The 228,995-nt window shown below is 62.5% G+C and carries 203 protein-coding genes, 6 tRNA genes, 1 other RNA gene and 1 riboswitch (2 of these 211 running past the window's edge); of the genes, 119 read left to right on the top strand and 91 right to left on the bottom strand.

All coding sequences use genetic code 11. From position 1 onward, the window contains the following. A protein-coding gene (gene hflX, locus OO730_RS04210) for a GTPase HflX (protein ID WP_264983329.1) crosses the window boundary here: on the top strand, window positions 1-163 show its end. It extends 1,445 nt beyond the left edge of the window; only the last 163 of its 1,608 coding nucleotides appear in the window; its start codon lies beyond the left edge, outside the window; its stop codon occupies window positions 161-163. A gap of 25 nt (window positions 164-188) precedes the next feature. On the opposite strand, the gene OO730_RS04205 is transcribed toward hflX, so the two are convergent. From OO730_RS04205 to OO730_RS04190, 4 genes are all read right to left on the bottom strand, one after another. After that, a complete protein-coding gene (locus tag OO730_RS04205) occupies window positions 189-767 on the bottom strand; it encodes a hypothetical protein (protein ID WP_264983328.1) in 579 nt (192 codons plus the stop codon). A 91-nt stretch (window positions 768-858) separates the two neighbouring features. After that, complete coding sequence (locus OO730_RS04200; protein WP_264983327.1) at window positions 859-1,833, bottom strand: cation diffusion facilitator family transporter; 975 nt, start codon at window positions 1,831-1,833, stop codon at window positions 859-861. Window positions 1,834-1,837: 4 nt separating this feature from the next. Next, the gene (gene plsY / locus OO730_RS04195) at window positions 1,838-2,425 is read right to left on the bottom strand and encodes a glycerol-3-phosphate 1-O-acyltransferase PlsY (protein ID WP_264983326.1); all 588 of its coding nucleotides are present in this window, start codon (window positions 2,423-2,425) and stop codon (window positions 1,838-1,840) included. Window positions 2,426-2,495: 70 nt separating this feature from the next. Continuing rightward, window positions 2,496-4,550: a ribonuclease catalytic domain-containing protein gene (locus OO730_RS04190; RefSeq protein ID WP_264983325.1), complete on the bottom strand. Its 2,055-nt coding sequence runs from the start codon at window positions 4,548-4,550 to the stop codon at window positions 2,496-2,498. 94 nt (window positions 4,551-4,644) lie between these two features. Between OO730_RS04190 and OO730_RS04185 the strand changes: the two genes are divergently transcribed. Next, window positions 4,645-4,944, top strand: a complete 300-nt coding sequence (locus tag OO730_RS04185; protein ID WP_264983324.1) for a SemiSWEET transporter — start codon at window positions 4,645-4,647, stop codon at window positions 4,942-4,944. 55 nt (window positions 4,945-4,999) lie between these two features. Here the strand turns inward: OO730_RS04185 and OO730_RS04180 are convergent, their stop codons facing one another. Beyond that, window positions 5,000-6,274, bottom strand: a complete 1,275-nt coding sequence (locus OO730_RS04180) for an IMP cyclohydrolase (RefSeq protein ID WP_264983323.1) — start codon at window positions 6,272-6,274, stop codon at window positions 5,000-5,002. A 257-nt stretch (window positions 6,275-6,531) separates the two neighbouring features. Between OO730_RS04180 and OO730_RS04175 the strand changes: the two genes are divergently transcribed. The 5 genes from OO730_RS04175 (at window position 6,532) to OO730_RS04155 (ending at window position 11,672) form a co-directional block, all read left to right on the top strand. Continuing rightward, window positions 6,532-8,217 carry a methyl-accepting chemotaxis protein gene (locus OO730_RS04175; protein WP_264983322.1) on the top strand — a complete coding sequence of 562 codons (1,686 nt, stop codon included), beginning with the start codon at window positions 6,532-6,534 and terminating at the stop codon, window positions 8,215-8,217. A gap of 159 nt (window positions 8,218-8,376) precedes the next feature. Next, window positions 8,377-8,769, top strand: coding sequence for a hypothetical protein (locus OO730_RS04170; protein ID WP_264983321.1), 393 nt, complete (start codon window positions 8,377-8,379; stop codon window positions 8,767-8,769). A 112-nt stretch (window positions 8,770-8,881) separates the two neighbouring features. Further along, window positions 8,882-10,144, top strand: coding sequence for an adenylosuccinate synthase (locus OO730_RS04165; RefSeq protein ID WP_264983320.1), 1,263 nt, complete (start codon window positions 8,882-8,884; stop codon window positions 10,142-10,144). A 194-nt stretch (window positions 10,145-10,338) separates the two neighbouring features. Continuing rightward, the gene (locus tag OO730_RS04160) at window positions 10,339-11,190 is read left to right on the top strand and encodes a DNA polymerase III subunit delta' (protein WP_264983318.1); all 852 of its coding nucleotides are present in this window, start codon (window positions 10,339-10,341) and stop codon (window positions 11,188-11,190) included. Window positions 11,191-11,192: 2 nt separating this feature from the next. Next, window positions 11,193-11,672: a GNAT family N-acetyltransferase gene (locus OO730_RS04155; RefSeq protein WP_264983317.1), complete on the top strand. Its 480-nt coding sequence runs from the start codon at window positions 11,193-11,195 to the stop codon at window positions 11,670-11,672. A gap of 79 nt (window positions 11,673-11,751) precedes the next feature. On the opposite strand, the gene OO730_RS04150 is transcribed toward OO730_RS04155, so the two are convergent. From OO730_RS04150 to OO730_RS04140, 3 genes are all read right to left on the bottom strand, one after another. Then, window positions 11,752-13,452, bottom strand: coding sequence for a Na+/H+ antiporter NhaC family protein (locus OO730_RS04150; RefSeq protein WP_264983316.1), 1,701 nt, complete (start codon window positions 13,450-13,452; stop codon window positions 11,752-11,754). A 160-nt stretch (window positions 13,453-13,612) separates the two neighbouring features. Continuing rightward, the gene (locus tag OO730_RS04145) at window positions 13,613-13,930 is read right to left on the bottom strand and encodes an antibiotic biosynthesis monooxygenase family protein (RefSeq protein ID WP_264983315.1); all 318 of its coding nucleotides are present in this window, start codon (window positions 13,928-13,930) and stop codon (window positions 13,613-13,615) included. A gap of 1 nt (window position 13,931) precedes the next feature. Continuing rightward, window positions 13,932-17,759, bottom strand: coding sequence for a class I adenylate cyclase (locus OO730_RS04140; protein WP_264983314.1), 3,828 nt, complete (start codon window positions 17,757-17,759; stop codon window positions 13,932-13,934). Between the two features lie 279 nt (window positions 17,760-18,038). Here OO730_RS04140 and OO730_RS04135 point away from each other — a divergent pair, with 279 nt between their 5' ends. The 4 genes from OO730_RS04135 (at window position 18,039) to OO730_RS04120 (ending at window position 24,310) form a co-directional block, all read left to right on the top strand. Beyond that, window positions 18,039-20,147 (top strand): acyl-CoA dehydrogenase family protein, encoded by a 2,109-nt coding sequence (locus tag OO730_RS04135; RefSeq protein WP_264983313.1) that lies wholly within the window; start codon window positions 18,039-18,041, stop codon window positions 20,145-20,147. A gap of 68 nt (window positions 20,148-20,215) precedes the next feature. Then, entirely contained in the window at window positions 20,216-22,057 is a 1,842-nt protein-coding gene (locus OO730_RS04130) for a 4Fe-4S ferredoxin (RefSeq protein WP_264983312.1), read from the top strand. Window positions 22,058-22,480: 423 nt separating this feature from the next. Then, the gene (locus OO730_RS04125; RefSeq protein ID WP_264983311.1) at window positions 22,481-23,290 is read left to right on the top strand and encodes an electron transfer flavoprotein subunit beta/FixA family protein; all 810 of its coding nucleotides are present in this window, start codon (window positions 22,481-22,483) and stop codon (window positions 23,288-23,290) included. A 9-nt stretch (window positions 23,291-23,299) separates the two neighbouring features. Next, the gene (locus OO730_RS04120) at window positions 23,300-24,310 is read left to right on the top strand and encodes an electron transfer flavoprotein subunit alpha/FixB family protein (RefSeq protein ID WP_264983310.1); all 1,011 of its coding nucleotides are present in this window, start codon (window positions 23,300-23,302) and stop codon (window positions 24,308-24,310) included. 71 nt (window positions 24,311-24,381) lie between these two features. Here OO730_RS04120 and OO730_RS04115 read toward each other — a convergent pair whose 3' ends face one another. The 8 genes from OO730_RS04115 to OO730_RS04080 form a co-directional block, all read right to left on the bottom strand. Further along, on the bottom strand, window positions 24,382-26,415 hold the full coding sequence (locus OO730_RS04115; protein ID WP_264983309.1) for an ATP-binding protein: 2,034 nt from the start codon (window positions 26,413-26,415) through the stop codon (window positions 24,382-24,384). After that, entirely contained in the window at window positions 26,412-26,843 is a 432-nt protein-coding gene (locus tag OO730_RS04110; protein ID WP_264983308.1) for a response regulator, read from the bottom strand. Before OO730_RS04110 ends, OO730_RS04115 begins: the two co-directional genes overlap by 4 nt. 83 nt (window positions 26,844-26,926) lie before the next feature. Beyond that, complete coding sequence (locus OO730_RS04105; protein ID WP_264983307.1) at window positions 26,927-27,280, bottom strand: DsrE family protein; 354 nt, start codon at window positions 27,278-27,280, stop codon at window positions 26,927-26,929. A gap of 65 nt (window positions 27,281-27,345) precedes the next feature. Further along, complete coding sequence (gene hgcB, locus OO730_RS04100; RefSeq protein WP_264983306.1) at window positions 27,346-27,633, bottom strand: mercury methylation ferredoxin HgcB; 288 nt, start codon at window positions 27,631-27,633, stop codon at window positions 27,346-27,348. Window positions 27,634-27,652: 19 nt separating this feature from the next. Further along, window positions 27,653-28,792, bottom strand: coding sequence for a mercury methylation corrinoid protein HgcA (gene hgcA, locus OO730_RS04095; protein WP_264984119.1), 1,140 nt, complete (start codon window positions 28,790-28,792; stop codon window positions 27,653-27,655). Between the two features lie 53 nt (window positions 28,793-28,845). After that, window positions 28,846-29,169 carry an ArsR/SmtB family transcription factor gene (locus OO730_RS04090; protein WP_264983305.1) on the bottom strand — a complete coding sequence of 108 codons (324 nt, stop codon included), beginning with the start codon at window positions 29,167-29,169 and terminating at the stop codon, window positions 28,846-28,848. An 88-nt stretch (window positions 29,170-29,257) separates the two neighbouring features. Further along, window positions 29,258-30,178: an EamA family transporter RarD gene (rarD, locus tag OO730_RS04085; RefSeq protein ID WP_264983304.1), complete on the bottom strand. Its 921-nt coding sequence runs from the start codon at window positions 30,176-30,178 to the stop codon at window positions 29,258-29,260. Between the two features lie 69 nt (window positions 30,179-30,247). Continuing rightward, window positions 30,248-31,672 carry an aminotransferase-like domain-containing protein gene (locus tag OO730_RS04080; RefSeq protein WP_264983303.1) on the bottom strand — a complete coding sequence of 475 codons (1,425 nt, stop codon included), beginning with the start codon at window positions 31,670-31,672 and terminating at the stop codon, window positions 30,248-30,250. Between the two features lie 139 nt (window positions 31,673-31,811). Here OO730_RS04080 and OO730_RS04075 point away from each other — a divergent pair, with 139 nt between their 5' ends. Genes OO730_RS04075 through OO730_RS04065 form a run of 3 tightly spaced genes read left to right on the top strand, consistent with a single transcriptional unit; the run spans window position 31,812 to window position 33,535 of the window. Next, a complete protein-coding gene (locus tag OO730_RS04075; RefSeq protein ID WP_264983302.1) occupies window positions 31,812-32,522 on the top strand; it encodes an AzlC family ABC transporter permease in 711 nt (236 codons plus the stop codon). Further along, window positions 32,507-32,833, top strand: coding sequence for an AzlD domain-containing protein (locus OO730_RS04070; RefSeq protein ID WP_264983301.1), 327 nt, complete (start codon window positions 32,507-32,509; stop codon window positions 32,831-32,833). Before OO730_RS04075 ends, OO730_RS04070 begins: the two co-directional genes overlap by 16 nt. A 12-nt stretch (window positions 32,834-32,845) precedes the next feature. Further along, entirely contained in the window at window positions 32,846-33,535 is a 690-nt protein-coding gene (locus OO730_RS04065) for an aspartate/glutamate racemase family protein (RefSeq protein WP_264983300.1), read from the top strand. A 6-nt stretch (window positions 33,536-33,541) separates the two neighbouring features. Here OO730_RS04065 and OO730_RS04060 read toward each other — a convergent pair whose 3' ends face one another. Next, window positions 33,542-34,600, bottom strand: coding sequence for a mechanosensitive ion channel family protein (locus OO730_RS04060; protein WP_264983299.1), 1,059 nt, complete (start codon window positions 34,598-34,600; stop codon window positions 33,542-33,544). A 307-nt stretch (window positions 34,601-34,907) separates the two neighbouring features. Here OO730_RS04060 and OO730_RS04055 point away from each other — a divergent pair, with 307 nt between their 5' ends. Then, window positions 34,908-36,800, top strand: coding sequence for an AMP-binding protein (locus OO730_RS04055; RefSeq protein ID WP_264983298.1), 1,893 nt, complete (start codon window positions 34,908-34,910; stop codon window positions 36,798-36,800). A 70-nt stretch (window positions 36,801-36,870) separates the two neighbouring features. On the opposite strand, the gene OO730_RS04050 is transcribed toward OO730_RS04055, so the two are convergent. From OO730_RS04050 to OO730_RS04035, 4 genes are all read right to left on the bottom strand, one after another. After that, the gene (locus OO730_RS04050) at window positions 36,871-37,416 is read right to left on the bottom strand and encodes a peptidylprolyl isomerase (protein WP_264983297.1); all 546 of its coding nucleotides are present in this window, start codon (window positions 37,414-37,416) and stop codon (window positions 36,871-36,873) included. A gap of 2 nt (window positions 37,417-37,418) precedes the next feature. Then, window positions 37,419-38,678 (bottom strand): glycosyltransferase, encoded by a 1,260-nt coding sequence (locus OO730_RS04045; RefSeq protein ID WP_264983296.1) that lies wholly within the window; start codon window positions 38,676-38,678, stop codon window positions 37,419-37,421. A gap of 16 nt (window positions 38,679-38,694) precedes the next feature. Further along, complete coding sequence (locus OO730_RS04040) at window positions 38,695-39,084, bottom strand: response regulator (RefSeq protein WP_264983295.1); 390 nt, start codon at window positions 39,082-39,084, stop codon at window positions 38,695-38,697. A gap of 198 nt (window positions 39,085-39,282) precedes the next feature. Next, window positions 39,283-39,525, bottom strand: coding sequence for a hypothetical protein (locus OO730_RS04035; RefSeq protein WP_264983294.1), 243 nt, complete (start codon window positions 39,523-39,525; stop codon window positions 39,283-39,285). Window positions 39,526-39,675: 150 nt separating this feature from the next. Here OO730_RS04035 and OO730_RS04030 point away from each other — a divergent pair, with 150 nt between their 5' ends. The 4 genes from OO730_RS04030 to OO730_RS04015 all read left to right on the top strand — a co-directional run bounded on the left by OO730_RS04030 (window position 39,676) and on the right by OO730_RS04015 (window position 44,799). Next, complete coding sequence (locus OO730_RS04030; RefSeq protein WP_264983293.1) at window positions 39,676-42,558, top strand: sigma 54-interacting transcriptional regulator; 2,883 nt, start codon at window positions 39,676-39,678, stop codon at window positions 42,556-42,558. A gap of 128 nt (window positions 42,559-42,686) precedes the next feature. After that, on the top strand, window positions 42,687-43,004 hold the full coding sequence (locus tag OO730_RS04025) for a thioredoxin family protein (RefSeq protein WP_264983292.1): 318 nt from the start codon (window positions 42,687-42,689) through the stop codon (window positions 43,002-43,004). 364 nt (window positions 43,005-43,368) lie between these two features. Beyond that, the gene (locus tag OO730_RS04020; protein ID WP_264983291.1) at window positions 43,369-44,163 is read left to right on the top strand and encodes a PHP domain-containing protein; all 795 of its coding nucleotides are present in this window, start codon (window positions 43,369-43,371) and stop codon (window positions 44,161-44,163) included. Window positions 44,164-44,175: 12 nt separating this feature from the next. Continuing rightward, the gene (locus OO730_RS04015; RefSeq protein WP_264983290.1) at window positions 44,176-44,799 is read left to right on the top strand and encodes a CDP-alcohol phosphatidyltransferase family protein; all 624 of its coding nucleotides are present in this window, start codon (window positions 44,176-44,178) and stop codon (window positions 44,797-44,799) included. Window positions 44,800-44,865: 66 nt separating this feature from the next. Here OO730_RS04015 and OO730_RS04010 read toward each other — a convergent pair. Together OO730_RS04010 and OO730_RS04005 are read right to left on the bottom strand one after the other, a co-directional pair. After that, a tRNA-Ala gene (locus tag OO730_RS04010) sits at window positions 44,866-44,941 on the bottom strand. Between the two features lie 53 nt (window positions 44,942-44,994). Further along, window positions 44,995-46,518, bottom strand: coding sequence for a glycosyltransferase family protein (locus OO730_RS04005; protein ID WP_264983289.1), 1,524 nt, complete (start codon window positions 46,516-46,518; stop codon window positions 44,995-44,997). A gap of 66 nt (window positions 46,519-46,584) precedes the next feature. On the opposite strand from OO730_RS04005, the gene OO730_RS04000 reads away from it, so the two are divergent. From OO730_RS04000 to ruvC, 3 genes are read left to right on the top strand one after another with little or no spacing between them, the layout of a single operon-like run. Next, complete coding sequence (locus OO730_RS04000; RefSeq protein WP_264983288.1) at window positions 46,585-47,184, top strand: RlmE family RNA methyltransferase; 600 nt, start codon at window positions 46,585-46,587, stop codon at window positions 47,182-47,184. Between the two features lie 53 nt (window positions 47,185-47,237). Beyond that, window positions 47,238-47,981 (top strand): YebC/PmpR family DNA-binding transcriptional regulator, encoded by a 744-nt coding sequence (locus OO730_RS03995; protein WP_264983287.1) that lies wholly within the window; start codon window positions 47,238-47,240, stop codon window positions 47,979-47,981. Window positions 47,982-47,983: 2 nt separating this feature from the next. Then, window positions 47,984-48,490, top strand: a complete 507-nt coding sequence (gene ruvC, locus OO730_RS03990; RefSeq protein ID WP_264983286.1) for a crossover junction endodeoxyribonuclease RuvC — start codon at window positions 47,984-47,986, stop codon at window positions 48,488-48,490. Window positions 48,491-48,564: 74 nt separating this feature from the next. Here the strand turns inward: ruvC and OO730_RS03985 are convergent, their stop codons facing one another. Next, window positions 48,565-49,029, bottom strand: a complete 465-nt coding sequence (locus OO730_RS03985; RefSeq protein WP_264983285.1) for a hypothetical protein — start codon at window positions 49,027-49,029, stop codon at window positions 48,565-48,567. Between the two features lie 153 nt (window positions 49,030-49,182). On the opposite strand from OO730_RS03985, the gene ruvA reads away from it, so the two are divergent. The 3 genes from ruvA to OO730_RS03970 all read left to right on the top strand — a co-directional run bounded on the left by ruvA (window position 49,183) and on the right by OO730_RS03970 (window position 51,040). After that, window positions 49,183-49,797, top strand: a complete 615-nt coding sequence (gene ruvA / locus OO730_RS03980; RefSeq protein ID WP_264983284.1) for a Holliday junction branch migration protein RuvA — start codon at window positions 49,183-49,185, stop codon at window positions 49,795-49,797. Beyond that, window positions 49,794-50,780 carry a Holliday junction branch migration DNA helicase RuvB gene (ruvB, locus tag OO730_RS03975; RefSeq protein WP_264983283.1) on the top strand — a complete coding sequence of 329 codons (987 nt, stop codon included), beginning with the start codon at window positions 49,794-49,796 and terminating at the stop codon, window positions 50,778-50,780. The genes ruvA and ruvB overlap by 4 nt, the downstream gene beginning before the upstream one ends. A gap of 104 nt (window positions 50,781-50,884) precedes the next feature. Continuing rightward, window positions 50,885-51,040 carry a rubredoxin gene (locus OO730_RS03970; protein ID WP_264983282.1) on the top strand — a complete coding sequence of 52 codons (156 nt, stop codon included), beginning with the start codon at window positions 50,885-50,887 and terminating at the stop codon, window positions 51,038-51,040. Between the two features lie 220 nt (window positions 51,041-51,260). On the opposite strand, the gene OO730_RS03965 is transcribed toward OO730_RS03970, so the two are convergent. From OO730_RS03965 to OO730_RS03955, 3 genes are read right to left on the bottom strand one after another with little or no spacing between them, the layout of a single operon-like run. Then, window positions 51,261-52,115, bottom strand: a complete 855-nt coding sequence (locus tag OO730_RS03965) for a CPBP family intramembrane glutamic endopeptidase (protein WP_264983281.1) — start codon at window positions 52,113-52,115, stop codon at window positions 51,261-51,263. Beyond that, entirely contained in the window at window positions 52,108-53,271 is a 1,164-nt protein-coding gene (locus OO730_RS03960; RefSeq protein ID WP_264983280.1) for a class II aldolase/adducin family protein, read from the bottom strand. Before OO730_RS03960 ends, OO730_RS03965 begins: the two co-directional genes overlap by 8 nt. Further along, entirely contained in the window at window positions 53,271-55,019 is a 1,749-nt protein-coding gene (locus tag OO730_RS03955; RefSeq protein ID WP_264983279.1) for an aldehyde ferredoxin oxidoreductase family protein, read from the bottom strand. The genes OO730_RS03960 and OO730_RS03955 overlap by 1 nt, the downstream gene beginning before the upstream one ends. 84 nt (window positions 55,020-55,103) lie before the next feature. Here OO730_RS03955 and OO730_RS03950 point away from each other — a divergent pair, with 84 nt between their 5' ends. Next, window positions 55,104-55,634: a tetratricopeptide repeat protein gene (locus OO730_RS03950; protein WP_264983278.1), complete on the top strand. Its 531-nt coding sequence runs from the start codon at window positions 55,104-55,106 to the stop codon at window positions 55,632-55,634. A gap of 193 nt (window positions 55,635-55,827) precedes the next feature. Here OO730_RS03950 and OO730_RS03945 read toward each other — a convergent pair whose 3' ends face one another. Then, window positions 55,828-56,295, bottom strand: coding sequence for a hypothetical protein (locus OO730_RS03945; RefSeq protein ID WP_264983277.1), 468 nt, complete (start codon window positions 56,293-56,295; stop codon window positions 55,828-55,830). Between the two features lie 170 nt (window positions 56,296-56,465). Here OO730_RS03945 and OO730_RS03940 point away from each other — a divergent pair, with 170 nt between their 5' ends. Continuing rightward, the gene (locus tag OO730_RS03940; RefSeq protein WP_264983276.1) at window positions 56,466-57,752 is read left to right on the top strand and encodes a DUF401 family protein; all 1,287 of its coding nucleotides are present in this window, start codon (window positions 56,466-56,468) and stop codon (window positions 57,750-57,752) included. 85 nt (window positions 57,753-57,837) lie between these two features. After that, window positions 57,838-58,218 (top strand): pancreas/duodenum homeobox protein 1, encoded by a 381-nt coding sequence (locus OO730_RS03935; protein ID WP_264983275.1) that lies wholly within the window; start codon window positions 57,838-57,840, stop codon window positions 58,216-58,218. Window positions 58,219-58,334: 116 nt separating this feature from the next. Here OO730_RS03935 and OO730_RS03930 read toward each other — a convergent pair whose 3' ends face one another. Further along, window positions 58,335-59,261, bottom strand: a complete 927-nt coding sequence (locus OO730_RS03930) for an ATP-binding protein (protein WP_264983274.1) — start codon at window positions 59,259-59,261, stop codon at window positions 58,335-58,337. A gap of 105 nt (window positions 59,262-59,366) precedes the next feature. Between OO730_RS03930 and OO730_RS03925 the strand changes: the two genes are divergently transcribed. Next, window positions 59,367-60,305, top strand: coding sequence for a DMT family transporter (locus OO730_RS03925; RefSeq protein WP_264983273.1), 939 nt, complete (start codon window positions 59,367-59,369; stop codon window positions 60,303-60,305). Window positions 60,306-60,316: 11 nt separating this feature from the next. On the opposite strand, the gene OO730_RS03920 is transcribed toward OO730_RS03925, so the two are convergent. From OO730_RS03920 to typA, 4 genes are all read right to left on the bottom strand, one after another. Next, window positions 60,317-61,369: an ABC transporter ATP-binding protein gene (locus tag OO730_RS03920; protein WP_264983272.1), complete on the bottom strand. Its 1,053-nt coding sequence runs from the start codon at window positions 61,367-61,369 to the stop codon at window positions 60,317-60,319. Next, a complete protein-coding gene (locus OO730_RS03915; protein WP_264983271.1) occupies window positions 61,366-62,193 on the bottom strand; it encodes an ABC transporter permease in 828 nt (275 codons plus the stop codon). The genes OO730_RS03920 and OO730_RS03915 overlap by 4 nt, the downstream gene beginning before the upstream one ends. A 3-nt stretch (window positions 62,194-62,196) precedes the next feature. Further along, window positions 62,197-63,177 (bottom strand): tungstate ABC transporter substrate-binding protein WtpA, encoded by a 981-nt coding sequence (wtpA, locus tag OO730_RS03910; protein ID WP_264983270.1) that lies wholly within the window; start codon window positions 63,175-63,177, stop codon window positions 62,197-62,199. 195 nt (window positions 63,178-63,372) lie between these two features. Continuing rightward, window positions 63,373-65,214, bottom strand: coding sequence for a translational GTPase TypA (gene typA, locus OO730_RS03905; protein ID WP_264983269.1), 1,842 nt, complete (start codon window positions 65,212-65,214; stop codon window positions 63,373-63,375). A 240-nt stretch (window positions 65,215-65,454) separates the two neighbouring features. On the opposite strand from typA, the gene aspA reads away from it, so the two are divergent. The 3 genes from aspA (at window position 65,455) to OO730_RS03890 (ending at window position 68,141) form a co-directional block, all read left to right on the top strand. Then, window positions 65,455-66,867, top strand: coding sequence for an aspartate ammonia-lyase (gene aspA / locus OO730_RS03900; RefSeq protein ID WP_264983268.1), 1,413 nt, complete (start codon window positions 65,455-65,457; stop codon window positions 66,865-66,867). A gap of 115 nt (window positions 66,868-66,982) precedes the next feature. Next, window positions 66,983-67,720 carry a septal ring lytic transglycosylase RlpA family protein gene (locus OO730_RS03895; RefSeq protein WP_264983267.1) on the top strand — a complete coding sequence of 246 codons (738 nt, stop codon included), beginning with the start codon at window positions 66,983-66,985 and terminating at the stop codon, window positions 67,718-67,720. Window positions 67,721-67,868: 148 nt separating this feature from the next. Beyond that, window positions 67,869-68,141 carry an HU family DNA-binding protein gene (locus tag OO730_RS03890; protein WP_264983266.1) on the top strand — a complete coding sequence of 91 codons (273 nt, stop codon included), beginning with the start codon at window positions 67,869-67,871 and terminating at the stop codon, window positions 68,139-68,141. Window positions 68,142-68,202: 61 nt separating this feature from the next. Here OO730_RS03890 and OO730_RS03885 read toward each other — a convergent pair whose 3' ends face one another. From OO730_RS03885 to OO730_RS03830, 12 genes are all read right to left on the bottom strand, one after another. Beyond that, window positions 68,203-69,759: a methyl-accepting chemotaxis protein gene (locus OO730_RS03885; protein WP_264983265.1), complete on the bottom strand. Its 1,557-nt coding sequence runs from the start codon at window positions 69,757-69,759 to the stop codon at window positions 68,203-68,205. A gap of 182 nt (window positions 69,760-69,941) precedes the next feature. Then, complete coding sequence (gene ldhH, locus OO730_RS03880) at window positions 69,942-72,092, bottom strand: L-lactate dehydrogenase (quinone) large subunit LdhH (RefSeq protein WP_264983264.1); 2,151 nt, start codon at window positions 72,090-72,092, stop codon at window positions 69,942-69,944. 1 nt (window position 72,093) lies between these two features. Beyond that, window positions 72,094-72,723 (bottom strand): LutC/YkgG family protein, encoded by a 630-nt coding sequence (locus tag OO730_RS03875; RefSeq protein WP_264983263.1) that lies wholly within the window; start codon window positions 72,721-72,723, stop codon window positions 72,094-72,096. Window positions 72,724-72,765: 42 nt separating this feature from the next. Then, complete coding sequence (locus OO730_RS03870) at window positions 72,766-73,968, bottom strand: acetate/propionate family kinase (RefSeq protein WP_264983262.1); 1,203 nt, start codon at window positions 73,966-73,968, stop codon at window positions 72,766-72,768. Next, a complete protein-coding gene (gene pta, locus OO730_RS03865) occupies window positions 73,969-76,083 on the bottom strand; it encodes a phosphate acetyltransferase (RefSeq protein WP_264983261.1) in 2,115 nt (704 codons plus the stop codon). 23 nt (window positions 76,084-76,106) lie between these two features. Continuing rightward, window positions 76,107-77,387: a (Fe-S)-binding protein gene (locus OO730_RS03860; protein WP_264983260.1), complete on the bottom strand. Its 1,281-nt coding sequence runs from the start codon at window positions 77,385-77,387 to the stop codon at window positions 76,107-76,109. Window positions 77,388-77,396: 9 nt separating this feature from the next. After that, window positions 77,397-78,779 carry an FAD-binding oxidoreductase gene (locus OO730_RS03855; protein ID WP_264983259.1) on the bottom strand — a complete coding sequence of 461 codons (1,383 nt, stop codon included), beginning with the start codon at window positions 78,777-78,779 and terminating at the stop codon, window positions 77,397-77,399. Window positions 78,780-78,872: 93 nt separating this feature from the next. Then, a complete protein-coding gene (locus tag OO730_RS03850; protein WP_264983258.1) occupies window positions 78,873-80,528 on the bottom strand; it encodes an L-lactate permease in 1,656 nt (551 codons plus the stop codon). Between the two features lie 131 nt (window positions 80,529-80,659). Next, a complete protein-coding gene (gene nifJ / locus OO730_RS03845; protein ID WP_264983257.1) occupies window positions 80,660-84,247 on the bottom strand; it encodes a pyruvate:ferredoxin (flavodoxin) oxidoreductase in 3,588 nt (1,195 codons plus the stop codon). A 331-nt stretch (window positions 84,248-84,578) separates the two neighbouring features. Next, window positions 84,579-85,142 (bottom strand): DNA-3-methyladenine glycosylase I, encoded by a 564-nt coding sequence (locus OO730_RS03840; RefSeq protein WP_264983256.1) that lies wholly within the window; start codon window positions 85,140-85,142, stop codon window positions 84,579-84,581. 8 nt (window positions 85,143-85,150) lie between these two features. Beyond that, window positions 85,151-86,584, bottom strand: coding sequence for a sigma-54-dependent transcriptional regulator (locus tag OO730_RS03835; protein WP_264983255.1), 1,434 nt, complete (start codon window positions 86,582-86,584; stop codon window positions 85,151-85,153). Between the two features lie 10 nt (window positions 86,585-86,594). Then, on the bottom strand, window positions 86,595-89,228 hold the full coding sequence (locus OO730_RS03830; protein WP_264983254.1) for a hybrid sensor histidine kinase/response regulator: 2,634 nt from the start codon (window positions 89,226-89,228) through the stop codon (window positions 86,595-86,597). Between the two features lie 329 nt (window positions 89,229-89,557). Here OO730_RS03830 and OO730_RS03825 point away from each other — a divergent pair, with 329 nt between their 5' ends. Continuing rightward, window positions 89,558-89,860, top strand: coding sequence for a Dabb family protein (locus OO730_RS03825; RefSeq protein ID WP_264983253.1), 303 nt, complete (start codon window positions 89,558-89,560; stop codon window positions 89,858-89,860). A gap of 85 nt (window positions 89,861-89,945) precedes the next feature. Continuing rightward, window positions 89,946-90,320, top strand: a complete 375-nt coding sequence (locus OO730_RS03820) for a hypothetical protein (RefSeq protein ID WP_264983252.1) — start codon at window positions 89,946-89,948, stop codon at window positions 90,318-90,320. Window positions 90,321-90,600: 280 nt separating this feature from the next. Here OO730_RS03820 and nhaB read toward each other — a convergent pair whose 3' ends face one another. From nhaB to OO730_RS03760, 12 genes are all read right to left on the bottom strand, one after another. Continuing rightward, the gene (gene nhaB, locus OO730_RS03815; protein ID WP_264983251.1) at window positions 90,601-92,217 is read right to left on the bottom strand and encodes a sodium/proton antiporter NhaB; all 1,617 of its coding nucleotides are present in this window, start codon (window positions 92,215-92,217) and stop codon (window positions 90,601-90,603) included. A gap of 53 nt (window positions 92,218-92,270) precedes the next feature. After that, entirely contained in the window at window positions 92,271-93,692 is a 1,422-nt protein-coding gene (locus OO730_RS03810; RefSeq protein ID WP_264983250.1) for a transferase, read from the bottom strand. Between the two features lie 107 nt (window positions 93,693-93,799). Beyond that, a complete protein-coding gene (locus OO730_RS03805) occupies window positions 93,800-95,263 on the bottom strand; it encodes an SLC13 family permease (protein WP_264983249.1) in 1,464 nt (487 codons plus the stop codon). 25 nt (window positions 95,264-95,288) lie between these two features. Next, the gene (locus OO730_RS03800) at window positions 95,289-95,810 is read right to left on the bottom strand and encodes a CBS domain-containing protein (protein ID WP_264983248.1); all 522 of its coding nucleotides are present in this window, start codon (window positions 95,808-95,810) and stop codon (window positions 95,289-95,291) included. Window positions 95,811-96,124: 314 nt separating this feature from the next. Next, window positions 96,125-96,463: a NifB/NifX family molybdenum-iron cluster-binding protein gene (locus OO730_RS03795; protein ID WP_264983247.1), complete on the bottom strand. Its 339-nt coding sequence runs from the start codon at window positions 96,461-96,463 to the stop codon at window positions 96,125-96,127. A 7-nt stretch (window positions 96,464-96,470) separates the two neighbouring features. Beyond that, window positions 96,471-97,865 carry a sigma-54 interaction domain-containing protein gene (locus tag OO730_RS03790; RefSeq protein WP_264983246.1) on the bottom strand — a complete coding sequence of 465 codons (1,395 nt, stop codon included), beginning with the start codon at window positions 97,863-97,865 and terminating at the stop codon, window positions 96,471-96,473. Between the two features lie 141 nt (window positions 97,866-98,006). Beyond that, entirely contained in the window at window positions 98,007-99,809 is a 1,803-nt protein-coding gene (locus OO730_RS03785; RefSeq protein WP_264983245.1) for a methyl-accepting chemotaxis protein, read from the bottom strand. Between the two features lie 138 nt (window positions 99,810-99,947). Continuing rightward, window positions 99,948-101,357, bottom strand: coding sequence for an MBOAT family O-acyltransferase (locus OO730_RS03780; protein ID WP_264983244.1), 1,410 nt, complete (start codon window positions 101,355-101,357; stop codon window positions 99,948-99,950). A gap of 2 nt (window positions 101,358-101,359) precedes the next feature. Beyond that, entirely contained in the window at window positions 101,360-102,511 is a 1,152-nt protein-coding gene (locus tag OO730_RS03775; protein WP_264983243.1) for an SGNH/GDSL hydrolase family protein, read from the bottom strand. 82 nt (window positions 102,512-102,593) lie between these two features. Beyond that, window positions 102,594-103,736 (bottom strand): glycosyltransferase family 2 protein, encoded by a 1,143-nt coding sequence (locus OO730_RS03770; protein WP_264983242.1) that lies wholly within the window; start codon window positions 103,734-103,736, stop codon window positions 102,594-102,596. Window positions 103,737-103,963: 227 nt separating this feature from the next. Next, window positions 103,964-104,326 carry a hypothetical protein gene (locus tag OO730_RS03765; RefSeq protein WP_264983241.1) on the bottom strand — a complete coding sequence of 121 codons (363 nt, stop codon included), beginning with the start codon at window positions 104,324-104,326 and terminating at the stop codon, window positions 103,964-103,966. A 158-nt stretch (window positions 104,327-104,484) separates the two neighbouring features. Then, a tRNA-Leu gene (locus OO730_RS03760) sits at window positions 104,485-104,571 on the bottom strand. Between the two features lie 159 nt (window positions 104,572-104,730). Between OO730_RS03760 and OO730_RS03755 the strand changes: the two genes are divergently transcribed. Next, window positions 104,731-105,639: an AEC family transporter gene (locus tag OO730_RS03755; RefSeq protein ID WP_264983240.1), complete on the top strand. Its 909-nt coding sequence runs from the start codon at window positions 104,731-104,733 to the stop codon at window positions 105,637-105,639. Between the two features lie 63 nt (window positions 105,640-105,702). Here the strand turns inward: OO730_RS03755 and OO730_RS03750 are convergent, their stop codons facing one another. The 3 genes from OO730_RS03750 to OO730_RS03740 all read right to left on the bottom strand — a co-directional run bounded on the left by OO730_RS03750 (window position 105,703) and on the right by OO730_RS03740 (window position 110,292). Beyond that, window positions 105,703-107,415, bottom strand: a complete 1,713-nt coding sequence (locus OO730_RS03750; protein ID WP_264983239.1) for a methyl-accepting chemotaxis protein — start codon at window positions 107,413-107,415, stop codon at window positions 105,703-105,705. 93 nt (window positions 107,416-107,508) lie between these two features. Next, on the bottom strand, window positions 107,509-108,645 hold the full coding sequence (locus OO730_RS03745) for an HD domain-containing phosphohydrolase (protein ID WP_264983238.1): 1,137 nt from the start codon (window positions 108,643-108,645) through the stop codon (window positions 107,509-107,511). A 15-nt stretch (window positions 108,646-108,660) separates the two neighbouring features. Then, window positions 108,661-110,292: a DUF342 domain-containing protein gene (locus OO730_RS03740; RefSeq protein ID WP_264983237.1), complete on the bottom strand. Its 1,632-nt coding sequence runs from the start codon at window positions 110,290-110,292 to the stop codon at window positions 108,661-108,663. A 306-nt stretch (window positions 110,293-110,598) separates the two neighbouring features. On the opposite strand from OO730_RS03740, the gene OO730_RS03735 reads away from it, so the two are divergent. The 3 genes from OO730_RS03735 to OO730_RS03725 are packed head-to-tail and all read left to right on the top strand — an operon-like array spanning window position 110,599 to window position 114,521. Next, complete coding sequence (locus OO730_RS03735) at window positions 110,599-111,705, top strand: bifunctional folylpolyglutamate synthase/dihydrofolate synthase (RefSeq protein WP_407681906.1); 1,107 nt, start codon at window positions 110,599-110,601, stop codon at window positions 111,703-111,705. Window positions 111,706-111,718: 13 nt separating this feature from the next. After that, the gene (selA, locus tag OO730_RS03730; RefSeq protein ID WP_264983235.1) at window positions 111,719-113,125 is read left to right on the top strand and encodes an L-seryl-tRNA(Sec) selenium transferase; all 1,407 of its coding nucleotides are present in this window, start codon (window positions 111,719-111,721) and stop codon (window positions 113,123-113,125) included. 13 nt (window positions 113,126-113,138) lie between these two features. Continuing rightward, window positions 113,139-114,521 carry an aminopeptidase gene (locus OO730_RS03725; RefSeq protein WP_264983234.1) on the top strand — a complete coding sequence of 461 codons (1,383 nt, stop codon included), beginning with the start codon at window positions 113,139-113,141 and terminating at the stop codon, window positions 114,519-114,521. A 69-nt stretch (window positions 114,522-114,590) separates the two neighbouring features. Here the strand turns inward: OO730_RS03725 and OO730_RS03720 are convergent, their stop codons facing one another. Both OO730_RS03720 and OO730_RS03715 read right to left on the bottom strand, forming a co-directional pair. Then, a complete protein-coding gene (locus OO730_RS03720; protein WP_264983233.1) occupies window positions 114,591-115,133 on the bottom strand; it encodes a tetratricopeptide repeat protein in 543 nt (180 codons plus the stop codon). Window positions 115,134-115,176: 43 nt separating this feature from the next. Next, window positions 115,177-116,034, bottom strand: coding sequence for a FecR family protein (locus OO730_RS03715; RefSeq protein WP_264983232.1), 858 nt, complete (start codon window positions 116,032-116,034; stop codon window positions 115,177-115,179). Between the two features lie 245 nt (window positions 116,035-116,279). Here OO730_RS03715 and selB point away from each other — a divergent pair, with 245 nt between their 5' ends. Together selB and OO730_RS03705 are read left to right on the top strand one after the other, a co-directional pair. Further along, window positions 116,280-118,187 carry a selenocysteine-specific translation elongation factor gene (selB, locus tag OO730_RS03710; RefSeq protein ID WP_264983231.1) on the top strand — a complete coding sequence of 636 codons (1,908 nt, stop codon included), beginning with the start codon at window positions 116,280-116,282 and terminating at the stop codon, window positions 118,185-118,187. A 31-nt stretch (window positions 118,188-118,218) separates the two neighbouring features. After that, window positions 118,219-118,971 (top strand): lipid-binding SYLF domain-containing protein, encoded by a 753-nt coding sequence (locus OO730_RS03705; RefSeq protein ID WP_264983230.1) that lies wholly within the window; start codon window positions 118,219-118,221, stop codon window positions 118,969-118,971. A gap of 7 nt (window positions 118,972-118,978) precedes the next feature. On the opposite strand, the gene OO730_RS03700 is transcribed toward OO730_RS03705, so the two are convergent. Beyond that, window positions 118,979-119,054 (bottom strand) — tRNA-His (locus OO730_RS03700). A gap of 67 nt (window positions 119,055-119,121) precedes the next feature. On the opposite strand from OO730_RS03700, the gene murA reads away from it, so the two are divergent. From murA to OO730_RS03660, 8 genes are all read left to right on the top strand, one after another. After that, the gene (gene murA / locus OO730_RS03695) at window positions 119,122-120,378 is read left to right on the top strand and encodes a UDP-N-acetylglucosamine 1-carboxyvinyltransferase (RefSeq protein ID WP_264983229.1); all 1,257 of its coding nucleotides are present in this window, start codon (window positions 119,122-119,124) and stop codon (window positions 120,376-120,378) included. A 101-nt stretch (window positions 120,379-120,479) separates the two neighbouring features. Beyond that, window positions 120,480-122,897: a ComEC/Rec2 family competence protein gene (locus OO730_RS03690; protein ID WP_264983228.1), complete on the top strand. Its 2,418-nt coding sequence runs from the start codon at window positions 120,480-120,482 to the stop codon at window positions 122,895-122,897. 129 nt (window positions 122,898-123,026) lie between these two features. Further along, window positions 123,027-123,881: an HDOD domain-containing protein gene (locus OO730_RS03685; RefSeq protein WP_264983227.1), complete on the top strand. Its 855-nt coding sequence runs from the start codon at window positions 123,027-123,029 to the stop codon at window positions 123,879-123,881. Between the two features lie 2 nt (window positions 123,882-123,883). Next, window positions 123,884-124,765: an MBL fold metallo-hydrolase gene (locus tag OO730_RS03680; protein WP_264983226.1), complete on the top strand. Its 882-nt coding sequence runs from the start codon at window positions 123,884-123,886 to the stop codon at window positions 124,763-124,765. Window positions 124,766-124,856: 91 nt separating this feature from the next. Further along, window positions 124,857-125,258, top strand: a complete 402-nt coding sequence (locus OO730_RS03675) for a response regulator (RefSeq protein WP_264983225.1) — start codon at window positions 124,857-124,859, stop codon at window positions 125,256-125,258. A 171-nt stretch (window positions 125,259-125,429) separates the two neighbouring features. Next, the gene (ricT, locus tag OO730_RS03670) at window positions 125,430-126,584 is read left to right on the top strand and encodes a PSP1 domain-containing protein (RefSeq protein ID WP_264983224.1); all 1,155 of its coding nucleotides are present in this window, start codon (window positions 125,430-125,432) and stop codon (window positions 126,582-126,584) included. A gap of 47 nt (window positions 126,585-126,631) precedes the next feature. Then, window positions 126,632-128,563: a methionine--tRNA ligase gene (metG, locus tag OO730_RS03665; protein ID WP_407681905.1), complete on the top strand. Its 1,932-nt coding sequence runs from the start codon at window positions 126,632-126,634 to the stop codon at window positions 128,561-128,563. Window positions 128,564-128,715: 152 nt separating this feature from the next. Then, window positions 128,716-129,474 (top strand): hypothetical protein, encoded by a 759-nt coding sequence (locus OO730_RS03660; RefSeq protein WP_264983222.1) that lies wholly within the window; start codon window positions 128,716-128,718, stop codon window positions 129,472-129,474. Window positions 129,475-129,492: 18 nt separating this feature from the next. Here OO730_RS03660 and OO730_RS03655 read toward each other — a convergent pair whose 3' ends face one another. The 3 genes from OO730_RS03655 to OO730_RS03645 all read right to left on the bottom strand — a co-directional run bounded on the left by OO730_RS03655 (window position 129,493) and on the right by OO730_RS03645 (window position 131,202). After that, window positions 129,493-130,449 (bottom strand): YbgA family protein, encoded by a 957-nt coding sequence (locus OO730_RS03655; RefSeq protein ID WP_264983221.1) that lies wholly within the window; start codon window positions 130,447-130,449, stop codon window positions 129,493-129,495. A 127-nt stretch (window positions 130,450-130,576) separates the two neighbouring features. Next, the gene (locus OO730_RS03650; RefSeq protein ID WP_264983220.1) at window positions 130,577-130,861 is read right to left on the bottom strand and encodes a FeoA family protein; all 285 of its coding nucleotides are present in this window, start codon (window positions 130,859-130,861) and stop codon (window positions 130,577-130,579) included. Beyond that, window positions 130,846-131,202, bottom strand: coding sequence for a hypothetical protein (locus OO730_RS03645; RefSeq protein ID WP_264983219.1), 357 nt, complete (start codon window positions 131,200-131,202; stop codon window positions 130,846-130,848). The genes OO730_RS03650 and OO730_RS03645 overlap by 16 nt, the downstream gene beginning before the upstream one ends. Here OO730_RS03645 and carB point away from each other — a divergent pair. From carB to OO730_RS03610, 7 genes are all read left to right on the top strand, one after another. Further along, on the top strand, window positions 131,171-134,404 hold the full coding sequence (carB, locus tag OO730_RS03640; protein WP_264983218.1) for a carbamoyl-phosphate synthase large subunit: 3,234 nt from the start codon (window positions 131,171-131,173) through the stop codon (window positions 134,402-134,404). The genes OO730_RS03645 and carB overlap by 32 nt on opposite strands. A 22-nt stretch (window positions 134,405-134,426) precedes the next feature. Beyond that, window positions 134,427-135,839 (top strand): amidophosphoribosyltransferase, encoded by a 1,413-nt coding sequence (purF, locus tag OO730_RS03635; protein WP_264983217.1) that lies wholly within the window; start codon window positions 134,427-134,429, stop codon window positions 135,837-135,839. A 125-nt stretch (window positions 135,840-135,964) separates the two neighbouring features. Next, a complete protein-coding gene (locus tag OO730_RS03630; protein ID WP_264983216.1) occupies window positions 135,965-136,978 on the top strand; it encodes a KpsF/GutQ family sugar-phosphate isomerase in 1,014 nt (337 codons plus the stop codon). Between the two features lie 14 nt (window positions 136,979-136,992). Then, window positions 136,993-137,559, top strand: a complete 567-nt coding sequence (locus OO730_RS03625) for a YkgJ family cysteine cluster protein (RefSeq protein WP_264983215.1) — start codon at window positions 136,993-136,995, stop codon at window positions 137,557-137,559. A gap of 11 nt (window positions 137,560-137,570) precedes the next feature. Further along, window positions 137,571-139,916, top strand: a complete 2,346-nt coding sequence (locus OO730_RS03620; protein WP_264983214.1) for a penicillin-binding protein 1A — start codon at window positions 137,571-137,573, stop codon at window positions 139,914-139,916. A gap of 17 nt (window positions 139,917-139,933) precedes the next feature. Beyond that, window positions 139,934-140,719 (top strand): PhzF family phenazine biosynthesis protein, encoded by a 786-nt coding sequence (locus OO730_RS03615; protein ID WP_264983213.1) that lies wholly within the window; start codon window positions 139,934-139,936, stop codon window positions 140,717-140,719. 8 nt (window positions 140,720-140,727) lie between these two features. Further along, the gene (locus tag OO730_RS03610) at window positions 140,728-141,066 is read left to right on the top strand and encodes a phenylpyruvate tautomerase MIF-related protein (RefSeq protein WP_264983212.1); all 339 of its coding nucleotides are present in this window, start codon (window positions 140,728-140,730) and stop codon (window positions 141,064-141,066) included. A gap of 54 nt (window positions 141,067-141,120) precedes the next feature. On the opposite strand, the gene OO730_RS03605 is transcribed toward OO730_RS03610, so the two are convergent. Next, window positions 141,121-143,103, bottom strand: coding sequence for a peptidase U32 family protein (locus OO730_RS03605; RefSeq protein WP_264983211.1), 1,983 nt, complete (start codon window positions 143,101-143,103; stop codon window positions 141,121-141,123). 11 nt (window positions 143,104-143,114) lie between these two features. Between OO730_RS03605 and OO730_RS03600 the strand changes: the two genes are divergently transcribed. The 4 genes from OO730_RS03600 to OO730_RS03585 all read left to right on the top strand — a co-directional run bounded on the left by OO730_RS03600 (window position 143,115) and on the right by OO730_RS03585 (window position 148,657). Continuing rightward, window positions 143,115-143,900 (top strand): iron-sulfur cluster-binding protein, encoded by a 786-nt coding sequence (locus tag OO730_RS03600; protein WP_264983210.1) that lies wholly within the window; start codon window positions 143,115-143,117, stop codon window positions 143,898-143,900. A 12-nt stretch (window positions 143,901-143,912) separates the two neighbouring features. After that, window positions 143,913-144,830, top strand: coding sequence for a dihydroorotate dehydrogenase (locus OO730_RS03595; protein WP_264983209.1), 918 nt, complete (start codon window positions 143,913-143,915; stop codon window positions 144,828-144,830). Window positions 144,831-144,893: 63 nt separating this feature from the next. Beyond that, window positions 144,894-144,985: transfer RNA gene (locus OO730_RS03590), tRNA-Ser, on the top strand. Window positions 144,986-145,273: 288 nt separating this feature from the next. Beyond that, window positions 145,274-148,657, top strand: coding sequence for a hybrid sensor histidine kinase/response regulator (locus OO730_RS03585; protein ID WP_264983208.1), 3,384 nt, complete (start codon window positions 145,274-145,276; stop codon window positions 148,655-148,657). Between the two features lie 58 nt (window positions 148,658-148,715). Here the strand turns inward: OO730_RS03585 and ffs are convergent. After that, window positions 148,716-148,809, bottom strand: an RNA gene (ffs, locus tag OO730_RS03580) — signal recognition particle sRNA small type. A 151-nt stretch (window positions 148,810-148,960) separates the two neighbouring features. On the opposite strand from ffs, the gene arsS reads away from it, so the two are divergent. The 3 genes from arsS to OO730_RS03565 all read left to right on the top strand — a co-directional run bounded on the left by arsS (window position 148,961) and on the right by OO730_RS03565 (window position 151,750). Then, entirely contained in the window at window positions 148,961-149,905 is a 945-nt protein-coding gene (gene arsS, locus OO730_RS03575; RefSeq protein WP_264983207.1) for an arsenosugar biosynthesis radical SAM (seleno)protein ArsS, read from the top strand. Between the two features lie 49 nt (window positions 149,906-149,954). Next, window positions 149,955-150,878, top strand: a complete 924-nt coding sequence (locus OO730_RS03570; protein WP_264984118.1) for a bile acid:sodium symporter family protein — start codon at window positions 149,955-149,957, stop codon at window positions 150,876-150,878. A gap of 125 nt (window positions 150,879-151,003) precedes the next feature. Next, on the top strand, window positions 151,004-151,750 hold the full coding sequence (locus tag OO730_RS03565) for a DUF4198 domain-containing protein (protein ID WP_264983206.1): 747 nt from the start codon (window positions 151,004-151,006) through the stop codon (window positions 151,748-151,750). A 9-nt stretch (window positions 151,751-151,759) separates the two neighbouring features. Here the strand turns inward: OO730_RS03565 and OO730_RS03560 are convergent, their stop codons facing one another. Further along, the gene (locus OO730_RS03560; protein WP_264983205.1) at window positions 151,760-152,215 is read right to left on the bottom strand and encodes a hypothetical protein; all 456 of its coding nucleotides are present in this window, start codon (window positions 152,213-152,215) and stop codon (window positions 151,760-151,762) included. 296 nt (window positions 152,216-152,511) lie between these two features. Here OO730_RS03560 and OO730_RS03555 point away from each other — a divergent pair, with 296 nt between their 5' ends. The 4 genes from OO730_RS03555 (at window position 152,512) to OO730_RS03540 (ending at window position 156,197) form a co-directional block, all read left to right on the top strand. Next, on the top strand, window positions 152,512-153,711 hold the full coding sequence (locus tag OO730_RS03555) for an OmpP1/FadL family transporter (RefSeq protein ID WP_264983204.1): 1,200 nt from the start codon (window positions 152,512-152,514) through the stop codon (window positions 153,709-153,711). A 109-nt stretch (window positions 153,712-153,820) separates the two neighbouring features. Continuing rightward, window positions 153,821-154,561 (top strand): energy-coupling factor ABC transporter ATP-binding protein, encoded by a 741-nt coding sequence (locus OO730_RS03550; protein WP_264983203.1) that lies wholly within the window; start codon window positions 153,821-153,823, stop codon window positions 154,559-154,561. Continuing rightward, window positions 154,561-155,271 carry a CbiQ family ECF transporter T component gene (locus OO730_RS03545; protein WP_264984117.1) on the top strand — a complete coding sequence of 237 codons (711 nt, stop codon included), beginning with the start codon at window positions 154,561-154,563 and terminating at the stop codon, window positions 155,269-155,271. The genes OO730_RS03550 and OO730_RS03545 overlap by 1 nt, the downstream gene beginning before the upstream one ends. 101 nt (window positions 155,272-155,372) lie before the next feature. Then, the gene (locus OO730_RS03540) at window positions 155,373-156,197 is read left to right on the top strand and encodes a rhodanese-like domain-containing protein (protein WP_264983202.1); all 825 of its coding nucleotides are present in this window, start codon (window positions 155,373-155,375) and stop codon (window positions 156,195-156,197) included. Here the strand turns inward: OO730_RS03540 and OO730_RS03535 are convergent. The 3 genes from OO730_RS03535 to thrC all read right to left on the bottom strand — a co-directional run bounded on the left by OO730_RS03535 (window position 156,194) and on the right by thrC (window position 159,402). Further along, window positions 156,194-157,066, bottom strand: a complete 873-nt coding sequence (locus tag OO730_RS03535) for a DMT family transporter (protein WP_264983201.1) — start codon at window positions 157,064-157,066, stop codon at window positions 156,194-156,196. The two genes, OO730_RS03540 and OO730_RS03535, sit on opposite strands and share 4 nt — an antisense overlap. After that, on the bottom strand, window positions 157,063-157,812 hold the full coding sequence (locus OO730_RS03530) for a TlyA family RNA methyltransferase (protein WP_264983200.1): 750 nt from the start codon (window positions 157,810-157,812) through the stop codon (window positions 157,063-157,065). Before OO730_RS03530 ends, OO730_RS03535 begins: the two co-directional genes overlap by 4 nt. A 141-nt stretch (window positions 157,813-157,953) precedes the next feature. After that, window positions 157,954-159,402 carry a threonine synthase gene (gene thrC, locus OO730_RS03525; RefSeq protein ID WP_264983199.1) on the bottom strand — a complete coding sequence of 483 codons (1,449 nt, stop codon included), beginning with the start codon at window positions 159,400-159,402 and terminating at the stop codon, window positions 157,954-157,956. Window positions 159,403-159,535: 133 nt separating this feature from the next. Between thrC and OO730_RS03520 the strand changes: the two genes are divergently transcribed. Continuing rightward, complete coding sequence (locus tag OO730_RS03520; RefSeq protein WP_264983198.1) at window positions 159,536-159,970, top strand: carboxymuconolactone decarboxylase family protein; 435 nt, start codon at window positions 159,536-159,538, stop codon at window positions 159,968-159,970. A gap of 71 nt (window positions 159,971-160,041) precedes the next feature. Here OO730_RS03520 and OO730_RS03515 read toward each other — a convergent pair whose 3' ends face one another. The 9 genes from OO730_RS03515 to OO730_RS03475 form a co-directional block, all read right to left on the bottom strand. Next, window positions 160,042-160,539, bottom strand: coding sequence for a DUF456 domain-containing protein (locus tag OO730_RS03515; RefSeq protein ID WP_264983197.1), 498 nt, complete (start codon window positions 160,537-160,539; stop codon window positions 160,042-160,044). A 4-nt stretch (window positions 160,540-160,543) separates the two neighbouring features. After that, window positions 160,544-161,836, bottom strand: coding sequence for a phenylacetate--CoA ligase family protein (locus OO730_RS03510; protein WP_264983196.1), 1,293 nt, complete (start codon window positions 161,834-161,836; stop codon window positions 160,544-160,546). Between the two features lie 21 nt (window positions 161,837-161,857). Further along, window positions 161,858-163,312 (bottom strand): replicative DNA helicase, encoded by a 1,455-nt coding sequence (gene dnaB / locus OO730_RS03505; protein WP_264983195.1) that lies wholly within the window; start codon window positions 163,310-163,312, stop codon window positions 161,858-161,860. Continuing rightward, complete coding sequence (gene rplI, locus OO730_RS03500) at window positions 163,281-163,832, bottom strand: 50S ribosomal protein L9 (RefSeq protein ID WP_264983194.1); 552 nt, start codon at window positions 163,830-163,832, stop codon at window positions 163,281-163,283. The genes dnaB and rplI overlap by 32 nt, the downstream gene beginning before the upstream one ends. 12 nt (window positions 163,833-163,844) lie before the next feature. Next, a complete protein-coding gene (gene rpsR, locus OO730_RS03495; RefSeq protein WP_128327797.1) occupies window positions 163,845-164,108 on the bottom strand; it encodes a 30S ribosomal protein S18 in 264 nt (87 codons plus the stop codon). Window positions 164,109-164,119: 11 nt separating this feature from the next. After that, window positions 164,120-164,410, bottom strand: a complete 291-nt coding sequence (rpsF, locus tag OO730_RS03490; protein ID WP_264983193.1) for a 30S ribosomal protein S6 — start codon at window positions 164,408-164,410, stop codon at window positions 164,120-164,122. Window positions 164,411-164,863: 453 nt separating this feature from the next. Next, entirely contained in the window at window positions 164,864-165,757 is an 894-nt protein-coding gene (locus OO730_RS03485; protein ID WP_264983192.1) for a phosphoribosylaminoimidazolesuccinocarboxamide synthase, read from the bottom strand. A gap of 27 nt (window positions 165,758-165,784) precedes the next feature. Beyond that, on the bottom strand, window positions 165,785-167,089 hold the full coding sequence (gene hisD, locus OO730_RS03480; RefSeq protein WP_264983191.1) for a histidinol dehydrogenase: 1,305 nt from the start codon (window positions 167,087-167,089) through the stop codon (window positions 165,785-165,787). Between the two features lie 423 nt (window positions 167,090-167,512). Further along, a complete protein-coding gene (locus tag OO730_RS03475) occupies window positions 167,513-168,889 on the bottom strand; it encodes an outer membrane homotrimeric porin (RefSeq protein ID WP_264983190.1) in 1,377 nt (458 codons plus the stop codon). Window positions 168,890-169,170: 281 nt separating this feature from the next. On the opposite strand from OO730_RS03475, the gene uvrC reads away from it, so the two are divergent. Beyond that, window positions 169,171-170,985 (top strand): excinuclease ABC subunit UvrC, encoded by a 1,815-nt coding sequence (uvrC, locus tag OO730_RS03470; RefSeq protein WP_264983189.1) that lies wholly within the window; start codon window positions 169,171-169,173, stop codon window positions 170,983-170,985. Here the strand turns inward: uvrC and OO730_RS03465 are convergent. Together OO730_RS03465 and OO730_RS03460 are read right to left on the bottom strand one after the other, a co-directional pair. Then, on the bottom strand, window positions 170,982-171,659 hold the full coding sequence (locus OO730_RS03465; protein ID WP_264983188.1) for a metal-dependent hydrolase: 678 nt from the start codon (window positions 171,657-171,659) through the stop codon (window positions 170,982-170,984). The genes uvrC and OO730_RS03465 overlap by 4 nt on opposite strands. A 10-nt stretch (window positions 171,660-171,669) precedes the next feature. Next, window positions 171,670-172,236, bottom strand: a complete 567-nt coding sequence (locus OO730_RS03460; protein WP_264983187.1) for a UbiX family flavin prenyltransferase — start codon at window positions 172,234-172,236, stop codon at window positions 171,670-171,672. Between the two features lie 162 nt (window positions 172,237-172,398). On the opposite strand from OO730_RS03460, the gene OO730_RS03455 reads away from it, so the two are divergent. Continuing rightward, window positions 172,399-172,475: transfer RNA gene (locus OO730_RS03455), tRNA-Arg, on the top strand. 54 nt (window positions 172,476-172,529) lie between these two features. On the opposite strand, the gene OO730_RS03450 is transcribed toward OO730_RS03455, so the two are convergent. Beyond that, entirely contained in the window at window positions 172,530-172,940 is a 411-nt protein-coding gene (locus OO730_RS03450; protein WP_264983186.1) for a bacteriohemerythrin, read from the bottom strand. A gap of 297 nt (window positions 172,941-173,237) precedes the next feature. Here OO730_RS03450 and OO730_RS03445 point away from each other — a divergent pair, with 297 nt between their 5' ends. The 3 genes from OO730_RS03445 to OO730_RS03435 all read left to right on the top strand — a co-directional run bounded on the left by OO730_RS03445 (window position 173,238) and on the right by OO730_RS03435 (window position 175,906). Then, on the top strand, window positions 173,238-173,426 hold the full coding sequence (locus tag OO730_RS03445) for a hypothetical protein (protein ID WP_264983185.1): 189 nt from the start codon (window positions 173,238-173,240) through the stop codon (window positions 173,424-173,426). A 114-nt stretch (window positions 173,427-173,540) separates the two neighbouring features. Continuing rightward, window positions 173,541-175,382: a UbiD family decarboxylase gene (locus tag OO730_RS03440; RefSeq protein ID WP_264983184.1), complete on the top strand. Its 1,842-nt coding sequence runs from the start codon at window positions 173,541-173,543 to the stop codon at window positions 175,380-175,382. Between the two features lie 14 nt (window positions 175,383-175,396). Beyond that, window positions 175,397-175,906 carry a hypothetical protein gene (locus tag OO730_RS03435; RefSeq protein WP_264983183.1) on the top strand — a complete coding sequence of 170 codons (510 nt, stop codon included), beginning with the start codon at window positions 175,397-175,399 and terminating at the stop codon, window positions 175,904-175,906. Window positions 175,907-175,973: 67 nt separating this feature from the next. Here the strand turns inward: OO730_RS03435 and OO730_RS03430 are convergent, their stop codons facing one another. Both OO730_RS03430 and OO730_RS03425 read right to left on the bottom strand, forming a co-directional pair. Continuing rightward, window positions 175,974-176,372 carry an Hpt domain-containing protein gene (locus OO730_RS03430; protein WP_323373365.1) on the bottom strand — a complete coding sequence of 133 codons (399 nt, stop codon included), beginning with the start codon at window positions 176,370-176,372 and terminating at the stop codon, window positions 175,974-175,976. Beyond that, entirely contained in the window at window positions 176,369-177,313 is a 945-nt protein-coding gene (locus OO730_RS03425; RefSeq protein ID WP_264983182.1) for a chemotaxis protein, read from the bottom strand. The genes OO730_RS03430 and OO730_RS03425 overlap by 4 nt, the downstream gene beginning before the upstream one ends. Before the next feature lie 221 nt (window positions 177,314-177,534). Here OO730_RS03425 and OO730_RS03420 point away from each other — a divergent pair, with 221 nt between their 5' ends. From OO730_RS03420 to OO730_RS03310, 23 genes are all read left to right on the top strand, one after another. Beyond that, complete coding sequence (locus OO730_RS03420) at window positions 177,535-180,492, top strand: NAD-glutamate dehydrogenase domain-containing protein (protein ID WP_264983181.1); 2,958 nt, start codon at window positions 177,535-177,537, stop codon at window positions 180,490-180,492. 141 nt (window positions 180,493-180,633) lie between these two features. Continuing rightward, window positions 180,634-180,990 (top strand): ArsR/SmtB family transcription factor, encoded by a 357-nt coding sequence (locus OO730_RS03415; protein WP_264984115.1) that lies wholly within the window; start codon window positions 180,634-180,636, stop codon window positions 180,988-180,990. 85 nt (window positions 180,991-181,075) lie between these two features. Next, complete coding sequence (locus tag OO730_RS03410) at window positions 181,076-182,134, top strand: SO_0444 family Cu/Zn efflux transporter (RefSeq protein ID WP_264983180.1); 1,059 nt, start codon at window positions 181,076-181,078, stop codon at window positions 182,132-182,134. Window positions 182,135-182,316: 182 nt separating this feature from the next. Next, on the top strand, window positions 182,317-182,943 hold the full coding sequence (locus OO730_RS03405; protein WP_264983179.1) for a hypothetical protein: 627 nt from the start codon (window positions 182,317-182,319) through the stop codon (window positions 182,941-182,943). Between the two features lie 196 nt (window positions 182,944-183,139). Next, window positions 183,140-184,066: an ABC transporter substrate-binding protein gene (locus OO730_RS03400; protein ID WP_264983178.1), complete on the top strand. Its 927-nt coding sequence runs from the start codon at window positions 183,140-183,142 to the stop codon at window positions 184,064-184,066. A gap of 3 nt (window positions 184,067-184,069) precedes the next feature. Further along, window positions 184,070-184,804 carry an ABC transporter ATP-binding protein gene (locus OO730_RS03395; RefSeq protein WP_264983177.1) on the top strand — a complete coding sequence of 245 codons (735 nt, stop codon included), beginning with the start codon at window positions 184,070-184,072 and terminating at the stop codon, window positions 184,802-184,804. Then, the gene (locus OO730_RS03390; protein WP_264983176.1) at window positions 184,798-185,562 is read left to right on the top strand and encodes an ABC transporter permease; all 765 of its coding nucleotides are present in this window, start codon (window positions 184,798-184,800) and stop codon (window positions 185,560-185,562) included. The genes OO730_RS03395 and OO730_RS03390 overlap by 7 nt, the downstream gene beginning before the upstream one ends. 51 nt (window positions 185,563-185,613) lie before the next feature. After that, complete coding sequence (locus OO730_RS03385; RefSeq protein ID WP_264983175.1) at window positions 185,614-186,546, top strand: PhoH family protein; 933 nt, start codon at window positions 185,614-185,616, stop codon at window positions 186,544-186,546. A 2-nt stretch (window positions 186,547-186,548) separates the two neighbouring features. After that, window positions 186,549-187,007, top strand: a complete 459-nt coding sequence (ybeY, locus tag OO730_RS03380) for an rRNA maturation RNase YbeY (protein WP_264983174.1) — start codon at window positions 186,549-186,551, stop codon at window positions 187,005-187,007. 105 nt (window positions 187,008-187,112) lie between these two features. Continuing rightward, a complete protein-coding gene (locus OO730_RS03375) occupies window positions 187,113-188,270 on the top strand; it encodes an ABC transporter substrate-binding protein (RefSeq protein WP_264983173.1) in 1,158 nt (385 codons plus the stop codon). 125 nt (window positions 188,271-188,395) lie between these two features. Continuing rightward, window positions 188,396-189,295, top strand: coding sequence for an ornithine carbamoyltransferase (argF, locus tag OO730_RS03370; RefSeq protein ID WP_264983172.1), 900 nt, complete (start codon window positions 188,396-188,398; stop codon window positions 189,293-189,295). Between the two features lie 27 nt (window positions 189,296-189,322). Further along, window positions 189,323-190,555 (top strand): argininosuccinate synthase, encoded by a 1,233-nt coding sequence (locus OO730_RS03365; protein ID WP_264983171.1) that lies wholly within the window; start codon window positions 189,323-189,325, stop codon window positions 190,553-190,555. Window positions 190,556-190,558: 3 nt separating this feature from the next. Further along, the gene (gene argH, locus OO730_RS03360) at window positions 190,559-191,962 is read left to right on the top strand and encodes an argininosuccinate lyase (RefSeq protein WP_264983170.1); all 1,404 of its coding nucleotides are present in this window, start codon (window positions 190,559-190,561) and stop codon (window positions 191,960-191,962) included. A gap of 126 nt (window positions 191,963-192,088) precedes the next feature. After that, window positions 192,089-194,098 (top strand): ATP-dependent zinc metalloprotease FtsH, encoded by a 2,010-nt coding sequence (gene ftsH / locus OO730_RS03355; RefSeq protein WP_264983169.1) that lies wholly within the window; start codon window positions 192,089-192,091, stop codon window positions 194,096-194,098. Window positions 194,099-194,114: 16 nt separating this feature from the next. After that, complete coding sequence (gene folP / locus OO730_RS03350; protein ID WP_264983168.1) at window positions 194,115-194,954, top strand: dihydropteroate synthase; 840 nt, start codon at window positions 194,115-194,117, stop codon at window positions 194,952-194,954. 8 nt (window positions 194,955-194,962) lie between these two features. After that, window positions 194,963-195,712, top strand: coding sequence for a diadenylate cyclase CdaA (gene cdaA, locus OO730_RS03345; RefSeq protein ID WP_264983167.1), 750 nt, complete (start codon window positions 194,963-194,965; stop codon window positions 195,710-195,712). 1 nt (window position 195,713) lies between these two features. Beyond that, complete coding sequence (locus tag OO730_RS03340) at window positions 195,714-196,616, top strand: CdaR family protein (protein ID WP_264983166.1); 903 nt, start codon at window positions 195,714-195,716, stop codon at window positions 196,614-196,616. A 31-nt stretch (window positions 196,617-196,647) separates the two neighbouring features. Further along, window positions 196,648-198,000, top strand: a complete 1,353-nt coding sequence (gene glmM, locus OO730_RS03335) for a phosphoglucosamine mutase (RefSeq protein WP_264983165.1) — start codon at window positions 196,648-196,650, stop codon at window positions 197,998-198,000. A gap of 19 nt (window positions 198,001-198,019) precedes the next feature. Then, window positions 198,020-198,892, top strand: coding sequence for a UTP--glucose-1-phosphate uridylyltransferase GalU (gene galU, locus OO730_RS03330; RefSeq protein WP_264983164.1), 873 nt, complete (start codon window positions 198,020-198,022; stop codon window positions 198,890-198,892). Next, the gene (locus OO730_RS03325; protein WP_264983163.1) at window positions 198,880-199,614 is read left to right on the top strand and encodes a hypothetical protein; all 735 of its coding nucleotides are present in this window, start codon (window positions 198,880-198,882) and stop codon (window positions 199,612-199,614) included. The genes galU and OO730_RS03325 overlap by 13 nt, the downstream gene beginning before the upstream one ends. Before the next feature lie 9 nt (window positions 199,615-199,623). Continuing rightward, the gene (priA, locus tag OO730_RS03320) at window positions 199,624-201,984 is read left to right on the top strand and encodes a replication restart helicase PriA (RefSeq protein WP_264983162.1); all 2,361 of its coding nucleotides are present in this window, start codon (window positions 199,624-199,626) and stop codon (window positions 201,982-201,984) included. 74 nt (window positions 201,985-202,058) lie between these two features. Next, on the top strand, window positions 202,059-202,565 hold the full coding sequence (locus tag OO730_RS03315; protein ID WP_264983161.1) for an OmpH family outer membrane protein: 507 nt from the start codon (window positions 202,059-202,061) through the stop codon (window positions 202,563-202,565). 9 nt (window positions 202,566-202,574) lie between these two features. After that, a complete protein-coding gene (locus OO730_RS03310; RefSeq protein ID WP_264983160.1) occupies window positions 202,575-204,068 on the top strand; it encodes an SH3 domain-containing protein in 1,494 nt (497 codons plus the stop codon). A 67-nt stretch (window positions 204,069-204,135) separates the two neighbouring features. On the opposite strand, the gene OO730_RS03305 is transcribed toward OO730_RS03310, so the two are convergent. Further along, complete coding sequence (locus tag OO730_RS03305) at window positions 204,136-204,576, bottom strand: hypothetical protein (protein ID WP_264983159.1); 441 nt, start codon at window positions 204,574-204,576, stop codon at window positions 204,136-204,138. 112 nt (window positions 204,577-204,688) lie between these two features. Beyond that, window positions 204,689-204,795: riboswitch (TPP riboswitch) on the top strand. 65 nt (window positions 204,796-204,860) lie between these two features. On the opposite strand from OO730_RS03305, the gene thiS reads away from it, so the two are divergent. From thiS to thiC, 6 genes are read left to right on the top strand one after another with little or no spacing between them, the layout of a single operon-like run. Beyond that, the gene (thiS, locus tag OO730_RS03300; protein WP_264983158.1) at window positions 204,861-205,061 is read left to right on the top strand and encodes a sulfur carrier protein ThiS; all 201 of its coding nucleotides are present in this window, start codon (window positions 204,861-204,863) and stop codon (window positions 205,059-205,061) included. An 8-nt stretch (window positions 205,062-205,069) separates the two neighbouring features. Next, on the top strand, window positions 205,070-205,846 hold the full coding sequence (locus OO730_RS03295; protein WP_264983157.1) for a thiazole synthase: 777 nt from the start codon (window positions 205,070-205,072) through the stop codon (window positions 205,844-205,846). A gap of 1 nt (window position 205,847) precedes the next feature. Then, window positions 205,848-206,981, top strand: a complete 1,134-nt coding sequence (gene thiH / locus OO730_RS03290) for a 2-iminoacetate synthase ThiH (protein ID WP_264983156.1) — start codon at window positions 205,848-205,850, stop codon at window positions 206,979-206,981. Further along, window positions 206,978-207,610: a sulfur carrier protein ThiS adenylyltransferase ThiF gene (gene thiF, locus OO730_RS03285; RefSeq protein WP_264983155.1), complete on the top strand. Its 633-nt coding sequence runs from the start codon at window positions 206,978-206,980 to the stop codon at window positions 207,608-207,610. Before thiH ends, thiF begins: the two co-directional genes overlap by 4 nt. After that, entirely contained in the window at window positions 207,610-208,263 is a 654-nt protein-coding gene (thiE, locus tag OO730_RS03280; protein WP_264983154.1) for a thiamine phosphate synthase, read from the top strand. The genes thiF and thiE overlap by 1 nt, the downstream gene beginning before the upstream one ends. 2 nt (window positions 208,264-208,265) lie before the next feature. Beyond that, window positions 208,266-209,573 carry a phosphomethylpyrimidine synthase ThiC gene (gene thiC, locus OO730_RS03275; protein ID WP_264983153.1) on the top strand — a complete coding sequence of 436 codons (1,308 nt, stop codon included), beginning with the start codon at window positions 208,266-208,268 and terminating at the stop codon, window positions 209,571-209,573. 488 nt (window positions 209,574-210,061) lie between these two features. Here thiC and OO730_RS03270 read toward each other — a convergent pair whose 3' ends face one another. Further along, the gene (locus OO730_RS03270; RefSeq protein WP_264983152.1) at window positions 210,062-211,129 is read right to left on the bottom strand and encodes a class I SAM-dependent methyltransferase; all 1,068 of its coding nucleotides are present in this window, start codon (window positions 211,127-211,129) and stop codon (window positions 210,062-210,064) included. A 204-nt stretch (window positions 211,130-211,333) separates the two neighbouring features. Between OO730_RS03270 and OO730_RS03265 the strand changes: the two genes are divergently transcribed. The 5 genes from OO730_RS03265 to OO730_RS03245 all read left to right on the top strand — a co-directional run bounded on the left by OO730_RS03265 (window position 211,334) and on the right by OO730_RS03245 (window position 217,073). Continuing rightward, complete coding sequence (locus OO730_RS03265; RefSeq protein WP_264983151.1) at window positions 211,334-211,927, top strand: hypothetical protein; 594 nt, start codon at window positions 211,334-211,336, stop codon at window positions 211,925-211,927. Between the two features lie 150 nt (window positions 211,928-212,077). Beyond that, entirely contained in the window at window positions 212,078-213,061 is a 984-nt protein-coding gene (gene hlyD, locus OO730_RS03260; protein WP_264983150.1) for a secretion protein HlyD, read from the top strand. A gap of 6 nt (window positions 213,062-213,067) precedes the next feature. Beyond that, complete coding sequence (locus OO730_RS03255; RefSeq protein WP_264983149.1) at window positions 213,068-214,831, top strand: ATP-binding cassette domain-containing protein; 1,764 nt, start codon at window positions 213,068-213,070, stop codon at window positions 214,829-214,831. After that, window positions 214,828-215,967 carry an ABC transporter permease gene (locus OO730_RS03250; protein WP_264983148.1) on the top strand — a complete coding sequence of 380 codons (1,140 nt, stop codon included), beginning with the start codon at window positions 214,828-214,830 and terminating at the stop codon, window positions 215,965-215,967. The genes OO730_RS03255 and OO730_RS03250 overlap by 4 nt, the downstream gene beginning before the upstream one ends. Before the next feature lie 5 nt (window positions 215,968-215,972). Beyond that, window positions 215,973-217,073 carry an ABC transporter permease gene (locus tag OO730_RS03245; RefSeq protein WP_264983146.1) on the top strand — a complete coding sequence of 367 codons (1,101 nt, stop codon included), beginning with the start codon at window positions 215,973-215,975 and terminating at the stop codon, window positions 217,071-217,073. A gap of 76 nt (window positions 217,074-217,149) precedes the next feature. Here the strand turns inward: OO730_RS03245 and OO730_RS03240 are convergent. After that, window positions 217,150-217,226 (bottom strand) — tRNA-Met (locus OO730_RS03240). A gap of 162 nt (window positions 217,227-217,388) precedes the next feature. On the opposite strand from OO730_RS03240, the gene OO730_RS03235 reads away from it, so the two are divergent. The 3 genes from OO730_RS03235 (at window position 217,389) to OO730_RS03225 (ending at window position 219,077) form a co-directional block, all read left to right on the top strand. Then, window positions 217,389-218,111: a glycosyltransferase family 2 protein gene (locus OO730_RS03235; RefSeq protein WP_264983145.1), complete on the top strand. Its 723-nt coding sequence runs from the start codon at window positions 217,389-217,391 to the stop codon at window positions 218,109-218,111. Window positions 218,112-218,221: 110 nt separating this feature from the next. Then, window positions 218,222-218,377 carry a hypothetical protein gene (locus OO730_RS03230; RefSeq protein WP_264983144.1) on the top strand — a complete coding sequence of 52 codons (156 nt, stop codon included), beginning with the start codon at window positions 218,222-218,224 and terminating at the stop codon, window positions 218,375-218,377. Next, entirely contained in the window at window positions 218,361-219,077 is a 717-nt protein-coding gene (locus OO730_RS03225; protein WP_264983143.1) for a TVP38/TMEM64 family protein, read from the top strand. Before OO730_RS03230 ends, OO730_RS03225 begins: the two co-directional genes overlap by 17 nt. On the opposite strand, the gene OO730_RS03220 is transcribed toward OO730_RS03225, so the two are convergent. After that, window positions 219,074-219,670 carry a phosphatase PAP2 family protein gene (locus tag OO730_RS03220; RefSeq protein WP_264983142.1) on the bottom strand — a complete coding sequence of 199 codons (597 nt, stop codon included), beginning with the start codon at window positions 219,668-219,670 and terminating at the stop codon, window positions 219,074-219,076. The two genes, OO730_RS03225 and OO730_RS03220, sit on opposite strands and share 4 nt — an antisense overlap. A gap of 100 nt (window positions 219,671-219,770) precedes the next feature. Between OO730_RS03220 and OO730_RS03215 the strand changes: the two genes are divergently transcribed. Then, on the top strand, window positions 219,771-220,907 hold the full coding sequence (locus OO730_RS03215) for a glycosyltransferase family 4 protein (RefSeq protein WP_264983141.1): 1,137 nt from the start codon (window positions 219,771-219,773) through the stop codon (window positions 220,905-220,907). A 44-nt stretch (window positions 220,908-220,951) separates the two neighbouring features. On the opposite strand, the gene OO730_RS03210 is transcribed toward OO730_RS03215, so the two are convergent. After that, window positions 220,952-221,902 (bottom strand): UDP-glucuronic acid decarboxylase family protein, encoded by a 951-nt coding sequence (locus OO730_RS03210; protein WP_264983140.1) that lies wholly within the window; start codon window positions 221,900-221,902, stop codon window positions 220,952-220,954. Between the two features lie 250 nt (window positions 221,903-222,152). Here OO730_RS03210 and OO730_RS03205 point away from each other — a divergent pair, with 250 nt between their 5' ends. The 9 genes from OO730_RS03205 to OO730_RS03165 all read left to right on the top strand — a co-directional run. Beyond that, window positions 222,153-222,809, top strand: coding sequence for a 2-phosphosulfolactate phosphatase (locus OO730_RS03205; RefSeq protein ID WP_264983138.1), 657 nt, complete (start codon window positions 222,153-222,155; stop codon window positions 222,807-222,809). 9 nt (window positions 222,810-222,818) lie between these two features. Beyond that, the gene (locus OO730_RS03200) at window positions 222,819-224,162 is read left to right on the top strand and encodes a GGDEF domain-containing response regulator (RefSeq protein ID WP_264983137.1); all 1,344 of its coding nucleotides are present in this window, start codon (window positions 222,819-222,821) and stop codon (window positions 224,160-224,162) included. 21 nt (window positions 224,163-224,183) lie between these two features. Next, window positions 224,184-224,732: a hypothetical protein gene (locus OO730_RS03195; RefSeq protein WP_264983136.1), complete on the top strand. Its 549-nt coding sequence runs from the start codon at window positions 224,184-224,186 to the stop codon at window positions 224,730-224,732. Window positions 224,733-225,068: 336 nt separating this feature from the next. Further along, entirely contained in the window at window positions 225,069-225,446 is a 378-nt protein-coding gene (locus tag OO730_RS03190) for an NADH-quinone oxidoreductase subunit A (protein WP_264983135.1), read from the top strand. Further along, window positions 225,425-225,970, top strand: a complete 546-nt coding sequence (locus OO730_RS03185) for an NADH-quinone oxidoreductase subunit B (RefSeq protein WP_407681904.1) — start codon at window positions 225,425-225,427, stop codon at window positions 225,968-225,970. The genes OO730_RS03190 and OO730_RS03185 overlap by 22 nt, the downstream gene beginning before the upstream one ends. A gap of 3 nt (window positions 225,971-225,973) precedes the next feature. Next, a complete protein-coding gene (locus tag OO730_RS03180; RefSeq protein WP_264983134.1) occupies window positions 225,974-226,504 on the top strand; it encodes an NADH-quinone oxidoreductase subunit C in 531 nt (176 codons plus the stop codon). A 42-nt stretch (window positions 226,505-226,546) separates the two neighbouring features. Beyond that, the gene (locus OO730_RS03175; protein ID WP_264983133.1) at window positions 226,547-227,719 is read left to right on the top strand and encodes an NADH-quinone oxidoreductase subunit D; all 1,173 of its coding nucleotides are present in this window, start codon (window positions 226,547-226,549) and stop codon (window positions 227,717-227,719) included. Between the two features lie 21 nt (window positions 227,720-227,740). After that, window positions 227,741-228,703: an NADH-quinone oxidoreductase subunit NuoH gene (gene nuoH / locus OO730_RS03170; protein WP_407681903.1), complete on the top strand. Its 963-nt coding sequence runs from the start codon at window positions 227,741-227,743 to the stop codon at window positions 228,701-228,703. 10 nt (window positions 228,704-228,713) lie between these two features. Then, on the top strand, window positions 228,714-228,995 hold the start of the coding sequence (locus OO730_RS03165; protein WP_264983131.1) for a 4Fe-4S binding protein. 309 nt of this gene lie beyond the right edge of the window; 282 of the gene's 591 nt are visible here — the first part of the coding sequence; it begins with the start codon at window positions 228,714-228,716; the stop codon falls past the right edge of the window.

Genomic DNA, 228,995 nt, shown 5'->3' with positions numbered 1-228,995 from the left:
CCTGGTGCTCAACAAGTGGGACAAGCTCGACGCCGAAGGCCGTGAGAGGATGCGCAACGTGTATCCGGAAGGCATCCCTGCGGTGGCCGTGAAGCGGCCCACCCTGGAACCCGTGGTGGAGGCGATCCTCAAGAAGATTCCCTGGGAAAAGCAGGGGGCCTGACCGTCGGCCCGACCCCCTGCCGGGGTTATTGCCTTGTCCCGCCCGCTCTCCGCCGGCGGGAGCGGCAGGCGTCGATGACGAAGATGAGCGACACCATCTGCTGGGCCGAGAGTATCCAGTATCCCTGGATGCCCATCAGGGCCGCGCAGCTGACGTTGCCGAGCATGAGCCAGAAGTACCCCTGAACGGAGTCCTTGGCCGTGAGGTAGGTTCCCATCAGGAATCCGGCGGCTATGGCAAGCTCGAAGACCTGGTTGAGGGTCGTGATTCCCCCGAATTCATACAGGCTCGCGGCCAGCCCGAAGACCACCGAGAAGCGGGCCAGGTAGTCCAGCCATGCGGGCTCGTTGCCGTGTCCGCGCAGGGCGATGATGAACCCGATGGCCATGGCCGGGGCTCCGCCCGATTCCACGGTGGCCGCGATCCAGTTGTGTTCCGAGACGAATATGATGACCCAGGCGGGCAGCCCCGCCAGGTAGATTCCCCAGGACCACAACCGCCAGGTGCGGTTCATGCCGCGGCTCGCGCTCCGTTCGGCTCGGGAAAAGCATATCTTGTTGAGCAGGTATGAAGCCCCGCCCCATATTTGCAATATAGTATCCATTGGTTACCTCCATCCCGGCCCGGGGCCGGTGCAGGTGTGTGATCAGGATGGGCTGGTTGCCCATGGGCAGAAGAAAAAGGAAAGGGCGAGCTTATTCGCCCGGGTCGTCTTCGGGAGGGGGAGGGGCGGACGAGGGGCATTCCCCGCCCATGCTGGCCGCGCATGCACCGCCCACGGTCATGCCGTCGTAGGAGATCGCCGATTCGATGGGCTCCACATGGATGGTCACTTCGGCCTTGTCGAGCTTGAGCTGGATCAATTCCTCGATCAGCTCGCACAGGTCATGGGAATCCGTGACCGTCATGTCGCCGGGCACGAGCAGGTGAAAGTCGATGAAGCGCTTGGGGCCGGACTTGCGGGTTCGTAGGCCGTGGTAGGTGCAGGTGTTGCCGCAATAGCTCTGGATGGACTTGGCGATGACCTGGAGTTCCCGTTCCGGCAGGGCGTCGTCCATGAGGCCGCTCACGGACCGTTTCAGGAGGCCCACGCCGGTGAACACGATGTTCACGGCCATGATCAGAGCGATGATCGGGTCCAGGACCTTCCACTCCGGGGCGACCATGATGACGGCCAGCCCCGCCACCATGCCGACGGAGGTCCAGACGTCGGTGAGCAGGTGGTGCGCGTCCGCCTCGAGGGTGATGGAATCGAACCGCTTGGCCGCCCGGAGCATGACCCGGGCCGTGACGAAATTGATGACCGAGGAAACCAGTGCCAGGGCCAGCCCCAGGCCGAGATTGGAGAGGGGCTGGGGCGACAGGAAGCGGCCGATGGCGGCATAGCCGATGCCGAAGGCGGCCACGATGATGAGCACGCCCTCGATGCCGCTGGAAAAGTATTCGGCCTTGCCGTGGCCGTATGCGTGGTCGTTGTCCGCCGGGCGCAGGGCCACGGTGATGGCGGTCAGGGCCAGCACGGCGGCGGTCAGGTTGACCAGGGATTCGGTGGCGTCGGAGAGCAGCCCCACGGAATCGGTCAGCCCCCAGGCTCCGAACTTGAGGACCAGGGTCAGGATCGAGGCCAGTATGGAGTAAACGGCGTACCGCTTGGGTGAATCGCCGATCATGTGACTACTCCTTCTTGAGCCAGGGGTTCTCTTCACCCCGCGCCAGCCGACGGATGTTTTCCTTGTGCCGCCAGAACAGGATGACCATGACCACCAGGGCCATGGGCACCACGGCGAAGTGGCCGGTCAGGGCCATGCACACGGGCAGGGCCAGGGCAAAGGTCAGGGAGCCCATGGACACGTGGCCGGTGAGCCAGACCATGAGCAGGCACAGGACCGCTGCCAGGATGCCGCCCCAAGGGGACAGCGCCAGGAACACGCCCACGGTGGTGGCCACGGCCTTGCCGCCCTTGAATTGCATGAAGCAGGAGAAGACGTGGCCGAGGATGGCGGCCAGGCCGACCAGGCTGAGAGCCATTTCGGAATCTATCCAGGAGGCGGCGAAGGCCACGGGCAGCAATCCCTTGAGCACGTCGAACACCAGGGTTGCCACGCCGTACTTGAACCCGCACAGCCGGGCCACGTTGGTGGCTCCGGTGTTTTTGGAGCCGTCAAGGCGCGGGTCGATGTTGCACAGGGATTTGGCGATGACCAGCCCGAAGGGGATGGAGCCGAGGACATAGGCGAGTGCCGCCCAAACAATGAAAGTCATTCTCTGTTCTCCTGAAATATCACGATGTGGGGTCGATACTACAGATTTTATCCTGCGATGCAAAGACCGGCTATTCTTCCAGGGCCTCGGAGAGCCGGATTTCGTTGGTCAGGGGGTCGACCCGGGCGAAATTGATCTGGAACCGCTGGCCCGGGTAGAGCTTGTCGCCGAGAAGCTTCTTGGGCGAACGGACGTTGACCTGCAGGTGGGGCATGGCCAGGGTGGCCATGGGACCGGCTTCGTCCACCACCACGGCGGACTGGTATTCCTTGCGTCGCGCCGCGAGGTGGACGAGCTTCCAGTACCGGGGCCGGAACCGCTGGACCGCGCTCACAGCCTGGATGCGCATGCCCAGGTATATGGCCATCTGGTCCAGCCCTTCCTTGTCCAGGCGGGGGGAGCCATCCGCGAGAAAGGTGCAGACCTGGGCCATGTTGATGAAATCCGTGTAGCGCCGCAGGGGCGAAGTGATGGGCGAGTATACCGCTACGCCGAGGGCCGCGTGCCTCCGGGGGGTGGTCTCCAGGGAGGGCGGCAGGAGCAGCTTGACCACCTGCATGATCTCAACGGGCTCCGTGAACATGCCCGCGGCCTCCGGGGGCAGGGCGATGTCCTGGGTGCGGTGCAGAAGCGGGACGCCGTTTTCCCCGGCCCATGCGGCCAGGCCCGAGTTGGCCAGGATCATGAATTCGCTGATGATCAGTTCCGAGAGCGGGCATTGCTCCTTGAGGGTGATGTCCACCGTGGTCTGCGCGCCTTCGCCTTCAAGGGTGATGATCGGCTCGGGCTTGCGGATGATGCATGCGCCGTCCTCGATGCGGAGGGCGAGGAGCTTCTCGGCCAGCTCGTGGGCCAGGACCAGGGATTCGTCGGTCCGGTTTTCGATGGCCGCGTCCGCAGCCTCATAGGTGATGTTCGCCGCCACCCTGACCCAGGTCGGGCGGGGCGTGACGGAAATGAGCTTGCCGCTTCCGTCAAGGCGGAAGTCCGTGACCAGCGCCGGACGGGTTTCCCCGGCTATGAGGCTGTAAAGCCCGGTGCCGAACCGGGCCGGCATCATGTGGCTGGTGCCTTCGGGCAGATACAGGCTGGTGGCCCGGTACATGACCGCCTTGTCCAGTTCGGAGCCGAACTCCCAGTGCGCGTCCGGGCGGGCCAGGCCGATGGAGACTACGTATCCGTCGCCGTCCCTGCGGATGCTGAAGGCGTCGTCGATGTCTCTGGTGGTGGCCGCGTCTATGGAGATGAGGTCTTCGACTTCGGGAGTTTCGGACTGATTGGAAAATGTGTTTTCTATTTCCTTGATTTCATTGGAAAAGGATTCCGACCATGAATCTTCCCAAGTATAGTCCGCCTCATCCAGGAGGTAGTTGTGGTGGACGGGGAGGATGTCCCATGTCTGGGCCAGGAGCAGGGGGAGGTGGGGCAGGTCGGGCAGTCCCTTGGAGATGGCCGTCCAGATCTTGCGCTCGGTCTCGTCCAGCCGGTCGCCGATCTTGCGCTTCAAAATCCCGGACAGGCTCTCTTCAAGCTCGGGGGCCATGTCCGGCAGTTTGGGCTTGCTTCCCTGGCCGTATGCGGTCCAGAGGGCCTGGAGCAGGACCTGCCCTGCGGAGGTCACGGCCTCCCGTTCCTTTTCCTCGGCCTTCTGCCGCATCTTGAGTTCCACGGTCTCGGCGGACCATATCTCGAAATTCGGGGGGCGGAACTTGAAATGGGTCTTGGCCTGGAGCATGGCCCGGCCCAGTGCGGCCACCTGGTCGTCGTCCGGGTCTTCCCAGAGCAGGTCCGCGAACCACTCCAGCGGCGCGGACTCCATCTCGCCCTGAGCCAGGTCCCAGAGTTCCATGACGTCGAGTCCGGCCTGGATTTCGCCGCGTTTCTCCTGGTGATCGTTCAGGGCGTTCTGGATATCCTGGCGCGAGGCCTCGGCGTTGAGGACCGGCCCCTGCCAAGGCAGGAGGCGGGCGGCGGGCAGCTTCATTTCGCGCTTGTTGATGGTCAACAGCCTGAGCCTGCCGGACGATTCCTCCAGCACCCAGGCAAGCTGGGGCTGGTCGCCGTGCATGAATTCCACCACCGTTCCGGGGCGGACCGTGGGGCCGAGTATGGTTTTCTTTGCCATCAAGCGCTTCTTTATGGTTTCGATTCCGTTCGTTGGAACGGGTAGTTAACATGAAATGTTTGCCAGCGTAAGTGGAGGGGCGTATGGGTTTTCCATGGAACTCGACATGCTGGAAATGCTGGGCGTCGTGGCCGGATGTTGCACCACCGCTGCTTTCATGCCCCAGGTGATACACACCTGGCGCACCAAATCGGTGTACGACATCTCCCTGCGCATGTACTCTCTGTTCACCTTCGGGGTTTTCCTGTGGCTGGTCTACGGCATTTCCATCGGATCGTTCTCGATCATCCTGGCCAATGCGGTCACCCTTGTCCTTGCCTTTTCCATATTGGTCATGAAGATCGTCTACGGCCGCGCGCCCTCTGAAAAGGGGCCGGGCCGCCGCCCCAAATAGAAGGCTTCGCCAAGCTCGTGCCCGGCGAAGCCTGAATGCCGATTCCTGCCATCAATTAATGTTTGAATGAACGCTGGCCGGTGAAGACCATGGCCGCCTGCGGGCTGGCCTCGTTCACGGCCTGGATGACCTCGTTGTCGCGGATGGAGCCGCCGGGCTGGGCAATGGCGGTCACGCCCTGGTCCAGGCACAGGTCCACGCCGTCGCGGAACGGGAAGAAGCCGTCGGAGACGACCACGGAGCCGGGCAGGCCGCCGCGCGCCTCCTGGGTGCGCTTTTCGATGTCCTCCAGCTTGGCCTTCATGTCCGCATCCTTGATGGCCGCCAGCTTCAGCTCGAACAGGGATTTGCCCAGTTCCTTGGAAGCCAGCAGGTCCGCGTACTTGATGTAGGCCTTGGTAGTGGCCAGGAGCACGCAGCCGACCCGGTCCTGTTCGCCGGTGCCGATGGCGGTGGTCACGCCGTTGCGGGCGAAGATGACGGAATTCGAGGTCACGCCGGCCTCCACGGCCCAGGCAAAGAGCAGGTCGTCGGCTTCCTGCTTGGACGGGGCGCGGGCCACGAACCGGTTGCCGTCCTTCTCGGCCGTGGCCGGGATGAAGTCTTCGGCCTTGAGGATGGCGTTGCGGAAGGAGAACTGGAGGACCATGCCGCCGTCGGACAGGGACTTGATGTCCAGGAACGGCTGGGTGGCCAGCTTGTCCAGTTCGGTGATGCCGGGAATCTGCAGGATGCGCAGGTTCTTTTTCTTTTTGAGCAGGGCAAGGGCCTCGTCCTCGAAATCCGGGGCTGCCACCACTTCCACGTAGACCTTGGAAATCTGTTCCGCACAGGCCAGGTCCAGGGTCCGGTTGACGACCACGGCCCCGCCAAAGGCGGCGATGCGGTCGGCCTCGAAGGCGCGGCGGAAGGCCTCGGCCACGCCGTCCTCGGTCCAGGCGGCGCCGCACGGGTTGTTGTGCTTGAGGATGAGCGCGGCCGGTTTGGCGGACAGGTACTGCAAAATATTGAGGGCGTTGTCCACGTCGGTCAGGTTGGTCTTGCCGGGGTGCTTGCCCGCCTGGAGCATGTGCTCCTCGGTCAGGGCGGAGACCAGTCCCTGGCCTGCGCCGATGAACTTGACGCCGCCCACTTCAAGCTGTCCCCGGGTCAGTTCGTACAACGCGGCGGGCTGGTCCGGGTTCTCGCCGTAGCGGAGTCCCTTGGTCTCTCCGTCGATCTCCCAGGTGCGTTTTTTGAAAACCAATTCCTGGTCGCCCAGGGTCAGTTTCATGTCGGACGGAAACGGGTCCTGCTGCAAGGTATGGTACATCTTCTTCAAATCGGACATAGGTCAACTCCCTGTTGTGCTCATGTGAGGGGGCGGTCATAGCACAGGTCTCAGTGGCGGGCAATGATGGAGGGACTGCCCCTCCCGACCGGTCCGGCGGTGCAATGGCAATTCAATCATAGGTTTAAATTATACCAAGAAGGTAAATTATCATGGTCTTCATATGTGTATTTGTTGTAGGTTGAGTCAGGATTAAAGAAATTTCGACCGTATGACTGGTTCGGGGAATGACAAAGTCCTAATTCAAAGGAGGACTTATGGGTATCAGGAGATTTCGCGATTGGGGAATGATCAGCAAGATTCTCAGCCTGTTCCTGGCGGCCGTTGTGTTTGTCCTGGCCGGGTTGCTCGGCTATTTCCTCCCGGTTGTGGGGAGTTCGCTCATGCAGGAGAAGCGGATAGCCACCCAGGGCGTGGTGGATACCGCCTACAGCGTTATCGCCAGTTATGCCGAAAAGGCCGCCAGCGGGGCTTTGACCGAAGCGGAGGCCAAGAAGCTCGCCGGGGAGGAAGTCGCCTCGCTGCGTTACAGCGGTGACGAGTATTTCTGGATCAATGACCTGAACTCCGTGGTCGTCGTGCACGGCGTCAAGCCCGACCTGAACGGCAAGGACATGAGCGACCTGAAGGACGAGAACGGGGTGTACATCTTCAAGGAGTTTGCCGCCGTCGGCAAGACCAAGGGGATGGGCTTCGTGGACTACTACTGGCCCAAGCCCGGTTCCGAGAAGGCCGTCCCCAAGGTGTCCTACGTCAGACTGTTCAAGCCCTGGGGCTGGGTGGTCGGGTCCGGCATCTATGTGGACGACGTCGAGGCGCAGGTCGCCTCGCTCCGCTGGCAGATTCTCATTCCCACCGTCATATCCATGTCCATCCTCATCGCCCTGGTGGTCTTCGTGATACGCAGCATGATCAAGCCCGTGCACGAGATCGTCGAGGCGTCCAGCCGCATGGCCAAGGGCGACCTGACCATGGAGTTGACGCCCAGGAGCAAGGATGAGGTTGGCCAGCTGACCGGCGCCATCGCCCACATGATCGCCGAACTGAGACGGGTGGTGGGCAATGTCAGCCAGGCCTCGGAGCAGGTGGCTGCGGGCAGCGAGGAGCTGTCCTCCTCCTCGGTGGAGATGTCGCAGGGCGCCACCGAGCAGGCTTCCGCCGTGGAAGAGGTCTCCGCCGCCATGGAGGAGATGACGTCCAGTATCGGGCAGAACGCCGACAACGCCCAGGTGACCAACGAGATGACCAACCAGGCGGCCATCGACACGGAGAAGGGCGGCCAGGCCGTGGCCAAGACCGTGGACGCCATGAAGCAGATCGCGGAGAAGATTTCCATCATCGAGGAAATCGCCCGCCAGACCAATCTGCTGGCCCTGAACGCCGCCATCGAGGCAGCCCGGGCCGGAGAGCACGGCAAGGGATTTGCCGTGGTCGCCGCCGAGGTTCGCAAGCTGGCCGAACGCAGCGGCAGCTCCGCCGCCGAGATCAGCGAACTGTCCACTTCCAGCGTTCGGGTGGCCGAGGAGGCCGGGAATCTGCTGGCCAAGATCGTGCCGGACATCAAGAAGACGGCCGATCTGGTCCAGGAAATCTCCGCCGCCACCAATGAGCAGAACCAGGGCAGCGAGGAAGTGAGCAAGGCCATCCATGAAATGGACAAGGTCATTCAGCAGAATGCCGCCGCGTCCGAGGAAGTGGCTTCGACCGCCGAAGAGCTGTCGGCCCAGGCAGTCCAGTTGCAGAAGGCCATGCAGTTCTTCAAGGTCGGCAGCGGAAATGTTCATATGGATGTTCCCGCAAAGAAGCGCGGCAGCGCAAAGCGTGCTGCTCCCACCGTGCGCCAGACGCCGCCCAAGCCCTTGGCGCAGGCCCCTGCGGCCGACGATGAGGGCGTGGACATCGATCTGGACGGTGTGGACGATGGTGATTTCGAGCGTTTTTGATACCGTCTGGCCTCTCCTTTGAATCTGTGGGGGCACCCGAAACACCGGGTGCCCCTTTTCCGTGCGGGAGCGGTCGCGATTTTGCGTTGCCGGGGCCGTTATATATTTGGTATGGAGTGATTCCCGGCCTGCGCCGTGTCTCATAATCAAGGAATATCGATGTCAGAAAGCTATCTGGAAAAGGCGCTCTTGAAACTGGCCCGTCAGATCAACGCGTACGACGAGGCCTCGCTCATGAGCCTGTGGGAGAAATACGCCGAAAAAGTTCGGACTTTCGAGCCCACCCGACGCTGGGAGGAGGCCGTCCTGGTGTTCAACCTCATTCAGTCCACCCGCTTCAAGAATCAGCTTTTCAATTACAATTGGGCCCAGTCCCGAATGCCCGGCGACGATTCCGTGGAAATCGATCTGGCCGCCCTGACCGCCCCGCAACGGCCCGATCCGAGTGAACCGGCCGCCGAGGGAGACGCCACGCTGAAGGAAGTGATGCCGGAAGGCAAAAAGGACCGTCGGGGCAAGTTGTTGACCCTGAACCCGAAAAACCCCAAATAATTGTCCGATCTGTCGAGTTGACAGACAGGAGGAATTGTACTTACGGAAGATAACCGTTTGTGCGCGCAATTTCGCCGGACAGGTTTTTCCGGCATCTTCATAAGGAGCTAACATGTCCAATATAGTGGTTTTCGGTTCCCAGTGGGGGGACGAGGGCAAGGGAAAGATCGTCGACATGCTGGCCGAGAAGGCCGACGCAATCGTCCGTTTTCAGGGCGGCAACAACGCCGGTCATACCCTGGTCGTCGATGGCGAGCAGTGCATCCTGCACCTCATCCCGTCCGGCGTCCTGCATCCCGGCAAGAAATGTCTCATCGGCAACGGCGTGGTCCTGGACCCGTCCGTTTTCTGCGAGGAGCTGGACAAGCTCGACGCCAAGGGCATCGACGTGTCGCCCGGCCGCATGATGATTTCCAAAAAGACCCATGTGATCATGCCCTATCACCGGTTGATGGACAGCGCCCGCGAGTCCGCCAAATCGGCTGCCGGGAAGATCGGCACCACCGGTCGCGGCATCGGTCCCTGCTATGAGGACAAGATGAACCGTTGCGGCATCCGTGCCGGCGACTTCACCGACATGGACCTGCTCAAGAAGAAGATCGCCAAGGCGCTGGAGGAAAAGAACGTCCTGTTCCAGCACCTCTACGGCGCAGAGCCCATGGACGCGGAAGCGGTTTTCAACGAGGTCAAACCCGTTGCCGAGCGGCTGGTAGCCTATCTCGGCGACGTGTCTTCGGCCATTCAGGAAGCCGACAGCGTGTTGTTCGAGGGCGCGCAGGGCACGCACCTGGACATCGATCACGGCACCTATCCGTTCGTGACATCCTCCAACACGGTGACGGCCAACGCCGCGTCCGGTTCCGGCTGCTCGCCGCGCGACCTGGACCGCATCATCGCCATCGTCAAGGCGTACACCACCCGCGTGGGCAGCGGCCCGTTCCCCACCGAGCTGTTCGACGCCGACGGCGACTACCTGCAGAGCCAGGGGCACGAGTTCGGCGCCACCACCGGGCGCAAGCGCCGCTGCGGCTGGCTCGACCTGGTGGTGCTCAGGGAGTCCGCGCGCCTCAACGGCCCCACGGACCTGGCCATCACCAAGCTCGACGTGCTCTCCGGCCTCAAGGAGATCAAGCTCTGTACTGCCTACGAGTACAAGGGCGAGACCATCTCCTATCCGCCGCAGGAGCAGAACGGCATGGCCCACGTCACGCCGGTCTACGAGACCATGCCCGGCTGGGACGAGGACATCACCCAGGCCCGCTCCTGGGACGACCTGCCCCAGGCCGCCGTGAATTACCTGCGGCGCATCGAAGAGATCACCGGCGTCGAGATCGGCTACGTGTCGGTCGGCCCGGACCGCGTCCAGACATTTTAAAATTGATTGCCATCGGCGCTTGACCACAGGAAAGCCAGCCCCTCCAAGTTCCGAATCCGCGCGAATGCGCAGATAAATAGTTTGGGAAAAGGAGGGGATGGGGGTCTGGGGGAAGGGGAGGAAACAACCCTTTTCAAAGGGTTTTTCCTCCCCTTCCCCCAGCCGCCGGAGGCAACCCAACCAAGGAGTGAGCGATGACGTTGCACGATGATCCGCTGGCCGGTCTGGTCGGTCAGGAGCATGCGGTCAAGCGACTGAACGCCATTGCCCACGATCCCCCCCAGTCCATCGTCATCGAAGGGGGCGACGCGGAGTCCCGTTTCGCTCTTTCCCTGTATTGGGCCATGCGGCTCAACTGCGGGTCCGGACACGTCAAGCGCCACGGCCCTTGCGGCCAATGCCCGGCGTGCAGGCAGATTTCGAGCCTCGCCTTCAACGACCTGATCCTTTTCGACGGCCGCGAAGGGCTGATCAAGGTGGACCCGGTGCGGCAGATGCGCTCCACCTGGGGCCAGCCGCCCAACGGCGACGGCTATCGCGTGACCATCTTTGCCGAGGCCCAGATGTTCATGACCGAGGCGGCCAACGCCCTGCTCAAGTCGCTGGAGGAGCCGAGGCCCGGCAACGTGTTCATCCTGGCCGCGCCCCAGCGCGAGCGGCTGCTTGAAACCCTGGTCTCCCGCTCCTGGGTGGTCACCCTGGCCTGGCCGGGCACCCGCGACAACCCGCCCGAGATCACGGAGTGGACCACGGCCCTGGCGACCTTCTGGCAGACCCGGCGCGGCTGGTTCCAGCGCACTTCGACCAAGGGCGCGGTGAACAAGGACCTGGCCATGCAGGTAGTTCTCGGCATGCAGCGCGAACTGCGCGAGGCCATGTCGGGCTCCAATGGGACCCCCCTTTCCGTCACCCTGTCCCAGCAATACGACGCCCGGGGACTCCGGCGCATCGGCCTCATTCTCGACCAGGCCCAGGACGCCCTCAACACCCAGGTGCCGGTCAACCCGGCCATGGTTTTGGATTGGGTGGCGACCCGCATGGTGTAGCCGTGCACATCGTCCCATACTCCGGTCACGACTGCGACGCCATCGTCGACCTCATCACCACCATCCAGATACGGGAGTTCGGCGTGGCCACGTCCGCCGAGAAGCAGCCCGACCTGCGCGACATCCCCGGCTTCTACCAGCAGGGGGCGGGCAACTTCTGGCTGGCCTTCGAGGGCGGGGAGTTGGCGGGCACCATCGCCCTGAAAGACGTGGGCGACGGCGTCTGCGCCCTGCGCAAGATGTTCGTGAAGAAGGAATTTCGCGGCGGGGAGCGGGGCGTCGCCGGTGCGCTCATGCGGACACTGCTTGATTGGGCGCGGGAGCGGGGCGTGCGGGAGATCTATCTCGGCACCGTGGACGTCTACCACGCGGCCCATCGGTTTTACGAGAAGTCCGGATTCACCGAAGTGGCCCGGGCAACGGTGCCGGATTCCGTGCCGCTCATGGACGTGGACGTGAAGTACTACCGTTATCGGTTCTGATTTTTTCGGGACATGAAAGGCAAACCGCCCGGATCAGTCAGACTGATCCGGGCGGTTGTTTTTTGTGTGGCTTTCAGGGCTAGGACGCCACCTTCTTCCCCGCGAAGCGGACGAGCAGGCAGGTGGCCGCCAGGCCCACGGGCAGGGTCAGGTAGACCGGCATGCCCAGTCCCGCCGGGAGGTAGCCCGCCAGGATGGCGATCAGGGCCACTGGCACGGCGTAGAACAGCTGGGTGCGCACATGGTCGATGTGGTCGCAGCTGGCCCCCATGGAGGACAGGATGGTGGTGTCCGAGATGGGCGAGCAGTGGTCGCCGAAGATGGCCCCGGTGAGGACCGAGCCCACGTTGAGGATGACGAAGCCCGGGTCGGGGTTCAGGGCGAACGACAGCGGGATGGCCAGCGGCATGAGGATGCCCATGGTGCCGTAGGAGGTGCCGGTGGCGAAGCTGATGATGGAGCCGAGGATGAAGATGATGGTCGGCAGCAGGTACGGGGGCAGGGTGTCGGTCAGGATGGACACCAGGTAGGTGGCGGTGCCGAGCTCCTTCATGACCCCGGACAGGGACCAGGCCAGGAGCAGGATGACGGCGGTGATGTTCATGGACTTCACGCCGGTGACAAAGGTCTCGATGGCTTCCTTGATGGGCATGATCTTCTTGAAGATGGCCATGGCGATGGCCACCAGGCTGGCCACCAGGGCGGCCTGGAACAGGACCACCGACGCGTCGGACGCGCCGAAGCATTCCCGCATGGCCGTGAAGCTGAAGGGCGAGGCGTTGACGGTCGCCAGCAGGGCCGGGTCGTCGATGGCGTGGTAGCCGTTGAAGTAGAAGCCCAGGAAGGCGGCCGCGATCAGGGTGCCGATGGGCAGGATGGCCGACCAGACCGAGGGCACCACGTGGGCTGCGGGCTCAAGGCTGGTGGACTCCTCGGCGGCCATGGGAGTGGCGTCGTCGGCAAGGACCTTGCCCTCGACGCGGGCGCGGGTCTCGGCCTTGTGCATGGGGCCGAACTCGCGCATGAACCAGATGGTGAAGACGATGAAGGCCAGGATGAAGATGTTGTAGAAACGGTACGGGATGGTCTCCACGAAGATGCCGTAGGCGTTGGCCTGGACGCCGATGGCCTGGTAGCCGTCGCGGATCAGGCCGACTTCGTAGGCCACCCAGGTGGAGATCAGGGCGATGCCCGCGATGGGCGCGGCCGTGGCGTCGATGATGAAGGCGAGTTTCTCGCGGGAGACCTTCATCCGGTCGGTGACCGGGCGCATGATCGGGCCCACGGTCAGGGAGTTGGCGTAGTCGTCGAAGAAGATGAACAAGCCCATGAGCCAGGTGGCGAACTGGGAGGAGCGGGGGGACTTGGCGCGCTTGGACAGGGCGTCGGCGATGGCCTTGGCCCCGCCCATCTTCGAGACCAGGGCGATGAGGCCGCCGATGGCCAGACACTGGAGTACGATGCCCGCGTTCCAGCTGTCGGCCAGGGAGTTGAGAATCTCGGTGGACAGCCGCAGGAAGCCGCCGACCATTGCATTGTAGATGTCCCATCCTTTGAGGTCGAGCATGAAGCAGCCGGAGAACACGCCCAGGAACAGGGAAAGGACCACGTTCTTGCTCAGGAATGCCAGGGCGATGGCGATGAGCGGCGGGATGAGGGTGAGCATGCCGAATGCCTGCGCGTTGGCAGCGCCCTTGGACGCATCGGCGGCCAGGGCGGGGTCGATCATCACGGCGGCGGCGATGATGAGGGTAAAAGTGGCGGAAAGGAGATTTTTCATTGACGTTCCTTTGGATGAGAGTCCTGAAAACAGAAAATTGGAAATGATTTTCTGCGTAAATGCGAATTTTATACCCGCAAACAGCCGAAAGTGCATAGACCATTAGGAAGGGAATGTCGACAGAAAGCCGGGATTTAAATCGAGAAGGTGCGGAGGGGGGTCAGGCTTTGCGGGAGAATCGGTTTTCCCGTTCGACCCGGCAGACGCGCGTGGTGAAGGATGCGTACCATTTTTCCCGGCCCAGCCGTCGCGCTTCGGTGTGTTCCGGGTGGTCCCGCCAGGCCCGGATGGCCTCCGGGCTCTCCCAGTATGAGACGGTGATGCCGACATCCTCCCGGGCCGAGTCGACGCCCAGGAAGCCGGGCATGGACCGGGCCAGTTCGAGCATGCGTCCGGCCGTTTCGCCGAAGCCGTCGTCAGCTTCCGTGCGGACCGAGGTGAAGATCACCGCATAGTATGGGGGCTTGGGCGTGGGCATGCTACGCCAGGTTGATCCGTTTGCATTGCGAGCCCTTGGGGATGAACAGTCCCATCTCGGGCATGCCTTCCATGGGCTGTTCCAGCTTCTGCACGAGGAACTGGGAGGGCGTGTTCTCGAACAACTGGCCGGGGCGGAGGAATGTCCTGCAGAACATCTCGCCCCAGTTGGTGGCGTAGATGGCCGTGGCCTGTTCCACCTTCCGCGTCTCCGGGGCCGCAGTCAGGTTGAGGATCAGGAAGATCCGGGTGATCCGTTCGGGCTGCAGCCCCTCGTTGATGTCCCGCTCGAAGGTCTCGTCGAAGGGGAAGAAGTCGTAGAGTGCGGACATGACTTTTTGCAGATCGTGAACGGCAATGGGCGCTATGGAGCGGTCCGCCTGGATGAGTCCCCTGGGATGATAGAGGCGGTTGGCCAGCAGCCAGGCGAGCACGTGAGCGGGGTCGAAGCTGCGGAACAGGGGCTGGATCGTCGGGGCGGCCTGCTTGGCTTCGTCCTGGGTCCCGCCGCGAACGGTCCAGACCGCCCGCTTGCCGGGGACCTTGTCCGCCGAGAAGTGGAGCAGGGGGAACCCGTTTCCGCTGGTGTCCATGAGCGGCACCCGCATGATCTTGTGGGGTTTCTTGGAGAAGTTGGCGCCGATGCGGCGGCCGAGCCGGGTCAGGTCCTCGGGGTTGATGAACGCCTTGGTCTTGCCGGCCATGCCCGACTGGATGCGCTTGTAGGTGTCCACCATGTACTGGCGGACGCTTGCCCCCATCTTGAGCGATTTGTCGAAGGGCCAGGTTTTGTTGACCCCGGCTATGCGGTCGGGCTCCACGTAGCCCGAGCCGAACAGGACCGAAATCACGCTTTCATCCTCGGGCCGTGTGGGCAGGTTCATGAAGAACGGGATGTCCGCGAGGTTCGCCTTGAGCCGGAAGGACTCCTTGAGCAGGGATGCCGCCTCGTTCTGTTTCCGTTGCTGGTAATAGACGTGCAGGGTGGAGAACAGGGCCGTGTAGGGGTCGGTGTCCAGCTTGCCCTTGCGGTTGCGGGTCAGGTTGTGCTTGATGCGGTCGCACAGCGGCAGGCTCTTGGCACCGGGTGCGGCGTAGGTCTCGAGCAGGCCGAGCTTGAGCACGGATTTGAAGGGCGCGCGCACGGCCTTGACGATCTGCCACAGGGAACCGCCGAAGTATTCGTCCGGCGGCACCGGGGCGAGATGGCCGAAGTCCTCCAGTCGGGGCTTGCCTGCCAGCGGATAGCGGCGGGCCGCGAGCATGCATGCCTCGTAGTTCTTGCGCGAAATGCCGGCCGAAGTGACCCACCAGGCCAGGTTCTTGCCCGCCAGCCTGAGGGCGGTGCGGTAGAACTCCTCCTTCAGGAGCAGGGCCTGGGCCGATCCCGAGCTCTCCTCGTCCCCGGCCAGGAAGCGGTTGTCGCGGACGTCGTCCATGCGCATGGGGTAGAAATGCGCCTCAAGGCCGAACTCGCTCTCGGCCCACAATCCCAACGCCTCCAGCTTGCGCTTGAGGCCGTTTTCCATGGCGATGGTCAGGTCGCCGTCGTAGCAGACCCAGCAATCCAGGTCCGAGTCGGCGGACTGGGCCACGGTGCCCATGCTGCCCATGGCGTACACGGCCAGGATGCGGACGTCCGGCGAGGAGTCCCGCTCCGGCAGGGCACCGAAATAGTATTTGGCCAGCTCCAGGGTGGTCTGGCTCGGGTAGTATCCCCAGACCCGGCAGGACGGCGTGCGGCCGAAATCGAATCGCTTCTCGAACACGTCCGAGTCCAGCATCAGCGGCAACAGCCGCATGAAACCCTGCTGGTTGCGGCTCATGGTGTTCATGGCCCGGGCCAGCCGGGTGCGGTTGTTGTCCAGCATGTGCCGTTCCCGCCGCATGAAGGTCAGTTCGCGGGACCATGCGGTCAGGGTCTTCTGGGCCAGGAACGCGTCCTTTTCCTTTGTGGCCGGCGCGCCGGATTTTTCGAGCTCGCGGGCGAACACGGTCATCTGCCGCACCCGGTTGGCCAGGAAGAGCGGGTGGCCCGCGTCGGAGTTCTTGATGATCGAGCGGGTGACCGTGGTGCGGGGCATCTCGATGGAGATCAGGTTGCAGTCCCGGACGTACACGGCATGGAGCACCGAGGAGAGGAATTCCACGCCCCGGAAGTCGCAGCCCAGGAGTTCCGTGAAGGTCAGGTCGGCGGCCTCGAAGCGGGTGGTGCGCACCGAGCAGCTGTAGAAGGACGCACCGGCCAGGGAGGTGGCGGTCAGGCCGCACAGGTTCAGCTTCGTCTGCTGGAAGGTGGCCTCGCCGATGGAGCAGCCCCGGAACCGGCACTCGTTGAATTCGCAGTCCACGAAGGTCGCGCCGGTCAGGACGCAGTCGTTGAAGGCGCACTTGCCGAAGGTGACGCCGTGAAAGCTCGCCTTGGAGAAATCCACGTTCGAAAATGTCGCTCCCGCCGCCGCGCAGTCGGTGAAGCTCGCCTCGTCCAGGGCCGTGTTCGCAATCCGGGTCCGCAGCATGGTGGTGCTGGAGAAGACCGACGAAGACAGGATCAGGCCGGTCAGTTCGCGTCCGTCCAGCTCCTCCTTTTCCACCACGGAAAAGGGCAGTTCCTGGTCGCGCACATTGCGGAATTTGGGAAGCAGCCCCTCCAGTGTTTTGGGGCGGCCCTTGAAGAAGCGGGAAAAGAAGCCGGTCTTGGGCGGTTCGGGCGGGGGCGTGCGTTCGGGCTGCTTGGGGTGCGCGTCCCTGGCCAGGGCCTGGATGGACACGTCCTTGCCGAGTCCCTTGCGGGAGATGTTGCGCACGTAGTCCGGGGCTATGGCCTCCAGGACTCCGAGCATCTCCAGGTGGGCCTCCAACTGCTGCTTTTCGGGCAGGGCCTTGATGTATTGGACGTAGCCCTTGTCGCCGAGCAGGGGCGCGCGGGACAGGGCGGCCTGTTTCAGCCCGGGCATCCGGGTGCGGGCCGAGGCCAGTATCTTTCCCGCCGCAGGGTGGTCCTGGGCGATGATGGCGTCCAGGCACGGCCCGGCCAGCCCGTTGGCGGCGTTGGACAGAGTCTTGATCAGCACGCCCATGACGGTCTTGCTGCCCGCTTCGCCCACGGCGGCGATGGTGCGCAGGGAGCAGGCGTCCGGGGTGATGCGCCCGCGCTCCATGCCCTTGGCCATGACCTCGACGTAACGGGGGTCGCCCAATCCCCTGACGACGTGGCAGATCTGCCGGAGTTCCTCCCCTTCCAGGTGGTTGGAAATGCGGTTGGCCAGCCAGCGCCCGAACAGTCCGCCGACAATGGCCTGCTTGACCGGGAAGGTCAGGGTCTCGCCCATGTCGCCCAGCCGTTCCACGAAGGGCACCAGCTCCATGGGGTCCGAGGCCATGAGCGGCTTGAGCAGGCTTTCGAGCCAGCTTAGGGTTTCGCGGTCGTTGTCGCCCGGGAAGTCGGACAGCATCTCATGAACCAGGGCCAGCCGGTCGTGGGCGGGCCAGAGCACGATCTTGGCCGACAGGTTGCGCAAGGGCACGGCCTTGCCGTTGATAAACCGGGAGGCGAGGATGCGTCCGAAACGCCCGGAACGGACCATGGCCTGGAGGCAGTTCTGCACGGCCTGCACGTCCTTGGTCCCGTTGGCCACGGCGTACAGGGAGAGCACCGCGTCCGAGTGGGGGGCGGCGTCCTGCCGCGTCGGCCGGGGATGGGCGTCGCACCAGTCCATGAACTCCACGGTCAGGCCGCCGATTCCCGGCCCCTCGGTCAGGCTCGGCGCAGCGGCCACGTCGCGCATGCGCGTGGCCAGTGTCCGTATGTTCGTGGATGGGTCGCTCATCGGGAATCGCCGCCTTTTTTGTTGATCTTTTGATATTACGGGGTCTTGGGGTGGAAGTCAAAAAAACCATGCACCCCCGTGTCATTTTATCCCGCTCCAGGGTGAAAAGGGCGGATTTCCGCAGGGATAAAGGACTGCCGGAAAGGCCGGGAACCCGCCCAAACACTCGTTTAAATCCGAAAAAGACTTTGACTCGTTATTGACAATGGCCTATCGTCGCGACCTATTACCGAACTGTAAGAAACCCAGCATCCAATCAAGACCTCAGGAAAGAAAAAAATGTACACATTGCGCACTCTTCCGGGAGACGACGTTCGCCAGATCATGTGGCGTTTCGCCGAGCGTTTCGACCTTCAGATGTCCGTGCAGTCCGCCCGTTCCATCGCCCGTTCCACCGTCGCCAAGCTGGTGGCCGAAGGCGCGCGCAACACCCACGAATGGACTGACCAGAAAGATGAATTGTTGGCCGCCTTCGACCAGTCCGGCCTGACCGCGCTTTTCATGGACCCCCATCAGGGCGGTTTCATCGAGGGCCCCAAGAACCTGGCCCTCTCCCTGGTCGCCTTCGAGCTGGCCTGGGTGGACGCCGGTGCCGCGACCTCGGCCCTGGCCTCCTGCCTGGCCCTGGCTCCCATCCATGAGAAGGGCACCACCGAACAGCGTGACTACTACATGTCCCGCTGCGTGCCGCCCCAGCCGGGCGAGGACCGGCAGGTCTGGCGCGGCGCCTTCGCGTTGACCGAGCCGCTGCCCTACGTGGGCGTGGACACCGGCGTGCTTTGCGGCAAGGCCTCCGTGGCCGAGTGGCAGGACGGCGAGGAGCCCATGCTGCAGATCGACAAGCGCGGCCGGTTCATCACGGGAATGGATTTCGCCAACTTCGTGACCGCCGCCGTGGAATCCTCGGACGAGCGCATCAAGGGCTCCTTCATGGTCATCCTCGAAGATACCGACGAGGGTCTCTTCGACCGGGGCGCGCCCACCATGAAGATGGTCCACCAGCTTTCCTCCACCCGCGACCCCGTGCTGAACCTCAAGGTTCCCGCGTCCCGCATCATCGGCGGCTATGACCTGGTCGACGGCGTGATCGTGCCCAAATACAACCACTCCGAAATCATCGGGTCGGTCTTCCACCGGACCCGCATCCCGGTGGGGCTCATGACCTCGGCCAAGCTGCTTTCCGCAGTGGAGCCGGTCATCCGGTACCATCGCAACCGGTTCCGCGGCGGCGATTCCTGCACCGAGGGGTCCCCCCGTTTCGACAAGGGCATCCAGTCCAACGAGGACGCGCTCCAGCGTCTGGCCGACGTCTGGGCATCGGGCGAGGCGGGAGCCTCCCTGGCCTACGCCGCCGCCCGGCTGGCCGACCGGTTCGACCCCATCGAGAAGGCCAAGGAGGCCCATTTCAAGGCCCAAGGCGTGACCTCCATCCGCAAGCAGATGGGTGCGCTCAAGAAGCTCAAGGACCAGGTCTTCGAACTGATCGACCTTGAGTACGCCCCGGCCGCCGAGCGCGACCAGGCCCGCTTTGATGAACTGAATAACGACACCCTGGTTTCCTACGCCTACATGGAGGCCCTGGCCGGTGTCCTGAATCCCGGCGTGAAGCTGTGGAACACGGGCGAGGGCGCGAACAAGATGCGCGAGGCCGTGTCCCTGGTCGGCGGTTACGGCATCACCGAGGACTGCCCCGGCTTCCTCATGCAGAAGTGGTCGGACTGTCAGCTGGAGGCCACTTACGAAGGCCCCGAGGCCGTGCAGCGCCGCCACCTGACCATGACCATGCCCAATGAGGTTTTCCAACACATCCTGTCCGCCTGGATCAAGCAGATGCAGCGCGCGGGCAAGGACGTGCCGGGCTTGGGCGGTTTCGTGCTCGCTTCGGCCATGGAGCTGTGGCAGTACACGCTCGAGTACCTCCAGAACGCCAAGGACGACGAGGGCCGCAAGCTCTACCACAACAAGCGTCAGGGCGTGACCTTCCCCATGGCCGACGCCCTGGGCTGGCTGCTCGGACCCTACTTCCTGGCCTCGGACGTCATGGAGCTGATCGAAAAAGGTCCCATGTCCCCGACTCTGGCCGACGGTCTCGACGACCTGGTCGCCTTCTACAAGGACCTGACCCACGTCCAGGCCGCCCGCGCCGCAGGCGAGGTCGCCCGCATCTGTTCGGAACTGGTCTACGGCTTCAACACCTGCCGGTGCAATCAGCCCGACGGCCAACTGGGCGATCAGGCCAACTGCACCCGCGAGGACCTCAAGCGGTTCCGCGAGCTCAAGGCCAAGGTCGACATGTGCATGGCAGGCTGCCGCATGGCCCGTGACCGCGCGGGCAACGCCCTTGCCGGTGTCATGATCCCTGAAGCACTCGACTATCCCATCGGTTAATCCTCGGGAGGGGGGCCGCATCCGGCTCCCCTCCCGTTTTTCTTTCCCCAATATTTCCGGAGGCAACAATGAGTGACGAGACTCCTCGGGCAGAGATGGAAACCGACATTGTCTGTGTCGGCTTCGGCCCTGCCGCCGGCGGATTCCTGACCACGTTGACGAGCGGCCTGATGAACGAGGACGGCACCCCGGCGGTGGAGTCCAAGGCCATGCCCGGCATGGCTCCCCAGGTCATCTGTTACGAGCGGGCCGACGACATCGGCTTCGGCGTTTCCGGCGTGGTCACCAAGGGCCGCGCCATCAGGGCCAGCTTTCCGGACCTTGATCTGTCCCAGATTCCCATGGCCCACGAGGTCACGGAAGAAAAGGTCCTGTACCTCAAGGACCCGGTGGGCGCGAGCCGCCGTCCCGCCGCGTTCAGGCTGGCCGACAAGGCGCTGGGCCGGTGGATGGAGGACGACGCTTTCGAGTTGCCCTACATCCCGCCGTTCCTGGAAAAGCATCCGGGCATGATTTTCTCCATCGGCCAGCTCAACCAGTGGGTGGGCTCCAACCTGATGACCACCGGCCTGGCCCAGATCTGGCCGTCCTCTCCCGTGGCCGAGCCGCTCATGGACGGCACGGCGGTCAAGGGCGTGCGCATGGCCGACCAGGGCGTGGAAAAGGACGGCACCCCCGGCGCGGGCTACATGCCCGGCATGGACATGAAGGCCGCCCTGACCGTGGTGGCCGACGGCCCTGTGGGCCCCGTGGGCCGGCATCTGGACCGGACCCTCGGCATGCCCGAAGGCAACCACCAGCGCGAGTGGGCCGTGGGCATGAAGTGCGTGGTCGACCTGCCCGAAGGGTGCGACTGGAAGCCCGGCACCGTGCTGCACACCATCGGCTACCCCGAGCCTGAAATTTTCGGTTTCCTGTACGTCTACCCCGGCAACGTCGCTTCCCTCGGCATCTTCGTGCCGTCCTGGTTCGACAACCCGGTGCGCACCGCCTACCGCTACATGCAGCACTGGATGCTTCATCCCTATCTGTGGAAGCGGCTGGAGGGCGGCGCCATGCGCTCCTGGGGGGCCAAGTCCCTGAACGAATCCGGCAAGCGCGGCGAGCCCATCCTGTGCGGCGACGGATTCGCCCGCATCGGCGAAGGGTCCGGTTCCACCAACGTGCTCACCGGATCGGGCGTGGACGAGGCCTGGGCCACGGGCGTCCAGCTGGGCGAGTCCGTGTTGGAGCTGCTCAAGGCGGGCAAGGCATTCACCAAGGAAAACCTCGAAGCCACCTACGTGGCCAAGCGCCGCGCCTCCTGGGTCGAGCAGGAAGCGCAGGTGGCGGCCAAGTCCCGCGAGGGGTTCACCAAGTCCGTGGTGCGCGGCTTCCTGGGCATGGGCATGACCGGCCTGACCGGCGGGCTGCTGAACATGCCCGGCGAGCAGGTCAAAGTGCAGGACCGCATCCCGACCATCGAAGACTATTACAAGGGGTACATCCACGAGGGCGAGATCCGGGAGATCCGCGCCGAGTGCGCCAAAAAGGGCAAGAGCCTGCACGATGCGCTCATGGACCGCGTGGGCTGGCCCGAGATTCCGCTGGACGGCAGGCTGCTGGTGTCCCATCAGGACGCGCTGCTCATGGGCGGCAAGGTCCAGGCCAACCCCGGCTATGCGGACCACGTCACTTTCGCCGATCCCGACCTCTGCGCCGCCTGCCGAGAGCAGGTGTGCATCGAGGCGTGTTCAGGCCAGGCCATCTACACCAACCCGGACGGCGGCACCCCGCTGTTCGACCGGGAAAAATGCGTCCATTGCGGCGCATGCATGTGGAATTGCAGCAAGTCCGATCCCAAGGACAAGGAGCGGACCAACGTCCGGTTCCGGGGCGGCTCAGGCGGGCTGCATTCGGCTGAAAATTAGGCGACGGCTTCCGATAGCGGGCCATCTGCACATTTTTTCGTCACCTGCCCGTCCTCACGTACCGGGGTACGCTGCGGGAGGCAGGATGCCGAAGAAAATGCACAGCTGACCCACTCTCGAAAGCCTTACGACGTGCGGATGCTTGAGGAGTGCTGTTTGATTGTTGCCTTTTGGGGTTAGGGCAGTTACGAGAAAAAATTTACGGAAACGTACAATGTCGCCGAAGGCGCTTTAATAAGTTTTGGAGAGTCCAGAGAACCTTTTTCACAAATCCGCAGGACAGCGGATTTGGAGCGCGCCAGGCAAGGCGCGACCCCGTAGGGGTGAGCCCCAGGACGGGGCGAATCAAAAGGTTCTCTGGTCGCCGAAGGCAAGCTCCTCGCGGGGGGGCCGGAGGCATACTGAACGATAAGGAGAAAATGAATGGGCAATGAATTCCACATTGTGGTTTGCGGTTCCATCGTACCGGATCCGCTCCAGACGCTCGCACCCCAGGACGGCCCCAGCGGCCCGGTCCTGCAGAATGAAATGATGCTTCCCGCCGTGCTCGATCCGTGGGCCGGGCACGCCCTGTTCGAGGCCGCCAACCTGGCCGCCAAGAACCCCGGAAGCCAGGTCTGGCTGGTCTGCCTCGGTCCCAAGGCCAAGCTGCAGCAGGTCATGATGGCCGTATCCCAGAAGGCCCCGTTCCAGCTGGTGGTGGCCGACGGCACCTCGTCCGGCTTTGCCGACGCCTATGAAACCGCCAAGGTCCTGTCCGATACCATTGACGGTATCGCCGGGCTGGACAAGTCCAAGATGCTGCTCTTCGGCGGCTGGCAGTCCGCGTCACGCGGCTCCGGCGCGGTCATGCAGATGGTCGGCGAGATGCAGGCCGTTTCCGAGCAGTTCCAGGGCGTGGACAAGCTCACCGTGGCCGATGACGGTTCCCTGGAGATTCTGGAGCGCGTGGAAGGCGGCGCATATCAGAAATCCGTGGTGGACGGCGCGCCCGCCGTGTTCGGCTGGGCCACCGGCGAACTGCCCGAGCCGCCGAACAACCCGCAGGTGGGCATGCAGAACATGCAGAAGAACATGCCCGCCCTGATGCAGGCCAAGCCCGCCGACCTGTCCGGCACCAGCCTGTCCTTTTCCTCGGTGGCCGTGCCGCAGCAGCGCCGCGAGACCCGCATCGAAAAGGACATGTCCGTGGATGCCATGGCTCAGGAAATCGTCGAATGGATCAAGGGTTAGGGGGTTGATATGACTGTTTTGTATCTTGCACACACCGAATGCGACAACACCCTGCACAAGTCCGCCCTGGAAGGGCTGGCCGTTGCCGGGGACCTGGCCGCAGGCCTGGGTGAAGACCTGGCCGTGGGCCTGATAGGCGGCGACGTGGCCGCTGCCGCCGACTCCATCGCGGACTGCGGCGCCAAGTTCTACGCCGTGTCCGGCGCGGACTTCGCGGACGGCCGCTACGCCTCCGATCTGGCCGCAGCCGAGGCCATCGCCAAGGCCGTGGGCCCGGCCATCGTCATCGGCCCGGACACCTCCCGCTTTTCCCGCGCCCTGCCGGGCCTGGCCATCCGCCTGGGCGGCCGCGTGGACACCCACCTGTCCGGCTTCACCGCCGAGGGCGGCAAGCCCGTTGCCAAGCGGTGGTTCTACCGCCAGCGCATGGAAGGCACCCTGACCCGCGATGAACGTCCCTGGATCGTCACTCTGTCGTCCGGCATTGCCGCGCCGTTCTCCGGTGCCGGGTCCGCCGCAGTGGAGGCCGTGTCCGTGGACGTGTCCGGCGTGCGCACCAAGGTGCAGGGTTTGGAGTGCGCCTCCGAGGACGCCCAGACCATTCGCCCGGACGCCAACCTGCTGTTCGTGGCCGGCGCGGGCTGGACCAAGAAGCAGGTCGACGGCGCGACCCACGTGGACGTGGCCGAGACGACCATCCAGACGTTTCTCGGCGCGACCAAGGCCTCGCTGGGTTCCTCCAAATCCCTGGTGGACATCTCCGGCGAGGGCGGCGCGGTCATCTCCTTCCTGACGCACATGCATCAGGTCGGGCAGACCGGGGCCACCCCGCGTCATCCCAAGGGACTGGCCACCTGCTGCCACGGCGAGGAGCCCCATGTTGTGGGTTGGCGCTTCATCAAGGAGCGCCGCGCCATCAACACCGACGCCGGTTGCGGCTGGGCGCAGGGCAAGTGCGACGTGCTCTACGTGGGCGACGCGTTCGCGGTCATGAAAAAGGTGAACGAACTGCTCGGCTAGTTCTTTCGCCGACACGAAGATACGGGCCGCGCCTTATGGGCGCGGCCTTTTTTTGTGGGGCTGAGGGCGGCTCAGGCTGCGGTGCACCGGTTGATGGAGGCCAGCAGCTCCCCGGCTTCGAAGGGCTTGGTGACCACGAAGTTCATGCCCGCGTCCAGGCAGAGTTTGCGGTCGGCGTCCGTGGCGTAGGCCGTCAGCCCTACGATGGGAATGTCCCTGGGCACGTTTTCGGCTGCGCCCCTGCGGATGATCTCGGTGACTTCGAGCCCGTTGATCACGGGCATCTGCACGTCCATGAGCACCAGGTCGAACGGGTTCCGCATCAGGGCGTCGATGGCGTGCTGGCCGTTGCCCACCACGGTCACGGAGTGGCCTCTTTTCTTGAGGATGCCCGAGGTGACCAGGGCGTTGACCTGCTCGTCTTCGGCCACCAGGATGTTGAGCGGCCTGGACGGTCCGCCGGTGGGATCGGTGATGGTGCAGGAACCGCCCTTGGCGTCGCGCAGCAGGAAGGGCAGGGTGAGCGTGAATGTGCTGCCGCGGCCCGGCGTGCTCCGGACGGAGATGTCGCCGCCCATGGCGTTGGCCAGTTCCCGCGAGATGGACAGCCCCAGCCCGGTCCCGCCGTATCGTTTGGTCAGGTAGTCCTCGCCCAGCACGAACCGCTCGAAGATGGACTCCAGCTTGTCCTCAGGGATGCCGATGCCGGTGTCGGTCACGGTGAAACGGAGTTCGGCCATGTCCCCGAGCAGGCCGCTGGTAGTGGCGGTCCGGGTCACGGTCAGGGCAACCTCGCCCTCTTCAGTGAACTTGATGGCGTTGTAGATCAGGTTGATGATAATCTGGCGCAGCTTTTTCTCGTCGCCGTTGATCAGCGCCGGGACCTCATGATGAAGCTCGTGCACCAATGTCAGGGATTTGTGCGCGGCCTGCAATGCCAGCGGCTTGATGATGGATTCCAGGGTGTCCGGCAGGCTGAAGTTGACGGGCGTGATGGTCACCGCGCCGGACTCGATGGCGGTGAGGTCGAGCAGGGAGGTCATGACCTTGGAGAGGTGTTGGGCCGCCTCCATGGACAGGGTGAGGTATTCCTTCTGCTCGTTGTTGACTTCGGTTCCCATGAGGAGCTGGGTCATGCCCATGATGCCGTTGAGCGGGGTGCGCAGTTCGTGGCTCATGTTGGCCAGGAACTGGCTCTTGGCCCGGCTGGCCCTCTCGGCGTTCTTTATGGCGTCGACGAGTTCCGCTTCCATGCGTTTGCGCTGGATGATCAGCCAGACGCCCTCGATGGGCAGGGAGAGGTGGGCAAGGTCCGCCTCGGTGTAGTCTTCTTTCTTGTTGGCCACCCCGGCTATGAGCACGATCCGGCCGTTGTCGATGATGGGCAGGCACAAGTGCCGGTCTATGGAAAATGGGCTTCCGGGGGTGGCCTCGCAGCAGTTGGAGATGACCGGACTGCGTTGTTTCATCGCCGCGCCCCAGAATCCGGCTTCGCGGGGCCCGCAGTGGGGCGGCGGAGTCGTTTCTACGCCCTTGGGGGAATGGTCGTTGATCCAGGCCTTCAGGGTCATTTCCGTTTCGCCGGGATTCAGGAAATAGATGTAGCCCAGGCTCGATCCGGTCATGTCGAGGCTTTCGCGCAGCACGTATTCGAGGAGCGCCTGTTCGGATTCGTCGAAGGCCCTGGAAAGTCTTTTGAGCGTCCGGAGGCAGCGCTGCCCCTGTTCCTCCCACAAAAGGCTGCGGGACCGCCGGGAGTTGTCCCGGAAGGACACGATGTTCAGTTCCCGGTCGTCGATGCGCAGGACGTGGGATCGGATTTCCACGGGCAGGATGTCGCCGTTGCGGGTGGTCAGGGAGTGCCCCACGGTGGCGTCCCCGGTCTCGAAAGGGCCGGTCCCCGCCAGTTCGTTCAGGTCCGGAACGATGTCCGCGGGCGACAGGGAGAGAATTTCGTCCGGGGAATAGCCGAGCAGGGAGCAGGCGGTCCGGTTGGCTCCGGCTATAACACCCTCCCGGTCCGGGGATTCCGCGACCGCATAGGCGAAGGCCCCGTCCGGCTCGAGGAGCCGGAGAATGTCGGACAGGCGGGGGCCCGTGGTCATGCCTGGAGCCCTTCAACCGTGTCGGCAACGCACTGGAACATGTCGGCCTTGCGGATAGGCTTGGCCAGAAAGGCCGTGCATCCGGCCTCCATGGATTGCTGGCGGTCCTCTTCAAAGGCGCTGGCCGTTACGGCCACCACGGGAACGGCGGGGAGGTTGTTCTCTTTTTCAAAGGAGCGGATTTTTCTGGTGGCCTCCAGCCCGTCCATGACCGGCATGAAGATGTCCATGAGCACCATGTCGTAGCGGTTGGCTTTGTATTTCTCCACGGCTTGGCTGCCGTTGTCGGCGAAATCGAGGATGCAGGATGTTTTCTTGAAATAGAGCGCGAGCAGGTCCTGATTGCTTTCGGAATCCTCGGCGATCAGGATTGAAATGGGTTCCCGTGACAACCGTTCAGTCAGTTCGGTGATGTCGGTGCTCGGCATGAGGCGTGCCCTCCACTTTTTCTAGCGCAATAACTTCTTGGCACAAATGGAGAAAAAAATCCACATGCTGATGAGACAGGCCGTCAGAAAGTCAAATTTTTCCAGCCCGCCTTGAGCATCTCGGTGGTGGCCTGCCCCACGTGAAAGACGTTGAGTCCCGCCTTTTCCAGTTCCTCGGTGACGCCGTAGTTGTCGGCGCAGGCACGGCAGGCCCAGATTTCCACGCCGTCATCCTCCATCTCGGCCAACCGTTTTCGGATGTGTTCATCGGTTGCCGCGAGCTTGGCGCTGGGGCCCCAGACAATGAGCCGGACGCGGCCCCACCAGTCCCGTTTCATGGAGTTGTGGCCGTACATGAAGACGAGATTGTCGGCCACTTCCGGGTCCGGGGAACTCCAGATGATGAAGAGGGACTCGCTTGCGGGGATGTCGTGCATGGCTTGCTCCTGTGGAGTGATTTCCGGGCAATAATACTGGTCGATGGCGGATGGCCTGAGAAGGGCTAGCAGCAGCCCTGGTCGAGTTTCCTGCCGGTCAGCTTGTGAATCCAGGCCGAGATGAGATAGGAGGCGCAGCCCACTCCCGGCGTGACCGAGAGTGCCTCGGTCGGGCAGTTCTGCGCGCACGCCCCGCATTCCATACACGCGTCGAAGTCGAGGATGACCGCCTTCCTGTCCCGGATTTCGAATATGCGGTGCGGGCAGACCGTGGCGCACAGGCCGCAGCCCACGCATTTGTCAGAGTTCAGCTCCAGGGTGGCGACGCCTTCGATGTATCTGTAATCTTTCATGTCTGATTCCCGTTTTGCCCTATCCGATAAACGGTGCGGCCAGCCAGCCGATGACGGCCAGGGCCGCGCCGGCGACTTGCAGGGGGATGCCCCGGCGCATTTCCGCCTCCACGCCCGAGGGCGAGGTGTAGGGCGTGGAGCCGGTGAAGTTCATGGCCATGTAGGACGACACGGTCGTGGTCCACAGGATGAGCGCCACGGTGCCCGTGAAGCCCATGCCGCCCGCGACGAGCAGGGCGTATCCGGTTCCGGTGACCAGGCCGGTCAGGGCACCCTTGGGCCAGAACTGCCGCCAAGGCAGCCGGTTCAGGACGAGCGGCACCAGGGCGCACCCCGACAGGATGCCGACAAGGGTCGCTCCCGCAGCCGTCAGCCCCCGGTCCCAGGCGGCGGACAGCGAGAAGATTCCCGGTCCGATGCCGGACAGGAGGAAGAGGCCGGCCATGGTCCAGGCCAGGAGCTTCCAGAGCAGGAACAGCTCGACGGGTATGAGCGCGATCCGTTCCCGGAGCGTGAAGGTGACCGTTCGCATGGCCTCGGTGGCCGTGTTCCCGGCCCGGAGGAAGGCGGGAATGTCCTCGGCCCGCACCGGGCCGTATGTGACGGAAAAGCCGCACCCCCTTGCGACCCTGGCGGCGGAGACGCCCGTGGCCCCGAGCTGGGGCAGGATCAGTTCGCGGTGGGCGATAATCTCGTGCAGCCGGGCGGCGTTGACGCTCAGGATCACCTCGTGGGTGGCGAACAGGTTCTTGCCCGCCGCGCACCAGACGTTGATGCCGCGCGTGTCCACCGCCAGCAGCCAGGCGTCGATGCCCGTCAGCCGGGTGCGGACCGCGTCAAAGGTCAGCTTGTAGTTGGCCGTGACCAGGACAGGGGACTCGGGTTCGGGATTGCCCACGCAATAGAGACCCGGAACCACCTTGTATCCGGCGCGGTTGTAGCCGACGCGGGTCCGGGCGGTCCCCAGGCGGTCGCTCAGGAGCAGGTGCGTGCGCACGCGGGGGACGAACCCGGCGTCCGTCTTGACGAACCCGTCCACAAAGGGCTCCATCCTGTAGCCTGGCTTCTCGAAGACCCCGGCACGGGGGTCGGGCCTGGGGCCTCAACAGGGTGCGTCGTCTTCCGCCGGGTCGGTGGGCGGACAATCAGCCGGGGCCATCATGCCCAGGGGCTCGAGTTTGATTTCCTCAAGGGGGTTGTTCCGGTCTCCGGTCATGGGCATACCCGTCCTTCGCTCTGCCTGAGCATGGCTTCAATGAAGCCGTTGAACCGGGAGAGCAGTTCCCGGTCGGCACAATAGCATGTTTTTCGTCCTTCCACCTCGCCCCTCACCAGCCCGGCGTCCTTCAGTATCTTGAGATGCTGGCTGACCGTGGACTGGGCCAGGGGCAGGATGTCGACGATGCTGCCGCAGATGCACCGGTTTTCATCCAGCAGGTGCTTGAGGATGCGGACGCGCGCCGGGTGCGCCAACGCCTTGCAGACGTCGGCGAGGAAGGCGGCCTCCATCGGCTTGAGCGGTTGTCGGTCGTGCATGAGGGCTCCGTTTGCGGACATTGATCGTTGATCGACGATAGGCGATTGGTGACCGGATGTCAATGGCGCGGGCATGGGGCTCGACCGTTCAGCCTGCGGCGGTTCGCCGTTGGTTGCGGTGGCGGCGGAGGGTGCGGAGCGTGTCGCCCGTGTACACGGCCAACCCGGCCCAGATCAGGGCGAAGGTGATCAGGTGGTCGGCGGTGAAGTGTTCCCGGTACACGAACACGCCGAGGCAGAAGGCGATGGACGGGGCCACGTACTGGAGCAGCCCGATCACGGTCAGGGGGAGCTTTCTGGCACCGTAGGCGAAGCCGATGAGCGGGGTGGCCGTGACGGCGCCCGCGCCCATCAGGAGGAGGTCGATGTGCGCCGACTGATGGAACATGGCCGCCGTGCCGTTTGCCTCCAGCATGACCAGGTAGGCCAGGGCGAACGGGCCGAGGATCATGGTCTCCAGGAACAGGCCGGGCAGGGATTCCACGGACGCGATCTTGCGCAGCAGCCCGTACAGGGCAAAGGACACGGCCAGGCACAGGGATATCCAGGGCAGTTCGCCGTGGCTGAAGACCGCGTTGCCCACGCCCAGCGCGGCCAGGCCGATGGCGATCATCTGCATGGGTTTGAGGCGTTCGCGAAAGAAGAGGAATCCGAACAGGACGTTGACCAGGGGATTGATGTAGTAGCCGAGGCTGGTCTCGAGGACGTGGCCGGTGTTCACGGCCCAGATGTAGAGCATCCAGTTGCCGCCGATCATCAGGCTGGACAGGGTCAGGACAAGGATGTCCCGCTTGGACTTGATGGCCGCGAACGTCCCGCTCCAGCCTTTGAGGATGGTCAGGATAACGGCGATGAAGACCAGGGACCAGACGATGCGGTGGCAGAGTATCTCGAACGGGTCCACCGTGATGACGGACTTCCAGTATATGGGCAGCAGCCCCCAGGCAATGAAGGCGCCCAGGGCGGCGGCGAATCCGTAGGTTTTCTGTTTGGGGTCGGTCTGTTGCATGTCTTTCTCCCGGATGGGCGACACTACGCCGGTCGGTTTTCCGGGTAAAGCCGGAAATTCCGATGGAGGCTATCGCTCAATCCTGTGCCCGGCCAGTTCGCCGAGAATGCGCACGGCCTCTTCCTGCTCGTCGGACCAGGGCGATCCGTAGGTGATGCGTATGTAGTTGGCGAACTTGGCCTGGGTGGAGAAGATGGGGCCCGGAGCGATGCCCACTTTCCGTGCCCGCGCCTGGTAGAACAGTTCCACGGCATCCACCCGGGGCGGCAGTTCCAACCAGAGCACGGCCCCGCCGGAGGGGTGGGTGACGCGGGTGCCTTGGGGGAAATGCCGCTGCAGGTGGAGCTGCATGGTGTCCATCTGTTTTTCCAGGGCCCCGCGCAGCTTCTTGAGGTGGCGTTCCATCCGCCCCTGCCGCAGGTACTCGGCAATGGCCATCTGGGCCGGGGCCGAGGTGGACACGTTGGTGGTGGCCTTGATCTCCAGCACCTTCTGCCGGTACCGACCGGGCAGCATCCAGCCCACGCGGTAGCCGGGGCCGATGGTCTTGGAAAAGGAGGAGCAGAGCAGGACCAGCCCCTTTTCGTCGAACTGCTTGAATGTGGTGGGTCGTTTGGGATCGAAGTGGAGGTCCGTTGACACGTCGTCCTCCACAAGGGGGATGTCGCGTTCGGCCAGCATGGCCACGATCTCCCTCTTCGCGTCGTCCGGAGTCAGGCTTGAATCGGGGTTGTTGAAGTTGGGGGCCAGTACGCAGGCCGAGATGTCGAAGGTGTTCAGCGCCTTGTGCAGCGCGGTGGGCGTGACGCCGCATTTCGGGTCGGACGGAATCTCGATGGTCCGCAGTCCCAGCGTCTCGAGCAGCAGCAGGAAGCAGTAATAGGTGGGCGACTGGATGAGCACGGTGTCGCCCCGGCGGCAGACCGAGCGCAGGGAAAGGTACAGGGCCTCCATGCATCCGGCGGTGATGATCGGGTCGTCCGGATTCGCCGGGATGGAGTGCTCCATGGACCGGTAGGCGATCTGGCGGATGAGCTGCTGGTCGCCGGGGATGGGGGCGTAGCCCATGGCCCTGCCGGGGTCGTCGCGGACCACGCTCGCCGTGATATTGCCCAGTTCCCGGAGCGGCAGCAGGTCCGGGCCGGGGGCGACCACGTCCAACGGGGTCCAGTCCGCCGCGCCCACGGATTCGAGCACGGTCTGGATCAGCCCGATGCGGGTCACGGCCCGGGGCCGCTCCATGGGCGTGGGGGTTGCCTCGGTGCGCGGCAGCCTCGTGGACCTGCGGCGCACGAAGAACCCGGACCTGGGCCGGGCTTCCACCACGGATTTCCGCTCCAGTTCGATATACGCCTGGTTCACGGTGGAAATGGATACGCCCAGCCGGGAACTCAGGGTGCGCAGGGAGGGGAGCCGGTCGCCCAGCCCCAGGGCCCCGGACCCGATCATGGTCATGATGTGTTTCTCGACGGCCTGATAGCGGTAACCGGCCATGGCTTTCCTCAATCTGTTATGTGCATATTTTGAATCAACTGTATCTGTACTGATTACAGTTTTTCCGCTTTACTGCAACCCGAGGATTGATCACATTAACCGGGCCATGGCCCGACAGACATTCAGAGAGAGACTCGTCATGACCATCGAAGCCGTTGCCGGAGAGCAGGCGGATTCCCCCATGATGTCAGCCGCCAAGCTGGTGGCCCCCATCGTCATGGGCTATCTGCCCGTGGGCGTGGCCTACGGCGTCCTTGCCCAGCAGGCCGGGCTGTCCATGCTCAACACCGTGCTCATGTCCGTCCTGGTGTACGCCGGGTCGGCCCAGCTCATCGCCGTGGCCCTGTTCGCCGCAGGAGTAAGCCCGCTGTCCATCATCGCGACCACCTTCGTGGTCAACCTGCGCCATCTGCTCATGAGCGCGTCCCTGGCCCCGAACCTCAAGAGCTGGAAGAAGTGGGAGCTGGCCCTGTTCGCCTACCAGGTGACCGACGAATCATTTGCCGTGCACTCGGCCCGGTTTGCGCGCGGCGACCTGAACAAGACCACCTGCTTCGCCATCAACTATATCGCCCAGGCCTCCTGGACCCTGGCTTCGTTCGTGGGTTTCGTGGCCGGGGCGTCCATCCCGAGGGTGGAGCCGCTGGGCATCGACTACGCCCTGCCCGCCATGTTCATCGCGCTGCTGGTCATGCAGACCAGGAACAAGCTGCACGTGCTCGTGGCCGGTTTCACGGGGCTGACCGCCATCGTCCTGATCCAGGCGGGCGCGGACCAGTGGAGCGTGATCATCGCCACCGTTATCGGCGCAACCTTCGGCGCGGGAGTGGAAACATGGACCAGAAAATAATCTTTTTGACCTTCCTGGGCATGCTGGCCGTGACCTATGTCCCGCGCATGGCCCCGCTGGTGGCGCTGGCCACGCGGTCCCTGCCCGAACCCGTGGTTCGCTGGCTCTCCTTCGTGCCCGTGGCCGTACTCTCGGCCATGCTCTTCCCGTCGCTTGTGCTCAAGGACGGGCAGTTCGATTTCACGCCTGACAACTTCTTCCTGTGGGCGGCCATACCGGCCTTCCTGCTGGCCTGGCGCACCAAGTCGTTCTTCGGCACCGTGGCCCTGGGCATGGCCCTGGTGGCGGCGGGGCGGTACTTTTTCGAATAAGGGGTTTCGACAATGAAGACCATCGGCCTGCTCGGCGGCATGAGCTGGGAATCATCGGCGGAATACTACCGCGTCATGAACGAGGAAGTGAAGGCCCGTCTCGGCGGGCTGCATTCCGCGAAGATTCTCATGAACAGCCTGGAGTTCCAGGAACTGCGCGACCTGATGTGCGCGGGGCGGTGGAGCGAAATCGGGGATCGGCTGGCCGCTGCCGCCCGGACCCTGGAAAAGGCGGGCGCGGACCTGATGGTCATCGGCACCAACACCATGCACAAGGTGGCTCCCCAGGTGGCGGACGCGCTGTCCATCCCGCTCATCCACATCGCCGACGCCACGGCGGACGCGGCCAGGGAACGGGGCTGCACCCGGGTGGGGCTGCTCGGCACGGCATTCACCATGGAGGACGACTTCTACTCGGGCCGCCTCAATGAGCACGGCCTCGAGGTCCTGGTCCCGGAGGCAGGGGACCGCAAGCTGGTGGACCGCGTCATCTTCGACGAGATGTGCAGGGGTGCCTTTCTCGACCCGTCCCGCGCCGAATACCTGCGCATCATCGACGATCTTTCCGCAAAGGGTGCCCAGGCGGTCATTCTCGGCTGCACCGAGATCGGCCTGCTGGTCCGGCCCGGCGACACGGACGTCCCCACCCTCGACACCTGCGCGATTCACGCGGCCACGGTAGTCAAGAAGGCGCTTGGATAATCACTCTCAGTCCGTCCCCGTTGAATCGGCGATCACCACGCGCCGTTTGGGGAGGCAGTCCGGGCAGGTGTCCTTCATGAAGGTGATCAATCCCTCCCGCAGCATGCAGCGCAGGTCCCAGGCGCTCGACGCGTCCGGGGAACCGGCCAGCACCCGGATGGTCATGTCCTCCGGGCCCGCCTCGGTGACCTGCAGGACGAAGGTCTTGCCGTCCCACAACGTGCCGGCGGATTCGCAGATGCGGCGGGCCTCTTTGCGCAACGGCTCCAGGGGCGTCGCGTAGTCCACGTGCATGAGGACGCTGCCCGTTATGTCCGCGCTTTTGCGCGTCCAGTTCTGGAAGGGGTGTTCCAGGAAATAGGTCACGGGCAGTATCAGCCGTCGCTGATCCCATATCCTGACCACCACGTAGGTGAAGGTGACCTCCTCGATCCGGCCCCATTCCCCCTCGACAATGACCACGTCGTCGAGGTTGATGGGTTGGGACAGGGCGATCTGTATCCCGGCCACGATGGAGCCGAAGGTCTTTTGCGCGGAAATGCCGAGGATGATGCTCAGGACGCCCGCCGAGGCCAGAAGGGTGGTGCCCAGGGCGCGGAAGGTGTCGTACTGCATGAGGACGCCGGCCACGGCCCCGATCCAGATGATGACCACCACGATGCGTTGAAGGACCTGTATCCGGGTGTGCATGCGCCGGGCCTGCAGGTTGTCCGCCACGCCGACGTCGTATTCCCGCTGGATCATCCCGCCGGCCACCGACATCCCTACGGTGAGCCCCCATGCCGCCAGCACCACCCATGCGGACCCCAGCAGAGAATTTGCCGTGTGCGTTCCCTCAGGGCCCGGCCCGACGAGGGGCAGCAGCAGCGCCGCCAGGGAGCAGCCCAGGGCGGCCACGCCGATGGAGACCACCCGCCTTTGCAGCGCCCGGCTCAAGGTCTTCCAAATCTCGCTCAGGTTTCCTTTCCCGCCCTTGAGTCGGCGGAAAAAGACCGCCAGCGCTCCGGCCAGCAGCAGGGAGAAACCGATTCGCATCATCCAGCCTGTCCATTCGATGTCTTGCATGTTCGCCTCCGGTTCTTCGGCGTTCAAATCAAACACGATGCCTGCACTACAGGTCCCGTACCACAAAACGGTTGTGTCCGGCATGTCGATTCTGCCGTTTCTTCCTCAGTCGCCGTGCAACTGGTCCGTTCCGTCGGAGCGGTTGCATCCTCGCGGCAGCGTCGCAGGAACATCCCGTATTGAATGGGCTTTCCCAACAGCTGTTTGAATGCGACGTACTCTTGACCCCCTCGCGAAACATGGTATTCCTAGTGGGCGCACCGGGGGTGCGTTCATTTTTCGTCGCAAAACCATTCGGGGAGGGTGTGTGAGCGATCAAATCACCACGTTGAAGGAACTGCTGGAAGATTCCGTTCAGAAGTATGTGGATCGGACGGCATTGTCGTTTGTCGGGGGCGAGCCCATCACCTATACCCAGCTGGCCAAGAGCGTGCTCGACATGCAGACCGTGCTGGGCGACCTGGGCATCCGACCCGGCGACAAGGTGGCCATCCTCAGCGAAAACATGCCCAACTGGGCCATCACCTATTTTTCCATCACCACCATGGGCGCCATCGCCGTGCCTATTCTGCAGGAATTCCACCCCAGCGCCGTGCACCACATCCTGCGCCATTCCGAGGCCAAGATGGTGGTCGCGTCCCAGCGGTATCTCGAGAAGGTGGAGGGCGACAACTTACCCAGGCTCGAGACCGTGATGGTCATGAACGATTTCTCCATCGAGGCCGGGGAAGGGGAGCCCACGCCGTACCAGGAAGCCCTCGAGCAGGCCCGTGAGCGCATGGTGCATCTCGGCGAGATGGCCCGGGAAAAGATGGACAAGTTCAGCGAGGCCGCCAAGGAGCGGTTCGCGGGATCGACCAAGGACAAGGTGGAGAAGCTGGGCAACACCTACATGGCCAAGGTCGAGAGGTTGAGCGACCAGGCCATGGAGCGCATGGAGCGGTTCACCGGCACGGCCAGGGAAAAGGTCGAGCAGTTCGGCGCTTACGCCCGCAAGTTCATCGACCGCAAGTCCGGCGCGGAGTTCAAGCTGACCGAGGACGATGTGGCCGCCATCCTCTATACCTCCGGCACCACCGGCCATTCCAAGGGCGTGGTCCTGACCCATCGCAACCTGGTGCAGAACTGTCTGTCCGGGGTGCTGACCATCCCGGTCTTCCACACCGATCGTTTCCTGTCCGTCCTGCCCATGGCCCACACCTACGAGTCCACCGTGGGCATGCTCGTCCCCCTGCACTGCGGCAGCGCGGTCTACTACCTCCAGAAGCCGCCCACTCCCAAGGCGCTTTTGCCCGCCATGCAGAAGGTCAAGCCGACGGTCATGAACGTGGTGCCCCTGATCATCGAGAAAATTTACAAGAACCGGATCAAGCGCAAGCTGACCGGTTCGGGCGTGGCGCGCGGGCTGATGAAGATCGGCCCGGCCCGGCGCAAATTGTCCCAGGTGGCGGGCCGGAAGCTCATCGAGGCCTTTGGCGGCGAGTTGCGGTGCATGTGCATCGGCGGCGCGCCCCTTTCTCCCGAGGTGGAGAGTTTCCTGACCGATGCGAAGGTGCCCTACGCCATCGGCTACGGCATGACCGAGGCGTCGCCGCTCCTGGCCGGGGTCGATCCGAGCCGCCAGCGGCTGCGGGCCATCGGGCCGCCCCTGCCCGGCGTCGAGCTGATGATCGCCGACCCGGACCCCGAAACCGGCGAGGGCGAGGTCCTGGCCAAGGGGCCGAACATCATGCGCGAATACTACAAGGCGCCCGTCGACACCCAGGACACCTTCACCGAGGACGGCTGGCTCAAGACCGGCGACCTGGGCAAGTTCAAGGACGGATACCTGTACCTCAAGGGCCGCCTCAAGAACATGATCCTCGGCCCCAGCGGCGAAAATATCTATCCCGAGGAGATCGAGTCCATCATCAACGCCGGCGACCATGTCGTGGAATCCCTGGTCTTCGATGACGGGAACGGCAAGGTGGCTGCGCGGATTCATCTCAACTACGACACCCTGGACGAGGAATTCGGCGTGACCAAGATGATCGAATCCGAGGTCCGGGCCAAGATCCAGGAATTGCTGGAGAGCATCCGCAAGGAAGTGAACGGCAAGGTGTCCGCCTTTGCCAGGCTGAGCCGGGTGTTCGAGCAGGTGGAGCCGTTTGAAAAGACCCCCACCCAGAAGATCAAGCGATTCCTCTACGTGGACAAATAATCGCACCGAAGCAAAAAAAGAGGCGCACCCGGAAGGGATGCGCCTCTTTTTTTGTCGTCTGCGGCGCGGCCTATTCGGCGTCGGCGGCCACCTGCATGCGGATGATCTTGTCCGGGTTGCGGACCATGCCGCCCCGGCCCTCGCCGCGCTTGATGTTGTCCACGAATTCCATGCCGGACGTGACCTCGCCCCAGACCGTGTACTGGCCGTTGAGGTGGGGCGCGTTTGCAAAGCAGATGAAGAACTGGCTGTCCGCGCTGTCCGGGCTTTGGGAGCGGGCCATGCCCAGGGTGCCGCGCAGGAAGGGAGCGTCGGAGAATTCGGCCTTCAGGTTCTTGCCGGAGCCGCTTCGTCCGGTGCCGGTGGGGTCGCCGGTCTGGGCCATGAACCCGTCGATGACCCGGTGGAACACCAGGCCGTCGTAGAATTTCATGCGGGTCAGCTCCTTGATCCGGGCCACGTGGTTGGGGGCCAGGTCCGGCCTGAGCTCGATGGTCACGCGGCCGTCCTTGAGGTCGAGGTACAGGGTGTTCTCCAGGTCTTCCCCGGCAAAGGCCGGGATGGAGAGCAGGGTCATCAGGGCGAGAACGGCAACGGTCTTCAGAAAGGTTTTCATGGTCATCCTTGTTTTTGTTGCTGGTTGGCGGGGAGCTTCACTCCGGCCACCCTGGCCAGGAGATTGAGGTGCGCGGGCAGGCATTTGCTCAGGCAATAGGCGTCGAGGACGGTCTGCCGCGCGTTGTCCCTCAGCCCGGAGTATTCCTCCTGGCGGGCCAGGGCGTCAATGGTGGTTTCGGCTATTTTTTCCGGGGAGTGGAAGTCCGTGAGCAATCCGTTTTCCCCGTGGCGGATCACTTCGCGCACCGGTTCGGTGTCCGAGCCCACCACCAGGCAGCTGCAGGACATGGCTTCGAGCAGGGACCATGAGAGCACGAAGGGCCAGGTCAGGTAGACGTGGGCCGACGAGGCCTGGAGAACCTGCTTGTACAATCCGTAGGGCAGGGGGCCGGTGAAGTGGACCCGGCTCTCGTCCACCGGCACCGTTTCGCACATGGTTTCCCTGTAGGATTTGTCGCCGGGCAATTTCGGGCTGTAGCAGACCCGGTCCTCGCCCACGATGAGCACGTGGCAGCCGGGCCGCGCTTCGAGTATGGCGGGCAGGGATTCGTAGAAGGACGGGAAGCCCCTGTATGGCTCCAGGCCGCGTGCGCAGTAGGTGACCAGCTCCTCGGCCCCGGTCAGGTCCGTGTCCGGCAGGTCGAGTTGGCCGATGGGCAGCCGCCCGCCTTCTGCGGGAGCGAAATACCGGGTGTTGATGCCGTCGTGCGCCTGCACGAGCTTGGGCTGGAAAACGGCCGGGAACTGGGCGCGTTGCCAGGCGGTGGGCGTCACGCCGACCCGGCAGGAGGCGAGGTCGTGCAGCATGGGGGTGTTGCGGGTCCGCAGCCGCGCCCGCTCCATGGCGTCGAGTTCTTTTCCCTCAAAGGCGAATTCGGCGCTGTCCGCATCGTAGTACCATTCGAAGTAGCCGACAAAGGGCACGTCGGGGAAGACGTCCCGCAGGAACATGGTCTGGCCCCAGCCGGAGTGGCCGAGGATCACGTCCGGGACGAAGCCGCGTTTTTTCAGGGTTTCGCAGGCCTGGACCATGGCCGTGCCGTGGCGCAGGTTGTCGTCGTATCCCCGGGCGAGGGGGTGGGGCAGGCTTTCGGTTTTCGTGTCGGGGGCGAAGACGACCTTGGTCACGCCGGGGATGGCCCACTCCTTGCGGAGTGTCCGGGTGGCGAAGACGATCTGGTTTTGTTCGGAGTGCCCCAGGTATTCTGCGATGTGTCTGAACTGTGCCGGGAAATTCGTGTGGGTGATGAGTACGCGCATTGCGGATGTGGGCGGATCAGTCCTGTTGGGCGCATCCTTTTTTCAGCAGGCAGCGCTTGAGGTAGTTCTGGAGTTCGTCCCGGTCCAGCGGTTTGGCCAGGAAGAGGGTCGCGCCGAGTTTGAGCAGGTTGGAAATGTCGTTGATCCCCACCACCGCCGACATGATGATGATCGGCAGGTCCGCGAAGCGCTGGTCGCCCCGCAGGGTCTGGATGAGCTGCTGCCCGTCCATTTCGGGCATCATGATGTCGGTCAGAAGAAGATCGAAATCATTGCTCGCGGTCAGCGTTTCATAGGCATGCTTGCCGTGGGGGCTGACAAATGCCTGGTGTCCCATCTCTTCGACGATTTTGAGAGCGAGTTTCTGTGAGATTCTGTCGTCTTCGGCTATGAGTATCTTGGCCATGGCGTAACCCTCGTTGCTTGTCGCCTTTCGCTGCACGTGACAATGTCCGGGAAAGTCCTGAGCACTAGCTTTCACCGTAGCATGTCATGAGAATAAGTAAAGCAAACGATGGTGATTTACTTGCGGGTCACGGTGCCGGTGAAAGTGGTCGGGCCGGTTCGCGAGATGCGATCCGGCCCGGCTGGTGGAAAGCTCGGCTCAAATTTTCTTGACGTGCATGATGTCTCCGAACTCGCAGGAAATCAGATAATTTCCCTGGCCTGTCTCCACGGTGAATTCGTTGCCCGGGAACAGAGTGCATGCGGCCTCGAATCCGTCGTTGATCATGATGTCTTTGGCTTCGCCGTTGGACTCGAACCGGATGGTGGTTCCGTCGGCCAGGGCGATCATTTCACCATGGTGTACATCAACAGGCAGATCTGCTTCGGAAAATGACGACATGTTTGCCTCCTTTATGAAATGGAAAGGAATCCTCCACAAAGTCCCTATACACGCTCGCAAGGGAATTGAACAGTAGAAAACCGTCTTGGCGGGGCAGGGGGTGGTTTTCGGTGGATAAGTGATGTATGAGGCATTGCAGGAGATATGCAGGTGAAATCTACCATTCTCGTCGTCGACGGCGACGTTTCCATGCGCACAGTCATCCGGGACCTCCTCACGGGCCGGGGATATCTGGTGAAGACCGTTTCCGACCTGGATGCGGCCGGTGTTGCCATGGCCGACGGCGAACCTGATCTGGCCCTGGTGGCCCACGGTCTGGAGACCGGCGAAGAAGGCTCCTTTCGCCTGATGACGGAGCGGGCCGGCCTGTCGGTGCCGTTCATACTCATGGTGGACGCGGCCATGGACAATCCCGTGGACGCGGCCCTGAAGAGCGGGGCGTTGACGTACCTGAAGCGGCCCGTGGACCGTTCCCGGCTGATGATGGCCGTCAGCCAGGGGCTGGCCGCCGGGCAGCTCATGGCCCGTGTCCGGGAGCGGGAAGCCGAGTTGTCCCGCATGCAGGCTTTTCTGCGACGCATGACGGACACCGGGGATGGCGTTTCCTTCATCCTGGACGAGAACGGCGTCGTGATCCAGTGCGGCGACCGGACGGGAGCCCTGCCGTGGCTAGATGCGGATTCGGCCCGGGGCAAAACCTACCTGTCCCTGCTTCCGGAACCGGCCGTCGAGTTGCATGAGGGGATGCTGGCGCGGGCCGGCCAGACCGGGCAGCCGGTCCGTATCGAGGAACACAAGAGCGGGATAGTGATGGAGACCGTGGCCAGTCCCGTGATTCGGGACGAGCGCCTGGCCGGGTTCATCGTGGCCCAGCGGGACATCACGGCCCGGCGCAGGAGCGAAGCCGGGCTGGCCGAGAGCGAAAAACAGTACCGCAGCGTGTTCGAGGGGGCGGACGAGGCCATACTTCTGGTGGACCGGTCCAACGGCCTGATCGTGGCCGTCAATCATGCCGCGGCGGTATCGCTGGGGTACGGCGAGGAAGAGATGCTCGGGACGTCCGTGGAAGGCATGGTCGTGCACCCGGACAAGATCCTGAACGGGCTGCGCAAGGGAGTGGAGCGGATCGCCTACGAGTATCTCCGGAGAAAGAACGGCTCCACCTTTCCCGTGGAAATTTCCCTGAGCTATTTCACCAATTCCGGGCGGGAGGTCTGCATCCTCTATGCCCAGGACGTGTCGCGCCGGAAGATCGTGGAAGAGGCTTTGCGCGAGGGCGCGCGGCTCTACCGGGCCGTGGTCGAGGACCAGACCGAGCTTATCTGCCGGTACAGCCCGGACGGCAGGCTGACCTTCGTCAACGGCGCCTACGCACGGTTTTTCGGAGAGGACGAGGATGATGTCGTGGGCAGGGATTGCTTTGCCCATTTCGGGGTGGACGACCGGAAGAAGATCATGGAGTGGCTGGAGCGGGCAAACCCGTCCGAGCCGGTTCTGGACAGCGAGGTGCGCCAGGTGCGGGCCGATGGTTCCATGCGCTGGATTCAGTGGACCAGCCGGGCCGTGCTCAACGAACGGCGCGCCGTGGTCGAGATACAGGCCGTGGGCCGCGACATCACCGACCGCAAGGATGCGGAACAGGCCCTGGATGCGGCCACCATGGAAAAGGAGCAGTACCGGCTCAACCTCGTGGCCACGTTCAAGTCCATTCCCGACGCCATCCTGACCGTGGATTCCAATCTGGTCGTCATGGCCTCCAACAGCGCGGCCGCCACCCTTTTCGCCTTTGACCAGGGGCGCATGCGCGGGCTCAGGCTGGAGGACGTGGTCCCGGGCGAGGGCAACCCCTGCGTCAGCGTGCTCAAGCAGGTGTTGCGGACGGACAAGCCCGTGCGCGGCTACGAAATCGAACTGACGACTCCGGCCCTGGGCGAGCGCATGGTGGAGATCAACTGTTCTCCCCTGATCGGGCAGGACAAGCGTCACGGGGGCGCGGTCCTGGTGGTCCGCGACGTTTCCCGCGTGGCCGACCTGGAGAAGAAGCTCCAGCAGCGGCACGGCTTCCGGGGCATCGTGGGCGGGAGCGCAGCCATGCAGGACGTGTATGGGCTGCTGGAACAGCTTTCCTCCCTTGAATCCATCGTCCTCATCCTGGGCGAGTCCGGGACGGGCAAGGAGCTGGTGGCCGAGGCCCTGCACTACGGGGGCGTGCGTGCGGGAAAGCCGTTGATCAAGGTCAACTGCTCGGCCCTGTCCGAGAATCTTCTGGAGTCCGAACTGTTCGGCCACGTCAAGGGCGCGTTCACCGGTGCGGTGCGCGACAAGGTGGGGCGCATCCAGGCCGCCCAGGGCGGCACCCTGTTCCTGGACGAGATCGGCGACATTTCCCCGCTCATCCAGCTCAAGCTGCTCCGTTTCCTGGAGCAGAAGGAGTACGAGCGGGTGGGCGACACCAAGACCCTGTCCGCGGACGTGCGCATCATCGCGGCCACCAACGTGGACCTGCGCGAGGCCGTGCGCCAGGGGGCCTTTCGCGAGGACCTCTACTACCGGCTCAACGTCATGCCCGTGCACCTGCCCCCGCTGCGGGAGCGCCAGGCGGACATCCCCCTGCTGGTGGAGCATTTCCTGGCCTCGTTTTCGGATCAGTTCGGCAAGTCCTTCGAATCCGTGTCGGAGGAGGTCCTGGACCTGTTCATGGGGTATCGCTGGCCGGGCAACGTCCGAGAACTGCGGCACGCCCTGGAACACGCCTGTATCCTGTCGCCCGGAAAGAGCGTCACGCTCAAGCACATCCGCAAGGACCTGCTCGAGCAGGCCTATGCCCCGCACGCCTATGCCGCGCCGCCGGAGTCCTTTGTGAGCGCGTCGTCCTTTTCCTCCCCGCCTCCCGTGCGCGGCAAGCCCGGCAGGGAGGATATCCTGGCCGTCCTGGCCGAGTGCGGGGGCAACAAGGCCCGGGCCGCCCGGCAGCTGGGCATCCATCGCGCGACCCTGTATCGCAAGCTCAGATCCTGGGGCCTGGATCACTGAAATCTCCTGTTTTGTCAGATTATAATGAGACTAACGTAATGATTTGATGCAATGGCGGCTTCCTGTTGCTATGTTGGGTGCATGGTGACGGACGGCATTTCGTCCGGTGCAATCATCCGGAGAGATCAATGGTGAAGTCCATTAAGCCGCAGGCTTTTGACATGGAATTGGAGGGAGGTTCGGGTTTGCTGCTCGTTGCCTTTCTCAAGCGCAACGAACGGTTTGCCTTCCAGGCGGAGGCCGTTGAACGCGTGGAGCAGGCCCGGAGTGGCTCGGTGCGGTGTTTTCTGTTCAACGCCGATTACCTCGACACGGCCATGGAGCGGTTCGCGGTCAAGGGAACGCCCACGTTCATCCTTTTCGACCAGGGCCGCGAGGTGGGCCGTCTCATCGGCGAGTCCGACAGCGACGCCCTGAACGAATTTCTCGGCAATTATATCGGGTAGGCATTCCCGGGAACGTACATTAAGTCCTGCGGTCGGTCCCTCAGGACTTTTTTTGCGCGCTCTGGGGCTGGTCGTCGAGAAGCAGAATGTGGCGGGCGGGAAATCCGGACCGGCCTTTGCCCGGTCCGGAAATCGTCTGCATGTGTAGGTGGTTATTTATTCGGCGGCCACGCCGTACTTGGTTGGACATGCGTACATGAAAGGAGTATGGATGTGGTCCCCCTTGTGTGGCGTGAGAGATGATAAAAGGTAATAATTTGTTTTATATTTCAATATGTTGACATTTGATCTTCATTTTCATGCAAACATCCATCGGATGCCGCGGCGGAACAAACTGATCCGGCTGCAGAAGATTCGTTGGCACATGCGGCGTTCGGGAATCGACTTCGTGGCCTCCACGGAGCATTCGTTCAAGAAGCCGCTGGAAGCCTGCCTGCGCCTGGAAGAGACGGCCCGTGGTCTCAAGACCAAGATTATCCCCGGCGTTGAGGCGGTCTCCTGCGAAGGGGTGGACGTCATCTTCCTGTACCGCACCTCCGACGACCTGCGCCGGGGTTTGAGCCGGTTGCAGACATTTCGTTGGTCCACCCGGGATGTTGCCCGAATCGCCCGCGACACCGACGCCGTGACCATCGTCCCCCATCCGTTTCATATCGGGAAATCCTCGGCCGGAAACCTGCTGTCCCACAGGGCGTATCAGCGTCTGCTCAGGATGAGCGACTACGTGGAGATTCACAACGGGTCCGCCCTGGCCGTGGAGCGGCGTCTTTCCAGAAGCCGCGTGAAGTCGTTTTTCAAGGAAGCACGGCTGAAGCTGGACAAGACGCTCAACCTGCCCGAGGAGGACAGGGGTGAAGGGCTTGGCTGGGCCATCAGCAGCGACGCCCACTATCCGGGGGAACAATACATCGTGGGCAAGACGGATCTGGTCATGGCGCAGGACGAAGATGTTTTCGATTTCCTGAAGCAACGCATCCGGTTCGAATTTCAGTCGGTCCTTGAGTTGTCCGAGGGTTCCATCAGGAGCAACACCAAGCTCTTGCGGAGCTTCCAGGGCGTGATCAAGGAAGGCCTCATCAAGGAATATCTCAGGACGGTTGGACGGGCCAGGCTGCTGGCAACGCTTGGCATCTACTACGGAATCTTCCCCGGTTCATAGCGGAGACGGAACATGGATTATGCCAACAAGGAAGAGCGCAAGGCGCAAAGGGCCTTTGCCGCCATACGAGACAAGGTTTTTTCCCCGGTCATCGGGTTGTTGCTGAAGATCGGGGTGACGCCCAACCAGGTGTCCCTGGCCGGGGTTGCGGTCCTGGCCCTGACATGCCTGCTGCCCGCTTCCCAGGTTTCCATGGCCGCCGGGGGAATGGCGTTGTACGTCCTCTTCGACGGCATCGACGGTCCCCTGGCCAGGCGGCTGGATATCGCCCACGCCGGGGGCGCGCTGGTGGACATCGTCGCGGACCACATGGGCGTGGTCTTCGTGTCCGCCGCGGCCATTCATCACGTCGGCGCCTGGGGCCCGGCCATGGTGGTCTTTGCCTGCGCCTACCTGCTGTTCATCGGGCTTGTGGTCTACGCCAACGCCCTGGGCATCGTCCTGCGCCGGTTCGTCCGCATCAAATACGTTTTCTTTCTTCTTTACCTCGGCTCCCTCTACTTCGAGCGGGACCTGGTGACGTATTTCTGCGGCCTGTGCGCCGCCTACTACCTGGTCGAGTTGTTCGAGGCCCTGAGACGTATTTACATATACCACGACACCCACCCCGAAGGTCCGGGGGGCGAAGCGGATTAACGGGCTTTGCCGATGCTGAAATGAAAGAAAGGCTTCAAGGTATTACCTTGAAGCCTTTTTGTTGTCTGGTGGAGACGAAGAGATTTGAACTCTCGACCCCTGCCTTGCGAAGGCAGTGCTCTCCCAGCTGAGCTACGTCCCCGTGGTTGGAGGTAGTTATCGCCTTTTTTTTGTTTGGACAAGCATTTTCATGGGCTACAGGTCAAGGGCCGCGATCACGGTTTGCACCCGGGCGGCATAGGTGTGATCGGCCAGGATGCATGTTTTCCAGGCTTCGCGCAGTTCCTGTTTGGCGCGTGTTTCCTCGCGGAATTCGAGATAGAGGTCGCGGATGCCGTCGGGACGGCTGAACCGGATTGGCGCGACCAGTTCGTCGGGGAAGATGTTCAGGCCCGGGTTGGCGTCTGTGATCAGGAAGCCGCCCGCGCACCAGACGTCGAAATGGCGCTGGGTCAGTCCGGCCGGGAGCTGCATGCCCGTGACGTTCAGGGTCACGGCTGCGGATCGGTAGACTGCGGGCAGGTGGGCGTAGTAGTCCACCGGGCCGCGCACGTCGGCGTCCGGGTTGTCGAGGTCCTTCCAGCCGTCGTCGCCGAAGATGACGACCCGCCCGCACGCGCCAAGGCATTCCCGTTTCCATCTGCGCCCGGCCCATTCCGCGCCCGCGCCGATTCCGCGTACCGCGTTGCCGGGCCAGAGCGGGGCGATATCCATGTGTTCCCGCCACCAGTGGTAGTCGAACCGTTGGCCTGGGCGGCCCGCGCCTGCCGCCGCCTCGAGGTCGGCGGGGACGGTCAGCCCGGCAAAGAACTTGTCCCTGTCCGGGAACTGGGAACGGCCCACGAAAATCAGGCGTTTCTCGATCCCCTCGGCGTGGGCGGGAAGTTCCCCGCCGGTCTCGAACAGGGCGGGGGAGGCGGCCAGGGGCAGGTGGGTGGCCCAGCGCGCGCCCTCGCCGATGAGCGGGCCGATGAAGCTGTGGTCCGTGACGAAGAGCTTGGCGTTCTTCCAGTACCCTGACTTGACGGCGGTGAGCAGGTTGAAGGGGTTGTCCACCAGCCAGATGCCGACCTTGACGCCTGCCTCGCGCAGGATGGCGTGGCCAAGGCCGAATGGGTCCAGCCCCTTGAAGTTCACGGAGAAAAAGAGATCGGGCGCGCCTTGGGCCAGGAGGTCGGGAAGGGCTTTCCCCGGATGTTTGCCCAGGCTGTCGTGGTCGATCATGACCACGGTGTGGCCCGTGTCGCGGAAGGCCTGCGCCAGCTCCCGGCAGAGCAGGTCGTCGTCGGCCACGGGAATCCAGACCGTCTTGTCGAGCCTGGCCGGTTTGGCCGCCCCCAGGGTGAGCCGGGCGGTGAGCGGGGCGAAATAGGTGGGGAAGCCTCGCTGGGCGGGCAGGTAGCGGACCACGTGGGCGTTGGCGGAGGACTCGCCGGTGAATTCGTCCGTCGTGATGCGCTGGAAATTGTCCGGCACCCGCTCTTCCCAGTTCTCGACCTGGTCGGCAAAGGATTGGCATTCCAGGAAGAAAACCACCTTGTCGCCGGGCAGGTCGAACCAGGCAGGGAGCTTCTCGGGTTCCGGGCCGAGGCCGAGGAAGATCACCGGGGCCTCGTACGGTTTGGGGCTCGTCCGCCATTCGAACAATTCCCTGGCCGCCGGCATGGATTTGGTCAGGCCGAGTTCGTCGGTCGCGAGGAGATGGCTGGGTCGTGGCATGGCTGTCTGCTTGGCTTTTTCGGCGTATTCGGCTACTAAGTCGCTCCACGCCCAAGGAGCGTCGCCATGAAACAATACCAGGACAAGTACTTCAAACGGGCCAAAAAGGAAAATTACGCTGCCCGTTCGGTTTACAAGCTCAAGGAGATGGATAAGAAATTCCAGCTCTTTCGCAAGGGGCAGACCGTGCTCGACCTCGGTGCGGCCCCCGGTTCCTGGACCCAGTTCGCCGGGGAGCGGGTGGGTCGCGAGGGCCGCGTGCTCGCCGTGGACATCCAGGACACCCGGCACGGCTTTGCGGACAACATCACTTTTTTGCAGGCCGACGTGTTCTCGGATTCGCCGGAACTGCTCGAGGCCATGGAACCGCTGGCGCCCTTCGACGTCATTATCAGCGACATGGCCCCGAAGACAACCGGAATCAAGTTCGCGGATCAGGCCAACTCCCTGGAACTGTGCGAAAAGGCCTTTGAGGTGGCGTTGAAGCATCTCAAGAAGGGCGGCAGCTTCGCGGTCAAGATATTCGAGGGCGGCGAGATCAACGACTACCGGAATCTGATTCGTCCCCATTTCGGCAAGATCAAGAATTTCAAGCCCCACAGCTCGCGTGCCGAATCCAAGGAAATCTTCATCGTCGCGCTTGGCTTTAAAGGCAATGACGGTTAAAGAAATAGACCACCAAACGAAAACGAGTTTTATCGAGATATTCAGGAGGAAAAATGGCCGGACATAGTAAATGGGCAAACATTCAGCACCGCAAGGGGCGTCAGGACGCCAAGAAGGCGAAATTTTTCACCAAGGCAGCCAAGGACATCATTCTGGCCGCCAAGGCCGGCGGCGGCAATCCGGAAGACAACTCCGCCCTCAGGCTGGCGATCCAGAAGGCCAAGGCCGTGAACCTGCCCAAGGACAAGATCGACAATGCCATCAAGAAGGGAACCGGCGAGCTGGCCGGCGGTGACATCCTGGAGATCCTGTACGAGGGGTATGCGCCCGGCGGCGTGGCCATGCTGGTCGAGGTCTGCACCGACAACAAGAACCGCGTGGTGGCAGAAATCAGGCACGCCTTCACCAAGCACGGCGGCAACATGGCCGAGGCCGGAGCCGTGTCCTACATGTTCAACAAGAAGGGCGTGATCGTTTTCGACAAGGAGAAGTACTCCGAGGACGACCTCATGGAAGTCGGCCTGGAGGCCGGTGCCGAGGACATCGTCGATGACGGCGAGGTGTTCACCGTATACACCGAGCCCGGCGATTTCATGGCCGTGCAGCAGGCCTTCACCGACGCGGGCATGGAATTCAATTCCGCCGAAGTGAGCCAGGTGCCCGAGAACCTGATCGAGGTCGACGAGGCCACCGGCCGCAAGGTCATGAATCTCTACGACACCCTTGAAGACAACGACGACACCCAGAATATCTACATGAACGCCGACTTCCCCGAAGGGCTGTTCGACGACGAGTAGCCATGGCGGACAACGGCCTGATCGTGCTCGGCCTCGACCCCGGAACGCGGGTCACGGGCTACGGTATCGTCCGGGAAATCTCGGGTCAGGCCGAACTGGTGGCCACCGGCACCATCCGCACCCCGGCGAAGAAGGACATGGCGACCCGCATGGGCGTAATTTTCGACAAGCTGCAGGAGCTGATCCGGCTCCATTCGCCCGTGGAAGCGGCCATCGAAAGCGTGTTCGTATCAAAAAACCCCTCGTCGGCCATCAAGTTGGGCCAGGCGAGGGGTGTTTGCATGGCGGCCTGTGCCACCAACAACATCCCCATGGGCGAGTACGAACCCACCAAGGTGAAGAAGAACCTGGTGGGCGTGGGCAGCGCCCCCAAGTCCCAGGTGGCCTTCATGGTCGCCCACTGCCTGGGCATCAAGAAGCCCGACTGGCCCGAGGATGCCTCGGACGCCCTGGCCATCGCCATCTGCCATCTCAACGAGCGCAGGATGCGAAAACTGACCGGCAGATGACGCCGATGGCAAAGAGCAAATGAAAAGGCTCGCCGCCAATGGTGCGGCGAGCCTCTTTCGTCGGGATGTCCCGGTTATTTCTTCTTGCCCTTGCCCTTGTTCTTATTCTTGTTTTTTCCCTTGGCTTTCCCAGCGGTGGAGGGATGGACGCCGCACTCCTTGGCGATGACCCCCCAGCCCATGCCGGAGTTGCGCATGGCCTGAATCTCGGCCGGGGATTTGCCGCACTTTTCGGCAAAGGCGTCCAGGCGGGCGGTGTCGAGATTCTTCTGCGCCCTGGCGTAGCGGTCCTGGGCGTCGTCCAGGTCCTTTTTCGCCTGTTCCCGCTCCCGGGCGGTACCGGCCTTCATGACCTTGTCCAGGATATCCTTGGCCTTGCGCACCTCTTCAGAGCGTTGGGTGGTCTCCTCCACGATGGCCTGGCCCACCATGTCGATGAGCAGCTCCTCTGCGGTCAGGGGGTTGTCTTGCTGGGCGACCGCCATTGCGGGCATCAGCAGGAAAAAGGTCAGTACAAGGGAGGGGATCGTGCGTTTCATGGCGGCTCCTATTGAGGGGGTCGTTGTTTTACGTTTTATGCCATGCCAGTGAATCAAGGGCCATGATTAAGTGGCTCCCCGCTGAAGCGGGGTGGCGGGATTCTCTTTGAATTACGTCCGCTAATCATATAAAGTCACCAAACGGAGGGATTCATGATCGGATATCTTCAGGGGACGCTCCTGTCCGCCGACGAAAAGGGACTGATCCTGCTCACGCCCGGCGGGGTGGGGTACGAGGTGGCCGCGCCCACTTCGGTCATCGCCAAACTGCCCGGCAAGGGCGGCGACGTGGCGCTGTTCGTCCACACCCAGGTCGCGGAAAAGGCCATCGACCTGTACGGGTTTCTGGACAGCGACGACCTGGACCTGTTCCGGACCCTCATTTCCATCGACAAACTCGGTCCCAAGAAGGCCATGGCCATCCTGTCCATGTTCGACGCGGCCCACCTGCGCGAGGTCGCCTTCCGCGAGGACGTGACCACCCTGTCGACGGTGCCGGGCATCGGGCCCAAGTCGGCCAAGCAGATTCTCTGGCACCTCAAGGACAAGGTCGACAAGCTGCAGTCCGTGACCGCGGGCGCCAAGTCCGCCGCGCCGCAGGGACCGCAGGGCGAATATCTCGACACCCTTGCGGGCCTCAAGGGGTTGGGCTACGCTGAGGACGAGATTCGACCCATGATCATCGACGTCTTCGATGCAGAACCCGACCTCGACGCCGCCGGAGCCATCCGCGCGGTGCTCAAGAAAATCAACGCGGCACGCTCATGAGCAAATGTACCATCCCTGAGGAAAACGTCCGACCCCGGCGTCTTGCCGAGTTCATCGGCCAGGATGACCTGCGCGCCAACCTGGATGTGTTCATCAGGGCCACCCGCGAACGCGAGCGGGCCATGGACCACACCCTTTTTTACGGCAACCCCGGCCTGGGCAAGACCACGCTGGCCCGGATCATGGCCTCGGAACTCGGGGTGAACATGGTTTCCACCTCCGGCCCGGTCATGGAGCGAAGCGGCGATCTGGCCGCCATCCTGACCAACCTGGAGCGCGGCGACATCCTGTTCATCGACGAGATACACCGCATGCCGCCCACCGTGGAGGAGGTCCTCTACCCGGCCATGGAGGATTTCCAGATCGACCTTGTCATCGGGTCCGGCCCGGGCGCGCGCACGGTCAAGCTCGACCTGGAGCCGTTCACCCTGGTGGGAGCCACCACCCGACTCGGCCTGCTCACCTCGCCGTTGCGCGACCGGTTCGGCTGCATTTTCCGTATCGAGTTCTATTCGCCCGAGGAGCTTGGACTCATTGTCCAGCGGTCGGCCTCGATCCTCGACGTCACCGTGGACGAGGGGGGCGCGTTGGCCATCGGGCGCAGGGCGCGCGGCACCCCGCGCATCGCCAACCGGCTGCTCCGCCGGGTGCGCGACTACGCCCTGGTGCACGGCAACGGCGTGATCACCATGGACCTGGCCGAGTCCTCCCTGGAACGCCTGGAAGTGGACGAGTTCGGGCTGGACAACATGGACCGCAAGATTCTTTCCCTCATGATTGAGAATTTCAACGGCGGCCCGGTGGGCCTCAAGACCATTGCCGCCGCCTGCGCCGAAGAGGTCAGGACCATCGAGGACATCTACGAACCCTATCTCATCCAGTGCGGTTTTCTCAAACGGACCCCGCGCGGCCGGGTGGCCACGGCCAAGGCCTACCAGCATCTCAAGATGCGCATGGAAGACGACCAGCACAGGCTGGTGTGAGCCCGGAAGACGTTATAAATCCGGCGACTTTCAAGATAGGGGTTGAATCCCCTTCCCGATCTGGTAGAATGGCATCAACTGAAAAAAAGTACGGAGGTACCGGTATGGACAAATGGGAATGCCCGTGCGGTTATGTCTACGACCCGGCTGAAGGCGATCCTGAGAACAACATCGCCATCGGCACCAAGTTCGAGGACCTGCCCGAAGACTGGGTTTGCCCCCAGTGCGGCGCGGAAAAGGAATACTTCGAGAAACTGTAATCTTTCTGTTTGCAATCAACCGCCCTGAGGCGTATGATTGATTCACGGTCAAAGGAAGTGTCTCAAGTCAACGGTCGACAAACCTCAAAATGCGCCAAGGCAAGCGTTTTCAGGAAACTCGAAACCGAACCGTCCTTTGGCAGGGGTCCGTATACCGGCAACCTCCCAACGTAACGCATCATAACTAAAGCCCCCGCTTGCGGGGGCTTTTCTCTTGGGATCAGTCGGACTTCAGCCGGGCAAGGGTCCAGGTGGTGACGAGCCCGAGGACCAGCCAGCAGGCCGCGCCCACCAGGCCGAAGGGGCCGCCGAGGATGGGGTGCACGTCCGGGAAGATCCAGAGCCATACCCCGAACCCCTGGGCGTTGAACGCGCCGTGGATGAATCCGGCCAGGATGGACGATTGGTAGTGCAGGGTCATCTCGTTGAGGAAGAAGCCGAAGGCCACGGACAGCACGCACATCATGGCTATGCCGTTCATCGGGTAGCCCGGGTAGTTGAATCCCGCCCAGACGAGCGGCGCGTGCCACAGCCCCCAGATCACGCCGAGCACCAGGTAGGCGTTCGCCTTGCCCATGGGCAGGAGCCGGGGGAGGAGAAACCCCCGCCATCCGACCTCCTCGCCGATGCCGAAGATCAGATTGATGAGCGGCCCCAGCACCATGGACAGGGGCAGGGCCACCTGCAAGAGGAAATCCTCGTCCAGCTCCCCGGCCGTGGGGTCGAATCCGGACAGCCCCATGGCCCAGGTGAGGCCGTAGATCACGGCAAAGACCAGCGGGATGAGCAGGACGGCCAGGAAATAGGGACCGACGGACGTGCCGAACCGGAGTCCCAGGTTGTCCCGCATTTCGGAAAAGGGCACGCCCTCGATGAACCGGGCCGTGAGTACGGCCACGGTGCCCGGCACCATCATTACCGCCAGGAGCCACAGGGCGGGCGTGTTCAGCTCGCTCATGTCGTCAAATCGCATGCCCCCCGAGATCAGGGCGAACTCCATGGCCCAGGTCACGCCCAGGGTCAGGAGGATGAAGGCCGAAGTGGACTTGCCGGTCGGTCGGGTCAGGTTATTCATGGGCTTTCACCGTTTCGAAATAGCGTTGTCGGCTCCGGTTTTCAATGTCCAGCAGCCGGATAAAGGCTTCGTTGAAGTCCGTGGCCCCTGCCGTGAATACGCCGTGGCCGTGGACCAGGGCCGCGCCGGTCCGGGCCATGGCCGGGGGCAGGGTGTTGCACAGCCCGGTGGGGCCGGTGCCGACCTCTCCGGGTACGATGGGCACGCCGTCCATGGTCCGGCATTCGGTGCACTTGATGTGACATTGGCCCCGGTTCGGGCAGTCGATGCGGGCGCAGTCCATGGACATGATGACCGAGAACTTGGGGTGCCCGTGCAGGATGCACCGGTAGTCGGACCGGCGGTAGACATCCTCGTGGGCGGACAACTCCGAGGACGCGGTCAGCCCGGTGGTTGCGGAGCCGTCCATGGGGCAGGGGTCGATGCACCCCTCGAGTTCGTCCAGGGAGCTGCCGGTCTGGGAGATGTGGACCACGTCGTTCAGCCGACAGGAGATGTTGCCGAAGAAGGAGTCCACCAGTCCGTAGCCCACCACGGCGCGTCCGGCCTCGGCCATGGCGGCCAGCGCCTGGTCCTCGGTTTCAAGCGGTCCGGCGGCCAGCGCGGGCGGCTCCGTGCACGGGTCGGACAAGCCAGCCGAGACCGAGGCGAACACCTCGCGGTATTCGTCGTCCAGGGTCCCGGCCCTTGCGCGGGCCAGGTATTCCGAAAAGAAGAGCACGAAGCAGGAGAATATGGTGGACGAATAGAAGACGAATCCCTGTTCCGGGGTGACCGTGCCGAAGGAAGCGATGCCCTGGCCGGGGATGATCACGGATTTGCGCTTTTTCAGGTGCGCGGCAACGGCTTCGCCCGTGAACTCCCTGCAGACCGGGATGTCGTGCAGAAAGGTCCGCGTCTCGGTGTCTTGGGGCCGGATGGTCTCCGGGTGGCGCGAGGCTAGGAAGTCGATGATGGCGGCGTATGGCTCGGCGGGCCGGGAAAAGACCAGGGAGTTGATGGACAGCAGGTCGAAGACCTTGGCCAGTTCCGCAGTGCGCGGGTCCTCCCGGTTCCACGCCAACTCCGCGTCCAGGCCGCCGATGAGCGGCTCGCCGGGGTCGGCCAGGCGTTGGGCCGCCAGCTTGGCCGCGTATTTCTCGCACAGGGATTTCATCAATCCAGTTCCAGTTCGCGGGTTTTGGCCTCGGTGGGCAGACCGTCCTCGTCGAGGCCCCGGATGAAATAGTAGCTGCGCCGGGCCTCAAGGAACGTTTCCCTGTCGAGGGGGCGGATGTCCACGCCGCCGCCGGAGGTGCCGGGCTCGGTGAAGAATCGTTGGGGCAGGTCGTCGTCCGCGGCGTCGAACCCGTTGGCCGCGTTCATGATCCGTTCGTTGTAGTAGATGCGTTCGCCGATTTCGAGCAGCTCGAAGCCGGTCATGTCAACGCCGGTGACCGCTGTGAACGCCTTGGCGTATTCCTCCAGGCTGGCCGCGAAAAAGGTGAACTTGCACGCGGTCAGGGAGTCCACCGCCGCGTTCATGTCCTCGCTGATCTTGATGATGCGCGCCTTGCCGGAAAAGGAGAAGCGGTCGGTTGCCACGGGCTTGCGCAGAATCTCGTGGCTGATGGGGTAGGCGCGCAGATGGCAGCCGCCGCGCGTGCTCACGGCGTAGGCCAGGGACATGCCGTAGGCCCCGCGCGGGTCGTAGGCGGGCAGCTCCATACCCTTGACCGTCATGGCCGCGTCAGGCCTGCCCATGGTTTCGGCCAGATGGAGCGCGCCCTGGCCGAGGTCGCCGCCCCGGGCCATCTCCCGTATCCCGTCGAGCAGTGTCTCCGGCGTGAAGTCGCGGCCCGTGATCTCGCGCAGGCAGGCCAGGGTGGACCCGGCGGAGATGGTGTCCAGCCCCAACCCGTTGCAGAGCTCGTTGGCCTCCATGACCAGCTCCATGTCCGTGTTGCCGACAAGGGCCGTGAAGTGGGACATGGTCTCGAATTCCGGCATGGTCCGCCCGTCGTCGGCGATCTTCTTGCACATGATATGGCAGCCGGTGCAGCCGTGCCTGCGGGGGGAGAACCGTTTCTTGTAGGCGGCGGCGTTGAGGCTGGCCGCGTTTTCGAACCGGGTCCTGCGGAAGTTGTCGGTGGGCATCATGCGCCGCGAGTCCATGAGGTCGAAGATGGACCCCGTGCCCCAGCAGGAAAAGCCGTGCCGGCCGAGCAGCACCGGGGAGGCGGCGGTCAGGCGGAGTATCTCCTCCCGCGCCTCCTTGAGCCCGTTTTTGTCGTGGACCCGGACCTTGCCCGTGCCCTTTATGGTGAAATGCTTGAGGTTCTTGGCGGCCATGACCATTCCGAGCCCGCCGCGCCCGGCAGCGTGGCGGCGGTCCACCAGTATGGAGCCCAGGGGCGAGCCGTTTTCGGAGGCTGGGCCGATGCAGGCCAGGGACGCGCCTTTGGGAATGGCGGATTCGAGCCTGTCGAAGACTCGGTCCGAGGTCCGGCCCCACAGGTCGGTTCCGGAGATGCGGACATCACCGTCGGAAATTTCAATGCCGCATGGGACATCGCTCCTGCCGGTGATGACCAGGCCGTCGTACCCGGCGCGCTTGAGCTGGGTGCCGAGCCTGCCGCCCACGGAATCGTCGCAGATGCCGCCCGTCAGGGGTGAGCGGGACATGATGGTGGCCCGCCCGGATGTGGGAGCTATGGTCGCGTTCAGCGGACCCGCGAAGATGAGCAGGGGCAGGGCCGGGTCATCGGTTTCGCGGGTGGCGTGCGGGCGCAGGTAGTGGCCCGCCAGCCCCTTGCCGCCGAGGAAGGCGCGGTACACGGACGGGTCGGGATGTTCACGGGTGGCCTGCCCTGTGGTCAGGTCGATGTGCAGGACCACGCCGGTCCAGCCGAACAGTTTTGTCATGGGGGGAATCTTCCACGAACCGGGTGAAAAGGCAACTGCTTGACCCGTCAGGCGAAACAGGTATTCTGGGTCCCCGGAGGAACCATGGCAGAGAAGAAAATCGACAAGGCCCGCCGCAATTTCCTGTTCGGAGCGGTGCGCCGTTTCAAGAACGAGGACCCGGACCAGCCCGTGGCGTCCACGGCCGAGGTCGTCGATGTCATGAAAGAGGCCAATCGGCTCTACGTCGAGGAGCAGTGGGAGGAGGCGCGCCTGAAATACAAGGAGTGCCTCAAGGAGGACCAGAACGACCCGGACGTGCGCTACCGCATCGGGGTCTGCGCCTACAGGGTGGGCAAGTACCGCCAGGCCAAGCTCGACTTCGAGCGGTGCCTGCGGGCCGACCCCAAGTACATGGACGCCTTCCTCTATCTCGGCCTGACCCTGGTCCGCCTGGAGCGGCCGGAAAAGGCCCCGGCCCTGTGGTCACGGTATTTCAACCCCAAGGCCGTGGTGGTCCAGCGCGAACTCAACCTGCAACTCGGCCTGCTCGAAACCGGCGTCACCGACCCGCCGGAGCGCATCGCCGAGGCCGTGGAAACGGCCATCAGGGAGTCCGGCAACAACGTGGGATAGTCTTCAATCGACGAAAACCCCCGCCTCTTCACGAGAGGCGGGGGTTTTCGCGTCGGGGGGATGGCTGGCAGGCTGTTCAAAAATGGTGAGATGCAAGGCGCAAAAAAAAGTTCAAGGCCGAAGCGTACTTCTTGTACGCGAGGGTTTGAACTTTTTGAAGCAACGCCGCAGATCGCCGTTTTTCAACAGCCTGCTAGGCGTTGCCTTTGATCTTGTCCTCGTTGGTTTCCTGGGCGATCTTGGCCATTTGGGTGCGGATGTAGTTGGCGGCCACGTCGCCGAGGTCGTCCTGGCCGGACACGTTCATGCCGTGCTCCTTGAGGTCTTCGTCGATCTGCTTTTCCATGCGGGCCGACTCCAGGAACATGATGTAGGCCAGGACCAGGGCGGCGTTGTTGTCGGCGTTGCCGTCGCAGAGCAACTCGATGTTCTGGGCGGGCACGGTCTCCAGCAGCCGGTCGATGAACATGGTGATCCACTTGACGTAGAGCTCGTGCATGAGCGGGGGAATCAGGCCGGCCACCTGCTCCGAGGCGTTGCCTGCGGTGCCCGTGACGGACATGAATTCGGCCAGGGCCTCCTGGCGTTTGTTCTCGTCCTGCTCCTCCACCTTGTTGATGATGACGGCGAAAATATGTTCTCTGATCTGCTTGGGGGTCATGATTGTCTGTCTCCACGGGTGAACTGTCATTCGATTCAGCCGGGAATGTAGCCCAATGCCGTGGTCCGGGCAAGAGCAGCCTGAAGTGTATGTGAATATATGGGTTTCCTTTCATTTTATTTGAGGGTAGTTGTGATTTCTGCCGCAACCAAGAAGAAAGGACGCTTCCCGTGGAATCGATCATCGTCAAGCTCATGCCGTTCGCCAAGGTCCTGTTTGCCTTCCTGCTCATGCTCGCCGGGATGCGGTTCAAGGTCGGCCTGGGGTTGTCCATCATGGCCGGGGGCGTGGCCATGGGCTTCCTGTTCGGCATGGCCCCGCTGCCCCTGATCAAGGCCGGGGCGCTCGCCCTGACCCAGGAGAAATTTCATTTTCTGATGGCCATCGTGGGCCTGATCCTCATCTTGTCCGACGCCATGGAGCGGTCCGGCCAGTCCAAAAGGCTCATGGAGGCGTTGTCGGGGTTCCTGACCAGCCCGAGGCTGCGGCTGGTGTTTTTCCCCGCCCTCATCGGGCTTCTGCCCATGCCCGGCGGTGCGGTTTTTTCCGCGCCCATGGTCAAGACCGTGTCCGAGGACATGAAGATCCGCAACTCGGACCGGGCCGTGCTCAACTACTGGTTCCGGCACGTCTGGGAACTGATCTGGCCGCTCTATCCCGGCATCATCCTGACCGTGGCCCTGGCCGACATCCAGATCATCGACCTCATTTCCCATACCTGGCCGGGCACTCCGGCCATGCTGCTCATCGGCTGGTTCTTCTTTCTCAGGCCGGGCGTACTCGGAGCGAGCGACATCGCCATGCCGGAGCTGCCCGGCGGGCGGAGCAAGTCGGCGGCCCTGCGGGAGGGCTTGCCGCTTCTGACGGCCATCATCGGGGCCGTGGGGCTGGAAACCGTCATCGCCGCCTTTGCCCCGTCCGTCCCGTTCGAGCTGGGCGTGGTCGCGGCCCTGCTCGGTGCCGTGGTCTGCGTCATGATCCAGAACACCCAACTCGGCCTGAAGTTCCTGCGCGACGTGCTGACCAAGAAATCGCTGTGGTCCATGGTCTTCGTCATCGTCTCCATTTTCGTGTTCAAGGACATCATGCAGGCTGCGGGCGTGGTCCAGGAGATGGCCAACAAGGCGGGCGGCGAAGCGGCCCTGTTCGCGTCGGCGGCCTTCCTGCCCTTCCTGGTTGGCCTGGTGGCGGGCATCAACGTGGCCTTTGTGGGCGCAACCTTCCCGCTGCTCCTCGGCGTGCTGGGGTCGCTCGGCATGCAGGATCAGATGATCCCCTATCTGGTGCTGGCCACGTTCTGCGGATTCACGGGGGTCATGATCTCGCCCATCCACATCTGCTTCATCCTGACCTGCCAGTATTTCCAGTGCGACCTCATGCGCACATGGCGCAAGGTGGTCTGGCCGAGCCTGTCCTTCCTGGCCTGCGGAGTGGCGCTTTTCCTTGTTCTGATTTGAGTGAGAGTCCGTCGGGCTTGATGACCGGTTCGTTTTCCGGTACAGACTCACATTCCTGAACCACTACCAGACGAGAGGGAAGTGCATGAGCCGATACGGCGATATCTTTACCGACGAGAAGCTGCGGGCGATTTTCCCGTCCCAGCGCACGGATGACTTTTTCGAGGCTTTGTTCGGCGATGCCGAGGAGGGGAGCTACGACATCGAACTCGGCTATGTCGGGGCCAACGACGCCGCTCTGGATTTCGAACTGCGGCTCAGCCAGCGCCCCGGCAAGTGTTTGGCCTGCAACCTGACGTACGGCCTGCCCCAGGTCTTTGCCCGTCATCCGGTCATCAACGTGAACGGCATAGCCGACGCCGTGGCCGAAGCCGTGGGCAGCGCCTCCGCGTCCTGGCAGTTCGGCGTCACCCGTGAGATGTCACGGGAACTGCACGTCATCCCGCTGACCATCACCCTCGGCTAGCGACCGCGAAACGAATACAAAAGGCGGACGGGCAATGCCCGTCCGCCTTTTTTGGTTGGTGACCTGAATGTTCGTTTCGCAACGGCCCACACCCCGCGAAGCAGCCCGGAGCGTTTTTACAACTCGTCCACCAAAATCGGCGCGCCTTTTTCCGGGGCGAGTCTGAGCCTGAGGGCGTCCTTGCTGCATGACAGGGTGCAGACCCCGCAGCCCATGCATCGGTCCTCGCGGATGAAGGCCGACTCCTTGTTGAAGCCGATGGCCTTGAACTGGCACTTCTCGGCGCAGGTGCCGCACTTGACGCATTTATCCGGGTCCACCTCGGCCAGGTAGCCGGACGAGCAGAGCATGTTCATGCCGTGGCGCTGCGCCTTCATGGCCCCGCAGCAGCAGGAGCAGCAATTGCAGATGGCGTAGAACCGGCCCAGCGCGATGTCCTTGAAAAAGGCGTGGGACACGTGGCCGCGCGCCTGTTCCTGGCGGATGATCCTGAGGGCTTCCTCGCGGGTGATCTCGCGCGTCTTGTCCGGGTGGTGTTCGAGCATGAATCCGGCGAACGGATCGCCCACCAGCACACAGACTTCCGTGGGTGTACAGGGGTTTTTCATCCCCGCACGGCAGGGACAGTCCAGGAGCACGAGGCGCGGATTGCCGTTCAGGACGATGTCCCGGCACCGGGTGTAGGGCAGGACCTGCTCAGGGAGTTCCGTATTCACCGGGCGATCGAGCCTGATCAGCTTCGTGGCTTCTTCAAGCGGCAGGGGCTTGCCGTGGTACTGGTCGCCCCAGGTCGGCTTTTTCTGGTTGGGGTCGCCGGTTCGGTTGTCTTCGGTGGGATGGAACGGCGAGTGCTTGTCGATGATGAAGACCAGCGGGGCCCAGAGCCAGCGCCACCACGGGCCCCTGTCCCCGGCCAGGCCGATATAGTGGAAGCACCAGCGGCTGTAGACGTAGCCGTGGATGAAGTCGAACAGGGACAGGCCGTGGGTCCTGCATTCGTTCCAGTAGTCGATGGTGGATTGTCTGATGAACGGTATCTTCATGTGGATTCGTAACTGTTGAAGGTGCAACAGGATTGATTCGAATACTACCCGGAGCCTGTGAAAAGTCAATGGACAGGGCCGGGTGGAAATGCCATTTTTCCCGTCATGTTCCGCATCGTGCTCATCGGCGTCCTGGCCGCGTTCTTTTTCAGCTCCACCTTTGTCCTCAATCGGGCCATGTCTCTGGAGGGCGGGCATTGGGTGTGGTCGGCCAGCCTACGCTATTTCTGGATGCTCGGCCTGCTCGGCCTGTGGCTGGCGCTGACCGGCAAGGCGCGGCTGGGCCTGGACGCGCTGAGATTGTTTTTCCGGCATTGGGTGTTCTGGGTCGTTGCCGGTTCCGTGGGCTTCGGCGTGTTCTATGCGCTGATCACCTTCAGCTCGGTGTTCGCGCCCGGCTGGGTGGTGGCGGCCACCTGGCAGACCACGATCCTGGCCACGCCGCTGGTGCTCCTCGGCTTCGGGCGCAGGGTGCCGCTCAAGGCGTTGGCCCTGACCCTGATCATCTTTGCGGGCGTGGTCCTGGTCAACGTGGAACAGGCCTCTGCCACCAGCGTGCGCGAGGTCTTGTGGGGCGCGCTGCCCGTGCTGGCGGCGGCCTTTGCCTACCCCTTCGGCAACCAGCTGGTATGGGAGGCCCGTGTAGGCGAGAAATCCTTTGTCCCGGTCATCGACCATCCGGCCATGGACGACGCCTTTTGCCGGGTGCTGCTCCTGACCCTGGGCTCCATGCCGTTATGGATCGGGCTGATCCTGTTCACCGCGCCGCCCCTGCCGAGTATGGGCCAGGTGGCCCAGACCGGCATCGTGGCCGTCTGCTCCGGGGTCATCGCCACGTCCCTGTTCCTGGTGGCCCGGCACACGGCCCGGACCACGGCGGAACTGGCCGCCGCCGACTGCACCCAGTCCATGGAGGTGGTCTTCTCGCTGGCGGGCGAGGCGGTCCTGCTGGGTCACGCCATGCCCGGCTCCCTCGGCTGGGCGGGCATCGGCCTGACCATGCTCGGTCTGACCCTGTACGTGACGGTGCAGAGCCGCAGCTAGGGATTCTATCCTCAGATTGCTTCGGGCATGTGGTGCAGGTGTTCCCCGGCAAAGCCGACGGTCACGGATGAGCCCTCGCCCAGTCCCCGGTTGAGGACCATGTGGCGGTCCACCACGGCGGTCATTGTCCGGTCGCCGCAGCGCACCGCCGCCGTCCAGACGAACCCCTCGCGTTCCAGCCTTTCCACCGATCCCTCCATGACCTGCCAGCCCGACGGGAAGTCGCAGGCCGCGCCCACGATGACGTCCTCGGGTCGCAGTGCCGCGAACCCCTTGCGCCATCCGGGGAGCTCCGGCAATCCGTCGAAGGTGTGCTCGGCAAAGGTGCAGCATCCCCGCTCATAGCTGGCCGGGAACACGTTGGTCATGCCGACGAAGGAGGCCGTGAACGGGGTGGCCGGGCGGCGGAAGATGTTGGCCACGGTGTCCTGCTGGTGCAGGGCGCCGTCCTTGATGACCGCCCCGCGCTCGGCCAGGACCATGGCGTCGGTAAAGTCGTGGGTGACCATGAGGAAGGTGGCCCCCAGGTGGTCGTGGATTTCCTTGAGGGTGCGCCGCAGCTCGCCCCGGAACTGCGGGTCCAGGGAGGAGAGCGGTTCGTCCAGGAGGACCACGTCCGGGCAGCAGGCCAGGGCGCGGGCCATGGCCGTGCGCTGCTTTTCGCCGCCGGAGAGTCGGGCGGGCTTCCTCTTTTCCAATCGGGACAGCCCCAGGGCGTCCAGCAATGCGCGGGCCTCGCGCCGTCCCTCCTCCTTGTCTATGCCGTGGTAGCGCTGTCCGTACATGACGTTTTGCAGCACGGTCAGGTGCGGGAACAGGGCGTGGTCCTGGTAGACCAGGCTCACCCGGCGGGCTTCGGGCGGCAGCGTCGTCACGTCCCGCCCGCCGATGGTCACGGTGCCGGAATCCAGCCGGGTCAGTCCGGCCACGGATTCGAGTACCAGGGTCTTGCCCGAGCCCGTGGACCCCATGAGCGCGAAGAATTCCCCCTCGCGCACGTGCAGGTCCACGTCGTTCAAGGTGAAGCCGGGCAGGTTCATGCGCAGTTTGTCAAGCCTGATCATCGCGCCTCCGACTTGGTCAGCGACATGGACCTGAGCAGCAGGAAGAAGAGCATGCTGACCACGATGAGGATGACGGCCACGGGCTGGGAATAGGTCAGTCCGTATGCGGTGAACCGCTCGTACATCAGCACCGGGGCGATCATGGGGTGGTAGGCCACGATGATGATGGCCCCGAATTCGGAGATGGCGCGGGCCATGCACATGATCATGCCCACCAGCATGTACCTCCAGCACAGGGGCAGGGTGATGCGGAAAAAGGTGGCCGCTGACCCGGCGCCCAGGGAGCGGGACACGTTCTCCATGCGCCGGGGGATGGATTCCATGCCGGATTTGGCCGTGTTCACGTAAAAGGGCATGCCCACGAACACCAGCACGCACACGATGCCGGTCCTGGTGCCCATGATCTCCACGCCCAGGGAACGCAGGAATTCGCCGAACCACATGTTGGGGCTGGTCAGGCTGAGCAGGGCGATGCCCACCACCGGGTGGGGGATCATTATCGGCAGGTCCACCAGGCTCTCCACGATCTTCTTGCCGGGAAAATCGTTGCGGGCCAGGAAGTAGGCGAGCGGCGTGCCGAAGACGAAGGCGATGGCCGCAGCCGTGGCCGAAGTGGACATGGACAGCCAGACCGATTGGAGCACGGCGGGATCGGCCAGGGTCTCCAGCAGGATTTCGCCGGTGGGCGCGGTCAGGGTGGTGGCCAGGGGAACGGCGATGAACAGCAGGACCAGGCCCGCCGAGACCGCCATCCATCCCTGGAAAATGTGTCCGGGGAGGGAGCGCAGGAGCGCCCCCTCCCCACGGTTGGTTGCTTTGGTCATGGGTTATTCGGCGACGGTCACCAGCGCCTTGAGGGATTCGGGCAGCTTGGACATGCCGTCGGCGGTGGTCCGCACGGGATCAAAGGGAGGCTGTCCCATGTCCTTGAGGATCTTGAGCCCGCCGTCGGGCGCGAACAGGTATGCCAGGAAGGCGTCGGCGGCCTCGGAATTGGGGGCCTTGTCGATCTTGGTCACGCCGTAGGTTATGGACTTGCCCACGCGCTCGATGAAGGTGCCGGGCTTCTTGCCGGTGACCTGCACCTTGGCCGAGGAGTAGTACGGGGTCATGGAGTAGTCGCCGAGGTTCAGGTGCTTGTCCAGGGTGACGTACTTGAGCCCGTGCTGCACGGCAACGGACAGGTATTCCCAGGCGTAGTCCATGTGGCCGGACTGGAGCAGGGAGATGAGTTCAACGGACTTGGGCCGGACGTTCTTCTCGGGGCGGTTGGCGAGGAATGCTTCATAGAGGCCGACCTTTCCGTAGAATTTCTCGGCCAGTTGCAGGACCATCAGGGAGCGGTAGCCGCAGGGGTCCAGGTTGGGATCGGAATGGCCCCAGACCACGCCTTCACGCAGCAGGATGTCCGTCCAGTTGTCGCTGTTGATCTCGTCCGCGAACTTGGACTTGTCGGTGTAGCACAGGACCATCTGGTTTGAGGCGAAGCGGACGTTCCAGGAAGCGAACTTGGGGATCAGGTTCTTGTCGATGACCACAAAGTCGGCCGAGGCCATGATGTCGGCGGGCTTGCCCACTTCGGAGATCAGGCGGGCCATCTTGGTGGAACCGCCCGCCTCGCGCAGGACATCGACCTCGGGGTACATTTTTTCGAAATTCTTCTCGATTTCGGCGAAGGGAACCGACAGGCTTCCCGCGTGGAAGATGATCAGTTTCCCGGAAGGCTCGGCCTGGGCCGTGCCCGACGCCAGCAGCATGGGCACGGCCAGCAGCATGGTGGCGACAACAGTGGCGACGATGCGTTTCATATCCTTTCTCCTTGGCTGTTTGGATTGCGAAATCGCACCTGAAGTGTATGCTGATGCAGGCATAACATGTCAATTGTTCTGTTAATTCAGATTGATATGGTATGCTATTTTTAGCATAACAGTACCGTGTTCCGGCACAAAAAAAGGACTGCGGAAAACCGCAGTCCTGTTAAATGCATCCGGGGATTTCCCGGTCTATTGCTTGGTCTTTTTCTTTTTCCCTTCCTCACGATGTCGCACCAGGGCGGACAGCTCCACCTTGCGCAACCGGACGGACGCGGGAGTGACTTCCACCAGCTCATCCTCCTTGATGAAGTTGAGCGCGTATTCCAGGGTCATGGGCTTGACCGGGGTCAGGATGACGGCCTCGTCCTTGCCCGAGGCGCGCATGTTGGTCAGCTTCTTTTCCTTGGAGGGATTGATGTTGATGTCGTTGTCCCGGTTGTGCTCGCCCACGATCAGTCCTTCGTAGAGCGGGTCGCCGGGGACCACAAACATGCGGCCGCGCGGCTCCAGGTTGAAGATGCCGTAGGCCACGGCCTTGCCTGCGCGGTCGGCCACCAGGGAACCGGTGTAGCGCGAGGCGAAATCGCCCCGGTGTTCGCCGTAGCCTTCCAGGTAGGAGTTCATGATGCCGGTGCCCTTGGTGTCGGTCAGGAATTCGTCGCGGTAGCCGATGAGGGAGCGGGAGGGCACGGAGAATTCCAGGCGCACGCGGCCGGTGCCGTGGTTGACCATGTTGGTCATGCGGCCTTTCCTGGTCTGGATCTTTTCGGTGACGATGCCCATGAAATCTTCGTCGCAGTCCACGAACAGGTGCTCGATGGGCTCCATCTTCTTGCCGTTTTCCACCTTGATGATGACCTCGGGGCGGCCCACGGAAAGCTCGAAGCCCTCGCGGCGCATCTGCTCCACGAGGATGGCCATCTGGAATTCACCGCGTCCCTTGACCAGGAAGGCGTCCCGGCTCTCGGTCTCTTCCACCTGGATGGCCACGTTGAGCAGGGTTTCCTTCTGCAGCCGCTCCTTGATCTTGTTGGACTGGACGAAGGTGCCCTCCTTGCCCGCAAGGGGCGAGGTGTTGATGCCGAAGCGCATGGCCACGGTGGGTTCGTCCACGGTGATGCGGGGCAGGGCCTTGGGATCGTCCTTGGTGCAGATGGTGTCGCCGATCTTCACGTCCTCGATGCCCGCGATGACGATGATGTCGCCCGGCTCGCAGGTCTCGGTGGGCACGACCTTCAGGCCGTCGTAGGTCTGCAGCTTGGTCACCTTGAGCAGGGTCTTCGCGTTGTTGTCGCCCAGGCAGAGCAGCTGGTCGTTGGACCGGGCCGCGCCGTGGTGGATCTTGCCGATGGCCAGCCTGCCCAGGTAGTCGGAATAGGAAAGGTCGGACACGAGCATCTGGAAGGGCTCGTCCGGGTCATAGGACGGGCCGGGCACGTGCTCGACGATCATGTCGAGGAGGATATGCAGGTTCTCGCCGCGCTCCTCTGCGGTTTTCATGGCGATGCCGTCGCGGCCGATGGCGTAGAGCAGCGGGAAGTCGAGTTGGTCCTCGTTGGCGTCCAGGTCGATGAACAGGTCGTAGATCTCGTCCAGCACCTCGTCGGGGCGGGCGTCCTGGCGGTCGACCTTGTTGATGACCACCATCAGGGACAGTCCCTGTTCCAGGGCCTTCTTGAGCACGAACCGGGTCTGGGGCAGGGGGCCTTCGGAGGCGTCCACCAGCAGGATGGCGCCGTCGGCCATGGACAGGGAACGCTCCACCTCGCCGCCGAAGTCGGCGTGGCCGGGGGTGTCGATGATGTTGATCTTGGTGTTCTTCCAGGAAACGGAGCAGTTCTTGGCGGCGATGGTGATGCCGCGCTCCCGCTCCAGGTCCATGGAGTCCATGATGCGGTCGTCCACGTCCTGGCCTTCGCGGAACATGCCCGACTGCTTGAACATGGCGTCCACCAGCGTGGTCTTGCCGTGGTCGACGTGGGCGATGATGGCTATGTTGCGAAGTCCGTTGTTTTGTATCTTGTTGCTCATGGTCTCTCCAGAAATATGTAATGGGCGCAAGTGCGCAGGCAAGCGGTTAACCGAATTGATGGCCGCTGGCAAGGAGAGATTGCGTGACGGGGCGGAATGTCGTGACGCCGGGGCGGTCGGGGTTCCGAATCCCGCCGCGCCTGTTTGCCTTCCCGGATTTCGCAAAAGGGCGTTCTAAATCCGTTCCACTCCTTCCCGGGATGGTGTACCCTCTCACAAAACATCATAAAGGAAGGGCAGATGAGTCAGGAATATAGGATCGAACACGACAGTCTGGGCGAGGTCAGGGTTCCGGCGGACGCCTACTATGGCGTTCAGACCAAACGGGCCATGGACAATTTTCATATATCGGGCATTCCCCTCTCCCATTATCCGAGGCTGATCAGCGCCCTGGCCTACGTCAAACTGGCCGCAGCCGAGGCCAACGCCTCCCTCGGGCTTCTGGACGAGGACAAGAGCCGGGCCATTGCCCGGGCCTGCGGCGAGCTGCTGTCGGGGCACCTGCACGACCAGTTCGTGGTGGACGTCATGCAGGGCGGGGCGGGCACCTCGGCCAACATGAACGCCAACGAGGTCATCTGCAACCGGGCTCTGGAAATCATGGGGCGGGAAAAGGGGCAATACGAATTCCTGCACCCGCTCAACGACGTGAACATGTGCCAGTCCACCAACGACGTGTACCCGTCGGCCCTGAACATCGCCCTGATTCTGGACATCAGGGAATTGATGGAGGCCATGGACCACCTGCGCAAGGCCTTCAAGGCCAAGGGCGTGGAATTTTCGGATGTGCTCAAGATGGGCCGCACCCAGCTGCAGGACGCCGTGCCCATGACGCTCGGCCAGGAGTTTTCGGCCTGGTCGGTCATGATCGGCGAGGATATCCAGCGCCTGGACGAGGCCCAGGCCCTGGTGCACGAGATAAACATGGGGGCCACGGCCATCGGCACGGGGCTCAACGCCCATCCCGACTATACCCGCACGGTCACGGAGAAGCTCGTCGAGGCCACGACCCTGCAACTGATTTCCTCGCCGGACCTGGTGGAGGCAACCCAGGACACCGGGGTCTACGTCCAGCTTTCGGGCGTGCTCAAGCGTGTCGCGGTCAAGCTGTCCAAGATCTGCAACGACCTGCGCCTGCTCTCCAGCGGCCCCCGTTGCGGGTTGAACGAGATCAACCTGCCGCCCATGCAGCCCGGCTCCTCCATCATGCCGGGCAAGGTCAATCCGGTCATCCCGGAGGTGGTCAATCAGGTGGCCTTTGCCGTGGTCGGTTTCGACGTGACCGTGTCCATGGCCAGCGAGGCCGGACAGCTGGAGCTCAACGTCATGGAGCCGGTCATCGGCTACTCGCTCTTTCAGTCCATCAACATGCTGCGCCGCGCCAGCCTCACCCTGGCCGATTCCTGCGTGTCGGGCATCACGGCCAATCGGGAGCGGTGCAGGGAGATGGTGGAGAATTCCATCGGGCTGGTCACGGCGCTCAATCCGTTCATCGGTTACGAGCGGTCCGCCGAGATAGCCAAGGAGGCCATGAAGACCGGCGGGTCCGTCTACGAGATCGTGCTGGAAAAGGGCTACCTGAGCCGCGAGGAACTGGACGACATCCTCAAGCCGGAGAACATGGTCAAACCGCGCTATATCCACAGGGGGTGAGCCGGATCAGGGCCGTCCGGTATCGGCAGGTTGCCTTTTGCCGCGACTTGCCATAGGTTTTCTAGAGAAACTCAAGATTTGTCACCGACCGGCACCAACCGTTGACGGAGGAGCCATGTTCCGGGTTTTGACATGCATCGCCCTGGTGGGGCTCATGTGGATGGCCGGGTGTTCGTCCCGCATCTATTCCACGCCCCCGGCTTCCACGCCGGGTGCGCCCGCCGTCTACGACGCCAAGACGCGCCCCTACACGGTCCTGGGCCGGACATACTATCCGCTCAAGTCGGCCCGGGGGTACGACGAGGTGGGCAACGCCTCCTGGTACGGCAGCGATTTTCACGGCAGGAAGACGGCCAACGGCCAGACCTACGACATGTACGGGCTGTCCGCCGCCCACAAGACCCTGCCCCTGGGGACCAGGGTGCAGGTGACCAACCTGTCCAACAACCGGTCCATCGTCCTGACCATCAATGACCGGGGGCCGTTCGTGCGCGGCCGCATTCTCGACCTCTCCTATGGGGCGGCCAGGCGGCTGGGCACCGTGGACCAGGGGGTGGCCCGGGTCCGGATCACCGCCGTGGGGTCCCACCCTGCCAGGCCGTCGCAGACGGTCGTCTCTCCGGTGAAGCGCTTTCATGTGCGCGTGGGCGCGTTCGCGGTGCGATCCAATGCCGAGCGGGTGCATGCCCGCCTGAGAAACGCCGGGTACTCCGGGTCGAATATCGTCACGGTTTCGCGTGACGGCCAGGTACTGCACATCGTCCAGGCCGGGAGTTTCAATTCCCGCGACAAGGCCGAGGAAGTGCTTTCCCGCCTGAAGGATCAATTCCCCACCAGCTACATCATCAGTTAGTGTTTCACAATGTGGGAAAAAGCGTAAAAAGTGTTGCCTGAGGCCGCTTTTTGTCTTCCCATAACCATTTTGACCGTGTATGAGTTCGAGAAGTGATTTGCGTGTCACCAGTCAAAGCATCAATCAACAAGTATAGGAGAGTTTTTTTATGACCAAAGCTGAACTCGTAGCGAAGATCGCCGAAAAGAACGGTTCCTCCAAGGCCCAGGCCGAAGCATCCATGAACGCCATCCTGGAGATCATCCAGAGCGAGCTGGCTGCCGGCAATAAACTGACCCTGACCGGTTTCGGCACTTTTAGTGTTTCCCAGCGCAAGGCGCGCACCGGCCGCAACCCCCGCACTGGTGCTGAAATCAAGATTCCGGCCACCAAGGTCGCTCAGTTCAAACCCGGCAAGGTCCTGAAGGATGCCGTGAAGTAAGTAGCTACGTTATAGTATAAAAAAAGCCCCCCTCCGATTTCGGAGGGGGGCTTTTTTTTGGCTATTCCATTTCCCGGATTACCGAGTTGAGCGATTCGGCCATCCGGGACAGCCGGTCGACCGCCTCCGATGCGTCCGTCATGAGCTGGTCGGTCTCGTTGCACACGGTGTTGATATCCATGGTGGCCCGGTTGATTTCCTCGCTGGCAGTGGACTGCTGCTCGGCCGCAGTGGCTATGGACCGCACCCGGTCGGCCGTGTTGTCGGCCATGGTCACGATGGCGTTGAGGGTCTCGCCGGAGCGGCCCGCCATTTCGGTGCTTCGGTTCACGGACTCCACGGCCACCATCGTGGCCTTGACGTTTTCCCGTGCGCCCTCCTGGATGCCGGTTATGGCGGAGTGCACTTCGCGGGTGGCGTCCATGGTCTTTTCCGCCAGCTTGCGGACCTCGTCGGCGACCACGGCGAAGCCTCGGCCCGCATCGCCCGCGCGGGCGGCCTCGATGGCTGCGTTCAGGGCAAGGAGATTGGTCTGGTCCGCGATGTCCTCGATGACGCTCAGGACCTTGCCGATGGCCTCGGACCGGTTGTCCAGCTCTTCCATGGAAGAGCGCAACCCGTCCGCGTGCGTGGCCACTTCATGGATTGCGGTGACCACCTGGGTGACGATGGCGGCCCCTTCTCCGGCCTTATCGCGGGCCTCCCCGGCCTCTTCGGCGGCATCAATGGAGTGGCGGGCCACTTCCATGACCGTGGCGTTCATTTCTTCCATTGCCGTGGCCGTCTCGTCAATGCGTTCGGTCTGGATGTGCGTCCCGGATTTGGCTTTGCGGACCACGACCTGGAGCTGTTCCGTGGCCGAGGTCAGCTCCCCGACGATTTTGGTGGCATCGAGGGCCGCCTTGGCGATGCGCTCGTTCTGGCTGACTATTTCGGCCTCGTGCCGCTTGAGTTCCGTGGTCACCAGATAGACGCAGCACCCGCCGATGACCCTGCCCTCCACGTCGTGCAGCGGGAAGAGGTTGGCCAGGACGTTGATGTCGCTGCCGTCCACGTGTTTGAACACCGCCTCGAGGTTCATGGCTCGGGTGTCTGTGTCCATGCAGTCCGCAATCTTGGACTTGCGGTCGTCATTGTAGAAGATCTGGGAGATCATCCTGCCGTGGTAGTACTCGAGTTCCTTGGTGGAGCCGATCATCTCCAGGCATTCCTTGTTCAGGAACTGAATATGCTGGTTCGTGTCCACGATGCAGATGGGCATGGGCAATCCGTCGAGAATGCTGCGGGCAAAGCCGAGCCGTTCCTTGTAGCGGGCAACGAGTTCCTTGACGGCGATGGACAGGGGCGAGTCCGGCATGGCGTCGCCGCTGCCGTAATTGCCCTTGAGCGTATCGTTGGCAAAGGCGGCGAGGGACGCTGCGGGTCGGACCACGGTTCTGTTGAGGTACATGCACAGACCGATGCCGAGCACGGCCAGGCAGCCTGACACGATCAGGCCGGGCCAGAGGGGGGCGTCATCGGTCAGGCCGATGCCCGCATGGACCCCGGCGAGCAGCGCCAGGCTGCCGAAATAGGTGAGGGTGAACAGACGCAGGGAAAAACGGGTAGGTTGCAGCATGGTTGTTTCCATTGGTTGGCAGTCCGGAGCGGGCCGATGCCGTGGGCTGACGTATGTGGCCCCCTGCCCGGTGGGTCGGGCAGGGGGCCTTATGAGGCTGGTTTCTTTAGGAGGAAGCGGGGTTGGAGCTTCTATGGATTGCGGTCCTTACCTTCAGAGAGCCTCATACTGACCGGGTGGGGTTATTTCCTGTTGGCGGATAGGATCTCGGCCACGTGCTTGACCTTGACCTTGGAGCCGCGGGCCTTGAGGCCGCCGCGCAGCTGCATGATGCAGCCGGGGCAGTCGGTGAGCAGGGTCTGGGCCCCGGTCTCTTCGACATTGTTCAGCTTCTTGTTCAGCAGCTCGGCGGAGAGTTCCGGGAACTTCATGGAGAAGGTGCCGCCGAATCCGCAGCAGACCTCTTCCTCGGCGCACTCCACGTAGGCCATGCCGCCCTTCTCGATGAGTCGGCGGGGAGCATCGTGCACGTCCAATCCCCGGCACAGGTGGCAGGGCGCGTGGTAGGTGGCTTTTTCGCCGGTCTCGCGGAACGCGTCCTTCTCCACCTTGAGCACGTCGTTGACGAAGGTGGAGTAGTCCATGACCTTGGCCGCAAAGGCGTCGGCCTTGAGCTTGAGCGCGGGCTTGTCCATGACCAGCTTGGGGTAGTTGTGCTTGAGGTGCGCGGCACAGGAGGCGCACAGGGTGATGATGTAGTCGTAGGCGTTGGGCTCGAAGGCGCGCAGGTTCTGCGCGGCCACGTCGCGGGAGGCCTTGGTCTCGCCCATCATCTGCACGGGCAGGCCGCAGCAGGACTGGTCCATGGGGAATTCCATGGCCACGCCGTTGGCGGCGAACACGTCAACGGCCGCCTGCATCTGCTCGGGGTAGACGAAGTCCTGCACGCAGCCCGAGAACAGGGCCACGCGGTACTTGGGCTTCTTGACCTCGGGGCGGTTCTCCTTCCACCAGTCGCGGAACGGGGTCTCGGCGATGGTGGGCAGGGCGCGGAAGCTGTGCTCCTTGGAGAAGATCATGGGCAGATGGCGGATGAATCCGTCTTTCTCGGCCATGGGCTTCTGGCCCCATTTGGCGGCCCGCAGCAGGGTGTGGAAGAGCTTGCGGTTCTTGAGCACCTTGGCGAGCAGGAAGGAGGGCAGCGGGTGGCCGTCCTCGTCCTGGATGCGGGCGTGGATTTCCTTGATCAGCCTGGGCAGGTCGATGCCGCCCGCGCAGACGTCCTTGCACGCTTCGCAGTTGATGCAGTTCTGGACCAGGTTCTTGGCCTTGTCCTTGCCGTGGAAGAAGTAGGTCAGGATCAGGCCGATGGCCCCGATGTAGATGTGGCCCATCTTGTGGCCGCCCACCAGCCGGTAGACCGGGCAGACGTTGGCGCAGGCACCGCAGCGCACGCACCGGTTGACCTGGGAGAAGAGCGGGTCCTTGAGCAGTTCGGAACGGCCGTTGTCCAGGACCACGAAATGGATTTCCTTTTTGCCGTCTTCTGCCGCCAGGCACTCGTTGGCGCCGGTGATCCAGGTCACGTAGGAGGTGATCTGCTGTCCGGTTGCGTTGCGCGGCAGGGCTTTCAGGATGCGCAGGGCGTCGTGCAGCTTGGGCACGAGCTTGTCGATGCCCATCAGGGCGACGTGCACGCGGGGCAGGGTGGTCACCAGCCGGGCGTTGCCCTCGTTGGTGACCAGGCCGATACCGCCAGTCTCGGCCACGGCGAAGTTGGCGCCGGAGATGCCCATGTCCGCCTCAACGTATTTCTGCCGGAGTTCGCGGCGGGCCACCTTGACCAGCTTTTCGATCTCGGCGTCCTGCTTGGAGCCGGTCACCTTGGTGAACAGGTCGCCCACCTGGAAGCGGGACAGGTGGATGGCGGGCATGACCATGTGGGACGGGCCCTCGTGGCGAAGCTGGATGATCCACTCGCCCAGGTCGGTCTCGGTCACCTCCAACCCTGCGTCCTCCAGGTCGTGGTTGAGCAGGGTTTCCTCGGCGGTCATGGATTTGGACTTGACGATCTTCCTGCAGCCCGCGTCCTTGGCGATTCGGGTGATGATGGCGTTGGCCTCGTCGCCGTCCTTGGCAAAGTGGACGTGGACGCCCGCTGCTTCGGCGTTCTCCTTGAACTCCTGGAACAGGGCCTCGGAGTTGCGGCCCGCCTCATCCTTGGAGGCGGCGATGTCGTCGATCAGGCCGCGCACGTCCATGCCCTTGAAGGCGTTGGCGCGCCCTGCCCTGTAGGCAACGGCGAAGTTGTCCAGCGTGGTGCGGAGGAAGTCGTTGTCCAGGGACTCGCGCAGTTCCTCGCGATATTCTTTCAGATCGTTGGCTTTCTGCATTCTAGTTGTCCTCCAGCAGCAGGATGTGAAGCTCCAGGGGGCCATGGACGCCCAGCGCCAGGACGCGCTCGATGTCGGCGGTCCGGCTGGCCCCGGTGATGAAGGCCAGGTAGTCGGGCGTCTTCTTCATGCGGGTGAGCATCATTTTTTCCACGGCGTAGGTGTTGGCCCGGATCTTGGACTTGGGCAGCACGCAGACGTGGTATTCGCTGATCATGGTGGCCAGGCGCATCTCCTCGCCGGGACAGTCGAGCATCAGGGTGCCGGTGTCGGCGATGCCGTATTCGGCGTAGGTGAACCCGATGTCGATGCCGGCCAGATGGTCGCGCATGCCGGAATCGATGCAGTCGAAACCGGACTTCTTGGCTTTGGCCGCCAGCTTTTTGTATATTTCCTTGTTCAGGCCCGGGGCGGCGATGACCTTGGTCTGCTTGGCGTCGCACAGCGCTCCGGCGTCATCCGACAGGTCGGCCTCGCAGCCGCTTGCCAGAAGCTGGCACGCCTCTTTCTTGTCGCAGAGTTCGATGACGTACTTGAGCGCCGCGTCCTCGCTGTCGATCTCGGTTACGAAGGCCGAGACGAGCTCCGCCTTTTCCTTGAATTTTTGGCACAGTGTTTCTTTGGAAGACATGGTGCCTACCTCCTGATTTTATAGAATGGACCGCAACGGTGGTTATTGTAGAATGTTCTTTGTTTCCCGGGCGATGGCGAGCTCTTCGTTGGTCGGAATGACCCAGACCGCCACGGCGCTGTCATCGGTGGAAATCTTCAGCGGCTTCTTGGCGCGCTGGGCGTTGACCTTCTCGTCGACCTTCACGCCGAACAGGGACAGCCCTTCCAGGGACCGGCTGCGCACGATGTCGTCGTTCTCGCCGATGCCCGCAGTGAACACGATGGCGTCCACCCGGCCGAGCACGCCCATGTAGGCCGCGATGTACTTGCGGTTGCGATAGGTCTGCACGCCCAGGGCGATCTTCGCCCGTTCGTCGCCTTCCTCGATGGCCTTGTGGATGTCGCGCATGTCGTTCATGCCGCACAGCCCCTTGAGACCGGACTCCTTGTTCAGCATGGCGTCGATCTCATCGATGGTCATGCCCTTGTTCCGGGCCAGGAAAGTATGGATGGCCGGGTCCACGTCGCCGGAGCGGGTGCCCATGACCAGTCCTTCCAGCGGCGTCAGCCCCATGGTGGTGTCCACGGATTTGCCGTTCTCCACGGCCGTGATGGAGCCGCCGTTGCCCAGATGCACGGTGACCATGTTGGTTTCGGACAGCTCCTTGCCCAGGATGGCCGCCATCTCGCCGGCCACGAACTTGTGGGACGTGCCGTGGAAGCCGTAGCGGCGCACGCGGTCCTTTTCATACAGCTCATAGGGCAGGGCGTACATGTAGGCGTGGGGCGGGATGGTCTGGTGGAAGGCGGTGTCGAACACGGCCACCTGCGGCACGCCGGGGAAGAGCTCCACGGCGACCTTGATGCCCGTCAGGTTGGCGGGATTGTGCAGGGGGGCCAGCGGCACGTTGGCCTCGATGGCGTTGATGACGTCCGCGTCGATGACCGTGGATTTGTGGAAGTCCTCTCCGCCGTGGACCACGCGGTGGCCGATGGCCGTGATCTCGTCCAGGGAGCAGATGGTGTCGTCGCCGCCGCAGATGAGGTCGATGGCCAGTCTCATGGCCGCGTTGTGGTCCGGGATGGGTTGATCCAGTTCCGTGACCTTCTGCCGATCGGTGCCGGGGAAGGCCTTGTTGGTCAGTTCGCCCTTTTCCTCGCCGATGCGTTCCACCAGGCCGGAGACCATGACGGATTCGCTTTCCATGTCGAGGAGCTGGTACTTGAGGGACGAGCTGCCGGAGTTGATGACGAGTATTTTCATTTATTCACCCTTTTCCGCCTGCGCCTGGATGGCGGTGATGGCGACGGTGTTGACTATATCGGGGACGGTGCAGCCGCGGGACAGGTCGTTGACCGGCTTGTTCAGTCCCTGGAGAACCGGGCCGATGGCCACGGCATTGGCGGCGCGCTGCACGGCCTTATAGGTGTTGTTGCCCGTGTTCAGGTCCGGGAAGACGAACACGGTGGCCTGTCCGGCCACTTCGGAGTCCGGCATCTTGACCTTGGCCACCTCGGGATCGACGGCGGCGTCGTACTGGAGTGGTCCCTCGATGGGGAAGTCCAGGCCGCGCTCGGTGATGAGCTCCTTGGCGATGGCCGTTGCCTCGGTGACCTTTTCCACGTCTTCGCCCTTGCCCGAGGAACCGGTGGAGTAGCTGAGCATGGCCACCTTGGGTTCCACGCCGAAGATCCGTGCGGTCTCGGCGGCGGAGATGGCGATCTCGGCCAGCTGCCGGGCGTTGGGGTTGGGATTGACGGCGCAGTCGCCGTACACCAGGACGCGGTCCTTGAGGCACATGAGGAAGACCGACGAGACGATGGAGCTGCCGGGCTTGGTCTTCACGAATTCGAAGGCCGGGCGGATGGTCTGGGCCGTGGTCGTCACGGAGCCGGAGACCATGCCGTCGGCAAAGCCCTTGTGGACCATCATGGTGCCGAAGTAGGTGGGATCGGACATGCGGTCCCAGGCCATTTCGGCGACGATGCCCTTGTGCTTCCTGAGCTCCATGTATTCCTCGGCAAAGGAGTCGAGGAGTTCGGAGTTGGCCGGGTCGATGATGGTCGCGCCGGAGATGTCCACGCCGAGCTTGGAAGCCTTGGTGCGGATCTCCTCTTCGCGCCCGAGCAGGATGATGTCGGCCACGCCGCGGCGGAGCAGGATGTCCGTGGCCTGCAGGATGCGCTCGCCCGTGCCTTCGGGCATGACGATGCGCTGGCGGTTGCGGGACGCCTTGTCCACCAGGGAGTATTCGAACATTTTGGGCGTGACGCGGGTGGACCGTTTTTCGACCAGGCGGTCGCGCAGTTCGATCACGTCGACGTGCTGGGCGAAGCCGCCCAGGGCCGTGGCGATGCGCTGGTGGTCGTTGGCCTCGATGCGCCCGTACAGGGAGTTGAGTTCCTGCACGGTCTGGTAGGTGTGTCCCTTGGCGGCCAGCACCGGGACCGGCACGCCCGTCCAGCCCTCGATGAGCTTGTGCACGTTGGTGGACACTTCCAGCCCGCCGGTCAGCACGATGCCGGAGATGTCCGGGTACGAGCTGGACAGCCGCGAAGCCAGGGAGGACAGGATGATGTCCGAGCGGTCTCCGGGGGTGATGATCAGGGATCCGGCCTGGATGTACCCCAGGAAGTTCCCGATCTGCATGGCGGCCACCAGGTAGTTGTCCACCAGCGCCTGGAGGCCGGAGTGCCCGTAGAGCACGTCGGCGTCCAGCCAGCGGCGGACGTCGTTGATGGAGGGCTTGCCGAGTTTCTCATCTTCGGGAATGACGTAGACCGGCAGCGGGCCGTCGCTGTTTCCCGCCACGGTGTGGCCGAGGTTCTCGTCGGTCATGCCTTGCGGGGCGCGGTTGACCACGCAGGCCAGGCAGTCCACGCCCTTCTCGTCCAGGGTGTCCAAAGTGGTCTTGGTGATGTGGGCCACTTCGTCCTGGCTCTTGCCCCGGCCCGAGGTGACCACCAACATGGGCGCGCCGATATTGGCGGCGATGTCCGCGTTGAGGTCGAACTCGAAGGCCGGGTCCTTGCCCTTGAAGTCGGTGCCTTCACACAAAACGAAGTCATACTCTTCTTCAAGGGCCTTGTATTTGTTCAGTATGTTTTCAAGAACCAGGGCGTGCTGGCCGGAGTTGATGAGTTCCCGGGTCTGCTTGAGGGTGTAGGCGTAGGTATCGCCGTAGGGGATCGTCAGTTTGAAGTGATCGATCATCAGCGCGATATCATGGTCCTGCTTCCCCTCGCCGGGGTCATTGATGATGGGCCGGAATATGGCGACGTTATGCAACTCCCTGAGGAGCATCTGCATGACGCCGAGGACCACGGCGGACTTGCCGCTGCGCTCCTCGGTCGCACTCACGTACAGGTTCTTGGACATGATTGGTTCGTTCTCCTAAACGTTTACAGGCTGTCGGCGTATAGCTCGATGACGTGCCTGACTTCCTTGCGCGCCTCCTTGCGGGAGAGCATGTCCGTGATCTGGAGCATGCAGGCGGGACAGCTGGTGGCAGCCACGTCCGCGCCGGAAGCGATGATGTTGTCCGCCTTGCGGCCGCCGATCTTCTTCGACAGGTCGTAGTGGGCGATATTGAAGCTGCCGCCGCAGCCGCAGCAGGTACCCGCTTCGGTCATTTCCTTGAAGTCGCACCCGGCAGCCTTGATGACGGTCCTGGGCTGGGCGGTGACGCCGAGGGAGTTCTTGAGGTGGCAGGGGTCGTGATAGGTCACGGACCTGCCGCCGGTGATCTTTGCGGGCTCCACTTTCAGTATATCAACAAGGAACTGGCTGATGTCCATGGTTTTCCGCTCGATGACGCCGAGGTCATACTTGAGAGAGGAGTCGCCACGGTACATGCCGGGCCACAGCTCCTTGATGGTCGCGGTACAGGTTGCGCACCCGGTGACCAGGTAGTCGAACTCCCCGGCAACCAGTTTCTCCATGTTGTGCCGCACCAGCGAATCGAAGGTGTCGGTGTCGCCGCTGGACAGGGCCGGAATGCCGCAGCAGGCCTGGCCCGAGGGCATGTACACGCCCACTCCGTGGTGGGCGAGCACCTTGAGGATGGATTCGCCCACGTGGGGGAACATCTTGTCGATGACGCAGCCCACGTAGAAGCCGACCTTGATGCCGGACTTGCCGGCCGGGGTGTCCAGCTCGGGCACGATCTTGTGCAGCGGTTTCTTGGCCAGGGTCTTGAAGTGGCGGTCGCCCACGACCGGCGCATTGAACCGGGCGCAGGAGGAGCCGAGCATGTCGTTCATCGGCTTGGTGAACAATCCCTGGAAGGTGGCACCCATGGAGGTCAGGGTGTTGAACAGCTTAGGATTCTTGAGCAGGCCCCGGAAGATGGTCCGCTTGACCGGGGACAGGCCGAAGTAGCCGGTCATGATGGCCCGCGCCTTGAGGAAGATGTCCATGACGGACACCCCGGACGGGCAGTTGGACTGGCAGGTGCCGCAGAGCAGGCACCGGTTGAGCTTCTCGTTGACGCCCTCGGGGTCGGTCAGCATCTCGTGGGTCAGGCCCTCAAGCAGGGCGAGCTTGCCGCGCGTGACGTCCGCTTCCTTCCCGGACTGGGCGAAGACCGGACAGACAGCCTGGCACATGCCGCACTTCATGCAGTTGACCAACTGGTCGTCCAGCTCCTGGAACAGTTGAGCGAGCTTGTGGATATCGGCCATTTCGCTCACCTATTTTCCTATAATCTTGTCGGGGTTCAGAATGCCCTTGGGGTCGAGAACGGACTTCATGCGGCGGGCGTATTCGATGGTGCCCTTGGAAGTTTCCTGGGCCAGGTACTTGGACTTGGCCAGACCGATGCCGTGTTCGCCGGAAAGGGTCCCGCCCAATGCCAGGGCGCGGTCGAAGATCATGTCCACACCCTTTTCCACACGTTCCCACTCGGCTTTGTCGCGCTTGTCGGTCAGGATGGTGGGGTGCAGGTTGCCGTCTCCGGCGTGGCCGAAGGTGCCGATGGTCAGGTCGAGTTCCTTGGCGATTTCATCCAGGGCCTGGATCATGGCCGGAATCTTGGACCGGGGCACGGTGGCGTCTTCCAGGACACAGGTGGGCCTGAGCTTGGCCAGGGCGGGCAGGGCGTCGCGGCGGGCCTGCCAGACGGCATCGCGCTCGGCGGCGTTCTTGGCGACTTTCAACTCGGTGGCGCCGTTTTCCTTGCAGATCTTTTCGACCATGGCGGCTTCATCCTCTACCTGTGCGGGGTGTCCGTCAACCTCGATGAGCAGCAGGGCGGCCGCATCGGTGGGCAGGCCCGCGCCACGGAAGTTCTCGACCGTGCGGATGGTGAAGTTGTCCATCATCTCGAGCGTGGCGGGCACGATCTTGTTGGCGATGATGGCGGCAACGGTCTCGGAGGCGGCCTTCATGGACGGGAAGATGGCCATCATGGACTTGGCGGCTTGGACGGGCGGAATGAGTTTGAGGATGATCTTGTCGAACACGCCAAGCGTGCCCTCGGAAGCGATCATCAGGCCGGTGAGGTTGTAGCCGGTGACGCACTTGACGGTGCGGGAGCCGGACTTGATGAGTTCACCGTTGACGTCCCAGAAGTCCACGCCCATGACGTAGTCCTTGGTCACGCCGTACTTCAGGCCGCGCAGGCCGCCCGCGTTCTCGGCCACGTTGCCGCCCAGGGTGGAGACGGCCTGGCTGCCCGGGTCCGGGGGATAGAACAGGCCGCGCTTGGCGACTTCGGCGGCGAACTGGGCGGTGATCACGCCGGGTTCGACCACGGCGTACATGTCCTGTTCGTTGATTTCGAGAATCCGGTTCAGGCCGTTGGTCAGGATGACCACGCCGCCGGGATGGGGGATGGTGCCGCCGGACAGGTTGGTGCCCGCGCCGCGCACGGTCAGGGGCAGGCCGTTGTCGTTGCACAGCTTCACGCATTTGCCGAGGGCTTCGCTGGTCTCGGGGCGGACGACCAGGGCGGGCATGACGGAATCGAGCACGGCTGCATCGTAGGAGTATGCGTGACGGTCGGTCTCGCTGGTCATGACATTTTCCGCGCCGGCAACGGCTATGAAATCCTTGATGAGCTTATCGGCACTCATTTTTCGTCTCCTGAAAATATCTTGGTTCTGAATGGGAGGGGAGAAACATCTCCCCTCCCGTCATATCTATAATCCGCTGGATGGCGGAGGTCACTACTTGAGGACGATACCCCAGCCGGACCCGATGAGCACGGTGCCGATGATGGCGGCCATGATCAGGTAGTAGGTCAGAGGGATCAGCGTCTTGCGGATGATTTCACCTTCACGGTCCATCAGGCCGACAACTGCGGCGGCAGCAACGACGTTGTGGACGGTGATCATGTTGCCGGCAGCGCCACCGACGGCCTGAAGGGCGACGATGATGGACTGCGGCACGTCGATCTGGGAGGCGACACCGAACTGGAACAGGGAGAACATCATGTTGGACACGGTGTTGGAGCCTGCGATGAACGCGCCCATGGCGCCGATGACGGCGGCAAAGCCGGTCCAGATTTCGCCGACCATGCCGGCGACGCCGTTGGCCAGTTCCAGGGGCATGGAAGCCAGGCCGGATGCGTTGGTGCCGGAGTTGATGAACACGCGGACCATGGGGATGGCGAAGCCGAGTGCGAAGGAAGCCTGCAGGGTGGTCTTACCGGCCTGCTTGGCAGCGCTGGAAAGGGCCTTGAAGTCCATCCTCTGGATGAAGAAGGCGCAGATGACAGCGCACACGAAGATGAAGCCGGGCACATACAGGGGCTTGATGGTGTAGCCGATGCCGGTGCCGAACAGGTCGGTGATGGGGATGGCAACGGAGCCGAGGGCGGACTTGATGACGTCAAACTTACGGGACGCGACGAGGAAAATGGCGACCAGGACGTACGGGGACCATGCCTTGAGCAGGGTCATGTGAGCGGGAGCCTCGGCGAACTTCGGTTCCCAGGTGCCCATCCAGTGCTTGGGCCAGTTTTCGCGATCATCGAAGTCCCAAGTGGTCTTGGGGGTCAGGAAGTTGTTCTTGGCAGCGGTGACGACAATGGCCAGGCCAACGAGGCCGCCGACCAGGGACGGGAACTCAGGTCCGAGGAACTTGGCAACCAGGTAGTAGGGAACGGTGAAGGCCAGACCGGCGAGGATGCCGAAAGGCAGTGCTTCGAGGCCCTTGGCAACGGACTTTTCCTTGCCGAAGAAGCGGGTCAGGATAACGGCCAGGAAGGTCGGGATCAGGATGCCGATGAGGCCGTGAACCAGAGCGGCGGTGGCGCCGATCTCATGGATGTAGGTCATGAACTCGATGCCGTTCTTGCCGAGCAGGTCGTGGACCATCGGGTTGTCCAGACCGGTCTTGACGCCGAGCAGCACGGGCGTGCCGACAGCACCGAAGGTGACCGGGGTGGACTGGATGATCAGCGCAACGGTAACAGCGCCCATTGCCGGGAAGCCCAGCGCCATGAGCAGCGGAGCGCAGACCGCGGCGGGAGTACCGAAACCGGCAGCGCCTTCAATGAATGCGCCGAAGCACCATGCGATGATCATGGCCTGGATGCGACGGTCGGGAGTAATTCCCATGAAACCGGCGCGGATGGCCGCGATGGCGCCGCTGTTGGTGAGTGTGTTGAGCATGAGCAGCGCACCGAAGACGATCCATAAGATCGCCAAGGCGATGGCTACACCCTGAATGATGGACGCGGCGATGACCGTCCCGGCCACCTGCCAGACGAAGAATGCCAGAATGGTAACGACGACCAATGCCAGCGGCATGGCCTTTTTGGCGGGCCAGCGCAGTATTACGAGGAAAAAGAACACCGTGAGAATCGGTGCCAAAGCCATTAAAGTGTACATAGTACCCTTACCTCCTTTGCGTGAGAACCCCCAGGGAACTCACTGTTGTTGTAATATGCGCGGGGTGCGGCAGGTATGATAACCTCCACAACAACCACACCCCGCGTTGCATCCTTTATCTATCTGCCGTCGTCACACGGCTCGCCGGAGCCGGGATTTTCGGCGCTCACGCCGCAGGTCTCCGCCTCTTCGCCCTGCTCGGCCTTGCTGTAATCAGCTTCGGCCAGGTGGGTGTAGATGGCGTAGCGGTCGGCGTAATCCTTCTCGATCTTTTCACGGAACGCCTTGGAGAGTTCCGGGTGGAAACGCTCCAGCATGGCGTAGCGGTTTTCGCCGGACAGGAACTCCTGCAATGTTCCGTCGGGAGCCTTGGACTCCAGCTGGAACGGGTTCTTGTTCTGAGCGACGAGTTCGGGGTTGTAGCGGTAGAGCGGCCAGTAACCGGAGTCCACGGCCAGCTTCTGTTCGAACTGGGTCTTGCCCATGCCCTTCTTGATGCCCTGGTTGATGCACGGTGCGTAACAGATGATCAGGGAAGGACCGTCGTAGGCCTCGGCCTCCTTGAAGGCCTTGATCATCTGCTGCTTGTCCGCGCCCATGGCCACGGAGGCGACGTAGACGTAGCCGTAGGTCATGGCGATGCGGCCCAGGTCCTTCTTGCCGGTGACCTTGCCTGCGGCGGCGAACTTGGCGATGGAGCCGAGCGGGGTGGCCTTGGAGGACTGCCCGCCGGTGTTGGAGTAGACCTCGGTGTCCATGACCAGGATGTTTACGTCCTTGCCGGAGGCGATGACGTGGTCCAGGCCGCCGAAACCGATGTCGTAGGCCCAGCCGTCGCCGCCGAAGATCCAGACGGATTTCTTGGTGAACAGGTCGGCGTCCTCGGCGATGGCCTTCAGGCTGTCGTCGGCAGCGCCTTCCAGGGCGTTCTTGAGGGCAGCGCCGGTTTCGGCGGAAGCCTCTGCGTCGCCCCGTGCGGCCAGCCAGTTTTCGATGGCGGCCTTGACGTCGCCGGAGGCGGTCTCAAGGGCGGCTTCGCACTTGGCGACCAGGGTGTCGCGGCGCTTGTTCACGCCCATCTCGATGCCGAAGCCGAACTCGGCCGCGTCCTCGAACAGGGAGTTGCCCCATGCCGGACCATGGCCTTCGGCGTTGGTGCAGTAGGGGGTGGACGGTGCGGACGCGCCCCAGATGGAGGAGCAGCCCGTGGCGTTGGCGATGATCATGCGCTCGCCGAAGAGCTGGGTCAGCACCTTGACGTACGGGGTCTCGCCGCAACCGGAGCAGGCGCCGGAGAATTCCATGAGCGACTGGCGGAACTGGGAACCCTTGACGGATTCGCGCTTGAAGGCTTCCTTGAAGGACACGGTCTGCGCGAAATCCCAGTTGGGCACCTGGGCCTCGGTCTGGGTGGCGATGGGCTTCATGACCAGCGCCTTTTCCTTGGCCGGGCAGATGTCGGCGCAGTTGCCGCAGCCCAGGCAGTCCAGGGCGTCCACCTGGAGGCGGTAGTTCAGGCCCTTCACGTCCTTGCCCTTGGCGTCCAGGGTCTCGAAACCGGCGGGGGCGTTGCCCATCTCGTCGGAGTCGGCCAGGACCGGGCGCAGGGCGGAGTGCGGGCAGACGAACGCGCACTGGTTGCACTGGATGCAGTTGTCCTTGATCCATTCGGGAACCATGATGGCCACGCCGCGCTTTTCCCACTTGGCAGTGGACAGGGGCATGGTGCCGTCCTTGGTGAAGGCGGAAACGGGCAGGTCGTCGCCCTTCTGGGCCAGGACCGGGCGCATGACGTTCTTCACGTAGTCGGGCGCGTCGTCGGTGGCGGCCTCGTCGTCGGCCAGGTCGGCCCAGGAGGCGGGCACGTCGATGGCGTTGATGGCGTCGGCGGCCTTGTCCACGGCGGCACAGTTCATGTCGACGATCTTCGGGCCCTTCTTGCCGTAAGCGGCCTCGATGCCGCCCTTGAGCAGCTTGACGGCCTCCTCGAACGGGATGACGTCGGCCAGCTTGAAGAAGGCGGTCTGCATGACCATGTTGATGCGGCCTCCGAGGCCGACTTCAGCGGCGATCTTGACCGCGTCCACGGTGTAGAATTTCAGGTTTTTCTCGGCAATGGTGCGGCGCATGGCGGCGGGCAGTTCCCTGTCCATGTCGTCGGCGGCCCAGGCACAGTTCAGCACGAACGTGCCGCCTTCCTTGATGCCGTCCAGCACGTCGTAGAGGTGCACGTAGCTGGGGTTGTGGCAGGCGATGTAGTCGGCTGCGGTCACCAGGTAGGTGGACTGGATGGGCTCGTCGCCGAAGCGCAGATGGGAGATGGTGATGCCGCCGGACTTCTTGGAGTCGTAGGCGAAGTAACCCTGCGCGTACATTTCGGTGTTGTCGCCGATGATCTTGATGGCCTGCTTGTTCGCGCCCACGGTCCCGTCCGAACCGAGACCCCAGAACTTGCACTGAACGGTGCCGTGCGGGGTGGTGTCCAGGGTCTCGGCCGTGACAAGGGAGGTCTGGCTGACGTCGTCCGTGATACCCACGGTGAAGCGGGTCTGGGGGGCGGCAGACGCCATGTTATCGAACACTGCTTTGGCCATGGCCGGGGTGAATTCCTTGGAGCCCAGTCCGTAGCGGCCCGCGATGACGGCGGGACCTTCGCCCTTTTCCAGGAGGGTGGTGCAGATGTCCTGGTACAGGGGATCGCCCAGCGCGCCGGGCTCCTTGGTCCGGTCGAGCACGGTGACGGTCTTGGCCGATGCGGGCAGCACGGCCAGGAAATGCTTGGCGGAGAAGGGACGGTACAAACGGATCTTGATCAGGCCGACCTTTTCGCCCTTGGCGACCAGGTGGTTGACCACTTCCTCGATGGTCTCGCAGGAGGAACCCATGGCGATGACCACGCGCTCGGCGTCGGCTGCGCCCACGTAGTCGAACGGGGCGTATTCGCGGCCGGTGACGGCGGCGACCTTCTGCATGTACTCTTCCACGATGGCCGGGATGGCGTCGTAGTCGTTGTTGGTCGCCTCGCGGCCCTGGAAGTAGATGTCCGGGTTCTGGGCGGTGCCGCGTACATCCGGATGTTCGGGGTTCATGGATCGGGCGCGGAACTCGGCCACCTTGTCCATGTTCAGCAGGGGCTTCATGTCGTCGTAGTCGATGACCTCGACCTTCTGGATCTCGTGGGAGGTCCGGAAGCCGTCGAAGAAGGAGACGAACGGCACGGACGCCTCCACCGTGGATAGGTGGGCCACCAGGGAGAGGTCCATGACCTCCTGGACTGAGGCGGCGGCCAGCATGGCGAAGCCGGTCTGGCGGCAGGCCATGACGTCCTGGTGGTCGCCGAAGATGGACAGGGCGTGGGCCGCGATGGCGCGGGCCGAAACATGGAAGACGCAGGGCAGCAGTTCGCCCGCGATCTTGTACATGTTGGGGATCATGAGCAGGAGGCCCTGGGAGGCGGTGAAGGTGGTGGTCAGTGCGCCACCGGCCAGGGAGCCGTGGACCGCACCGGCTGCGCCGGCCTCGGACTGGAGCTGGCGGACCTCGACGGTCTGCCCGAAAATGTTCTTGCGGTTCTGCGCGGCCCATTCATCGGCGATCTCGCCCATGGTGGATGATGGGGTGATGGGGTAGATGGCGGCGGTTTCACTCATGGCGTAGGCCACCCAGGCGGCGGCGGTGTTGCCGTCCATCGTCTTCATCTTGGACATTCGGTGCTTCTCCTCTGTACGATAATTAATGTATTCATCCGCTCGCGGCGGACCGGTCTCTATGTTGAGAGCCTTCCTTTCTCAATTACCGTGCCAATGGCGAATCGTGATATTTTGATCTTGTATTTCGAGTGTTTATCTTGAGAATCTGCTTTTTGGGCGCTGGTGTGAAAATGGGTGGAAGTCTGAAAAAAAAGACTGGTCGGGTCGGCTCGACCGGGAGAATCTCCCGTTTTGAGGGGGGTTAGGGATCAATCGGAGCGGCAAACCGAAAAAGGCGAGTCCGGGAATTCGGACTCGTCTTTTCGGTGAGCAATCGGGGGGAGGCGGTTTACGGCTTTTCGGACCGTGCCCAGGCAGGGCCCAGTTCAAGGATGGCCTGATGGACGGGGCAGGATTCCACGTGCGCCCCCTTGAGATAGCCGGAGCTCATCAGGAATTCGCCCACGATCTCGCCGCCGACGAACTTGAAGTGTTTTTTGAAGAGTCCGGTCCACTCTTCCCTGGACATGGGGTGGTTGGCGTCGAGCCAGTCCTTGAAGGAGCCGAATTCCTCCTGTAGGCCGAGGATCGCCCGGGCGTTGTGGATGGCCGCGTTGACCTTGAGCTTGTTGCGGATGATGCCTGCGTCGTTCAGCAGCCGTTCCCGGTCCGCCTCGTTGAATTCGGCCACGGTCCTGATATCGAATTCGGCGTAGGCGCGGCGGAAGTTGTCCTGCTTGTTCAGGATGGTGCGCCAGCTCAGTCCGGCCTGGTTGATTTCCAGGATCAGGCGGCCGAACAGCTCGTTGTCGTCGTGGATGGGGAAGCCGTACCGGGTGTCGTGGTAGACGCGGTCCACGTCGTCTTCGGCGCGGGCGTGGCAGAAATCGCAGTAGGAAGTGAATTCGGGCATGGGGTTCCTCAGAGCGACAGGCCGTATTTCTTGAGCAGGCTGTAGAAGTGTGAGCGGGACAGCTTGGACGCTTCGAGGATGCGGGGCAGGTCGCCGTCGCACTGGCGGACCAGTTCGGACAGGTAGACCTTTTCCGCCGTGGCCTTGAACTCCCTGAGCGTGGGCAGCTCCTGCTCGAAGATGTCCTCGAAGATGTCCTGCCCGATCTTGCGCACGGGTTCGCTGTCCAGCTTCTCCAAAATCTCCGTCTCCGGGGCGGTCATCCGGGCTATCTGCGCTTTGGCGATGCGGATGCGGAATTCGCGGGGCAGGTGCATGGCGTACAGGGTCTTTTCGTCGCCCGAGGCCACCACGGCCCGCTCCAGGACGCTGAAGAGTTCGCGTACGTTGCCGGGCCAGTCGTAGGTCCCCAGGGCGGCGTGGAAATCCGAGCCGAAGGCCTTGGGGGCCATGCCGTACTGCTTGCACAACTGGCGGACGCGGAACACGGCCAGGGCACGGATGTCCTCGGGCCGCTCCATGAGCGGCGGCAGGTGGATGTGCATGGTCTTGAGCCGGAAGAGCAGGTCCTGGCGGAACTCGCCGTTACGCACCATCTCGTCCAGGTCGCGGTTGGTGGCGGCCACCAGCCTGAAATTGGAGGTCTGCTCGCGGGTGTCGCCCACCGGGCGGAAGGTCCGCTCCTGGAGCACGCGCAGAAAGGCCTTCTGCATGGACAGGGGCATCTCGCCCACCTCGTCCAGGAACAGGGTCCCGCCGTCGGCCAGCTTGACCAGCCCGATGCGGTCGGCCTGCGCCCCGGTGAACGCGCCCTTGCGGTGCCCGTACAGGGTGGATTCCAGCAGGGTCTCGGTCAGCCCGGCGCAGTCCACGACCACGAAGTTGCGCGATTTGCGTTTGGAGTTCTCGTGGATGGTCGAGGCGAACAGCTCCTTGCCCGTGCCCGTCTGTCCGGTGATCAGGACATTGGAATCGGATCGGGCCGCCTGGGACAGCAGATTGAAACTGGCCTTGATGGACGGGCTCTCGCCCACCACGCCGGCCAGGTCGAGGGTGCCTTCCTTCCGGTCCGTCTTTTCGTCGTGGTATTTCAGGGCGCGGCCCAGGGTCAGGGAGATTTCCCGCACCGAGGACGGCTTGAGCAGATAGTCCCAGACCCCGCCCCGGATGGCCAGTTCCGCGCCGTCCGGGTCGCCCTTGCCGGTCAGGATGATGACTTCGGGCGGGTCGGGCAGGGCCATGATGTCGGGCAGGATGTCCAGCCCGTTGCCGTCGGGCAGCCGGACATCGAGGAAAATGACGTCGAATTCACCGGCGCGGGCCAGCCGGAGCCCCTGGTCCAGGGTATGGGCCGCAGCGCACTCGTGGGTCAGCCTGGTGATCAGGCTTTCCATGGTTTCGCAGACTTCATGGTCGTCGTCTATTATCAGTATGCGGGCCACTGGTTCTTCCTCACCTGTTCGCAAGCACGGTGTTGATGGCTTCGGACAGGTCGTGCTTGTCATAGGGTTTGATAATGACGCTTTTGATGTTCGGCAAGTGTTCGGCCGCCGCCGCCGCGTCTTCGCGTCCGGAAACCAGGATGATGGGCAGGTCCGGTGCGGAGTGGGCCATGCGTTCGGCGAGTTGGGTGCCGCTCAGCCCCGGCATGTCGTAGTCCGTGATGACCAGGTCGAAGCCGTGGTCCCCGGCGGCCACCAGCTCCACTGCATCCTCGGGCACGCCGCTGGGCGTGACCCGGCAGCCCATGGCCTCCAGCAGGCGGGGCGTTGTCTGCAGCTGGTCCACGTCGTCCTCGACGAACAGGATGTGGGTGCCTGCCGCAGGCATGCCGTCCGGGCTGGCGGCGCAGGCGGAGGACATCTCCTCGCTCTTGGGCAGGTACACGGTGAAAACCGTGCCGCCGCCCGGGCGCGGGGTCACATGCAGCCCGCCCTTGTGGCTGTGGACGATGCCGTGCACAACCGCCAGTCCAAGGCCTGTGCCCTCGGTCTTGTCCTTGGTCGTGAAGAAGGGATCGAATATTTTGTCCAGTATGTCCGGCGGAATGCCAGGTCCGTTGTCCTCGAAGACCAGGCGAACATACTCACCCGCTTCCAGGCCGATCAGGTAGGCTTCATCGGCGGCCAGGTCGGCGTGGTCCACGCCCACCTCGATGACGCCGCCCGTGGAGCGCAGGGCGTGGAAGGCGTTGGTGCACAGGTTCAGGGCCACCTGATGAATCTGGGTCGGGTCGGCGTGCACGCAGGCGAGATCGCTTTCGATGTGGGAGCGGACCTCTATATTGCCGGGCATGGAGGATTCCATGAGGGTCAGCGCCTCGGCCACCACCGCGCCCACGTCGGTGGGCCGGAAACCCTCGGTGGAAGGGCGGCTGAAGGCGAGAATCTGCTTGACCACGCGACCGCCCCGCCGGGCCGCCTTGAGCACCCTCTTCAGGTCCTTTCCGGTCACGGAGTCCGGGTCCACGTCGCTCACGGCCAGCTCGGTGGAGTTGATGATGGACGTCAGGATGTTGTTGAAGTCATGAGCGATGCCTCCGGCAAGGGTGCCGATGGCCTCCAGCTTTTGGGATTGGAGGAGCTGCTTCTCCAGGTTGAGCTCCTTGGTCACGTTTTCCGCCGTGCTGAGTACGCCGACCACCTGGCCCGACCTGTCTGAAATGGGAACCTTGTTGACCTCGATCCAGGCCGGTTCGCCGCTGGCGTCGGTCAGCTTGCGCCGCACCTTGCGGAAGGCCTCGTTGCGGAAGATGACGGCCTGGTCGGCATCCATGGCCCAGTCCACGTATTCCGGGTCGCGCATGATCTCGCGCGAGGTCTTGCCCATGACGCCTTCCCCGTGCTCCACGCCGAAAAACTCCGCAAAGGCGCGGTTGGTGCCGAGATAGCGACCGTTCCTGTTCTTCCAGGACACGAGTTGCGGCACGGTGTCCATGAGAATCTCCTGGAAGGCCAGCTGGTCCTTGATCTTGCGTTCCACCTTGCGGCGTTCGATCATGGTCATGACCAGGAAGATCATGACCAGCAGGAGCAGGGCGAAGCTGACGATGATGGTCCAGAACAGTTCCTTCGGCAGTTCGTAGAAGGCCTTGGGGGCGTTGATGATGCGGCTGCCGTCCGGGAGCCGGTCCATGTCCAGGCCGAGACGCTTCATCACTTTGTAATCAAAGAGGTATTCTCCGGTCGTCTCCATGTAGACCGGAATGTCGTCTGCCTTCTTGCCGTCCAGCACCTCCAGGACGATGGAGGCTGTTGTCTGACCGTGCAGGAAGCCGGAGAGGAGGCGTCCGCCCACGGCTCCGTGGCCGAGGAGGAATCCCCAGGTGGTGTAGATGGGCACGCTGGAACGTTCGTAGATGGATTCCATCACCTCTTCGGCGGTCAGGAAGCGGCCGTCGATGATCTGGTAGTAGGGGATGAAGAAAAGAAAGGTGTCGGTGGGCAGATCGTGCACACGGTCGAGCACTTTGCGCAAGGACATGTCTATCCAGTAGTCCACCGTGAGCTTGTCCCGATACTGGGGGATTACGGCCTCGATCTGGTGGCGGATGGCCGTGCCCGCCGTTGAGGAGTCGCCGACCACGATCATGTGCGTCTTGTCCGGGTGCATTTTGAGGGCCACGTCCAGGGTGCGCGGCAGATCGAATTGTTCGACCACACCGGTCAGGTTGCCCTGTCCCAGGGCCTCCGGGCTGGGGTCGTTGACGCCGCAGAAGACGATAGGCACGCCCGGGAAGAGGATATCCCTGTACTGACTGGCAAAGGCGAAGGCGTCGTTGTCCGAGACGATGATGATGTCGAACCGCTCCCGACCGTACTTCTCCTTGTAGAGTCGGAGCAGCATGCCGGTGACATCTTCGTAGTTGTACCGCTTGGCGTCCATGTATTCGATCTGGAGATCGATCTTGTATTGGCTCCCGTCCAGCACCGACCGGACTCCGTCCATGATGGAGTCGGACCACTGATAGCCGTGGTGGTAGGAGTTCAGGTAGAGCACGCTCTTGCTCGGTTTCTCGGCCATGGCCAGCGAGGCGGCCAGGCAGAAAAGCAGGAGGGCGGCGATAATGAGTGCGTATCGTTTCATATTTTCATGTTGCCGGGTGTTCTGCCCCGGCTGCGTTGTTTCCCTGGCGCATGCAAGAGATGCACCCTTCCCGGAACAGCGGGGAAAGATGGCACAGCAAGTGCATTGGATGGGTTGAGCATACACGAAAGGAGATGTCCAGTCCGATATTTCGGACTGGCCGTCGAAAAAAATAACCGATCTAAAGCCATGAGTAGACCGTTTTTTATGACGGCAGGGTGACAAATAGGTAATTTGTGATTATTGTAACGTATGCAGGGAAGTACCTATTATATGCCTGTTTTGTTAACGGTTCGAAATTGCTTGTGATTCTGTAAAAGGAGCGGAGAGTGGTCAGGCATATCGTCATGTGGACGCTGAAAGAGGAGGCCGAAGGGGCCGCTGCTGCGGACAACGCAGCCGTGATGAAGGAGAAGCTCGAGGCGCTCAACGGGCGCATCGAGGGCCTCACCCGTTTGGAGGTCAGTTTCGACATCGTTGCCGCCGAGCCGGAATGCCATGTGGTCCTGTGCTCCGAGCACGCCGATGTGGAGGCCCTTAATTTTTACCAGGCCCATCCGGAGCATCAGGCGTGCGTATCCTTCGTGAAGAAGGTCGCCGCAACCCGGAAGGTACTGGATTACGTGGTCTAGGAGCTTTGGTCCGGTTTGAGGAAATGCGGGGGTGAATCCACAAGAACGCGGTTTACAGGGAAGGTACCGCGCCAAGGAGGACGCCATGTCCATGCGTTTTGATCAGGATCGAAAACGAATCATCTGCCGGTGGGAAGAACCCACCAAGATCGTGATGAACAAGAAGGAGGGGTATATCAACCGCTCCCGGATGATCACGGTCAAGGTCAACGACAACGGGAAGCTGAACAGCAAGGACCGGAGGCGGCATGCGGATCATCCCATGTTTCCGATCATCCGCCGGTTCAATCAGATGCTCAACAACATGGATTGCTACCCCGAGTGCGAGTGGGAGGCCGAGCACGTGTGTGCCATTTGCGGCACCAACCACGGCGTTCACCCCCATTTCGACTCGCATCACCAGTCCATCATCTGGCTGTGCAAGGACCACCTGACCGAGTCCCCCAAGCTTCGGGACTAGCCTCTCGGTCCATCCTCGACGGGGTCGATGAATCCCGTCCGGCGACTTGAAGAAATCAAGGCGCATCGTGGAGTATTCACGGTGCGCCTTTTTTATCAAGTCGTTCCGCCCCAGGTCCTGCTCGCAAATAACCCGTCCGGGCACGAGCCACGCGACGTGCCTCCCCCGGTGCTTACTCTTATCCGCATCCCTGTCCCTGACACGCCGATATGCGCCGTAAAACCAATAAAAAGGGGCTCCGCAAAGCGGAGCCCCTTTTTATTGGTTTTGTGCGCCGGACCTACATCATGTAGGTGGCCGTGAGGCCTGCGATCGACATGGTGATGGTGTAGGGCAGGGCCAGCATGACCATGCGGCCGTAGGAGAGCCTGATGACCGGGGCCAGGGCCGAGGTCAGCAGGAACAGGAAGGCCGCCTGTCCGTTGGGGGTGGCCACGGACGGGATGTTGGTGCCCGTGTTGATGGCGACGGCCAGCCGGTCGAAGTGGTGCATAAGTTCCGCGACCGGCTTCTGGATGATTTCGGGCAGACCGGCGATGGTTTCCGGCCTGTACAGGTGGGCGTCCGTCAGCTTGTCCATGAGGGCGGTTGCGTTTTCCACGCCCGGGATGGCTGCCAGTTCCTTGATGAAATGCATCTTGGTTTCCGAGATGTACACGGTGGCCACGAATACGTTGTCCGAGATCATCGAGAGCAGGCCGTTGGCAATGTAGTAGGCTGCCATCTGGTCATGCCCTTCAAACCGCAGCACGAACTCCATGACCGGGGCGAACAGGTGCTGGTCGTGAATGACGCCGACGATGGCGAAGAAAACCACCAGCAGGGCGGTGAAGGGCAGGGCCTCTTCGAAGGCCGGACCGAACTGGTGCTCGTCGGTGATGCCGTTGAGGGCGGTCAGCAGGATGATGACCGACAGGCCGATGATGCCGACCTCGGCCAGGTGCAGAGCCAGGGCCACGATCAGCCAGACGCCGATCAGTCCCTGAACGATCAGCTTGGCCTTTCCCGTGGTGCCGCGCTTTTCTTCCATTTCAATGGCGGTTTCCAGCAGGTGGGAGCGGATGTTGCCCGGCATCTGGGCGCCGTAGCCAAAGATGTGGAATTTTTCGACCAGGACGCAGGTCAGCAGGCCGACGACCAGGACCGGCATTGATACGGGCGCGACCTCGATGAAGAAGTCCATGAAGTGCCAACCCATTTCTGCGGCGATGAGCAGGTTCTGGGGTTCGCCCACCAGGGTGCAGACGCCGCCGAGGGCCGTGCCCACCGCGCCGTGCATCATCAGGTTGCGCAGGAAGGCGCGGAATTCCTGGAGATCGGTGCGGTTCTGGTCCTTGACGGCCTGGTCGGAACACAGGTCGTGGGTGCAGTTCATGGTCTTGCCGGAGGCGAAGCGGTGGTACACGTTGTAGAAGCCGTAGGCCACGGCGATGATGACTGCGGTGACGGTCAGGGCGTCCAGGAAGGCGGACAGGAATGCACCCGCGAAGCAGAACATCAGGGAGATGGCGATCTTGGAGTGGACCCGGGTCAGGATGCGGGTGAAGGTATACTGCAGGAAGTCCTTCATGAAGTAGATGCCCGCGACCATGAAGATCAGGAGCAGGATGACCGGGAAGTTGTTCAGGGCCTCATGGTAAACCGTATACGGTGAGGTCATGCCGAGTATGATCGCCTCGATGGCAAGCAGACCGCCTGCGGGCAGGGGGTAGCATTTGAGCGCCATGGCCAGGGTGAAGATGAACTCGCCGATCAACACCCATCCGGCGACGAAGGGGCCGACCGTGGCGACGAGAATGGGGTTGATGATGAGGAACGCGATAATACACGTCTTGTACCAACTCGGCGCATTGCCGAGGAAATTTTTGCCAAAGGCTTGGGACAGTGATTGAGCCATGATCAGTTTCTCCTCGAGTGGATGTATATGCGTTGACGGGCTGTTTACCAGTTTTAGTTGCCTATTGTCATTGTCGGGTACATGCCCGCATCCGGCCCGGCCTGGAAGGGCTGCAGGATGTTGAAGCACGCATCCTGGGTTTTCTGGGCATGCCCGCGGGTCTTGTCGGAGCCGTCGAAGTATGCGCCGTTTTCCTCACGGATGTGGTCGATGCGGTGTTTGAACGCTTCGACGAATGCCTTTCCGTCTCCCTTGAAGGTGGCGTTGCCCAGGGTGACGTCGGTGGCTTTTGCCAGTTCGTCGAGGTTCACGCACTGCGTCTCCAGGTCGGCCTGCCTGGTCACATAACCCCATACTGCCGAATTTTCAGGTATCTCAATGGGCTCTTCGGCGTCAATGATTGTGTGCGGCATGACGATGGAGTCGCGACCGATGGTGATGGGGTTTTTCTCGGTGCCGTGGACAAAGGAGTTGAAGCCCACGAACACGTTCTGGCCGTTCCGGGTCCAGATGACCTTGCCGCCGTGGGCGGTGACGTTGTTGCCTTCGAAGATCGAGTTGGCGATGTAGCAGTTTTCCTGCGCGTTGGCCCCTTTGCCGATGACGGAATTCTCGATGTGGGCGCGCTGCACGACCAGGGCGTTCTCGCCGATTTCACAGGTCCCCTTGATCACGGCGTAGGGGGAGACGTAGGCGGAGTCCGGGATGTCGATGATCGACTCCGGGGTGGCCGTGGAGTAAATGGGCACGAAGTCTTCCTTGAGGTCGTCCACGTAGTCGATGAATTTGCCCGAGAGTTTGCCGTTTTCGTCGAGCTTGACGTATTGCTCGACCACGCCTTCGGGGTAGAGATAGTTGAACTCGAACAGTCCGTTGGCCCGGAGCCAGACGCGTCCCGGCTCGATGGTGATGCGGGACAGGTCGCCCGCCTGGACGTAGGAGAAGTCGCCGATGACGCAGTTGTGCAGCACGGACAGGTCCACGGTGGAGAATGCGCCGAGATAGGCGCCCTCGGTGGTGGTGCCGTGGATGTTGGAATAGTGCATGGCCACGGTGTTCAGGATGCGGAACACCTCGGGGATCTGCGGGTTCTTGGAATGGTTGTGGATCAGGGTCTTGACCAGGTAGGAGTTGATGATCCGGATCACCTCGTCATAGAAGAGCTTGGTTTTCACTCCGTTGAACTCCACCACGTCGCCTTTCTGCTTGAGCTCGTCGCCCCGGACGTCGGACTTGTAGAGCACGGAGCGGTCCACCTGGGTCTTGCCCAGAAAGTAGGAACCGGCGAGGTTGGAGTTGACGAATTTGAAGCTGATGGGATGGTCTTCGGTCAGGGCGTAGAACGCGTAATACAGCAGGTGGCGTTCCCTGGGGATAGCGTTTTTGAGCAGGGGCCGGACGTCAATGCCCATGGGCTTGAGATTGACGTTGACCCGGGCCGCGATATGATCAAAGAGGGCTTCGAGTTTTTCCATGATGGTACCATTATAGTTGTAGTTTGGAAGGACGGCTGTCGTACAGTGCACGACAGCCGTCCTTCTGTCCAGGCTTTCAGTAGGCCGGTTCTGTGTTCCCTATGCCGTTACAGGGTAATGGGCATGCCCATGATCGGCCAGACGACCAGCACGAAGATGGCGGTCACGATCATGAGCAGCAGGGACGCCGGGATGCCCCAGCCGAAGAACTCTCCGGTGGTGAACTGGCCGGAGTCGTAGGCGATGGCGTTGGGAGCCGCGCCCACCAGCAGCAGGAAGGGCATACCGGCCACGACCAGGGATGCGTAGAGGATGACTTCCGGGGCCACGCCGAGATAGGGGGCGATGACCAGGGCCACGGGCAGCGATATGGCGATGGCCGCCACGTTCATTATGAAGTTTGTCATGATCATCACGAAGAAGGCGATGGACATGACGAAGATGAACCAGTTCGCGTCGGCGAACATGACCAGCCAGTTGACGGCCATCCATTTTGCCGCGCCGGTCTCCCAGAGGCAGAAGCCGATGGACATGGCACCGGCGAAGAGCAGGATGATGTTCCAGGGGATGTCTTCCAGGTCCTTGAGATCGAGGATCTTGAAGACGAAGAAGAGCACCGAGGAACAGAGGATGATGGCGGTCTTGTCCACGGCCTTGAGGGCGGGCACGAAAGCGCGCAGGGACATGATGCAGATGACCGAGCCGACGATGACGGCGGCCAGAATCTCGTCGCGGGTGAGCGAGCCCATTTTGGCGTTGAGTTCGCGTGCCTTTTCGCGGAGGCCGGGGATGCGTTCCTTCTCGGGTTTCAGGCAGATCATGAAGAAGGCCCACAGCAGGAAGGTCATGCCCCAGCCGATGGGGGCCATGTAGTAGGTCAGCTCGAAGAAGCCGACGTCAACATTGATGATTTCCTTGTAGAATCCCAATGCCACGGCGCCGCGGGCCGCGCCGAGCAGGGTGACGATGGAGCCCGCGCCGGCCACATAGGCCATGCCGATGAACAAGCCCTTGCCGAACTTGGTGGGCTTGTCGCCTTCACCGTACAGGGCGTAGATGGCCAGCAGCAGCGGATAGATGGTGGCGGCCACGGCGGTGTGGGCCATGATGTGCGTCAGGGCTGCCGTGACGACGAACACGCCCAGATAGATCATGGACGTCCTTTCACCCACGATGTCCAGCATCTTGTACGCCAGCCGTTTGGTCAGACCGGTCTTGGTGAAGACCAGGCCGATCATGATGGAGGCGAAGATGAACAGGACGGACGGGTCCATGAAGTCCTTGAAGGCCACCTTGGCCGGGCGGATCAGGAACATGACCTGCAGGATGCCGATCATGAGCGAGGTCACGCCGATGGGCACGACCTCGAAGACCCACCAGGTGCCGGCGAGCAGGAATACGGCGATGGCCCCCTTGCCTTCCGGGGTCAGGATGAAGTGTTCGCCGTTGGGGTCGATGGCGTCGGGCCATTGGGGACAGAAATTGACAAATGCGAAAAGGGCCACGCCGGTCAACAGGAAGACAAGGCGTTTCCAGTCGAATGCGGGTTTGGCGGTTTGTGCGGCTTCCATGGTTATCTCCTCGTGCGACTCGGGCCTAGCCGTCCAGGACGCAGGCGTTCATGCGGTTGACGATTTCGGCAAACACGTCCGACATCCTGAGGACGCCGGTGACCTTGCCGTTGTTGCGGACGATCAGGGGCTGCGGGGTGCCTATCATATACAGGTGCACGCCGTGCTCGATGTCGCTGTCTTCCTCGATGTACTGGCTCGCATCCGGGGAATGCATGGCGTCCGCCACCTTGACGTCCACGGCCTTGCCGCAGATGTTCGACAGGCTGTCGCTCCAGAGATTGAACTCCTTGAACTGATCGGCCACGAGGCGATTGGTCAGGGTGTCCGTGTCCAGGGCCTTGCCCGTGAGTTTGCGGTAGTTGGGCTCAAGCGCCAGGATCATGTCGCTCATGGTCAACACGCCCACAAAGGCCTTGTTGTCGTCCACGACCAGGATGTCCCTGTGTTTGCTGGCATTCAAGGCAGCGGCCACATCGCCGAGACAGGCGTCTTTACCGAGTGTCTCGTAGTCGGCCACCGGAATCATCAACTCTTTGACTTTCATGAAATCCTTCCTCCCAAGAAGTGTGTTTCACACGTATCTGAACGCCACTCCCCCCTTTTCAGGGGCGTGGCGCCCGTATGTCGTCAACGCTGTGGAACCCGGAAACGCCGCTCCCCAAAGCCCCCTAACCAGACGGCGGGAATGCCCTCCGTCGGGATCGGCTCTTCCGAGGGTCCGGGTTCCTATACATAGCAATTGGTTGACTGCGTCAAGACTCTTGTGTGAAAAAGAGAACAAGAGCAAAATGAAACACAATGAAACAAACTCGGCATGATGGTGTGTTTCAATGTGAAACGTTTCGAGACAAAAGAAGGCTAGTGCAGGATCTGGCCGGGAGCGAGCTTGCCCATGAGGTAGGCTTCGAGAACCGCATCGGCCGGCCCGCAGACGTCGTCGATGACGTCGATCCCCTTGCGCTTGAGGAACTCGAATATTTCCTTGTCCATCCCGGCGCAGACGATGGTCATGACGTTCTCGGATTTGACCAGCTGGTACATGGCTTCGCCCGATGGGGTGTCCAAAACCACGACCCGCTCGTGAATCTGGCCCATGACGCTTGTTTCCCTGGTCACCGAGACCACCAGGGCCTCGGAGGCCAGGTCGAAGCGGGGGGCAACCTCGTTTTCGTGGAGGGGGATGAGTATCTTTTCCATGTCGAGCCTACTCTATGCCGAAGTGTTTCATTTTGCGCCACAGGGTGGAGCGGCCCCAGCCCAGGAGTTCGGCTGCCTGCCGTTTTCTGCCGCCGGATTTGACCAGAGCTTCGAGGATCATCTTGCGTTGCACGTCTTCCCACCGTTCGGGAGGAGTGGTGCGGACCGTGCCGGGGGGTTGCTGGATTTCCGAAGGCGTGGCCACCAGGTTGCCGGGCAACCCCGGCCCCTGGAGCATGTAGCCGGGGAGATGGCGCATGCTGACGACGCCCGAGTCGCAGAAGTTGACCGCGTATTCGATGAGGTTGCGCAGTTCCCTGATGTTGCCGGGAAAGGTGTACGACTTGAGCAGGGTGTCCACGTTCTTGGAGAACCCTTTCACCGTCTTGTTGAACCGCGCCTGGAACATCTTGAGGAAGTGGTCCTGCAGAAGCAGGATGTCCTCGCCCCGCTCCCGCAGGGGGGGCAGATGGAGGCGGATGACGTTGAGACGGTAGAGCAGGTCCTGGCGGAACCGCTTCTGCCGGACCAGTTCGTCCAGGTCGTTGTTGGAGGCGGCCATGATGCGGACGTCCGTGCGCGCGCCGCGGGTGGAGCCAACCGGGTAGACCACGTGATCGTCCATGTAGGCCAGCAGTTTGGTCTGGAGATGCATGGGCAGGTCGGCCACCTCCGAGATGAACAGGGTGCCGCCGTGGGCCATGCGCAGCCGTCCGGGCTTGGGCATGTCCGCACCGGGGAAGGCGTTCTTGGCATGGCCGAAAAACTCGGACTCGAGCAGTTCCTCGGGCAGGGCGCCGCAGTTGACCTTGATGAAGGGGCCGTCCCGGTCGGACTCGTTGTGGATCTCTTCGGCCAGCATGTCCTTGCCCGTGCCGGTTTCGCCGGTAATCAGCACCGGCGAGTCGGTCTGGGCGATGGACGGGGTCATGGCGAATATCTTGCGTATCTTGGGGCTGCGCCCGACCAGCTCGCCGAGTCCGTAGGCGTGGACCGGGACCTCGTTCAGGAGGCTTTCGGAGCGGGGCTGGACGGCCTCGACCACGCCCCTGATGGACCCGTTTCCGTCGATGATCGGGGCCAGGGTCAGGTTGATGAAGATTTTTTCCCGGGACCGGTTGACGATGTTGCCTTCCACGGTCCGGGGGCTGCGCGCCTTCCAACTGGTCATGACCGGGCAGTCCTTCATGCAGAAGTCGCAGCGGAGGGCGTGCAGACAGCGCATGCCGAGCACCTTGCGCCCGTCGACACCGGTCAGGGATTCGTATTTCTTGTTCACCGCCAGCAGGACGCCGCTCTTGTCCATGATGGCCACGCCGATGGGCAGGGTGTCCAGAATGGTGAGGAGCCCTTTGGTGTCGGACAGGCTGTGCAGCAGTTGGGATGTGTCGGTAAATGGCATGGCGTTGGTTCGGATGGTTCAATCTGTTTCATCGTGAACCGTAATGAAACAATCCGGTAAAGACAAGCCCTGTCGAGCCCGTGGGGGCAATGAAAAGCCCCGGCGGACCGGGGCTTTTCATGACGCGGCGGCGGGCCGCGATTATTCGTTCATTTCATCAATGAGGATGCGCAGGTCGCCCGACAATCGCGCCAGCTCGGTGATGGCCAAGACCGACTGGTTCATGCCGTCGGCGGTTTCGAGGGCGATGCGGTTGATGTCGTCCACGGCCTGGTTGATCTCCTCGCTGGCCGCAGATTGCTGTTCGGCGGCGGTGGCGATGGACTGGACCTGGCCCGAGGTGTCGTCGGCGTAGGTGACGATGGACTCCAGGGATTCGCCGGACTTGTTTGCCAGGTCCGTAGCCTGTTCCACAGCCCGGGCAGCGGTTTCCACACTCTTGATGTTGCTGGCGGCCGCGTCCTGGATGACCTGGATGGCCGTGCCCACTTCCTTGGTGGCGTCCATGGTCTTTTCCGCCAGTTTGCGGACCTCGTCGGCGACTACGGCAAAGCCGCGTCCCGCCTCGCCCGCGCGGGCCGCCTCGATGGCGGCGTTGAGCGCCAGGAGGTTGGTCTGGTCCGCGATGTCCTCGATGACGGTCATGATCTGGCCGATGTCCGTGGTCTGGCCGCCCAACTGGCCCATGGACTGCTTGAGGGTGGATGTCAGTTCATACACTTCCTGGATGGCGGAGATGGCGTCCTTGACCACGGCTGAGCCTTCCTGTGCCTGGGTCCTGGCGTTGGCGGCCGATTCCGCCGAGCTGGCGGAGTTCCTGGCGACCTCCAGGACGGTGGCGTTCATCTCTTCCATGGCCGTGGCGGTCTGGGTGGTGCGGTCCCGCTGGGTATCCGCGCCCGCGCTGACCTGATCGGCTTGGGCGGAGAGTTGGTCCGCCGCCGAGGTCACCTGTTCGGCGATGAGCGCGGCCTCGCCCGCGATGCGCTGCATCTTGGACAACAGCTCGGAGGCCTTGGCCTCCTGCGTCTTGGCTTCGTTCATGGCCTCTTCGGCATATCCCTTGGCCTCTTCGGCTTCCGTTTGCTTCTCGGCGGCTTCGAACATCTTGGCCTTGAGTTTGTCCACCATGGTGGAGATGGCGTCCTTGACCACGCCCAGTTCGGCCGTGAAGTTTCCTTCGGGCTGTGCGTCCAGGTTGCCGTCGGCCACGTCTCCCGCAAAGGCGCGGATGCGGTTGAGGGGCCTGACGATGATCAACCGGACCAGAATCCATGCAATGACGCCCACGGCCAGCAGGACGGCGACGGTTTCAATGGCCGCGTATATCTCGGCCTTGAGGATGTCGGCCTTGGCGTTTTCCAGTGACGATATGACCTGGAACGCGCCGTGGATTTCACCTTCCTTCCAGCCTTCCTTGACGCCGCCCACCGGGTCCCGATCGCCTTTTTTGGCGCCATGGCAGTAGAGGCATTCCTTGGTCAGCCGGATGGCCCGGAAATACCGGATCTGGTGATCCTCGACGACCACCTTTTCGGTCAGGTCCTTGGCCTTGAGCTCGGCCAGGATGTCTTCCTCGAACGGGGTGGGCTTGTTGACCGGATTTCGCGGGGCCACCTTGGGCACCCGGAATGTGAAATTGAGTTCCTTGGCCTTTCGGTCCGCCATCTTGATGGCCGTTATGACGGGAATGGCTTCAAGGAGTTGCTCCCGAGATTTGATCTGGTCGAAGGGAAGGACGATGCCCATTTCGAGCTTCTTGGCCATTTCGTCCCTGGCGGCTTCGGCCATGAGGACAAGGGTTCGGCTCTGCAGGATGAGAGATTCTTCGGCATCGAGCCGGATCTGGACGACCTGATGAAAGGACAGAACAGCGGCTACGATGGCCGGTCCGAGAAGAGCCAGGGCCAGGACTTTCCATTTTAAACTGAGTTGAGAAAACATTGCGTCCCCTGTCTGTGATGGTGAAACCGACGAGCAGTCCTCGTTATCGGATTAATTATGTATCTCATTTAGAGAGTGGTGGGAATTATTTTGAGCGCCGGGAAGTGCCCGGCGGAAAGCGGTGTGTTGTCTCCGGGATCAGAATTGGAAATACAGGAATTCGCTTGGCAGGTTGGCGGACATGAGCACCAGGGCGATGGTGGCGAAAGCGGCCGTGTAGAAGGCGGCGATAACCGGGGACGGGCGGCAGACGGCGGCCCATTCGTGCGAGTCGCGGTAGAAGTGGTCCTGGATGGTGAACAGGACGATTGCGGCCAGGTAGCCGGAGAATTCCAGGCCGCCGGAAAATGCCTGGACCGCCAGTTGCCGGGCCTCGGGGCCGAAGTCGGCCATGCGCGCAAGCAGCCCGTTGGCCGTGGAAAAGTCGGGGGCGCGGAAGTAGACCCAGGCCGCGTTGACGAACAGGAAGGTCAGCAGCCAGGCCGCAGGGCGGGGCAGGCGGAATCCGCCCTGCCGGTACCAGCGATGGACGACCATGCCCGCGCCGTGCATGGCCCCCCAGGCCACGAACGTCCAGCCCGCGCCGTGCCAGATGCCGCCGATCAGGAAGGTCAGGAAAAGGTTGGCGCAGGTGGGGATCAGTCCGCCCCTGTTGCCGCCCAGCGGGAAGTACACGTAGTTGCGCAGGAATCGTCCCAGTGTGATGTGCCACCGTTGCCAGAACTCCTGGATGTTCATGGACAGGTAGGGGGAGTTGAAGTTCCACGGCAGGTCGATGTTGAACAGCTTGGCCGAGCCCAGGGCGATGTCCATGTAGCCGGAGAAGTCGTAGTAGAGCTGGAAGGTATAGGCCAGGCTGGTTTTCCAGGCGCCCCAGAAGGTCAGCGCGTCCACATCAGAGTAGCCGTCCGCCACCCACAGGCCGAGCCTGTCCGCGATGATCACCTTCTTGATCAGCCCGATGGCGATGAGCAGCAGGCCGGTGTTGACCATGGACCAGTCCGTCTTCCGGTCGGGCAGTTCCCTGAACTGGGGCATCATCTCCCTGTGGTAGACGATGGGACCGGCGATGAGCTGCGGGAAGAAGGTGACGAAGAGCAGGTAGTCCGCGAAGTCGTACCGCATCTCCCGGTCGCGGTAGGTGTCCACGAGGAAGGATATCTGCTGGAAGGTGAAGAAGCTGATGCCGATGGGCAGGATGATGTTCAGGGCCGGGGCGCTGGAGCCGAAGACGTGCATGACGTTGTCCAGCGCGAACTGGGCGTATTTGAAGTAGCCGAGCAGGCCGAGGTTGACCGTAAATCCGAGCAGGAGCAGGGGGCGCGGGTTGGCGGCTCCGGGCATGGTGCGGCCTATGAGATAGTTCACGCAGACCGAGAAGCCGATGAGCAGCAGGTATTGGGGCGCCCAGGAGCCGTAGAAGACCAGGGAGGACAGGGCCAGGAAGACGTTCATGACCCGCCCGTTGCCGAACAGCCGGAGCAGGCTGAACCCCAGGAAGACCAGCGGCAGGAAAAGGAAGAGGTACTGGATGGAGTTGAAGAGCACGGCTATTTCACCTCCGCCCGTTTGAAGGCCTCGGCCACGTACGGTTCCAGCAGGTCGGCGGCGATCCTGTTGCCCGCCGGGGACCAGTGGTCGTCGCAGACGAAGAACACGTCCTCGGCATCGAGTTTCCTGGCCGCCATCTCTTCAAGCATGTCGCAGTAGATGAAGCCGACCTCTTTCGACAGCTTGCGAAACTCTTCGCTCAGGGGGGCCGTCCTGCCGCCCTGTTTATCCCGCTCAACGAAATCGGAATGGGTGGCGATGGAAAAGACCACCAGGGGCTTGTCGCCCACTTCCTTGGCGATCTGCTCCAGGCTGTAGCGCATGATGTCCCAGTCCGCCGGGTCGAAGTCGTAATAGGCCGAGTGCTCGCGGCCCTGATTGTCGTTGTGTTCGGCCACCCAGCGGGGCTGCAGCTCGAAGTTGCGGATGCGATAGGAGCCGAGGTAGCGCATGGCCCGGTAGAAGGAGGACCACTCGCGCAGGGTGAAGTCGAAGCTTTTGAAGAAATCCGGTGATTTTTTGCGAACGTAGAGCTTGTCCTGGGAATAGAACAACTCGTAGTTCGGGTAGGTGCCGCGCAGGTATGGGCGGCGCTTCAAGGTTCCGGCCCGTCTGGTGCTGTTGTCCTGGAAGTCGTTGTGCGGGAGGACGCCGATGAGCACCACGTCGTGGTCGAACTGCTTGATCATGTACTTGTATTGCAGCCACTCCTGAATGGTTCCGAAATAGCCCGAAGTGGCGAAGTTGAGAAACTCCCGGCCCATATCCATTTCAAGATTGTCGGTCAGCCGCTCCCCGATCTCGTTGCCCCAGCCTTCGATGAAGGAGTCGCCCAGGACCACGGCCCGGGGTTTGCCGCTCAGGTTCTCCCTGGTCCTTTCCCGGTCGCGCATGCCCAGCGAGTTGGCCCGGTATTCGACCACGAAGCAGGATTTGTTGTGCAGGTAGGTGGAGTTGGGTTCGTGCCAGGTGCCGAAGTGTTCGTCCAGGTTGGCCCAGAAGTTGTTGTTTGCGTCAACGACCCGGTAGGTGGGCAGGGGAATGGACTGGTTGATGTAGCGGATATAGAACAGGCAGCCGATTTCGATGAACACGATGAAGCTGATCAGGAATATCCCGAAGTTCTTTAAATAGGTAGTGATCGGTTTCATGCGTCGTGTCGGGCGGGAACGCGCTGTCCCGCCGTGCGGTTGGTTGCTTGTGATATGGCTGCCATGCCAATGGCGCGGGCGGTCATCGGACCGGCGTCCGCAGCCGTTCGTCCGCCAGCCTTTCCAGTTGGCGCAGGGTGAACCGCGTCCGCAGGGACAGGGGCTTGAGTTGGGCCTTGATCCGCCTGCGCCAGGAGTGGAAGCGGCTGCGCTCCTTGTCCGGGAGGATGTTCGATATGGCCGACGGCGCGGGCGTGTAGCTGTTCAAGAGCGACAGGGCGGTTTGCTTGTCCTGGTTGCACAGCGCCTGGGCCAGGGGCACGAAGTTCCTGTCGAGTTTCAGCTCGGGCCTGATGAATTCCTGGGTGAAGTATTCCGGCTTCAACCCCTTGAACGTCTTGAGGGCGTAGTCCAGCCATTTGATGCCCCACTCCGCGCCTTCTTCCGGAAGCCGGGCGGCCAGCTTCTTCACGTCCCGGAAAAAGTTTTCCTGGAGAAATCTGATGACGGGCTTGATCTGCCCGGCGTCCATGAGGATATCCTTGGCCAGGAGGAAGCTCGCGAACTGGTGGTGGATGAGCGTGTCCATGGTCATGCGGTTGGGCTTGTGCTCCTGGCGGAAGAAATAGAAGAAGCTGCCGCACTGGGAGAAGGACTCGATGCGCGTCAGCACTTGGAGCATGAAGCAGTAATCCTGGCCGGACTTGTAGGGAGGGTGTTCGAGGTTGTTGTCCGTCAGCACGCTGCGCCGGATGATCCACCGCCAGGCGACCTTTGATTTCCAATACCGGGGATCGGCAAAGGTCAGGTTGGCCGCCGGGGGATGGTAGAAGTATTTCCGTGAATTGAACGTCTTGTCCGAGAAGACCACCGCGTTGCCGCAGACCGCGTCCACCTTGTCCCGCTCGGCCACCGCGAGCAGGTCGCGCACCGCGTTCCTGTCCAGGAAGTCGTCGGCGTCCAGGAACAGGACGAATTCGCCTTTTGCGTTGTCCTGGGCCATCTGACGGGCCTTGCCGTGTCCCTGGTTGGTCTGGTGGATGACACGAACGCGCCCGTCCTGCGCGGCATAGTGATCGGCGACGTCCCCTGAACCGTCCGTGGACCCGTCGTTGACCACCAGCACCTCGATGTCCGGCTCTGTCTGGTACAGGCAGGATTCGAGGCAGACGGGCAGCCACGGCTCCATGTTGTAGCAGGGAATGGCGAAGGTCATTTTCGGCATGGGGGCTGTCTACCAAAGAGTGGAAATGGTTGTAAAGGAAAGTCTGGCCGCAGGAGACCGCTTTCAGGATTGTTGAGGCGGGTTTAATCCGCTGTATTCATTGTATTTGTTTTCATAAAGACAGGGCGGCGCCGGAACAATGTCCGGGCCGCCCCGAGGTCTGGAGCCGTCAGTGACGAAGGCGGGAGCTTTTTGCCCGCGTGGCTTCCTTCATTCCTGCAGGAGCATCAGCCGCCGAACCAGCCGGGGGCGAGCACTTGCAGGGCTTTGGTGTAGTGGACCCGCAGGTCCTCAAGCTTTCCGCCGATGATCTTTTCCTGACCACCGAGGCTTGAGGGGCAGGTGTCCTGCATCTCGGCGGCAATGGCCTCGAGTTCCTTTACCGTGGATTTGATCAGGATGAGTTCGTCCCCCAGGCTGCTGCTCTTGTCCGACGCAAGGACGTCGTAGAGTCGCGCCTTCCATGTGTTCAGTTCCATTTCCAGTCCCTTGCAATAGTGGGCGACGGCCTCCTGTTTTCCCGCGTCGGTCGGGCAGCCGTCGATTCCCATGCAGCTCGGGCACGGTCCGGGGTAATCCATGTTGGGCATAGTGTTCTCCGTGTGGTTGAAGGTTGTCACTATGCCCGTGATACCCCAACCCATCGGTGCGGGGTGTTATTTTTTTCTTTTCATGGGGAAAAGACGGGACCGGGCTCACGGCATAAGGAAAAAGCCCCCATCCTGTCGGATGAGGGCTTGTTTCATTCTGGTGCCGAAGAGAAGACTCGAACTTCCACGGTCGTGAAACCACATGGTCCTGAACCATGCGTGTCTACCAATTCCACCACTTCGGCACGTTCAGCGAGAAAGAGTTATATAGAGGCCCATGGTCATTGGCAAGTGTTTTTTCTCATTATTTTGACATTCTTTGGACAGGTCGGCTGACGGGGGGCTAATTGCTTGAAATTTTCTAGAAATAACAATAAGTTGTTTGAGTCAATTCGGAGGGGGACATGGAAAATTTTTTATTGTTGATCGTCTGTATGCTGTTGGGTATCGGACTGAGGATTACCGGTATTGTCGGTGAAAATGGTCCGATGACCATCAATGCGGTCATCATCCATATGTCCCTGCCTGCCCTGGCGATTCTCTACGCCCATGAATTGCCCCTCGGGGTGGCGCTGATTCTGCCTGCGGCCATGGCCTGGATCGTCTTCGGCCTGGGCTACCTTCTGTTCTTCCATGTGCTCAAGGGGATGAAGGGCATGGACCGCAAGACGCAGGTCTGCCTGGCCCTGACCGCCGGGCTGGGCAACACCTCCTTTGTTGGCCTGCCCATGATCGAGACCTTTTTCGGTCCCGAGTACCTGGGCGTGGGCATGCTCTGCGACACGGCCGGGACGTTCATGGCCCTGTCCATCCCCGGCATCATCCTGGCCGCCGGGGTTTCCGGCGAGAAGATCAGCGGGGCGGCCCTGGCCAGGAAGGTGCTGCTGTTCCCGCCGCTGTTGTCCATCGTGCTCGGGTTCGCCCTGCAGCCCGTGGCCTATCCCCCGTGGCTCGTCTCCATTCTGGAGCGCATGGGCGGGACCCTCAGCCCGCTGGCCCTGTTGTCCGTGGGGCTGACCCTGCGCTTCGGGGCCATCCGCGGGCACGCCAGGGAACTGCTGGTCGGGCTGGGCTACAAGATCGTCCTGGCCCCGCTCATCATCTTCATCCTTTATATATATGTCCTGGACGCCACGGACCTCGTGGCCAAGGTCACGGTCTTCGAGTCCGCCATGGCCCCCATGATCACCGGGGGCATCATCGCCATGACCTACGGGGCGCGTCCCTCCCTGGCCGCTTCCATGCTCGGGGTGGGCATCCCCCTGTCCTTCCTGACCTTGCCCTTGTGGTACATGCTGCTCATGGCCGTCTAGCCCGGATGAAGCGAAAAAGCGCGCCCGCATTCATGCAGGCGCGCTTTTTTTGTTTCGGGATGACTAGAACCGTTCGAAGTCCTTGTCGGCCGGTTCGTCCATGTCCATGTCGAAGCCTTCGGGCTCCCGGGCCTGCCGCGCGGGCGGCAGTTGCGCGGGCGACGATGCGGGCCGGGCCGTCTTGCGAACCATGGAGCGGGACGCGGCGGCGAAATAGTCCTGTCCGCCGATGTCGAAGAAGCGCATGCCCTCCTGAAGTTGTCCCGCCTGCTGGGTGAATTCCTTGGCCGTGGCCGCCAGTTCCTCCGAGGCTCCGGCGTTCTGCTGGATGACGGAATCCAGTTCCTGGATGGCCTTGTTGATCTCGTTGGCGCCTGCATCCTGTTCGATGCTCGCCCTGGATATCTCCTGCACCAGGTCGGCGGTCTTGCGGATATCCGGCACCATCTTGGTGAGCATGGCTCCGGCCTCGTCCGCCTTGGCCAGGGTGCTGGTCGAGAGTTCGCCGATTTCGGCTGCGGCCGTTCCGCTTCGCTCCGCCAGCTTGCGGACCTCGGCGGCGACCACTGCGAACCCCTTGCCCGCCTCACCGGCCCTGGCCGCCTCGATGGCCGCGTTCAGGGCGAGCAGGTTGGTCTGCCTGGCGATATCTTCGATGATGGAGATTCGTTCGGCGATGTGCTTGATGGAAGCCACAGCCTCCATGACCGTTTCGCCGCCCTTCTGGGCGTCCTGGGCGGTCTGGCTCGCCATGCGTTCCGTCTCGCGGGAGTTTTCCGTGTTGCGGCTGATCTGGCTGATCATCTGCTCCATGGATGAGGAGACTTCCTCCACCGAGGCCGCCTGGCGGTTCGCGCCGTCGGCCAGGGATTGGGCCGAGGCGGTCACTTCCGTGCTGCCCAGGGCCACATTCCCCGCTCCGGCCTTGGCCTGGCCTACGATGGCGCGCAGCCGCGAGACCATGGTGCCGAGGGCCGTGGTCAACAAACCCGGCTCATCCTTGTATTCCGACGTGATGTCCTTGGTCAGGTCGCCGTCGGCCACCTGGTGCGCCAGTTCAACGGCCTCGTTGAGCGGCTGGACGATGGATCGGACCAGGAACAGGCAGATGGGCAGGACGATCAGGATGAAAACGCCCGCCACCGTGCCGCCGATGGTCCAGGCGTAGGTCGAGACCAGGCTGTCCATGTCGGCAACGATGGCCGCTTTCTCATTGGCCACATTGTCCAGGTAGACGCCGGTGCCGATCCACATGTCCGTGCCAGGGATGAGCATGGCGTAGGAGAGCTTGGGCTGGTCGCCTTTTTCCGGCTTGGGCCAGATGTATTCGAGGAAGCCGCCGCCGTTGTGGGCCAGCTTGTTCAGTTCCTGGACCAGCATGACGCCGTTGGGGTCCTTGAGATGGCCGAGGTCCTTGCCCTGGAGGGCCTTGTTGGGCGGCAGGGCCACACAGATGGTCTTGTTGTAAACGAAGAAATAGCCGGACTTGTCGTCTTCAAAGCGGATTTCGTCCACCAGGTTGCGGATGATCCCGATCTTGCCGTCGAGTTCCGGGACGTCGGCGATGGCCGACCCGATACTGACGGCCATGGACTGGGTGGCGACGAGAAGTTTGCGTTTCTCGCCGGTGATCATGGCTTGCGTCGATTCCTCGACGCCTATTTCCTTGACCTTTTCTATGCCGTTGAGAAAGGCGTAGGAAAAACCGATGATAAAAAGGACAATGCCGCAAATAAGGGCAAGGATTCGTGTCTTGATGGTGATTCTTCTGAGCATTCGGGCCTCCAATGCTGATGACTTTTGTCGTTTTCTAGCATGGCCCGGGAAGAGAAAACCATTATTCTTGTGCGAAAATAAACGGTCCCGACATTATTTGTCGAAAGCGGGATCGGAGCAGGCGCCGGTGTCCTGTACGTAGACCGGTTCCTCGACCTGGATCAGGTCGTTGAAGGTCGTGAGCCGAATGTGCGAGGCCTCGCTCAGGCACTCGCCCTTGTGCAGCAGCACGGTCCCGTCTTTGGTGACCATGTCCTGCGTCATGGTCATGCCGGGTTTCAGGTCGGCTACGGGAATTCCCGCGCCCTGGGGAGCGGAGGCGGCGAGCCCGCTGCGGCTCAAGGCCTCGACAACGGCGGGATCGTATACCTCGGGCCGTTTGCGCATGTGGAGCAGCGCTTTTTCCTGGCTGGCCCCGTTGAGCAGCATCTGGTCCATGTCCTGGCACACCTTGAGAATGCGGGCGCCCATCGGCGGATTTTGTGAGCAGGGGGTGTTCTGGAGATGGAGAATCTCGGCCATTTTCGCCATGCGCGGGACATTCTCCAGCAGCCGGTTGGCGATGCCGGGATGGGTGCGGAAGGTCTGCATGTCCTGTTTGGTGATGCCGGCACCCGTCTCCATTTTTCTGAGCAGCGTCCTGGGCAGCCCGACGCAGCCGACGTTGGCGAGCATGATGACCATGTCCATGAACTGGGGCGAAAGGGCCTTGAGGTTGCGGTTGATCTGCTGGGCCCTGGCGCGGATGCGTTTGCTGCGGGTCACGGCCTCCGGATGCGTCATTTTCATGATGTCCACAAGCATCTTGACGCCACCGACAAGGGTGCCCTTCATGGACTCGTTTTCGACTTTTTCACGCCTATGGCGGCCTATGGCGTCGGTGACCGCCTTTCGGAGTTCCTCGGCCTTGCACGGTTTGGGCAGGAGCCAGGATATGGCGGCGGAGTTGACGAGCTGCATGGCCTGCTCGAAATCAGGGGTGGCGGTGACGGCGATGCGCCTGATCTTCGGGTGGTTTTTCCTTACTGCGGCCAGAAATGCGCGGCCGTCCCGGCCCGCCAGGACCATGTCGGCGATGACCACCGAATAATCGTGTTTGCCGCCCAGCGCCTTGAGGGCCTTTTCGCCGCTGTCCGTCAGGCTGAGAACCACGGCACCGCCCAGTGCGCCCTTTGCGGATTTGGCAAAATTCTTGTCCTTGGTGACAAGCATGATTTTCGGAAGCGCCATGGTGATTCCCCGTACCTATATGCCCGAAACGGCGATGTCGCCCTTTTCCGGGTCCCAATGGATTTTCGATGCCTGCACGGCCTTTTTGAGCTTCAGGGTCTTGTTGCCGATCCTGACCGTGGTGCCTGCGTGGGCCGTTTTCCTGGCCGTGATGCCGATTCGGGCCAGTTCCTTGCCCCGGGCGATGAGGCGCTGTTTCTTTTCCTCTTCGATCCCACGAATCTTGGCCAGCAGCAGGGCCTTGGCCTTGAAGAGCTCCGCCAGGATGGCCCGGTCTTCCTTGGGGGCCGAGAGCAGGGCCGCCGCCGCGTCGTCCGCCCCGATGAACTTTTTCAGTTCCTCGACCCTCTTCTGGAGTTTGTGCGTTCTATCGTCGATGTCCTGGTCTTCGCCGCCGGGCAGGGCCAGGGTGACCTTCGTGGTCGAGCCCACGTCGGTGCCCACCTCGGCCACGTCCATACCGCCGCAGACGTAAACGCCGCCGTTGGCCAACCCCTTGTCGGACCCCGATATGACGCGGCCCGTGGCGATGATGTCGCAGTTGACGAAGTCCACTTCGGCCACCACGTCGCCGCCGGCCCGGATGGTGGCGTTGCGGAAAAATTTGGCGCTGACGGTGCCGCCCGCTTCAATGAGGCCGCCCTCGTCCATGAGCACGCCGCCGCCTACCGTGACGTCATTCCCGGCCCGAAGGGTGGCGTTTTCCACCACTTCCTCCACCACAAGGTTGTCCTGGGCCGTGACTTCCGCGCCCGTGGTGACCGTTCCCTTGATGAGGATGGAGCCTTTGTCAACGTGCACGTTGCCCGAGGCAAGGTCCACGTCCGAGTTGATTTCCAGGATGTCGGAGACGGAGAGGGTGTCGTCCTTGTGTACGATCATGCCCGCCATGGTGGCCGTGAACACCTGGGTGACCCCGTCGCCGCCTGCGGAAGTGACGCCGGTCCCGGCCTTGAGAGCCAGGGGCTTGCCGTCCTTGGCGGGCAGTTCGTTCCCCAGGACGTCGAAGCCCGACTTGCCCGGGGTCGGCGGGGTCAGGGAGGCGACGTGTTCGCCTTCGGCCACACAGGCCATGCCGCCCCGTTCGCGGAAATTGATGCTGCCGTCCTTCTGACGGGTGCCGATGTCGTCCCCGCTCTGGAAGCTGAGCTTGACCTGGCCGTCCCGGCCGTTCAACGGCTCCACGCCGTGTGCGATGACCACTTCCATGACCGGGTTTCCGGTCTTTTTGGCCTCGGCCACGGCGGCGTCCAGGGCGTCATTGTCGATGCCTCGGCAACCTTCGGGCAGCCAGTCGCGGTATTTGTCGTCGGAAATGGGGTCCCCGAAGCAGTCCGTGGGGTAAAAGTCCATGGTCATGGTCATCCCGTCTTCGGACACGGTCCATAGCGGGATGACGTTCAGGCCGTCCTGGTCGGCCTGGACAAGGCCCACCGTGTCGGCGGTCACAGTGGCTGCATCGGGATTGCAGATGAGGTGTGAACTCGGGTAGGGCATTTCATCGCCCATGCCCGGAGACAGTTCCGGCGGCAGACCGGCCTCATTGAGTTCGGCAAAGGGTTTGCCGGGTATGACCGGGAGAGTGAAGTCGCCCAGAGGGGTGATGCTGCCTTCGGTCAGCGGGCAGCGTGTTTCGTCAGCAGCCATTGTTTCGTCTCCTTGGCGCCAGGGACGCCGGCACCGGAAAGTCGAATTTATCCGAAGCGTGGCAGATATCAAAATTTTGGTCAATGATATTCGCGTATTCTCCTCAGCCTGTTTGGAAAAGGTGCCGATATTCCGGGCAACAAAACAGGGTCTTCGGCTGTTTCTTCCGCTGAGGTTTCCTGATATCATCCCTCGGGTATGCGAATTGAAAATTATCGACATCTTGAGAAATATCTGGATGGGCTCGGCCTGTTCCACATGGATTTGACCCTCGACAGAATGGAGCGCTTTTGGGAGTCCTCGGGCATGCCGGACCTGCCGGTTGTCCATGTGGTAGGCACCAACGGCAAGGGCTCCACCGCCGCGTTTTTCGCCTCCCTGGCCCGCGCCCACGGGCTCAAGGTGGGCGTGTTCACATCGCCCCACTTTCTGACCATGCGCGAGCGGGTGCAGATCAACCGGGCCATGCTTTCCCAAGCCCGATGGGTCGAACTGGCGAATGCCATCCTGTCCGCCCCCGCAGGGGCGGAGTTGACCTATTTCGAGTTCCAGACCTGCCTGGCCATGCTCGCCTTCCGGCAGGAGCGGGTGGACGTGGCCGTCATGGAAGCCGGGCTCGGCGGCCGATTCGACGCCACCAATGTCTTTGCGCCGGAGCTGGTTCTGTATACGCCCATCGGCATGGATCACGAAAAGGTCCTCGGCGACACCCTGGCCGCCATCGCCCGCGACAAGGCCGGGGCCCTGCGAGCAGGGAGCTGCGGCGTGACGGGCCCCCAGGACCCGGACGCGCTTCTGGAGCTGGAGAACAGGGCCGAAGCCGTGGGAGCCCGTCTCATGTATGCCGTGGACATGGCCGAGCCGGTTGCGGCGCGGCGTTTGGGAATTCCGGGCATCCATCAGACGGTCAACGCCCGGCTCGCGTTGGCCGGATGGCGCTGGTTCGCTGCCGGGCACGACCTGAAGAGTGAGACCGACAAGGAGATATTCGGCCTGGAAACCGCCTTTCTGCCCGGGCGGTTCCAGCGCGTCGACGTGGACGGGCGCGAGGTCATCCTGGACGGGGCGCACAACCCCCACGCCCTCGCCGCGCTCAAGGCCGCCCTGGCGGCGTCGGGCTCGGAGCCTGGATGCGTGATCTTTTCCTGCATGGAGGACAAGGACCTCGATGCCATGGTGCCGATGGTCCGGGACCTGACGCCGGGTCCGGTCCTGGCGGTGCCCATGGCCTATGACCGCGCCTGCCGCACCGAACGGCTGGCAGAAACATTTGGTGAGAAGGCTGTTGTGCTGGATTCCCTCGAAGCGGCCTTGGCCGAAGGGTCGAAATATTCCTCGCCGACACTCATCTGCGGGTCCTTGTATTTGCTTGCGGACTTCTATACCCTGTATCCGCACTTTCTCACCGCATAACACAGGGAAGATCATGAGTACGTTGTTCAGGCACCTGCCCTCCGTGGACTCCGCTCTGTCCGCGCTTGAATCGGTCAAGGACATGCAATCCTTGCCGAGGCCCTTGATCAAGCAATTGGTCAACGAATTTTTCGACATATGCCGCGAGGAGATCCGGTCCGGCGTCGTCGCCGAGCCGGACGAGCTCAAGCTGGAAGCCTTGCTGCCCCGGCTGGCGGCCTTTGCCAGGGTCGGGGCCCGCCCTCATTTCAGGCGGGTGCTCAACGGCACCGGCGTGGTCATTCATACCAACTTGGGCCGTTCGCTGCTGTCCAAGTCCGCCATCGAGGCCGTGGCCGAGGCGTGCGGCCATTACTCCAACTGCGAGTTCGACCTGTCCACCGGGCAGCGGGGCAGCCGCTATTCCCATGTGGAGAAAATCCTCTGCGACATCACCGGGGCCGAGGCGGCCATGGTCGTCAACAACAATGCCGCCGCCGTGTTCATTATGCTGGAGACCCTGGCGCGGGGCAGGGAAGTCATCGTGTCGCGCGGGCAGCTCGTCGAGATCGGCGGTTCGTTCCGCATCCCGGACGTCATGACCAAGTCCGGCGCGGTGCTGCGCGAGGTCGGGGCCACCAACCGGACCCATGTGCACGACTACGAGAACGCCATAGGCGACGAAACGGGCGCGCTCATGCGGGTCCACACCTCCAATTTCCGGGTCGTCGGCTTTACCAAGGAAGTCAGCCTGGCCGAGATGCGTGCGCTGGGCGACAGGTACAACCTGCCGGTCATCGAGGACCTTGGCAGCGGCTCCCTGTATGCCCTGGAAGGGGAGGGGCTGCTCGGCGAACCCACGGTCCAGCAGGTGGTGGCCCAGGGAGCGGATGTGGTATCCTTTTCCGGGGACAAGGTCCTCGGAGGCCCCCAGGCGGGCATCATCGTGGGCCGCAGGGAATACATCGACCGCATCAAGAAGAATCCGGTCAACCGGGCCATGCGCATCGACAAGATGACCCTGGCCGCCCTGGAGGCGACCCTGCGGTCGTACCTCGACATGGACGAGGCCCGGCGGCAGGTGCCCACGCTCAAGATGATCACCGCCTCCGAGGAGGCGCTCAAGTCCAAGGCCCGCCGTCTGGCCGAGGTTATCCGCAAGCGGCTGGGCAAAAAGGCCAGAGTGACCATGCGCAAGGGCATGTCCCGCGTTGGCGGCGGTGCCTTCCCCGAATACGACCTGCCCACCACCGTGGTGGCCCTGGCCGTGAAGAACATTTCTGCGGGCGAGCTTCGGGAGGCCCTCCTGAAGACCGACCCGCCGCTGGTGGCGCGCATCGAGGACGAGGAATTCCTCCTGGACCCGCGCACCCTGGATTCCACGGAACTCAAACTGGTGGCGGATGCCCTGGAACAGGCCGTGTCCGCGTCGGCCTCATAAACAAGGAAGACATATGAGCAAGAAATCCGATCTCGAATATGATCCCAAGACCGCGTGGGAGGTGTACGGTTCCAAGAAACACCTCAAGGCCATGGACAGGATGGCCGCCGATTACGTGAAGTTCCTGAGTCGGTGCAAGACCGAGCGGCTGGTCATGGACTACGTCCGCGAGCGCGTGGAAAAGGCGGGCTTCGTGGACGACCTCAAGGCTCCGCAGGCCTACCGGTTCAACCGCAACAAGACCTGTTTCCTGGCCCGCAAGGGCAAGCGCCCGCTGTCCGAGGGGTTCCGCCTGGTCGGGGCCCACGCCGACTGCCCGCGCCTGGACTTCAAGCAGCGTCCGCTCTACGAGGATTTGGACATCTGCCTGGCCAAGACCCACTATTACGGCGGCATCCGCAAGTACCAGTGGCTGACCATCCCGCTGGCCCTGCACGGCACGGTGGTCAAGAAATCCGGCGAGGTGGTCACGGTCTGCATCGGCGAGGACCCGGCGGACCCGGTTTTCACCATCACCGACCTGCTGCCCCATCTGGCGTACAAGGAAGTGGTCAAGAAGGTGCAGGACGCCTTCGAGGCGGAGAAGCTGAACGTCATACTGGGCCAGTCCCCGGCCCCGAACGGCAAGGACGAGGACGAGGCCAAGGAGCCGGTCAAGCAACGGGTGCTGCAAATCCTGAACAAGCGGTACGGCATCGACGAGCGTGATTTCTTCAGCGCCGAGATGCAGGCGGTCCCGGCCGGTCCGGCCCGGTATGTGGGGCTGGACCAGGCCCTCATCGGCGGCTACGGCCAGGACGACCGTTCCAGCGTGTTCTGCGGTCTGGAGGCCCTGCTGGCCGAGCCCGAGCCCGAGTTCTCTCAGATCGTGCTGTTCTGGGACAAGGAGGAGATCGGCTCCGACGGCGCAACGGGTGCCAAGTCCTATTTCTTCGAGTACTGCATGGAGGAGCTGGTGGAGGCCTGGGAACCCGGCGCGCGGCTGTCCACGGTGTTCATGAACGGTTCGGCTTTGTCCGCCGACGTGTCCGCAGCCATGGACCCGGACCACAAGGACGTCTACGAGCCCCTCAACGCGGCCCGTCTCGGCTACGGCCCGTGCTTCAACAAGTTCACCGGCCATCGCGGCAAGGTGGGGGCCAACGACGCCCACCCCGACTACATAGGCTGGCTGCGCCGCATCCTCGACGACGCAGGCATCCCCTGGCACATGTCCGAGTTGGGCAAGGTGGACGTGGGCGGCGGCGGTACGGTGGCCAAGTTTCTGGCCGTGTACGGCATGGACGTCATCGACGTGGGCGTGCCCGTTCTGTCCATGCACTCGCCCTTCGAGATAGCCAGCAAGGCGGACATCTACGCCTGCACCCTGGCTTTCCGCGAATTCCTGAAGCGGTAGGGCGGGGCTTCATCCGCAAGACAAAAGGGCCGGGGAGAGATTCCCCGGCCCTTTTCATTGCTCATTCGGTTATTTGTAGAGAGCCTGCAGTCCCGCTTCGGTCAGGAGCTCGTCCTTGACCGGGAAACCGGCGAGTTTGGCTTCCTTCATCCAATGCAGGGCGGAGGGGATGTCCTTGGGGACGCCGAGGCCGCCTGCGTACAGGTTGCCGAGATAATACATGGCCACGTCGTGTCCGTTTACGGCGGCCGCTTTGATCAAACCGGCACCCTTGGCCGGATCCTGCGGCACGCCGTCGCCATAGACGTAAAAAAGGCCGAGCATGAGTTGGGATTCCTGGTGTTCCAGCGCTGCCGCCTGTTCGAGCAGCGAGGCCGCCTTGGCGTAATCCTGTTCAACTCCCTTGCCTTCCACATACATGTTGGCCAGGTGGTACATGGCATCGGCGTTGCCTTCGACAATGGCCTCCTCGAACTTCATCTTGGCCGTGGCGTAGTCCTTTTCCAGGTACGCCGTCCTTCCCTGCTTTTCTATCATGCCGCTCATGCAACCGGCAGCAAGAACCGCAACTGCGGACAGGAGCAGAACGTATTTCATGAAATGTATTTTCATGGTCTCATCCTTTTTGCTTGATTCAGGTTATGCCGTCCACGGCCTAGTAGCCGCCGCCACCGCCACCTTCGGCAGCCGATTGTGCTTCCTCGGCCTTGTCATTGTCCCGCTCGGCGCTTTTCTGGCCGCTCTGCTGCAGTGAGAGAGTGTGCAGGTCCTGATAGTCGGGTTTGCCTGTGCCGAGTTCGTCCTTTGTCCGGTTGATGTTGGCGCTGAAGGCATCCACCTTGCGGGTCATGTCGTCCACGTCCTCGTTTTTCGCACCGGGCTCGCCCTGGGTGGTCTGCGGGGCCGCCTTGATGACGGCACGCGCTTCTTCCGGGGAAACAGGTTCCGGTGCGGAGACGCTGCCGGTCGTCGGGTCCACCGAGACCGCGTGCATGGGACGGCTGATCTCCTGCGGGCCGACGCTCATGGTGTGACCGGCGGACAGATCGAGGTTGCCGACCCGTTCCAGCGAGGGCGTGACGGTGGCGTACACCTCGGTGCCCCGGATGCCGATGGTCGTGGTCGGCGTCTCAAGGGCGAATCCGTCGGGATTCTGTTTGACGATCTGGCCGGTCACATAGCGGAACGTGCCTTCGCCCATCTTGAAAAGCAGTTTTGAGGCCGTTTGTTTCCCGGAATAGATAAATTCATCCAGTGAAATGCGGGCGCTTGATCCCTGGGAAAAGACGGAATCGTCCTTGAAGACGATCTCGACGCTGCTCTTGGTGCTCGTGACGATCACGTCTTTGGGGATGACCTGTTTTTTCAGGTCCAGTTCGCGGACGGTGCCGTCGGGCTGCTCCGCCTTGACGGTGCCGACCATATAGACGACTTCGCCAATGGCATTCGGCAGGTTCTCCGGCGGTTCGGCACCGAAGACGGTAAGTGGGGCAAGGCATATCAGTAATGCCACCGCCACTGCGAGGCGTGCGGTTCTTTTTGGTTTCATCATGGGCTATCCCCCTCTCCTTATTTGATGTGTCCAATCTTTATCTACGTTAACATAATTATAGGCGGGGTCAATAATGTTGAGCGTGGGGGGAGAAAATTGTGTCCTGCCGGAGAATGATACCTGCGCCTTGTTGTCCGGTCCGTTTTTCTCTACCATGTGGCCTTCCTGGAAATTTGAATCGAACCACAAGGAATTGAGGATATATCATGCCCGTCATCATGGGGACCGCCGGACATATCGACCACGGCAAGACCACGCTCATCAAGGCGCTCACCGGCATCGACTGCGACCGCCTTTCCGAGGAGAAGAAGCGGGGCATCACCATCGAGCTCGGCTTCGCCTTTCTCGACCTCGGGGAGGGCGACCGGCTGGGCATCGTGGATGTCCCGGGTCATGAAAAATTCGTCAAGAACATGGTGGCCGGGGCCGCTGGGGTGGATTTCGTCATCCTGGTCATCGCCGCGGACGAGGGGATCATGCCCCAGACCCGCGAACACCTGGAAATCTGCCAGTTGCTCGGCGTGACCACCGGGCTGGTGGCCCTGACCAAGACCGACATGGTGGACGCGGAGTGGCTGGAGATGGTGGAGGATGAGGTGGCGTCCTATCTGGAGCCCACCTTCCTCTCCGGTGCCCCGGTCATTCCGGTGTCGGCCCACACCGGAGCGGGCCTGGAGGAACTCAAGGACGCCCTCAGGACGCTGATCTCCGAATTTTCCCCCAGGCGCCGGTCCGATCTCTTCCGGCTGCCCGTGGACCGGGTGTTCACCATGAAGGGCCACGGCACCGTGGTCACCGGGACCATGGTCTCCGGCTCCATCTCCGTGGGCGACGACGTGACCCTGTATCCCGGCGGGGTCGGGTCCAAGGTGCGCGGGCTGCAATCCCACGGCGAGACCGTGGACACGGCCCAGGCAGGGCGGCGGACCGCCGTGAACCTGGCCGGGCTGGAAGTGGACGATATCCGGCGCGGCGACGTGCTGGCCCGGCCCGGAACACTGTTCCCCACGAACGTCTGGGACATCGAGCTGACCGTGCTCGAATCCTCGCACCTGCCCCTCAAGCATCGCAAGGAAATCCATTTTCATCACGGCGCGCGCGAAGTGCTGGCCCGCATCCATCTCCTCGACCGGGACGAACTCAAGCCGGGCGAGACCGCCATCTGCCAGGCCCGGTTCACCGAGCCCCTGGCCGGGGTGTACGATGACCGCATCGTGCTCCGGTCCTTCTCGCCGCTGCGGGCGTTTGCCGGAGGCAGGATCGTCGGCCCGGTGGGGCACAAGGTCAAACGGTTTTCGGACAGGGTGGAGCAGATGAAGCTCCTGGCCGACGACCGGCCGGAGGTCGTGGCCGCCACCCAGCTGGAACTGGCCGGGCCGGACGGCGTTGATTTCGCCGAACTGCTGACCATGACCAACCTGGAGTCCAAGGGGCTGGAAAAGACCCTGGGCGTGCTCGGCGGCCAGCAGAAGGCGGTGCTCTTCGACAAGGAGACCCGGCGTTATGCGGGCGGCGAGCTCGTGGAGTCCCTGGCCGACGGCCTGCTGGAGTTTCTGGCCGATTTCCACCGCAAGGATTCCATGAAGCCCGGCGTGCAGCGGGGCGAACTGGCCTCGTCGTGGGGACGCGGACTGCCGCCCAAGCTCTTCCATCATGTCCTGGAAAAGCTGCTCAAAAAGGGCGACGTGGTGGCCGAGCAGGAAGTGATCAAGCTCAAGGACCACAAGGTCTCCCTGGCCTCGGACCAGGAAAAGGTGCGCGAGATCATTCAGGCCGCGTACCGGGAGGGCGGAACCACGCCTCCCAACCTCAAGGACGTGCTCGCGTCGCTGGGCATGGACTTCAAGGCCGCGTCCGGCGTGTTCCGGGTGTTGCAGGACCAGGGCGAGATCGTGCGCGTGTCCGGCGACATGTATTACCAGTGTGCGGCCCTGGACGGGATCAAGCAGAAGGTGCTGGCCTTTTTCGAGGAAAAGGAGGAGATGTCGGCACCCGACTTCAAGGATCTGACGGGGTTGTCGCGCAAGTATCTCATTCCGGTTCTGGAATATTTCGACAAGGAGAAGCTCACGGTCCGCGTGGGCGACGTCCGCCGTCTCCGCAAACGGTCTTGACACGGCGGAACACTCCCTTTAGGCCTTACCCATGGATGTTCGTCACCGCTATGCATGGACGGTTGTTCTGTCCCTCTTCCTGTTGTCCGGCTGCGCTGCCAGGACCACCGGGGTGAAGGAGACCGACACGGCCACGGCCCGCGATCTCGTGGTCGAGGCCGAACAGGTGCTGGCCAAGTATCTGGCCGACCCCGGCGGCGAGGCCTTGAAGCCCCTTCTGAGCCGGGCCAAGGGCATGATGATCATTCCCTCGGCGGGCGAGTTCGGCTTTCTCCTGACCATAGGCGGCGGCAGGGGGCTGCTCCTGGCCAACACCGACGGCGGCTGGACCGGCCCGGTCTTCATGGCCCGCAGCTCCCTTGGCTGGGGCTGGCAGGCCGGCGGCTACAGCCGGACGGGCCTCGTGCTGTTCATGCACGAGGACGATGTCCGCTACGTCATGGAAACGGGGTTCGTCTTCAAGGGCCACGCCGATCTCGTCATTTTCAATTGCGATGACGAGTACGGGCGCAGTCCCGAGTTCCGGGAATCCGGCGACGTGTATTTCGTGGGCGAAAAGGCCGGTCTGTTCGCGGGCGTGGCTTTTGACACCGGCGGCTATTCGGACAGGCCCACGTTGAACGAGGCCCTCTCCGGCGTGCCCGGCGGCGATCCCGAGACCGTGCTCTATACGGTCGGGGCCCGGCCCGAGGCGGCGGCCCGCCTGCGCGAGCTGATCGCCGGTGCGGCCCTGGAAGGCGCTACGACAAAAGAAAAGGACGGAACCGAGGTTCCGTCCGATTGAGTTCATCTGGGGTGAGTGAAGGGACTTGAACCCTCGGCCACCTGGGCCACAACCAGGTGCTCTACCAACTGAGCTACACCCACCGCGTGAGGGGCAGTTTTTAACCAAGCTGCCCCCCTCGGTCAAGCAAAATAATAAAAAAGGGAACACATGGATAGATTGATCATCAAAGGCGGCGTTCCGCTTCAGGGCAGCATTCGTGTTTCGGGCGCGAAAAACGCGGCCCTCCCCATTCTCATGGCCTGCCTCCTGGCCGAGGGCCAAGTCAACCTGAGCAATGTTCCCAGGCTGGCCGATATCCGCACGTCGCTGAAACTTCTCAACATCCTCGGTTGCGAGACCTCCTTCGAGGGCAACGAGGCAACCAGCCTGGTAACGGGCCTCAAGCCCGAGGCCCCCTATGAGCTGGTCAAGACCATGCGCGCATCGGTGCTCTGTCTGGGACCGCTGCTGGCCCGGCTGGGCGAGGCCCGCGTGGCCCTGCCCGGCGGATGCGCCATCGGCGCCCGTCCCGTGGACCTGCATCTGCGCGGCTTCGAGCGCATGGGCGCGGAGTTCGAAATCACCGAAGGATTCATCAAGGGACACTGCAAGGGCGGCCTCAAGGGGGCCAAGATCACCCTCGATTTTCCCACCGTGGGCGGCACCGAGAACATCCTCATGGCCGCCTGTCTGGCCGAGGGCGTGTCCACCATCGAGAACGCGGCCCGTGAGCCCGAAGTGGTGGACCTGGCCAACTTCCTGAACGCCTGCGGCGCGAAAATCTCCGGCCAGGGGACCAGCATCATCACGGTGGAGGGCGTTCCCTCCCTGTCCGGGTGCGACTATCGCGTCATGCCCGACCGCATTGAGGCCGGGACCTACATGGTGGCCGCGGCCATCACCGGCGGCGAGCTGGAAATCCTGGACTGCCCGTTTTCGGACCTGGACGCGGTCAGCTACAAGCTCCGCGAGATGGGCGTCTGGCTGCAGGAGGAAGAGGACTACGTGCTGGTGCGCCGGGCCAACGGCCTGTTGCAGAACGTGGACGTGACCACCCAGCCGCATCCCGGGTTCCCCACGGACATGCAGGCCCAGCTCATGGCGCTGATGTGCCTGGGCAAGGGCACCGGCATCATCGAGGAGAAGATTTTCGAGAACCGGTTCATGCACGTGCTGGAGCTGGTCCGTCTCGGCGCGGACATCCGTCTCAAGAGCCGGACAGCCATGGTCCACGGCGTGGGCAGGCTGGTGGGCGCGCCGGTCATGGCTTCGGACCTGCGGGCCAGCGCATCCCTGGTGCTGGCCGGTCTGGCCGCCGAGGGCACGACCACCATCGAACGCATCTACCACCTGGACCGGGGCTACGAAAACATCGAAGCCAAGCTTTCCGGCGTGGGCGCGCGCATAGAGCGGGTCAGCGGATAGACGTCTTTCCCATAGACAATACGCGGCCGATGTCCCTTGCGGATGTCGGCCGTTTCTCGTCGGTCTGGATAACCCTCGGGTATCCTGTTAACTGAAGAGGCGTGAACCAAGCCTCCACGAATCATTCTTCCTTTGCGCCGGGGCTGTTGCCCTGGCAATCCTATGGACTGGCCTTTGTCGTCGGTGTTTTCGGCATTCGTTTTCCGGTCCCGGCCCTGGTCGGGCTGTTCGTGCTTTGGCTGGCCGACCGGACCCTGCGCGGCCCGGACTGCCGACTGCCTCTGCTGGTCTTCATCTGCTGCGCCGCTTTCGGGTGCGGGTACGGATTTCAGCGCACGCCGGAACTGCCCTCCGCCATACCCGATTGGATGGAGGCGCGGACGCCCGTGGAAGTGCGGGGTGTGGTGGACGGCGTGGAGCCCCGTTTCGGCGACCGGCTGCGGCTCACGCTGCGCGATGCCGTCTGCCTGATCGACGGAGGGGAGGAGGCCCTGCCCGGCAAGGTGGCGCTGAGTCTGCGCCACCCGGACTACCGGCCTGTTCCCGGCCAGTCCGTGGAAACGTTTTTACGGGTGGTCCCGGTGCGCGGGTTCGGCAATCCCGGGTTGTGGGATTACGGATGGTACTGGCAGCGGCAAGGGGTGTTCTGGCGGGCGTGGCCTGCGGGCAGGGGCGCGCTGAAGGCGCTGAAGTGGGGCGATCCGCCCGAAAATTTCCTGCGGTCCGTCAAGCGCGGACTGCGGGCGAGGGTGGCCCGGCTGGTGCCCGACACGCAGGGCGGGGCCATGGTCCTGGCCCTGACGACCGGCGACAAGTCCCGGCTCGACGCCGCCACCATGGAGGCCACCCAGTCCGCCGGGCTGGCCCATACCCTGGCCCTGTCCGGCCTGCACGTCGGTTTCGTGGCCGCCCTGGGGCTGGCCCTGGCCTGGCTCGCCGGTCGAACATACCCGCCGCTGCTCCTGATCGTGCCCCGGCCCAAGCTGGCCGTGATCCTGGCCGCGCCCCTGGTGCTGACCTATGCCTGGCTCGGCCAGCCGTCCGCCTCCCTGGTCCGGGCGACGGTCATGTTCGGGTTCTGGGGATTCCTGCTTCTTCAGGGGCGGGGCAGGGTGCTCATGGACGGGCTGTTCTTCGCCCTGTTGGCCATCGTGTTCGCCTCGCCCATGTCCCTCTTCGATCTCAGCCTGCAGATGTCGGTGACCGCCGTGGCGGGAATCGGGCTCATGCTTCCCCATTTCCGGTCCCTGTTTTCCCCGGGCGGGTCGTGGTTTCGCCGGTTGTTCGCCCGGGCAGCGGGGGTGCTGGCGGTCAGCCTGTGCGCCAACATCGCGCTCATGCCGCTGGTGTCCTGGTATTTCGGTTCGTTGAGTCCCAATATCCTGCTCAATCTCGTCTGGCTCCCGGTCCTGGGAATGGCGGTCATGCCCCTCGGGCTGCTGGGCATGGGGCTTGCCTCCTTCGGTTGGGCCGAACCTCTGGCCGGGCTGTGTCTCGGGATGGCCGCCTGGGCCACCGACGGGCTCCTGGCCCTGCTCGATTGGACGGCCGGGTCCGGCCTGACGCCGGTGTATGCGGTCCTGAGGCCGTTGTGGCCCGAAATGTTCGGCTGCGCGGTGCTGCTCGCGGCCACGGCAGCCGTGCTGCGCAGCCCGAGGCGGGTGCCGATGCCCCTGGCCGGTTTGGGGCTCGCGCTGCTCGTCGCGCCCCACCTGTGGGTCATGGGCGCGGACAGCCGGGACGCGGTGCGGCTGTCCATGCTCGACGTGGGGCTGGGCCAGTCCCTGGTCGTTTCCCTCCCCGGAGGTCGGCGCTGGCTGGTGGACGGAGGCGGCGGCTCCAGTCATTTCGATCTCGGCGAGGCCGTGGTCGCCCCGTCCCTGACCCATGGCCGCCCGCCCCGCATCAACGGGGTGTTCATGACCCACCCGGACGTGGACCACAGCCATGGCCTGCCCTTTGTCCTGGACAGGCTCGACGTCGGCCCGTTCTATACCAATTCCATGCTGCCGCGCGGCGCTACCGGCGAGCGGTTGCGCACCGTGCTGGCCCGGCAGCACAGGGAGCCGGTGGGGCTGCACGCGGGCGACGTGGTCCGGCTCGACGGCCGGACAGTGCTGGAGGTCCTGCATCCGGCGAGGGATTTCGCGACCGGACGGGCCAATGAGCGCTCCCTCGTTCTCCGGTTGGTGCGGGACGATGTCTCCCTGGCCTTGCTGCCGGGCGACGTGGAGGGACGCGGCATCGACGCGCTCCTGTCCGGCGGCGCGGATATGCGGGCCCGGGTTTTGGTCCTGCCGCATCACGGGAGCCGGTCCAGCTTCTCCCCGGAATTCTACGCCGGGGTTTCTCCGGAGGTGGTCCTGTGCTCGGACGGCTATCTCAACCGATACGGTTTTCCCGACGCGGATGTTGTCGATGCCGTGGGCGTGCCCGTGTGGTCCACGGCCATCCACGGCAGGGTGGACGTGGAGTGGGACGGCAGCGGCACGCGGTCGATTCGAACGCATTATCCTTGAACGTGCTTGCCACGATCCTTTTACTGGGCTAGATATTTTAATAAGAGTCCAGGCGGTTGCGGTCTGGGCACAGCCCGGTCGGCGCATGGTCCGGATGCCGGGAACGTCTGCACAACAACGCGGTGCCCAATGAGTGACATCAACGAACGGCTGCTGGCCGCCGTCGAAAAGATGCCGGCCTTTCCCCAGAGCGTGAGCAAGGTTCTGAAGCTTGCCGGGGATATCAACTGTTCGCAGAAGGATCTTGTGGAGGTCATCAAGCGTGACCCGGTTTTCACCCTCAAGATTTTGCGGCTGGTCAATTCGGCCTATTTCGGATTGTCCAGGGAAATCAGTTCAATCAACCATGCTTCCGTCTACCTCGGCCTGAACACCCTCAAGAATGTGGCCCTGGGGTTGGCCGCCGTGGGCGTTATCCCCAAATCCGTTTCCAATCGGCTGGACATGGGCGCGTTCTGGCTCCATTCGTTGGCGACGGCCACATGTACGCGCATGCTGGGCCTGAAACTCGGCGTGTCCCGCGACGACGCCGCGGAATACTTCGCCGCCGGACTGCTGCACGACATCGGCAAGGTCGTCTTCGCCCTGTACATGCCCGACGAGTTCGAGCAGGCCACCGCCAAAGCGTTGGAGCCGGGGGCTTCGCTTTCGCAATGCGAGCGGGAGGTCTTCGGGGCCACCCATGCAGATATCGGGGCCATGCTGGCCGGGAAATGGAATCTGCCCGCCGACCTGCACGACGCCGTGGCCTTTCACCATTCGCCGATCGAGATGGCCTCGCAATTGCTCGACTGCCTGTTCGCGGCCAATCAGATATCCAAGCGGCTGGCCTTCGGCTCGGCCGGGAATTACGAGATCGAGCCCTTCCCGGACCGGATCAGGGAGCGGTTCGGCATGGGCATGGATGAACTGATCGCCGACCTGTCCTCCCTGGATGAGGAAGTGGAGAACGCCCGTATTTTCATCAAACTCGGCGAGGCTTGAGCATGCGATTCCGTTTCCGCGGCACCCGGGGCTCCCTTCCCTCACCGGGGCCGGAGACCGTCCGCTTCGGCGGCAACACCACCTGCATCGAGGTCCGTTCCGATTCCGGGGACCTGATAATCCTGGACGCCGGGACGGGCATCCGGGCGCTGGGCATCGAGCTGATGCAGTCGCCGCCCGTGGAGTGCCATCTCTTTATTTCCCACACCCATTGGGATCACATCCAGGGGCTGCCCTTTTTCGTGCCCCTGTTCGTGCCGGGCAATGTCGTGACCCTGTACGGCCCCCCTGATCCCCTGTCCATGACCGGCATCGACGCGGTCCTGACCAAGCAGATGGCCTATCCCCATTTCCCGGTCCGCGAAGCGGAGCTGAAAGCGGACATCAGGTACGAGACCCTGTCCGACGGGCAGGTCGTGGATTTCGGTTTCGCCACGGTGACGGCCCTGCTCATGAATCATCCGGCCATGAATTTCGGCTTCAAGGTGGAGTGTGACGGCAGGGCGCTGTTTTTCAGCGGCGACCACGAGCCCTTTTACAACATCTACGAGCCGGGCGATGCGGATTTCGACGACTACGAGCGCGTCGTGCAGGCGCGGCATCGGATCATGCTGGACTTTCTGCGCGATGTGGACGTGCTCATCGCCGACGCCCAGTATACCGAGGCGGAGTACGCCACGCACACGGGCTGGGGTCATTCCACGTATGAGCGGGTCCTGAACCTGGCGCGGGAGGCGGGCGTCGGCCGGACCTTCCTGACCCATCATGACACCACCCGGACGGACCGGGACCTGGAACGGGAGGAAGAGCGGTTGCTCCGGGAATGGAAGGAGAGCGGGCTGGCTTTTCAATTGGCCAGGGAAGGCGACGTCTTCGATGTCTGAGCAGCAGTGGACGATTTTGGCAATCAGTTGCAATTTTTCCCATTCAATGACATTGAATCTTGTATATTTAAGATCAAGGTAGGAGAGGAACATGAGAGCGCTGATCGTGGATGACGATTTTTACAGCAGGAACATGATTCACGAAATCTTGCGTCAGGTGGCGAGGTGCGACATCGCCGTCAACGGCGAGGAGGCCATCGAGGCCTTCAAGCGGGGGTTTTCGGACGGTGATCCGTACAACCTGATCTGCCTGGACCTGCTTATGCCTGAGATGGATGGACAACAGGCTCTGCGCGAGATCCGTTCACTGGAGAAGGAGCACAACGTGGGCCCGCAGCAGGAAGCCAAGGTGGTGGTCACCACCATGCTGGCGGATGAGAAGGAGACGCACGACGCATTTTTCCTGGGGGGAGCCACCTCATACCTGGTCAAGCCCATCGACGAAGAAAAGCTCATGAACGAAATCAAGAGCCTGGGGCTGGTCGAGGAATAGTTTTCAGCAGTTATTCCAACGTGTAAGCCGGGCACCGTCCGATTCAGACGGTGTCCGGCTTGGCGTTTGAAGCTGGATTTGAAGTCAACGCCTTTTTCTAATATATTACTTTTTTTGCACGATACTTTCTCCCCCGTGCTGAACGGGGCGATTATATAACAGGATAATGTAATGAGCCAAATTCTTGGTGTTAAGTTCAATGATTACGGGCAAGTGTATTACTTCGCATCAGGCCCGTTCGTCGTCCGCGAGAGCCAGTACGTCATCGTCAAGACGGACCAGGGCATGGGGTTGGGCAAGGTCATCCTCGTCCGCCAGGCTCCAAAGGAAAGCGAAAACGACCAGATCGAGGGCTACAAGTCCATCTACCGGCTGGCCAACGACAAGGACATGGAGTCCGTTGCCGAAAACGATGCGTTGTCGCGGGACGCCTTCAAGTTCTGCCGCCGGTGCATCACCAGCCACAAGCTCGGCATGAAGCTCGTGGACGTGGAAGTCTTTTTCGACCGTTCCAAGATGGTTTTTTATTTCACGGCTCCGGGCCGCATCGATTTTCGCGAGTTGATCAAGGACCTTGTGCGCGAATACCGGACCCGTATCGAGCTCAGGCAGATCGGCGTCCGCCATGAGACCCAGATGCTCGGGGCCATCGGCAACTGCGGGCAGATCTGTTGCTGCCGCCGTTTCATGCGCAAGTTCGTCCCCGTGACCATCAAGATGGCCAAGGAACAGAATCTTTTCCTCAATCCGACCAAGATATCGGGCATTTGCGGTCGCCTTCTCTGTTGCCTGAGCTTCGAGCAAAAAGGGTATGAGGAGTTCCATCGTCTGTGCCCGCGCGTGGGCAAGAAATACACGACGGCCCGGGGACAGTTGAAGGTCCTGCGGTCCAATTTCTTCAAGAAATCCCTTAGTGTACTGGACGAAGGGTTTAACGAGCAGGAACTTTCCATTGACGAATGGAACGAAATAGTTAACAAGCCGCCCAGCGAAGAGGCCGTGGCCGACATCAAGGCCAGAAGCCCGCGCAATGCGCGTGGCGGAAGGAGGCCGGGCGGGCCGGACAGGCCTCCCCGCAGCAACGGGCGCGGCGCACCTTCCGGTAAACCCGCAGCCGAACCCGCCGATCTGGATCAGAGCGGTCCCGCGAGCGAGCCGGTCGAAGACAACAGGGACAAGCCGGATGCCAAGGGCCAATCCGGCAAGCCGGTTCGTTCCGGCAGGCCGCCCCGACAGGCCCGGGCCGACGATTCGGACTCGCGCGAGGACAAGGCCAAACGGAGCCGCAGGCCCCGGCGTCGCAGGCGCAGGCCTCCCAAGAAATAGTCATGTTGGCGGCGGGCGCGTTCCGCCCCGACAAGGAGAATGTGATTGTGGAACGATTTTACATCACCACGCCCATCTATTACGTGAACGCGAAACCCCATCTGGGCCATGCGTACACCACCACCGTGGCCGATTCCATGGCCCGGTTCCACAGGTTGATGGGCGCGGAGACCTATTTTCTGACCGGCACCGACGAGCACGGCGACAAGATCGTCCAGGCCGCCGAGGCCAACGGCCAGACCCCGAAAGAGTACGTGGATACCATTTCCAAGCTTTTCCAGGACCTCTGGCCGGGGATGAATATATCCAACAACGACTTCATCCGCACCACCGAGCCCCGGCACGTCAAGGTGGTGCAGGAAATCCTGCAGAAGGTCTACGATGCAGGGGATATCTATTTCGGCGAATACGGCGGCCACTACTGCTTCGGCTGCGAGCGGTTCTACACCGAGAAGGAACTGGTGGACGGGTTGTGCCCGGACCATCAGACCAAGCCGGAATACATCGCCGAGAAGAATTATTTCTTCAAGATGTCCAAGTACAAGGACTGGCTCCTTGACCACATCAACAAGAATCCCGACTTCATCCGCCCCGAGCGGTACAGGAAAGAGGTCGTCAGCCTGCTGGAATCCGGCGAGCTGGAAGACCTGTGCATTTCCCGGCCCAAGTCCCGCCTGACCTGGGGCATCGAGCTGCCGTTCGACGCCGAGTACGTGACCTACGTCTGGTTCGACGCCCTCATCAACTACGTGGCCGCCCTGGGTTACCCGGACGGCGACAAGTTCAAGAAATACTGGCCTGCCGCCAACCATCTGGTGGCCAAGGATATCCTCAAGCCCCACGCCGTGTTCTGGCCGACCATGCTCAAGGCTGCGGGCATCGAGCCCTACCAGCACCTCAACGTGCACGGTTACTGGCTGGTGGAGGACACCAAGATGTCCAAGTCCATCGGCAACGTGGTCGAGCCCCTTGCCATGAAGGATGCCTACGGCCTGGACGCCTTCCGCTACTTCCTGCTGCGCGAGATGTCCTTCGGCCAGGACTCCAGCTTTTCCGAAAAGGCGCTCATCGGCCGCTTGAACGCGGACCTGGCCAACGATCTGGGCAACCTGTTCAACCGCACCCTGTCCATGACCCACAAGTACTTCGGGGGGGTCATTCCCCGGCCCGACATCGAGGACGTGGAAGACGCCGAGATCAAGAAGATCGGCCAGGGCGCCATGCAGGCTTTTCAGGATTTCTTCAACGAATTCAAGTTTTCGCGCGGCCTGGAAGGGCTGTGGGAGCTGGTTCGCGGCCTGAACAAGTACGTGGACGCCACCGCGCCCTGGACCCTGTACAAGGAAAAGAACACGGGGCGTTTGTCCACGGTCATCTATGTGCTCCTCGAGAACATGCGCAAGATCGCGGTCCATCTCTGGCCGGTCATGCCCGAGGCCTCGGAAAAAATGCTCAAGCAGCTCGGCATCACCTTTGATCCCGAAAAGGTCAATCTGCCCAAGGAGCTGGACGTCTGGGGGCTGCTGGAATCCGGTCAGACCGTTGCCGAGACCTCCAATCTCTTTCCCCGCGTGGACCCGATCGAAGACAAGGGTCCGAAAAAATCGGAAAAGAAGGGTAAAAAATCCGAAAAAACCGAAAAGGACGCCGTGGCGACCATCGAGTTCGAGGATTTTCAGAAAGTCGATCTGCGCGTGGGCACGGTCAGGGAAGTGGAAAAGCACCCCGACGCCGACCGGCTGCTGCTGGTTCGCGTGGACACCGGCGACGACGAGCTTCGTCAGGTGGTGGCCGGGATCGCCGATTTCTTCGCTCCCGATGATCTCATTGGAAAACAGGTGGTTGTGGTTACAAACCTCAAGCCGCGCAAGCTCCGCAAGCAGCTCTCCCAGGGCATGATCCTGGCAGTGAAGACCAAGGATGGCATGGAACTCCTCACCCCCACGGGCGAGGTTCCGGGCGGCAGCAAGGTCAGCTAGGCCACTCCGAAAAACAGTTTATTCAGGGACCTCCGGCAACGGGGGTCCCTTTGTTTTGGCAGACTCCTTGCAATATCGTCTTTCGAGTACGCCTTTCGTGTCAAAAACCGGGCGTACCGGGGTGGATAATGTATATTGAGTTGAGAGCCGACATGTCCGTGGGGAAAGACGGGCGAAACGGACCGTTCGCGCACGGCGTGGTCCGGCACGACGGGGATTGGGACATCGCGCCCGTGGCCGGAGAGGCCGGGGAGCGCGGTCTGACCGCGTTGGCTTTCGACGATCCCGCCATCTTCCGCGATCACGCCAAGGCCGTGGCCATGTGCGAGACCATGCGCGTCCTGGGGATGAACGTCCTGTGGAGCGCCCGGCTCGACACCGTGCCCACCGGCGGACTGCTCAAGGACATGCGCCTTGCCGGTTGCCAGCAGGTGGACATGCGGCTCAACCCGGACGAGGCAGTGGAAGGCATGTTCTGGGCGCGGCGTTATGGGTTCGAAACCCGGCTGCGCAACGAGGACGGCTCCCCGTATGTGGCCGAGCGCATTTGCTACACCGTGACCGAGCGGGAGGCGATCGCGAAACGGCTGCCCGGCCTGCACGCGGCCCAGTTCGACCTGGCCGTGGCCTATTACAAGGCGCGCCGCTATGGTGACGTCATGCTGCCGTTGGGCAAGGCCATGACCCTGGGTTTCCCCCTGAACGAGCTGTGCCTCAACCTGCTGGCCTGCCTGTCCGCGGCCAAGCACTATCCCGACCAGGCGGCGGGCCTCCTGGACCAGGCGGCATACGGCTGCCCGCATCCCGTCGTCTTTCGCAACCGGGAGCTCCTCAAGTCCTGGATCGAATCCGGCGGCGACCTCAAGGGCGTCCGGCTGGAGCTGGAACCCGTTTCCACCGTTTCCCTGTAAGACCGATTTTCCTCGACATCATGCGTGATTGCGCAGCTTAAGGTCCATTGGGTGCGGATTCAGGTAATACTGTTCCCGCAGATACTCGATGCCGTATTTGCGCACAAAGTGGTTCATCAGCGTGACCGGCACGATGAGCGGGATGAGATTGTTCCGGTAATTTTCGATTATTTCGAGGCATTCCTGCTTTTCGTCACGGCTCAGGACCTTTTTGAAATACCCCATGACGTGCATGAGCACGTCCACGTTCTTCTTGATGGTCGGCTTGAGGGAGAGCGCCCTGTGCAGCCGCTCGTGGTAGCGCGCGAACCGTTTCGGCAGGTCGCCCTTGCCGCCCTCGGCAACGATCTTGCCCAGTTCGCGGTATCCGGTGACGTCGTGGGCGCGGATGAGCATCTTGTGGCGCGTGTGGAAGTCGATGAGGTTCTTCATGGTCGCTCCCCGGTCGAGCATCCGGTTCCAGCGGTGCTCCACGAACACGCGCTCGATGAAGTTACCGCGCAGGACCACGTCGTGCAGTCGCCCGTGGTCCTCCACGGGCAGGAGAGGGAATCGTTCCATGACCATGCCTGCGAACAACCCTACCCCCGCGTAGCTCACCGGCTGGCCTCCGGATTCGGGGTATACCTTGATGCGCGTGATCCCGCTGGAGGGGGATTTGGCCTTGAAGATGAAGCCGCATAGCCGCTTCTTTTCCAACTCCGGCCAGATTCCCTCGGCCCAGTCGCGCATGGCGTCGGTCCAGTCCCTGCCGGTCTGCCGTCCCTTGAGACGGGGGTTCTCCCGTGTCCCTACCAGCCGGACCGCCTCCCGGGGCACGCCCATGCCGCAGCCGACCTCCGGGCAGACGGGGTGGTATTCGAATGAGTCGGCAAAGACGCCGGTCAGGTGTTTGGCGTGGGCTCCCTGGCCGTCATAGCGGACTTTTTCGCCGAGCAGGCAGGCGCTGATGCCGATCCTGATGGGTTCGGGCATGGTTTCCCTCCGGTATGTTTTCCGGAAAGGATACCACCCGGCGTCGGTCGGGCACAAGCATATCCCTGTCGGCGGCAAGAAAAAAGCCGCCTTGCGGCGGCTTGTAATCACTTTATGGCGCGGGAGGCTAGGAAGCCTTCGCCCGAGGGGCGTCCGGGCAGCAGGAGCAGTGTGGGCCTTCGTCGGAGTTGTTTTCCACGGCCAGGATCTTGCCGGCCAGCCCGCAGCAGAGCACCACTTCAGAGCCGCGCACCTGCACCCGGCATCCGGTCGGCCCGCCGGCCAGCACCTTTACCGGGCATCCCGGCGTCATGCCCATGGCGAGCATGCGCGCCCGCGCCTGGCGTCCACCGTCGATCCCGGCAATTCGAACAACACTCCCCGCAGGGTAGGCGGTCAAAGGCTTTTGCATAAATCTTCAGTTCCCTCAAAGTTTGGTTGAGAGTGAAAATAAGTCTCAACTTCGGTGGTGTCAATGACAAAATCAGCATGTTCCTGCATCGCCTTTGCGGTATCGGCAGGCCTGATTCCCGGCCGGTGCGAGTCGGGACGGCGGGCGGCGCCGGAGGGGAAAGGGCATACAAAACCATTGCGTTTCAAGGGCCAAGCGGGTAGTAAAATTAGCTTGTCCGGCGGGCGGTAATGTGGCCTGCGCGGATGAGGGAGGGCCACCGATCCTCCTTTCTCGAAAAACGGTGTAACTTCAACTCCTTCGAGCAGAATGCCCAAACGCACAGATATCAAGAAGATCATGTTGATCGGGTCCGGTCCCATCGTCATCGGCCAGGCTTGTGAATTCGACTACTCCGGAACCCAGGCGCTGAAAGCGCTCAAGGAGGAGGGGTACGAGGTCGTCCTGGTCAACTCCAACCCGGCCTCGATCATGACCGACCCGGAGTTGGCCGATGCCACCTACATCGAGCCCATAGAGCCGGAAACCGTTGCCCGGATCATCGAAAAAGAGCGTCCCGACGCTCTTTTGCCGACTTTGGGGGGGCAAACGGGCCTCAACACCGCCCTGGCCGTGGCCGACATGGGCGTGCTGGACAAGTTCAACGTCGAGCTTATCGGCGCGAACATCGAGGTCATCAACAAGGCGGAATCCCGTGAGGAATTCCGTGAGGCCATGAACAATATCGGCTTGGGCATGCCCGAGTCCGGCATCTGCCGCAACATGGACGACGTGCGCGAGTGGGGCGAGAAAATCCCCTTCCCGATCATCGTCCGTCCCGCCTACACCCTGGGCGGTTCCGGCGGCGGCGTGGCCTACAACATGGAAGAACTGGAAGAGATCTGCGCCAACGGCCTGGCCCTGTCCATGAAGTCCGAGATCATGCTCGAGCGGTCCATCCTGGGCTGGAAGGAGTATGAGCTGGAGGTCATGCGCGACAAGAAGGACAACTGCGTCATCATCTGCTCCATCGAGAACCTGGACCCCATGGGCGTGCACACCGGCGACTCCGTCACCGTGGCCCCGGCCCAGACCCTGACCGACGACGAGTACCAGCGGCTGCGCGATGCGTCCCTGGCCGTCATGCGCGAGATCGGCGTGGAGACCGGCGGGTCGAACGTCCAGTTCGCCATCAACCCCGAGGACGGCGAGCTGATCATCATCGAGATGAACCCGCGCGTGTCCCGTTCCTCGGCCCTGGCCTCCAAGGCCACCGGCTTCCCCATCGCCAAGATCGCGGCCAAGCTGGCCGTGGGCTACACCCTGGACGAGATTCCCAACGACATCACCCGCGAGACCATGGCCTCCTTCGAACCGGCCATCGACTACTGCGTGATCAAGATTCCCCGGTTCACCTTCGAGAAATTTCCCGGCACCGAAGACTACCTGACCACGGCCATGAAGTCCGTGGGCGAGACCATGGCCATCGGCCGGACCTTCAAGGAAGCCCTCCAGAAGGGACTCCGCTCCCTCGAGACCGGCCACATCGGCCTGGGCAAGAAGTTCGAGACCTGCGAAGTCGACAGGGCGGATATCCTGCGGCTGCTCAGGCGGCCCAACTCAGAGCGCCTCTTCGTCCTGCGCAACGCCATCCGCTGCGGCATGACCGAGGATGAGATTTTCGAGGCCACCAAGATCGATCCGTGGTTCCTGCGCCAGTTCAAAGACATCCTGGACATGGAGGCGGCGCTCATCGAGTACGGCAAGAAGGAGGGCGTGACCAGGGACGCCGAAGGCATGGCGGACATGCTGCGCAAGGCCAAGGAGTACGGCTACTCCGACGCCCAGCTGGCGGCCATGTGGAAGACCTCCGAGGACGCCGTCCGCGTCATGCGCAAGGAACTGGACATCATCCCGACCTACTACCTGGTCGATACCTGCGCCGCCGAGTTCGAGGCGTACACGCCGTACTATTATTCCACCTACGAGACCGGTCAGGAGAACGTCTGCGACGACAGGAAGAAGGTCGTCATCCTGGGCGGCGGTCCCAACCGCATCGGCCAGGGCATCGAGTTCGACTACTGCTGCTGCCATTCCTCCTTCACCCTCAAGGAGCTGGGCGTGCAGTCCATCATGGTCAACTCCAACCCGGAGACGGTCTCCACCGACTACGACACCTCGGACAAGCTCTATTTCGAGCCGCTGACCTTCGAGGACGTCATGAACATCATCGAGTTCGAAAAGCCGGACGGCGTCATCGTCCAGTTCGGCGGCCAGACCCCGCTCAATCTCGCCCTCCGCCTGATGAACGCGGGCGTGCCCCTCATCGGCACCAGCCCGGACGCCATCGACCGGGCCGAGGACCGCGAGCGGTTCAAGCAGTTCCTGAACAAGCTCAATCTCAAGCAGCCGCCCAACGGCACGGCCATGTCCATGGTCGAGGCCCGCGAGATCGCGGAGAAGCTCGGCTTCCCCCTGGTCCTGCGTCCCTCCTACGTGCTCGGCGGGCGCGGCATGGACATCGTCTACTCCATGGACGAGTTCGACCACTATTTCCGCCACTCCGCCCTGGTCTCCCCGGACCACCCGACCCTCATCGACAAGTTCCTCGAGTACGCGGTGGAGGTGGACGTGGACGCCCTGGCCGACGGCGAGGCCGTGTACATCGGCGGCGTCATGGAGCACATCGAGGAGGCGGGCATCCACTCCGGCGACTCGGCTTCGGTCCTGCCGCCGTATTCCCTCAGCCCCGAGTTGATCCGCGAGATAGAGCGCCAGACCATCGCCATGGCCAGGGAACTGGGAGTGGTCGGCCTGATGAACGTCCAGTACGCCATCAAGGACGGCGACGTGTACATCATCGAGGTCAACCCGCGCGCCTCCCGCACCGTGCCGTTCGTGTCCAAGGCCACGGGCGTGCCCCTGGCCAAGCTGGCCACCCGCGTCATGCTCGGCGAGAAGCTCAAGGACCTCAAGCCCTGGGCCATGCGCAAGAAGGGCCACGTATCCGTCAAGGAGTCCGTGTTCCCGTTCAACCGTTTCCCCAACGTGGACGTGCTGCTCGGACCCGAGATGCGCTCCACCGGCGAGGTCATGGGCATCGACCCGAGTTTCGGCCTGGCCTACATGAAAGCCCAGCTGGCCGCCGGGCAGAAGCTGCCGCTTTCGGGCAAGGTGTTCCTGTCCGTCAACGACTGGGACAAGGCCAAGGTGGTGCTCGTGGCCAAGGACTTCGAGGCCATGGGCTTCAAGGTCTGCGCCACCGGCGGCACCGCCGATTTCCTGGCGGAGAAGGGCGTGCACGTTGAAAAGGTGCACAAGGTTCACGAGGGCCAGCGCCCGCACGTGGTCGACCACATCAAGAACGGCGAGTTCGACCTGGTCATCAACACCCCCTCGGGCAAGAAGACCGTTGGCGACGCCAAGATGATCCGCCAGAACGCGCTCCTGTACAATATCCCGTACACCACCACGGTGTCCGGGGCCAAAGCCATCGCCCAGGCCATCCTGGAAGTGCGGGAAACCGGGCTGAGCGTTCAGAGCCTGCAAAAATACTACGGCTAACCGCCGTATCAGAGAGTTTCCAATGAAGAAAGAATACTGCGGTCTTTTCGGAATCTACGGCAACAAGGAAGCCGCCAGAATGACCTACTTCGGCCTCTACGCCCTGCAGCATCGCGGGCAGGAGTCCGCAGGCATAGTCACCTGGGACGGGGAGAAGATCCGCGAGCAGAAGGGCATGGGCCTGGTGGCCGACGTGTTCAACGAGCGGCACCTGGGCAAGGAGCTCAAGGGCGATATATCCATCGGCCACATCCGCTATTCCACCACGGGCGCGTCGCTCATCCGCAACGCCCAGCCGTTCCTGGTCCGGCACGGCGACCTGCGCCTGGCCGTGGCCCACAACGGCAACCTGGTGAACACCTATGAGCTGCGCAGCGAACTCGAGGCCAACGGGTCCATCTTCCAGACCACCATGGACACCGAGGTCTTCGCCCATCTGATCATCAAGTACCTGCACGAATCCGAGACCATCGAGGAGGCCATCGGCAAGGCCTGCAACCGGGTGCGCGGCGCCTATTCCATGCTCATCCTGGCCAACGACAAGATGATCGCGGTCAAGGACCCCAACGGGTTCCGGCCCCTGGCGCTGGGCCGCGTGGGCGACTCCTACGTGTTCGCCTCCGAGACCTGCGCTTTTGATCTCATCGAGGCGGAGTACCTGCGTCCCCTGGAGCCCGGCGAGCTGGTTTCGGTGCACAAGGGCAAGATGACCTCCATGAAGTTCGCTGAGTCCAAGAAGGTCAGCAAGTGCATCTTCGAGTTGATCTATTTTGCCCGTCCCGACTCCTACGTTTTCGGCGACGTGGTCTACGAGCGGCGCAAGGCCATGGGCGTCCAGCTGGCCAGGGAAGCCCCGGTTGACGCCGATTTGGTCATGCCGTTCCCGGACTCCGGCAACTACGCGGCCGTGGGCTATTCCCAGGAATCCGGCCTGCCGCTGGAGCTGGCCATGATCCGGAACCACTATGTTGGCCGGACCTTTATTCAGCCCTCCCAGGACATGCGCGACTTCTCGGTCCGCGTGAAGCTCAACCCGGTCAAGTCCATGATCAAGGGCAAGCGCATCGTCATCGTGGAGGACTCCATCGTGCGCGGCACCACCATCCGGGCCCGCGTCCAGAAGCTGCGCGAGCTGGGGGTGCGGGAGATACACCTGCGCGTGTCCTGCCCGCCCATCAAGTTCCCCTGTTTCTACGGCATCGACTTTTCCTCCAAGGGCGAGCTCATCGCCGCCAATCATTCGGTGGAGGACATCGCCCGGTTTATGAACATCGATTCCCTGCACTACCTGACCATCCCCGGTCTGGTGGACTCCGTGACCCAGAACGACTGGTGTCTGGCCTGCTTCAACGGCAATTATCCGGTGCCCCTGGCCGACCGGATGGGCAAGGACTGCCTGGAAGCCGCTCCCGGCATCATCAAGGAATTCTGTTGATGCCGTTGAAAAACGTACAGTTGCCGTGTTGCTGCGGGGAAAAGCCGTCATCACGTTTTTTCCCCTTGCGTCCTGCACTTGCACGTTTTTGAACAGCATCGTGAAATGGTATATGGGATAAAGCCATGAGTTGCGATAACGGCAAGAAAGACTGGCTGGAACTGGCCCGCGAGGTCCTCGACATCGAGATCGAGGGGCTGGCCGCAGCCAGGGATCAGCTGGACGACGAGTTCGTCCGCGCCCTGACCCTCATGGCCGAGTGCCAAGGCCGCGTGGTCATTACCGGCGTGGGCAAGTCCGGACTGGTGGGCCGCAAGATCGCGGCCACCCTGGCGTCTACCGGCACGCCGTCGTTTTTCCTTCACCCGGTCGAGGGTGCCCACGGCGACATGGGCATGCTCCGGCGCGAGGACGTCATCCTGGCTCTGTCCAACTCGGGCGGCACCGACGAAGTGAACGGAATCCTGCCGACGCTGAAGTCTCTCGGCTGTTCGGTCATCGCCATGACCTCCAATCGCGCTTCGGCCATGGCCGAGGCCGCCGACGTGGTGGTCAAGGTGGCCGTGCCGCGCGAGGCATGCCGCATGGGCCTTGCCCCGACGTCCTCCACCACCGCGCAACTGGCCGTGGGCGACGCCCTGGCCGTCTGCCTCATGGAGTGGAAGTCCTTCAGCCAGGACGATTTCCGCAAGTTTCATCCCGGCGGGTCTCTGGGACAGAGGCTGGCCACCTGCGTGGATCAGCTCATGCATACGAATGACCTGCCTGTGGTGGGGGAGGACGCGGCCGTGGAAGCGGCCCTGGCGGCCCTCAACGCGGGCGGCATGGGGCTGGTGGCCATCGTCGGCGACGACAATGTGCTCAAGGGCGTGTTCACCGACGGCGACGTGCGGCGGCAGGTCTGCGCCGGGAAGCTTGATGCGGCCGCGCCCATCGTCGACCACATGACCGTCTCCCCCCGTCGGGCGGCGGCGGGCGACAGTTCGGCTCACGTCCTCGACGTCATGGAGCGCAACGAGATCACGGTCCTGCCCGTGGTCCGCGAAGACGGGACCCTGGCCGGCCTGGTCCACCTGCACGACCTGCTCGGCAAGGGCGCACTCAAATTTTCCAACGGCCACGGCGGGAGAGCCTCTTAGGGAGGCGGGAGCGCATGGTGCCCGGCACACAGAACGGCGACTCGGACGTTTGCCGAAGGTGCTCGCAGCAGGGACCGACCTGCTGCCGCATAGCCACAGGCCAGGAGGAGTTCTGTTTCCCGCTGTCGCAGTCGGAAAAGGAACGCATCCAGGATCATGTCCCCCACACGGGCGGTTTCGTGCTGTCGTCCAATTCCAAGGCGTTCATCGACCATGTGTGCCGGTTGTTCCCGGGCGAAGAAGACCTCGTCAGGGAGCTCTTCCCCGAGGGAAGGGAGCATTTTCGGCTGGCCGTGGACTCCATGGGCGCATGCCGGTTTCTCGGTCCGCTGGGGTGCGAGATTCCCAAGGAGGCGCGGCCCTACTACTGCCGCATATTCCCTTTCTGGATGATCGGCCCGGACGTGATATTTTTCGATTCCCCCACCTGCCTCGCCAGGAGGGAAGGGGAAACGTTGACGAGAATCCTCGATACACTTGATACCGGCAAGGCGAACGTCAAGGACCTGTACGGGCGGTTGCGCCTCGTATGGGGACTGTCGCCTCGAAAAGGGGCCTGCCGGGTCAAAAAAAGCTTCTGACGGATAGCTGCATGAAAAAGTTTCTCAAGATATTCGGCATCTTCGTGTTGATCTGTTTTCTGGCCGGTGTGGGCGGAGCCGTCTGGCTCTACAACTGGGCGGCCAAGGACCTGCCCGGTTTCAAGAACATCACCGACTACAACCCGCCGCTGGTGACCACGGTCTACGCCAAGGACAACCAGGTGCTGGGCTATTTCTACAAGGAAAAGAGGTTCCTGGTCACGCTGGACCAGATGAGCGAGTGGGTGCCCAAGGCCTTTCTCGCCTCCGAGGACGCCTCCTTCTACGAGCATGAAGGCGTGGACCTGACCGCCATCGTGCGCGCATTCAAGGCCAACCTCGTTGCCGGGCGCACCAAGCAGGGCGGTTCCACCATCACCCAGCAGATCATCAAGCGCCTCCTGCTTTCCTCCGAGAAGAGCTACCAGCGCAAGCTCAAGGAAGCGATTCTCGCCTTCCGGCTGGAGAAGTACCTGACCAAGGAAGAGATCCTGACCATCTATCTCAACCACATCTTCCTCGGCGCGCACTCCTATGGCGTGGAGGCCGCCTCCCGGACGTATTTCGCCCGGCACGCCACGGACCTGACCCTGGCCCAGTCGGCCATGCTGGCCGGGCTGCCCCAGGCCCCCTCCCGGTACAACCCCTATCAGAATTTCGAGCTGGCCAAGCAGCGCCAGCGGTACGTGCTGGAGCAGATGCACAACCTCGGCTGGATCACCACCGACCAGTACCGCGAGGCCCTCGATGAGGAGGTCGTGCTCGAATCCATGTCCGACCCGTCCTGGGGAACCGGTGCCTATTATCTTGAAGAGGTCCGCCGCTGGCTCATCGACAACTTCGGCGAGGAGGCCACCTACAACGGCGGCCTGACCGTGACCACGCCCTGCGACATCAAGCATCAGGACAGTGCCGAGAAGGCGGTCCGGCGCGGGCTCATCGATTCGGCCAAGCGGCGCGGCTGGACCGGTCCCATCGGCACCTATACCCCGGCGGACGTGCCGGGCATCCTGGAACAAGGGCCGCAGGACACCGAAAACATCATGGACAAGTCCCGCCTCATGAAGGCGTGGGTGTCCGCCGTATACCCGGACAAGGCCGTGGTCCGCTTCGGCAAGTTCCACGGCGTGATTCCGCTCAAGGCCATGTGGTGGGTGCGCCACCCCGATCCCAAGAAGTCCCATGAGGACGCGCCCGATCCCACCGATGCCCGCAAGGTGCTCAAGAAGGGTGATGTGGTCTGGGTGACCGTGTCCGAGGCCCCCGAGGCCGAGGAAGGGACCTGGGTCCTCGACCTGGAACGCGAGCCCAAAGTGGAAGGGGCCATGGTCTCCATGAAGCCGGACACCGGCGAGGTGCTCGCCCTGGTGGGCGGCTACGGCTTCGAGAAGAGCCAGTTCAACCGGGCCACCCAGGCCCGCCGCCAACCCGGCTCGGCGTTCAAGCCCATTGTCTATTCCGCCGCCATCGACAGCGGCTTCACTGCCGCCAGCATCGTGCTGGACGCGCCCATCGTCTACGCCAACGACGCCGAGGGCAAGCTCTGGCGGCCCCAGAATTTCGAGGGCACCTTCGACGGCCCGACGCTGTTGCGTACCGCCCTGGTCAAGTCCAAGAACCTGTGCACCATCCGGGTGGCCCAGAAGATCGGCATCCGGGCGATCATCGACCGGGCCAAGGCCATGGGGCTCGAGACCGAGTTCCCCTACGACCTGTCCGTGTCGCTCGGCTCGGCTTCGGTCTCGCTCCTGAACCTCTGCCAGGCCTATTCGACCTTCCCGCGCGGCGGTTCCTACATCAGGCCGCGCACGGTCCTGTCCGTGAAGTCCGCCTGGGGCGACGACCTGTACACTTCCGAGCCGGAGATGGTGGACGCCATCAGCCCGCAGACCGCCTATATCATGGCCAGCCTGATGAAGCAGGTGGTCCAGTACGGCACGGGCTGGCGGGCCCGGGTCCTGAAACGGCCCTTGGCGGGCAAGACCGGCACCTCCAACAACGAGCAGGACGCTTGGTACATGGGCTATTCCCCGTACCTGCTGACCGGCGTGTACGTGGGCTTCGACGAGCTGACGCCCATGGGCAAGTGGGAGACCGGCTCGCGCGCGGCCAGCCCCATCTGGGTGGACTACCGCAAGAAGGTGGAGGAAGATTATCCTTACCAGGACTTCACCCAGCCGCCGGGAATTGTTATGGTCCGGGTAGACGGCACCACGGGCAAGCTCGCCTCGCCGTCCTCGACCACGGAATTCTTCCTGCCGTTCAAGGAGGGTACGGAGCCCACCGAGATGGCCTCCAGCAGTGGCGGTGAGGATGCGCCCGTGTCCGACGACGATTTGTTCAAGCAGACCTTTTAGGCTCAAAAGGGGGACCCATGGAACTTTCCATCTACCAGGTTGACGCCTTTGCCGACGGCATCTTCACCGGCAACCCGGCAGCGGTCATTCCCCTGTACGAGTGGCTCTCCGACGATCTGATGCGCCATATAGCCATGGAGAACAACCTGTCCGAGACGGCGTTTTTCGTGCAAAAGGGCGAGTACTTCGAGCTGCGCTGGTTCACTCCCGAGGAGGAGATCGACCTGTGCGGCCACGCCACCCTGGCCAGCGCCCACGTGCTCTACGAGTTCCTCGAATACACCGACCCGGTGGTGGTCTTCGAGACCAAGTCCGGGCGGCTCTTCGTGGACCGCGAAGGAGACCTGTACTCCATGGACTTCCCGGCCTGGGAATACCGTGAGATCGAAGTCACCGAGCGGGTTTCCACGGCCCTGGGCGCGCGTCCGGCGGAGCTCTACATGGGGCAGCGGGACATGATGGCCGTGTTCGAGACCGAGGAGGAGGTCCGGGCGCTTGATCCCGATTTCCGCCTGGTCGCCAAGCTGGACGGCCTGGGCCTGATCTGCACCTCCCCGAGCCAGGATTATGATTTCGTGTCCCGGTTCTTCGTCTCCGAGTTGTCCATCCCCGAGGATCCGGTCACCGGGTCGGCCCACACCATGCTGGTGCCGTTCTGGGCCGACAGGCTGGGCAAGGACGTGCTGACCGCCTACCAGGCGTCCAAACGCGGCGGCGTGCTCTATTGCGAGAACTTGGGCGGCGGTCGGGTCAAGATTTCCGGCAAGGCCGTGTCCTACATGACCGGGACCATACACCTCTAGGAGGGGCCATGCCGTTCATCAAGGTCGAGACCAACATCGGCATCGACGATCCCGCCGCGTACACCAAGGCGCTGTCCGCCCTGGCCGCCGACATGCTCGGCAAGCCCGAGTCCTACGTCATGGCCGTGCTGGAAGCGGACAAGAACCTGTTTTTCGGCGGCACGGACGCCCCCGCCGCCTACGTCACCCTCGACTCCATCGGTCTGCCCGAGGCCAGGACGTCGGATTTTTCCGCTGCCATCTGCGCCTTTCTGGAGGATGCGCTCAAGATTCCGGCCAACCGGATTTACATCGCTTTCGGCACCATTCAGCGCAACCTCTTCGGCTGGGATTCCGGGACGTTCTGATTTCTTGTCAATCAGTGGAAAGGGCCGGGAAGCATGTGCTTCCCGGCCCTTTTTTTACAGCAACTGCAGTTTCCAGTTGAAATCGCTTGTTCGTTTCGGCCTGGGCACCCCTTTGGGCCAGGATTCGCGGATGGAGATGAAGGTCTTGATGCCGAGGCGCTCCAGGGTCCGGGTCTCCTTGGTCAGGTCCAGTTCCCAGCCGGGATAGATCCAGTTGTTCTGGCCGTGCTTCTGGACGAAGGCCGCCTCGTTCATGGGGCTCTTTATGGTCTCGTCGAAGCGTACGGATTCGGCCAGGAATCGGGATATGCCGAAGGGCCACAACCCCTTGACCACGAACCCGAGCGGCAGGGGCGTGTTCTGGGCCAGGGCGCGGATTTCCTCAAAGGGCAGTTCCGGGCTGATGATGGCCGATGAACAGCCGAGGTTCCTGAGCGCGTCCAGGGCAAACTTGTTGGACGCGTTGCAGAACGGCCCGGCGGTGAGGGTGGCGTTCTTGCGGTCCTCGAAAAAGGCGGCCTGCCACGGTGCGCCCAGCACGAACTCCTTGGCCCCCTTCTTGACCGCCTCCTTGATCAGGGAGCGGTACTTCTTGTCCTCGTCGGGCCAGATCACGGGCGGCAGCCACCACTGGGACCGGGACACGAGGCTGGTCGGGGTCTTGCCGATGGTGGACCGCTCCAGCCAGAAGGCGGCCCGGTTGTAGATGCGCCCGCGCGGGTAGGTGCGGAACAGGGTGACGGCCTCCGGGCGGAGATTGCGGCTCTTTCCGGCTGCGGGCCACTTCGGAGTGAAGGTCGATTCCTTGGGTTCCGGGGCCGGGAAGAAGTCGAGTTCCTTCTCCAGGTCCTTGATCAGCTTGGTCAGCTCCCGTTCGCGGCGGTCCACCAGGAATACCTTGGTGCCGGTGGGCAGGGACGGCCCCTTGATTTTGGGGTTGAAGGGGATGTCCATGCGCCCGCGCTTGGGCACCTTGCGCCGGATGGGCAGGGTGCGGTGGCCCGGCTGGTCCTCGTAGCCCACCCGGATCAGGTCGCCGGGCTGGAGATCCTCGCGCGGCTGGAAATAGATTTTTTTCTGTTCCCGCTTTATCTCGCCCACGAACCGGCCAGAGCTGGTCTCCTCGCCGGGCTGCACGGGCTGGAACGGCCGCTGGGGCAGGAAGGTGGAGTGGGTGGCCGGGCGGCCCAGGGCCTGGTCGAGCAGCTCCAGGGCCGTTTTCTTGGCCTGGGCGTCCTGCGGGTTGTCGCGCAGCAACTGGTACGCCCTGACCGTGTAGAAGACGTAGTGCGGGCCTTTCTTGCGGCCCTCGATCTTCCAGGACGCCACCTTGGGCATGGACAGCAGCGGCTTGGTCAGCACGTCCAGGGAGAGGTCGGTGCAGGAGAAAAGGCGTTCGGGCCGGTTCTTGCCCTGGGTGTAGAGGCGGCGGCAGGGCTGCACGCAGCGGCCGCGCAGGCCGGACTTGCCGCCCAGGTAGCTGGACCAGTAGCAGCGGCCGGACACGCAGTGGCAGAGCGCGCCGTGGACGAAGATTTCCAGGTCCAGGTCCTTGGGGCAGGCGTCGGCCATGAGCTTGATCTCGTCCAGGTTGAGCTCGCGGGGAATGACCACGCGGTTGGCACCGAGTTTCTTGGCCACGTCAAGGCCCGCCGGGTGGCTCAGGTTGGCCAGGGTGGACAGGTGCAACTCCCCGGTGAAGCCCGCCTGTTTGGCCAGGGTGAGCATGCCCAGGTCCTGGACGATGAGGGCGTGGGGCTTGACGGTTCTCTGCAAACGGTCGATAAGACGGCCCGCGGATTCCGGGTCGCCCGGCTTGACCAGGGTGTTCATTGCCACGTAGGTCTTGGTACCCCGGTCGCGGCCCAGGCTTGCCAGTTGCGCGAGCTCACTGATAGAGAAGTTCGTGGCCTGCATGCGGGCCGAGAAATGTTTCAGGCCCACGTAGACGGCGTCCGCCCCTGCGGCCACCGCCGCCAGATAGGATTGCCTGCCCCCTGCCGGGGCCATGATTTCGGGAATGTGCTTTTTACTCATAAGGTATCTGTATGTCCTTGCGGAATTGTCGTGATGTCAAGGTGTTGCAAGTTTCCCCGGTCGGCCGGTCCGAAACGCCGGACGAATTTTTCGAGCTGATCCTGGAGTATCCGGACTGGGACGGGTGGAAGCCCGGCCAGTTCGTCATGGTCCGGCCCGTTTCCTGGGAACTCGACATGCTCTGGGCCCGGCCCTTTTCCATCTCCTCCGCCGGAGACGGCAGGCTGACACTGTTCATCCAGAAGGTTGGGCGGGGCACCGGCCGTCTGGCCCGGATCGCGCCCGGTGACATGGTAACCCTCTGGGGGCCTCTGGGCAACTCGTTTGCCGTGGAGAAGGATACGCCGACCCTTTTGCTCGCGGGAGGCATCGGCATCGCACCTTTTCGCGGTTATGTCGAGCGCCATCCGTCACCGAAAAACGTGCAGCTCTTTCTGGCCCATCGCCTGCCCCTGGCATGCTACCCCTACGATTACCTGTGCGGCCACGTGCAAGGGCAATGCATACTTGAGGAAAAGCCCGAAGACCTGGACGGGATCATCGACGCCATGGGCGGTTTGATCAAGGAATATGCGCAAAAGAAAGGGTTGGTACTCGCCTGCGGGCCCACGCCTTTCATGCGCACCGTGCAGCGGTTTGCCAGGGAGTTCGGCGCGCGGGCCCAGGTGTCGCTGGAAAATCGCATGGCCTGCGGAGTGGGCGCGTGCCTGGGGTGCGTGACCAGGGACGGCGAAGGGCACCACGTGCAGGTGTGCACCAAGGGACCCGTTTTCTGGGCCGACAAAGTGGAACTCTAGGAGGCCGGTACAATGAATATGCATGTTTCCATCGCCGGTCTCGAACTCAAGAATCCGGTCATGACCGCCTCGGGCACCTTCGGCTTCGGCCTCGAGTTTGCGCCCTACGGCGATCTCGAAGCCCTCGGCGGCTTCGTGGCCAAGGGCATCTCCCTGAAGCCCCGCGAGGGCAACCCCATGCCGCGCATTGCCGAGACGCCGTGCGGCATGCTCAACGCCATCGGCATCCAGAATCCCGGGGTCGAGGCCTTTGTCACCCAGGCCCTGCCCGCGCTCAAAAGCAAGGACGTGGCCGTGGTCGCCAACCTGTACGCCTGCGATGCCGCCGAGTTCGGCGAGTTGGCCGGTGTGTTGGCGGGCGAGGAGGGCGTGGCCGCCCTTGAGGTCAACGTCTCCTGCCCCAACGTCAAGGAGGGCGGCGTGGCCTTCGGCCAGGACCCGGCCCAGATCGCGCGTGTCACCGAGGCGGTCAGGAAAAAGGCGGGCGGGAAGCACGTTATGGTCAAGCTGTCGCCCAACGTGACCGACATCACGGTCTGCGCCAGGGCTGCCGTGGACGGCGGGGCGGACTCCCTGTCGCTGATCAACACCCTGTCCGGCATGGCCGTGGACGTGCGGACCGGAAAACCGCGCATCGCCAACGTCATCGCCGGGCTGTCCGGCCCTGCCATCAAGCCGGTGGCCCTTCGGTGCGTGCACCAGGTGGTCCGGGCCGTGGACGTTCCGGTCATCGGCATCGGCGGCATCGCTTCCGCAGAGGACGCCCTGGAGTTCATCCTGGTGGGCGCGCACGCCGTGCAGGTGGGCACCGCCAATTTCCTGCGCCCGGATTTCGCCTTCGGCCTGGCCGGAGAGATGGAAAAACTGCTCTCCGAGGTCGGGGCCGAGAGCCTGGAAGCATTCCGGGGCAGCCTGCAACTTCCTTTGTGATAACAGGACAATTTTTTCCTTGCCAAGGCAGGGCATATTGGTTAGTTACTGCCTCTCGAACGCGGAGAGGTGTCCGAGTCCGGCTTAAGGAGCACGCCTGGAAAGCGTGTATGGGGGGAACTCCATCGGAGGTTCAAATCCTCTCCTCTCCGCCATAGAAATCAAAAGGCTTGCAGCAAATGCTGCAAGCCTTTTTTGCGTCAGGGGAACACTGTTCCGGTTTTTGTTCGGATTGACGATTGGAAGTCGCGGGGGACCCGTTGAGAAATCGACGGGTCCTTTTTCCTATGTGGCCGAAATATAATCGACAGTAGGTAAGGGGTGTTGTAGGGGTACAGGCATAATATACCTCTTTGCCGGGATTGTGGCGATCCGAATCGTCGGGTTTCATGGTCTCTCGGGAGGGGCTGCACCTTCTTGTCGGGAGTCTGAAGGATATCACCGTGCCGCTTTTCGTACGCCACAACAATAAGAGATCCCTGGTCCAATATCTGACCACGAGCCTTATCGCCGTTGTCTTCCTGTCTTCCCTGGCGATTTCTTCGGTGGTCTTTTTCGTCCTTTATACGAAATCCGAGGCCCAGTTCGAGCAACGGGCCACCGAGGCCATGACCCATCTTTCCCATTCCCTGGAGCCGTATCTGTGGCACATGGAGGAAGGCTCGGTGGTCAGCCTGTGCGAGACCTTCACCCGGCTCGACATCGTGGTCTACATCAACGTGGCCGATCATCGCGGTAATAATATTTATGAATACGGCCAGTTGGGCGATAATACCATCGTCAAGGAATCGACCATCGTATACGAGGGCGTCGAGGTCGGTTCGGTAAAGCTGGGCCTGACGCCCGCAGTATTCAAGCAAAAGGTGTTCGAGACCACCTGGATCAGCCTCCTGTCCCTGCTGTCCGTGGTCATGATTCTTGGTTTCTTCACCAAGCTGGTGTTGAACAAGACCCTGAGGACGCCCCTCGGTCACCTTATCGGGCGCATCGAGGCCATGGCTGCGGGCAAATATGAGGAAGGAGAGCGGGAGAACCGGTTCTCCGAGATGCAGGTTATCCTGTCCAAGTTCAACGAGATGACGGAACAGGTGCGGCTCAGGGAGGACGAACTGCGCGTCAGCGAGCAGAAGTACCGGCATCTCTTTGAGACGAGCATCGAGGGCATTCTCACAACGGACAAGGACTTCAGGATCGCCATGGTCAACAAGGTCATGGCCGAGATGTTCGGTTATACCGAAACCGAGATGCTCGGCATGCCCGTGGAAAAACTCGTTCACGCGGACGAACATGACGAGCACGGCATTGAGACCGACAAGCGGCGGACCGGGCACGCCTCACGGTATGAGCGACGATTTGTGCGAAAGGACGGGAGTGTTGTTTCGGCCCTCGTGTCCTCCACCCCGACATTCGACGATCAGGGGATATTCAACGGGTCCTTCAACATGGTTACCAACATCACGGACCTGCGCCGGGCCCAGGCGGAGCTCAAGCTGGCCAACGATCAGTTGGAGCGGCGTGTTGTCGAGCGAACGGACGAATTGAACAAGACCAATCGCCTCCTGCAGTCCGAGATTCATATCCGGAGGCAGACCGAGAAGGCGATCATCGAGGCCAAGGAGTCCGCCGAGGAAGCGACCAGGGCAAAGAGTGAATTCCTGGCCAATATGAGCCATGAGATCAGGACGCCCATGAACGCCATCATCGGCATGACCCACCTGGCCAAGATGACGAAGCTGACGGCGGTCCAGAAGGATTATCTCAACAAGATCGACATCTCCGCCCGTTCCCTGCTCGGCATCATCAACGACATCCTGGACATGTCCAAGGTCGAAGCGGGCATGCTGGCCGTCGAGGCCACGGAATTCAGGCTCAACGAGGTCCTGGAGCAGCTGGCCACCATCATTTCCCCCCGGGCCAACGAGAAGAAACTCGAATTTCTCATCAATGTGGACAAGGAAGTGCCTCCGGTCCTGGTGGGCGACTCCATGCGGTTGTCCCAGATTCTCATCAATCTGTGCAACAATGCCGTCAAGTTCACGGACAACGGGTCGGTTGTCGTCAGCATCGATAAGGTCGAGGACTGCGACAGCGACGTGAAACTCCGGTTTTCGGTCAAGGATGACGGCATCGGCATCCGGTCCGATCAGATAGACAGATTGTTCGAGCCTTTTACCCAGGCCGACACATCGACCACCCGCAAATACGGCGGCTCTGGGCTCGGTCTCCATCTCTGCAACCGGCTTGTGGAATTGATGGGAGGCCTCATCGGGGTCGAGAGCGAAGTAGGCAAGGGGAGCACGTTCTGGTTCGAGATCACCCTGCCCATTCGCGACTGGGATGAAGGGGAGTCCGTCCTGCCCGGCAACATGCGGGGGATGCGCACGCTGGTCGTGGACGACAACCCCACCTCCCGGGTCATCCTCAAGGGCATGCTCGAGCATATCGGGCTGCGCGTTGATCTGGCCTCATCGGGCTTTGAGGCGATCGACAAGCTGCGAGAGAGCCCGGACGGCGAATACAGTTTGCTTGTCATCGACTGGCGCATGCCGGAGTTGGACGGCATCGATACCGCCGGGAAAATCATGCTGGACCCCATGATCCCCGTGAAGCCCCCCATGGTCATGGTCTCCGCATACGGCAACGCGGCCCTGGTGAAGAAATCCAATGAGATGGGATTCAAGGGGCTGCTGTTCAAGCCGGTCAACCAGTCCTTCCTTTTCAATCTCGTGGTGGAGATCCTGGGCAAGGGCATGGTGACCACCACCCAGGCCCTGACCGATGGAAGGGACGCGGACAGATTGGCGGGTTCCCGCGTCCTGCTCGCGGAAGACAATGAGATCAACCGGCAGGTGGCCCACGAAATACTGTCGACAATGGGCGTTCGGATTGCCGAGGTAGTGAACGGCAAGGAGGCGCTTGATTACCTGGAAGACAACGAGGTCGATCTGGTCCTCATGGATATCCAGATGCCGGTCATGGACGGTTACGAGGCCACGGCGGCGATCAGAAAACAGGTGCGCTTCAGGGATCTGCCTGTCATCGCCATGACGGCCCATGCCATGATCGACGACATCGAGGAGAGCCGCCGGTCCGGCATGAACGATCACATCGCCAAGCCGTTCGATCCCGACGACCTGTTCAGCATGTTGTGCAAGTGGATTCCGGAGTCCAAGGTCGAGGTCGATGAAGTGAAGATCGACGAGGTCGCCGACGAAGGCAAGGAAACGACATTGCCTTCTCTTGCTGGAATCGATGTCGAACTCGGGCTCAAGCGGGCGCGCGGCAATGAAAAACTGTACCGGAACCTCCTGCTCCTGCTGGAAGACAAATATGCCGACGCGGCGGACGAGATAGAAAAGGCCCTGGCCGAGGGACTACGACCGGACGGTGTTTCCCTGGCCCATTCCGTCAAGGGGACGTCCGGCATGCTGGGGGCGATGGACCTGTTCGAAATGGCCAGTCGGCTCGAGATGGCCCTGGACGACGACTCGTGCCCGGACGTATCCGCCGAACTGGGCGCGTTCCGGGAAGCCCTTGAAGTGGTCATAGACAGCGTGCGCATAGTCCGGGCCGGTACGACGGAAACGGGTCTCGGTCATGACCTGAAGGTCGCGGACGTGGAGGAATTGCGGGCGGCGCTTGCCGAACTGAAGGCGCCGTTGTCCCGCGGGGCTCCCATGGAGAGCAGGGACGGGGCCGAAAAGGTCCGGTCCCTGGGCTGGCCGGCTGAACTGGAAACGGACGTGGCCGAGCTCCTGCGCCTCATCGCCGAATACGATTTCAAGAAGGCCCTCGGCCTTGCCGCGGAGCTGGAAAAGCGGCTGTAACTCCCACCCTTTTTAATCCGGGGCAAAGTAAAAGGCGCGTTCACTTGTGAACGCGCCTTTGAGTGGAAACCGGACACCCGGCAGCAACCGATACCGCTGCTTCCTTTCGGACCTGACGGGGTTCTCAGCGCAACCGCCGTCCGGCTTCCCTCTGTCGGAGATTGGTTCCCTACAGCGTTTCCGGTGGTTCGTCAACTCTTCACGGAACATCGCGGCTCCGGAACACCTTTGAATTTCATAGTCGTACGGTCTGGATGTTGCAAAATCGCGTTCAGGTGGTTAGTAATTATTACGAGGTGCAACATGAATGAATTCGATACGCGCGTGGGCGGGACCCTCAAGGCCGCCGGGTTGGAAGTGCTGCAGGTCAACGTCGGCCTGAAATGCAACCAGGCGTGCATACATTGTCACTTGGAATGTTCCCCGCAGAGGGCAGAGGTCATGACCCGGGAGACCATGGACCGCATCGTCCGTATGGCCGCCCTGATCAAGCCCCGTCTGGTGGACATCACCGGGGGTGCGCCGGAACTCAACCCCCATCTCAAATCCTTTGTGACCGATCTTATGGCCGCAGGCCATGCGGTCCAGGTGCGGACCAACCTGTCCGCCATGACCGAGCCCGGCATGGAGGACTATCCGAAGTTCTTTGCCGACAACGGGATCGGGCTGGTCGCTTCCATGCCGTGTTACCTGGAGGAGAACGTCGCCCGGATGCGCGGCGGCGAGTGCTTTCCCAAGTCCATCGCCATGCTCAAGAAGCTCAACGGCCTCGGCTACGGCCTGGAGGAGGGGCTGACCCTCGACCTGGTCTTCAACCCCGGCGGACCGGCGCTGCCTCCCGGCCAGGAGTGCCTGGAAAAGGCGTACAAGAAGGAGATGAGCGAGCGCTACGGCATCGTGTTCAATCGCCTCCTGACCATCACCAATCTGCCCATAGGCCGATTCATGGACGAGCTCGGGGAGCAGGGCAAGGCCGGGGAGTACATGACCCTGCTCAAGGATTCGTTCAATCCGGCCACCGTGGACGGGCTGATGTGCCGCCACCAGGTGAATATCGGCTGGGACGGACGGCTTTATGACTGTGATTTCAACCAGGCTCTGGATCTGCCCGTGAACGGGGAAGCGCCGGACAATGTGGACGACTTCGATCTGGCCAGGATGGTCCACAGGCAGGTGGTCACCGGCCCGCATTGCTTCGGCTGCACGGCGGGCGCGGGGTCGAGCTGCGGCGGGGCCCTGGACACCTGATCCCGTCCTCGAGGTTGACTTGCGGCGCGGTTTGGGTCACGCCACCGCCATGACCGTTCACGCGATTCCTCAATTCATCGAGAGGCAGTTTCTCCTCATCGCGGTCGTTGCGTCCGCCCTGGCATTGGCGTGGCCGCAGTCCTTCATCTGGGTCAAGCCGCATATCCCGCTCGGCCTCGGGCTGATCATGTTCGGCATGGGGCTGACCCTGGAATTCGAGGATTTCCGCAATATCCTGCGCAAGTGGCCGCTGGTCGGCCTCGGCATGGTCCTGCAATACGTGATCATGCCCGGCCTGGCCGTGGGCGTTTCCTTTATTCTCGGCCTGCCCCCGGAAGCCGTTGTCGGCATGGTGGTCGTGGGTGCGTGCCCGGGCGGCACAGCCTCCAATGTCATCGCCTACCTGGCCCGGGCCAATGTCCCGCTGTCCGTGACCATGACCCTTGCGTCCACCTGCCTGGCGCCGGTTCTTACACCGGCCATCATCTACCTGATCCTGGAGCGGCAGGTGGAGATCGAGTTCTGGTCCATGGTCCGGTCGGTATTCTGGATCGTGATCTTCCCGCTGGTGGACGGCCTGGTGCTGCGCAGGCTCTTCCGGGCAAGGCTGGAGCCGGTGCTGCGCTATTTCCCCTCCTTTTCGATCATCGTCATCGTCTTGCTCATCGCCTGCATCATGGGGTTGAACCGGGAAACCCTGCTCGCCTTTCCTGTTCTGGTCCTGTTGGGCGTGGCCCTGCACAACGGCTTCGGCCTGGCCGCCGGATACGGCGTGGCCCGGCTCTTCCGTTGCTCCAGGCAGGACGCCCGCACCCTGGCCATCGAGGTGGGCATGCAGAACTCCGGGCTCGGCGTAGCCCTGGCGGTCAAGCACTTCGGCGTGGCCACGGCTTTGCCCGGCGCGTTGTTCAGCCTGTGGCACAACCTCTCCGGGGTGGCGTTGGCCCGCCGCTGGAATCGCAGGAACGGGTAGCCACGCTGAAAGGTAATTTGAAAATTCAGGATTCTGTGCTTGACGGGTGTTACTGATTTGATATTAGTATCTTTCAGTTGACCATGAAATCTGAATTGATGTTCGTACAAGAGGAGGAACACCTGATGAAAAAGATGATCGCCGTAGTCGCCGTTCTGGCGGCGGTATTGTTCGCCGGACAGGCGTTTGCGCACTTCGGTATGCTCATTCCCGACACCGACGCCACCAGCCAGGACAAGCGGACCGTGGAAATGGTCCTGTCGTTCTCACATCCCTTCGAGGGAGTGGGCATGGAGCTCGAGAAGCCCGCAGAATTTTTCGTGGTCGTGGATGGTCAGAACAAGACCGATCTGCTGCCGACCCTCAAGGAGACCAAGGTCATGGATCATCTGGCCTGGAAGACGTCCTATCAGGTCAAGCGGCCCGGCTTATACGCCTTTGTCTTTGACCCGGTTCCCTACAAGGAAGACGCAGAGAACAACTACATCCGTCACATCACCAAGGTCGTGGTGGACGGCTACGGCGAGGGCGAGGAATGGAACCAGCCCCTGGGTCTGAAGACCGAGATCGTGCCCCTGACCCGTCCCTTCGGCAATTACGCCGGGAACGTGTTCCAGGGCGTGGTCATGCTGGACGGCAAGCCCGCTCCGTATACCCGCGTGGAAGTGGAGTTCTACAACAAGGACGGCAAGAGGACCGCGCCCGACGAGCGCATGGTCACCCAGGAAGTGATCGCCGACGGCAACGGCGTCTTCACCTTTGTCTGCCCGTGGAAGGGGTGGTGGGGATTTGCCGGCCTGAACGCCGACGCGCAGCCCTATGAGGGCCGGGAGCTGGAACTCGGTGCCGTCATCTGGGTCGAAATGAAATAATCCGTTTCTTCAACCATGCCGCCCGGCCACCTTTCCGGTCGGGCGGCTTTTCTGCATTCTGCCCAGGATGGGCGTGACGAATTCGTCGGGGAAGGCCCCGCAGGTTGCGCCCACGAATGCGCCGATGATGGAGCCGATCACCAGGTTGGACCCGTCCGGGCTGGCCATCACCTGGAGCAGGGTGCCCACAAAGGCGCCCATGAACGCGCCCATGGTCCAGCCGTCGTTGTTTACCCCCCGGTAAGGCTTCAGTCCGCGCCAGGTGCGGACGAGGTCCTTCAGGAAGAAGCCCGTGAATCCCCCCAGAAAGGCGCCGATGAGCGTCAGCATCATGCCGGGAAAGGCCGTGTGCAGGGTGAACCCGTACTGCATGGTCCCTTCGATGACGCCCGCGATCCCGCCGATGGCCAGAATCCCGTGGAAACTCTTTTCCTTGATATCCAGTTTCGGAATGAAGTCCTGCATGCTTTTTCCCGCTTGATGGGAAATCCTTTCCCGGTTGTTGTGCACAAGGTGTTGGCTGCCAGAATCGTGCCGCTGGGCATGGGCTGCGCCTGTTGCGTAAAATTCAATTCAAACAAGCGTTTAAATTGGATTTTCAGTTAGACATTTTTCTCCTGTTTGGGTATGAAGTGTGAGTTTGTGCAAAATATCAACTTCAATGTTTCCGGGCGGAAGGATACCGCAGCATCTGGGAGGGTGACGGAAGCGTTGGACAACGACAGCTGCCGAGAGAGTGAGCAGCCGTTTAAGGGGGAAGGATGAAACGTGCATCCGTCTATTTCGTCATGAGTTTGCTCGTCTGCCTGTTCGCTGTTGCAGCGACCGCCCAGGCAGGCGGTTTCGGCCTGTTCGAATGGGGCAACGCAGCCCTCGGCCAGGGCACCGCTTACTACGCAACCGGTGACGATCCGTCCGTCATCGCCTACAATCCGGCCCAGATGACCCGCCTCGAGGGTATACAGGTCTATGCCGGCGTTACCGCCATTTCCCCGAATTCCGATGTCAACATCAACGGGACCAAGAATTCGACTTCCCAGCAGGTCTTCGCCGTCCCGCATGCCTATGCGACCTATCAGGTGAACGACAAGCTGTTCATCGGCGCAGGCGAGTTCACCCGTTTCGGCCTGGGCACCAAGTACGAAGACGGCTGGACCGGCGCCACATTGCTGCGCGAGGCCAAGCTCGAGTCCTTCTCCTTCAACCCGACCATCGCATACAAGGTGAACGACTCCCTGTCCATCGCCGGCGGTCTCGAGATCATCAAGGGCTCCTTCTACGTGACCAAGCAGCACTTTGCCACCGGCAGGCCGTTCAACGTCGAGGTCGAGGGAACGTCTCTTTCCGGTAACGTCGGCCTGTTGTATGATTTCACCGACGACTTTTCCGTGGGCTTCTCCTACCGGGCTCCGGTCAGTTTCACCGGCCACGGCGACGCGGAACTGGACGGGCTCCTGCCTCAGACCAACGCCACTGTCGAAGCCACTTTCCCTGATCAGTACTCCCTGGGCCTCGGCTATCAGCTGACCGAAGACCTGAGCTTTGAATTCGATGTCATCTTCACCCGCTGGGAACTGTTCAACGACATGTCGTTCGATTTTGAAAGCGCCTTGTACCCCGACAACGTCGAGACCTTCAACTACAAGAACACCTGGCGTTTCCAGCTCGGCACCGAATACATGGCCACCGACAACTGGGCTCTGCGCGCCGGTTACGTGTTCGACCAGACCCCGACCCGGCATGCGTACGCATCCCTGATGCTGCCCGCCAACGATCGGCACATGTTCACCCTCGGCACCGGGTACACCTTCGGTGACCTGACCGCCGACCTGGCCGGCATGTACATCTTCACCGAAGAGCGTGAAGCCCTGACCATGTTCGACGGCGCGACCAGGAGTTCCGTGGACTTCAAGCAGGGACAGACCTGGGGCCTGGGCCTCTCTCTCGGCTACAAGTTCTAGGAAAGCATGTCTCATGACACCACGGCCCCCGCTTCGGCGGGGGCTTTTTTTTTGATCAGTCGTTGACAGGCGGCCCGGCCATGATGAAATGTTGGATGCGAGGTAATCTATGATTCATCTGAACTCCGTGACCTTCTCATACGGTGCGACCGGAGAGGCCGTGACCGATGTCTCCCTGAACGTTCCCAAGGGGCGATTCCTGGGGCTGGTCGGTGCCAACGGCAGCGGCAAGTCCACGCTCCTGTCCCTCATGGCGGGGCTGTATTCGCCCACGGGCGGGTCCCTGTCCGTGGCGGACCGCAAAAGTCCCGGCATGGAGAAATCCATCCGTTCCGTCTGCCGCATGGTCATGCAGGATGCGGACCTGCAGATTCTCGGCGGCACGGTGGAGGAGGACCTGCTCATGGGGCGCAAGCGCAGCGAGGCCACTGTGGCCGAGGCTCGGCGAATGGCCGAACGCTTCGACCTCCTGGAAGCCTGGGAACGGCCCGTGCAGTCCCTTTCTTGGGGCATGAAGCGCAAGGTCTGCCTGGCCGCGGCTTTGCTGGACAAACCCTCGGTGCTGCTTCTTGACGAGCCGTTCAGCGGTCTGGATTACCCCGGTATCCGCGAAATGCGGGCCATCATGGCCGAAAACAGGCAGCGCGGACTGACCCAGGTGGCGTCCAGCCACGATCTTGAGAGCTTCATCGACCTGGTGGACGAGCTGGCCATAATGGACAAGGGTGCCCTGGTCCTGTCCGGACCGCCCGAAAAGGTACTGGATCGTGTCCTTGAACACGGCGTCCGGCCGCCCTGCTCATGGAGCGCGGACCGGGCCATCGCCGCCTGGGAAGAGGAGGGCGCGTGATGCGTGCGGTGGCGGACGGGCTGCGCGCTCTCGATCCCCGGTTGAAGCTGGCGGCCGCGCTGGTGCTCGGCCCGTGCCTGTGGAAGGTGCACGTGGCTTCGGCGGCCTTCTGCGCGCTGGTCTTCCTCTTTCTCGTTCCCATGCTGTCCGCCAGCCGCCCCTTGGGCTCCCGGATGGTAAAGAGCCTTTTCTTCTTCATTTTCCTTTGGGTCGCGGTCAAGTCCGGGGTGGACGCAATGACCGGCGTCCCGTCTGAGTACATCCTCGCGGACGCAGGGCAACTGGCGGTCAGGCTGACCGGTCTGGTGCTTCTCGGTCTGGTTCTGGCCCTGTCAACATCGCCAAGGACCATCGGCCTGGCCGTGGCCTGGTACATCCGGCCCCTGGTGGGGCGGGAACGCGCCTGGCGCGTGGCACTGTCGCTGGCCCTGATGGTTCATTTCCTGCCCATCTGCCTGTCCACCGTGATCGGTGTTCGGGACGCGCTGGACCGCCGCTGCCCTGAAATGGGCGGGATCATGAAGGCGCGGGTCATCCCCCAGGCCGTTATCCGCAACCTCGGGCAGAAGACCTGGAGCCAGACCCTGGCCGTGGCCAGCCGTGGCCTGGAAGGCCCCGAGGCGTGGGAGGCGGACTTCCGCTGGGCCGCATTGGACCTGGTCTGGGCCTGTCTGATCGCCATCGTCGTCGTTCTTCTCTTCATTCCCTGATCCTCACCGGTCCCGTATTGACGCAAGGCGGCGACATGCCGTACGGTTTTTCGCAGTTGTCGTTTCAAGCCGTCCGTGATCTTTCGACCGCTGAGGATGATATGGCAGAGATTGCAATGATGCTCCCCGACCAGGCCCGCTCCTTCATGGAGAAGAACAAACCCGAATCCTATACGCTGCTGGATGTCCGACAGGAGTGGGAATACGAGGAGGAACACCTCCCCGGGGCGCTGTTGGTGCCGCTGTCGGATCTCCCCGACCGCATGGACGAGCTCGACGCCGGGAAGCCCCTGCTGGTGTATTGCCGCACCGGAGGGCGCAGCATTGCCGCCGCCAGCCTGCTTCAGGGGCAGGGATTCACGGATGTCAGCAACCTGGTGGGCGGCATTTCCGGCTGGAGCGGCGGCACCGCCTTTGGCCCCATGGAACTCGGCCTGGTGGAATTCACCGGCAGGGAGACCCCGGAAGAGGTGGTCCTAAAGGCCTACGCCATGGAAAACGCCCTGCAGATATTTTACACCCAACGGGCAGATTGGGCCGAAACCATGGAACGCATCGAGCTGTTCATGGAGCTGGCCGTGTTCGAGGATCGGCACAAGGACACGCTGTTCACGCTTTACAACAGGCTCACCGGCAGCGACATTGACCTGAGCGCGTTCGAGAAGCTGGCCCTTGAGAGCGAGGGCGTCGTGGAAGGCGGCGTCGAGATCGCCGAGTTTCTGGACCGGCACCCGGATGCCTTTGACGACGAGCAGGGGATTCTCCAGCTGTCGGCCATGATCGAGGCCCAGGCCCTGGACTACTACCTGCGGTGTGCGAAGGCCGCGCAAAGCGAAGAGACCCGCAAGGTCCTGCAGCTCCTGGCCCGCGAGGAAAAGGCCCACCTCAAGCTGCTGGGCAAGTCCATGGACATGCGGGATATCTAGGTTCGGACCGGTCTCCGGGAGCGGATGTTCGGCACCACTATTCCCAATATGATCAGCGCTGCTCCGACCATCTGGAGCATGACCACGTTTTCGTCCAGAAAAATCGCTGCCGCCCAGAGGGTGACGACGGGTTCCACGGACGAGAAGATGCAGGCGAAGGCGCTGCCGATGCGTTCGATGGCCGCGTAGAGGAACGTGACGGCGATCACGCCCGGCACCAGTCCCAGCGCCAGCGCGATAACGGCCTGATCCGCCGACAGCCGTGACCAGGCCGTAACGTCGCCTGACAGGGTGAAGGACACCGCCGCGAACAGCATGACGTAGAAGGTCGCGCTCAGGGGGCGCATTCCCTTGAGGAGCACCTGTACCAGGATCAGGTAGAGGGAGAAGACCGCCATTGCTCCCAGGGCGTAGAGCAGTCCCGTCCCGTCAGCTTCCCGCAGGAAGGCGTCGTAAAAAACCAGGCAGCATCCGGCCATGACCAGGACCAGCGAAACGACCACCGGCCGGTCGAGCTTCATATCCAGGAAATACGCCGAAAGCAGGGCGACCGCTATGGGGTGGCCGTAGAGAATCAGTGCCGTGGTGGAGGCCGGTATGGTCTCCAGGGCAGCCACAAAGCAGGTGGTCTGGCTCCAGTAGACGACCAGTCCCAGAAAGGCGCATTTGCCGAGATTCCTGGGTGAAATGCGGAGCAGGGTGCGGTCCTTGACCAGGAGGATCAGGAGCAGGGCGAGCACGCCGAGGGTGAAGCGGGACTGCATCATGACCGGCCCGGTCATGGACGCCTCGTAGCCGAGTTTGACCATGATAGCCATGGACCCGAAGGCCGTGGCGGAAATGAGCGCGTAGACGAGTCCCCTGATCATGCCGTTTTCTTCATGTAGGCCATGAATTCCTGGTTGCCCTTGGGGCCCAGGATTTTCGACGGCACCACGCCGACGACGGTCAGGCCGAGCTCGGATTCGCAGAACCCGGTTACCATGTCCACGGCCTCCTGCCTGAGGCCTTCATCCCGGACCACGCCCTTGTCGGTCTGGCCGGGGCCCACCTCGAACTGGGGCTTGATGAGCACCACCAGTTCGCCGTCATCGGCCAGGAATTGCATGCAGGCGGGCAATATCTTTGTCAGGGAGATGAAGGAAACGTCGGCCACGATGACGTCCACCTGCTCCGGGATCAGGTCGGGTTCCGCGTGGCGGACGTTGGTCCGCTCCAGGTTGACCACCCGATCGTCCTGCCTGAGCTTCTCGTGCAGCTGGCCGTAGCCCACGTCCACGGCGTACACGCGGACGGCCCCGTGCTGCAGCAGGCAGTCGGTGAAGCCGCCGGTGGAAGCGCCCGCGTCGAGCGCCGCCTTGCCCGTGAAGTCGAGGGTGAATTCCTCGATGGCCGTGAGCAGCTTGTACGCCCCGCGCGAGACGAACCGGTCGTCCTCGGGGACCGCGAACTCGGTGTCAGGGAAGAATTGCTGGCCGGGCTTGGAAACGGGCACCTTCTGGCCCCGGTCAAGGTAGTGGACCTTGCCCGCCATGATCAGCCGCTTGGCTTTCTCGCGGCTCTCGGCATACCCTCCTGCGGCCAGCAGGTGGTCAGCCCGTTGTTTTTTTGCCATGGGTGCCTCCGGCGGCTGGGGGAAGGGGAGGAAACACCCTTTGAAAAGGGTTCTTTCCTCCCCTTCCCCCAGACCCCCAACCCCTTCTTTTCCAAAGCTCTTTATAGCCGCTTCGCTGAAAGAACGGGGGCTGGGATAAACTTATTTCTTTTCCAGGCCGAGGCGGGCCACCACGTTGTCGGCGGTGGTCTGGGTGTATTCCTCGGCGGAGAGTTTTTCCTTTTCTTCCGGGGTGATGACCAGTTCGGGCTTATTGGCCAGGGCCGTGTCCGGGGTGATCTCGAATTCCGGGGGAAAGGCGTTGTCGAAATACATGTTCTGGAAGTCCACGAACTTGAGCTGGTGGGCCGTTGAATCCAGCACGCACAGTTCGTCGGTCGAGACCAGGCCGAGTTCCAGGGCGCGCTTGGCCCCGGCAAAGGTCTCGCCACCCTGGGTGCAGGCGATGTGGCCGTTCATGTTGGCCTGGATCATGGAGTCCATGATCTGCTGTTCGGTGACCTGGAGGACCTGGAAGGCCTGCTTGCCGCCCACGGCCTCGAATTTTTCGGCGTAGTACTTCACGCGGGGGAAGGAGACCGGGTTGCCGATCATGGCCGCCTGGGCCACGGAGGCGGATACGGTCACCGGGGCGTACTCGCGCTCATCGGGGTCGTCCACGGCGTAGTACCGGTAGACCGGGTCCGCGTGGTGGGACTGGACGCCGAAAATGCGCGGCAGCTCGTCGATGATGTCCAGTTCATACAGCTTGAGGAATCCGGCCATGATGGCGGTGATGTTGCCCGCGTTGCCGATGGGCACGAAGATGCACTTGCCTTTCATGTCCCAGTCGAACCACTGGGCGCATTCGAATGCGTAGGACTCCTGGCCGAGGATGCGCCAGGCGTTCTTGGAGTTGAGCAGGGCCACGCGGTAGTTGTCGGCCAGGTGCTCGACCACCTTCATGCAGTCGTCGAACACGCCGGGCACCTCGAGGACGATGGCACCGGACCCGAGGGGCTGGGCGAGCTGGGCCGGGGTGACCTTGCCGTGGGGCAGGATGACCACGGACTTGATGGCCCCGCCAACGTAGGAGGCGTACAGGGCCGCCGCAGCCGAGGTGTCGCCCGTGGACGCGCACACGGTCAGGATCTGGTCCCAGCCGTGCCTGCGGATGAGCGAGCGCAGGTAGGAAAAGCCGCAGGCCATGCCCCGGTCCTTGAAGGACGCGGACGGGTTCTGGCCGTCGTTCTTGTATGCCGTGCGCAGGCCGGTGGCCGCGTTGAGGCCGGGGCTGGATTCCACCAGGGGGGTGTTGCCCTCGCCGAGGTAGACGATATCCTCTTCTTCCAGCACCGGGGCCATGAGTTCGTAGAAGCGGAAGATGCCGCGCAGGGCGGTTTTCTTGGAGGCCGCTCGGGAGTCGAAGATTTCGCGCCACTGCTTGCCCGGCGTCTTCTTCAATTCGTCGAAGAGCAGGTTGTCCAGCAGGAACACGCCGCCGCAGTCCGGGCAGGTGTAGTACAGCTCGTCGGTGGGGAATCGCTTTCCGCAACCTAGGCAGAAGTATTCCATGTGTCCGCGATAGGCGGGAAAAAGATCGGCAGTCATCGGCTCACCCAAAGAAGATAAAGGTTCTCTCTCAAATACCTTGCCCCTGAAAGGCCTCAAAGATTCGCTTAAAAGGTATGGTATGGCAAGTCAAAAAAACTTGGTTTGGCTGTGTGCAGGAGTCGTTGGGGATATGGGAATTCTTGAAGCAGGGGTTCAGAACATCCGTTTGTCTTGGAAGGTTGCCTTTGGCACGATGCAGGAAAAGGAGTGGACCAACATGGAAAGCCAAGTGGAGTTGAAAGCGGCCAACGAACGAAATGCCGGTACGTTCAAACGATTGATGCCTGAAATCGCTGAACCCTATACTGCGCTCAACCAGGAAGTATACAAGGACGGGGTCGTCAGCGGCAAAAACAAGCGGCTCATGGCCCTGGTCGGTGCGTTGGTCGAAGGGTGCAGGGCTTGCATCCTGTATCAGACGGAGGAGGCGTTGAAGCAGGGAGCTTCAGTGGATGAGATTCTGGAGACCTGTTCGGTGGCTCTGGCTTTGGGCGGGACCATGGGCATGGGGGAAATAACCCGGGTAATGGCCTACTTGAGAGAGCGGGATTTGTTGCCGGGATAAGGAAAATGGGGAAGACGTGCATCACGTCTTCCCCGAAACAACCAGTAGCATGTCTCCGGATTTGGAGGGCCTTACGGCCAAACCCGGGGGATGGACACGACCACGATGCATGCGCCGATGGCCGTCTTGACCGTGAAGCCGAGCGCCTTGCCCACGAATGCTCCCTTGGCCGCACGGAAGGCCTCGGGCCTGGACCGGCCCGGCATCTCGGCGATGAGGCAGCCGAGGTAGGCGCCGCCCAGGGCGCCGATGATCGCTCCGACGCCCAGCAGGAAGGACGCCCCGAAGACGGCCCCGGCAATGGCCCCGATTATGCCGCCCACGTTGCCGCGGGTGGAGGCCCCGTATTTTCCGGCGTACCGCGCCTGGAGAAAGAATTCGAGTCCCTCGGCCACGGCCGCGATCACGGCGAGGATGATGATGAAGTTCCAGGTCATGGACTCCGGATAGAGATACTTCCAGAGCGAAACCAGGCCGATGGCCACCCAGTTGGCGGGCATGCTGAAGAGCTGGAGCACCTGTGAAAAGAGCAGGCCCAGGATGGTCAGGATGGCCCAGACATATTCCATGCCGTTAGTCCTCTTCGCCTCGGCGGTCCACCACACGCACGGCCTTGCCTTCGGCCTTGGGGATGGAGTCGGACTGGCACAGTTCTACGCGCGGGGTGATCAGGATTTCGTTGCACAGGTTCTTGGCGATCTGCTTCTGCAGTCCCTGCAGGGCGCGCATGTCTTCCACGAAGAATTCGTCCTTGATCTCGACCTTGACCCGCATTTGGTCGGACACGCCTTCGCGAACCAGTTCGATGAGGTAGTTCTGGCCGACCTCGGGCATGGCCATGAGTGTCTGCTCGATCTGCATGGGGTAGATGTTCACGCCCTTCAGGATCATCATGTCGTCGGCACGGCCCGCGATGCGGTCGATGCGGCGGTGGGTGCGGCCGCATCCGCACTGGCCGGGAATGAACCGGGTCAGGTCGCGGGTCCGGTAGCGGATGATGGGCATGCCGTCGCGCAGGATGGTGGTCATGACCAGTTCGCCGATCTCGCCCTCGGCCACGTGTTCCCCGGTGTCGGGGTTGATGATCTCGGCGATGTAGGCGTCCTCCCAGAGGTGCATGCCTTTTTGCTCGACGCATTCGAAGGCCACGCCCGGGCCGTTCATCTCGGACAACCCGTAGGAGTTGTAGGCCTTGATGTGCATCATCTCCTCGATCTTGCGGCGCGCCTCCTCGGTGTGCGGCTCGGCTCCGATCAGGGCGATGCGCCACGGCATCTCCTTGACGTTGTAACCGGCCTCTTCGACCTTCTGGGCGAAGTAGAGGGCAAAGGAGGGGATGATGTGCAGCACGGAAACATTGTGGTCCCGGATGAGCTTGATCTGGCGCTTGGTGTTGCCCGCGCCCGCCGGGATGGTCAGCATGCCCAGCCGTTCGGCCCCGTAGTGGATGCCCAGGCCGCCGGTGAACAGCCCGTAGCCGGACATGTTCTGGCAGACGTCGGACTTGCGGCAGCCGCAGCAATGCATCGACCGGGCCATGAGGTCCGCCCAGGTGTCCAGGTCCTTCTGCGTGTAGAAGACCGCCGTGGGCGTGCCCGTGGTGCCGCTGGAGGCGTGCAACCGCACGAAGTCGTCCAGGGGCCGGGTGAGCAGCCCGTGGGGGTACTGGCTGCGCAGGTCGTCCTTGGTGGTGAAGGGCAGCTTGGTGATGTCCGCCGGGGTCTTGAAATCCTCGGGATTCACTCCGGCCAGGCGTGCACCGTAGAAGGGCGACTTCCTGGCGTTCGCGATGGTTTCCTTGAGTCGCTCGACCTGGAGTTCTTCCAGGGCGGCGCGGTCCATGGCCTCTACGGGATCGTAATACATGGCGGTTCGTTGGCTGGAGGGTTAGTCACTGTCAGGGTGGAATCCTTCGGGAAGTTCGGACGGGTATGCTGTGGCGTCCATGTTCTCGAAGCGGGTGTATTCCTTCTTGAAGTACAGCTCGCACCTGCCGGTGGGGCCGTTGCGCTGCTTGCCGATGATGATTTCGCAGTGGTTCTTGAGCGGGTTGTCCTCGCTCTTGTTGTAGGCGGCGTCGCGGTAGAGAAAGATGATGATGTCGGCGTCCTGTTCAATGGCGCCGGATTCACGCAGGTCTGACATCATGGGCCGCTTGTCCGTGCGCTCCTCGACCTTGCGGTTGAGCTGCGACAGGGCGATGACCGGCACGTTCAGCTCCTTGGCCAGGGCCTTGAGGTGGCGGGAGATGTCCGAGATCTCCTGCTCGCGGGAGTCCGGCCGGGCGCTGGAGCGCATGAGCTGAAGGTAGTCGACCACGACCAGGCCGAGGTTGCTCTCCGCCTTGAGGCGGCGGCAGCGGGCCTGGAGTTCCAGGGTGGAAAGCGCCGGGGTGTCGTCGATGAAAATGGGTGCGCGGCTCAGGATGTCGGCCCCGTCGTAGAGGCGTGTCCAGTCCGCGTCGTCCAGGTAGCCGGTACGCAGGTTGCTCAGTTCCACCTTGGACTGCACGGCCAAAAGGCGGGTCATGAGCTGTTCCATGCTCATCTCCAGTGAGAAGATGGCCGTGGAGCATTCGCTGCGCACGGCGGCGCGCAGGGCCACGTTCAGGGCGAACGCGGTCTTGCCCATGGACGGGCGGCCCGCGATGATGATCAGGTCCGAGTTCTGGAGACCGGCGGTCATTGCGTCGAAGTCGTGATAGTGGGTCTGGATGCCGGTGACCACGGACTTGTTGTTGAACCGGGTGGTCAGCTCGTCGAAGACCTTGGGCACGAGCTGCTGGCTCGAGAGCATGCCGCGCATCTCTTTGGACTGCGCGATCTGGAAGATTTCCTTTTCGGATTCGTCCAGGACCTCGTCCACGTCGCGGGAGGAAAAACAGTTGGCTATGATGCCGCTGGAGATGTCGATGAGCTTGCGCAGGATGCACTTGTCGCGGACGATCTGGGCGTGGTGCTTGGCGTTGGAGGAACTGACCACGGAGTCGGACAGTTCGGCGATGTAGGCCGGTCCGCCCACGGTTTCGAGGGTACCGTTCTTTTCCAGCTGGTTGGCCACGGTGACGACGTCGATGGGCTCATGGGCGTCGTAGAGGTCGATTATGGCCGTGAATATGTCGCGGTGGACCGGGGAATAGAAATCTTCGGCGGAGATGATGTCCACCAGCTCGTGGAACATCGTGTTGGACTGGAAGATGCCGCCGAGGACGGCCTGCTCCGCATCCAGGGAATGTGGGGGGACTTTACGAACGAGATCGGAAGAGGCCCTTTCCAGGGCCCCTTCCGGATTGGTGTCGTATTGGCCTTTGTTAGGCCTCTGCGGTCTCGACGTCTTCGGCATTCTCTACGGATTCCTCGACGGCTTCGACCGCTTCTTCAGCGGGTTCTTCGGTGATGATTTCTTCTTCCACAGGGCCGCCGTGACGGACGACGGAGAGCTTGAGCTCGCCGTGAACGTCCGGGTGCAGGCGGATTTCGATTTCATACTCGCCCAGAGCGCGGATCGGCTCGGGCAGGATGATCTTGCGGCGGTCGATGTCGACGCCGGCGGCTTCCATGGCGTCACCGATGTTCACGGTGGTGACGGAGCCGTACAGCTTGTCGCCTTCACCGACGCGGACTTCGATCTCCACCGGGGTGGAAGCGATCTTGTCGGCCAGGCCTTCGGCCTGGGCGCGAAGGGAGTCGGCCTGTTCCTGCAGCTTGCGGCGTTCCAGTTCGAAGGCCTTGAGGTTGGCTTCGGTGGCGGGCTTGGCAAGTCCCTGAGGGATCAGGTAGTTGCGTCCATACCCGGACTTGACGGTAACGATGTCTCCGAGTCGACCCAGGGCGTCGACGTCAGCGCGTAAAATAAGTTTCATTGGTCCTCCCTCCTACATGGAGCTCCGCTTTTTCACATCGGTGCTGTGAACGGTGGTGTAGAACAGCAGGGCCATCTGACGGGCGCGCTTGATTTCGTTGGTCAGGCGACGCTGGTGCTTGGCGCAGGTGCCGGTGATGCGGCGGGCAATGATCTTGCCGCGCTCGGTCACGAAATCCCGAAGGATGTCGGGGCGCTTGTAATCCAGGGGCAGTTCCTTGTCCGCGCAGAAGCGGCAGAACTTCTTCCTCGGGGTGAATTTCTTGCGAAATGCCATGGTGAAACCTCCTAGGCAGCCAGTTTGACGGTCATGAACTTGAAGATACCGTCGGTGATGCGGATGTTGCGTTCCAGTTCAGCAACCAGCGCGCCGGGGGCTTCGAACACCAGGCGGACGTAGTAACCGCGGGTCTGCTTTTCGACGGGGTAGGCCAGCTGGCGCATGCCCCAGTCGTCGGTCTCAACCATCTTGCCGCCTTCACGGTCCACGATGCCGGTGAGGTTGTCCAGGATACCTTTCCTGTCTTCCTCGGCCAACTCGGGAGAGAGAAGCACGAGCGTCTCGTAATTGTTTGCCATTTTCAAAACTCCTTTTGGTCAATTGGCCCTCCCCAACCAGGGGAGAGCAAGGCAAGAGGGGTTACATATTTGGAAATGATACGCCTGTCAAGTTGTCGGGCTGTCCTAACGGCCCGGCGGGCGCATCCCCCTCCCGTGCATCAGTCCTTGTTCTTATCGTCCTTGTCCGGCGGCGTCCAGCCGCAGGAATCCTTGCCGGGGCCTCAGCCTCCGGCACCGAACTTGCCCCTGATGACCCGGCCGATGGCCAGGCCCAGGATGACCAGACATATCAGTTGCAACCATTCGGGCATTTCTTCTTCTCCCGGCTGTCCATGCAGCGCCGTCTGCGTCGTTGCTGCGGCTGAATTCTCTCCTCACGTATCGCATGAATACGCTGCGGGAGAATTCACCCTTGCGCCCAGCATCCGGCACTATCTGAACAGCCTGACTTTATACGTCATCGCAACAACGTTAAATTTTGAGGTCTTCGCCGGTCAGCAGCTTGTAGGCTTCCAGGTATTTGGCCCGGGTCTGCTCGGCGATGTCCGCCGGGACATTGGGGGCCGGGGGCTGCTTGTTGAAGCCTATGGCCACGAGCCAGTCGCGGAAATACTGCTTGTCGAAGCTGGGTTGCGACTTGCCGGGCTCGAATCCCTCTTCGGGCCAGAACCGGGAGGAGTCCGGGGTCAGGGCCTCGTCGATGAAGATCAATTCGCCGTCGATGGTGCCGAACTCGAATTTGGTGTCCGCGATGAGGATGCCGCGTTTCTTGGCGTAGTCGCGGGCGCGGGTGTAGATGTCGATGGTCAGCTTCTCCACCTTGCGCATCATGTCCTCGCCGATGAGGTCGGCGGCGGCGTCAAGGGTGATGTTCTCGTCGTGCAGCCCCAGGTCGGCCTTGGTGGACGGCGTGAACAGCGGCTTCTCCAGCATCTCGGATTCCCTGAGCCCCTCGGGCAGCTTGTGGCCGCAGACTTCGCCGGTCTTGAGGTAGTCGGACCAGCCGGAGCCGGTGATGAAGCCGCGCACGATGCACTCGATGGGCAGGGGCTTGGCCTTGCGGGCCAGGACGGAACGGTCCTGGAGCTGGTCCTTGTACTTGCGCAGCGGCTCGGGGTAGTCGTCCACGTCGGTGGCGATGATGTGGTTGGGCACCAGGTCCTTCATCATGTCCATCCAGAACAGGGTGATCTGGTTGAGCACCTTGCCCTTGTCCGCAATGGGATCGGGCATGACCACGTCGAAGGCGGAGATGCGGTCCGTGGTCACCAGGAGCAGGGTGTTCTCGTCGATGTCGTAGATATCGCGGACCTTGCCCCGTGAGATGAGCGGGTATTCGGTTATGTCGGTCTCGAAAACGGCCATGAAAAGTCTCCCTCTATTAAGGTAATATTACTTGCTTCGTTTTTCCACGCTGCGGGCGTGGGCTTCCAGCCCTTCCAGCCGGGCCAGCCGCGCGATCTTGGCCCCGTGCTCGGCGACGTAGGCCGGGCTGGTGGCGATCACGCTGGATTTCTTGCAGAAATTCTGGACGGACAGTGCCGAGGAGAAACGCACGGTGCGCAGGGTGGGCAGCACGTGGTTGGGCCCGGCAAAGTAGTCGCCCACGGGTTCGGGCGAATTGTGGCCCATGAAGATGGCCCCGGCGTGGCGGATGGAGCCGAGCAGGGCCCACGGGTCGGCCACGGCCAGTTCCAGGTGTTCGGCGGCCAGCAGGTTGATCAGTTCGCACCCGGCGTCCATGTCCGGCACGGTGATGATGGCGCCCCAGTCCTCCAGGGACTTGGCCGCGATCTCGCCGCGGGGCAGGGCTGCGCACTGGGTTTCGAGCTCATCCCGGACTTTTTCGGCCAGGCCGGTGTCCGGGGTGACCAGGATGGACGCGGCCAGGGGATCGTGTTCGGCCTGGGAGAGCATGTCCGCCGCCAGCCAGGCCGGATTGGCGGAGTCGTCGGCCAGGATGGCGATCTCGGAGGGACCGGCCACCATGTCGATGCCCACCTGACCGATGAGCTGGGCCTTTGCCGTGGCCACGAAAATATTGCCCGGGCCAGCGATGACGTCGCACGGCGCAACCGTGCCGGTGCCGTATGCCAAGGCCCCGATGGCCCATGCGGAGCCGGACAGAAATACTTCGTCCAGGTCGAGCAGGGCTGCCGTGGCCAGGATATACGGGTTGAGCGTGCCGTCCTTGCGGGGCGGGGAGAAGACGCAGATGGATTCCACGCCTGCCACCTGGGCGGGGATGGCGTTCATGATCAGGCTGGAGATGAGCGGTGTCTCGCCGCCCTGGCCGCCGGGAACGTACAGCCCGACGCGGTCCACTGGCCGGACCATCTGGCCGAGCACGGTGCCGTCGGCACTGGTGGTCCACCAGGACTTTTCCTTCTGGTTGAGGTGGAAGGTGCGGATGCGTTCGATGGCCTCGGACAGGATCGCCCGGTCGGTCTCCGGGATTTCGTCCAGGGCGGCCTGGATCGCGGCTTGGGGCACGCGCAGGTCCGCGGCCTCAATGGTCTCGCAGTCGAACTTGCGGGTGTACTCGACCAGCGCCGCGTCGCCGCGTTCCTTCACGTCATTCAGGATATCGCGGACAATGCCGTCCACCTTGGTGTCCGGGTCCTTCCGCGCGCCGAGCCAGGAAGCGATCTCGTCCCAGTCCTTCCGGCCCGCGTATGTCAATTCTCTACAGTCCATGTCGACCTCAAAAGTAATCATTGGTGCAAGGGGAAAATATATATCCGACAGCGTCCCAAAAGTCGAGGCCGCAACCCGCTCGAACCTCGCAAATGCCGCACCCGTCCGCCGGACAACGCTCGCACCTCCCGCAGCACACCTGAGGCGTATGATTTTGTACGGCGCGAAGACCAGCCTACAATTCACTTAACCCGTCATCCCACACAAGGGATGCTTTTTGGGGCGAGAGCGGGTCGAGTGCTAGGCGCAAGAAGAATCCAGGACCGCCGCGTATTCTCATACGCAAGGGTCTGGATTCTTCGCAGCAACGACGCAATCGCCCCGCTCTCGCCCCAAAAAGAGAGGGCCGGGGTTTGCACTCCCCGGCCCTCTGGGCGTCTACTTGGTGGTAAGCTTATTCAGCTTAGGTTTCTACAAGTCGTCTTAGAAGACGTACTTCAGACCGAGCTGGAACTTCCAAGCGTCGCCGCCGTCTTCGTCAGCAGCGCGGACGATACCATCGTCGTCGCCGTCGATGTTGACGTAGCCGATGCCGTTGTACAGGGTCAGTTCGTCGTAGATCTTGTAGAAGGTGTTGAAGTCGATTTCCAGCATGGTTTCGTTCTCAGTCAGGGAACGACCGTAGGTCAGGCCAGCAGGAGCGGCAGCTGCGTCTTCGTCGTTGGTGCCCTGAGCGTACACGATGTGAGCATCGTGGGTCAGGCCTTCAGCGAAGGACTGGATACCGGTGGCGGACAGAGCCAGAGCCCAGAAGCCAACGTTGTCGTTGTCGCCCATGTCGTCACCGGTGATGAGGCCGGCGCCGAAGAAGGTGGTACCGAGAGCCCAGGAGTCGGACAGGATGGGCAGACGTTCGGAACCGTCGGTGGCGTCGTCGTCTTCACCAGTGGTGTAGGCGAAGGCCAGTTCCAGGTTCATGAAGTCAAAGCCGGTGTACTCGACAGCGGCGTCGAACAGCCAACCGTCACGCTCGGAGCGATCGTTGTCAGCATTGACGGCACCGTAGTTGAGGTCAGCCTTGATGATGAAGGGATCCAGCATGGACAGTTCCAGGTTGGAACCGAGCCACCAGGCGCCTTCGAATTCGTCAGTGCCGACGGTGCCGAAGGCAGCCAGGCCGGCGGGAGCGGACTGCAGAGCGTTCTGGCCGGGAGCTGCGTAAACCAGGAACGGAGTCGCGGCGAAGCCTTCGTAGGACAGGGGCAGAGCCAGGATCAGACCGTCGATCTGAGCCTCGTCGATGTCGTTGGCAGCAGCGTCAGGGGTGTCAAAGAAACGCACCCAGCCAGCGAGCATGGAGACGTTGTCGTTGAAAGCGGTGGAAACCAGCACGCCGGAAGCGATGTCGTCCTGGATCAGGGAACCGCCGCCCACGGAAGCGGGCAGAGCAACAGGCTGGAAGCCGGCTTTGATGTTGACGGAAGTGCCGGGCCAGTTGAAGTCGATGTAGCCCTGGTTCAGGCCGAGGATGACGGTACCACCACCGCCACCGGCAGCGCCACCAGCACCGTCAGCCAGGTCGCCCTGACCGAGGTTGCCGCGGACGGAGCGGAAGACGATAACGGCTTTCAGGTTCTCATTGGCCACGGCGGTGAAGCCGAGGTCCAGACGTTCCTGAATGGTGAAAGCATCGTCGTCGGCGCCAGCAGGAGCGTCACCGTCGTTGAAGTCCCAGTTGGAACGCCACACGGCGTTGATCAGGATGTTACCGGAGACGGTAACTTCCGGAGCCGCAAAAGCGGAAGCAGCCATGCCCAGGACCATGGTCAGGGCGACTGCGAGCAGGGTCAAACGTTTCATAATTTTTCTTCCTTTTGTTTGCATTGAAAACCAAGTTAACGCCTTAACTGATTCAGTCTTTACCGCAGGCAAAAGGGTTTTGCAAGGGGTTGAGCGCAAAAAAGTGAAAAAAGTATAAATTTTTTTACCGTGCAAAAAATTGTACTCCCTGCTTGCCTTCGATCCAACTAAATCCTTTTATTTCGATATGTTGACTTTAATAATGCAATGGGTGCTTTGTCCTTGAAAATCCGGTAAGGTCCTGTCTAGACATTTTCGTGTTGAAAAATTACCACAACGTCATGAGTAAGAAGTTCAAATTTTTTGCCGCCGAGTATCCGGACACCCCCGGGGTCTATCTGATGAAGGACGAGGGGGGGCGCATCATCTATGTGGGCAAGGCCAAGGCGCTCAGGAAGCGGCTGTCCTCCTATTTCAGGCAGAACGCCCGGCACACGCCCAAGACCCGGGCGCTGGTGGCCCGCGTCCAACGTGTCGACGTCCTGCTGACCGGCACGGAGAAGGAGGCCCTGCTCCTGGAGTCCGGGCTGATCAAGAAGCACCGGCCCCGCTACAACGTGGTCCTCAAGGACGACAAGCAGTACGTTCTGTTCAAGCTCGACAAGAAAGCCGACTTCCCCCGGCTGACCATCGCCCGCAAGACCGCGCGGGACGGGGCGGTCTATTTCGGCCCGTTCACCTCGGCGGCGGCCGCCCGCACGGTGCTCAAGCTGCTGGGCACGGTGTTCCCCCTGCGCAAGTGTTCGGACGCCACCTTCCGCAACCGGGTGCGGCCCTGCCTGTACCACGACATCCGGCAATGCTGGGCCCCGTGCGTCAAGGAAGTGGACCGTGACCTATATAATGACATGGTCCATCGGGTGGAGATGCTCCTGTCGGGCCGCAGTTCCGAACTGGTGGAGTCGTTGACCCGCAAGATGAAGGCGGCGTCCAGGGACATGGCCTTTGAGGCGGCGGCCGTGTACCGCGACCAGATCAGGGCCGTGAAGAAGACCGTTGAAGGGCAGGTTGCGGTCATCCACGACAACCGGGACCGGGACGTGGTCGGCCTGGCCGAGACGGGCCAGGGGTTGGGATTGGGCGTGCTTTTCGTGCGTCGGGGGCGGCTGCTCGATCAGAAGCAGTTTTTCTGGCCCGGCCTGACCCTGGACGAGGGGCCCGAGGCGGTGGAGAGCTTCATTGCCCAGTTCTACGGGCCGGGGCGGTTCATCCCGTCCACCATCATCGCCCCGTGCGAGCTGGAGGCTTCGCCGTTGCCGGAGATTCTGGCCGAGCGCGGGGGCGGAACCGTGCGCATCGTTTCGCCGCACACGGCCACGGAAAAGCGGCTGGTGTCCATCGCCCGCGACGTGGCCGGAAGGGCGCGCGAGGAAAAGGACACCATCACCGTACGGTTGCAGAAGGTGCTGCGCCTGGCCGGGGAACCGGCGCGCATCGAGTGCGTGGACGCCTCCCACCTGTCCGGCACGGACATGCGGGTGGGCCAGGTGGTCTTTGAAGAGGGGCGGCGCAACAAGGAGGCGTCGCGGCTCTATTCATTTCCCGAGTTGGAAGGCACTGCCGACGACTACGCGGCCCTGGCGGCCTGGGCCCGTCGGCGGCTGGAGTCCGGCCCGCCGTGGCCCGATCTGGTGCTCATCGACGGCGGACGCGGGCAGCTGGCCGCCGTGGAAAAGGCGCTTTCGGGCTGCGAGGAGGACGGGTGCTTCGAGTTGGCCGCCATTGCCAAGGGGGAATCCCGCCGGGCCGGGGAGCTGGGCGACGTGATCTTCCGCCCCGGGCGCAAAAACCCCATGGGGCTCAGGCCCGGAAGCGCGGAGCTGCTGTTCCTGCAGATGGTGCGCGACACGGCCCACCGGTTCGTGCTGGGGCGGCAGCGGCGGGCGCGCAAGAAGGCGGTGCTGAACAGCGAACTGACCTCGCTGCCGGGCATCGGGCCCAAGACGGCCCGCATCCTGTGGGACCGGTTCGCCTCGCTGGACGAGATGATCAAAGCGGATGTGGCGGACATCACGGCGTTGCCGGGGATCGGCGCCAGGAAGGCGGCCAGGATTCATGCGGCGTTGCAGGACCTGAAGGCGTCCCGGAAGAACTAGAATTTCATCGGCTCGTTGGTTTCCAGGGTGACCAGCTCGGTTCCCGGCGCGACCAGGGAGAGCTGTTCGGCCATGGCCTCCGTGTTCTGGGCCAGGATTCCGAAGGTGCCCCAGTGCTGGGGGATCATTTTCTTGCATCCGAGCAGCTTGCAGGCGTAGGCGGCCTGCTTGGCGTCCATGGTGAAGTGGCCGCCGATGGGCAGGATGGCGATGTCGATGTCGTGAAATTTCCCGAACAGCTCCATGTCGCCGAACAGACCCGTGTCGCCGGAATTGTAGACGCACAGGCCGTCCGGATCGGTGATGATGAAACCGGCCGCCATGCCGTTGACGGCGGAATGCATGGCGTGGACCATCTTGATGTCCAGCCCCTGCCGTTTGACCGTGCCGCCGATGTTCATGCCCACGCCCAGATGAGTGGGCAGGCCGAGATGGAGCAACTCCTGGATGACGTCGAAGATGGCCACCACCTCGGCGTCGTGCTTGATGGCCAGCTCGAGGGCCTGGCCGATGTGGTCGCTGTGGTCGTGGGTGACCAGGATCAGGTTGCAGTGATCGACGTCCTCGTAGCCGATGGGGGCCGACGGGTTGCCCACGAAGAACGGGTCGATGAGCAGGTCGGCGTCGCCGGTCTTGATCCGGAAATTCGCGTGTCCATACCAGGTGATTTCCATGGAAAAACTCCTAGTGCCCCCACCTCTCGAACAGGTCGTGGGGGATGTCCAGTTGGTCGAGCACCTTGCCCGCCAGATGGTCGGCCAGGTCCTCGATGGTTGCCGGGCGGTGATAGAAGCCCGGGCTTGCCGGTACGATGACAGCCCCGGCCCGCGTGGCCGTGAGCATGTTCTCAAGATGGATGGCGGACAGGGGCGCCTCGCGCGGGACCAGGATGAGCTTCCTGCGTTCCTTGAGCGTCACGTCCGCGGCCCGGTGGATGAGGGTGTGGCCGAAGCCGGTGGCCACGGCGGACAGGGTGGCCATGGAACAGGGGCAGATGATCATGCCGTCGTGCTTCCACGATCCGCTGGCGGGCGGGGCCGCGATGTCGTCCGGGGAATAGGTGGCAAACGCGCCGTCGGCCAGCGCCTCGGGCGTCAGGTCGGCCTCCAGCCTGAGCACCTTTCCGGCGGCGAGGGAGATGACGACGTGCAGTTCCGTGTCGTCGCGTTGTTTGAGCGCCTTGGCCAGGGACACCGCATAGGGCATGCCGCTGGCCCCGCTCACGGCCAGTACGATTCGTTTTGTGCTCATGTTTTTGCTCGGTTTGCTTTTCGCCCTATAGACTTTTTTTAGACTTTTTAGCAAGGGAAAACCGGTTTTGCCGGTCAATCCCGGTTTGTTGTTCTTTTTCCCGATTATCTGTTGTAGTCTTGACAAACAGATGGGCGGCGTATAGCTACTTTCTTCCTGTGCGGGCTATTAGCTCAGTTGGATAGAGTGCTTGCCTCCGGAGCAAGAGGTCGCAGGTTCGAATCCTGCATAGCCCGCCATAAAAAGCCCCCGATTTCGGTCGGGGGCTTTTATTGTTTGATTCGCAAGCAGGCCTAGGCCGGTTCCCCTCCCGCCGCTTTTTGCGCCATGTACCTCGTGTACCTCATGTCTTCCTTCATGATGTGGGCGGTCAGCCACCGGCTGAGGAAAACAAATACCTGGGAAAAGTTCGTCTTGGAGTGAAGCTGCTGCTGGAACTCCTCCACCTTGTCGTTGAAACCGTCGTGGAGCTCCCGGTGGGAGACCAGGTCGGGATAGCCGGTTTGTCGCATGTACTCTTCCTCGAAATGGAAGTGCATGGCGGCGTATTCCCGCATCTGGTCGAGCAGGGTGGTCATGAGGTGCTCGTCGTGTTTCCGGATGGCCTCGTAGGCGTCGTTGATCAGCGCGATAAGGGTCTGGTGCTGGCTGTCCAGTTCAGGGACGCCCACGGACATGGTTTCGTCCCAAAGCATCAAGGTCATGGGTCCCTCCGAGTTCGATTTGTTGACCTGAATTTAGTCGGAAGCGGGCCGGTTGGCAAGGCTGGCCAAGGGGGGGGCGGTTCCGTATTCCAGACATTCCGATTGGTTGTAGGCGGTGCACGGCGTTTTGTGGATTATAATACCAAATAGGGGTTCATTGTGTTTGTATCCAAAACTGAGACCGTGTCCTTTTTGGAGGTAGTGATGCGTAAAATGTTAACTATGTCAGGTAATTGCCGCGAGTGTGTTTTTTACAGGAAAACATGTGTGCTCGGGCACAAACGACCTTGGAATTCCATGAGTTGCGATGATTTTCAGCCGTACTGCCTGGTGTGCAGCTACCCTGAGGAGTTCTGCAACACCTGTCGGATCATGGCCGCCCGAAGGATGAAACCGCTCGAGGTGGACAGGAAGCCGCCGACCTACCGGCAGCACAATCCGGTGCGGTTCGATTGCGTGTGGCATCCCCCGCAGATGTCCCAATAACCCGATTCGACCAGCTTCCGATCAGAGGTTCCCGGAAATCATCCATTCTAGGCTTAACATTTCCGTTCATTCCGTTTAGATTGTCTCGCCACGACAGCATCAAACGGGAACCACATGGGATACAAGAACACGCGTGAGTGCCTAGAGGCGCTTGAAGCCAGAGGCGAACTCGTCCGCATAGACAAGTCGGTCGACGCGAACGTCGAGATCGGCGCCATCCAGCGCCGGGTTTTCAGGGCCGGCGGACCGGCGTTGTTGTTCAACAACGTCAAGGGTTGCCGGTTCCCGATGGCCGCCAACATCTTCGGCACCAGGGACAGGATGCGCTTTCTCTTCCGCGACACCGTGGACACGGTGGAGCGGCTGATGAAGCTCAAGCTGTCGCCCATGGAAGCGTTCAAGCGCCCGTGGGCCTATCTCGGCGCGCCCCGTGCCGCTTACCACACCCTGCCCAGGCGTGTCTCCGACGGGCCCATCCTGCGCAACCGGACCACCGTGTCCAATCTGCCCCAGCTCGTGTCCTGGCCCATGGACGGCGGCGGGTACGTGACCCTGCCCCAGGTCTATACCGAGGACCCGGACAATCCCGGATTCGCCGGGTCCAACATGGGCATGTACCGGGTCCAGCTCTCGGGCAACGACTACGTCCAGGACAAGGAAGTGGGGCTGCACTACCAGATCCATCGCGGCATCGGCCACCATCACGCCAAGGCCATTGCCCGGGGCGAGCCGCTCAAGGTCAATGTTTTCGTCGGCGGCCCTCCGGCCATGACCCTGGCCGCCGTCATGCCGCTGCCCGAGGGGCTGGCCGAGATATTTTTCGCCGGAGCCATGGGAGGGCATCGCATTCCCATGGTCAGGCACCCCGGCGGATTGCCCATGCCCGCCCAGGCGGATTTCTGCATCTGCGGCACGGTGGAGGGCGTCGAGAAGTCCGAGGGCCCGTTCGGCGACCACCTCGGCTATTACAGCCTGGCCCACGATTTCCCGGTGCTCAAGGTGGACGCGGTCTACCATAGGGACGACGCCGTCTGGCCGTTCACCACGGTGGGCCGCCCGCCCCAGGAAGACACCATGTTCGGCGAGTTCATCCACGAGCTGACCTCGGAACTGGTGCCGTCGGTCTTTTCCGGGGTGCACGAGGTCCACGCCGTGGACGCGGCGGGCGTGCATCCGCTGCTCCTGGCCGTGGGCAGCGAGCGCTACGTCCCCTATGCGGGCGAGCGCCAGCCCCAGGAACTGCTGACCAACGCAATGGCCCTGCTCGGCAACACCCAGACCTCGCTCTCCAAGTATGTGTTCATTGCGGCCCGCGAGGACATGGAGGAAGGGCAGTCCTGCCACGACATCCCCGGTTTCTTCCATCACATGCTGACCCGGGCGGACCTGACCCGCGACCTGCATTTCATCACCCGGACCACCATCGACACCCTGGATTATTCGGGCATCAGTTTGAACCAGGGTTCCAAGCTGGTGTTCGCGGCCGCCGGTTCGGTCAAGCGCGCGCTTTCCACCGAGGTGCCGTCTACCCTCAAGCTGCCGCGCGGCTACCGCGACCCGCAGGTGTTCGCGCCGGGCATCCTGGTCCTCAAGGGTCCCAAGCACCGGCGCAAGCGCGACCAGCAGGACCCGGCCCTGGAACGGCTGGCCGAATCCTTCAGGTCGGTCAAGGGCATCGAGGGCTTCCCCATGATCGTGCTGGCCGACGACGCCGGATTCACGGCCGGGAACTGGGACAATTTCCTGTGGGTGACCTTCACCCGTTCGGACCCGGCCACGGACATGTACGGCGTGGGCGGTTTCACCCATGCCAAGCATTGGGGGGCGGACAAGGCCGTTGTCATCGACGCCCGCCTCAAGACCTATCATGCCCCTCCCCTCGAGCCCGACCCCGAAGTGGAAAGGGCGGTGGACGCACTCGGGGCCAAGGGCGGCCCGCTTCACGGCATCATTTAGCAATGGAGAATTACATGGACCAGAAGGTATTGGACGAACTGAAGCTGGCCTTTGCCTGCGACTTGTACGAGACGGTCAAGGCGGCCCGCAAGAATCGCGAGGAACACGTGTTCCGGCACACCATGTCCGAAGAGGACGGCAAGATGGTGTTCGTGGGCATGTTCCCGAAAAAGGACATAATGGAGTTTCCGGGGTTGGACGACGATTTCGTCGAAAAGCTCCTGACCTTCAACCTGCTCGGCGTGGTCACCGACGGCGAGTCCGGCCTGGACATGTTTTATCTCGGCGGCATGAACAAGCCGTTCACCTCGCTGAGCGGCGCAACCGAGTTGGTCAAGTGCCTGGCCGAGGAACCGCTGCTGGCCTTCCTGGAAATGTATTTCAAGGCCAGGGGCGTGATGATGGACGTCCGGACCATGAGCTATGAGGAGTTCTCCAAGGCCGTGGAGAGCGAAGTGTTCAAGAACACTTCGTTCTCGCAGATGCAGGAGGCCCAGCTGCTGCTCAATTCCATGGGCAACTGATCCCTTCCGCGACGCACGAAAAAAGGCCGCATCCGTAACGGATGCGGCCTTTTTTCGTGTCGATTCGTTATCCTTCGAGGGATTTTTCCACTGCCATCCTGAGCATGTGCGTGTGCAGCCGGATGGAGATCGAGTCGCTGGTCTCGATGTTGGCGAGCAGTTCGCGCAACTTGTCCACGGCCTCGAGCCCCGCCGTGATCACGAGTTCAGTGGGGTCAAGCTGCTTCTTGCGGATCATTTCCAGGACGTTCTCCAGCTTGTGGGCCAGCTCCTCGATGTTCTTGAGCTTGAGCAGGTTGGAGCCGGCCTTGACGGAGTGGGCGTCGCGGAAGATGGAGTTGACGGTGTCGTCGTCGCAGATCTTGCCGCATTGTTCCAGCCTCAACAGGCCCGATTCTATCGAGTCGAGCCGCTCTGCCGTTTCCTCCATGAAGACTTCAACAACCAGATCGCTGCGCTGGATCAACCGGCACCACCTTGAATCAGGTCAATGGCCAGCTGCGGGATGGTGTTCAGGTCGGGCTTGGATACCTGCAGGTCGGCACCGACAGACTCGCCCTTGTGGCGCAACTCTTTCGTGATGATGGACGAGTAGAGAATCACGGGGAGTTTTTTCAGTATCGGGTCTTCCTTGATGTTTTTTGTCAGGCTGAAACCGTCCATGAGCGGCATCTCGATGTCCGAGATGACCAGGTTCACGTATTCGGTAATGTCCTTTGCCTCGGACTCCGCCGTGGCCTTGAGGGCCATGATCTTCCGCAACGCCTCGTCGCCGTTGGTGGTGATGATGGGATTGAAGTTGGCGTCGGTCAGGTTCTGTTGGATCATGGCCCGGATGGTGGCCGAGTCGTCTGCCACCAGGACGTTGTAGGTGGTGTCGGCGATGGCCATTTCGGTTTCGCTGTCCGGCTCGAACTGGGTCAGGATGGTCTCCAGGTCGAGCAGCTGGACGAACCGGTCGCCCTTGTCGATGAGGCCGATGATGGCGTCCGTGTTGCTGGATATGATGTGCGACGGCGGGATGACCTCGCCCCAGCCCACGCGGTGGATCTCGGTTACGCCGGACACCAGGAACCCGGTGACGGACTTGGAGAATTCGGTGACGATGACGATGTCCCGTTCAGTCTTGGGCATGTCCAACTCCAGCCAGACGGACAGGTCCAGGACCGGCAGGATGAGGTCGCGCAACGGAATGGTTCCCATGAATGACGGATGGGGCGCCGATTCCGGCGGCTCCAGGTTTGGCGTTTCAATGACCTGCATGACCTTGGCCACGTTGATGCCGAAGTAATTCGGTACGGGCTCTTGCCCTTCTTTGCGGATTTCGTTGATGTAGAACTCGAGGATTTCGAGTTCGTTGGTCCCGGTTTCCAGCAGAATTCCGGTGTCTATCGCGTTTTTGCTCATGGATCGTCTCCCAGGGCCCGGAGCGGGATTTCCAGTATGTATGATGGCTCAATATACGCTGCCTCAAATTTTATGTCCACGGCATTAGAGTGTTTGCCTGGTAATTTATAACGTCTTGAGGGAAATGGACAAAGTTTGCGGTTATACTTGACCTGTTTTTGCCCTCCATGCACAACCATGTAGATGGGAGAGAGTCTTGGAAAACCCAATGGAGCTGTTTCATGATTGATGCGATATACAGCGATCCCGAGATGATGCGCGAGAAGATTATCGACAGGCTCGGAGAATCGGCCGGCGAGGTGATCCCCTGGTTTTACGCCAACATGCCCGATTACTATTTCCGCACCCACGGCGAGGCCGAGCAGATCCGGCATCTCATGGCCATCATCTCGGGCATGGTCCTGGAGGAGAAGCAGGCCGTGGCCCTGCACAGCCCATGCGGCACCCGGGTGACGCACATCTCTCCCGGCGGGGATATGAATACGTTGGGCTGGGTGCTCAAGGGATACCGGGACAAGGACATCCAGATCGCACGCATCTATTCCAGCCGGGACGATTCCATCCGGCTCGACACCTTTGTTTTCGGCCCGCAACCACTGTGCGCCATCGACGGGGAACCTGTGAAGGACGTGATCGACGCGGCCCGGAGCGGCGAACTGGACATCGAGTCCCACGAGGTCGACGACTTCCAGCGTTTTCTCACCACCGCCAGCGAGGACTATATCGAAAAGTTCGAGCCCGGACGGGCGGTGCGCCATTTCCGCACCTGTGATCTCCTGGAGGGCAGGGAGCATGTCCAGGTGGCCCTGGAAAAAGAGGTCAGCCCGGGTTTCGACCGCATCAGCGTGGCCATGGTCAATCCGCCGAGAAAGGGTCTGCTCCATAGAGTCGTCAACGTGTTCGGGCGGGAGGAAATTCCCGTGGACCGGGCCTATTCCGATGAATTCGAGCGTGGGGGCAAGGCTCCCATCGCCATCATGAGTTTCTATCTTGACCGGCAGCGGGTGGACCTGGCCGGGGACGGCGAGAAGTGGCTCCGGCTCAAGCGCCAACTCGAACTGACCAAGTGGTTCGCGCCCCACGGGCTGGAAGCCCTGGCCTACGAGGAGGGCTGGGAGCTCGGGCAGGTCATGCTCATGCAGGCCGCGAGCGAGTTCGCCCATCAGTTCCTGATCAAGAAGGACCTGAACGCCTACCATTCTGAGCGCATCGTCTACGCCGTGCTCAAGCATCGGGACGTGACCCGGCTGCTGTTCGAGTATTTCACGGTCCGGTTCGATCCCGAGTTCACGGGCGACCGCAAGGCGGCCATGGTCGAGAAGAGGGCGGCGGTTCGTGCGGCAATCCGCAACGTTGGCAACGACATCCATCGGGATATCCTGACCTATATCTACAAATTCTTCCGCTACACGCTCAGGACGAACTACTACCTCGACCGCAAGCTGGGGCTGGGCTTTCGTCTCGATCCGCTCATCCTGGCGCCCATGCCCAGGGAGGAGCGGCCCTTCGGCCTCTATTGCTTCCATGGCCCCTACAGCTTCGGTTTCCAGGTCCGCTACCGGGACATGGCCCGGGGGGGCGTTCGCGTGGTTCGCACCTGGAGCCAGGAGCAGTTCGAGATGGAGTCCAACCGGCTCTTCGACGAGGTCACCAAGCTGGCCAAGGCCCAGCAGCTCAAGAACAAGGATATCCCCGAGGGCGGCTCCAAGGCGGTCATCCTGCTCGGCCCGGACGGTGACATCGACCTGGCCGTCAAGTCCATGGTCGATTCCTTCCTGGACCTGCTGGTGATTCCCCAGGGGGCCCGGGGCTTCGTCCATCCACGCATCGTCGACTACCTGGGCCGCGAGGAGATCATCTTCCTCGGCCCGGACGAGAACATCACGCCGCAGCATATCCAGTGGATCGCGGACAGGGCCGCAACGCGGGGCTACAAGTGGCCGAGCGCGTTCATCAGCTCCAAGCCCGGCGCGGGCATCGCCCACAAGCAGTACGGCGTGACCAGCGAGGGGGTCATCGTCTTTGCCGACGAGCTGCTGCGCACCCTCGGCATCAACCCGCATGCCCAGCCCTTTACGGTCAAGATCACGGGCGGCCCGGCAGGCGACGTGGCCTCCAACGTCATGCGCATCCTCATGCGCGAATACGGCGAAAACGCCCGAATCGTGGCCATGACCGACGGCCACGGCGCTGTCTACGACCCGGAAGGCATGGACCACGGGGAACTGTCGCGCCTCACGGACGGCAATTTCAAGGCAGCCGATTTCGACCCCTCCAAGCTCAGGGGCGGGGGTGCCCTGGTGGTGTCCACGGACGAGGAGGACGGGACCCGCATCCGCAACACCCTGCACAACACCGCGGTGGCGGATATCTTCATCCCGTCCGGCGGCAGGCCCGACACCATCAACATGTCCAACTGGAAAAAGTTCCTGCAAAAGGACGGCGCCCCTTCCGCGCGGGGCATCGTGGAGGGGGCCAATATCTTCATCTCGGCCGAGGCCCGCGCCGAACTGGAAAAGGCGGGGGTGCTGGTCGTGCCCGGGCCGTCGGCCAACAAGACCGGCGTCATCTGCTCTTCCTACGAAATCCTGGCAGGGCTCATCCTCACCGAGTCGGAGTTCCTGGAGATCAAGGATCAGTACGTGGTCCAGCTGCTCGACATCCTGCGCCTCCGGGCCAGGGCCGAGGCCCGGCTGCTCATGCGCGAGTTCAGGCAGGCCGGGGGCGGGCGAACCATCACCGAGTTGTCCTTCGAGCTTTCGGCGTCCATCAACGGGCTGGCCGACCGCGTGGCCCTGGTCCTGGAGGAGACCGTGGACAGGGTGGCCGACGATCCCGGATTGTCCGACGTGCTCCTGTCCTATTGCCCGGCGGTGCTGGCCGACCGGTACGGCGACAGGCTGGTCAACGACCTGCCGCGCGGCCACCAGATAGCCTTGCTGGCCGCATTCGTCTCGGCCAAGATGCTTTATCAGGAGGGCATGGGCTGGGCCGAACGGCTGGTCTCCCTCCGGAACGTGCGGGACGTGGTTTTCGGCTACCTGGAGGAGGAAAAGGCCGTGGCCGGGTTCATCAGCGAGGTGCGCGGCGCGGGATTGGCCCACGCAGACCAGATCGCCGGAATTCTCGATTTCGCGGGCCGCAAGCAGCGGACCCTGCAGCGGCTGGGCCTCGGGTGACGACGGGCAGGGCCCGGCCGGGGCTTGGACGCGAAACCGTTGTGCGCGGAAGTGGTTTATGGTCCGGTAATGCCGCTTGACATTGCCGTGTTTGGGATATACTTTTATTACAAATGAACAACTACTCATGTGAGGTGAATGATGTCCAATATTGCCTGTAGCGATACCGACCAGCACGCAAAAAATGTCGCTGCCGCGCGGGAACAGATGCTGACCGAGAGGCAGTTTCTCTTCCTGGCCGAATTGTTCAAGGCCCTCGGCGACTACACGCGAGTCCGCATTCTGTACGCCCTGTCCCTTGGTGAACTCTGCGTGTGCGCCCTGGCCGAGGTCCTCGATATGTCCCAGTCCGCCATTTCCCATCAGCTCAGGCTCCTCAGGGCGGCCAAGCTCGTCCGGTACAGGAAGGAAGGGAAGAACGTGTTTTATTCTCTGGATGACGACCATGTGCGCAACCTGGTTTCCCAGGGGCTGGATCATATATCGGAACAGGGGTAGGGGCCCCTTTCCGATATTTTTTTTGATAATTATTATGAATAACTATTCAATCATTACCTAGGTTGAATATGAGAAGGTGTTGAATATGGCGGATGTGGTTGTGCTGATAGTCGCCGAGTCCTGGCATGTGCTGGTCGAGGCGTCCCCATATGTCCTGTTCGGATTTTTCGTGGCCGGGCTGCTCAAGGGCTTTGTCCCGGATTCCTATATGGCCCGCCATCTGGGCAGGGATTCCTTCGGTTCAGTGGTCAAGGCGGCCATCGTGGGCGTGCCGCTCCCGTTGTGCTCGTGCGGCGTGCTGCCGACGGCCCTCGGGTTGCGGCGTCAGGGTGCGAGCAAGGGGGCGACCACGGCTTTCATGATCTCCACTCCGGAAACGGGTGTTGACTCCATGGCCGTGACCTATGCGCTCATCGACCCGATCATGACCGTCATCCGGCCCGTGGCCGCGTCCCTGACAGCCGTGTTCGCCGGGGTGCTGGTCAACGCGTTTCCCGGCAAGGAGGAACCGCTGCCCATGGCGTCCGTGACCGACAGCTGCGGCGCGGGTGGCTGCGGGTGCGGCGGGTCCTGTCCGACGGAACCGCAGGAGGGAGTCGGCGTCAGGTTTCGCCTGGGCATGGACTACGCTTTCGGCGAGATGATCGGCGACATCGGCCGCTGGCTCATGGTCGGCGTATTGATCGCGGGGATCATTTCCGCCCTGATCCCCGAAGACGCGCTCTCCGGTTACGTGGGCTCGGGATTCCTCTCCTATCTAGTCATGCTGGTGGTGGCGCTGCCGCTCTACGTCTGCGCAACGGCTTCCACGCCCATCGCGGCCTCGCTCCTGCTCAAGGGGTTGTCGCCCGGCGCGGCCCTGGTCTTCCTGCTGGCCGGACCGGCAACCAACGGCGCGACCATCACGGTCATGCTCAAGACCCTGGGCAAGCGCGCGGCAGGGCTCTACGTGGCTTCCATCGTCATCGCCTCCCTGGTCCTGGCCTGGGTCACGGACCGCATCTATGATGCGCTGGGCCTGGACATCCGGGCCGTGGTGGCCGAGGTGGACGAATTGCTGCCCCATTGGGCCGGTGTGGCCGGAGCCGTGATCCTGCTGATTCTGGTGGCGCGGAGCTTCATCGGGAAGGGCCGCAAGCATTGAATCCCCCTTTTTGCGGGCCATGCAATGCCGGGAAGACCGGTATCGCATGGCCCGCAGTCTTCTCGTTGTTCTCCTATGAATTGCTGCATTTGCATTGACTTATGCTATGTATTTTCAACCGTTCATTTGTGTGTTAAGCGGTCCCCTCCATATGCAACTGTATTTGATGAGGAGTGATCGTGATGTTGAAGTTCAGGTTCCTGCTGCTGTGCCTTGGACTGGTGCTGGCTCTGAATGGTTTTCAAGGTGCCGAGGCTGAGGAGTCGGTTGTGTACGAAACGCCCGGCTGTCCGGTCTTCACACTGGGCGAGGGATTCCGGTATATGGGTGAACCGGGAATGAATATCTCGACCTACTGCTCGGGAAACAATTGCAACACGCTCCTGGCGAAGCCCGGAACCAAGGCCCGGTACGACCTGTTCGCCGTTGCCTCGCCGGACAAGGCACCGGAGGAAGTGTGCCTGTTCATACGGTATGAGCTGGTGGGCCGCCGCCATCACTGGGCCGCGACCAAGGGAAATAATGTGACCATAAACGGCAGGTACTACAGTGAGCTGTTTGCCGTGTATCTTGGTGAGAAGAAGCAGGATTTCAAGGCGGTGGAGGAATACCTGGCCGAGCAGGGGCATCCTGTCGCCGAGCCCGGGTACGTTGCGTATCTGGTACAGCGCAACATCAACGTGGAGACCAGGTTGACCGTGATCTATGCCTGCAACGTCCGCATGCTCCCCAAGGAAATACTCAAGGACGGCAAAAAGATCGAGCAGTTCCTCCGGGATCGGTTCGCGGAGCGGGTTGTTCCCCTGTAGGGGGGGGGGCGGCCCCGGTTCCGTTTTTGCGGGGAAGCGAGTCCCGCTCGCCACGGCGTTCAGTGTTTGCTGCACGCTGCCTGAACATAAAGAAACGCAAAGATCGGAAAAGGCGGACAGGGAAATGGCCTGTCCGCCTTTTCTTTCGCTTTTTGCCGTGATAGAAGCGGCTGATCGCAAGAAAGGGGAATGATTTATGAAACAATGTATCATGTGCATATTGTTTGTTTTTGTTTTGAGCACGACCGCCCTGGCGGGCAACACCGCCCTGCGCTTCGGCGTGTTGCCAGTGCTCGACACCCTGCCGCTGCAGGTGGCCGCGCAGGAGGGCATCTTCGAGAAGCACGGCCTGGACGTCACGCTGGTCAAATTCATGTCCGCCCTGGAGCGGGACACGGCCATGCAGACAGGGCAGATAGACGGCTATTTCGGCGACCTCATTGCCACCTACCTGCTCATCAGCCGGGACGTGCCCATGCGCATCGCCCTGACCTCCTGGCGGACCACGCCCGGATACCCCATGTTCGGCATCGCGCTCTCCCCGGAGAACAAAGACCGTGACCTGGCGGCCATGAAGGGCGGCAAGCTCGGCCTGTCCAAGTCCACCATCATGGAGTTCCTGGCCGACAAGATGGAGGACCATCTCAAGGTCGAACGCGGCTATTTCGCCCAGGTGGAGATCAAGAAGATGCCCATCCGGCTGCAGATGCTCCTGACCGGCCAGATCGACTCCGCGCTCCTGCCCGAGCCCCTGCTGTCCCTGGCCCGGCTCAAGGGCGGGGCGACCCTGGCCACGGCGGAAGACCTGGATATTCCCCTGACCGTGCTCTGCCTGCATGAACGGTATTTCAAAAACCACGGCTCGGACTACATGCGGTTCATCCGCGCCTACCGGGAAGCGGTCCAGGCTATCCGGGACAATCCGGAAAAGTACCGCCGACTCATGGCCGAAACCTGCCGTATTCCCAAGCCGCTGGTGGCGGATTTCCCCATCTATCCCTATCCCATGCCCAGCCTGCCCGCCTCGGCCGAACTGGCCGAGGTGCAGGAGTGGATGCTGGACAAGGGGCTGCTCAAAATGACGGTCCCCGATTCCGTGGCCCTGTCCCCGATAGCCCCCTGACCGATGCTGACTGCGGAGCATCTGTCCAAGTCCTATGGCGGAAAGGCCGTCCTTGAGGATGTCACCTTCCGGCTCGAACCGGAGGAGACCCTGGCCGTGGTCGGCCCGTCCGGGTGCGGCAAGACGTCCCTGCTCTATCTGCTGGGCGGGTTGTCCGAGCCCGACGCCGGGCGCGTGTCCCTCATGGGCTCGCCCGTGACCCGGCCTTCGCCGGAGATATCCATCATTTTGCAGGACTACGGATTGTTGCCGTGGCGCACGGTCATCGAAAACGTGGCCCTGGGCCTCAAGCTGCACGGTATGGGGCGGGCGGCGCGGCGTCGGAAGGCCCGCGACCAGCTGGCCGAGATGGGCATCACGGGCCGGGACCTGGATTATCCCGCCAACCTGAGCGGCGGCGAGCAACAGCGCGTGGCCATTGCCCGGGCCTTCGTCACCGAACCGCGGCTCATGCTCCTGGACGAACCCTTTTCCTCCCTGGACGCCCTGACCCGTGAGCGGCTCCAGCGCACCCTGCTGGACGTCTGGCGCAAGCGGAAGATTCCCTACGTGCTGGTGACGCACTCCCTGGAGGAGGCGGTCATGCTCGGCCAGCGGATCATGGTCATGTCCGGCCGCCCGGCCCGACCCGTGGCCGTCTTCGACAACCCCGGCTTCGGCGACGAGAACATCCGCGACACCGAGGCGTGTTTCGACCTGTTGCGCCGGTTGCGCCATACCGTGGAGGATCAATGGTAGGCCTGCTGCGCTCCATCTTCCGTTACGGCGGCGTGATCCTGGTCATGGGGTTGCTGTGGAAGGCTGCGGCCCTGGCGCTGGGCGGCGTCATCCTGCCGCACCCCGAGGACGCTCTGGCGGCCCTGATCCAGGCCATGGGCACAAGCCTGTTCTGGGAACATTTCATGACCAGCGCCTACCGGGCCACTGCGGCCATGGCCCTGGCCTGGGCAACGGCCTTCCCGCTGGGGCTGGTCATGGGCTCCATGAAACGGGTGGACGCGGTGCTGGCTCCCTTCGTGTTCCTGACCTACCCGGTGCCCAAGATCGTGCTCCTGCCCATATTCCTGCTCCTGCTCGGGCTGGGCGACACCTCCAAGATCGCCATGATCGCGCTCATCCTGGGGTATCAGATCCTGGTCACCACCCGCGACGGGGTGCGCTCCATCCATCCCAAGTACTTCGACTCGGTCCGGTCCCTGGGCGGCTCGCGCTGGGACGTGCTGCGCGAGGTGCTCCTGCCTGCGGCCCTGCCCCACGGGTTCACGGCGCTCAGGCTGGGCACGGGCGTGTCCGTGGCCGTGCTCTTTTTCGTCGAATCCTTTGCCACCACACGCGGCCTGGGCTACATGATAATGGACGCCTGGGGAGCCATGGACTACCTGACCATGTTCACCGGGATACTCGGCATGTCCATCATGGGCGCGGCTTTGTACGAGGCCGCCAACATTCTGGAACGCAGGGCGTGCAAGTGGATGTTCCTGCGTTCCAAGGATTAACCGGAGGAATCTATTCTGTCCGCCACCAAGCTCGAATTCGACGACGGCCACATGGCCAGCCAGCTTTTCGGTCCCCAGAACCAGCATCTCAAGCTGCTCGGGGAGCGCATCGGCGTGCGCATCGAGAGCCGGGGCAACGCGGTGTCCATCCATGCCCCGGAAGGAGAAGACGGGAAGGCGGGCCTGGCCGCCCAGGTGCTGACCCAGCTCTACGCCATGATTCGCAAGGGGCGCAGCGTGCATCCCCAGGATGTGGACTTCGCCTGTCGCATCCTGGAGCGCCGGCCGTCCGCCGACGTGAACGAGGTGTTCAAGGGCGACGTGTACGCCACCTCGGGCAAGCGCACAGTGTCGCCCAAGTCCATCAATCAGCGCGAATACCTGGACGCCATCCGGGATTCGGACATGACCTTCGGCATCGGCCCGGCGGGCACGGGCAAGACCTATCTGGCCGTGGCCATGGCCGTGGGCGCGCTGGCCCGGCGCGAGGTCAAGCGCATCGTCCTGACCCGCCCGGCGGTGGAGGCCGGGGAAAAGCTCGGCTTCCTGCCCGGGGACCTGGCCGAGAAGATCAATCCCTACCTGCGCCCCCTGTACGACGCCCTGCACGACATGCTCGATTTCGCCAAGGTGCAGGACTACCAGGAGACCGGCATCATCGAGGTGGCCCCGCTGGCCTTCATGCGCGGGCGCACCCTGAACGACGCCTTCATCATCCTGGACGAGGCCCAGAACACCACGCCGGAGCAGATGAAGATGTTCCTGACCCGGCTCGGCTTCGGCTCCAAGGCCGTGGTCACCGGCGACGTCACCCAGATCGACCTGCCCACCCAGGCGCGGTCCGGGTTGCTTCATGCGCGAAAGATTCTGGAAGGCACCGGCGGCATCCGGTTCGTTTTCTTCGACGAGCACGACGTCATCCGCCACCCCCTGGTGGGCCGCATCGTCCGCGCCTACGACAAACACGAGTCCAACGGTAAATAGCCATGGGTGCGGTGAAGATCGTCAAAGCCACCCGGCTCGACCCCCGCTTTCCCCTGTCGCGCAGGGAGCTGGCCGCAGTCTGCGACACGATCCTCGACGCCCTGGACCTCGTCGGGCGCACCTTCACGCTGACCTTGACCGACGACCGGAATATCGCGGCAGTCAACAGTGCCTTTCTCGGCTGCACCGGTCCCACCAACGTGCTGAGTTTTCCCGCCGATGACGGCGACGAAACCGCTGTGCGGGTTGACGGCGACGACCTCGGCGAACTGGTTTTGTCCGTGGACACCCTGGCCCGCGAGACCGAGCTCTACGGTCAGGAACCCATCGAGCACCTTGCCCGGCTGCTGGCCCACGGCATCCTTCATCTGGCCGGTTTCGATCACGGTCAGGCCATGTTCGACCTGACCGACGCGGCGGTGGACAGGGTGATCATGGAAGCGGCGGACCGTTTGAACTGACCGGCTGGGCGCGCGTTTGTCCGTCATGGCGGGGTTGATTACTTTTGACATTTCGATATACTGCCATATATTGTATTTCATGGTCTATATAGCTTGGAGTAACGTGTGGCGGATATTGGACAACGGCCCATTCACCTCCTGAGCGCAGCGTGGCTGTGCCTGGTGCTGTGCGCGCTCGTGTCGCCCGGCCTTTTGTCTTCGGCCCGCGCCGGGGACGGCATACGGATCGCCATGATCACGGCCCGGACCGGTGAGGCGGGCAAGTCCAACGCCATCAGCTTTGACGGAGCCCGGTTCGCGGTGGAGTGCATCAACGAGTCCGGCGGTATCCTCGGCCAGAAGGTCGAACTGCTGGAATTCGACAACAGGGGTACCCCGGAAGGCAGCGCCGTAGCGGCTCGCCGGGCCATCGCGGCGGGGGTGACGGCGGTTGTCGGCTGCAACTGGAGTTCCCACTCCCTTGCCATGGCCGAGGTCCTCCAGAAGGCCGGTGTCCCCATGATCTCGCACATGTCCACCAATGAGGCCGTGACCCGCGTGGGCGACTGCATCTTTCGCATCTGTTTCACGGATTCCTTCCAGGGGAGCGGCCTGGCCCGGTTCGCACTGGAAAAACTCGACGCCGCCACCGCCGTGGTCCTTGTTGACGTTTCCCGGGCATACTGTCGGGGGTTGGCCCAATCCTTTGCCGACGCCTTTGAGCGGGGCGGGGGGAAGGTGGTCTGGCGCGGCGAGTATGAGGCCCGGACTCTCGACGTCGATGCGGTGCTGGGCGAGGTGGCCCGGCATCAGGCCGACGTGTTGTTTGCGCCGGGCGGGTATGGCGATGTCTCCGCTCTGTTCGCCAACACAAGGGACCAGAATATCAAAATGACCCTCATGACGGGCGACGGCGTCGGGCCGAGGATGTACGAGTACATCGGCGCCAAGTCGGAGTGCATCTATTTTTCCAGCCATTGGAGCCGTTGGTCGGATACGCCGCAGTCTCGCGATTTCGTCAGCCGGTACGAGGCCCGGGTCGGGGTGGCGCCCAGCGATACGTCGGCTCTGGTTTACGACAGCTTCATGGTCCTCAAGGACGCCATCGAAAGGGCGGGAACCACGGTTCATTCGGACGTCCGCGACGCCCTGGCGACCACTGCCGGTTTCGAGGGCGTGACCGGGACCATCCGTTTCAACGAATTCGGCGACCCCATCAAGCCGCTGGTCATCAACCAGTTCCGGTTCGGAGGGGTCATGTTCGTCGACAGCATCCAGCCCTGAATCGCCCGTCCTCACTTGATCTCCCGCGTTTTTCGTGGGCCAAATCGCTTTACATTCATATCAATATGGGCCAAGCTTTCTCTCTTTCGTTCAATTCGGCATTCTTTTGATGGAGTAAGTATACGATGCCCAAGCATTTTTTGACCATTTCGGATATCCCTGCAGATGAGGCGGGGCAGGTTCTGGTCAGGGCCAAGGAGATGAAGGACAACGCTGTCCGGACCGACCTTCTGGCCGGCAAGACCCTGCTCATGATTTTCGAGAAAGCGTCCACCAGGACCCGCGTGTCGTTCGAAGTGGGCGTCCGCCAGCTCGGCGGCGACCCGGTTTTCATCGCGGCCAAGGATTCCCAGCTGGGACGCAGCGAACCGCTCAAGGATACGGCCCGCGTCCTGTCGCGATACGCCGACGGCCTCATCGTGCGAACCTTCGGCCAGGAGAAACTCGAAACCCTGGTCGAATACGGCGATATCCCGGTGGTCAACGCCCTGACCGACGAGTACCACCCGTGCCAGATCATGGCGGACGTGCTGACCATGTACGAGCGCACCCCGAACCTGACTGACCTCAAGGTGGCCTGGGTGGGCGACGGCAACAACATGGCCCATTCCTTCATCAACGGCTCGGCGGCCTTCGGGTACGAGCTGGTGCTGGCCTGCCCCGAGGGGTACGACCCGGACCCGGCCATCATGGACGCGGGCGTCAACGCCGGGGCCAAGGTGACCCTGGTCCGCGACCCGGCCAAGGCCGTGGCGGGCGCGCACTACGTCAATACCGACGTCTGGGCGTCCATGGGTCAGGAAGAGGAGCAGAAGAAGCGCGAGGCCGCGTTTGCGGGCTTCGAGGTCAACGGGGCCCTTATGGCCAAGGCCGCTCCGGACGCCAAGTTCATGCACTGCCTGCCCGCCCATCGCGGCGAGGAAGTGTCGGAAGCCGTTTTCGAGTCCCCGGCGTCCATCGTCTGGGACCAGGCCGAGAACCGGCTGCACATGCAGAAAGCCATTCTCGAATGGATTTACACATAAGCTTTTCAAGCAACGAGGAACATACAGATGCAGAAGATTGAAAAAGTCGTGCTGGCCTACTCCGGCGGCCTGGACACGTCCATTATCCTCAAGTGGATCAAGAACAACTACGACTGCGAGGTCGTTACCATGACCGCCGACCTGGGACAGGGCGAGGAAATGGACGGCATCGACACCAAGGCGCTGTCCACCGGCGCGGTCAAGGCATACGTCGAGGACATGCGTGAGGAATTCGTGCGCGACTACGTCTTCCCCATGTTCCGGGCCAACGCCCTGTACGAGGGGCGGTATCTGCTCGGAACGGCCATCGCCCGGCCCCTGATTTCCAAGCGCATGGTCGAGATCGCCGAGATGGAGGGCGCGCAGGCCGTGGCCCACGGCGCCACCGGCAAGGGCAACGACCAGGTCCGGTTCGAGCTGGCCACCATGGCCCTCAACCCCCGGCTCGTGACCATCGCCCCCTGGCGCGAGTGGGAGCTCAAATCCCGCACCGACCTGATCAATTTCGCCCAGGAAAACGACATCCCCGTTCCGGTCAGCCGCACGAAGCCGTGGTCCATCGACGCCAACCTGCTGCACACCTCCTTCGAGGGCGGTGAGCTGGAGGACCCGTGGAACGCACCCGGCCCGGACTGCTACCGCAACATCACGCCGCCCGAGAAATGCCCGGACGAGCCCGAGGAGATTTCCATCGACTTCGAGGCGGGTGATCCCATTGCCATCAACTCCACAAAGTATTCCCCGGCAGCGCTGCTGGCCAAGCTCAACGAGCTGGGCGGCAGGCACGGCATCGGTCGGGTGGACATGGTGGAGAACCGGTTCGTGGGCATGAAGTCCCGCGGCGTGTACGAGACCCCGGGCGGCACCATCTTGGCCGCCGCCCACCGCGACCTGGAAGGGCTGTGCATGGACCGCGAGATGATGCACCTGCGCGATTCCCTCATTCCCAAGTATGCCGAGATGGTGTATTACGGGTACTGGTTCTCGCCCGAGCGCGAGGCGCTGCAGGCCATGATCGACAAGTCCCAGGAAAAGGTCACCGGCACCGTGCGGGTGAAGCTCTACAAGGGCAACTGCGTGCCGTTGGGCCGCAAGTCGCCGTTCTCGCTCTACAACCCGGAGCTGGCGACCTTCGAGGAAGACTACGTGTACGATCAGGCCGATGCCGAGGGCTTCATCAAGCTGGTGGGCCTCAGGCTCAAGGGCCGGATGCAGCAGTCCAAGTGGGGCGGCAAGGATTCCGAAGACACCTGCGAGTAGCATATGGCCAAGAAGAAAATGTGGGGCGGGCGGTTCGCCGAAGGGACCGCCGCATCCATGGAAGCATATTCCGAGTCCGTGTCTTTTGACTGGCAACTCTATGCCGAGGATATCCGGGGCTCCCAGGCGCATGCCCGGGTGCTTGCCAAACAGGGGTTTCTGACCGATGAAGAGGCGGCCGCGATCTGCGACGGCCTGGATGCGGTCAGGGCGGAGATCGAGTCCGGCGAGTTCCGGTGGAAGACCGAGCTGGAAGACGTGCACATGAACGTCGAGTCCCGGCTGACCGAGATCATCGGGCCGCTGGGCGGCAAGCTGCACACCGCGCGCTCCCGCAACGATCAGGTGGCCTTGGACTTCCGGCTGCACGTGGCCGCGCGTCTGGCCGTCTGGCAGGAAAGCCTGGCCGCTCTGGTAGAGGTCCTTGTGGCCCGCGCCGACGAGCACCGGGAGACCATGCTGCCGGGCTGCACCCATTTCCAGCCTGCCCAGCCCGTGACCCTGGCCCACCATCTGCTGGCCTACGCCCAGATGTTCAAGCGGGATTTCGAGCGGGTGACGGACGGGCTCAAGCGCGTGCGGGTCATGCCGCTGGGGGCCGCCGCCCTGGCCGGGACCACCCACCCGGTGAACCCGCAGGCCGTGGCCGACGACCTGGGCGTGGAAGCGATTTTCGCCAACTCCATGGACGCGGTCAGCGACCGCGACTTCGTGCTCGAAGCCGTGTTCGTCGGGTCCCTGGTCATGGCCCACCTGTCCCGCATCTGCGAGGAGATCATCATCTGGGCCAACCCCAATTTCGGTTACGTGAAGCTGCCGGACCAGTACTCCACCGGCTCCTCCATCATGCCTCAGAAGAAGAACCCGGACGCCTGCGAGCTGATGCGCGGCAAGACCGGGCGCGTGGTCGGTTCCCTGATGGGCCTTTTGGTCCTGATCAAGGGGCTGCCCATGACCTACAACCGGGACATGCAGGAAGACAAGGAGCCGTTCTTCGACGCGGACAAGACCGTGGTCGCCTCTCTCGGCATCATGGCCGACATGCTCCGGCAGATCGTCTACGTGCCCGAGAAGATGCTCGAGACCGTCAAGCGCGGCTTTCTCAACGCCACCGAGCTGGCCGACTACCTGGCGGCAAAGGGCGTTCCCTTTCGCGAGGCGCACCACATCACCGGGGCGGTGGTCGCCCATGCCGAGCAGAAGGGCGTGGGGCTGGAAGACCTGGACATTGCGGAGCTGGCACAATTTTCCGACCGGATCGGCGAGGACGTCTTCGACGTGCTCGATTACGCGGCGTCCATACGGCGTCGCACATCGCCCGGCGGTACCGGGCCGGATTCCGTTGCCGGGCAGGTCGAAGCGCTCACGAAGTGGCTGGCCGGTTTGCAGCAAGCGGAGGTCGGGTGAGTTTTTTTCCCGGATTCCCTTGATTTTTCAACCAGCGGCATTACCTTGGAATCTGATATCGCGAGCACCGCGATGTAATGCCCGGTCAAGGGTTGTTTGCATCTGACATTTACGGAGGACTCTCCTTTGAACAATCATATGAAAAATCTTGTTATCTGGGCGATCATCTTTGTCTTGATGGTGGTCCTGTTCAACCTCTTCAACCAGCCTCCCGTGCCCAAGGACACGCCGTCGTACAGCCAGTTCCTGGCCATGGTCGACAGCGGTGTGGTCGCGGAGGTAAAGATACAGGGGTCTCGGATTTCCGGCATGAAGAGCTCCGGGGAACCCTTCCAGACCTATGCCCCGGAAGACCCCAAGATGATCGAGACCCTCATCGCCAAGGGCGTCGAGGTCAATGCGGAGCCGCCGGAGGAATCCCCCTGGTACCTGACCCTGCTCCTGTCCTGGTTCCCCATGCTGCTGCTCATCGGCGTCTGGATATTCTTCATGCGCCAGATGCAGGGCGGCGGCTCCGGCGGAAGAGGGGCCATGAGCTTCGGTCGCTCCAAGGCGCGCCTGATCAACGAGGAGACCACCAAGGTCACCTTCGAGGACGTGGCCGGCGTGGACGAGGCCAAGGAAGAGCTTTCCGAGATCGTGGACTTCTTGCGCGAGCCGCGCAGGTTCACCCGTCTGGGCGGGCGCATCCCCAAGGGTGTGCTCCTGGTGGGCAGCCCGGGCACGGGTAAGACCCTGCTGGCCCGCGCCGTGGCCGGTGAGGCCGGCGTCCCGTTCTTTTCCATCTCCGGTTCCGACTTCGTGGAGATGTTCGTGGGCGTGGGCGCATCCCGCGTGCGCGATCTCTTTGCCCAGGGCAAGAAGAACGCGCCCTGCCTGATTTTCATCGACGAAATCGACGCCGTGGGCCGTCAGCGGGGAGCCGGTCTCGGCGGCGGCCATGACGAGCGTGAACAGACGCTCAACCAGCTGCTGGTCGAGATGGACGGTTTCGAGTCCAACGAGGGCGTCATCCTGGTGGCGGCCACCAACCGCCCGGACGTGCTCGACCCGGCCCTGCTCAGGCCCGGTCGCTTCGACCGGCAGGTGGTGGTCCCGGTCCCGGACCTGCGCGGACGCGAACGCATCCTCAAGGTGCACTCCCGCAGGACTCCGTTGTCCCCGACCGTGAACCTGGAAGTCATCGCCCGCGGCACCCCCGGTTTTTCCGGTGCCGACCTGGAAAACCTGGTCAACGAGGCGGCGCTCGGCGCTGCCAAGTTGGGCAAGGACCGTGTGGACATGGACGATTTCGAGGAGGCCAAGGACAAGGTCATGATGGGCGGTCGCGAGCGGCGGTCCATGATCCTCTCCGACGAGGAGAAGAAGACCACGGCCTACCACGAGGCGGGACACGCCCTGGTGGCCAAGCTCCTGCCCGGCACCGATCCGGTGCACAAGGTCTCCATCATCCCCCGCGGCCAGGCTCTCGGCGTGACCATGCAGCTGCCCGGCGAGGACCGTCACAATTATTCCAAGGAGTTCCTGCAGAACACCATGGTCGTGCTCATGGGCGGTCGGGTGGCCGAGGAACTGGTGCTCGACCAGCTGACCACCGGCGCATCCAATGACATCGAGCGGGCTACCAAGACCGCGCGAAACATGGTCTGCATGTGGGGCATGTCCGACAAGCTCGGACCCATGAGTTTCGGCGACAACCAGGGACAGGTCTTCCTGGGCAAGGAACTCATCCACGACAAGAATTACGGTGAGGAGACCGCCAAGCTCATCGATGCCGAAGTCCGGCGGTTCGTGGACGAGGCTCACCAGAAGGCCACCGATCTGCTCAAGGAGAACCGGGAGGTCCTGGAAGCCATTTCCCTGGCCCTGCTCGACCGCGAGACCATCACCGGCCATGACATCGACCTGCTCATGGAAGGCAAGGAACTGCCGCCCATGGAGCCCGCCAACGGCAACGGCAATTCCGGTTCCGGCACTTCGGGCCAGACCCCTTCCGGCTACGACGCGGAAGGCAAGGCCACCGGTCCGGGCTATACCCCGGTCAGCGAGTCCGGAGGCAGGGAGGATGACTTTATCCTCGAAGACGGAGACGATGCCGACCCGGATGGAGACGGCGGCGGCAGCAAGATCCAGTAACCGACCCTTGTCGACCATGATAGATACGAAATGGATAGTGAAAGGGGGCAGGGTCTTGGGACCGGCCCCCTTTTTCATTGCCGGAGTGGTCAACGTGACCCCGGACTCCTTCTACGACGGCGGCGCGCATGGCGACGCCGAATCGGGTACGGCCCACGGGCTCGAATTGGCCCGGCAGGGCGCGCACATCCTGGACGTGGGCGGGGAGTCCACCCGCCCGTACGCCGATTCCGTGAGCGAGGAGGAGGAGCTGCGCCGCGTCATCCCCGTCATCCGGGGGCTGGCCGAAAACGACCTCGGCGCGGTGGTATCCGTGGACACCTACAAGGCGCGGGTCGCCGCCGAGGCCATGGACGCCGGGGCCGTCATCCTCAACGACGTGTCCGCCTTCCGGTTCGAGCCGGAACTACTGGACGTCATCGGACAGTACAAGCCGGGCTACGTGCTCATGCATTCACTGGGCAGGCCGGAGGACATGCAGGACGAGCCGCGCTATGATGACGTGGTCGGCGAGATCATGGCCTTTTTCGAGGAGCGGCTGGACAAGCTCGCCGGGGCAGGGCTGCCCGAGGACCGCATCGTCCTGGACCCGGGCATCGGTTTCGGCAAGCTGCTCGCCCACAACCTGACCATCCTGCGGGAGATAGAACGATTCAAGGCCCTGGGGTTGCCGTTGTACATGGGATTGTCCAACAAGTCCCTCTGGCAGGGGCTGCTCGGCCTTGAAGTCGGCGAGCGGCAGAACGCCACTCAGGCGGCCACGGCCATCCTGGCCACACGCGGCGTCGCCGTCCACCGGGTCCATGAGGTGGAACTTGCCACGCAGACGTTGACCATAGCTCGGGAAATGGCGTAGTTAAAGATATGTTTGAGCTTTTCGGTATTCAGATCACTTGGCGGGTCCTGCTCGACATCGGGCTGGTGGCCTTTATCTATTACAACCTGATCGTGCTTGTTCGGGGCACCCGCGCCGCCGCCGTCCTGTACGGCCTGGTGATCGTGCTGGTGGTCTACTACTTCGCCGACCAGTTCAACCTCTACACGCTCAACGCCCTGCTCGGGGAGTTCCTGACGTCCATCTTCCTGGTGGTCGTCATCCTGTTCAAGACAGATATCCGCAAGGCCCTGGCCTCGGTCGGCACCAAGCGGTTCTGGACCAAGTCCCAGGTCCGCGACGATACCCTGGACCAGCTGACCAAGGCGGTCATGAGCATGTCCCACTCGTCCACAGGGGCGATCATCGTCATCGAGAAGAACATGCCGCTGGGGGACATCATCGAGCGTGGCATCGAGCTGGACGCCAAGGTCAACACCGAGCTTCTGGAAACGATTTTCGTGACCGAGACGCCGCTGCACGACGGCGCGGTCATCATCCGGCGCGACCGCATCGTGGCTGCGGCATGTATTCTGCCCTTGTCCAGCAAGCTCAAGGGCCAGCCCATGTACGGCACCCGGCATCGGGCCGCGCTGGGCATCAGCGAAGGGGCGGACGCCATCACTATCGTCGTCTCCGAGGAGCGGGGCGAGGTGTCGGTGGCGATGAACGGAAGGCTGACCACCAGCCTGGACGAAACACGGTTGCGCCGCGTGCTCAAGAACGCTCTGGGGCGGTGACATGAAAAATTGGCAGACAGTACTTCTTTCCATAGCCCTGGCCGTGTTCACCTGGTTTCTGGTGACGGGCCGGGAAGTGGTCGAGACCTGGGTGGACATGCCCGTGGTCATGACCAATCCGCCCGAAGGGCTGATCATCGAGGACGGCCTGGTGGACAAGATCCAGGTCCGGCTGCGCGGCCCCAAGGGGCTGGTCGGCAACCTGTCCTCCCAGAACCTGACCTATCCGTTTGACGTGGCCAAGCTCAAGATCGGCGAGCAGGTCATGGAGATCGAGACCTCGCGAATCCCGCTGTCGTCCACCTACGAGATCATCGAGGTCAAGCCCAACCGTTTGAAATTGCTGGTTGACCGCCGAGTTTCCAAGACGGTCGCCATCGAGGCCGCCTGGGCGGGCGACATCAACCCCGATTACACCCTGACGGAGGTCGTGGCTTCGCCCGATACGGTCAACATAAGGGGCCCGGAGACCTTGATCCGCAAGATCACCAAGACGCGCGTGGTCATGGAGGAGGACTTCCCCGAGGAAGTGCCTGCCTCCTGGGCGGAGGACGTTCCCCTGGAATTGCCCGAAGAGGTGGAGGCTTCGCCCGCTCAGGTGCGCGTAAAGGCCCTTTTCGGCCCCAAGACGCGCCAGATATGGGTCAAGGTTCCGCTTGATGTGAACTCGCCGGACGGGTACAGGGCTTCCGTGTCGCAGGATTACGTGCGCCTTGAGATCGAGGGGCCGGTCTTCCTGTTCCGGGACGACGAGTACCGCAAGGGCGTTTCGGCTGCCCTGCTGTTCCCCTCGTCGGTCAAGTCGGGCAAGTTCGACCTGGAATACGAAGTGGTCCTGCCTGAGGGTTGCCGCCTGGAGAAGAAGAATCCGGAGACGGTGACGACCACCCTGAAGAAGCAATAAACCGCCTGGGCGGCGGATGTCGGAGCAATCCATGAACCAGAGGCTTTTCGGTACCGACGGCCTGCGAGGGCAGGGCAATATCTTTCCCATGACCCCGGAGATCGCGCTCCGGCTCGGTCTGGCCGCAGGGCAGTATTTCCGCAACGGCGGCAAGAAACACCGCGTGGTCATCGGCAAGGACACCCGGCTTTCCGGCTATGTGTTCGAGACCGCCCTGACCAGCGGGCTGTGCGCCAACGGCATGGACGTCTTCCTTGTCGGGCCGCTGCCCACGCCCGCCATTTCCTTTTTGACCCGCAACATGCGCGCCGACCTCGGCGTGGTCATCTCGGCCTCGCACAATCCGTTCATGGACAACGGCATCAAGTTCTTCGACAGCAACGGGTTCAAGCTGCCCGACGAGGTGGAGGACGAGATCAGCGAACTGGTCATGAACGACAGGACGAAGTGGGACTATCCGGCGGCGGAGCAGGTGGGACGCGCCTTTCGCATCACCGACGCCACCGGCCGCTACATCGTCTACCTGAAGAACAGCTTCTCCCCGAACCTGACTCTGGACGGCATGCGCATCGTGCTCGACTGCGCCCACGGCGCGGCCTACGGCGTGGCCCCCAAGGTGCTGGAGGAACTGGGCGCCGAGGTGGTCAGGATCGGCGTGGAGCCGGACGGGTTGAACATCAACCAGAAGTGCGGTTCCCTCTATCCCGAGGTCATCGCCCAGGCGGTCAGGGACGTGAACGCGGACATGGGCATCGCCCTGGACGGGGACGCGGACCGGCTCATCGTCTGCGACGAGAACGGGCGCATCCTGGACGGTGACCAGATCATGGCCCTGTGCGCCATGGAGATGATGGAGCAGGGCAAGCTGCCGAAAAACATGCTGGTGGCCACGGTCATGTCCAACATGGCACTCGAGCTGTTCATGAAGGACAAGGGGGGCGTCCTGCTGCGCACCGACGTGGGCGACCGCTATGTGGTCGAGGCCATGCGCCGCGAGGGGGCGACCCTGGGCGGCGAGCAGTCAGGCCACCTCATTTTCATGGAGCATTCCACCACGGGCGACGGGCTCCTGGCAGCCCTGCAACTGCTCCGGCTCATGCGCGAGAAAGAGCGCCCCCTGTCCGAACTGGCGGGACTGCTCGAACCCTTCCCCCAGTTGCTCAAGAACGTTCACGTCAAGCGCAAGATTCCCTTTGAGGACGCTCCCGAGGTGCAGAAGGCCGTGAAGAAGGTGGAGGATGCCCTTGGGGGCAAGGGGCGCGTTCTGCTGCGCTATTCCGGCACCGAGCCCGTCTGCCGCGTCATGGTCGAGGGGCCGGACTGCGACAAGGTGGAACTGTACACGGGCGACATTGTCGAGGCCTGTGAGAAATATTTGAAGTAGCATACAGTACGGAGGACCAATGGAAGTCAAGAAAGCCGTCATTCCCGTTGCAGGTTGGGGAACCCGTTCCCTCCCGGCCACCAAGAACGTACCCAAGGAGATGCTGCCCATCTTTCGCAAGCCCATTGTCCAGTACATCGTGGAGGAGGGCATCGAAGCAGGATTGACGGACGTGGTCTTCGTCACCAACCAGAACAAGACCATCATCGAGGACCATTTCGACCGCAACTTCCTGCTCGAGCAGCTCCTTGAGCGGGCCGGCAAGACCAAGATGCTGGCCGAGGTTCGCCGGGTGGCTTCCCTGGTCAACGTCATCGGCGTCCGCCAGAAGGAACAGCTCGGCCTCGGCCACGCCGTGCTCACGGCGCGGGAAGTCTGCAAGAACGAGCCGTTTGCGGTCATGCTCGGCGACGACCTCATGTTCGGCATCGAGACCGGTATCGGCGCATTGCTCCGGGTAGCCCGTGACACGGACAAGGCCGTGGTGGGCGTCATCGAGGTGCCTGACGAGAAAGTCAGCAAGTACGGCGTGATCAAGGGCGACGACCTGGGAGACGGCACCTACCGCGTGACCAGCCTGGTGGAGAAGCCCAAGCCGGAAGAGGCCCCGTCCAACCTGGCCATCATCGGTCGTTACGTGCTGCTGCCCGAGATTTTCGACATCCTCGAAGGCCAGCAGGCGGGCGTGGGCGGTGAAATCCAGCTTACAGACGCCCTGCAGGGGCTGGCCGACCGCGACAAGCTCCTAGCCGTGAAGCTCGGCGGCCAGCGTTTCGACGCGGGTGACTGGGTGGAGTACCTGACCGCCAACATCTATTTCGCCCTCCACGACGAGGAGCTGCGCGACGATCTCGTCAAGCGCCTTCAGGAGTTGCTCTCTTGTTCAAGCTAGCTGTTTCCCTTATCGCCCTGGCGCTTCTTTTCTGCGCCCAGCCCGCGTCCGCCTTCGTGCCGGACGACGAGGAACTGGCCGCCCTGTTGCAGAAGAGCTACGGCCCCCTGGCTTCCTGGGAGGCGGACGTGACGTTCCCGGGCCATTACGGTGTTTCGGTGAACGTCAACTTTGCCCGGGGCAAGTGGCGGCAGGAGTGGCGGGCGGGCGATACGGCCGTCGGAGTCGGTCAGGCCGGTTCCGTGATCGCGGCCTGCACGGCCGACGGATTCGCCCTGTCCCCGCTTTTCGTCTGGATGGTTCCCGATCCCCTGACCGCGTGGCGGTCCTGGGGCGTGGACTGCGCCATCCGCAGCTACGGTTTTTGCGGCGACGCTCCCTGCATCATGCTCGGGGCGGAGCCCGGTGACGACAGGACGCCCGCCGTGCACCTCGACAACGAGGACATGGCCCCGCTCCTGGTGCGCTACGCCGTGGACGGCAAACGCATCTCCGTGGCCTATTCCGATTACAAGACCCTGGGCGGCTATCGGGTGCCGCAGAAGGTCCTGCTCACCGTGGACGGTGAAACGCTGGAAATGTCGGTCAAGTGGAAGTCGGTCATGAAGGCGGACGGCGAGGAGCTGTACGCCCGGGATTCGGTCCCGCCCGTTCCCTGCGCCGAACCGCCCGCGCCGTTCGCGTTCCTGCGCGACAACTTTCGCTACCCCTCGATCAGGTAGGCCCGACCCATGGCCGATCTCTGGCAGGTAACGCTCGTCAGTCCCCCCTATGCGGCCTGGACATACGAGCGGCCTTCCCATTTTCCCGACCTGGCGCCGGGCCAGCGGGTCATCATCCCCCTGGGCAACTCCCACCGCGCGGGCGTGGTCATCGGTCCCGCCGATGAAGCGCCCGAGGGCGTGGAGATCAAGCCCATGATCTGGCCGTTGGAGCGCACGCCGCTCATGAGCGCGGAGTACGTGGATATGGTCGTGAACCTGGCCGCCCGCCAGATGGTCAGCGTGGGCCGCATCCTGGAGATCGCCCTGCCGCGCGGGCTGCGCACCGCCGCCGTGACCTTCAAGGTGGACAACCACATGGCCGCGCGCAGGCTCCCGGCCACCGTGCGCCCGTCGGACATCGTCCGGTTCGGCGACAAGGACCGGCAGGCGCTCATGGAACTCTGGGAGGCCGGGCGCATGCGCGTCCGCGTCAGCGCCCGGAAGGAGGCCGAGGAGCGGTTCGTCTCCCTGGTCTCGGACCCGCCGTGGGCCGTGCGTCCCAATGCCAAGCGCCAGCTCAGCCTGCTGGAGCACCTGTTGGAGAACGGCCCGCGCAGTCTGTACGCCCTGAAGTACGGCCTTGGCGACTGGGTGGACGGCGTGGCCGCCAAGCTCGAAACCGCAGGCATCGTGCACATGGGGGAACTGACCGCCGACGCGATGGAAGAGGTGGACGGCGGGGGACACATCGAAGGGGTCCTTGACGACATCACCCTGACCGACGAACAGGTGGCGGCGGTTGCCGAGATGACGGCCACCATGGAGTCAGGCGGAGGCGCGCACCTCGTTCACGGGGTCACGGGCAGCGGCAAGACCGTGCTCTATCTCGAAATGGCCCGCAAGAGCCTGAACGCGGGCCGGTCGGCCATGCTGCTCGCGCCCGAGGTGGCCCTGGCCAGCCAGCTGTACCGAACCGTGGCCCGGCGGTTTCCCGAGGTGCGGACGATTTTCTATCACGGCTACCAGAGCCCCAAGAAGCGCGAGCTGGCGTTTCGGGAGCTGGCCCGCGCCGACACCCCCGTGCTGGTGGTCGGCACCCGGTCCTCCCTGTTCCTGCCCGTGCCCGACCTCGGTCTGGTGGTCCTCGACGAGGAGCACGACGAATCCTACAAACAGGAGGAGCGGTTGGCCTACCACGCCAAGGAGGTGGCCTGGTTTCGCACCGACCGCTCCGGCGGGTTGCTTCTGCTCGGATCGGCCACGCCGGACGTGAAGACTTTTCATGCGGCCAGCGCCGGGCGCATCGCCACTTCCGAGCTCAAGGAACGGGTGGGGGACGCCATCCTGCCCGAGGTCGAGTTGGTGGACATCGCAGCCATGAAGGACCCGGACAAGCCGTTGGCGCCCCGCGCCGTGGAGGCGGTGAAAGCGGCCATCAAGGCCGGGGAGCAGGTCATCGTCATGCTCAACCGGCGTGGATACGCCCCGGTCATGTATTGCCTGGACTGCACCGAGACCGTGCGCTGCCCGGAGTGCGAGGTGGGCATGACCTACCACAAGGGCCGCGAGCGGGTGGTCTGCCACTACTGCGGCCTGTCCTATGCCTACCCCCTGCGCTGCCGCAAGTGCGGCGGTTCCAATTTCATCCCCATGGGGCAGGGCACGGAGCGGCTGGCCGAGTCCCTTCAGGAGCAGCTGCCCGAGGGCACGAAAGTTTTGCGCCTGGACCGTGACGCCGTGCGCCGCCAGGAACGGCTTGAGGAGATTTTGGGCGCGTTCCGGCGCAAGGAGGCCCAGGTGCTCGTCGGCACCCAGATGATCTCCAAGGGGCACCACTTTCCCGACGTGACCCTGGTGGTGGTGGCCGACGGCGACCTCGGCCTCAACCTGCCCGACTACCGTTCCTCGGAGCGGACCTTCCAGCTCCTTGTCCAGGTGGCCGGGCGCGCCGGGCGGGGCCAGGTGCCGGGCCGGGTCCTCATTCAGACCCGCAACCCGGACCATCCCCTGTGGCGCGAGGTCCTGGGCGGCGATTACGCGGGGTTCTATCAGCGGGAAATCTCCCGCCGCACCATGTTCAAGTACCCGCCTTTTTCCCGCATGGCGCTGGTGCGCATCAGCTTTCCGGCCCAATTCGAGAACGGCCCGGCCGTGCTGTCCCTGCTCGGCGACGCGCTCAGGGAACAGGGGCGCAAGGAGGGGGTGGACGTGCTCGGCCCGGCCCCGGCCCCGTTGTCCATGCTGCGCGGGCGCAAGCGGTTCAACTGCCTGATCAAGTCCGACGATTGGAGCAAGGTGCGTGCGGTCTTCGCCTGCATGGCGGCGGTCAATCCCGATCCGCGCCAGGTGCGGACCAGCCTCGACCTCGATCCGCTTTCCACCTTGTGATCGCCCTCGACAAGAGGCCGGTTTCTCGGCTACATTGCCTCCATCCCTTGCTGCAACAAAAGGTAGTTATCTGCATGAAAATTTTGAGAATTCTCTCTTTCTCCCTCCTGATCGCGCTGATGGCGGCCACAGCCATGGCCCAGATGTCCAAGGTGGGTTTCGTCAATCCGCAGCGGATCATCAACGAATCCAAGATCGGACGCATCGCCCAGGATGACCTGGCCCGGCTCGGCAAGGAGAAGGATCGGCGGGTGCGCGACGCCCTGGCCCAGGTGGAACGGCTTCAGGATGCGCTCAAGAAGGACACCCTGTCCGTGACCGAGCAGCAGACCTCCGAGGAGCAGCTGCGCATGGCGGTTCGCGACTACGAGAAGCTGGTGGAAAATTCCAATCTCGAAATCCAGGGCGAGGAGCGGCGGCTCATCCAGTTCGTCATGCGGCGGGCCGACTCCATTCTCCAGTCCATTGCCAAGGAAATGGGTTTCACCATGATTCTGACCGACCCGGAAATCATCGGCTACGTTCACGGTTCCATGGACATAACCGATCGCGTCATCAGCCAACTCAACTCGTCTTTGTAGGGAGAGGGGATGCGTAAATTCCAGTTTGTTTCATTTGTCGTCGTCTCCCTGCTGCTGATCGCGTCTTCCGCCTCGGCGTTCGGCGAAATCCGGTATACCGACCGGCCCCTGAACCTGCGTGACGACCGTTCGCCCAAGGCCGAGTGGGTGGGCAACATGTATCCGGGGCAGAAGGTCCGCATCGACCATCTCAAGGACGGATGGGTGGCCGTGTACGAACCCGACGCAGTGGACGGCAGCGAGGCTGCGGCGGCGGGTTTTGCCAACGTCAAATATCTCAAGAAGGAGCGGACCCGGTACGAACCGGAGGAGTGGGGCGAGTTGAAATACGCCGCGCGCGCTCTCAATGTCCGTTCCAGGGCCGACGTCAAGGGCCGGAAGGTCATGACCCTCAAGAGCTGGGAGCATGTCCTGGTGGATTTCCCGGAGGGTGATTGGGTCATGGTATTCAAGCCCACGGCCACCATCCGGTCCCAGATGAACGCCATCGGCTACAGCAGCGCCAAGTATTTCAGATCCGCCACCGAGAAGACCATGGCCAGCGTCGGATTCAACGGAAAGGATGACCTCGGCGCGGCAGCGCCGGAACCCGAAGAAGAGACCGTGGTGGCCGACGCCTCGTCCCCTGGCGAACCCGCCTCCGCCAACGATGCGGAAACCGTTTCCGGCGAGGGTCAGGTCAGCGGGACCGTGGCCCCGCCGCCCGCCGAGTCCGCCTTTGTTCCGCCCAGGCTGGTGCAGGTCAACATGATGATCAACGTGCATGCGGCCCGGACTTCCGGGTCGTCCCTGGTCCGTACCCTGCAACCGGGAGACCGGATCAAGGTGGGCCGGCCCAAGCACGGCTGGTACGAGGTCTACGGCCAGCAGGAACGGGTGCACGCCCTGAGCCAGCCCATGGGCTACGTCCTGCAGACGTTGGTGGACAAGGCGGCTGAATCGGCCGTTGCGGAGCCCGAGTCCGCCCGGAAACCGAAACCCGCTCCGGAGCCGGTGGCTGTCGCCCCGGAACCCGAGGCCGAACCGGAACCCGTTGCGGTTGCTCCCGCGCCGAAACCGGCTCCCGCATTGAAGGGTGAGCCGGTCGAGCCCGCCAGGTCCGCGCCGAAGATCACCACCTCGGAAACGGGGCAGCAGACCATGGTCATCGACCGCAAAGCCTTCAGCGGCAAAAAGCGGCCCGATCCCACGCCCGACAAGACGGCCCACGGCTACCGGTACAGGGTCATCGAGAAATCCGAGACCCGGCAGCTGGGCGAGGTCTGGATTACCCTCAAGGTCTTCCTGGCCACGGACAAGCTGCCGGAACGGCAGGCCATGCAGGATTTCGCCACCACCTTGTGGAAGGACAACCGCCGGGTGACCAAGAAGGTGGCCGTGCTCATCTATCTGCCGGGCATGGACACCGAGGATCTGGCCTACGGCGTGGTCAAGTTCGACGACACCAAGATGCTGGAACTCTGGGTCCGCAAGGCGACCCTGTTCGGTACCAGGTTCCTGTAATCGGCACGACATGAAAAAAGGCCTCGCCCGGTTATCCGGGCGAGGCCTTTTTTGTCATGGCTCCTGGTCATCCCATTTCGGTTTCGAGAAACAGGGGGATTGTCTTCTTCAGCGTGGTGCGCAGGGGGGCTTTCCGCTTGGGAGTGGATTTGCCCTCACGGGGAATCATGTACAGGCTGTTGCACGACTGGCATTCCCAGTGGTTTTCGTGCTCGTGGAGGTGGACCAGCAGTCCGTCCCGGTCATAACAGACCTGGCAGAAGGGGCCCTTTTTCTCCCCGTCGTCGTTGAGCCAGTATTTCTGGCCGTCGAACTGGATATTCTCGGCCAGATCGAGGACGTCGGCCACTTCGGAGAGCTGGGCCTTGAGCACCTCGTTCTCTTCGCACACGGCCACGAATTCCTCCTGGAGGCTTTTCAGGACCGCCTTGCCTTCGTCGAATTTTCCCCGCTCGAAGAGTTCGAGCGCACGTTTGTATCCGGTCGCCTGGAAAAGTGTCGAGAACATGGAACGTTTCCCCCGTTTGATAATGCTTCCACGGTTTCCTTATCGACCGCTGTGAATCCCGACTTTAGGGTTTTACAAATATCTTTACAGGTCCTGTAAAGTGGAATAGGTTCCCGGCAGCTAGGGGTGCCTTGTTTCAAGGCTGAGATGGGCGATGTCGCCCGACCCTTTGAACCTGATGCGGGTAATACCGTCGTAGGGAAGCTGGTCAGTTATGGCGTCACGCCATGCGCCGCGCTTACCCTGTTCGGGTGAGCGTTTTTTTTTGTACCAAAGGAGACTGCATGATCGTCGTGCTCAACGGAAAGGAATATGAAACAGGCCCGGGAGCGACCATTGCCGACCTGCTCGCGCAACGGGGCGTCGAGCCCGCGACCGTGGTGGTCGAGCGTAACGGCGATATCGTGCCGGGATCGGATTTCGCGTCCGTCGCGCTGAATGACGGCGACCACTTGGAAGTCCTCCGCTTTGTGGGCGGAGGTTAGGAGAACAGATGAGCGACGACATTTTCGAAATAGGCGGACGCAAACTCGCGAGCCGGTTGTTTACGGGCACGGGCAAATACGGCGACGATTCCCTTATCCCCGCAGTTGCCGAAGCGTCCGGTTCCGAGGTCATCACCGTGGCCCTGCGCAGGGTGGACTTTCAGTCCGACACGGGCAACGTCATGGACTGCATCCCCAGGCACATGCAGCTGTTGCCCAACACCTCCGGCGCGCGCAACGCGGACGAGGCCGTTCGCATCGCCCGGCTTGCCCGGGCAATGGGCTGCGGCGACTGGATCAAGATCGAGGTCATCTCGGACAACAAGTACCTGCTGCCCGACGGCTACGAGACCGTCAGGGCCACGGAAATCCTGGCCAAGGAAGGATTCATGGTCCTGCCGTACGTCAACGCCGACCTGTACGTGGCCCGCTCCCTGGCGGACGCCGGGGCCGCCGCGGTCATGCCGCTGGGCGCGCCCATCGGCACCAACCGAGGGCTCAAGACCCGCGAGATGGTCCGCATCCTGATCGAGGAGATCGACCTGCCCATCATCGTTGACGCGGGCATCGGGCGTCCCTCCGAGGCGTGCGAGGCCATGGAGATGGGCGCGGACGCTGTGCTGGTCAACACGGCCATCGCCACGGCGTCCGACCCGGTGTGCATGGCCCGGGCCTTCGGCCGGGCGGTCAGGGCCGGGCGCGACGCCTTTCTTGCCGGACCCGGCGCAACCAGGCGCCACGCGGACGCGTCGTCCCCCCTGACGGGATTTCTGGGAGCGGTCTAGCATGAGCTTCTATCCACTGCTCAAGGAGTACGAAACCCTTGATCTGGCCGGCCGGTTCGCGGCGGCCACGGAAGATGACGTGCGCAGGGCCATCGAGCGGACCACGCCGACCTTCGACGATTTCCTGGCCCTGATGAGCCCGGCGGCCTCCCCTCTGCTGGAGGAGATGGCGGAGAAGGCGAACCGGCTCACGGCCCAGCACTTCGGCCGGACCATCAGCCTGTTCACGCCGCTCTATCTGGCGAATTTCTGTACCAACCACTGCGTGTACTGCGGGTTCAACTCCACCAACAAAATACACCGCTCCATGCTCACCCTGGACGAGGTGGATGCCGAGGGCGCGGCCATCGCGGCCACCGGCCTCAAGCATTTGCTCATCCTGACCGGCGACGCCCCGGCCAAGACCGGGGTGGACTACCTGGAGGCGTGCACAAGGATTCTCAGGAATCACTTCCCGTCCGTGTCCATCGAGGTCTACGCCCTGACCGGGGAAGAGTACGTTCGGCTGGTCGAGGCGGGCGTGGACGGCATGACCATGTTCCAGGAGACCTATGACGAGGTGCTGTATCCCACGCTGCATCCCAAGGGCCCCAAGAGCGATTTTCGTTTCCGGCTGGACGCGCCGGAGCGCAGCTGCAAAGCGGGCATGCGCGTGGTCAACATCGGCGCGCTGCTCGGGCTGGGCGACTGGCACCGGGACGCCCTGATGACCGGCCTGCACGCCCGGTATCTGCAGGACCGGTATCCGGCAACGGACATCGCCGTATCCCTGCCGCGCATGCGTCCCCACGCCGGGGGGTGGGAGCCCGCGTCCATCGTCAGCGACCGCGACATGGTCCAGTTTCTCATGGCCCTGCGGCTGTTCCTGCCCCGCGTGGGCATCACCATCTCCACCCGTGAATCCGCCGAATTCCGCGAGAACATCCTGCCGCTGGGCGTGACCAAGATGTCCGCCGGGGTGTCCACCGCAGTGGGCGGCCATACGGACGGCACTTCGGACGGCGAGGACACCAGCCAGTTCGAGATCAGCGACGACCGCAGCGTGGACGAAATGTGCGCGGCCCTGCGGGCGCGCGGCTTCCAGCCGGTGTTTAAGGACTGGCAGCCCTTTGATGACGCGGGGGGCGCGTCGTGAACGTCGCCGAACGCGGCATAGCGGTCTACCTCGGCGAGAAGCGGCTCAGGTTCCTGCAGGGGCTCACGGTCGGCATCGCCGGGTGCGGCGGACTGGGCTCCAACTGCGCCATGCATCTGGTTCGCTCAGGGTTCCGGCGGTTCGTGCTGGTGGACCTGGATCACGTCGATCCGTCCAATCTCAACCGCCAGGCCTTCACCATGGGGCAGGTGTCCATGCGCAAGGTCGGGGCCCTGGCCGAGAACCTGGTGGCCGTGAACCCGGACTGCGAGCTTGTGTTGCATGACGTGGCGGCCACGTCGGAGAACATGGCCGATATTTTCGCGGACTGCCATGCGGTGGTGGAAGCGTTCGACCGGCCCGAGGCCAAGGCCGTCCTGGTCGAGAGCCTGGTTCCCACCGGCAAGCTGGTGGTGGCCGCATCCGGCCTGGGCGGGGTCGGGAATTCCGACGCCCTGGTCACCCGCAAGGTGCGGGAAAATTTCTACCTCATTGGCGACGAGAAGACCGAATGCGGCGGCACGACGCCGCCCATGTCGCCTCGGGTCGGCGTTGCCGCCGCCAAGCAGGCGGACGTGGTGCTGGACCATTTCCTCAAGCAATACCTTTATCGGGAAGGAGTAATGTGATGGGCGCAATCACCCGCAGGAACATCCTGGATACGGACATCTACTGCCTGACCGGCGAGAAGTTCTCCCTGGGCCGCTCCAACGTCGAGGTGGTCCGTGAGATGCTCGACGCGGGCATCAGGCTGATCCAGTATCGGGAAAAGGAGAAGAAGGCCGGGGCCAAGCTCGAGGAGTGCCTGGCCATCCGCAAAATGACCCGCGAGGCGGGGGCGGCCTTCATCGTCAACGACGACATCGACATCGCCATCCTGGTGGATGCCGACGGCGTGCATGTGGGACAGGAGGACCTGCCCGTGCCCGAGGTCCGTAGGCTGGTGGGCGAGAAGATGGCCATCGGGCTGTCCACCCACACCCCGGAGGAGGCCCTCAAGGCCGTGGAGAGCGGGGCGGACTACATCGGGGTCGGCCCGATCTTCAGGACGTTCACCAAGGAGGACGTCGTGGACCCCGTGGGATTCGAATATTTGGAATATGTCGCCGGGAACCTGGACATTCCCTTCGTGGCCATCGGCGGCATCAAGGAACACAACGTCGGCGAGGTGTTCCGTCGGGGTGCGCGCTGCGTGGCCCTGATCACGGAGATCGTCGGTGAAACGGATATCAAGGGAAAAATAGCCGCGCTTCGGCAAGCCGTCGAAGCCGCCAAGGAGTAGATATGGCATCGTACACCACACAGATGGACGCGGCCCGCAAGGGTATCGTCACCCCCCAGATGGAAACCGTGGCCCGCAAGGAGAACATCCGGGTCGAGGATTTGATGGAGCGCATGGCCAAGGGGACCGTCATCATCCCGGCCAACAAGAATCACACCTCGCTCGACGCAGAGGCCGTGGGCGAGGGCATGCGCACCAAGCTCAACGTCAACCTCGGCATCTCCAAGGACTGCTCGGCCATCGAGCCGGAACTGGAAAAGGTGCAGGCCGCCCTTGACCTGAAGGCCGAGGCGATCATGGACCTGTCCTGCTACGGCAAGACCCAGGAGTTCCGCCAGGCCCTGGTCAAGATGTCCCCGGCCATGATCGGCACCGTGCCCATCTACGACGCAGTGGGCTTCTACGACAAGAATCTCCAGGACATCACCGTGGACGAGTTCTTCGACGTGGTGCAGCGGCACGTGGAGGACGGCGTGGACTTCCTGACCATCCACGCAGGCCTGAACAGGCACACCGCCGACATCGTCAAGCAGGGCAAGCGGCTGACCAACATCGTGTCCCGGGGCGGCTCCCTGCTCTTCACCTGGATGGAGATCAACAACGCCGAGAACCCGTTCTACGAGCACTACGACCGGTTGCTGGACATCTGCGAGGAGTACGACGTTACCCTGAGCCTCGGCGACGGCTGCCGCCCCGGCTGCCTGCACGACGCCACCGACGCCAGCCAGGTCGAGGAACTGATCAACCTGGGCGAGCTGACCAGGCGCGCCTGGGAGCGCAACGTCCAGGTCATGATCGAAGGTCCCGGCCACATGGCCATGAACGAGATCGCGGGCAACATGATGATGGAAAAACGCCTCTGCCACGGCGCGCCGTTCTACGTCCTCGGCCCCATCGTCACGGACGTGGCCCCTGGCTATGACCACATCACCTCGGCCATCGGCGGGGCCATCGCGGCCATGTCCGGTGCCGACTTCCTGTGCTACGTCACCCCGGCCGAGCACCTGCGCCTGCCCACCCTGGAGGACATGAAGGAGGGCATCATCGCCACCCGCATCGCCGCCCACGCCGCCGACATCGCCAACGGCTATCCCGGTGCGCGCGACTGGGACGACGAGATGGCCAAGGCCCGCGCCGCCCTGGACTGGGAGGGCATGTTCAACCTGGCCATGGACCAGGACAGGCCGCGCGAGTACCGCGAGTCCTCCAAGCCGGAGCACGAGGATTCCTGCTCCATGTGCGGCAAGATGTGCGCGGTGCGCAATATGAACCGCGTGCTCGAAGGCAAGGACATCCAGCTGGACGATTAGGCTTTCGGCCATCTGCAAACCGGAACCCCGGGGGATTCATCCCCCGGGGTTTTTTCTTCCGCCATGTTGTAAGTATAAGCCAATGATTCTGAGTTTGTGTTATCGGACACAGTCGTCGTCGGCTCAACCAGGAGGTATCCGCTGTGGTATTGATAACCCGTACCACACTCCACGTGTCCATTCTGACACTCTTCATGGTTTTATCGTTATCTCCGCAGGGACGTTGACCTGGTTCAATTCCTCGAAGAATTTAGAGACGGCTCCGGATATCGTGGAGCTGCGGCGCAGACTGAGAGCGCCGAAGTCCCCTGATCTGGCGGCCCCTGGACGGTCGATGGATCGAACTTTGGCAATTCATCGATGACGCACGGATAATGGTCGGCTCCCGGACGCAGGGCATTCCTTCTTCGATCCGCGCAGAAGGCCGCGGTTCAAGCAGGCCATAGGGGTGGAAAGAGTCGTTCATCCCCAGCATGATCGGGCGTATCCTACCTCTTGTGGCCGTAGGCGACGTACACCGGGTCGCTGACGCCTTTGGTCGCCAGGAAGCGGGGATCGTTTTCCCTGCGCCAGTCGTTGCGCATGGACATGGTCCCGGCGTTTTCGAACAGGTCGGCCACGCGCAGGTATTCCAGGGTCAAACCCATCCTCTCGAATTCGTGCAGCTCGGTCCATCCCCGGATGACCCGGTCCGGGTCGTGGCGGTTGGTGAAGCCGACGACCACGGGCGCGCCGGGCTCCAGGAAGTGCGCCACGTAGCGCAGGATGTCCACCGGGCGGGTCATGTACTCCACGGAGCAGGTGCACACGGCGGCGTCGAATTTGCCCTGGGGGCGCGCGGAGCCCAGCGAGAAGTCCAGGACCCGCATGCCGGGCTCGATGAGCCGGGCCCGGATGGCCGACAGGTTGTTGCGGGCCGTCTCGTCCATGGCGGGCGGGGTGAATTCCGTGTCCGAATTGTCCACCCGGTCGAAGAAGTTTGAATGGAAAAAGGTCGTCGGCTCGCCGTCGAACATGGCCTGCATGCCGGGCCCCCAGTCGCAGGTCGCCTCGCGCCAGTGCGTCAGGGAGCCGTAGGTCCCGGTGTCGCGCTCCTCCACATGCTGAACCGTGGCCGTGACGGTCACCGGGATGGTGGCCAGGGGATGGTTGCGGTCGGCGGTAAAGGTGTCGTCATCCAGTTCGATGAGCCGGAAGGGCGTCAGGGTGTCCGGGTAGACGTCCAGCAGCCCGTTGATGTGCCCCTGTGGATAGAACCGTCCCTCAAGCGGGATGACGGGACGTCCGTCCACGGTTTTCCTGCGCAGCCGGTCCAGACCGAAAGTCTGCACCAGGGAGTCCTTGTGGCGGGGAATGCACAGGCGCGGCTCATAGGTCATGGTCACGGATTCCCCGGCCCGTTTGCCCTCCAGGGCCTCGCGCATGCCGCGCGGGAATACGTCGTTCACGGGATTGAACTTTCTGCCGAGATACCATTCCTCATGGGTCAGTCCGTCCTTTTCCCAGGTGACGGTGAATTCCAGGGCCCCCACGGTGTTGTCGCTGAATGCTGTCATGGTGCGGGAATATGGGCATAAAAAGGGCGGGGATGCAAGCCCGGCAGCGAGATGGGAACTCGCGGGAATGTTTAGTTTTCCACATGGTAACATTGAGAAATATTAATATATTTTGACAACTTTTTCCAACGGTGCTAGTATTAAAAAAGTGAAATTGGCATCAATCTGAAATTCTAGACTTTTTTTAGTGTTCAGGAGGCTGTCGTGGCGGAAATGCTGCAGGTATCCCTTCCGGAGGCTGGTGAGACCGTTGAATACAGTTTTTCTTCGGACGTTCCGGTCAAATTCAATTTCTTTGTTTCCGAAGTCCTGTTCTCCTGTAACGGCAATGATCTTGTCCTGACCGGCGAGACCGGCGGCGCCGTGGTGATCAAGGATTACCAGACCATGGCCAACGAGGGCACGCTTCCCGAGTTCCAGTTGTACGGGGGTGAGACCGTCCCGGGCGACGTCTATCTCTTCGCCTTCAGCGGCGCGGGCCTGGATATCGAGACCGCTGCGGGAACCGAGGAGGAGATGGAGGGAAACGGCCGGGAGCTCGCGCCGCTTGACGCCATCCCGGGCGTTCAGGACGTGCAGGATGATGCCCTTCCCGAGGATCATTCCTCACTGGGAGCGCCCTCAGTCGGGGAGCCCCTTGCCTTTGACGACGTGCTTTCCGCCCATGGCGACGTGGCCCTGGCGGGCGTGTCCGTTTTCCGTTTCGACGCCGATCCGGTCATCGGCTCCCTGGCCGACATCCATGATCCGGTGGCCGACGCCATCCAGCACATCATCGATTCCCCGCATTTCTGCTAGGGTCTCGTTTTACGGTTTTCATTGGGGACGGCCTGACGGTCGTCCCTTTTTTTTGGGGTGGATGAATTAATTGATTTTCATGCAAGTTGTCTCTTGAACAAGGACTTTCGGGCTATTATCGTATATGCATTGCCTTAAGGAGCCTGATACATGAAGCGTGCAATACCCATCATTCTCATCCTGTTCGTCGCCGTTGGCGGGTGGTACTATTGGAACAGCCGCAATCACAACGGCCAGGAACTGGTGTTGAGCGGTAATGTCGATATCCGTGAGGTCAATCTCTCCTTCCGCATCGACGGCCGCGTGTCCGACGTATTGGTGGAGGAGGGCGATCGGGTGGCCCCGGGCGACGTCATCGCCGTTGTCGATCCCGAGCCCCTGGCCGCCAAGTTGGCGCAGGCCGAGGCGGCTCTGGCCGCCGCCGAGGCGGGAGAGGCGTTGTTGCGTGCCGGGTCCAGAGGCGAGGAGATCGCCCGGCTCAAGGCCAAGAAGGAGGCCCTGCACGTGGCCGCAGCCAATGCCGAGACGACCTTCAATCGGCAGCGCGACCTGTTGTCCTCCAACTCCATTTCCAGGCAGGAGTTCGACAACGCCAAGGCGGCCTGGGACCAGGCCCGGTCCGAGTATCAGGCCGCGCAGCAGTCGTATTTCGAGGCCAGAAACGGCGCGCGCACCGAAGAAGTGGCCAAGGCCGTGGCCGAGCGGCAGGTGGCCGAGGCCCAGCGCGACACCGCGGCCCTGCAGTTGAGCGACGCCACCCTGGTGTCGCCGGATGTCGGCATGGTCCTGACCCGCGTGGTCGAGCCCGGCACCATGGTCGCGGCGGGAACGCCCGTGGTGGCCCTGTCGCTGGACCGTCCCGTCCGGGTGCGCGCCTACGTAAACGAGCCGGACCTGGGGCGCGTCGCTCCAGGCACCAAGGTCCTCGTTTTCACCGATTCCCGCCCTGACAAGCCCTATGCGGGCACCGTGGGCTTTGTTTCTCCGCGCGCCGAATTCACGCCCAAGCAGGTGGAGACGCAGGACCTGCGAACGGCGCTCGTCTATCGTCTCCGCATCACGGTGGAGGAAGGGGACGCAATCCTGCGGCAGGGCATGCCGGTCACGGTGCGTCTGGCCCGAGAGGAGCGGTAGGGACCCATGGGGGAGCTTGCCGTCCGAATCGAGGGGCTGACGCACCGCTATCCCGAGCAGAATGCGGACCAGCGGGCCCTTGATGCCGTGGATATTCGCGTCCGGGCCGGGATAATCACCGGTCTTGCCGGTCCCGACGGCGCGGGCAAGACCACGCTCATGCGGATCATGGCCGGTCTGTTGAAGCCTACCATGGGCGAGGTGGAGGTGGTCGGCCTGGCCCCCATTCGCGACGCCAACGCCCTGCACCTGAAAGTCGGCTACATGCCCCAGAAGTTCGGTCTGTACGAGGACCTGACCGTCATGGAGAACCTGGTCCTTTATGCGGACCTGCGCGGTGTTGTCGGCCGGGAGCGCACGGACCAGTTCGAGCGGTTGCTAGATTTCACGGACCTGCACCGGTTCACGGGTCGGCTGGCCGGGAAGCTGTCCGGCGGCATGAAACAGAAACTGGGGCTGGCCTGCACCCTGGTGGGCAAGCCGGAGCTCCTGCTGCTGGACGAGCCGGGGGTGGGAGTGGACCCCATTTCCCGGCGCGACCTGTGGGGCATGGTGCAGAGTCTGGCCGAGGGCGGTATGGCCGTGGTCTGGGCAACGGCCTATCTGGACGAGGCCGAGCGGTGCGACTCGCTGTGCCTGATGAGCGACGGCCACGTGATCTTTTCCGGGGAACCGGCGGAGCAGATCGAACGCATGCGGGGGCGGTGCGTGCATGTCCGGGATATTTCCGGCAATCGGCGGCATTTTCTCCGCCGCGCCCTCGGCAGCGCCCAGGTGGTGGACGGCGTGATCCAGGGGGACAATGTGCGCCTGGTGCTCAAGGAAGGCGTGGAACGGCTGGATCGGGCCCTGCTGGCAAAGGAGCCGGACGCCACGGTGGAGCCTGTGGAGCCCCGGCTGGAGGACGCCTTTATCGATCTCGTGGGCGGTGGCCCGGACGGACGGTCCGTGCTGGCCGAGACCACCCCGGAAGTGCGCATCGGCGAGGGCGTGGACAGGAAGGCGGTCATCAGCGCCCGTGAACTGACGCGCAGGTTCGGCGACTTCACGGCCACGGACCAGGTGAGCTTCGACGTGCGCGAGGGCGAAATCTTCGGGCTCCTCGGTCCCAATGGCGCGGGCAAGTCCACCACCTTCCGCATGATGTGCGGGCTGCTCAGGCCGACCTCGGGAGATGCCCACGTCATGGGCATCGATCTCAAGCGCAGTGCCGGGCGGGCGCGTCAGAAACTCGGCTACATGGCGCAGAAGTTTTCCCTCTACTCCAACCTCAGCGTTGAGCAGAATCTCAAGTTCTTCTCCGGCATCTACGGGCTGAAGGGGCAGGCGCAGGACAGAAAGATCGCCCAGATGGCCGAGAGCTTCGACCTTGGCCGCTACGCCCGCGTCACGGCGGGAGAGCTGCCGCTCGGGTTCAAGCAGCGCCTCGCGCTGGCCTGCGCGTTGATGCACGAGCCGCCGCTGCTGTTCCTGGACGAGCCCACCTCGGGAGTGGACCCGGTGACCCGGCGGGAGTTCTGGATGCACATCAACGCCCTGGTGGACAAGGGCGTCACCGTGATGGTCACCACCCATTTCATGGACGAGGCAGAGTATTGCGACCGCATCGGGCTCATCTATCGCGGGCGCATGATCGCCGCCGGGCCGCCGGACGAGCTGAAGAAGCAGGCGGCGGACGCGGACACGCCCGACCCGACCTTCGAGGAGGCCTTCATCGAGCTGATCCATCGTGACGACGAGGCCCGGCGCAAGACGGAGGCGGCGGCATGAGCGGACGCTCCGGCTTTTCCTTCCGCCGTTCCTGCGCCCTGTGCCTCAAGGAGGCGCGGCAGATCATGCGCGACCCGAGCAGCCTGCTCATCGCCATCGTCCTGCCCGTGGGGCTGCTGTTCATTTTCGGTTTCGGCATCTCACTGGATACCAACCGGCTGGGCGTGGGCGTGGTCATGGAGGACCACGGCGCGGAGGCCGTGCGCTTCGCGGCGGCAGCGGCCGGTTCGCCCTATATCCGTCCGGTGTTCGCCAACACCCTGGCCGAGGTCGAGGATGACCTGAGGCTGGCCAGGCTGCGCGGCGTCATCGTCATCCCGGCGGACTTCACGGCCAAAGTGGAGGCGGGCCGGGGCGGTGCGCAGATCCAGGTGCTCACCGACGGGTCGGAGCCGAACACCGCGAATTTCGTTTCGAGCTATGCCTACGGCCTGTACGAGAGCTGGCTTGCCTCGCGGGCCGAGGCCAACGGCGTGTCCGTGGCGCAGGCCGTCACCCTGGAGCCGCGCTACTGGTTCAATCCCACGACCATCAGCCGCAATTACCTGATTCCCGGCTCCATCTCCGTGGTCATGACCATCATCGGGGCGCTGCTCACGTCCCTTGTGGTGGCCCGTGAGTGGGAGCGGGGCACCATGGAGGCGCTGTTGGCGACCCCGGTGCGCAAGTCCGAGCTCCTGCTGTCCAAGACCCTTCCCTATTACGTGCTGGCCATGACGGCCATGACGATCTGCGTGCTGATCGCCATCTTCATCATGGACGTGCCGTTTCGCGGGTCCATCCCGGCCATGTTTCTCGCGTCCAGCCTCTTCCTCGGCAGCTCGCTGGGACTGGGGCTGCTGCTTTCCACATTGACGCGCAACCAGTTCAACGCCGCCCAGGCCGCCCTCAACGCCGCCTTCCTCCCGGCGGTCCTGCTGTCCGGGCTGATCTTCGAGATCGCGTCCATGCCCGCCGTCATCCAGGCCGTGACCTATCTCATCCCGGCCCGCTATTTCGTCAAGGCGCTGCAGACGTTGTTCCAGGCCGGCGACGTGGCGGCCATCCTGGTGCCGAACCTCCTCTTCCTGGTGGTCTCGGGCATCTTCTGGCTCGGGCTCACGGCCATCAAAATGCGCCGCAGGCTGGACGGGTAGACGTCGTGTGGAACCGGATAATTGCCCTCATCATCAAGGAACTGCAACAGCTCCTGGCATCCCGGCGGAACGTCATGATGCTCATGATGCCGCTGATTCTGCAGCTTGCCGTGTTTCCCTTCGCCACCACGCTTGAGGTGCACGGCGCGACCCTGGCCATCATGAACGAGGACCAGGGCGCCGAGGCCGTGGAACTCATTCAGCGGTACGGCGCGGCCTCGGCGTTTTCCGATGTCATGTATGTTCGGGACGAGGCGGCTCTGCAGCAGGTCATCGACGGGCAGCGGGCGCTGATCGCCATCAGGGTGCCGCCCGATTTCACGAAAAAGGTCCTGTCCGGCGAGCCGGTCATGTTGCAGGCGCTGATCGACGGCCGTCGTTCCAATGCGGCGCAGATAGCCTTTGCGTACATTCGGCAGATAACCTCGGCGTTCTCGCAGGAACGGACCGGCTCGATACCGCCCGCCACCGTGGTCGTGCGCAACGTCTTCAATCCGAATCTTCATTACAAGTGGTTCGTGCTGCCCAGCCTGGTGGCCATCATCGCCACCATCAGCTGCCTGCTGGTGACGGCCATGTCCCTGGCCCGCGAACGGGAGGAGGGGACCTACGACCAACTGCTCGTCACCCCCCTTACCCCGGCCTACATCATGCTCGGCAAGGCCCTCCCCGGCATACTGGTGTCCATGACCCAGAGCGCGATCATCGCCCTGGCCTCGGTCTTCGTCTACGGCGTTCCTTTCACCGGGGCGATCTGGATGCTGCTCCTGGCCACTTTCGCCTACGCCCTGTCCCTGTCCGGGATCGGCCTGCTCATCTCCGCCTTTTCCGCCAGCCAGCAGCAGGCCTTCATGGGGGTCTTCAGCTACATGGTTCCCTCGGTGGTCCTGTCCGGCTACCTGGCTCCGGTGGAGAACATGCCCACGTTCCTGCGCTGGGTCAGCGCGGTCAACCCGCTGACCCACTTCATTGCCATGTCCAAGGGGATATTCCTCAAGAGCTATGATTTCCAGGCCATAGCGCCAGACCTGCTGGCATTGTTCGCCATCTCCGCCGTGACCCTGTTCACGGCCCACACGGTATTCTGGCGGCAGACCAAGACATGAGGAGGGAGGCCGGGGGGGCAGCGGGCGCAAAAGAAAAAGCGGTCACATCCATTCAGATGTAACCGCTTGATTTCCTTGGTAGCGGGGGCAGGATTTGAACCTACGACCTTCGGGTTATGAGCCCGACGAGCTACCGTACTGCTCCACCCCGCGACACGTGAGAAGCAGGTTCTATGTGGCTGTCGGAATTTTGTCAACACCAAATGTTCGGGAAATCCAAAAAAGAAATTTTCCTCCTGCGGGAATCATCGAAAACAGGGAAAGGTTTTTCCAAACATTTACAACCGGCTTCGAATTCCGTACATCAGCATCCATATGAGCAACGCAGAAAAGTTTTCCGTTGTCCTGCCCGTTTTCAATGAGCAGGACAACCTCGCGGCCCTGTTCGCGGAGATCCGGGCGGCAGCCGATTCCACTGGCCGTCCCTGGGAGGCCGTATTCGTGGACGATTGCAGCACGGACGACTCCCTGTCCATCATCAGGAAACTGGCCGAGGACCACCCCGAGGTCCGGTACGTGGCCTTTGCCGGGAATCGCGGCCAGTCCGCCGCCTTCTGCGCCGGGTTTGACGCTGCGGATTCCGATATCGTCGTCACCATGGACGCGGACCTGCAAAACGATCCGGCGGACATTCCCGACATGCTGGCCGCCTTCGGGGACGGATGCGAGATGGTCATCGGCTGGCGCAAAAAGCGCAGGGACACCTTCATCAAGCGCATCTCCTCCAAGATCGCCAACAAGATCCGGGACTCCATCGTGGACGACGGCGTGCACGACACCGGCTGTTCGCTCAAGGTCATGCGCCGGGATATGCTCATGGGGCTGCCGCGCTTCAGGAACATGCACCGCTATTTCCCCATCCTCATGAAGATGCAGGGCGCGCGCATCCGTGAAGTGAAGGTCAATCACCGCGAGCGCGGGGCGGGGGTGTCCAAGTACGGCACCATCGACCGTGCCTTGGCCGGAATCTACGATCTCATCGGCGTCAAGTGGCTCATCAAGCGCCATATCGGCTACACGGTGAAAGAGAAGAACTAGCCATGCGGCTCCCTGCCTATTGGTGGCTCCTCGTCCTTGTCGTGGGCGGTCAGGGATTTTTCCTCATCCGATTCTGTGTTTTACGTGGCCTCGGGAAAGGGGTACAACCCTTGTCGCGTCCCGCGTCCGGCCTGCTGGCCCTTTCCGGCCTGGCGGGACTGGCGTACGGCGTGGTCCAGCGCGACCCGCTGTTCGTGGTCGGCCAGGCCTGCTTGCTGATCCTCTATTATCTGGTACAGACTCGAAGCGATGAGCGAAAAAACTAACGGTTCCACCATGAAATCCGTCAAGTCCCTGGCAAAGGGGCTGGTCATGCTGCTTGGCCTCGGCCTGGCCGTGTACCTGGCCCGGGCCGCCGGGCTGGGCTCCATGCTGGAGGACACCAAGTGGTTCAACGACCACGTGCTCGGGTCCGGCCCATTGTCCGTGGTCATCTTCCTGGCCGTGGGCACGGCCTTTACGGCGGTGGGGTTGCCCCGCCAGCTGGTCGGTTTTCTTGGCGGGTTCGCCTTCGGCATGTTCAGCGGTACGCTGCTGGCCACCGTGGCATCGGGGCTGGGTTGCGGTGTGGCCGCCGTCTACGCCCGCATGGGCGGGCGCGAGCTGGTGGAGCGCAAGTTCGGCCACCGGCTGGAAAGGGTGAACCGGTTCCTGAAACACGAACCGTTCAACACCGCCCTGGCAATCCGGCTTTTCCCGCTGGGCAGCAACCTGATCACCAACCTGGCCGCAGGAGTCAGCTCCATCCCGCTGATGCCGTTCCTCCTCGGTTCGACCATCGGCTATATTCCGCAGAATTTCATTTTCGCCCTGTTCGGCGCAGGCATGAATCGCGAGTCCACCATGGGTGTGGCCCTGTCCGTGGGCATGTCCGTGGTCTTGTTCGGGGTGTCGGGCTGGCTGGGAATCCAGGTCTACCGGCGTTATCGCAAACAGTCCGGGGCGCTGGCCGAGCCGGAGGACTAATCGTCCTGCGGCGGGAAGCGGCGTTCCAGCTCACGCCAGACAAGCCAGACGCTTCCGGCGATGACGACGCCCCAGAGCCAGCCCGCCAGGACGTCGGTGGGGTAGTGCTTGCCGAGATAGACGCGGGAATAGCCGACCAGAACGGGCAGCAGGAGCGGCCATTTTTTGAGCGCGGGCCACAGCAGCATGGCCAGCACGGCCAGGGTCATTGTGTTGGCCGCGTGGGCCGACGGATAGGAGGTGCCGCGCTCCTTGGTCCGGACAAAGGCGGGCGACCGTTGCTGCCACTGGCCGTTGTCGTCCACATACCGGGTCTCGGCGATGGCGTTGAGCGGCCTGACGCGGAATACCTGGCCCTTGATGATCGAGGCGGAGAAGTCGCACAGACCCATGGCGGCGAACAGGACGAGAAAGTAGATCGCCTGGCGTTTCCCGCCCTTGAGGACCAATATGGTCGCGGCCACGCCCATGAGCACCAGGAGCACGGCCATGGACGAGAGGACCGGCATGATGAAGTCCAGGAGCGGCGAGTGCCACTGCCGGTTGATGAGCCGGAGGAGAATGAGGTCGAAATTCGGTGTGGAGAAAAACATGGTGCTCCCTTGAAGTTCTCTGAATTCATAGCCTTCTTTGACGCGTGGGGCAACCGCGCGGGTTGTCAAAGGATGAAAAAAGGTTCAAGACAATATCCCTATGACGAATGATGTGAAAAAAGCGCGGCTGGCGGTGACCATGCCGAGGCTCAGCCGTTACGGCGGGGCCGAATCCTTTGCCTGGCGTCTGAGCGAGGCCCTGGCCGCGCGCGGTTACGCGGTGGACTTCATCTGCGCCCGGCGCGAGACCGATGCTCCCGAGGGCGTCAATCCCGTGGTCCTGGGCCGGTTCGGCGTGTTCCGCCTGATCAAGGTCCTGTGGTTCGCCTATGCCGCGGACAAGGCGTGCAGGCAGGGGAACTACGACCTGGTGTTCGGCATGGGCAAGACCCTGAACCAGGACATCCTGCGCATCGGCGGCGGCCCCATCACCAAGTTCTGGGACCTGTCCCAACTCGCCTGGCCCGAAGGGTTTGCCCGTTCCTTCAAGATGCTGCGCCGCAGGTTGTCGCCGGGCAACTGGGCCATCCGCGTCATCGACCGCATCCGTCTCAGGCGCACCCCGCGCGTGGTGGCCGTGTCCCACCTGGTGCGCGACTGGATCGTGGAGGCCCACCCCTACCTGAAGAAAGAGGACATCGACGTCATCTACAACAAGCCGGACCTGTCCCGTTTCTCGCCCATCGGCGAACAGGGGCGCAACCGGCTGCGGGCCACCTGCAACGTGTCCGAATACGAGGTGGTCATCGGCACGGCGGCCACGAATTTCGCCCTCAAGGGCATCCGCCATCTGGTGGAGATGATGACCCTGCTGCCCGAGCATTTCGTGCTGGGCGTGGCCGGGGGCCGCAACCCGGACAAGTACCTGCGCCTGGCGCGCGAGCTGGGCGTGGAGAAGCGAATCCGCTTCCTGGGCAGGGTTGACAACATGGTCGATTTCTACCGGGGTGTGGACATCTTCGTGCTGGCCACCTTCTACGACGCCTGCTCCAACGCCGTGCTCGAGGCCCTGGCCTGCGGCTGCAAGGTGTTGTCCAGCTCCATGAACGGCAGCGCCCGTTTCCTGCCCGAGCGCTGGGTGTTTCCCGATCCGTCGGATACGCGCAACCTGGCCCGCCTCGTCCGCGAGGTGGCCAAGGAGGACCGTCCCGAGCCGTTCGTCTGGCCCGAGGACGTGCCCTCCGGCTTGGAGCCGTTCGTGGAGATGGTCGAGAAGACCCTGGCCGAAAAGAAATAATTTGCCGCAAATGAAAAGGCCGGAGCCAATGCTCCGGCCTTTTCTTATTGCCTTTTGAGGACCTGGTCGAAGTACTCGATGGTCTTCACCAATCCCTGCTTGAGCGGTATCGTCGGTTCCCAGTCGATGGCCTTCCTGGCCAGGGAAATGTCCGGGCGGCGCTGCATGGGGTCGTCCGAGGGCAGGGGCTTGAACACGATCTTGGACTTGCTGCCCACTTGTTCGATGACGTTCTCGGCAAGCTCGCGGATGGTGAATTCGTCGGGGTTGCCCAGGTTCATGGGGCCGGTGAATTCGTCGGGCGTCCGCTCCATGAAGCGGACGATGCCCTCCACCAGGTCGTCCACATAGCAGAAGCTGCGGGTCTGGTCGCCCTGGCCGTAGACCGTGATGTCCTCGCCTCTCAGAGCCTGGACCACGAAGTTGGAGACCACCCGGCCGTCGTCCATGGCCATGCGCGGGCCGTAGGTGTTGAAGATGCGGCCCACCTTGATGCGCAGGGCGTGCTGCCGGTTGTAGTCGAAGAAGAGCGTCTCCGCGCATCGCTTGCCCTCGTCATAGCAGGAGCGCAGGCCGTTGGGGTTGACGTTGCCCCAGTAGTCTTCGGTCTGCGGGTGCACGGTCGGGTCGCCGTAGACCTCGCTGGTGGAGGCCTGGAATATCTTGGCCTTCACGCGTTTGGCCAGGCCGAGCATGTTGATGGCCCCGTGCACGCTGGTCTTGGTGGTCTGCACCGGGTCGTGCTGGTAGTGGATGGGGGAGGCCGGGCAGGCCAGGTTGTATATCTCGTCCACTTCCACGTAGAGGGGGAAGGTGACGTCGTGCCTGATGATCTCGAAATACGGGGATTCCAGGAGGTGGACGATGTTGGACTTGCTTCCGGTGAAGAAGTTGTCCACGCATATGACTTCGTGTCCCATGACCAAGAGCCGTTCGCAGAGATGCGAGCCGAGGAACCCGGAGCCGCCGGTGACGAGTACGCGTTTTTTCTTCATGTCCGCCTAATTGCAAGAAAAAGGCCGGGGCGTCAATAAGATTGAAAAAAAACAATTTTCACAATGTGTTATTGTATTCAGTCGGTGAATGAAACAGTGATTTCCCGTTGTGTGAGAGGGGAAACGGGTTCAAATGGTTGACGCCGGTGGGCCTGCGTGCGAAAAGCGGATAAAGACAAACTAGTTATAGGTGTTTTCGATGATAACAACGATTGTTGAATGCCTTTCCGGGGCCCGGAGGGCCAAGGGCTTGGTGGTAGTTATCGACGTCTTCCGCTCCGCTTCGGTCGGTTGCTACCTCGTGGAACAAGGCGTTGGGGAGTACCTCGGCGCCGAGACCCTTGACCAGGGGCGTCAATTGGCCGCCGAACGGGGCGGTCTGCTCCTCGGAGAGCAGCAGGGCGTGCCGTTCGAGGATTTCGATCTCTTCAATTCCCCGTCCCTGCTGGAAGGCAAGGACCTGGCCGGAAAGACGGTGGTCCATTCGACCAATGCCGGTATCCCGGGGTTGTTCGCCTGCGCGGACGCCGACGAGGTGATCACCGGTTCCTTCGTCAATGCCGGGGCGGTGGTGCGCTACATTCGGAGCCGCGACCCGGAGCAGGTGACCTTGGTGGCAGTGGGCACCGGCGGCGACATCCGCGCCCAGGAAGACATGATGTGCGCCATGTACATAAAGAATGAGCTGGAAGAGTATCCGAACAGCTTCGAGACTCTCCGGTCGTTTCTGGCCAATGTGGACAGCGCCGAGATGTTTTTCGACGAGTCGAGGACCGATGCGCCTGAGCGGGATTATGAGTTGTGCATGGACATCGATCGATTCGACTTCGTGCTCAGGGGGGAACGGCTCGAGTCCGGCGGTATGGTTTTGAAAAGAATCAATGTTGAACTTGGCGAAAGTGCCTAGGGTACTGAAATGACCGATCCGCAGAAAGTCCTCGCAGTCGATGATTCGAAAACCAATCTGGCCCTGTTGAAACACATGCTCTCGGATGTGGGTTGTGAGGTCGTCACCGCCGAGAGCGGCCAGGAGGCCATCAGGTTGGTTGGGGAGACCCACTTCGCCCTGATCCTGCTCGACATCCAGATGCCGGAGATGAACGGCTACGAGGTCGCCTCCCGGATCAAGGAGATCGAAAGGGGAAGGCACGTCCCCATCATCTTCATCACCGCTATTTTCCAGGACGACGAGAACGTGCGCCAGGGATATGAAACGGGCGCCATCGACTACCTGTTCCGCCCGGTGGACGTCCATATGCTGACGAGCAAGGTCAAGGCCTTTCTCCAGATGCATGAGCAGAAGGTCCTGCTTGAAGAGGAAATCGAGCAGCACCGGCGCACCGAGGCGGCCCTGAGCAAGGCCGAGGAGAAGTACCGGTCCATCTTCGAGCGCGCCGTGGAGGGAATATTCCAGTCCACCATGGAGGGGGAATTCCTGGAGGTCAACCCGGCCATGTTGCGGATACTCGGCTATGAAACGGCCGAAGACCTGGTGGGCAAGCCCCGCATGTGGGCTGCGGTAATGGCCGACAACGAAGAGCGCCAGGCCTACGAGGAAATCTTCAAGCGCGACGGCGAGGTCCTCAAATTCGAATTTCACGCCAGGCGTCGTGACGGTGAGGTCATCTGGTGCTCGGCCAATACCCGGGTCGTAACCGAGCCCAACGGGTCCTGTTTCATCGAGGGCGTCCTGGAAGACATCACCGAACGCAAGAACATCGAGCTGGAACTCAAACGGCTGGCCATGGTGGACAGTCTGACCGGCATCGCCAACCGGCATCGGTTTTTCGACCGCCTCGAGCACGCCCTGGCCGTTGCCAAGCGGTATGACGAGACCCTGGCCGTGCTGTTCATCGATCTCAATGAATTCAAGCAGGTCAACGACACCTACGGCCATCAGGCCGGCGACATCCTGCTCCGCGAGGTCGCTGAACGGCTGCAGGCGCGTACCCGCGAATCCGACACCCTGGCCCGCATCGGCGGCGACGAGTTCGGCCTGCTGCTGACGGGCCTCAACGAGAGTGACGGCGCCATCTCCGTGACCCAGAGCCTCCTGCAGGTCATGCAGGAGCCCTTCAGCATCCACGGCGACGCCGTCACGGTCAGCGCCACCATCGGCATCAGCCTTTACCCGGACGACGGCAAGGACCCGGTCACGCTCATCAGCCGTGCCGACGCCGCCATGTACGGGGCCAAGAACACCTGCAAGGCCCAGTTCGGCACCTTCGCCGACTGCGGCGTCGCCAGGCAGGCCGAATAGCTTCATGCCCGGTTCCGTCTCATGAAATTCAAACGATGCATGGTCATTCTGATGATTGCCGTCGTTCTCGTCGGCGGTGCGGTGTTTTTTTTATTTCATGAGGATTGCGATCGGCTGCCGGATGCGGATGCCGTCCGCGATGCTGAGAAGTTGGTAAAAGTTCATATCCACCCAGGTCACAAATATAGCTTCGATGTAATGGAGGTGGGCGTCTATCAGCATCTGGACCGGTGCTATACATACGACGTCATCCCCGAGGAGATGTTGGGTGGCCTTTTGTTTCAGGGAATTCACAGGCCTCCTGCCGGAACTGCGGTGGAGTTTGAGATGTTTGCCCCGGCCAGGGTGTATTTCTTTTTTCATTATACCGTGGACGGCGGTTACACTCAGATTATGCAATCGCTCCCCGAGTGGAAACTGATCGAGAAGGCTCCTCAGTACGACATCCACAATGGAGAGCATGGGTTGCGCATGACCATGTACACCCTGGATGCCGAGCCTGGAGTGTACCGCATCCCGCCCACCACACGCCCCAGGGCGTGCTACAACATTGTTTTTGTCCCCCGGTAGAAAGGAGCTCCCTTTCCCTTCCGCCCAATCACGCCGCTCAATTCCTTATTCGTCTCTTCCTGCTTTTTTTGGGCACGACTGCGGTGAGGCCTTTCGCCTCGTTTTCCTTACGCGACAGTCGGAAATTCAGCTCGCAACAATTAGCTTTGCCGCATTTATCGCGACATTCTATAGAGGGTGTCAGAGTCAAGAAAATTACATACTTATGAGGTAGGTACTTAGCGAAAAAAAGAGCAAGGTGCTTGACTTACCCTTTATTTAGGGGCATGGAGTTCGTTAACTCTCGGAAAAAAGTGTTTTCAGAGTTTTACGCAATTTTCAGCCAAAGGATGGGGTATGGTTTTCGACTGGCTACATTTTGCTATCGTTCTGTTTTTGCTCGCCGGCCTGCTCTTTGCCGTCGGGCCCTTAATCCTAGCAGTGCTGCTCAGCCCCAAAGCACGGGGCGGGGATGTCGGTATGCCGTACGAGTGCGGCATGGTTCCCTATGGCAGCTCGTGGTCGAGGTGGGGCGTTTCCTATTATGTATACGCCCTGATCTTTCTCGCCTTCGATGTTGATGTCCTTTACCTGTTTCCGGTTTCCGCAGCCTACGGCGACGCCGAAGGCGTGGTTCCCTTTGTAAAGGTTTTCATCTTCCTGTTATTTCTTATTCTTTCCGTCATTTATTTTTGGGCGAAAGGGGTGTTTACATGGCCGCGCAGGATTCAGTAGTGCAAAAGGAGTATCTGACGGCGGGCAACCATCATATGGACCCGCCCATCGTCAACCTCCAGTTGGCCCAGGACATTTTCGACGTCTGTCGATCCATGTCCCTGTGGCCCATGACCTTCGGGCTTGCGTGCTGCGCCATCGAGATGATGGCCACCGGCATGGCCCGGTTCGACATGGCCCGGTTCGGGGCGGAAGTCTTCCGGCCCTCCCCGCGTCAGTCGGACGTCATGATCGTGGCCGGCACCGTGACCAAGAAGATGGCTCCTTCGGTCGTCCGGCTGTATGAGCAGATGCCCGGACCCAAGTGGGTCATCGCCATGGGCAACTGTGCCATTTCCGGCGGTCCTTTCAAGATCAAGGACAACTACAACGTCATCGAGGGCGTGGATACGCTGATTCCCGTCGACGTGTACGTTCCCGGCTGTCCGCCCAGGCCCGAGGGGCTCCTGGAAGGTTTCTTCGAGCTGCAGCGCCTGATAACCGGCAAACGTTGGTGGCCCGTGGCCGCCAAGGTGGAGGGCTAGGATATGTTGCAAGTGCTTGAAGGCGTGGCGACCCAATGCGTCGCCAAACAGGACAAGGGTGCGACCGGGCACGTCTGGTCCGTTTTCCTGGCACCCGGCCAGATCGTCAAGGCCGCCAGGAAGCTGTATGAAGCCGAGTATTCCCTCGAAGACGTCCTTGCCATGGACTTTGAAGAGGGATTTTTGGTGCACTATCATTTTAATAGGTGGAACGTTGAGGAACGGATCGTGCTCCGGGTCCTCGTCAGCCGGGACAACCCGGTGGTCCCGTCCATCGCTTCCATTTTCCAGGGTGCCGAGTGGCATGAGCGGGAGACCCGCGACTTCCACGGCATCAACTTCGAGGGCAATCCCAATCTCGTGCCGCTTCTGATGCCGGCCGAGGACGTGGACGTCCATCCGCTGGTCAAGACCGACAAGGTTCGCAAGTCCATCAAGGACGTGCTCAGCCTCGGCGAGGTCGTGACCTGCTCTGCGGAAGTGGAGGCATTGTTTGCAGCTGAGGAGGAGGCCGAGGAGGCCTCCGATGCGTAGGCCGGGGCAACCGGTCGGTATTAAAAACCGGACTGAGAGTATATGTCGGCTTACCAAAATTTAGAACAGATGAAGGGTGACTTCTACACCCAGAAGTTCGAGGCCGGAAAGCAGGACGATACCTTGATCATCAACATGGGTCCGCAGCATCCGTCAACGCATGGCGTTCTGCGAATCGTGATCGAGGTGGACGGCGAATACATCGTCCGCGCCGAACCCGTCTTGGGTTACCTGCACCGCATGCATGAAAAAATGGGCGAGACCCAGACCTGGGGAGGCTTCATCCCCAACATGGGTCGCGTCGACTACGGACACGCCATGGCCTGGAACTGGGCCTACGTGGGCGCGGTCGAAAAACTGATGGGAATCGAGATTCCCGAAAGGGCGGAATACCTTCGCGTCATCATGACCGAATTCAACCGCCTGACTTCCCACCTGTTGTGGTGGGGGGCCTACATCCTCGACCTGGGCGCGTTCACCCCGATCATGTACGCGTTCGATGATCGTGAGATGTTGCTGGACATCCTGCAGAGGCCGTCGGCCTCCAGGCTGACCTACAGCAATTTCCGCGTCGGCGGGGTCCAGATGGATCTCGACGACAAGTGCATCGAGATGATGAAAGCGTTCATCCCGCACTTCAGGGAACGGCTCCCCATGTACAAGGACCTCGTCACGGACAACATCATTCTGCGTCGGCGCATCGAGGGCATCGGCATCATGGATCAGGACATGTGCCGCCGCTACGGCTGCACCGGTCCCGTGGTCCGCGGTGCGGGCGTTCCCTACGACCTGCGCAAGGACGAGCCGTACTCCGTGTATGATCGCTTCGACTTCGAAATCCCCACGCAGGATTCCTGCTGTTCGGCCGGGCGTTACCTGGTTCGTGTCGCGGAGATGGAGCAGTCCATGCGCATCATCGAGCAGGCTCTGGAGCAGCTGGACTCCGCCGAAGGCAAGCATATCGTGGACAAGGCTCCCAAGCCGTCCATGAAGCCGCCGGCGGGCGAGGCGTACTTCAACGTGGAAGGCGCACGAGGCAAGATCGGCATCCATGCCGTTTCCGACGGAAGCAAGGTCCCTTACCGCGTCAAGTTGCGCGCACCGGGCTTTTCCAATCTGAGCGCGTTCGCCGAGGCTGCCACGGGCACCATCCTGGCCGACGCCGTCGCCATCCTGGGAAGCCTTGACCTGATTATCCCCGAAATCGACAGGTAGGTAGGATCAATGAACGTATTCATGCAATACATATTGCCGCTGATCATCGCCGCCGTCGCCTCCATGGTCTGGCTGGGCATCAACGCCTTGGTGTGGGTCTACTTCGAGCGCAAGTTCGCGGGCCACATCCAGCGTCGTCCCGGCCCCTTCGAGGTCGGCCCCCACGGCACTCTTCAGCCGCTTATCGATGGTTTGAAACTCATGGGCAAACAGCTCCTGACCCCGGACAACGCGGACGCCGTCCTCTACTGGCTGGCCCCGATCCTGTCCATGATCCCGGTGCTGCTGCTCTTCATGCCCATCCCGTACGGCCCCATGCTGACGGGAATGGACGTCAACCTCGCCCTGCTGCTCATCCTGGCGTTCTCCAGCTTCAACGGGCTGGCCGTCATCCTGGCAGGCTGGGCCTCCAACAACAAATGGGGCGTTCTCGGCGCGGCCCGTGCCGTCTCCCAGACGGTGGCCTACGAGATTCCGCTGCTGCTGACCGTATTGGCCATATCCTTCATGACCGGCTCCCTGAGCCTGGTGGACATCACCTCCATGCAGGCCGGGCACATCGGCAACTGGATCATCTGGAAGCAGCCGCTGGCCTTCATCATCTTCATTATCGCCATGTTCGGTGAGACCAACCGCGCACCGTTCGACCTGGCCGAGGCCGAGTCCGAACTGACCGCCGGTTTCCATACCGAGTACTCATCCATGGGCTTCGGCCTCTTCTTCATGGCCGAGTACGGCTACATGGTCGTCATGTGTTCCGTGTGCTCCGTCCTGTTCCTGGGCGGGTTCCACGGGCCCATCCCCGGCATCGAGGGGTGGTGGTGGATGCTCATCAAGACGTACGCATTGCTTTCCTTAATGGTCTGGGCTCGTTGGACCTTCCCCCGCGTTCGGTTTGACCAGCTGCTGAACATCAACTGGAAATGGTTGCTGCCACTGGCCACATTCAACCTGTTGGCCACAGCGCTGATCATGAAGTTGTAGGGGGATAATTATGGGTAAATTCAAAGAAAATGTAATTCAGCCGATTCTCGACTGTTGGAGCCTGCTCGTCGGGCTGAAGATCACGGGCAAGTACTTCTGCAAGCCCCTGATCACGGTTCACTATCCGCGTCAGGTCATCGACGACGAGAATCTGCAGACATACGGTGGGCATGTCGAGCTTATCGGCAAGCCCAAGGACCCGGCCACGCCCAAGTGCATCTCCTGCATGATGTGCGTGACCAACTGCCCGAGCAGATGTCTGACGGTCGTCAAGCAGAAGGCTCCCAAGCCC

The sequence above is a fragment of the Pseudodesulfovibrio portus genome (assembly GCF_026000375.1).
In the GTDB taxonomy this organism is placed as follows: domain Bacteria; phylum Desulfobacterota; class Desulfovibrionia; order Desulfovibrionales; family Desulfovibrionaceae; genus Pseudodesulfovibrio; species Pseudodesulfovibrio portus.
This window is presented reverse-complemented; position numbering and strand designations above follow the sequence as displayed.

Bases quoted from the DNA above. Each gene is read 5' to 3' on its own strand.
- OO730_RS04205 (WP_264983328.1), bottom strand. From the start codon at position 767: ATGGATACTATATTGCAAATATGGGGCGGGGCTTCATACCTGCTCAAC.
- OO730_RS04200 (WP_264983327.1), bottom strand. From the start codon at position 1,833: ATGATCGGCGATTCACCCAAGCGGTACGCCGTTTACTCCATACTGGCC.
- plsY (WP_264983326.1), bottom strand. From the start codon at position 2,425: ATGACTTTCATTGTTTGGGCGGCACTCGCCTATGTCCTCGGCTCCATC.
- OO730_RS04190 (WP_264983325.1), bottom strand. From the start codon at position 4,550: ATGGCAAAGAAAACCATACTCGGCCCCACGGTCCGCCCCGGAACGGTG.
- OO730_RS04185 (WP_264983324.1), top strand. From the start codon at position 4,645: ATGGAACTCGACATGCTGGAAATGCTGGGCGTCGTGGCCGGATGTTGC.
- OO730_RS04180 (WP_264983323.1), bottom strand. From the start codon at position 6,274: ATGTCCGATTTGAAGAAGATGTACCATACCTTGCAGCAGGACCCGTTT.
- OO730_RS04175 (WP_264983322.1), top strand. From the start codon at position 6,532: ATGGGTATCAGGAGATTTCGCGATTGGGGAATGATCAGCAAGATTCTC.
- OO730_RS04170 (WP_264983321.1), top strand. From the start codon at position 8,377: ATGTCAGAAAGCTATCTGGAAAAGGCGCTCTTGAAACTGGCCCGTCAG.
- OO730_RS04165 (WP_264983320.1), top strand. From the start codon at position 8,882: ATGTCCAATATAGTGGTTTTCGGTTCCCAGTGGGGGGACGAGGGCAAG.
- OO730_RS04160 (WP_264983318.1), top strand. From the start codon at position 10,339: ATGACGTTGCACGATGATCCGCTGGCCGGTCTGGTCGGTCAGGAGCAT.
- OO730_RS04150 (WP_264983316.1), bottom strand. From the start codon at position 13,452: ATGAAAAATCTCCTTTCCGCCACTTTTACCCTCATCATCGCCGCCGCC.
- OO730_RS04145 (WP_264983315.1), bottom strand. From the start codon at position 13,930: ATGCCCACGCCCAAGCCCCCATACTATGCGGTGATCTTCACCTCGGTC.
- OO730_RS04140 (WP_264983314.1), bottom strand. From the start codon at position 17,759: ATGAGCGACCCATCCACGAACATACGGACACTGGCCACGCGCATGCGC.
- OO730_RS04135 (WP_264983313.1), top strand. From the start codon at position 18,039: ATGTACACATTGCGCACTCTTCCGGGAGACGACGTTCGCCAGATCATG.
- OO730_RS04130 (WP_264983312.1), top strand. From the start codon at position 20,216: ATGAGTGACGAGACTCCTCGGGCAGAGATGGAAACCGACATTGTCTGT.
- OO730_RS04125 (WP_264983311.1), top strand. From the start codon at position 22,481: ATGGGCAATGAATTCCACATTGTGGTTTGCGGTTCCATCGTACCGGAT.
- OO730_RS04120 (WP_264983310.1), top strand. From the start codon at position 23,300: ATGACTGTTTTGTATCTTGCACACACCGAATGCGACAACACCCTGCAC.
- OO730_RS04115 (WP_264983309.1), bottom strand. From the start codon at position 26,415: ATGACCACGGGCCCCCGCCTGTCCGACATTCTCCGGCTCCTCGAGCCG.
- OO730_RS04110 (WP_264983308.1), bottom strand. From the start codon at position 26,843: ATGCCGAGCACCGACATCACCGAACTGACTGAACGGTTGTCACGGGAA.
- OO730_RS04105 (WP_264983307.1), bottom strand. From the start codon at position 27,280: ATGCACGACATCCCCGCAAGCGAGTCCCTCTTCATCATCTGGAGTTCC.
- hgcB (WP_264983306.1), bottom strand. From the start codon at position 27,633: ATGAAAGATTACAGATACATCGAAGGCGTCGCCACCCTGGAGCTGAAC.
- OO730_RS04090 (WP_264983305.1), bottom strand. From the start codon at position 29,169: ATGCACGACCGACAACCGCTCAAGCCGATGGAGGCCGCCTTCCTCGCC.
- rarD (WP_264983304.1), bottom strand. From the start codon at position 30,178: ATGCAACAGACCGACCCCAAACAGAAAACCTACGGATTCGCCGCCGCC.
- OO730_RS04080 (WP_264983303.1), bottom strand. From the start codon at position 31,672: ATGGCCGGTTACCGCTATCAGGCCGTCGAGAAACACATCATGACCATG.
- OO730_RS04075 (WP_264983302.1), top strand. From the start codon at position 31,812: ATGACCATCGAAGCCGTTGCCGGAGAGCAGGCGGATTCCCCCATGATG.
- OO730_RS04070 (WP_264983301.1), top strand. From the start codon at position 32,507: ATGGACCAGAAAATAATCTTTTTGACCTTCCTGGGCATGCTGGCCGTG.
- OO730_RS04065 (WP_264983300.1), top strand. From the start codon at position 32,846: ATGAAGACCATCGGCCTGCTCGGCGGCATGAGCTGGGAATCATCGGCG.
- OO730_RS04060 (WP_264983299.1), bottom strand. From the start codon at position 34,600: ATGCAAGACATCGAATGGACAGGCTGGATGATGCGAATCGGTTTCTCC.
- OO730_RS04050 (WP_264983297.1), bottom strand. From the start codon at position 37,416: ATGAAAACCTTTCTGAAGACCGTTGCCGTTCTCGCCCTGATGACCCTG.
- OO730_RS04045 (WP_264983296.1), bottom strand. From the start codon at position 38,678: ATGCGCGTACTCATCACCCACACGAATTTCCCGGCACAGTTCAGACAC.
- OO730_RS04040 (WP_264983295.1), bottom strand. From the start codon at position 39,084: ATGGCCAAGATACTCATAGCCGAAGACGACAGAATCTCACAGAAACTC.
- OO730_RS04035 (WP_264983294.1), bottom strand. From the start codon at position 39,525: ATGTCGTCATTTTCCGAAGCAGATCTGCCTGTTGATGTACACCATGGT.
- OO730_RS04025 (WP_264983292.1), top strand. From the start codon at position 42,687: ATGGTGAAGTCCATTAAGCCGCAGGCTTTTGACATGGAATTGGAGGGA.
- OO730_RS04020 (WP_264983291.1), top strand. From the start codon at position 43,369: ATGCGGCGTTCGGGAATCGACTTCGTGGCCTCCACGGAGCATTCGTTC.
- OO730_RS04015 (WP_264983290.1), top strand. From the start codon at position 44,176: ATGGATTATGCCAACAAGGAAGAGCGCAAGGCGCAAAGGGCCTTTGCC.
- OO730_RS04005 (WP_264983289.1), bottom strand. From the start codon at position 46,518: ATGCCACGACCCAGCCATCTCCTCGCGACCGACGAACTCGGCCTGACC.
- OO730_RS04000 (WP_264983288.1), top strand. From the start codon at position 46,585: ATGAAACAATACCAGGACAAGTACTTCAAACGGGCCAAAAAGGAAAAT.
- OO730_RS03995 (WP_264983287.1), top strand. From the start codon at position 47,238: ATGGCCGGACATAGTAAATGGGCAAACATTCAGCACCGCAAGGGGCGT.
- ruvC (WP_264983286.1), top strand. From the start codon at position 47,984: ATGGCGGACAACGGCCTGATCGTGCTCGGCCTCGACCCCGGAACGCGG.
- OO730_RS03985 (WP_264983285.1), bottom strand. From the start codon at position 49,029: ATGAAACGCACGATCCCCTCCCTTGTACTGACCTTTTTCCTGCTGATG.
- ruvA (WP_264983284.1), top strand. From the start codon at position 49,183: ATGATCGGATATCTTCAGGGGACGCTCCTGTCCGCCGACGAAAAGGGA.
- ruvB (WP_264983283.1), top strand. From the start codon at position 49,794: ATGAGCAAATGTACCATCCCTGAGGAAAACGTCCGACCCCGGCGTCTT.
- OO730_RS03970 (WP_264983282.1), top strand. From the start codon at position 50,885: ATGGACAAATGGGAATGCCCGTGCGGTTATGTCTACGACCCGGCTGAA.
- OO730_RS03965 (WP_264983281.1), bottom strand. From the start codon at position 52,115: ATGAATAACCTGACCCGACCGACCGGCAAGTCCACTTCGGCCTTCATC.
- OO730_RS03960 (WP_264983280.1), bottom strand. From the start codon at position 53,271: ATGAAATCCCTGTGCGAGAAATACGCGGCCAAGCTGGCGGCCCAACGC.
- OO730_RS03955 (WP_264983279.1), bottom strand. From the start codon at position 55,019: ATGACAAAACTGTTCGGCTGGACCGGCGTGGTCCTGCACATCGACCTG.
- OO730_RS03950 (WP_264983278.1), top strand. From the start codon at position 55,104: ATGGCAGAGAAGAAAATCGACAAGGCCCGCCGCAATTTCCTGTTCGGA.
- OO730_RS03945 (WP_264983277.1), bottom strand. From the start codon at position 56,295: ATGACCCCCAAGCAGATCAGAGAACATATTTTCGCCGTCATCATCAAC.
- OO730_RS03935 (WP_264983275.1), top strand. From the start codon at position 57,838: ATGAGCCGATACGGCGATATCTTTACCGACGAGAAGCTGCGGGCGATT.
- OO730_RS03930 (WP_264983274.1), bottom strand. From the start codon at position 59,261: ATGAAGATACCGTTCATCAGACAATCCACCATCGACTACTGGAACGAA.
- OO730_RS03925 (WP_264983273.1), top strand. From the start codon at position 59,367: ATGTTCCGCATCGTGCTCATCGGCGTCCTGGCCGCGTTCTTTTTCAGC.
- OO730_RS03920 (WP_264983272.1), bottom strand. From the start codon at position 61,369: ATGATCAGGCTTGACAAACTGCGCATGAACCTGCCCGGCTTCACCTTG.
- OO730_RS03915 (WP_264983271.1), bottom strand. From the start codon at position 62,193: ATGACCAAAGCAACCAACCGTGGGGAGGGGGCGCTCCTGCGCTCCCTC.
- wtpA (WP_264983270.1), bottom strand. From the start codon at position 63,177: ATGAAACGCATCGTCGCCACTGTTGTCGCCACCATGCTGCTGGCCGTG.
- typA (WP_264983269.1), bottom strand. From the start codon at position 65,214: ATGAGCAACAAGATACAAAACAACGGACTTCGCAACATAGCCATCATC.
- aspA (WP_264983268.1), top strand. From the start codon at position 65,455: ATGAGTCAGGAATATAGGATCGAACACGACAGTCTGGGCGAGGTCAGG.
- OO730_RS03895 (WP_264983267.1), top strand. From the start codon at position 66,983: ATGTTCCGGGTTTTGACATGCATCGCCCTGGTGGGGCTCATGTGGATG.
- OO730_RS03890 (WP_264983266.1), top strand. From the start codon at position 67,869: ATGACCAAAGCTGAACTCGTAGCGAAGATCGCCGAAAAGAACGGTTCC.
- OO730_RS03885 (WP_264983265.1), bottom strand. From the start codon at position 69,759: ATGCTGCAACCTACCCGTTTTTCCCTGCGTCTGTTCACCCTCACCTAT.
- ldhH (WP_264983264.1), bottom strand. From the start codon at position 72,092: ATGCAGAAAGCCAACGATCTGAAAGAATATCGCGAGGAACTGCGCGAG.
- OO730_RS03875 (WP_264983263.1), bottom strand. From the start codon at position 72,723: ATGTCTTCCAAAGAAACACTGTGCCAAAAATTCAAGGAAAAGGCGGAG.
- OO730_RS03870 (WP_264983262.1), bottom strand. From the start codon at position 73,968: ATGAAAATACTCGTCATCAACTCCGGCAGCTCGTCCCTCAAGTACCAG.
- pta (WP_264983261.1), bottom strand. From the start codon at position 76,083: ATGTCCAAGAACCTGTACGTGAGTGCGACCGAGGAGCGCAGCGGCAAG.
- OO730_RS03860 (WP_264983260.1), bottom strand. From the start codon at position 77,387: ATGGCCGATATCCACAAGCTCGCTCAACTGTTCCAGGAGCTGGACGAC.
- OO730_RS03855 (WP_264983259.1), bottom strand. From the start codon at position 78,779: ATGAGTGCCGATAAGCTCATCAAGGATTTCATAGCCGTTGCCGGCGCG.
- OO730_RS03850 (WP_264983258.1), bottom strand. From the start codon at position 80,528: ATGGCTTTGGCACCGATTCTCACGGTGTTCTTTTTCCTCGTAATACTG.
- nifJ (WP_264983257.1), bottom strand. From the start codon at position 84,247: ATGTCCAAGATGAAGACGATGGACGGCAACACCGCCGCCGCCTGGGTG.
- OO730_RS03840 (WP_264983256.1), bottom strand. From the start codon at position 85,142: ATGCCCGAATTCACTTCCTACTGCGATTTCTGCCACGCCCGCGCCGAA.
- OO730_RS03830 (WP_264983254.1), bottom strand. From the start codon at position 89,228: ATGAAACGATACGCACTCATTATCGCCGCCCTCCTGCTTTTCTGCCTG.
- OO730_RS03820 (WP_264983252.1), top strand. From the start codon at position 89,946: ATGTCCATGCGTTTTGATCAGGATCGAAAACGAATCATCTGCCGGTGG.
- nhaB (WP_264983251.1), bottom strand. From the start codon at position 92,217: ATGGCTCAATCACTGTCCCAAGCCTTTGGCAAAAATTTCCTCGGCAAT.
- OO730_RS03810 (WP_264983250.1), bottom strand. From the start codon at position 93,692: ATGGAAAAACTCGAAGCCCTCTTTGATCATATCGCGGCCCGGGTCAAC.
- OO730_RS03805 (WP_264983249.1), bottom strand. From the start codon at position 95,263: ATGGAAGCCGCACAAACCGCCAAACCCGCATTCGACTGGAAACGCCTT.
- OO730_RS03800 (WP_264983248.1), bottom strand. From the start codon at position 95,810: ATGAAAGTCAAAGAGTTGATGATTCCGGTGGCCGACTACGAGACACTC.
- OO730_RS03795 (WP_264983247.1), bottom strand. From the start codon at position 96,463: ATGGAAAAGATACTCATCCCCCTCCACGAAAACGAGGTTGCCCCCCGC.
- OO730_RS03790 (WP_264983246.1), bottom strand. From the start codon at position 97,865: ATGCCATTTACCGACACATCCCAACTGCTGCACAGCCTGTCCGACACC.
- OO730_RS03785 (WP_264983245.1), bottom strand. From the start codon at position 99,809: ATGTTTTCTCAACTCAGTTTAAAATGGAAAGTCCTGGCCCTGGCTCTT.
- OO730_RS03775 (WP_264983243.1), bottom strand. From the start codon at position 102,511: ATGAAACCGATCACTACCTATTTAAAGAACTTCGGGATATTCCTGATC.
- OO730_RS03770 (WP_264983242.1), bottom strand. From the start codon at position 103,736: ATGCCGAAAATGACCTTCGCCATTCCCTGCTACAACATGGAGCCGTGG.
- OO730_RS03765 (WP_264983241.1), bottom strand. From the start codon at position 104,326: ATGCCCAACATGGATTACCCCGGACCGTGCCCGAGCTGCATGGGAATC.
- OO730_RS03755 (WP_264983240.1), top strand. From the start codon at position 104,731: ATGGAAAATTTTTTATTGTTGATCGTCTGTATGCTGTTGGGTATCGGA.
- OO730_RS03750 (WP_264983239.1), bottom strand. From the start codon at position 107,415: ATGCTCAGAAGAATCACCATCAAGACACGAATCCTTGCCCTTATTTGC.
- OO730_RS03745 (WP_264983238.1), bottom strand. From the start codon at position 108,645: ATGGCGCTTCCGAAAATCATGCTTGTCACCAAGGACAAGAATTTTGCC.
- OO730_RS03740 (WP_264983237.1), bottom strand. From the start codon at position 110,292: ATGGCTGCTGACGAAACACGCTGCCCGCTGACCGAAGGCAGCATCACC.
- OO730_RS03735 (WP_407681906.1), top strand. From the start codon at position 110,599: ATGCCGGACCTGCCGGTTGTCCATGTGGTAGGCACCAACGGCAAGGGC.
- selA (WP_264983235.1), top strand. From the start codon at position 111,719: ATGAGTACGTTGTTCAGGCACCTGCCCTCCGTGGACTCCGCTCTGTCC.
- OO730_RS03725 (WP_264983234.1), top strand. From the start codon at position 113,139: ATGAGCAAGAAATCCGATCTCGAATATGATCCCAAGACCGCGTGGGAG.
- OO730_RS03720 (WP_264983233.1), bottom strand. From the start codon at position 115,133: ATGAAAATACATTTCATGAAATACGTTCTGCTCCTGTCCGCAGTTGCG.
- selB (WP_264983231.1), top strand. From the start codon at position 116,280: ATGCCCGTCATCATGGGGACCGCCGGACATATCGACCACGGCAAGACC.
- OO730_RS03705 (WP_264983230.1), top strand. From the start codon at position 118,219: ATGGATGTTCGTCACCGCTATGCATGGACGGTTGTTCTGTCCCTCTTC.
- murA (WP_264983229.1), top strand. From the start codon at position 119,122: ATGGATAGATTGATCATCAAAGGCGGCGTTCCGCTTCAGGGCAGCATT.
- OO730_RS03685 (WP_264983227.1), top strand. From the start codon at position 123,027: ATGAGTGACATCAACGAACGGCTGCTGGCCGCCGTCGAAAAGATGCCG.
- OO730_RS03680 (WP_264983226.1), top strand. From the start codon at position 123,884: ATGCGATTCCGTTTCCGCGGCACCCGGGGCTCCCTTCCCTCACCGGGG.
- OO730_RS03675 (WP_264983225.1), top strand. From the start codon at position 124,857: ATGAGAGCGCTGATCGTGGATGACGATTTTTACAGCAGGAACATGATT.
- ricT (WP_264983224.1), top strand. From the start codon at position 125,430: ATGAGCCAAATTCTTGGTGTTAAGTTCAATGATTACGGGCAAGTGTAT.
- OO730_RS03660 (WP_264983222.1), top strand. From the start codon at position 128,716: ATGTCCGTGGGGAAAGACGGGCGAAACGGACCGTTCGCGCACGGCGTG.
- OO730_RS03655 (WP_264983221.1), bottom strand. From the start codon at position 130,449: ATGCCCGAACCCATCAGGATCGGCATCAGCGCCTGCCTGCTCGGCGAA.
- OO730_RS03650 (WP_264983220.1), bottom strand. From the start codon at position 130,861: ATGCAAAAGCCTTTGACCGCCTACCCTGCGGGGAGTGTTGTTCGAATT.
- carB (WP_264983218.1), top strand. From the start codon at position 131,171: ATGCCCAAACGCACAGATATCAAGAAGATCATGTTGATCGGGTCCGGT.
- OO730_RS03645 (WP_264983219.1), bottom strand. From the start codon at position 131,202: ATGATCTTCTTGATATCTGTGCGTTTGGGCATTCTGCTCGAAGGAGTT.
- purF (WP_264983217.1), top strand. From the start codon at position 134,427: ATGAAGAAAGAATACTGCGGTCTTTTCGGAATCTACGGCAACAAGGAA.
- OO730_RS03630 (WP_264983216.1), top strand. From the start codon at position 135,965: ATGAGTTGCGATAACGGCAAGAAAGACTGGCTGGAACTGGCCCGCGAG.
- OO730_RS03625 (WP_264983215.1), top strand. From the start codon at position 136,993: ATGGTGCCCGGCACACAGAACGGCGACTCGGACGTTTGCCGAAGGTGC.
- OO730_RS03620 (WP_264983214.1), top strand. From the start codon at position 137,571: ATGAAAAAGTTTCTCAAGATATTCGGCATCTTCGTGTTGATCTGTTTT.
- OO730_RS03615 (WP_264983213.1), top strand. From the start codon at position 139,934: ATGGAACTTTCCATCTACCAGGTTGACGCCTTTGCCGACGGCATCTTC.
- OO730_RS03610 (WP_264983212.1), top strand. From the start codon at position 140,728: ATGCCGTTCATCAAGGTCGAGACCAACATCGGCATCGACGATCCCGCC.
- OO730_RS03605 (WP_264983211.1), bottom strand. From the start codon at position 143,103: ATGAGTAAAAAGCACATTCCCGAAATCATGGCCCCGGCAGGGGGCAGG.
- OO730_RS03600 (WP_264983210.1), top strand. From the start codon at position 143,115: ATGTCCTTGCGGAATTGTCGTGATGTCAAGGTGTTGCAAGTTTCCCCG.
- OO730_RS03595 (WP_264983209.1), top strand. From the start codon at position 143,913: ATGAATATGCATGTTTCCATCGCCGGTCTCGAACTCAAGAATCCGGTC.
- arsS (WP_264983207.1), top strand. From the start codon at position 148,961: ATGAATGAATTCGATACGCGCGTGGGCGGGACCCTCAAGGCCGCCGGG.
- OO730_RS03570 (WP_264984118.1), top strand. From the start codon at position 149,955: ATGACCGTTCACGCGATTCCTCAATTCATCGAGAGGCAGTTTCTCCTC.
- OO730_RS03565 (WP_264983206.1), top strand. From the start codon at position 151,004: ATGAAAAAGATGATCGCCGTAGTCGCCGTTCTGGCGGCGGTATTGTTC.
- OO730_RS03560 (WP_264983205.1), bottom strand. From the start codon at position 152,215: ATGCAGGACTTCATTCCGAAACTGGATATCAAGGAAAAGAGTTTCCAC.
- OO730_RS03555 (WP_264983204.1), top strand. From the start codon at position 152,512: ATGAAACGTGCATCCGTCTATTTCGTCATGAGTTTGCTCGTCTGCCTG.
- OO730_RS03550 (WP_264983203.1), top strand. From the start codon at position 153,821: ATGATTCATCTGAACTCCGTGACCTTCTCATACGGTGCGACCGGAGAG.
- OO730_RS03545 (WP_264984117.1), top strand. From the start codon at position 154,561: ATGCGTGCGGTGGCGGACGGGCTGCGCGCTCTCGATCCCCGGTTGAAG.
- OO730_RS03540 (WP_264983202.1), top strand. From the start codon at position 155,373: ATGGCAGAGATTGCAATGATGCTCCCCGACCAGGCCCGCTCCTTCATG.
- OO730_RS03535 (WP_264983201.1), bottom strand. From the start codon at position 157,066: ATGATCAGGGGACTCGTCTACGCGCTCATTTCCGCCACGGCCTTCGGG.
- OO730_RS03530 (WP_264983200.1), bottom strand. From the start codon at position 157,812: ATGGCAAAAAAACAACGGGCTGACCACCTGCTGGCCGCAGGAGGGTAT.
- thrC (WP_264983199.1), bottom strand. From the start codon at position 159,402: ATGACTGCCGATCTTTTTCCCGCCTATCGCGGACACATGGAATACTTC.
- OO730_RS03520 (WP_264983198.1), top strand. From the start codon at position 159,536: ATGGGAATTCTTGAAGCAGGGGTTCAGAACATCCGTTTGTCTTGGAAG.
- OO730_RS03515 (WP_264983197.1), bottom strand. From the start codon at position 160,539: ATGGAATATGTCTGGGCCATCCTGACCATCCTGGGCCTGCTCTTTTCA.
- OO730_RS03510 (WP_264983196.1), bottom strand. From the start codon at position 161,836: ATGTATTACGATCCCGTAGAGGCCATGGACCGCGCCGCCCTGGAAGAA.
- dnaB (WP_264983195.1), bottom strand. From the start codon at position 163,312: ATGCCGAAGACGTCGAGACCGCAGAGGCCTAACAAAGGCCAATACGAC.
- rplI (WP_264983194.1), bottom strand. From the start codon at position 163,832: ATGAAACTTATTTTACGCGCTGACGTCGACGCCCTGGGTCGACTCGGA.
- rpsR (WP_128327797.1), bottom strand. From the start codon at position 164,108: ATGGCATTTCGCAAGAAATTCACCCCGAGGAAGAAGTTCTGCCGCTTC.
- rpsF (WP_264983193.1), bottom strand. From the start codon at position 164,410: ATGGCAAACAATTACGAGACGCTCGTGCTTCTCTCTCCCGAGTTGGCC.
- OO730_RS03485 (WP_264983192.1), bottom strand. From the start codon at position 165,757: ATGGCCGTTTTCGAGACCGACATAACCGAATACCCGCTCATCTCACGG.
- hisD (WP_264983191.1), bottom strand. From the start codon at position 167,089: ATGGACTGTAGAGAATTGACATACGCGGGCCGGAAGGACTGGGACGAG.
- OO730_RS03475 (WP_264983190.1), bottom strand. From the start codon at position 168,889: ATGAAACGTTTGACCCTGCTCGCAGTCGCCCTGACCATGGTCCTGGGC.
- uvrC (WP_264983189.1), top strand. From the start codon at position 169,171: ATGAGTAAGAAGTTCAAATTTTTTGCCGCCGAGTATCCGGACACCCCC.
- OO730_RS03465 (WP_264983188.1), bottom strand. From the start codon at position 171,659: ATGGAAATCACCTGGTATGGACACGCGAATTTCCGGATCAAGACCGGC.
- OO730_RS03460 (WP_264983187.1), bottom strand. From the start codon at position 172,236: ATGAGCACAAAACGAATCGTACTGGCCGTGAGCGGGGCCAGCGGCATG.
- OO730_RS03450 (WP_264983186.1), bottom strand. From the start codon at position 172,940: ATGACCTTGATGCTTTGGGACGAAACCATGTCCGTGGGCGTCCCTGAA.
- OO730_RS03445 (WP_264983185.1), top strand. From the start codon at position 173,238: ATGAGTTGCGATGATTTTCAGCCGTACTGCCTGGTGTGCAGCTACCCT.
- OO730_RS03440 (WP_264983184.1), top strand. From the start codon at position 173,541: ATGGGATACAAGAACACGCGTGAGTGCCTAGAGGCGCTTGAAGCCAGA.
- OO730_RS03435 (WP_264983183.1), top strand. From the start codon at position 175,397: ATGGACCAGAAGGTATTGGACGAACTGAAGCTGGCCTTTGCCTGCGAC.
- OO730_RS03425 (WP_264983182.1), bottom strand. From the start codon at position 177,313: ATGAGCAAAAACGCGATAGACACCGGAATTCTGCTGGAAACCGGGACC.
- OO730_RS03420 (WP_264983181.1), top strand. From the start codon at position 177,535: ATGATTGATGCGATATACAGCGATCCCGAGATGATGCGCGAGAAGATT.
- OO730_RS03415 (WP_264984115.1), top strand. From the start codon at position 180,634: ATGTCCAATATTGCCTGTAGCGATACCGACCAGCACGCAAAAAATGTC.
- OO730_RS03410 (WP_264983180.1), top strand. From the start codon at position 181,076: ATGGCGGATGTGGTTGTGCTGATAGTCGCCGAGTCCTGGCATGTGCTG.
- OO730_RS03405 (WP_264983179.1), top strand. From the start codon at position 182,317: ATGTTGAAGTTCAGGTTCCTGCTGCTGTGCCTTGGACTGGTGCTGGCT.
- OO730_RS03400 (WP_264983178.1), top strand. From the start codon at position 183,140: ATGAAACAATGTATCATGTGCATATTGTTTGTTTTTGTTTTGAGCACG.
- OO730_RS03395 (WP_264983177.1), top strand. From the start codon at position 184,070: ATGCTGACTGCGGAGCATCTGTCCAAGTCCTATGGCGGAAAGGCCGTC.
- OO730_RS03390 (WP_264983176.1), top strand. From the start codon at position 184,798: ATGGTAGGCCTGCTGCGCTCCATCTTCCGTTACGGCGGCGTGATCCTG.
- OO730_RS03385 (WP_264983175.1), top strand. From the start codon at position 185,614: ATGGCCAGCCAGCTTTTCGGTCCCCAGAACCAGCATCTCAAGCTGCTC.
- ybeY (WP_264983174.1), top strand. From the start codon at position 186,549: ATGGGTGCGGTGAAGATCGTCAAAGCCACCCGGCTCGACCCCCGCTTT.
- argF (WP_264983172.1), top strand. From the start codon at position 188,396: ATGCCCAAGCATTTTTTGACCATTTCGGATATCCCTGCAGATGAGGCG.
- OO730_RS03365 (WP_264983171.1), top strand. From the start codon at position 189,323: ATGCAGAAGATTGAAAAAGTCGTGCTGGCCTACTCCGGCGGCCTGGAC.
- argH (WP_264983170.1), top strand. From the start codon at position 190,559: ATGGCCAAGAAGAAAATGTGGGGCGGGCGGTTCGCCGAAGGGACCGCC.
- folP (WP_264983168.1), top strand. From the start codon at position 194,115: ATGATAGATACGAAATGGATAGTGAAAGGGGGCAGGGTCTTGGGACCG.
- cdaA (WP_264983167.1), top strand. From the start codon at position 194,963: ATGTTTGAGCTTTTCGGTATTCAGATCACTTGGCGGGTCCTGCTCGAC.
- OO730_RS03340 (WP_264983166.1), top strand. From the start codon at position 195,714: ATGAAAAATTGGCAGACAGTACTTCTTTCCATAGCCCTGGCCGTGTTC.
- glmM (WP_264983165.1), top strand. From the start codon at position 196,648: ATGAACCAGAGGCTTTTCGGTACCGACGGCCTGCGAGGGCAGGGCAAT.
- galU (WP_264983164.1), top strand. From the start codon at position 198,020: ATGGAAGTCAAGAAAGCCGTCATTCCCGTTGCAGGTTGGGGAACCCGT.
- priA (WP_264983162.1), top strand. From the start codon at position 199,624: ATGGCCGATCTCTGGCAGGTAACGCTCGTCAGTCCCCCCTATGCGGCC.
- OO730_RS03315 (WP_264983161.1), top strand. From the start codon at position 202,059: ATGAAAATTTTGAGAATTCTCTCTTTCTCCCTCCTGATCGCGCTGATG.
- OO730_RS03310 (WP_264983160.1), top strand. From the start codon at position 202,575: ATGCGTAAATTCCAGTTTGTTTCATTTGTCGTCGTCTCCCTGCTGCTG.
- OO730_RS03305 (WP_264983159.1), bottom strand. From the start codon at position 204,576: ATGTTCTCGACACTTTTCCAGGCGACCGGATACAAACGTGCGCTCGAA.
- thiS (WP_264983158.1), top strand. From the start codon at position 204,861: ATGATCGTCGTGCTCAACGGAAAGGAATATGAAACAGGCCCGGGAGCG.
- OO730_RS03295 (WP_264983157.1), top strand. From the start codon at position 205,070: ATGAGCGACGACATTTTCGAAATAGGCGGACGCAAACTCGCGAGCCGG.
- thiH (WP_264983156.1), top strand. From the start codon at position 205,848: ATGAGCTTCTATCCACTGCTCAAGGAGTACGAAACCCTTGATCTGGCC.
- thiE (WP_264983154.1), top strand. From the start codon at position 207,610: ATGGGCGCAATCACCCGCAGGAACATCCTGGATACGGACATCTACTGC.
- thiC (WP_264983153.1), top strand. From the start codon at position 208,266: ATGGCATCGTACACCACACAGATGGACGCGGCCCGCAAGGGTATCGTC.
- OO730_RS03270 (WP_264983152.1), bottom strand. From the start codon at position 211,129: ATGACAGCATTCAGCGACAACACCGTGGGGGCCCTGGAATTCACCGTC.
- hlyD (WP_264983150.1), top strand. From the start codon at position 212,078: ATGAAGCGTGCAATACCCATCATTCTCATCCTGTTCGTCGCCGTTGGC.
- OO730_RS03255 (WP_264983149.1), top strand. From the start codon at position 213,068: ATGGGGGAGCTTGCCGTCCGAATCGAGGGGCTGACGCACCGCTATCCC.
- OO730_RS03250 (WP_264983148.1), top strand. From the start codon at position 214,828: ATGAGCGGACGCTCCGGCTTTTCCTTCCGCCGTTCCTGCGCCCTGTGC.
- OO730_RS03235 (WP_264983145.1), top strand. From the start codon at position 217,389: ATGAGCAACGCAGAAAAGTTTTCCGTTGTCCTGCCCGTTTTCAATGAG.
- OO730_RS03225 (WP_264983143.1), top strand. From the start codon at position 218,361: ATGAGCGAAAAAACTAACGGTTCCACCATGAAATCCGTCAAGTCCCTG.
- OO730_RS03220 (WP_264983142.1), bottom strand. From the start codon at position 219,670: ATGTTTTTCTCCACACCGAATTTCGACCTCATTCTCCTCCGGCTCATC.
- OO730_RS03215 (WP_264983141.1), top strand. From the start codon at position 219,771: ATGACGAATGATGTGAAAAAAGCGCGGCTGGCGGTGACCATGCCGAGG.
- OO730_RS03210 (WP_264983140.1), bottom strand. From the start codon at position 221,902: ATGAAGAAAAAACGCGTACTCGTCACCGGCGGCTCCGGGTTCCTCGGC.
- OO730_RS03200 (WP_264983137.1), top strand. From the start codon at position 222,819: ATGACCGATCCGCAGAAAGTCCTCGCAGTCGATGATTCGAAAACCAAT.
- OO730_RS03195 (WP_264983136.1), top strand. From the start codon at position 224,184: ATGAAATTCAAACGATGCATGGTCATTCTGATGATTGCCGTCGTTCTC.
- OO730_RS03190 (WP_264983135.1), top strand. From the start codon at position 225,069: ATGGTTTTCGACTGGCTACATTTTGCTATCGTTCTGTTTTTGCTCGCC.
- OO730_RS03185 (WP_407681904.1), top strand. From the start codon at position 225,425: ATGGCCGCGCAGGATTCAGTAGTGCAAAAGGAGTATCTGACGGCGGGC.
- OO730_RS03180 (WP_264983134.1), top strand. From the start codon at position 225,974: ATGTTGCAAGTGCTTGAAGGCGTGGCGACCCAATGCGTCGCCAAACAG.
- OO730_RS03175 (WP_264983133.1), top strand. From the start codon at position 226,547: ATGTCGGCTTACCAAAATTTAGAACAGATGAAGGGTGACTTCTACACC.
- nuoH (WP_407681903.1), top strand. From the start codon at position 227,741: ATGCAATACATATTGCCGCTGATCATCGCCGCCGTCGCCTCCATGGTC.